The organism is Mycobacterium sp. NGS58 (assembly GCF_059812385.1).
Genome location: NZ_JCALCO010000011.1, coordinates 1 through 165607, shown reverse-complemented (window position 1 = coordinate 165607; position 165607 = coordinate 1). Strand labels below are relative to the sequence as shown.

Below are 165607 nucleotides of genomic sequence, written 5' to 3'. Positions count from 1 at the left end.
GGTACTACTTGTGCGGCGTCCGTCGAGCTCTCGCAATGCGTCTGCGCGGGCGGTCGCCGCCTCGGTCATCATCCCGATGTCCGTACCTGCCGAAATGAAACGCAGACCCAGATCTGTGAAGCGTTTCAGCAGGTCAACGGACTTAATGCCGGCTATTCCCAGCGCCACGCCGTGTGCACGACAAGCCGCCGCGACCGATTCTACTGCATGGCGGAAATGGTCATTCTCATAGTCGCCCTGGATGCCCATTTCGGCCGTCAGATCGCTGGGGCCGAGAAGGATCACGTCGATGCCCTCGACAGCCGCGATGGCGTCTGCGGCGTCGACCGCTTGGGGCGTCTCGATCATCACCGCGACCACCGTGCGATGCTCGAGGACAGCGGTGAGTTCGGCCGGTGACCTTGGCTGGTAACCGCTGACCGCATTGGGCCCGGAAATGGAGCGGTGTCCGATCGGAGGAAACCGCGCGGCATCGATGACAGCCGCTGCCTCTTCTTTCGAATTCACATGCGGCACAATGACTCCAGTTGCGCCGTTGTCGATGACACGGGCGATGACACTCGGATCATGAGACGGCACGCGGACCAACGCCGAGATGCCTGCGCCCAATGCGCTCGCACAAAGCATCGCCGCCGTCTCCAGTGATGTGGAAGTGTGCTCGAGGTCGACGTATACCGCGTCGTATCCGCATGCTGCTGCGATCGCGGGGACATCGGGAGTGCGAGCGCTCATCAGCGCCAGACACAGCACCAGCTCGTCGCCGCGCAATGCCTCGCGCAGTGGTTTACGCACACACTCACGGTAGCCCACTGAGAACGTTCATTCCACCAAGTCGTTAACGGCATTATCGATGTGGTAACCATTACGTATGCCAGCGAACCGGGTCGCTATCGTGGGCGCCGGCCTGTCGGATTGTGGACGGGTGCCGGACAAGACCGCGCTGGCGCTGATGGCCCAGTCCGCCCGCCGCGCCATTGCCGACGCCGGCCTGACGAAGGATGACGTCGACGGTTTCGGCGCTCACGGGACCCTGCTGCCACCCGTCGAGGTGAGCGAATACCTCGGCCTGCGACCGTCCTGGGTCGACGCGACCAACGTCGGCGGATCGTCCTGGGAGGTAATGGCGGGACACGCCGCCGACGCCATCGCCGCCGGCGCGATCGACGTGGCACTGCTGACGTACGGATCAACGGCACGCTCCGACGTCAAGCGCCGCGTACGCGCATCAGCGGCGGCGATGGGCACCGGCGGCGCCATGCAATACGAGGCGCCATACGGCGCCACCCTGATCGCAAAGTATGCGATGGCCGCCAGGCGCCACATGATCGAATACGGCACCACCGCAGAACAATTGGCCGAAGTCTCGGTCGCGGCCCACGAGTGGGCGGCGATGAACGACAACGCATTCGAGCGAGACCGGATAACCGCCGCCGAGGTCGCCGCGGCACCGATGCTCGCCGATCCTTTCACCTCCAAGCACGTGTGTCTGCGCACCGACGGCGGCGGCGCGGTAGTCCTGGCCAGCGAGCGAGTAGCGAAGAATTGCGCCAAGGAGCCCATCTGGATTCTCGGCGCCGCCGACTCGACATCGCATGTCAGCATGAGCGAGTGGGCCGACTTCACCACGTCGCCCGCCGCCCTGTCCGGCCCCCGCGCGTTCGCGCAAGCCGGCGTCGGGCCCGCCGACATCGATGTGTGTCAGCTCTATGACTCATTCACCTCCACCGTGCTGCTCACGGTGGAGGATCTGGGTTTCTGCGCGAAGGGCGAGGGCGGCCCGTTCATCGCAACAGGTGCGCTGCGTCCGGACGGGGCGTTACCGACCAACACCGACGGCGGCGGTCTGGCCTCTTGCCATCCCGGCATGCGGGGAATGTTCCTGATGGTCGAAGCGACCAGGCAGCTGCGCGGCGAATGCGGGCCCAGACAGGTTGACGACGCGCGTCTGGCGTGCGTGCATGCGATGGGAGGCTTTTTCACCCACAGCGCCACGATGATCCTCGGGAGGCAGTGATGGATGTGCCGGTGGCCGCGAACCGGCCAACCATCGACTCCGACAGCGAATCGTGGTGGCAGGCCATCCAGGATCGCCGACTGATGATCAACACGTGCGCCGGGTGCGGCCAGAACTCGCTCTACGCGCGTCCGATGTGCCCGCACTGCTGGAGCGAGGACGTCGCGCTGGCGCCGGCGTCCGGGCGGGCACGGCTCTACACGTGGACCGTGGTGCACCAGAATGCGGCACCCTTCGATACGTGCACACCGTATGTGGTGGCAATGGTGGATCTCGACGAGGGTCCCCGACTGATGACGGTTCTGGAAGACTGCCCGGCCGAAAGCCTCTGTGCAGACATGGAACTCACCATCGCCTTTCGCGATGACGATGACGGCTTTGTTGTCCCGGTTTTCCGGCCGGTCGCAGCAGATGTTGGGAAGGAATAGGAATGAACAAAGAAGACATGATCCTGGTCAGCGTCGATGACCACATCGTCGAGCCACCCGACATGTTCAACAACCATCTGCCTCAGAAGTATCTAGCCGAGGCGCCGCGGTTGGTGCACAATCCCGATGGCTCAGACACCTGGCAATTCCGCGACGTGGTGATCCCCAACGTGGCGCTCAACGCCGTGGCGGGCAGGCCCAAAGAGGAATACGGAATCGAACCGCAGGGTCTCGATGAGATTCGGCCCGGCTGCTGGCAAGTCGACGAGCGCATCAAAGATATGAACGCCGGCGGCATCCTCGGCTCGATCTGCTTCCCGTCGTTCCCCGGATTCGCCGGCCGGCTGTTCGTCACCGAGGATCCCGAATTCAGCCTGGCCCTCCTTCAGGCATATAACGACTGGCACGTCGAGGAGTGGTGCGCGGCCTACCCGGCTCGCTTCATTCCGATGACGCTGCCCGTGATTTGGGACGCCGAACAGTGCGCCAAAGAGATCCGCCGCAACGCCGAACGCGGCGTGCACGCACTGACATTCACCGAAAACCCGGCGGCGATGGGGTATCCGAGCTTCCACGACGACTACTGGACACCGATGTGGGAAGCGCTGGTCGACACCGACACCGTGATGAACGTCCACATCGGGTCATCCGGGAAGTTGGCGATCACCGCCCCGGATGCGCCGATGGATGTGATGATCACGTTGCAGCCGATGAACATCGTGCAGGCCGCGGCGGATCTGTTGTGGTCCAAGCCGATCAAGAAGTACAAGGACCTCAAGATCGCGTTGTCGGAGGGCGGGACGGGCTGGATTCCCTACTTCCTCGAGCGTGCCGACCGCACCTACGAGATGCACTCCACATGGACCGGTCAAGACTTCGGCAAGCAGAAGCCATCCGAGGTCTTCCGCGACCACTTCCTGACCTGTTTCATCTCCGACCACACCGGAGTGGCGCTGCGCAACGAGATAGGCATTGACAACATCTGCTGGGAAGCCGATTACCCGCATAGCGACAGCATGTGGCCCGGTGCCCCCGAGCAGCTGCACGAGGTGCTCCAGGAGTACAAAGTGCCCGATGAAGAGGTCAACAAGATTACCTACCAGAACGCGATGCGCTGGTATCACTGGGATCCGTTCACCTCTCACATCTCCAAGGAGCAGGCCACCGTCGGCGCCCTGCGTAAGGCCGCCGAAGGGCACGACGTCTCCATCCAGGCGCTGTCCAAGCACGACCACGGCAAGGGCTCCGGTTGGCAGGATCAGCTGGGCAAGCTGACCATGAATACGACTGGCAAATCAGAGGACTGACGCTCAACCCGTTGCAACGAGACGGTCGGCAAGCGCCCGCGGCCGCCCCGCCGAGCGCGCAGCGAGCTTGTTGCGCTCGACCTTGCCGTTGTCATTGACCGGCAGCGGCTCGTTCCAGAAGACCAGTTCCTCGGGCAACTTGTATTTGGGCACTCCCGCCGAGATGAGCGCGTCGGTGACCTTCGCGAGTGACATGTCGACACCCGTGTCGAGCACCATGGCAACGGCCAGTCGTTCGCCTGTCGTGGCGTCGGCCACCGAGTAGGCCGCGCACTCGCGCACCCCGTCGATCCTGGCGACGGCCTCCTCCACCTCGACAGCCGCGATCTTCAGTCCGTTGCGAATGATGATGTCTTTCAGGCGCCCGACGATGCGCACCCGGCCTTGCGAGATTTCGGCCACGTCGCCGGTGCGAAACCAGTCCCCGTCGAACGCCTGCGCGTCATCAGCGGCGTCGGTGTATCCGAGGAACGTATGCGGCCCCCGTATGCAGCACTCGGTCGGATCCGCTGCGGATCCGGCTTTCACCTCGACATCCTCCAACGCGACACCGTCGTCGGCGTGACGCACGCCCGCGGACTCCGACCGCAGGCCCGATGTGCTCACCGGCGCTTCGGACGAACCGTAGGCGCGCATCACAATGATCCCGAAATCGTCTTCGATGCGCGTGAGGATGTTGCGGTCCAGCATGGTCCCGCCCAAGTAGACCGCTTGCAGCGGCACGTCCAGCCCACGCGCCACCGCCTCGTCGAGCAGCCTGTCCAGCAAGCGATCGGGTCCGCCGTACCAAGTCGCGCCCGACGAGACCAGCAGCTCACAGGTTTCGGCGGCATCCCAGTTGTCCTCGAGGATGACGGGCGCGTAGAGCATCGGCGCGATGACCAACGCCTGCAGCACTCCGGTCACCGACGCGAGCGGACTGATGAGAAAAATCCGGTCTGCCGGTCCGAGTCCGGCCGCCGCGATGTAATTGGACGACGCCTTCATCAGCGTGCTCTGCGAGTGAATGACTCCCTTGGGCGCCGAGGTGGTTCCCGACGTGTAGAGCACGAGGCAGGGTTCGTCGGCCGCACGCTGGGATCGGTACGCAGTCTGCGGTGCGGAATCGGCGTCCAAAGCAATCCACACCAATTGCGCGGACACCCCTTTCAGCGGGGCCGCAGGCCAATTCGGTGCGACCCCGAACTCAGCTCCCGTGCGCGCGATGATGTCGGCCACCTGCGCCTCGCCGGCGCTGCGAGGGACCAGCAGGACCACGGCATTGAGGCGCATCGTCGCATGGACGGCAACCACTGAATCCACGTCGTTACCCACGACCACAACGGTCGGTGTCGACGCGCCGACGCCCGAAGCCGCCAAGGCGTCACAAGCCGCATCGATGCGCGCGTCGAGTTCGGCATAGCTGAGCTCCGCCCCCCGGGCGCACAGAGCCACCTTCTCCGGATGTAGCGCCGCGGCGGCACGAACGACGTCGGCGGGCTGGCCCGACCAGAACCCCGCCTCGCGGTATCGGTCCCGCAATGTCGCGGCGCGCCGCTGCGCACACTGCAACAGCGCCGGCGCGCCGCTCATGGATGCCCTCCGATGCAAATGATGGTTCTCATTAGGAGTAAATGTAACCTCTCACCATGCCGTCAATGAATTTCGCTAATCAGGTCGCCATCGTCACCGGTGCGGGTGGTGGCCTCGGCCGCTGTCACGCCCTCGAACTCGCCCGCCGGGGCGCGCGCGTGGTGGTCAACGACCTGGGCAGCGCGGTGGACGGCACCGGTGCATCAATATCGGCCGCGCAGGCAGTAGTTGACGAGATCACGTCGGCGGGCGGCACGGCGATCGCCAACGGCGACTCGGTCGCTACCGAGGAGGGCGGCGCGGCCATCGTGGCGGCGGCCATGGACGCATTCGGACAGGTCGACATCCTCATCAACAACGCGGGAATCCTGCGTGACGCGGCATTCAAGAACATGACCGCCGAGCAGGTGGATGCGGTCATTTCCGTGCACCTGTCCGGGGCGTTCCACGTCACCCGCGCCGTATGGCCGGTCATGCGCGAGCGAAACTATGGCCGGATAGTCCAAACGACCTCGGGTACCGGCTTGTTCGGAAACTTCGGGCAGGCCAATTACGGCGCGGCCAAGATGGGGCTCGTCGGCATGATGCACGTGCTCGCCATCGAAGGAGCACGAAACGGCATCGCCATCAACGCGGTCGCCCCCATCGCAAGGACGCGCATGACCGAGACCATCATGGGCGAAGCCGGTAAGGCGATGGACCCTGAGTTGGTGACTCCGGTCGTGGTTTACCTGTCGCATCGCGACTGCGACCGCACTGCCCACATTTATTCGGTGGGAGCGGGCAAGGTGTCACGGGTATTCATCGGCGTGACCAAAGGGATCGAGAACACCTCGCTCACAGTGGAATCCGTCGCTGATGCGATCGACGAGATCGATGACGCCGCGACGTTCACGATCCGCGGTGGGCCGGCGAAGGAGTGAGGGTCAGCGGCCCAAGAATCGCGGTTCGCGGCGCTCCGCGAACGACCGCAGGCCCTCCTGAAGATCGGTGGTGCGCGACACCGCCTCCTGTGCCCACGCCTCCTGCTGGAAAGCTCGATCACGACCGGACTCCGAGGACACCGAGAGCAGGCGCTTGGTGTGCCCGAGCATCACCGTCGGGCCGGCGGCAAGCCGGCTGACCAGCTTCTCTGCCTCCGCGCCCGTAACGTCCGGTGCGGCCACGCGGTTGACCAGTCCCAGCCGCTCACAGGTGGCGGCGTCGACGGGTTCGCCGAGCATCAGCAGCTCGGTGGCCTTACGCAGCCCCACGATCCTCGTCAGCAGGTGAATGGCGCCGGAATCAGGCAGCACCCCGCGATGCACGAACGCCGCGACAAGCTTTGCCTGCGTGGACATGACGACGAGATCGCAGGCGAGCACCAGGCTGATTCCTGCACCGGCCGCGGTACCCGTCACCGCAGCGACCACCGGCTTATCGCAGTCGAGGATCGATGCGACCAACCTCTGCCAGCCGTTCTGCAGCATGCGAGCAACATCCCCTGACCGCTTCTCGGCAACCGGGGCCTGGGGCGCTGATCCAGCGGGCAACCCGGCCCCCGCGCAGAAGTGCCGCTGCCCAGTCGCGCCCAGCAACACCGCGCGCACCGCTGGGTCGTCGCCAGCGCGTTGAAAAGCCTCCGTCAGCGCGTCACGAGCCAACGGTGACAACGAATTTCCCACATCGGGGCGGTCGATGGTGATGCGGCAAATACCGTCTGCACCAACGGCCTCCAGGATCCCTGGCTGCTCCTCGCTCAACTCACTCACCCCTGCCGTTAACGGCGTTTCCGCTTTTCGGGTATCTTAATTTCCACAGTTGTCCGGGCCACGATATTCGCCAGAATCCAGGAGGCGCGCCATGACCCGCTCCTCTCAACTGGGCCACATCACCGATGAGGGGCTGGCCAGGTTGCGTGGCACCATCGGCATCGCCGTTCCGCACACTCAGCCACCGCACTACGTCCGCCCCAACGAGGACACTTTCCGCCACGTCGCCGAAGCCTACGGTGACGCCAATCCCATGTGGACCGATCCGGACTACGCCGCAAAGTCGGTGTGGGGTGAATCGATCGCGCCGCCGGCACTGGTCGGTGGTGACACGTTGATAGGCGAAGACGAAGTCACCGAGCTCTCGGAGAAGGATCGGGCCCTGACCAAGGGCGACCCGCTGCGCGGGGTGCATGCGTTTTACGCGTCGTCCGCACGAGAGTGGTGGGCTCCGCTGCGGGCCAACCACCGGGTATTCAGGCGCAACGCGCTCGTCGCCGCGCTCGACAAAAGCAGTGAGTTCGCCGGTCGGGCGATTCACGAGTGGTCGGCGCAAGTCTTCCGGGACGACGAGGGCACCATTCTCGGCGGCCAGTACCGCAACATGATCCGCACCGAGCGCAGCAAGGCTCGCGGCCGCAAGAAATACGAGTCGATCGAACTCAAGACCTGGACACCCGAGGAGATCGCCGAGATCGACGAACGCTACGCGCGGGAATCCCCGCGTGGTGCTGAACCGCGGTGGTGGGAAGACGTCAACGAGGGCGATGCGATCGGCACGTTGACCAAGGGACCGCTCACCGTCACCGACATGGTCTGCTGGCATGTCGGCATGGGCACCGGTATGTACGGGGTGCGTCCCCTGCGGTTGGCGTGGCGCAACCGGCAACGCATTCCCCGCTTCTACACCCCGAACGACCACGGCGTCCCCGATGCGCAGCAGCGCGTGCACTGGGAACCGGACGCGGCCCGAAATGCCGGCAACCCCACCACTTTCGATTACGGCCGAATGCGTGAGACGTGGTTGATCCATTTGTGTACGGACTGGATGGGGGACGACGCCTGGCTGTGGAAGCTGGACTGTGAGTTCCGGTTGTTCAACTACGTGGGTGATCTGCACACAATCACCGGCACCGTGACGCGAAGGTACCTTGCCGAAGGCGAGCGCCCCGCGGTCGATGTCGAACTCGCGGCGACCAACCATCGCAACGAGATCACCACACCGGGACACGCGACCATCCTGTTACCCAGCCGGGACCGCGGCCCGGTCCGGCTGCCGGATCCGCCCGGCGGAGCGACGAACCTGACGGATCTGCTCGCCGCCGTATCGGCTGAATTCGCAGAACGGTGACAGCTGCCGTGACATATGCGAGCGTTCCCGGGCTTCGGGCCGAGCAGCAAGGCCCGGTTCTGTGCCTCACCCTGGACCGTGCCGAGCGCCGCAACGCCGTCAATGACACGATGCTCGACGCATTGATCGAGCACCTCGCCGCCGCAGGCGTCGACGAGGCGGTGCGTGTCATCCGCATCGACGCCGACGGACCGGACTTCTGCGCAGGTTCGGATCTCATTGCCAACAACGCGAAGTCGCAGCGCAAGCCGCGAGTGGGCAGTACTCAACGTCGGCTACCGAATAAGGCCAACCGGCTCATCCCGTTGATGCTGGAGACACAGGTGCCGATCGTCGCGGTGGTCCGCGGCTGGGCGGCCGGCTTGGGGTTCCACATCGCCTTGGCGTCCGACTTCTGCCTGACCGCCGACGACGCCCGGTTATGGGAACCGTTCATGGCCCGCGGCTTCACACCGGACAGCGGCGCCGCATGGTTGCTGCCTCGCGTAATCGGGATGGTGCGGACCAGACAGCTACTGATGCTCGGCGAGGAGATCTCCGGGGCCACCGCGGCCGACTGGGGCATCATCCACCGCGCTTACGCACCCGAGCAATTGGCCTCTGCCGCAGAGGAGCTTGTCGCCAAACTCGGTGAGGCGCCCACGGTTGCCCTCGGGCTCACCAAGTGGCTGCTGCACAGCGGCAACGGACTCGATCTCGACCGCCACCTCCAGAACGAGGCCCTGGCGCTGGAATTATCCAGTCGCAGCGACGATTTCAAGGAGGGCCTGGCGGCCTTCCGTGACAAACGCGACGCGAAGTTCCAGGGCCGATGAAGGCCGCTGCGGGATCATGACCCGGTTGCCGATCACCCCCGACACCTCCGCAGCCGACGCCGTCGAGACGGTGCGGCAGTGGATCGCCGCCGAGGTGCCCGCGGCGTGGCGCTCGGCCGCCGCCGAGGGGCCCGCGGCCCTGCGGGCCGTCCGCGCCGCGGCCGACTACCGGGATTGGTATCCGGCATTCGCCGACTCGGGACTGGTCGCACCGACCTGGCTTCCGGAGCACGGTGGCCTCGGCGTCGGCAACGACATTGCACGTGCGATTGAGGCGGTTCTCGCCCCGCTCCGGCTCACCCGCCTGAATCCCTTGGGGCTCAACAACGCCGCGGCGGCATTGTTCAGTCACGGCACCGAGGAGCAGCGGCGGCGCTTCCTGCCGCCCATCGTCCGCAACCAAGAGAAGTGGTGTCAGCTCTTCAGCGAACCCGGCGCAGGTTCCGATCTCGCGTCGTTGGCAACCCGCGCGGTACGCGACGGCGATCACTGGGTGATCTCCGGACAGAAGGTGTGGACCACCTGGGCCGACGAGGCGGACTTCGCGATCCTGCTGGCGCGCACCGATCCGGACCGGCCCAAGCACCAGGGCATCACGTACTTCCTGCTCGACATGCACCAACCGGGCGTCGAAGTGCGACCGCTGCGCCAGATCACCGGCGAAGCGGAGTTCAACGAAGTCTTCCTCGTTGGCGCGCGGGTGCCCGACGAGCATCGGGTCGGGGAGATCAACGACGGCTGGCGAGTCAGCGCGTCGACCCTGTCCAGTGAGCGGCAGATGGTTTCCGGATCGGGATCCGGCGGCATGGGCCGCCTCGGTGGTTCCGGCGCTGAGCGCTTGATCTCCCTGGCCCGGGAAACCGGGCGTTGGGACGACCCCGTGGTGCGAGGCAAGATCATGCGACTGTGGGCGCAGGAGCAGATCCGCGGCTGGACCAATGCGCGTGTGCGTGCCGCACTTTCCGCCGGCCAGTCGCCCGGTGCGGCGTCCTCGATCGGCAAGGTGCATCAAGCCACGCTCAATCAGCAGATCCAGGACCTGATGGTCGATTTGCTGGGCACTGCTGCGGTGGCCTGGCCGGCCACCGGCGATCCTGACGCGTTGCCCCGGGAGGTGCAGGGCATGCTGCGCAGCCTGGCCAACGCAACCGAGGGCGGCACGACCGACATCAACAAAAACATCCTCGGCGAGCGCGTGCTCGGTCTGCCCAGGGAGCCGGATCCGTGGAAGGGTAAGCCCTGGAAGGAAATTCCACGCTCGTGACCGGCTACGAGCGGTTGATCGTCGAGAAGTCCGACGGCGTCGGCTGGCTGATCCTGAACCGGCCCGATGCCGGCAACGCGTTCGATGCGTTGATGCTCGACGAACTCGAGGCCGCGTGGGCCGAGTTGGATGCAGACCGCGACGTGTATGTGATCGTCAATGCCGCCAACGGCAAGGCGTTCTGCACCGGTATGGACGTCGTGCAGGTGGCTCGCGACAAGGAGGCCATGCGCCGGCACTCCCGCCGGACAAGGGACGCCGAGCTGAAGATCTCGTCGTGGCACTGCGAGGTGTGGAAGCCGGTGATCGCGGCGGTCAACGGGGTGTGTGCGGGCGGGGGTCTGCACTTGGTCGCCGACGCCGACATCGTCGTCGCCGCCGCCGAGGCGACGTTCGTCGACCCGCATGTCTCGGTGGGGCAGGCCGTCGCATACGAGGCAATCACACTGCTGCGTAAGTCTCCGATAGAGGCGATCACCCGAATGACGTTGAGCGGTAGGGGCGAGCGCATCTCGGCGCAACGGGCATACGAATTGGGCATCGTCTCGGATGTCGTGCCCGCCGATCAGCTTCGGGCGACCGCCGGCCGGCTGGCCGCCGCTGTCGCAACCAACTCCCCCACCGCGATGCGCGCCACCAAGAAGGCATTGTGGCATTCCCTCGAAGTCGGCCTGTCCGCAGCCAAACGCGCCGCCAGCGAGGAGATTTGGCGGTTGCGCAATCACCCCGACCATGCCGAGGGCGTACGCGCCTGGCGCGACAAGCGATCCGCGCGCTGGCAGCCGCTCGACCCCGCGGAGGTTTCGTGACCTATCAAAGGTTGATCGTCGAGCGGCGCGGCCCGGTCGGCTGGATCATCAACAATCGGCCCGAACGACTCAACGCGTACGACGCGACGATGCGCGCGGAGTTCCCAACGGCGTGGGCGGAATTGGATGCGGATCCCGGTGTGCGGGTCATCGTGCACACCGGCAACGGCAGGGCCTTTCAGGTGGGCGCCGACGTCGAGGACCTGGACGGTGAGGCGGTGCAGCAATTCCAGGAGTCGATGCGCACGCTCGACCTGAAGTTGACGGGCTGGCATTGCAACGTGGGAAAGCCCGTCATCACCGCCGTCAACGGGGTGTGCGCGGGCGGCGGACTGCATTGGGTCGCCGACGCCGACATCGTCATCGCTTCGTCCGACGCGACCTTCGTTGACCCGCACGTCTCCATCGGCCAGGTCAGCGCTTTGGAGACAATCGCCCTGATGCGAAAGATGCCCGCCGAGGCGGTGTTGAGGATGGCGCTCGTCGGCAGCCACGAACGTCTGACTGCCCAGCGCGCGTACGAGCTCGGCATGATCAGCCAGATCGTCGACCCGCCCGACAAGCTGCGCGACGTCGCACAGGAGCTGGCCGAGCGGATCGCGTTGAACTCGCCCGCCGCGATGCGGGCGACCAAGCGCGCGCTGTGGGGCGCGCTCGAATACGGCTTGACGGATGCATGCCGAGCTGGCGCCCAGCACCTGACGTCGATGTGGGGCCATCCCGACCAGAGCGAGGGACCGCAGGCGTTCGCCGACAAGCGCACGCCCGTTTGGCAACCGCTGGAGGCGGACTCGTGAGTCTGGCCGAACTGCTGGCCGACCTGCCCGACACGGCCGTGCACACGCTGACCGTCGACGTCTCGCGCGACGACCTGATGGCGAGCGCGGACGACCTGGCCGCGTTACTGGCCGCAGCCGGCTTGGTGACCGGACAAGTGGTCGCGGCGATGCTGCCCAATGACGCCGGCACGGTGGCCGCGCTGTTCGGAACATGGTGTGCCGGTGGGGTTTACACGCCGCTCAACCCCCGGGCCGCCGATGCGGAGTTGGCGTCGCAGCTCGCAATGTTGCGGCCAGTCGCAATAATCACCACTCCTGAGCTGGCCCACCGGTTCTCGGAATACACGTTGCCCGTGGTGGCCGGATCGCACTTGGTGTGGTCGCTCTCGCGATCGTCCGCACAGCCGCACGAACCTCGGCAATACGACGCGGATGTGGCGCTGCTGCAGTTCACGTCGGGAACCACCGGGCCACCAAAGCCGGTGCCGCTGCGTCATGCGACCGTGCTCGACCTGATCGACCGGCTGTTGGTCAAGCTCCGCGGCACAAAACCGGCGGCGGCCCAAGCGAACCGGACACCGATGCCGAACCTCGTTCCGCTCTCGCTGTCCTTATGGGCCGGCATCTACCAGGTGCTGTTCGCCTTTCGGGCGGGCTCGGGGGTCGTGCTGATGGACAAGTTCTCACCCGCCGAGTTTGCCGCGCTGGTCAAGCGGCACCGGTTGCGCTCCACTGTTTTGCCCCCCGCGGCCTTGACGATGGTCCTGCACGACGAGTCGGTCACCGACCTGGCGCCGCTGAAGATCGTGCGATCGATCACCGCTCCCCTTTCCCCCGTGCAAGCAGGCCGGTTCCGGGACAAGTTCGGCGTGATCGTGCTCAACTCCTACGGCCAAACCGAACTCGGTGGCGAAGTCGTCGGATGGTCGGCCGCCGACGCACGGGAATGGGGCGAGACCAAGCTGGGCTCGGTCGGACGCCCGCTGCCCGGCATTGATGTCACGATCGCCGACGACGAGGTGATGGTCCGCACGCCGACGACGGCGGCTCGCAAGATCGACCCGGCCTTCCTCGACAGGCTCACCGATGACGGCTGGTTTCACACCGGCGACCTCGGCTGGTTCGACGACGAGGGGTTCCTGTGGCTGGACGGCCGAGTGTCGGACATGATCAACCGCGGTGGACTGAAAGTCTTCCCGGGCACCGTGGAGGACGTACTCCTGGCCGCCGAGGGTGTACGCGAAGCGGCCGTGGTGGGGATTCCCGATGAGCGCCTCGGCGAGGTGCCCTGGGCGTTCGTCGCCTGTCACGCCCGCGAACTGTCCGAAGACGACCTACTCGCCTGGTGCCGCGAGCGCCTGACGCCCTACCGCGTACCCGTGCGCGTCGTGTTCGTTGAGGAGCTGCCGCGCAACGATGTCGGCAAAGTCGTGAAACGCGAGCTGGCCGCCATGGCCAGAGCCTGAGCTTTCCGTCGGCCCGGCCCCTGGGCATCGATGTTGGAAACGTCTACTCTCATTTCAGAGAGTGATGTTATCCTGCAGCGTAAACTCACATTTTTGCGCTTAAGCCATGGAGGTCGGATCGTGTGGCAAGAACTAGTCCGGCTGGCCGTGACGTGGGTGGTGATGTGCGGGCTGGTGGCCTTCTTCTACTGGATGCTTGGCAACATCGGCACGTTCTGAGGGACCACAAGGCTTTTCAGCAAATTCAGCGAGGAGATCGCATGCACGACCAAGACCGCCGGCGTAAGCGGGGGCTCATCGCATTTCAGGTCTTTGTTTACGGAATGTTGATCGCGATGTTTGCGATTCAGCTGCAGATGTATCTCACCAGGCACTGGTAGCGACATGAGCTTTCCGACCACGGCAGCCGCCGGCGGCCCGCTCAGCATGGGCGAACACGAACAGCAAAGCCGAGCGATACAGCGGCGCGCCGACCGATGGCTCATCGCCGGAACGGGCCTGATGGGCACGCTCGTGCTCGGCATCGTCGGGCTCCCCATCTTCTGTCGCGGCCTTTACCTGCTGCGGAAGGCCCAACGCGGGGGTCTGTCCGTACGTCCGACGATGGTCACCCTGATCGGCTTCGTGATCATCCTGGATGCTGCGCTCAACAGCATCGGTTGGGCGTTGGACTTGTTCGCCAACCATGCCCTGATCACCCGCACCGTGTTCACCGCGTGGGGCAACCTGATCGACGCCGGTTACTTCTGGCATTACAACGAGTTATGGATCGGCGGTGCCGGCGCACCGGGCGAGAAGGCGTGGGTCATGGTCTGCGTTCTCATCGCATTCCCCATGCGCATTGCCGCCGCGATCGCCTTCCTCCAGATGAAGCGATGGGGTCATCAATGGCTGATCGTGACCTGCTGGTTCGGGATCATCGTGTGGATGGGCTACATCTTCAACATGACGATGTACGCCGATGTCCGCTATACCGCAGTAGGTTTCCCGGTGATCGGGTGGTGGGCGTTCAACATCTTCTACATCACGCCGTTCCTCGCCATTCCGTACCTGCACACCGTCAATCGGGAAATCTTCTCCGACTAGCCGAGCCGAGAAAGGGCTATCGTGTCTGATTCCACTACCCAGACTGAGGATTCGGCCGATTCGCTGCCGATCGGCACCACTTCGACGTGGGCACGAATGCATAAATGGCTCAAGCGGGCGCTGTATATCTGCCTCTTCGGGTTGGTCATCGAGGGGTCGCTGACAGTCCCGGTGATGGCTGTCTGGTACGGCTGGCCTACGCTGTCACTCACCGAAATTTGCAGCGAACTGATGAAGGTGCGCTTTTCCAACGATGCGCTGGAGTGCCAGCAACCCTACCCGCTCGGCGGGCCGCCATTCGGCGGTGCACCGGAGGCAGCCGGTCAGCGAACGGCGAAGGACGACTGGGGTATTCAGCCCAAGCCGCGCTATGAGCGTATCGGCTTCAGAGAGTTGGTCAGGATTCATCAAGAACGTATTGCACGCCAATCGGCGGCCAGCGCGCCGCCGAATCATTGACATCGATGAGTACCGCAGTCCTGGGCTCTGACGACGTTGTCTCGAGCGCCGTCGCCAGCAGCCTCGGTTCTGCTGTTCAGCCGCTTGACGCCTCCCTGCCCGACGGCCTGGACGGTGTCGTCATCGTCGCAGGTAGCGGTGCACGACCGACACCTCTGACGTCCCTTGACGAATTCGAGTGGTGTCGACTCGCAGAACAGCCGATGCGACATATCCTGACGGCTCTCCAACGCTCGCACGCGTCGATGTGCGGCCGCGGCGGCCGGATCGTCCTTATCGTGCCGACCATCGGACTGAGCGGAGCGGTAGATCTCGTGCCGTACACCACGGCGATCGAGGGCATGCGAGCGATGGCCAAGTCCGCAGCCCGCCAGTGGGCCCCGCTGATCGTCGTCAACATGATCGCGGTTCCCGCGCACTTATTCGCGCCGACGCTGAGCGGTACCACGTCTCATCTGACAGCCCCCGCGGTCAGTGACGAGCACGCGCTTATCGAGACAGTCGTCGAGACAACGAGATTCCTGCTGAGCGATGCGGTCACCCATCTCGTCGGCGCGACGATCGTCGCCGACGGCGGCTCGGTGATGTCGCCGTGAGCCTCGACGGGTTGACGGTGCTTGTCACGGGAGCGGGCAGCGGAGTCGGTAGGGGCATCGCGCTCGCGTCCGCGGGCGACGGAGCCCACGTACTTGTTGCCACACGGTCCGAGACCGGACAGGCAGTGGCAGAAGAGATCACCGCTCGAAGGCAGTTGGCGACCTGGGTTCGCTGCGACGTCACCCTGTCAGATTCCGTCGCTGATGCCGTCACGCAGGCGATTCACACCACCGGACGGCTTGATGCGGTTGTGCACAACGCGACGAGTAACTCATCGAGCCAGCCGCGCCAGCTTGTTCAGGTCGACGATGGCCTCTGGGACGACCACTATTCGGTGTCGGTCGGCGGGGCCTTCCATTGCGCGTCGGCAGCGTTCGAATCTCTCCGCGCCCGAGGAGGATCACTGGTGGTCATGACCTCGCCGGCGGGTATGGAGGGCAGCGCGACGCTGCCGCTCTACGCCACGATGAAAGGCGCGCTGCGCGGCTTCGCCAAGAGCCTGGCGCGCGAGTGGGCCCCGCACGCCATCACGGTGAACGCAGTCTCACCGCTTGCGTATTCGCCGGCAATGACCGCCGCGATCGAGGCCGAACCCGCGATGGAGGAGAGGTTGTCCCGCAGAATCCCGCTGGGACGCATCGGCGATCCGGAGCACGATATCGGGTCGGCCGTGGCGTTCCTGATCGGCCCCGACGCCCGCTACATCACCGGCCAGACGCTGGGCGTCGACGGCGGGCATTTCATGAACCTTTAGGCCCGGTAGCGGCCGTATACAGCCGTTTGCTATCTTGAGAATCAACATTCTCAGGCATGTTGGAGGCGCTGGTGACCGACGGAAAAGCATTCGAGGTCTGGGATGCCGATAACCACATGTACGAGACCATCGATGCCTACACGCGCTACCTGCCCGAAAAATATTCCGAGGCGCTGAAGTTCGTCGACGTGAACGGCCGCAAGAAGCTGCAGATTCTCGGCGTTGTCACCGAGTGCATCCCGAACCCGACGTACGAGGTGATCCCGACGCCGGGTGCGTGGGCCGACTATTACCGCGGCATCAATCCCGAGGGCAAGTCGCTGCGTGAGCTGGCCGAGCCCATCCGCTGCCCCGACGCTTTCCGGCGTCCGGACCTGCGGCTGGAGCTGATGGACTCCCAAGGCGTCGACGGCGCGGTGATGTTCCCGACCACGGCGGGCATGCTCGAGGAACGGACCAAGTCCGACACCGAACTGACCCACGCGGTGACGCATGCCTTCAACCGCTGGCTGCTCGACGACTGGACTTTCAATTACCAAAATCGCATCTTCCCCGTGCCCGCGATCTCGCTCAACGACCCGGCCGAAGGGGTCAAGGAGCTCGAGTGGTGCCTGGAGAAGGGAGCCAGGACCGTGCTGATCCGGCCCGCCCCGGTACCACGCGAAGACGGCACGTCCCGCTCGCCCGCGCTGCCCGAGTTCGACGACTTCTGGCGGCTCGTCGAGTCATCGGGAATCTCGGTGCAGATGCACAACTCGGACTCCGGCTACGACCGTTACGTCGACGACTGGGAAGGCGGCGACGAGTTCCAGGGATTTCAGCTCACCAAGCTTCGCGGGTTCATCTACGAAGAGAGCCGGCACATTTTCGACACGCTCGCGGCGTTCATCGCTCATGGGGTGTTCGAGCGCTTCCCCGGCCTGCGCATCGGTGTGGTCGAGAACGGCGGATCGTGGGCTCAGCGATTGATGGAGGTGTTCGATCGGGTTTACCGCAAGAAGCCCAAGGACTTCAGCGAACACCCCTGCGACGTCTTCCGTAGGCACGTTTGGGTCAACCCGTTCCATGAAGAGGACATGTCACACCTCATCGACGTGCTCGGCGCTGACCGGGTGATGTTCGGTTCGGACTTTCCGCATCCGGAGGGACTCGCCCACCCCGCGGATTTCGTCACGGAACTCGCGAACCTTCCCGCCGACACCACAGCACGGGTGATGGGCGGAAATTTGAAGCAGCTCATCGGTCTCTAAGACGTCACCCACCGAACCGCGCACGAAGTTCGTTCTTCAACACCTTGCCTGTGAGGTTTCGCGGCAGCGCTTCCACCACTTCGAGTCGCTCGGGGTATTTGTGTCGACTCAAACCTTTTGCCTGGCAGTGTCGCGCCAACGCGTCGAGTGTGAGATCACTTGCGGGTTGAGCGACGACGACAGCGCAAACCCGCTCTCCCGTACGAGGATCCGGGACGCCGATGACGGCGACGTCGGCGACTGTGGGATGCGTGGCCAGCACATCCTCGATTTCCAGCGCCGAGATGTTCTCGGCATTGCGGATGATCGCATCCTTGATGCGTCCGGTGATGGTGACGTTGCCCTCGTCGTCGATGCGCCCCCGGTCCCCGGTGCGGAACCAGCCGTCGTCGTCGAATGCGTCGGCGTCCAGCGAGCCGTCGACATATCCCAGAAAACACTGGGGTCCCTTGAGCCGAAGTTCACCTTCTTCGCCGACGCCGACCTCGCGCTCGTTGTCGTCGACGGCCCGCACCGACACTCCGGCGACCGGGCGCCCCACGGTCCGATCGAGGAGATCCGGGGCGGCCTCCGGCCGCTGCGACGTCGCGACCGGGAACTCGGTCAGGCCCCAGGAGTTGGCGACACCGTTGACCGAAAACGTCTCCCGCACTTGGCGTCCCAGCTCGGCGGTGATCGGTGCGCCACCGCCCACGCAGCCACGGAGGTCGGGATATAGCGGTTGTGTACCGTGCGCACGCTGCGCGGCCATGAACGCCACTAGGAACGGCGTCGCGGTGCCCAACAGCGTTGGTCGGTGTGCGGCGATTGCTTGCGGTGAGGTCGCCGGATCGAACGAGTCGAACAGCACCAAGCGCATGCCGGTGCGCAGGCTCGCCGCAAGCATGGCGGCACCACCGATGTGCGAGACCGGAAAAGCGATCGGGTTGACGTCACTGCTCGATGCCCCCACGATGCCGACCACCCCGGCAGAACCCGCGATGACCGAACGGTCGCAATGCCGAGCGCCTTTCGGCGCCGCCGTGGTACCCGAGGAGTAGTAGACCCAGCGGGGGTCCTCCGCGGATGCCGGCGGCGCGGGCAGCGCGGCCGGGTCGCCGGCAGGCAGGCGGAGCGCCTCGGTGATCGGCGCGTCGTGATCGATCACGAGGACGGACATGGGCCGTTGCTCCGCCAGTTCGCGGGCGAGCGCAGTGTGGTCGAAACCGCGCCAGTGACCGGGTACGGCCAGGACCTCGGTCGCGAGTTGGTCGGTCGCGAAGCGAACTTCGCGTTCGCGCCAAATGGGCAGGATGGGATTTTGCACGGCGCCCAATCGGGTGAGCGCCACCATCACCACCATCGTTTCCAACGTCGTCGGCAATTGCCATGACACCACGGTGCCCTCGCCTACTCCGGAACCCGACAGCGCCGCCGCCGTCCGCAACGCCTCGTCGCGAAGGGCTGCGCACGTGAGGCTGCGACCGAAGTCATCGGCGAGAACCACTCGGTCCGGATGTTCTTGCGCAACCGCGTCGACGAGACCCCAGTAAGTTTCGGACATCACCGGCTCGGCAATAAAAGCCGACGTTTGGCGAGGATGTTGCGCATCATCTCATTGCTTCCGCCGGAAATCGTATAAGCACGTGACCACAGCCAGCATTCTCGCAGACGCTGTTTCGCCAGCTCGACGCCCGGATCGGCGGCCACGGTGCACACCATGGCGGCGAGTTCGGTGCCGTAGGCCGAAACCCGGTGATACGTCTCGGAGAAGCTGAGCTTGGCGATCGAACCGTCGCCCGGTTGATCCGCACCGATGATGAGCCGTTCGACGTGATCGTCGATGAAGGACTTCGCCACCTCGACTTCGACGGCCAGCTCGGCGACCGCCTGCCGGATGTCATCGTGTTCGAGGGCCGGGGTGCCTTCAATGATCGCGTTGCGCGCCACCATCACCAGATCATCGATCAGCAGCTCGAGCAGGATGACGTTGCCGCCGATCCCGAAGCGTTCGAAGTCCAAGCCCGCCATGATGATTGACCAGCCCTGGCCGACCTCGCCGATCAGGCTTCTCGCGGGCACCGTCGCGCCGTCGAGAAAAACTTCGTTCACTTCGATCGCCTCGTTGATGGTCCGGATCGGACGAACCTCGACGCCGGGTGCCGACATTGGCACGGCGAACACCGAAAGGCCGTGGTGGCGCGATGAAGTCTGGTCGGTGCGGATAAGCGCTAGCCCCATGTCGGCCCAGTGCCCGTCAGTGATCCAGGTCTTCCGGCCGTCGATCACCCACGTGCCATCAGGTTGCTCGACGGCTTTGCTGCGGACGGCGGCGATATCGCTACCGGCATCGGGCTCGCTGAGCAACTGACACCATATGTGCTCGCTGCGGCGCATCGGCGGAAGCAGTTCGGCCTTCTGCTCGTCCGACCCGAAGTGCAGCAGCACATGGGCCGCAAGGTTGACCTGATCGATGGGCCGCGGAGCACGGGCACGCAGGAGCTCCTCGCTGAGGATGCGGTCGTGCAGCGGGTGGTGATCGGCGCGTCCGCCGTGCTCGACGGGCCAGTCTGCGCCGACGAAACCCGCGTCGAACAACGTGGCGAACCAGCCGCGCAATTGCGCTTCCTGCTCAGGGTTTTCCGGCGCACGGTGGCCTTCCCGCGCGTCGAATGGGGGTGCGTGTTCGGCGATATGCGCCCTGACACGATGTCTGAACTCGGTCAGCTGCGCTTCGCTGGGCCGGGTGGGTGCGGCGCTCACCAACCCGACCTCTCCGCGAGAAGCGCACGACTGGAGCGAGCTGTGCCGAGCAGATAGCCGTTCGTGAACACCCGGCGCAGCTCGTGGTGCAAGGGGTACTCCCAGGTGAATCCGATACCGCCCGAGAGCTGCATGCACTCGTCGACGGCAGCGGTTGCCTTCGCAGCGACGAATGCGTGCGCCGCGGCGGACAACGCGTTTGCGCCGTCCGAGATTTCGTCGGCCTTCATGGCACGGGCGGCCTTCATGATGACCGCGCGTGCCTTCGCCTCGAAGACCAACAGATCCACCAGCCGGTGTTGCACCGCTTGGAAACTCGCGATCGGCACACCGAAAGCGATGCGCTCCTTCAGATAGGCGACCAGCCGCTCGAATGTGGTCGCGAAGGCTCCCAGCGAATCCGCGCTGAGCAGAACCCTCGCGACCGCGAGCAACCGATCCGCTTGTTCGGGCCCACCGATCAGAACGCTCGCCGCCCCGGAGAGGTGGACGCGCCATGCCGCGCGGCTGACATCCAACACCTCGTCATCTCGGCTTCTCGGCATTGCGTCGGACATCTCAAACAGATGGATTCCGTTGCGCCCCACTGTGACCAAGATGTCAATGACATCGCCCCTCGCAACCCGGACCGTGTCACTTGCCAGCGCGCAGCCTGCCGTCGCGGTCCCGTCGAGCATCGCGGGCAACCATCGATCGCGCAGCTCGCCCGGTGCCGAGGCCAACGCCGCTGCAGACAGAACACAACCGAACCACGTCGAAGAGTTCAGTGCGCGGCCGAGCTCCTCGGCGATGACGGTCGTCTCCACAGGACGCCATCCGCTTCCGCCAAGGTTCTCCTCGACGAGCAGCCCGGTCCAATCCATGGCCGCGAGCTCTTTGACGGAATCCTGCGCGACCCGTCCGCTCAGGAAATCGCGCGCCGCTTCGCGCAACAGATCGAGGTCGACGTCGTCGTCTGCCATAGGGCGTCTAGCTCCGGCTGAGCAGCTGGACAGCGTTGTCGCGCATGATCCGCTTCTTGGCGGCGTCGTCGAGCGGGTCGAGCAACTTGACGAAGTCAGCGGGCTCGACCAGCCCTTCTGCATGCGGGTAGTCCGAACCCATCACGAGGCAGTCGTCGTAACCCAAACTGCTGACGATCGCGGGAGTGTCGTCCTCGGGATACGGCACCACCCGAACGTGCTGCCGAAAGATGGCGGACGGCTTTTCCGTCAGTTTCCCGCCGATCCACGGACCATTTCGGCCCATGCCGCGGCTCTTGTCCATGTGTTTGGTGAAGAACGGCACCCACTCCGCACCGTGCTCGGCGACAAGCACGTTCAACCCGGGAAATCGGCCGAACAGGTTGTCGAAGATCAGCGCCGAGAGGGTCTCCTCGATCGGGCGTTGGCCGTAGACGTTCATCCACTGCCAGGCCGACATATGCCACGACGCGGGATCTGCGCTGTGCCCCCACGCGGGCGAGATCGCGTCGAAGTACCAGAAGGGCATGATGTGGAACACCAGGACACAGCCGGCTTCCTGAAGTCGGGCGTAAATCGGATCAAAGTAGGGGTCGCCCGGAGATCTACCGTATGCCGGACCCGTCGGCAGCAGGACGAACTTCGCACCTTGCGCGATCAATGCGTCGGTTTCGGCGACGGCGGAGTCGAGGTCGCGAAGTGAAAGCAGCCCGGTCGCGTAGATGCGGTCCTGGTAGTTGAAGCCCCATTCCTCGTCGAACCACCGGTTGAACGACCGGAGATTCGCGTAGAGCGCCGGGGTGTCATCAACGTAGTGCTCGGCGGACAGCGCCATGCCGCTCGGATAGATGACCATCCGCTCGACGTTTTGCTTCTCCATCACCGCGAGCCGTGCTGAACGCTCGATGTACTCGGGCTGCATGGGCTGCGGCTCGTAGGACTCCTCCGGGTTGCCGGATCCCATCTGCCTCAGCATCTCTTTCAGCGATCCAGGGCGGTATGCGACGTCCAGACCCAGGCCCCCCTCGCTGTTGAAGGTTGCGACGCGATGGCCGGCGAGGATTACCTCGACCCCGTCGGCTCCGCGCACGGTGGTGATCGCCCGATCCTGGAACTCCTTGGGCAGGTAACGGGTAAACGCGTCGCGCGTCTCGTAGCAGTGCGTGTCGCAGTCGAAGATCCCGTAGTCGAGTTTCGTCGTCACCGCGCGGCTCCTTCATGCGAGAATGAGGATTCTCCTATTTCAGAAAAGATACTATCCTTTCCCGGCAATGCCTATGCCGGGTCGGGCCGGGCAGACCCACACCAAAGGAATCCGCGATGAGTGAAGCCGACGAACTGCGGCGGGCGGTGCGGGAGTTCCTGGCGGTCACCTCCCCGTCCGGCCGGGTACGCGACCTGATGTCAACCACCGAGGGATACGACGAATCGGTGTGGCATCAGATGGCCCGCGAACTGGGACTGCACGGCATCGCCGTCCCCGAAGAGTTCGGCGGGGCAGGTGCGACCTTGTCTGAACTCGCAGTCGTGTTCGAGGAGATGGGCGCCGCGCTGTTGTGTGCGCCGTTCTTCTCCACCGTCGCTCTCGCCACGCAAGCGATCCTCTGCAGCGGCGACACCGCCGCGATGGGTGACTACCTACCGGGCTTTGTCGACGGATCCACCACTGCGACGGTGATCCTCAACGGTCGCCTCGATGCGTGGGATCCGCAAGCCGTCACGTTGACGGCACGTGCCGACGGCACCGGTCATCGGATTCGGGGCGACGCGGAGCTCGTTCTCGACGGCCATACCGCCGATGTTGTTCTGGCCGCGGTGAATACGGGCGAGGGCACATCGCTGTTCGCGGTATCGGCGAATGCCGACGGACTCACTCGTGAACCGCTCGCCACGCTCGACCGCACGCGAAAGGTCGCTCACCTACAGTTCCACGACGTCCCCGCCCGGTTGATCGGAACCGATGGGGCCGCGGCCGTCGGCCTGGCCCGCACGTGCGACCTGGCGATCACGGCGCTGGCCGCCGAGCAGGTGGGCGCCGCCCAGCACTGCCTCGACATGGCCGTGGGCTACGCCAAGGAGCGAATCCAGTTCGGACGGCCTATCGGCAGCTTTCAGGCCATCAAGCACCGTTGTGCCGACATGCTGGTGCTCGTCGAGGGCGCCCGCTCGGCCGCCGTTCACGCTGCGGAATCCGCCGACTGCAGCGACCTGCCGATCGCTGCGTCAGTAGCGAAAATGACCTGTTCGGAAGCCTTTCTGCAAGTCGCCTTGGACAACATGCGAATCCACGGCGGCATCGGGTTTACCTGGGAACACGACGCCCACCTCTACGTTCGGCGCGCCAAGGCCACCGAGCTGATCTTCGGCAGCCCCGACCACCACGCCCAGCGCCTGGCAGCCCTGGCAATGAAAGGACGAACGTGACCATCTCGTACTCGCTCGAACTGCCCACCCACCGGGTGGACGCCGTATCCGAATTCGTCACCGCCGAAGCGATCTCCGAAATCGCGCGCGTCGGCGAGGCGACCGGATTCGCCGCCGTGCACGTCACCGACCACCCTGCCCCCGACGCGAAATGGCTCGACCATGGCGGGCACCACGCCCTGGACCCGTTCGTCGCCCTGTCGTTCGCGGCGGCCGCCACCACGGTCGTCAGGTTGCTCACCAACGTCTACATCGCCGCCTACCGCAACCCATTCCTGGGCGCGAAGTCGATCCAGAGCCTGGACGTCCTCTCCGGCGGCCGGCTGATACTCGGCACCGCCGCGGGTTACCTCAAACCCGAATTCAAGGCGCTGGGAATAGATTTCGAAAATCGCGGAGCGTTGCTGGACGAGGCGCTGGACGTGCTCAACAAGGTGCTTACCGGCGAGGACGTCGCTTACGAGGGCACCTCGTTTGCCGCGCGAGGCGTGCGACTGTATCCGGTGCCGGCGACGCCGCCACCGATCTGGGTTGGCGGCAACAGCAAGCCCGCGGTACGCCGTGCGGTTGCCCGCGCGCAGGGGTGGGCGCCGTTCAACACATTCGGCTACGCGACCGCGTCACGGACCGCTGAGATCTCGACGCTTGAGGAATTGGCGTCGGCCATCGCCTGGGCCAAGAAATACGCGGCCGAGATCGGCCGTACCGAACCGCTGGACATCTGTTTCTCGGCAGGCAACCTGCTCGATGACAGCAGGTCGACCGACGAACGGCACGCCACGATCGCACAGCTGGAAGCGATGGGCGTGACCTGGCTGACCATCGCACCCCGGGGCGCCACCCGGGCCGAATACATCGACCACGCGCACGGCTTCGCAAGGGAATTCATCGCATGAGGCTATCGGCTGCAAACCCGTCCACGTTGATGCGCCGATGCGCGAACAACCACCGGCCGTTCAGCGGCACGAGAACGTCGCGATAGCGTCCCCAATGGTCGAGGCCGACGTCGGTGTGGACGGCGAAATAGCTACTGACCTCAACCCGGTCTGTGGCAACGGGACCGAACCGAATGCTCGAAACGTGATGGCGCACATGAGTGGGCGGCTGCCTCGTCGGGTCGGGGTCGTTGGACATGGCAGCGCCGAGTCCCGCCTCGATCTCCGCAGGACCGGTGAGCGGGTGCGCTCCGCCGGTGAATTCGAGGACGCCGTCGGGTCCGAAGCAGGCGCCAAGGCCGCGCAGATCGAACCGGTCGGTGGCGGCCGTGTAGTCGGCGATCGTCTGGCGCACCGACTCGCGAACTTCGAGCTCCCATGCATCCATGTGGACTCCCTTGGGGACGTGACTGGAAATTGCGTTCTCGCACACGATAACGTCTATTCTCATGCCGCCACCTAGCCTGCTTGATCTGTTGACCCCCGCCACGACCGCCCTGGTCACCCAGGAATGTCAGGGCGGTGTAATCGGCACGCAGGCCGGTCTGCCCATGCTGGCCGAGGAAGCCAGCCGGGAGGCGATCCCGAACATCGCCCGGCTTCTCAACGCGGCCCGGGCGGCCGGTGTTTCGGTTGTGCACTGCCTTATGCAGAAGCGCCCAGACAACCGCGGGTCCAATAGCAATGCCAGGCTGTTCATGGCCGGGAAGTCGTTCGCCGCCGAGTTGACCCCGGGCAGCCCCGGCGGCTCGCTGCTGCCTGAGTTCGGTCCGGATCCAAGCGATCTGGTCCTCACCCGCACGCACGGCGTCGGACCGATGACGGGTACCGACCTTGACTCGGTGCTGCGCAACCTCGGAATCCAGACCATTGTGGGCGTGGGTGTCTCGGTCAACATCGCGATTCAGAACTTTGTGATGGACGCGGTCAATCGCAGCTATCAGTTCGTGCTTCCGCGCGACGCGGTATGTGGTTACCCACGCGAATACGCGGAATCGATCATCGACAACACGTTGGCGCTGCTGGCCACGGTGACCACTACCGAAGCAGTCGTGAAAGCGTGGCAAGAACTCGCCTGACCCCGCCCCGGATAGATGTTGATGAGTGTTGGTGATAACGTCATTTTCAAATAACGTAAACGGCCATATTCGCTGCTCTGGAGGGATCAGTCACATGTCTACCCGGTCCTTGCCCTATCCGGTCTTCGACATCGACAACCACATGTACGAGACGAGGGACGCGCTCACCAAGTACTTGCCCAAAGAGCACCGCGGCAAGGTCGGATACGTCGAGGTCAACGGACGGCCCAAGCTTGTCGTCAAGGACCACATCAGCCACATGATTCCCAACCCGACATTCGAGCGGGTGGCCCGGCCGGGCAGCGCCGAGGACTACTTCTTGGGCAACAATCCAGAGGGCCTCAATTTCCGCGAATTCATCGGTGAAGCAATGGATGTCATCCCCGCCTACCAGGACCCGGCTCCCAGGTTGGAGCTGATGGATGAACTCGGCATAGATCAGTGCGTCATGTACCCCACCCTCGCCAGCCTCATCGAGGAGCGCACCACCGACGACGTCGTCCTGACCCACGCAATCATCCATGCACTCAACGAGTGGATGCACGAACACTGGACGTTCAACTACCACGACCGCATCTTCGCGACGCCCGTCGTTTGCCTGCCACTCGTAGACGAGGCCATCCAGGAGCTGCACTGGTGCCTCGAACGGGGAATGAAGACGTTTTTGGTTCGCCCCGCTCCGGTGCCAAGTCGCTTCGGCGGCTCGCGATCGATGGGTCTGCCCGAGTTCGACCCGTTCTGGGAAGAAGTCGTCAAGGCTGGCATTCCGGTGACCATGCACGCCTCGGACAGCGGGTACCAGAAGCACCTCATGGAATGGGAGGGCGGCGACGAGTACCTCTCGTTCAAGCCGAGCGCACTGCGCGAGGTGGTCATGGGGCACCGCGCCATCGAGGACACCTTGGCCGCGATGATCTGCCACGGCGCGCTATCACGCTTCCCCGACCTGAAGATCTTTTGCGTCGAGAATGGCAGCGGTTGGGTGCGCAATCTTCTCGAACAGCTCAACACCGCGTACAAGATCATGCCCAAGGAGTTCGACGAGCATCCTGTCGAGGTGTTCAAACGCAACATCTACATCCACCCGTTCCTCGAGGACGATGTCAAGGGGATCGTCGACATCATGGGTGAGGATCACGTGATGTTCGGCTCCGACTTTCCCCACCCCGAGGGCATCGGCGATCCGTTGAGCTTTGTCGACCGGCTCGACGGCATCTCCGATGCCGCGAAGGCGAAGATCATGGGCGGCAACGCCATTGAGCAGTTGGGACTCAAGGTCCCGGCATGACGCAGGCCTCCCCCACCGTCTACGACGGCATCTCGGGTTTCGAATCCCACGTCGGCGAACACCTCGGCTACAGCGGGTGGCACGAGGTCACACAGCAGGAAATCGATCTGTTCGCCGAGGCGACCGGTGACCGCCAGTGGATTCATGTCGACGCGGAGCGGGCGGCCAAAGGTCCGTACGGTAAGACGATCGCGCACGGATATCTCACATTGTCGCTGGTTCCCATTCTCGTGCAACAGATTTACCGGGTGACGGGACTGGCGATGCAAGTCAACTACGGTTCCGACAAGCTTCGCTTCCCTGCGCCGGTGCCGGTCGACTCGCGCATCCGCGCCGGCGCCGAACTGGTCAAGGTGGAACGCAACGACACCGGCGGCCGGGCCACCGTGCGGGTCACCGTGGAGGTTGAGGGATCCGACCGACCCGCATGCGTGGTCGATACCATCGCGGCCATGGTCGATGACTGAACCTACGCGTTCAGCAGCCGTTCGCCGATAACCTGATCATCACGCAGCTTCGTCAGCTCGTCATCTGACAGACCGAGAGCCGCCAGCACCTCGTCATTGTGTTGACCGAGCGTCGGCGATGGTGCGCGGTGATGCCGCAACGGTCCCGGCGTGATCCGAAACGGCCAGCCCGGGAACCTCTGTCGCCCAGCGAGCCGATGCTCAAGCTCCTCGTAGAAACCGCGCGCCTCGAGCTGGTCGACGTCGTACATGCGGTCCGAAGTGAGGATCCGCTCCGCGGGCACACCACGGCGAAGGAGCGCCTCGGCGATCTCGTCGGGCGGTCGGGCCGCCGTCCATCCGGAAAGAATGTCGTCGAACGCATCGTGGTTGTGCAGCCGTGCCTGTGGTGAGGCGAACCGCGGGTCGTTAAGCAGTTCGGGCCGGCCAATCACATCGACGACGGCGGCCCAATCGGAGTCGTCACGCACCGAGATGGCCACCCACTCATCGTCACTGGCCGCGTAGACGCCTTGTGCGTAGTTTCGGTGGCGGTTGCCTTCTCGCTCGTACGCCCGGCCCGTGAGCGAGTATTCGATGACCGGCTCGGCGGTCACCGCGGCACCGACCTCGATCTGTGCGACCTCGATCAGTTGGCCTTCACCGGTTCTGCGCTTGTGCTCGAGCGCGGCCAGCAGTGCGACAGTGGCATGTACGCCGACGATCGGATCGGCAGGCCCCTGCAGGTTGCACGGCGGACCGTCGGGGTACCCGGTGGCGGCCGACATCCCCGATATCTGCTCGAAGTTCAGTGCCCACCCGACGTAGTCGCGCCATGGGCCTTCGAGTCCGAGGCCCGGCATGCGGACCATGATGACGTCCGGATTCACCTTCACCAGCGAGGCGTAGTCCAAGCCGAACTGCTCCACCACGCGCGGCGAGAAGTTCTCCACCACGACGTCTGCCTCGGCGGCCAGCTTGAGGGCCAATTCGCGGCCGGCTTCGGTGCTCAGATTCAAGGTGATATCGCGCTTGTTGAGGTTGGTGCCCTGCCACATCGGTCCTATCTCGTACCAGTCATCGCTGCTGCGCAGCAGCGAGCCCGAATATCGGTGACCGTCCGGACGTTGGATCGACTCGACCTTGACTACATCGGCGCCGAAGGCACCCAGATAGCACGTGAGATACGCGCCCGACCAGAATGTGCTCAGGTCGAAAACCTTGAGATCCGCGAACGGCATCGTCGCATCGTCAACTGCGGATGCGGCCGGCTTCGTCCGTCGGACGTGCGAGGAAGCCGCCGCTCGATCGCCGAGCCGCGGCGCTGGTTTCGGTGGCTCAACCGGCGTGCGGGCCAACCTGAACGGTGCGCCTGGCCGGACGAAACGTTGGCCTCCCGCTTCGCTTTCGATGAAGAATCCCCGCTCGCGGTACTGGGGACAGTCGAGGATGGAGGCTCCGTCGTTGACCGGCGCCGCGGGGATTCGCATCGCCTGGCTCAACTCGACCAGATCGGCCACCGTCATCGAATCGAGCCAGGGCTGCGCCTTCGCGAAGAACTCCTCGCGTTCGGGCCCGCCCAGCATGATGGCTATCTGGTGCTCTCCGAATTCCGGCAGCCCTACCATCGCGCAGACGTCCAGCCAGTGCTGCCCGGTCAAGCAGTTGATCCCGATCCAGCCGTCGGCGGCGCGCACGATGCCGAGCATCGGGCCCGCCTTTGAATTCGGCGGAAGACCAAGGCTTTTCAAGCGGTCGGCCATCAGCATCGGGTACGCCAAGGTTGACAGGAGTGACTCGAACGCCGAGACATCGACCTCGATCACCCGATCAAGACCGGCGTCCGCGACCCGCAGGGCCGTCAGGGCCCCGAGCGCGGCGTAGCTGCCGGCGATGTACTCGGGGATACGGACGCCGGCCTGTACCGGCGCACGGCCGAGTTCGCGAGTGTTCACCCACCCCGACGCGGCCTGCAGGGTCAGCGACGTCGACGGGCGATTCCCGCGAGGGCCCTGCTGGCCGTAGTCGGAGATCCGGACGACAACAAGATTCGGGTTGACCCGTTGGAGCGCTTCGCGATCGAGCCCCCAGTTCAACCTGTCGGTCGATCCGGCCGGCAGATCCTCGACGACCACATCCGCTTGAGAAATAAGCTCAGACAGCGCATCGGGATGTGATTCGAGATCGATTGCCAGCCCGTGCTTTCCGGCGTTCAAATACTCGAAGAGTCCACTCGACGAACCCCAGCTTCGCAGCGGATCCCCCGCCGGCGACTCGACCTTGTACACGTCGGCGCCGAGATCGAGCAGCAGTTTGGTGCAATACGGAGCCGCAATGTCTGTACCGACTTCGACGACGCGCAATCCGGCGAGCGCTCCCGTCACGCGGGCACTCCGATCGCCTTCGGTTCCATGTATGCCCGCAGCCCTATCACGCCGCCCTCGCGGCCGATCCCGCTCTGCTTGAAACCTCCGAACGGCGCGTCGCCGGGTATCGTGCCGTTGATCGAGATCTGACCGGTCCTGATCCGTCGCGCAAGCCCGACCGCACGTTCGACGTCGGTGCCCCAGATCGCGCCCCCGAGTCCGTAGGCCGAATCGTTTGCGATGCCGACCGCTTCGACGTCGTTGCGGTAACGCAGCACCGTCAACACCGGGCCGAACACCTCCTCCTGCGCAATAAACGACTCGGCGGTGGCATCGGTCAAAACCGTTGGCTCGAAATAGAAACCGCGATCGAGCCCCTCCGGCCGCCCACCGCCGGCGACAATCTTCGCGCCGTCACCTTCGGCGCGGCGGACGAAACCTTCGACCCGCTCCAGATGTTGACGACTGATCAGCGGCCCCATCCCGGTCGCCTCGTCGGTGGGGTCTCCGACGGTGACGTTGCGGGCCAGCTCGGCGAGCCGATCGACGACCTCATCGTGCAGCGTGTCCGGGACCACCAGGCGACTGTTCAGGATGCACGCCTGCCCCGCGTGCATCGTGCACCCCTCGAAGAGGAGCCGCTCGAACAACTCGTCGGTCAGGTCGACATCGTCGAGCAGAATGCTCGCCGATTTGCCGCCGCACTCGAGCAGGATCCGTTTCATCGAGGTTGCGGCGCCGGCCATCACATCGCGGCCGACCGCCGAACTTCCGGTGAAGGTCACCATGTCGACCCGGGGATCGATGGTCAAGATCCTGCTGGCCTCCAGATTCCTCGGGGTGACGACGTTGACCACGCCCGGTGGAATGTCGGTCTCCTCGTCGATGAGGCGCGCCAGCGCGAGACCGGCCAGCGGTGTGAGCGGGGAGGGCTTGAGGACAAGCGTATTGCCCGCGGCCAGCGCGGCACCCAGCTTCATCACGTTCAGCGTGTGCGGGAAATTCCACGGCGTCATCGCCGCGACCACACCGAGTGGCTCGTAGCGCAACAGGGTGGTCCCCGCCGCTCCCCACGCGTCCATGGGCGCCTCAGCCGGTTCGAGCGCCAGTTCCGCGGCATGGCCGACCATGAACGCGGGCCCCTCCACATGGATCAGCCGCTCGTTTGCTGTACATCCCCACTCGGCCTGTGCCAGCGCGTAGATTTCCTCGCCGCGGGCGAGCAGTGCGTCGCTGAGCTGTTGGAGACAACGCGACCTCTCGGCCGGGTCGGCCATGGGCCACGGCCCGGAATCGAAGGCTGCACGCGCCGCACCGATGGCGTGCTCGACCTGCGCGACGCCGGCGTCCGGCGCCGAGGCAATGACCTGCTCTGTCGCCGGGTTGGTGACGTCATATCGGCCGGTGTCCGGTTCGACCCAGTTGCCATCGATATAGACGCCATAGCTGTCGACCAGGCTCGACTCGGCCATCACATCACTGGACCTTCCCCGTTGGTCGCCGAACCGTACGGTGTTCGCCCGATGCCGATGCGAACGTGTCCGACAATTCCCCAATTATGTACACCTGAGGATGCGCTGGCGTCAACGCTGTCGCCATTCAACTGGGCGAACGGTGATTGACATTTCCGGTGCTTGTCTGTAGACACAGACATTACCGGACATTCGTGAATTAACTGTCCGATTCCCGTGTGTCGAGGAAGGCCCGCAGTGCCCGCTGACTCCACCTCCAGACCAACGTCCACGCATCTCCTGCACTCACCGGACTTCTACGCCGGCGATCCATACGCGGTCTATCGGGAATTGCGCAGCAGCACGCCGGTGGTGTGGAACGACGTCACGAACTTTTGGGCCCTGACCAAGTACGAGGACATCCGCCACGTCTCCGGTCACCCGATGACGTTCACCTCGACGCGGGGCATCTCGATACCCGATCCCGCCATGCCAAGCCCGGTGCAGGAGGGGAACCTGATCTTCACCGATCCGCCACGGCACCGGCAGCTGCGCAAGCTGATTAACTCGGGGTTCACCCGACGGCAGGTCACGTTGCTGGAACCCAAAGTGCGCGAGATCGTCAAGGGCATTCTCGACGACGTCGACCCATCGCGGGAGTACGAGTTCGCCGAAGAGATTGCCGCGCCGCTTCCGACCCGGATGATTGCGGAGATGCTCGGCGCGCCGGCCGAGGACTGGGAGCAGTTCCGCACGTGGTCGGACGCGGCGGTAGGCACCGCGGATCCCGACATCGAGCTGGACAACATGGTGGCACTCGGCGAACTCTACGAGTACTTCACCAAACTGATCGACGCGCGGCGTTCCGGCGAAGTCACCGGGCAAGACGACCTGCTGTCCATCCTGGCGGCCGCCGAGGTCGACGGCGAGCGCCTGACCGATGCGGACCTGCTCAATTTCTCCTTCCTGCTGCTGGTCGCCGGCAACGAGACGACACGCAACCTGATCGCGCTGGGCACGCTGGCGCTGCTGGACAACCCCGATCAATTCGCCTTACTCCGCTCGAAGCCCGAGCTTTTGCCGCTGGCCGTCGAAGAGATGCTGCGGTTCACCAGCCCGGTGACCCACATGGCGCGCGAAGCCACCGAGGACGTCGAGATCCGCGGCCAGCAGATCAAGGCCGGTGAAACGGTGGTCATGCTCTACGGTGCGGCCAACCGCGACGAGGAGATATTTGGCCCCACCAGCGAGGAGTTCGACATCACCCGAAACCCGAACCCACACATAGCCTTCGGCGCCGGCGAACACGCGTGTCTGGGCGCGCAACTGGCACGGCTGGAGGCCAGGGTGATGTTCGAGGTGCTGCTGGGCACCTATCCGAGCATCGAACTGACCGGCGATGTGACGCGGCTGCGCGCCACGATGGTGCCGGGCGTCAAGCGCATGCCGGTACGGATGCGAGCCGGTGTCTGATGGATTTCGACTACACCCCCGAACAGGAACAGCTGCGCAAGGACTACCGCGAACGCCTCGAAGCCGTGATGACCCCCGAACGCCGCAAGGCGGTCGCAGGCTTGATGGAGGGCGGGGCCGCGGTGACCGAATGTCGGCGCGCGCTCGGCGAGGCTGGATTGCTTGGCGTCGCATGGCCGGTCGAATACGGCGGCAGCGGGTTGACCGCGCTCGAGCAGTACATCTTCGGCGAGGAAGCACGACGCGTGCACGCGCCACTGCCGATGATCACGCTGAACACGGTCGGCCCCACGCTTATTCAGTACGGGACCGAGGAGCAGAAGCAGAAGTTCCTACCCGCGATTCTCAATGGCTCCGTTGACTTCGCGATCGGTTACTCCGAGCCCGGCGCGGGAAGCGATCTGGCCTCATTGCGGACCAGCGCGGTGCGCGACGGCGACGAATTCGTGATCAACGGCTCAAAAATGTTCACCAGCGGCGCGGAATTCGCCGACTACATCTGGCTGGCGGCCCGAACCGATCCGGAAGCCAAGAAGCACAAGGGCATCACGGTATTCATCGTGCCCACCGACTCGCCCGGCTTCTCCTGGAAACCACTGCATACGATGCCCGGTGTCTCGACCTACTACACCTTCTACGACGATGTGCGCGTCCCGGAGAACGCGATCGTCCTCGGCGAGAACCAGGGCTGGAAGCTGGTCACCAACCAGCTGAACCTCGAGCGCGCCGCACTCGGCAATCTCGGTGCGCTGGAGCCGCTCTTCAGCAAGACGCTGGAATGGGCCAAGACCACGGAACTCGACGACGGGTTCGTGATCGACCAGCCCTGGGTCCAACAGGCATTGGCACGGGTGGAGGCACAGGTCGCGGCCTACCGATTGCTCAACCTGCGGGTGAACACGAACATGAGCTCGGGTGGTCTGGGCATGGGCGAGGCTTCCGCCGCAAAGGTTTTCGGCACCGAGCTCACCCAGCAGGTGGCCCGCGAACTGCTCGACGTGGTGGGCCAAGCCGGCCTGCGCAAGGAAACGTCGGCTCCGCTCCAGGGCGAGCTGGAGAGTGCCTACCGATTCGCCGTCATCAACACCTTCGGCGGCGGTGCCAACGAACTGCAACGCGACATCATCGCGATGGCCGGTCTCGGAATGCCACGCGCACCCCGCGACATGCGAGCCTCCTGAAAGGAGTGTCGACAGCTATGACCGAAATGACCAAAGACGAACTGCGCCAGCGCCTCGACGCGTTGATCGGCACGCCCACCGACGGGGTCGGCAGACCCGCCCGCGCGCCGGATCCGGTGAATGCCGCGATGATCCGGCACTGGGCGCATGCGTTGGACGACATGAACCCGGCGTATCTCGACGAGGAGTTCGCCAGCAACTCTCGCCACGGCGGCTTGGTCTCGCCGCCGGTGATGCTGCAGAGCTGGACGATGCCCCCACCGAAGCTGGCGGGCATTCGCGAGCGCGGCGGTGTGCCGATCGAGATCAAGAGCAACCCGCTGCAGTTCCTGTCCGACGCCGGCTACACCGGCATCATCGCGACGAACTCCGAGTTCGAGATCGAACGTTATCCCCGGGTCGGTGACCAGATCACCGCCGAGACTGTGTTCGACTCGATCTCCGACGAGAAGAAGACGGCGATGGGCAACGGCTTCTTCGTCACCTGGGTGACCACCTACCGCGATCAAAATGACGAAGTCATCGGCCGCCAGTGGTTCCGCACGCTGCGATTCAAGACGGGTGGGGCCCCCGCCGGAACGGCTGGGGACTGATGGCCAGGAGACTCGCCCCCTCCATTAGTCCCGACACCGAGTTCTTCTGGTCGGGCCTGAAAGACAACGAACTTCGCATCCAGCGCTGCGCGGACTGCCAGACGTTACGTGTCCCGCCACGACCGATGTGTGGCAAGTGCCAGTCGCTGAAGTGGGACTACGTCGTGGCGTCCGGTCGTGGCACGGTGTACAGCTTCGTGATGCCGCAGTATCCGCCCCTGCCGTTCCTGCAGTACCCCTACGTCGTCGCCCTCATCGAGCTCGACGAGGGCGTCCGCATCGTGTCGAACCTCTGCGACATCGATCCCGTCGCGATCGAGGTCGGCATGCCCGTCGAGGTCTTCTTCGAGACGTTCGAAGCCCTGCCGAGCGGCGACGAGTTAGTGCTGCACCAATTCCGGCCCGCCGGCTGAGGAGAAGGTAAAGCGGAAACAATGGATTTCACGTTCACCGAAGAACAAGAGACAGTCGGAAAAGTTGCGCGCCAGCTGTTCGAGCACCGTGCAGCGCCCGAGCATCTGGCCGAACTGGAGTCCGGCGACGTGCGCTACGACGCCGGACTGTGGAACGATCTCGCATCCGCCGATCTACTCGGCATCGCACTACCAGAATCCGTGGGCGGCAGCGGCGGCGGGTTCGTCGAATTGGGTGTACTGCTCAGCGAGGTCGGATTCAGTGTCGCGCCGGTACCCGTGTATGCCACGCTCCTGCTCGGCGCGGATACGATTGCCCGGCACGGCGATTCGGTGTTGCGGCAACGGTATCTGCCGGGCGTGGTCGACGGCAGCACGATCCTCACCGCGGCGCTCGTCGAACCTGGCAACTCCGACCCGACAACACCGCGCACCAACGCGCGATCCGACGGCGACACGTGGCGACTGGAAGGCAACAAAGAGCTGGTGCCCGCCGCGCAACTCGCAGCGGCCGTCGTGGTGTCGGCGCAGACCGAGGACGGTCCCGGATTATTCATCGTCGACACCGGAACCGACGGCGTGGGCATCACACCCGTGCTCACCACAAATGGTGAACCCCACGCCGATGTGGAATTGACCGGCGCGATCGGCCGCCGGCTCACCGAGCACGACACCGGGAACATAGTCGGCTCGCTCTACACCCGCGCCCTCGTCGGCTTGTGTGCAATCCAAATCGGTGTTGTGGAACGGGCTTTGAAACTGGCCGCCAAGTACACGAGCGAGCGCGAACAGTTCGGCCGCCCCATCGGATCCTTCCAGGCCGTCCAGCAGCGCCTCGCCGACGCGTTTATTGACGTCGAAGCCATCCGGTGGACCACGTGGCACGCGGCATGGTTGATCGCCCAAGGGCGACCGGCCGATCGAGAGGCCGGTATCGCCAAGTTCTGGGCCGCCGAGGCGGGCGCCCGCGTCGCCTCCTCGGCCCAGCAGGTGCACGGCGGCATGGGAATCGACGTCACCTACCCGCTGTCCCGTTATTTCCTGTGGGCCAAGCAGAACGAACTCGCACTCGGGTCGGCATCACAGCAGTTGGCCCGGCTCGGCAACGCATACCTGGAAGGAAGCCACAAATGACCTCCACCATCAAGCGCAACACGACCCTAGCGTGGAACACCGTCAATGTGGGTGACGAGGTCACACCGATGGACGTGCCAGTGACCACCACGCTGATCGTCGCGGGCGCCATCGCCTCCCGTGACTACATGCCGGTACACCACGACCGTGACTTCGCCAATTCCCAAGGCTCCAAAGACATCTTCCTCAACATCCTGACCACCAACGGGCTGTGTGTGAAGTTTCTGCACGACTGGGCCGGACCCGAGGCGATGGTCAAGAAGCTTTCCGTTCGCCTGGGTGTTCCCGCCTACCCGAACGATCCGCTGCGCTTCGAAGGCAGCGTCAGCGACAAGTCGTCGGCCGACGGCGAGGGCTTGGTCGAGGTCACCTTCAAGGGCACCAACAGCCTCGGAGCGCATGTCTCCGGCACCGCGGTGCTCAGCCTGCTCGACGGGGTCGATGCGTGAGCACCGGCATCGGCGGTGTAACCGCTCTGGCCGGTATCGGCCAGACGGAATTCTCCAAGGAGTCTGGCCGCACCGAAATGCAGCTGGCCTGCGAGGCGGTCAAGGCAGCCATCGACGACGCGGGTTTGCGGCCCCGCGATATCGACGGCATGGTGACGTTCACTGTCGACGAGAACGAGGAGATCGAGGTCGCCCGCAACGTCGGTATCGAGAACCTATCGTTCTTCACCAGGGTGCCGCACGGGGGCGGAGCGGCGGCGGGCACCGTGATGCAGGCCGCGATGGCCGTCGCGACCGGTGCCGCCGAGGCCGTGGTGTGCTACCGGGCATTCAACGAGCGCTCCGGCTTTCGTTTCGGCGGCGCTGGACGCCAGCCCGGTGTGACGCCGTTGTGGATGGCCCCGTACGCGCCGTTCGGGTTCATGACACCGGCCGCGTGGGTCGCCCTGCACGCTCAGCGGTACATGTCGACCTACGGGGTCACCAACGCCGACTTCGGCAAGATCTCGGTCATCGACCGCAAACATGCCGCCAACAATCCGGACGCCTGGTTTTACGGCAAGCCGATATCCCTTGAGCAGCACCAGGAATCACGCTGGATCATCGAACCGGTGCTGCGCCTACTCGATTGCTGCCAGGAAAGCGACGGCGGCGTCGCGATGGTGGTGACCAGCGTCGAGCGGGCGCGCGATCTTCCCAAGCCGCCCGCCGTCATCACGGCGGCCGCCCAGGGCGCGGCCTACGACGGCGAGGTGATGACGAGTTACTACCGCGAAGAGATCACCGGGCTACCCGAAATGGGCGTGGTCGCCAACAAGCTGTGGCGCGACTCCGGACTGAAACCGGATGACATCTCGACGGCGTTCCTCTACGACCACTTCACACCGTTCGTGTTCACCCAACTCGAAGAACTCGGGTTCTGCGGACGGGGCGAGGCGAAGGATTTCGTGTCGATCGACGAACTGTCGTTGGGCGGACGGATGCCGATCAACACCAACGGCGGCCTGCTCGGCGAGGCCTACATCCACGGGATGAACGGGATCACCGAGGGAGTGCGACAGGTGCGCGGCACGTCCCACAACCAAGTCGACCGCGTCGAACACGTGCTGGTCACGTCGGGCACCGGCGTCCCGACCAGCGGGCTGATCCTCTCACCCGACCGCTGAGTCGCAAGGACAGCTACTCTCATCGGAAGCTAGAAAGGGGTCCTCCATGACGCAGGCAACCGCGACCGATACCCGCGCTGCCATCATCGCGGCGGCCTTCGCCTGCTTTCGGACTCAGAGCCTGGCCAAGACGACCATCGTCGACATTGCGCGGGCGGCCGACGTGTCCCGCAGCACGTTCTACGAATACTTCCGGGACAAGGAGACAATCGTCGAAGCCTGCGCCGAGGCGGCATCGCAGCGGTTCTACCGCAACATGGCCAAGGCGATCGACCGTCGCGGCGGTAGCACCCTGGAGGGCCGGCTCGTGGAAGCCGCAGTCTTCGTGAGCCAGGCACGGCGCGTCGTCGAGCCGGAAGCGTACTTCGACGAGGCGGAAGTCAGCCTGATGATGACCAAGAACGCCGCAATGCTCCTCAAGGAATGCACCGAGTTCCTGGCGCCTTACGTGTCGGCTGCCAGGTTGACCGGCGAGGTCCGAAGTGATCTCGACATCCCCACTGCGACCGAGTGGTTTGCTCGAATCCTGTTCTCGCTGTTCACGACTCCGTCGCCGACGATCGATATGCGCGACGACGACGCGGTGGCCGACTTCGTGCGGGCCTATGTCGTGAAAGGATTCGTCGACGGCGGCCCGCGCCGGCGCTGAACGGCAGGCCTTAGCCAACCCTGCGCACGGGAACATTTGACCAGCCGCAGACATTCGCCATCGCCACCCGCTGTAGCCCGTCACGATCGACTTCGTACTCGGGAAGCAGGTCCAACAACGCTTCGAGCGCGATGCGACTCTCCATGCGAGCCAGCGCCGCACCGAGGCAACTGTGTATGCCGTAGCCGAACGCGAGGTTGAAACCCATCTTGCGGTCTCGATCGATGTCCAACCGGTCGGGGTCGTCGAACATTCGCTCGTCCCGGGTAGCCGAACCTGTGACGAGTAGTACCGCGCCGCCCGCCGGAATCGTTGTCCCGTAGTACGTCACGTCGCGTGTGGCGGTCCGGACCTGATACTGCGAGGGCGCCTCGTAGCGCAGCAACTCCTCCACCGCGGCCGGGATTTTGCTTCGGTCGTCGCGAAGCTTGCGCCACTGGTCGGGAAAATCGGCGAAGGCGACCATCGCGTTGCCCACCAACTTGGTGACCGTTTCGGCGCCCGCCCCGCCGAGCATTGTTGCGAAACCCGTGATGTCGACGTCGGTGAGCTTTTCCACCACGCCATCACGTTCGATCTCGGTCTCGATCAAACGGCTGATCATGTCGTCTTCGGGGTGGGCCCGCCGCTGCTGCACCAGGTCGTAGTAATAGAGGCCGGTGTTCACCGAGGCCTGGTATCCCCGCTTGGTGGTGGCGATCGCGCCGGGGTGGCGTTCGAGGAGCAGATCCAGCCAGAGGCGGATCTGGTCGCGGTCCTGTTTCGGCACGCCGAGCATCGTGGTGATGACCTCGTTGGGGAACAGGGCCGAGAAGTCGGCAACGACGTCGAAGGACGCCGGATTCAGCGCCTCGATGCGCTCATAGACCTTGTCGCGCACCATGTCTTCCAACGCGGCGATCGCCCGCGGGGTGAACACGTTGCTGACGAGCCTGCGCATCTTCTGATGCTCGGGCGGGTCCATGGAGATGATCACCTTGGGCACCGGGATGGCGTCGTCGTGCGCCTTGACCATGTCCAGCGTCGCGCCTTTGGCCGACGAGAAGGTTTCGTGGTCTTTGGTCGCGGGAGCTACATCCTCGTACCGGGTGAGCGCCCAGAAGTCCCACTTCGCGTTGTAATAGATGGGTGCCTCGTCACGCAGCCGTCGGTAGGTGTCGTAGGCTCCGTTGAAGAATTCGGTTGAGAACGGGTCGAATTCGATGGAGATCGCTGAGCTCACAGGATCGCCCCGGATTCCTTATACTTCGTGATCGTGTCCCAGTCGATGCCGGCGTCCATCAGGACTTCCTCAGTGTGCTGGCCGTGCTCGGGCGCTCCGGGCGGGATAACCGACCGCCCGTCGAATTGAACGGGATTGGTGGGCAACGAAAATGGCACTCCGCTGACGGTTTGGGTGCGCGCGACGTAGCCGTTCGCGACGACGGCGGGGTCCTGACAAAGCTCGGCCGGTGTCTGCACGATTCCCCATGCCCCTGAGAGTGCCGCCAGAGTCTCGCGCCATTCGGCCAATGTGCGCTTGGCGAACGCCTCGTCCAGCAGCGCGACCAGACTTACTCGGTTCTCGAACCGCGACGCGGGATCGGCGAATCGCGGATCGTCGACCAACTCGGGCAGACCGATCACCCGCATCGCCTCGGCGTAGAACTTGTCGAGTTGCAGCATCATCAGCTGCACATAGCGGTCGTCTTTCGTGCGGTAGGTGGCAACCAGCGGGTTGGGTGAATCGGCGTGCCCATACTTGGGAATGGCGCTGCCACCGTGTATCTGGCTTACCGCGACGTCGGGGCTCAGGTTCCACGCGGCCAATCCGAGGAGAGAAACGTCGACCACCGAGCCCTTCCCGGTCGTTGCCTTCTTGTAGAGTGCGGCGGCGATCCCTCCCGCGATCGTCATCCCGCCGAGCAGGTCGCCGAACGCGGGCCGCGAACGCACCAGCTCGTCGGCCTCCTCGGTGAGAACGTTGGCGATTCCCCCACGCGCCCAGTAGGACACACCGTCATAGCCGGGCTTGTCCGCATCGGGCCCTTTCGGCCCGTGCCCCGACCCACGCACATAAACGATGCTCGGGTTGGCCGCTCTGATGTCCTCGACGTCGATGCCGAGCTTCTTGCGGCGCTCCGGCAGGTAACTGGTCAAGAACACGTCGCAGGTCTTGGCCAGCTCGCGCACCACTTCCCGACCGCCGGGAGTGCTCAGGTCCACCCCGATGGATTTCTTACCCCGGTTGGGGATTTCGATCATGTAGTTGACCGACCCGCCGCCCCCATCAACGATTCCCATGGTGACCAGCCCGCGCTGGGGATCACCGCCGTCGCGCGGCTCGACCTTGATGACTTCTGCGCCCCACTCCGCGAGTACCGCTCCGGACGAGGGCACGAACGTCCACGCGGCGACCTCCAGCACACGAACTCCGCTGAGCACCTTGTCGTCGGAAATGACGCCCTCCCAAGCTTGCGATAACTAGCATTTACGTAAATGAGAATTTCACTTTCGCTCCGTATTGTAAACGGACTACGGCCGCCGGGAGAGCCGCCCCGGTTGCTCGGGATCTCCATTCTCCCAAAACGCTCGCCAGCTCGGCATCCGCTGCGGCATGGCCGCGCGAACCGGTACGTCCGTCGGCCACCGGATGAACTCCGGCCCGGGCCGTTCGGTCACGTCTACGGAGTACCACGGATGCTCACGCCGCTTGACGAAGTACCACCGGCCATCGCGTCGTTCGTACAAATCGTCGTAGCGCATCGTGATGACGTACCACCCGTCACCGTCCTCGTGCTCCGCGCGGCAGTACACCGATCCCGTTGCATGATCGGCGTCGATGAAGTCGAACTCGTGCCCGCAGATCAGGTGGATGCTGCGGTAGAACCGCCGCAGAACCCGGTCATACCAGCGCTGCAACGCCTCCCGGCTGCGGCCCTGCGGGCCGGCGTCGACATCGTCGACGAAAAGCGCCACTAACGCGTCCACGTCGCGGGCATCCAGCGCCATGGCATAGCGACTCGGCAGCTGACTGATCGCCAAACTGGACTCGATCCGATCCAGACGGTCCGGCGCCATGGTTTGCAGTGTAGTTCGACACCGCAGTACCGAGAACCGGTGTTCTCGTTTGACGGAAAGGCAACTATCCTGTTGAGGCCCAATGAACAGGGAGATGACGACCACATGCCCTTCCCGACGATCATGCCCACGGTCCCCACCTTGGTGAGATCGTCTGCAGAGCGTTTCGGTGACAATCCATTCCTCGTCGCCGACGGACACGTGCTGACCTACGCCGACCTCAACCTGCGTTCGTCGCATTTGGCGATGGCACTGCTCGCCGAGGGCATCGGAAAGGGAGACCACGTCGGGATTCTGATGCCCAACAGCGTGGAATGGGCGCTCGCCTGGTTCGCGGCAACCCGCATCGGCGCCGTCGCTGTTCCGCTCAATACGTTCTACAAGGCGTCCGAACTCGCCTGGACCGCCCGTCACGCAGATCTGAAAGCGATTCTGGCGTGGTCGGCCTTCCGCAACAACGATTTCGTCGAACGACTTGAGGAGGCGTTACCCGAGCTCGCCGAACAGCATGAACCGGGCCGCATAGCCCTGCACAAGATGCCGTTTCTGCGCACGATCGGGGTGTGGGGATCGTGTGACCGGGCCTGGGCGACGGCACTCGAGGACAAAGAACTACCGGCAGGCATCGACGCCGATTTCCTCCTCGAAGTCGAGTCCTGCGTGACCCCGGCGGACGAGGCGATGATCATTTACACCTCGGGCAGTACCGGTGACCCGAAGGCGCCGGTACACACACAGGGCACCCTGGTTCGCCACAGCTATAACCTCAGCTTCCAGTACGGCATCACCGCCGATAGCGTCTTGTTCACCGCCATGCCGTTCTTCTGGGTGGGCGGGTTGATCACCGGACTGCAGGCCGTGATTCACCACGGCGCAACGCTTGTCACTCAGCCGGCGTTTGATGCGGCAGAGGCCTTGGAGTTGATGGAGCGATACCGCGCGACGATCGCGCTCGGTTGGCCGCAGCAGGGCAAGTCTTTGTCGGAGCATCCGGATTTCGCCGGGCGCGACCTGAGTTCGGTGCAGCGCACCAGCATGCCCGCGATGGTGCGCCCGGACCGGCGACCCAAGGGGCCGAGCGCCCTTGGCATGACAGAACTGTGCGGCAACCACATCGGCGTGGACCCTTATCCGCCGCAGCCGCCGGATCGAGCTGAGACCGGAGGGTTTTCGGTCGAGGGTCTCAGCCACATCCTCGTCGATCCCGAGACCGGTGTACCGGTCCCGGTCGGGACGAGCGGTGAGATCTGGGTTCGCGGTTACTCATTGATGCAGCGCCTCTACAAGCGTGAGCGCGAGGATGTGTTCACCGCGAACGGGTACTACCGGACCGGTGATTGCGGCGTCGAGTACGACGACGGCTGGATCAAATTCACCGGCCGGTTGGGCGATCTGATCAAGACGGGCGGCGGAACCAACGTCACACCGAGCGAAGTAGAACTGGCACTTGCCGATTGCGACGGCGTGCTCGAAGCGTATGTGGTCGGTGCCGAGAGCCCCGAGAACGGAACGGTGGTCGCGGCGGCGGTGGTGCCGCGCGGCGATTCGACGCTCGACGGCGAGTCATTGCGGGTGCAACTGCGGGGCCGACTTTCGGCATACAAAGTGCCGAAGTTCATCTGGGTTACCTCAAAGCAGGATCTTCCGTTCACCGCGACGGGAAAGGTCAAGAAGGTTGAGCTGGCGCGGCAGCTCAGCGGACTGCTGGTGCGCTGAGGGTCAGCTGACCGCCGCCACCCCGCAGAGAATTCGCATTCTCATATGCGAGAATTGCCTCGACCACGGCAAAGGGAGCGATTCATGAGCGACCGGCACTCCAGCATCGCAGGGACACGGATGCTGATCATCGGGGCATCCTCGGGCATCGGACAGGCATTGGCCGTTGCCGCCCATTCCCGGGGCGCCAACGTGGCGCTCGCCGCGCGGCGGCTAGACCTACTCGCGAAGCTGGCCGATCAACTGCACGGATCGTCGCACGAGCTCGACGTGTCCGACCCCCGCGGCGTCGAATCCGTCGTCGGTGACGTCGTGGCCAAATTCGGCAAGCTCGATGCGGTCGTGTTCACCAGCGCCGTGGTTCCGTTCGCGCTGATCGAAGATACCGAAGTGGAGACTTGGCTGCATGCGTACGCCGTCAATGCCGTCGGCGCCTCCCATGTACTGCGCGCGGCACTGCCGCATTTGGCCGACGACGCCGTGGTCATCGTCGCGTCGAGCCACGACGTCGGTCGGCCTCGCGCGGGTGTGGCCGCCTACCACGCGAGCAAGGCGGCGCTGGACGAGATCCTGCGGTCCTGGCGGGCCGAGCATCCCGATATCGCCGTGATCCGGGTCAGTGTCGGCCCCACCTGTGACACCGAGATCCTCCGCGGAGCCGATCGCGACCTGCTGGCGAGTTTATACCGGGCCTGGGCGCACGAAGGTCAGATCCCGGACGAGATGTCCACGGTCGAAGACGTGGCCAATGCCATGCTTTCCCTCATCGCCATTTCACGCGCCAACCCCACGGTGATCAGCGAGATCGTGCACCTCGCGCCCCGAATCATCAAGCGCCGGCCGGCTCCGACCGGCAGCTGATCGGGAAAGGACGACGAATGGACCTAGGTTTCAACGGCGCAACGGCTGTGGTCACGGGGGGCAGCAAGGGAATGGGCCTGGCGATCGCCGAGACTCTCGGGGCAGAGGGCGCTTCGGTGGCGATCATGGCACGCGGCCAAGCTGGATTGCACTCGGCTGCGGAGAAGATTCGCCGTGCCGGCGCTCCCGAAGTGCTGACGATCAGTGTCGACATGTCCGATGCCGAGTCGATCACATCGGCGTTCAACGCTATCGGTTATGCGTGGGACTGCCTGAATGTCTTGGTACACACCGTCGGTCCGAATGCGGGCGCGTTCGAAGACCTCGATGACGACGACTGGCACGCCGCATTCGATCTAGGTACGCTCTCTGCGGTGCGCTCGGTGCGGGCCGCGATGCCGATGTTGCGCCCGGCCGATTGGGCCCGCATCGTCACCGTCTCGGCGCACTCGATTCAGCGCCAGAGCACTCGCCTGGTTGCCTACACCGCCACTAAATCGGCACTGTCGAGCTTCACCAAAAACCTCTCCAAAAGCCTTGGCGCCGACGGCATCCTGGTCAACTGCGTCTGCCCCGGTACCATCGTGACCGCCAGTTTCACGGAGGTACTACGCGATGCGCTCGCTGCGGAGGGGCTGGACTCGTCAGATGCAAAGGATGTCATGACGTGGGTCGAGAATACCTACGGCCATCCCTGTGACATCGGGCGCGCCGGCTTGCCCGAAGAGGTCGCGTCCCTTACCGCGTATCTGGCATCACGGCGGAATGGCTACGTGACGGGGGCCACGGTCAATGTCGACGGCGGATCAGACTTCATTTGACCCTCAGTCAGCGCTTAGACGCGCGACTGCCGACTCACGATCGAAGGTCCCGACAGCGGTTGAGCGATCACGCCGGGCGCAGCGTCGACTACGTCGGGAATCGCGTTGACAGCGGCCATCGCCGTGACCGCCACACCCGGGTTCACCCGGTCGGACGCCGACTGCTCAAGATGCAACTCCAGGCTCATACGCGGACTGCCCTCGACCCGGAAGACCATGCCGCCTTCGCCCTCGCGGGCCGGCTTCGGCCAGCGGTCCGGCCAGGGTGTGCTGCTGACAGTCGCGAAGTATTGAACGGCGACAACCGGTCTCGTGCCGACCACTCCGGCGAGTTGCCAGCGATGGGCACAGATGGTTCCCTCGGAGATGACTCCCAATGCGGTCTTGAGATCCGTCGGCGCAAGCAGCGTCTCCCAATCCAGTTCTATCCCGTCGAGCTCGATTCCGAGGATGTCCGCGATGTAGCGCACCACGGTGTCCCAGTCCTTATTCACCTTTCCCGAGGCGATGCGAACCGGCACATGGCCGTCGGGCTTCCCGAAGCCCATCGACTCGTGCAGGACGTCCCAGATCGGATACGCCTTGTCCAGATCGAGCGCGTACTCGTCCATTCGATACGAGTCGACCCGACCTGCCCCCGCCAGAAGAGCGGTAGGGACGTTCAGGCTGATAAAGCCCGGCTCACTGCCGGTCGCGTAGAACGTTGAGTTACCTTTTGCTGCAGCAGTTTCGAGGGCGTCGCGCCATTCGCTGGGCGCCGCAGCCGGATAGACCAACGGAATCGTCGAGAACGTCACCACGTTGATGCCCGCCTCGAGGTAGCGGGCGATGTCGGCGATGGCTTCCTCCTCGCGTCGGACCGCCGTCGCGCAGTAGGCGACACAGTCGGGAGCCAGCGCCAAGACGGCTGACATGTCGCCGGTTGCGCTTACACCGACATCCGCAGTCCCGCAGAGTTGACCCGCATCCACTCCGACTTTCTCCGGTGTCGACACCTTGATACCCACGAGTTCCAGCACAGGATCGTCGATGATCGCCCGCAACGCCTCGCGGCCAGTCAGTCCAGTACCGACATGGACGACGCGGTAGCGCGCCTTACCTTCAATCGCCAATGTTTCACTACTCCTTAGCATTTCGATAGAACGGCCCGGGCTTGCCCGCGTTCTGCAGATGGCCGTAGGGGTCGTAGACCTTGACGCTCGGATAGGGGTTCTGGTCGTAGGCGGGCTTGGACAATCCCGCCGCCCGCAGGCCCGCGAGCACCGCAAGCGGCACTGCGAACGACACCAGGCCCACCGTCACCGAGATCAACAACTGTCGGGTAAGCGTCAGTTTCGGACGTCCTCGCCGCGCAGGCAGCGACCGCGCGATGCGGCTGATCAGCGCCAGTTCGCCGTCCTCGTCGCGAACGCACATCACCGCGACCATCGCGAAGATGAACGAGTCGTACACCGCCATGATCAGTGGGAAATAGACATGCCCCACGTGCAGCACGGGGCCGACGGCTTCCGTGTAGAAGAAGATGCCGCACCTCATCCAGGTGAATTGAACCAGCCCGTTGATGGGAATTGCGATGACGGCCGCGCCGAGGAACACCGAGACAAGCCGATGGCGCGCAAGCCAACTCGTCCGCGGGATCAGCGGATCGACGATTCGGTCATGCAGTTGGAGGATGGCGAGGCCGGTGAGCAAATAGTAGGCGGCATAGCCGCCCAGGAATGCCAGCGCCGGTTCGAGATTCGGCGATATGTTGACATACGGCCAGGTCAGCGGGAAATGCAGCATGCGCGGATCGAAGATCGCGAACGTTGCCCAGTTGGCCAGAGGATCGAGCGCGCCGGTGATCAACCCGGCGAAGGCGATCACCACCGCCCAGTGCACCTTGCGTTGCCTACAGGACAGCCATACCAGCGTGGCGATCAGGCCGATCGCCATCGGAACCGAGCTGATAGAGACGGCTAGCGGCCAGTCGTCGAAGCCGAGGAACGGCTGATAGGGCGCAGGATTCGGATTCGGATTGGTCCTGGTCGGGTCACCGTGCAGACCGGATTGAATCGTCGCGATGGTGATGACCGCAAAGGCCAGGTAGGCGACGATGAACAGCCCCCAGCCCGCTCGTGCCGGCCATCGCGAGAACCGAGGCCTGGTCACATCGGCGGCGCGAGAATCAGGCTTGCTGTCAACGGTATTCGTCATGTCAGACATGCACCGGCAGGCTCGCCCAGCCGCGGACGCTGGTGGTGTGAGCGCGCTTGGCGTTGTGGTAGTCGACTTCCCAGTCGGGCCATCTGGTGAGCACTTCCTCAAGCGCGATGCGTGCCTGAACCCGCGCCAGCGCAGCACCCAGGCAGAAGTGGATGCCGTGCCCGAAGGACAGATGTGCCGCGCTCCGGTGGATGTCGAATCGATCGGCGTGGGCGAACTGGCGTTCATCGCGGTTCGCGGATCCGTTGAGCAGCAACATCACCGACCCTTCGGGTACCGCCTGCCCATAATGTTCGACGTCACGGGCCACGTGACGCGCCTGCACGGGTGACGGGGCCTCGTAGCGCAGCACTTCCTCGACCGCCCCGGGAATGAGGCTGAAATCGGCTGCGAGCTCTCGGCGCTGGTCGGGATGATCGGACAACAGCTGCCCGGCGAAGCCGATCAACCGCGTCGTGGTCTCGTTGCCGGCGCCCACGACGGTGCCCGTGTAGGTCAGCACCTCTGCGCGGGTCAATCGCCTGCGGCTACCGTCCGGTTCCTCGACCTCGGCGTTGACCAGTTCGGTCATCAGATCATCGGAGGGGTGGTCGTAGCGCCAGTCGATGAACTCCTCCAGCATCGATCCCTGACGCGTCAGCACGTCATCGGCCACCTGGACGAGCCCGCCGTCTTTCAATTCGAGGAGCCGGTCGGTGTTCCGCCGGATCGCGACCTGCCTGTCCTCAGGTATGCCCAGCAGGTACCCGATCGTGCGCATCGGCATCCACGCGCCGAGGTCGGCGATGAAGTCGAATGTGTCGGCGTCCGCAAGGGGCTCCAGCGCGCGTCGGCAGAACTCCCTGGCCAGCGGTTCGATAGCCGCCATCCGCCGCGGCGTGAACACCCCTGACAGCAATCGCCGGTGCGCATCGTGAATCGGCGGATCCTCGAACAGGATGATCCCGGGAGGCACCTCGACCCCGTTGAGGATGATGTCGATGGTGGTGCCTTTACCGGACCGGTAGTCATTCCAATTCACCAGCTCGCGCGCGACATCTGCGTGCCTGCTCAACGCGTAAAAGCCGTACTTGTCGTTGTGGTAGAGCGGCGCGACATCACGCAGCTGTTTCCAGACGGGATACGGGTCGTCGTCGATCTCGAAGTCGAAAGGGTCGTAGTACGGATCAACCTTCACCCTGTATGTCACAGGACGAGAATAGGCGTTATCGGCTGCCGTAGCGAATTTTTGGCCTACTAGGATCATCACTGCCGATACATCGAAGGGAGCGATGCTTGACCGCCAGCACCCGTCCGCTACGAATCATTCAGTGGGCCACCGGCGCCGTGGGCACCGAGATGGTCAGGGCCATCCTCGATCACCGGCCAGACCTCCAATTGGTGGGCGCGCGGGTGTATTCCGACGCCAAGAACGGCGTGGACATCGGAACGCTGGTCGGCAGAGCGCCGATCGGCGTGACCGCAACCACCGACGTCGCGCGGATCCTCGCGCTCGACGCCGACCTGGTGTTGTACGCGCCGTCGTTTACCAATGTTGACGACGTGTGCGCTCTGTTGGCGAGCGGAAAGAACGTGGCAACGCCGGCGTTCCTGTTCCACCCGCGACGGATCCCGGAGGCCGACCGCGTGCGCCTGCAGGCCGCGTGCGACAGGGGAGGCAGCACCATCCACGGCAGCGGCCTGAACCCCGGCAACCTGTCCGGTGTGCTGCCGCTCGCGCTGTCCGGGATGAGCCGCACCATCGATCGGATCACGCTGCAGGAGCGCGCCGACTGGACGCTGTGGGAGAGCACCGAGATCACCTTCGACGGGATGTGGTTCGGTCGGCCAATCGAGGAGGTCACGCCAACAGCCAACGAGTATCTCAGCTTCTTGACGAGACTGTTCGTCGAGCAGACCTGGTTCATCTCGGACGTCTTGAATGGCGACATCGACGATGTCTCAGTCACGCTTGAAGCCGTCCCCGCGACAAAGGACTTGCAGATCTTCGACCACGTTGTCAACGCCGGTGCTACCGCTGGACAGCGGTGGAACTTCGTCGGCCATCGCAACGGGGAAACGCTGGTCGAGTTCGAGACGCTGTGGACGCTCGGCGGTGAATACCCGGAGCACTGGCCCAAACCTCTCGACGGCTGGACGCTGACCATCGAGGGCGATCCATCCATGCGTACGCACTTCTTTCCCCTGGCCAGCTTTTCGCGCGAGGCCTCGATCGAGGAGCACGTCAGAGCTGGAATGATCACCGTCGCCATGCAGGTCGTCAACGCCATCCCAGCCGTGTGCGCCGCGCCGGCAGGGTTCGCGACGATGGCCGATCTCCCGCTGATCCGCAGCTACACCGGTTTCGGCAATCGAAGTCTGGGTGCGCTCTAGCCGTTTGTCCAGTGCGCGACAAACGGGGCGATCGTGGAAATGTCGTAGAGGCCCGGATCGGCCGCCACGACCATCGGTATCGCGTTGATCGCATGCATTGCGGTGGCCAAGCACCCTTGTTTGGAGTGGTCTTCGTCGTGCGAGCCGATCACGAGGTGGCAACTCAGGTTCGGCTCGCCGTCGAAACTCACGTCGTAGCCGATATCGGTCGGCCACTCCGGCGCGAGGTCATCTGCCATGCGGGTGAGGTGTTCGACCGCTAACGTGGTTGCGCCGCAATCGACCTCGACACCAAATCGCATGGCGGCCACGGTGCCCGCGGGGATCTCGCCGGCGGCCACCGTCAACACTCGCGGGGTGGTCCGGACGTCGCGGAAACCCTGAATGGACCTGATCTGCAGCCCCAACGACTGCGCGAGCACAGTGGCACTGCCGATCCAGGCGCTCGCCGCGTACTCCGTGTTGGTCAGCAGCGGGGTCGTGTCGTCGGGCGTATGCCCGAAACCCATGGCGTTGAAGATCAGATCATGGCTGGCGTAGGTCGAGTAGTCGAGCACTTCACGGACGCTGATCCGCCCGACGCTCGCGGTGAGTCGCGACAGGATGGGCGCGAGTGATTCGCCGAAGAATCCGGGATATAGACCGACTCCGAGAAACGAGGATTGCCCTGCGCGACAAGCGTTCTCGATGCCGTCTGCCAACGATGCATGCAGCGACCGGGGATGGATGAACCGGCTCCCGGTGGCCACGACGTTCTTGCCCGACGCGAGGAGCTCGCAGACGTCGGCAAAACAGCCGGGCGTATCGGTCTCGACCTTGCCCATGTAGAGGACCACGTCCGCGTCGGTGCTGATTATCTCGTTGCGATCGGCGGTGGTGCGAAGTCCGACTTCGCCCGCACCGCAGAGCGTGCCGGCGTCCACACCCGCCTTCGCGGGGCCATACACGCGCACCCCGACCAGTTCCAGATCCGCGAGTTCGATGACGTGACGAAGCGACATCATCCCCGTGACGCCGGTCGCCCACTGGATCACCCGTGTCATGGCTTACCTCTTTCAGTCCCACACCACGTCAAGGCGGGGCGGGGACCGGAACATCGTGCCGGTGATGTACGGCGGCGCCGCGTCCGGGTCGAGCCGCAGATTGGGGAGTTCATCGAATATCGCATTGAATATTTTGGTCGTCTCGAGCCGGGCCAGGTGCATTCCGAGGCACACATGCGCCCCGTGAGCGAAGCCGATGTGCGGCTTGCGTTCCCGGAAGATGTCGAACCTCTCGGGTTCGTCCCATCGCGTTTCGTCGTGATTCGCGCTGCCCAGGCTGAGCATCATGGTCGCGCCCTTGGGGATGTGGACGCCACCCATCTCGGTATCGGAGGTGACCTCCCGCATGAAGTTGAGCAGCGGGGTTTCCCAGCGGATCCCTTCCTCGATGGCCTGAGCTAGCAACGTGCGATCGTCACGGACGGCGTCGAGTTGGTCGGGATGCGTCAAGAGGGCCAGGGCAAGACTGGCCGTCGACCTCGAGGTCGTCTCCGCGCCGGCCGGCAGCAGGTTGCGCATGAAACCGTAGATCTGTTCGTCGGACATCTTCACGCCGTTGACCTCGGCACCGGCCAGGATCGAAACCATGTCGTCCTTGGGGTCTTTGCGTCGGTCGGCAAGTATCCCGACGAAGTACTCCTTCATCTCGGCCGACGCGCGCAACGCGCACTCCATGTTCCCCCGGAAACCCAGCAGGTCGATGGCGAGTCGGTGAAACTGCAGCACATCGGCATCCGGAAGGCCCAGCAGCGCCGCGATCACCCGCACCGGGATCGGCATGAAAACCGCGTCGACGAGGTCGGCACGCTTGGCGTCCTTGAATTTCGCGATGGTTTTGTCCACCAAGGGGCCGACGAGTTCGGCGTCCCAGCGCTTCATCGAAGAGCGGGCGAAGGCGAACTCATGCAGTTTGCGATAGACCGCGTGTTCGGGTTCCTGCATCTCCAGGATCGTCGGACCCTGGAGTGGCCGGACGACATCTTCATAGCAGCGCGTGCTGAAGGTGATGTTGTCGGTGAAGATCGCCTTGACGGTGTCGAACGTGTAGGCGGTGAAGGTTGGCGGGCCGTCACCCGAATTGCCGACCATCCCCATCTCCGGCCAGCCGGCGTGCACCGGACTCTGCGCACGGAGTTTCCTGAGCATCGGATATGGCGATGCGTCGCCGTCGGCACCCATGCCTTGGTTGAATCTGTCCTGTGCGTCTCGAATGCTCTGTTCAAGCTCCTCAACAGTCGCCGGCTCGGCCATGTGACGACTCCTCACTCGTGCATAGGCTCGCACAACATACACCTTGCTGGTTGAAAACCTACATGATGTAGGTTGAGGGCACCAATAACTGTGGATCGCCGAAAGAGCAATCAGGAGCGTTCGATTGGCAACTCGAGTCGTGCAATGGGCTACCGGCGCGGTGGGCCGTGCCGCGCTGCAGGAACTGATTGAGAATCCCGATTACCAGTTGGTCGGTGTGCTGGTGTACGACCCGGCCAAGGCCGGGCAGGACGCCGGAACCTTGTGCGGGTTGCCGCCCACCACCGGAGTGGTAGCCACCTCGGACAAGGAGGAGATCTTCGCGCTGGGCGCTGACGTCGTCATCCACGCCGCCAGTAAGGCGCATGCCGCCGAAACCAACGCCGAAGATATCTGCCGACTGCTCGCGTCGGGAACAAGTGTCATCACGACCACCTCGTACAACCATCTGCCCACCTGTGGGGCGGAGACCGAGCGCGCCTTTGTCGCAGCCTGTCGCGCAGGCGGGTCCCGCTTCCATGCGGCGGGTGAGAATCCGGGCTTCATGTTCGAACGCCTGGTCGCCACGGTAACGGCGCTGTGCAAGAGCATCGACCGGATCGATCTCTACGAGTCCACCGACGTGTCGGCGGTCGACAGCAAACCGATGCTCGTTGACCTGATGGGCATGGGCAGACCGCCCGAAGACGTCAGCGTCGATTCTCCGATCATCAAGAAGCTCGATTTGGCCTATCGCCAGGCGCTCAACGCCACCGCCGACGTCCTTGGGATCACGCTGTCACATGTCGACGTGTCGGTAGACGCCACGACACTTCCCCACGACCTTCAGGTCCGCGCCGGCACCATCGAAGCGGGAACTGTCGTCGGACAACGGTTCTCGTGGGTTGGCCACTGGTCTGACCGGCCGCTGCTCGCCATCCACGAGGAGTGGGTCCTTACCCGCGACTTGCCGCAGTGGGGCCTGAAGCCACTCGCCCCCGGCGAGAAGGCACCGTTGATCCGGGCCGTCATCAAGGGCAAACCCAGTTTCGAGTTGCAGCTGGACGTCGGATGGGACGACAAGCCTTCCGGAACGCACGCCGAGCCGGGGCATCTCATGATCGCGATGGGGGCGGTCCGCGCGATTCCCGACGTGCTGGCTGCGCCACCCGGCGTCGTCACCGCCCCGGTGTTCGGTGCGATCCGGCTAGCGGGTGCCGACACCAACCGCGCGTGAGATGTGGTCGCTGGGCGCCGCGTGGAACACGTGCGCCGAACCGTCCGGCAGCACCCGGCGCGCGATCAAATAGTCCGTTCCCATCCAGCCCTGCCGGATGTAGCGGCCGAATCGCAGGAATGTCCCCGGCGCCCCACTGGCCGACGGGACGAGTTTGACCTGCTCGATGCCGTCCTTAACGCCATCCCCGGTCAACGGCCGGGCCGCCGCGAGGCCGCGCGCTATCACCGTCGCCACGTCGTGCGTCAGGCCGGGCATCGAATGTGCCGGCCTGCGACCAAATCGGGCCTCGAAACGATCCAGGAACGCCTGCCCCACGAGGTTGCGTTCGTCGTAGCTGTCCAGCCCGACCCAGCCCGACAGCTGTCGCATCCACTCGGCGTTGATGTGCGCCATCTCGAATGCCGTGGTGGTGTACCGCGGCGGGTTCCATCCTGCCGCCAGCAGCGCGTCGGTGAAGCCCCACAGCCCGTGGCCGAACCCGATGTGCACGAGCGCGTCCGGCTCGGCATTCTGCAGCTCGTTGACGACCTTGGACTTGTCGGCTTCCACCTGCGGTATCGCGACCGTGCTCACGACCTTCAATCCGGCAGCGGAATAAGCCTTTTCGGCGAACGCGAGGTACTCCTTACCGATCAGAGAGGCTTCGTAGGCGATGGCTATCCGCGACCGGCCGTCCCCGAGCATCACGGCGGCCAGCATCACCGGCTCTTCGGGCATCGATCCGTTGTTGAGCGCAAACGTCCACTCGCCGAGCGCCCCCTCGGAGCCCGACAGGATGATATTGGGAACCTTGGCCACCCGATCGGCGTGCGCGGCCAATGGCACCGCGTTGTCGGAGACATACGGACCGTAGATCGCGAGGCACCCCTCGGCCACCAGCTCGTCGTAGGCAGTCTCCACGGCGTGGTACGTGCCGTTGGGCAGGCCGATCACATGGCGTTCCACCAGTTCTATCGGCCGGTCGACCAGACCCGCGGCGACCGCCTCGTCGAAGACCAACCGCAGTGTGTCGAGAGTGTCGTTCTCGGTGCCGGCTTGGGTCGGATAATCGTTGAGCAAGCCCACTTTCAACGGCGCAACCGATCCGTACGCGCGAACCTCTTCGTCTGCCATTAGGGCAACATACAATACGAAGGTTGTCTGCCAGCCTACGGAAATGGGCGTTTACGAAACCGCATATACGAATTACCGGCTATTGGTAGCGTCGCCGCCATGTCCGTCGAATCGACCACCGGCAAGAAGTACCGCGTCATCCAGTGGGGCATGGGCAATGTCGGGACGCTCGCGCTGCGCCACATGGCGCACAACCCCGTCTTCGAAGTTGTCGGGGTGCTGTGCAATCGCCCGGAGAAGGTGGGCAAAGACGCCGGCGAGCTCGTCGGGGTTCCAGCCATCGGCGTTGTGGCCACCACCGACAAGGACGCGCTCGAGGCGTTAGACGCGGACTGCGTGTTCTATGCGCCGCTGTGGTCAGACGTCGACGAGATCTGCCGACTGCTCCGCGGCGGCAAGAACGTCGTCGCCTCGGGTGGCGCGTGGTGGCATCGAACCGAGGCCAACGCGGTTGACATCGAGAAGATAGAGGCCGCATGCGCCGAGGGTGCGACGTCGTTCCACGGCGGCGGAATCCATCCCGGCTGCGCCGCGGACCTGCTAGTGCTCACCTTGGCCCGGATCGTCGGCAGGACCGACCACATCCACATCTACGAGGCGGTCAACTTCAACAAAGACACCCTGAAATATCTAGATGAGATGGGCTTCGGGAAGACGCCGGACGAGTTCGCCAAGGGCAATCTCTTCGCCGACGCCTGGTCGCTGTTCGCACAGTCGCTGACCATGGTCGTGGAAGGACTGGGCAAAACCGTGGAGAAGTTTATGACGGAGGTCAAGCTCGGCATCGCAACCCGCGACATCCCGTACGAGGGCACCGCAGATATGGACATGCCCGGTCTACAGGGCGTGATCAAAAAGGGAACCGTCGCCGCCCAGCATCATCTCTGGACGGCATGGGTGGACGGCAGGCCGTTCATCACGCTGCACGAGCTGTACTCGTTCATCGAACACGACGCCATAGAGCCCAAACCTGACTGGGAACCCTACTACCACTACAGGATCGTGATCGAGGGCGAGCCGGGCACCGAACTGATTCTGCGCGGTGACCAGAACGCTCGCGACACCGCCAAACCCGGCTACGTCGGCTATGCGTGGACGGCGATGGAGCCGGTGAACACCATTCCCGCCATCTGTGACGCACCCGCGGGGTTCAAGTCCCACAACGACCTCGGGCTGATGCGGGTGATCGGCATCGTGCGTTGAGCACTCAACATACAGGTTGAATGTTGCTACGATGCTGGAATGGCCAAGCGTGGTGGCGCCGACGTCGAGCGCCGGGCGAGGGGAGACCGGACTCGGCGCGATTTAGTCGACGCCGCTCGCGCGCTGTTCGTCGAGAAAGGATATTTCGAAACCAGTATTTCGGACCTGGTGACGAGGTCCGGTGTAGGCACTCGCGGTGCTTTTTATCACCACTTCAAGGACAAGGCCGAACTCTTTCGTGCGGTCTTCGAAGAAGTTGAACGCGACCTGACGCTGCGCTCGCTCGCCTCACCCCCGCCGGGCGCGGATGCGTGGGAAAAGTTGTCCGTCGGGATGCGCGGATTCCTCGAGTCTGCTCTCGAGCCCGAAGTGCAGCGCGTCATGCTCATCGACGGGCCTGTGGTGCTCGGTTGGCGAACGCTGCGGTCCATCCAGGAGAGCAACAGCATCGCCCTGATCAACGAGATGGTGGACGAAGCGATCGCCGAGGGCATTATCGACGACCACCCGGTCGGCGAGCTGACCCATCTACTGGTGGCGGCAGTCGAGGAGGCAGCGCTGCTCGTAGCGCACGCCGACCGCCCAGCCAAGGCGCGGGCCAGGGCGGCCAACGTTCTCGACCGGCTCCTGCTGAGCTTCGCCCTCGAACCGCGAAAAGTCCTGCGGCGATAGTCTTCTGCCCGGAAGGCGGAACTCTGTCGCACCTATATGGAAATGATTGTTTTCGACGCCTGAATATCATGCTTCTACCGAAATGATAATGTTCCTCTCAAATGCTTCGAGGAGAGCCGATGCCTGAGAAACCACCGCTGAGAGTTGCCGTGGTCGGAGCGTCTGCGGGTCTGGGCCGATGCATCGGAATGGGTTTGGCCGACAGGGGTGCCAGGGTCGCCTTCCTCGCCCGGCGTCGTGACCGCCTGGAGAGCGCGGCCAAAGAGGCGCGCAACGGCGCGGTCGCGGTCGCCTGCGATGTCACCGATGATGCGGTGTGTAGGCAGGCGATGGACGAAGTCGTCGATACTTTCGGCGGCCTGGACGCGCTGGTGTACACCACAGGCGTCGGCGTGCTCGCACCGCTCACCGATGTCAGCGCCGAGCAGTGGGCGAAGCTGTTCGCTACCAACGTGGCCGGTGCGTCGCTCGTCACCGCTGCCGCGGCGCCGCACCTGGCCGCCTCGACCGGATCCGCGGTCTACCTATCATCTTTGAGCGCCTCCTATTCCGCGCCGTGGCCGTTGCTTGGCGCGTATGCGGTGTCCAAAGCCGCCCTCGACAAGCTCGTCGAGGCATGGCGCATCGAACATCCCAACATCGGCTTCACCCGACTTGCGGTCGGAGACTGCTTCGGCGGTGAGGGCGACTCACAGACCGAGTTCAATAAGGCCTGGGATCCCAAGGCGCTGGAGAGTGCCATCCACTACTGGATGGACCACGGCTACATGCAGGGCGGTCTTGTCGAGGCCGACCATCTGGTCGACGTCGTCTACTCCGTACTTCGTTGCGGCAGCAGTAGTTTCATCCCCTATCTAACCCTTGCGCCTCGGCCGTCCGGCGCCGTGGCGGAACTTCGACAATGGTGAAGGACATCTGAAGGAAACCGCGATGAAATCAAAAGCGGCCGTGTTGCACGGTGTAGGTGTGGACTGGGAAGTCACCGAGGTCGAACTCGATCCGCCACATGCCGGCGAGGCCCTGGTGAAGATGGCGTACGCCGGCATCTGTCACTCCGACGAGCACTTCTACACCGGCGACAGTGTGCCCAGTAAGGAAATGGAAGAGATGATGCGGGCATCGGGGCTCCCGGTGCCCGAGTGGTTTCCCATGCTCGGCGGCCACGAGGGTTCCGGTGTTGTGGAAGCGGTCGGCCCCGGGGTGAAGACGTTGCAGCCCGGTGACCACGTAGCCATCTCGTTTCTCCCCGCCTGCGGCAGCTGCCGATGGTGCGCGACCGGCTACTCCTACCTGTGTGACGTGGGCGCCGATATCTACGACAAGGCGATGACCACCGATGGCACCCGACGTCGCCATCTGGGGGGCGCGGACCTCATGGCGATGATGCAGGTCGGCACCTTCTCGGAGTACGTAGTGGCATCCGAGCGCTCACTGGTCAAAGTCCATGATTGGATCCCCCTGGAGGCGGCGTCGCTGGTCTCCTGCGGTGTGACAACGGGATTCGGGTCCGGTTCGGTCGCTGCGGGCACCCAACCGGGTGACACGGTCGTCGTAGTCGGTGTTGGTGGTATCGGCATGAACGCCGTGCAAGGCGCGAGGGTCGCGGGCGCGAAGCACATAATCGCCGTCGACCCCAACGAGTTCAAACGTGAGATCGCGCCGACGTTCGGCGCCACCCACACAGCTATCGACACCGGTGTCGCACTGGAGTTGGTCAAGGAGATCACCTGGGGGGTGATGGCCGACCGGGTCGTTCTCACGCCCGGAGTCGTGCCCGTAGACATGGTGATGATGGGAATGATGTTGTTGCGCAAGGGTGGAACGTGCGTGCTGACCGCAATGCCCAAGATCACCGACCTGATGGTGCCGATGGTCCTTACTGACATGATCAGCTCGTGTAAGACGTTCAAGGGTGTGCTTTACGGCGAGATGAACCCGCGGGAAGCCATGCCGAAACTACTGTCGATGTACGAGGCGGGCCTGATCAAGCTCGATGAGCTGGTCACGCAGAAATACAAGCTCGACGACATCAACGAGGCCATGAAAGACCTCCGGGCCGGCAAGAATATCCGCGGTGTCATCGCTTTCGAGTGACGTCGTGTGCCGTTTGAGGCGATGAAACAAAATCGGCGCGAAAGGGAACGACGCGATGAGCACGCGGACCGTGCGGTGTCTCAAGGCTCTCCGCGCAGATCGGCGTGGCCATCGGATCAGTGACTTCAGAGGCGCGGCTGGCGCAGTCTGTGCTCGCCCGGAAAGGACTGTCAGGCTGGCGTCAGACGGATCGGTAGGTGGGTCGGCCCGCGTAAGGAACTGTGGGTCGACCAAATGGTCGAGCCGGTGGGGTTTAGGCGACTGACGTGGGTGACGAGTTGCCGAAGCACGGCTTGGGCTTCCATTCGAGCGAGTGGTGCGCCGATGCACATGTGTGGGCCGTAGCCGAAGGCGACGTGGGTTCGCGGGTTGCGGTCAGCGCGGTACTCGTCGGGTTCGTCGAACACTGCGGGGTCGCGATTCGCCGCTCCGAAGGAGAGCAGCACGCGTGACCCGGCGGGAATGGTGACGCCCCCGATTTGATAGTCGGCGCGGGTGTAGCGGTAGAGGTTCTGTATTGGCGTTGTGATGCGGAGTTGCTCCTCGACGGCGATCGGGATGAGGTCGGGATTGGCGCGGATCAAGTCGTACTGATCGGGGTGATGGGCGAGAGTGTCGAACATTCCACCGAGAAGGTTCGTGGTTGTTTCGTTCCCGGCGATCAACAGGTGAATTGCGATGAGCCAAAGCTGACGATCGGTGAGGCTGCCATCGGTGTTGTGTTCGAGGAGCCGCCCCAGCACAGTGCCCGATCCTTTGAGTGCGCCCTGTGCGAATTGCCTCACGAAGTAGCGCTGCAACGCCACCATTGCGGATATGGATCGGACTGCCTCGGTGAGACCCGCGCGTGTCGGGCTCAATTCCATGACTTTCACGGCGTTTTCGGACCACCGACGGAAGTCATCGACGTCGTCTTCGGGTACCCCGAGGATCTGAGCGATCAGGCGGATCGGCATTGGTATCGCCAAGTGCTGCACGACATCGCAGCCGGGGTTGTTCAACAGGTCGGCAACGAGTTCCGCGGCCAGCTTCTCGACGATTTCCTGCCAAGCGCGCATGGCTCCCTTGCTGAATCCCGGTTGGATCTGCTTACGGAGTCGGGCGTGTTCTTCGCCGTCGGTCAGCACCGCGAGCGGTGCCGACATTCTCAATCGGGTGACCCCTTGAGTACTGGTGACCTCATCGGTGTCGCGCAGTGCAGCTCGCACGTCGTCGAGTCGGCTGACGATCCAGGTGGCACGCCTGGGGTTGTAGTGCACCCGGCCACTTCTGTGTAGGGCGCGGTAGGCGTCGAATGGTTGGGCAGCGGTGATCGGATTCTGTGGGTCATAGTCCGTGTTCACCGCGCCGGTCCAACCGTCGTAGCCGCGTCGGCGGGTGCGTATCGCGGCAGCCAGGTTCATCCGGACGGCATTACTGAAAGGCCTAATGGCTTCGGCAACCCCTTGGGCGGTCTGACTGATCGACACCTTTCGCTCCCCTTACCCGAGCCATCGGCTCCCCTGACTGCATCCGCGCCGAATCCGAACCTGATTGCGGACGATGTTGGTCGTCAAATGAATTGCGTAACAAGCACATACGATGGTCAACTGCCGTTTCGTTCGAGGGCTCGCCATCATTACCCCGATCGTCGTTTCGATGGCACCGTTGATGTAGGTAAACATGCGCGCGTGTTCGGCAAAGCCGAGGCGGTTGATGGGGTCGAAGAACCGTGGAACGACGAAGTGTGCGACACCGATCACGGTGACGATGACCCCGACGCACTGCTCGCGGGCCCTATCCGAACGACGAGCAGTTGTGTCGGTCATTGAAGTTAACAGTATTCCGAGCGATAGCGATCATGTCTCTATTTACGAGATATTTTTTCTCGTAAATAATGACACATCGTGGTGCCGATGTACATGGCTCCCTCGCCCAGACGTATGGGAGTCAACGCGTCCAAGATTTGCTTAGGGTCGTGACGTGAGCCAACCCCGCCGAGGGCGACCGCGTAGCGCGGCCGTGCATGAGGCCATACTCGACGCCACGCGCACCCTTCTGATCGAAGTCGGGTACAGCGGAGTGTCAATGGACAAGGTCGCTGCCAATGCCGGAGTGGGAACGCAAACGGTATATAGACGGTGGCCGTCGAAAGCTCCTCTGGTGGCCGAAGCGGTAATGCAGGCCTACGCGCAAGCCGACTTCACTCTTCCAGATACGGGAGACACGCTCGAAGATCTCAGGACCTGGATGCACGAATCCGCCGCGCTAAGTGCCGCCCCCGAGAACATCGCACTCGTCCGCGCTCTTGCCGCTGCCGCCGCTGAGAACCTTCGAGACCGCGACACCTTGTACCAACAACTCACTAGCCGCTTCCACGGCGCGGTGATGCAGCGGTTGCACGCCGGCATCTCGTTGGGTCAAATCCGCGCCGACGCCGACATCGAAGCTGCCGCTGACGCATTTATTGGAGCCACGCTATATCGCATGCTCAGCGTCACATCGTCGGTAAGCGAGGCGATCAGACGTTACGACGGGCTAATAGACGCATTGATGAATGGCCTCTCGACGCGCTGACCCGATCACCTGAAAGTGACTCCGAACGAGACAGACATGCAGGCTAGGTCAGTCCCGCGCCGGCCCGCCCGGCCACCGTGTTGCTTCGCGACGAGTGAAGTCGAGGCGCCACCGCTCGCTATTCTCATCTGCGACAAACGTATTGAGCGCGTCAGCGCGTTCAGGGAGAATCCGCGATAGTCGAGTGTGGAACTCCGAGTCCTTCCGCCAGATTCTGCAAAGCGATTTCGGCCAGCGGAAGATCGACCCCCATTTCCCTGCCAAGACGTAGCGCCAGGCTGAGATCCTTCTCTCCCAGAGCGCAGGTGTGCGTGAACGGCTGGTAGAGAAAATGATCCGGGTCGAGTGGGCGGCTCATGTCGTCGCGAAACATCATGGCGCCGGCGCCACCGCTTTGTGCGTCTGTATGACGCACAATACGGCCCAACGCTTGAACATCAAGGCCCGCACGTTCGGCCAGCTGCATCGCCTCACAAGCGGCCGCGAAGGAAGTGAAGGTCAGCATGTTGCGCGCCAGTTTCATTCGCGTGCCGGCGCCCGGCTCGCCGGCATGGACGACCATCGACGCCCACTGTTTGAACGCCGGCTTGACCCTTTCGTAGGTCTCCCGGCCTGCGCCCACCATGACAGCGAGTTCACCGGTCTTGACCGCCTCCACACCACCGCTGACCGGCGCGTCGATGAGCTGAATACCCTTGGCTTGGAGCTCCTTTGCCAGCTCGGACGCAGTGTTGTGGTCGATCGTGGAATGTATTGCGATGACGGTGCCGGGTTGGGCGTGAGCGGTGAGGTCGGCCACCACGCCGCGGACTTGTTCGTCGTTGAGCACCATGACACTGATGATGTCGGCGGCCGCCACGTCGCTCGCGGTCCCGGCCACCTCCGCCCCGGCTTCGGCGAACGGCGTTGTCGTGCTGGTTCTTACGTCGAAAACAATCAGGCCGCCGGGCCACTCGACGAGTCGCTTGGCCATCGGCGCACCCAAATTGCCCAGGCCGATGAACCCCAACTTGGGTGCTTGAGTCTCAGCCATCGACATTCCTCCTCGGACTTGGTGACCGCCTGGTTATCCGCATTCTCACACCTGCCGCAACAACATCGCCGTGGTGCCGCTGTTGGCTGCTCCTACGCCTACCGCAGCCAGCTTGGCACCGTGGACCTGTCGCTCTCCAGCCTGGCCTCGAATCTGCAAACACGCTTCGTGCAGATGTCCGAAGCCGTGCAGGCGTCCTCCCGATAGCTGCCCTCCGGCAGTGTTGAGGGGCAACTCTCCGCCGAGCGAAATGCGGTGAGGGTCCGAAACCCATGCGCCGGATTCTCCGACCGGGCAGAAAGCGAAGTCTTCGAGCCAGCAGAGCACGAAGACACTGAACCCGTCATACAGCGAGGCGACGTCGACATCGGCGGCGGTGAAGTCGGTCCGATCCCAGATCGTGGACCATCGAGAGCTGATACGGGTGATGTCTTGACCGCCCTCCCACATGAAGCGGTCGTGGTGAGCACAGTCGACCGCATCGACGGTCACCGCCGGGTGGTCGAGCCCCGCGGCATGCTCGGCGCGGGAAACGACGAATGCGGTGGCGCCGTCGCAGGCGATGTCGCAGTCGAACATGCACAGCGGGTCGGAGACCATGCGCGCGTTGAGATATGTCTCGAGGTCGAGCGGATCGCGGTAGATCGCCGAGGGGTTACGAGCGGCGTGACTCCGTTGCGCGATGGCGATCGACGCGAGCTGCTCGCGAGTAAGCCCATATCGCAACATCCGCGCGCGAATCTGAAGAGCCGCCAAGTTAGCCGCCGTGGCACCAAAAGGAAGCTGCCAGGACAGCATTCCACCCGGACGGCCGCCCCCGGACCCGTATCCTTTGCGTCGGCCGGCACCTTGCGCGGTGCCCTCCCAGATGCTGCGCCAGCAGAGCACATGGTTGGCCAACCCGCCCGTCACAGCGAGCATGGCGTCGACCACCGCGCCGAGCTGACCCGGGGACTCCACTCCCCCTGCGACCCAATTCGGCTCGATTCCCAAGGCGTCGTGGATGTCACGCAGTGACGCCCCGGAGAATCCGAGGCCCGGTTGGGAGCTGCCGGGATACGTTGTGAGGCCGTCGATGTCGGCCACCGTCAGACCGGCGTCGGCAACTGCGGCCAGACATGCTTCGGCGGTGAGCTCTAGCGGATCCCGCCCCAGTCGACGACCGATTGCCGACTGACCGATGCCGCTGATGATGATCCGATCGGTCAACCCCTTAGTCATCAGCGCTCCGGTTCGAACAACGGAATGAACACCTCGTCGTCACCATCTACACATCGATCGAAGATGACGCGCACCGGCATGTTGTGGGTGACGTCGTCAGGTTCGACATTCACCAGGTTGGTCAGCAGGCGCACCCGTTTGTCCTCGACCGGATTTACGAAGGCGATGAGGTATGGCGACAGGAACCCAGGGAACCATTGATGACGATTCACCGTCCAGGATTCGACCAACCCCCGGCCGCTGAGTTCGACGTATTCGGTCGCCGCATGGTCATGAGGGCACAACAGCGAGGGTGGATGACAGAGCCGCCCGCAGGAAGTGCAGCGTTGCATGCGCAGCACTCCGTCCGCGCCCGAGGTCCAGAAGGGCCGATTCAGCGCGGTGAGCGCAGGGGCGGGCCGGTGAGCTTCTGGCATTTGCGTCATGCGTCGTCGGATGAATTGGCCTGTTAACCAAAGACTCCCGGCGATTGCGAGTAGTCCACCGTCGATAGCTCGGTCATGCCACCATCGACCTGCAGTATGGTGCCCGTCACGAACGCTGCATCGTCTCCCGCCAGAAAAGCCACGGCCGGCGCAATCTCAACGGGGTCAGCGCCGCGTTTCATCGGCGAGGCGGCTGCGGTCCGCGTGTAGTTGTCCCATTCGGTGCCGATCATCTTTTGCTGGGTTTCGGTCAGGGCAAACGGGCACACCGCATTGACTCGGATGCGGTGGCGAGCCCACTCGTTGGCGGCGACCTTGGTCAGCGCGGCCACCGCGCCTTTGGCCGCCGAGTAGGGGGCGGTGTAGGCGATGCCTGCCAGAGCAGACCCTGACACGAAGTTGATCACTGACGCCCGTCCGGACTCACGGAGGAACGGAAAGCAGAGCTGCATGAACCGGAAGGTCGCCTTGGGCCCAGTGGCCTCTGAGAGTTCCCAATCCTTTTCGGTAACAAGTTCCAGCGCCTTGGGCATGGCGAAGAACTGGGCCGCGTTAACCAAGACATCGATCCGGCCGTCCCCGGTATCAGCCACCTGATGCACGGCGGCTTCAATCGCTTCCCGGTGGGCCACATTGGCCTTGATGAAGGAGGCCCGCCCGTGGTTGGCGCGAATCCGCTCTACGCGCTCCTGGCCCTTCTCTTCGTTCAAATCGACGATTGTGACATGGGCGCCCAGACCGGCCAACTCCTCAGCGATCGCTCCTCCCAACCCCTGGGCTCCGCCCGTGACCAGCGCGTATCTGTCCTCCAAACGAGACAACACCACTCCTTGCCGCTATGTAACAATGGAACATCAGACGTTCTATTATTCAATAATTGCAGATCCTCGTCGCCGTGCCTAGTGGGGCTGGTCCAAGCGGCTGTCGTAGTTGGCCCAGGTTCCCGTAGGAGAGGTTCCACCTGCTCGCGAAACCGCTGTTCGTGAAGCGGCCGCCATGTGCCCCCAGATGGCGTTGTCGCTACACACTGACTAGCGGCCAGTTCGCTTGTAACGGCGCGGATTACAGTTCGGAGCCGCCGAGGACGCCAGGCGGGCCACGGGTTTCGGAAAATACAACATTGCAGAGTCTGTACTTCCTTTTGCTTTGTGATCGCTATCTCCGTTCTGGTGTTGAGCGTGATCCCGTTCGGCGATGAGGACGAGGCCATTCGGCTGGCGAACGACACCACCTACGGACTGGCAGCCGCGGTCTACACCCGCGACGTCAGCCGAGCATTGCGAGTTAGCTGTGCCCTGCGGGCAGGCAACGTCGGTGTCAACACCTGGACGCTGCAACCGCACGCCCCGTTTGGGGGGATGAGGCAGTCGGGTTTGGGCCGCGAAAACGGGCGCGCAGGAATTATGGAGTACCTCGACACCAAGACCACCTTTCTTGGGCGAGTCCTGCACTGCGTGTCGTTAGCGCGATTGGCGCGCTTCAGGAGACCGACACCGGGTGTCACGTAGCATAAAGAGCTGGGAATATAGGCACCGCACGCGGAGGAAAGACATGTCGACTGACCGAGCAATTGCCGAAACAGAGGTCGCCGACGAGTTCGATCGACGCGAACAGATTCTCGACGCCGCCAATGAGTGTTTTACACAACTGGGCATCCAGCGCACCAGCGTGCAGGACGTAGCGCGGATGGCCAGGGTCTCCCGGGGCACCATCTATCGGTACTTCGTCGATCGCGACGTACTCATCGAGGCGGCGATCGAGCACGGAGCCCAACGCTTTTACCGTGAGGTCGCCGCGGCGATGGAAAAGAAGACCACGCTCGCTGAAAAACTCGGCGCTATGGCGGAAACGCACGCAAAGATCCTCCTGGAACATCGCACCCGCAATCGACTCATGGCCGATGACGCCGAGCTCATGCGACACATGGTCTCCGATGGCGACAGTGCAGTCCGGCGCACGACTAAGTTTCTCGAACCCTATGTGCGCGACGCGCAAAAACGCGGTGAGGTCGGAGCAGGAATCAACGTCACAGCGGCCAGCGAGTGGCTCGCGCGCATGATTTATTCCTTTTCGACGGTCAATAAGGGACTGAGCTTCGATATGACGAAGCCAAAAACCGTCCGCGACTATGTAGAGAAATTTGCCATCAACGGCCTGCGCTGAGGCAAGGCATTACCCGGCCGATCACATAGCCGTTCGGCTGTCGTGCCCCATTGCGGCGGGATCGGCCGCGAATTCACGGACCATCGCCTGGATCGTGTACGACGCGGCCAGCCGACCGTCTTGGCTGAACACCCGCCCGTCGCCCTGCACCAGCCCGCGCCCCGACCAAAAAGCGTGATTGGTGTACAGCAACCAGTCGGCAATATCCACCTCGTCGTGAAACGCGATGGTGGCCTTGATGATTCCCGTCGAAAGGCTGACGTGCGCGCGAGCTTCACCTAGTCCCCGGTGGGGAAGCATACCGGCCGCAATGGTCCAATGCGTCGTCGACTGAGCGAGCAGCGCGGCCTGTAAATAGCGTTCACCCGGCGCCTCACGAAATCGGACCCACGCATCGATCACTGGCGGTCCGACCCGGTCGGGGTCTGGATCGTAGGCCCCGTCGACCACGCGGATTTCGCGCCCGGTCATCCCAAAGCCCGGAAAGGGCACCGCCGCATCGGGTCTCGGCACGTCCGGCATCCGGTCAGTATTCCGCATTACCTCGCTCGCACCAGAGTCCGCGAGAATGATTCCCGCGCTGCGTAGCACGCCGTGCTGATTCACGCGGACTTCGGCCGACGAGAACGTTCTGCCACGGCGGAGAACATCGACGGTCAGGTCCACCGGTGCATCGAACGACGCCGCCTTGGTGAAAATCATCGATGCCGACGTAACTCTCTGCTCTGGAAGCACTTTCGATGCGGCGACGATGGCCTCGGCGAGGAGTTGTCCACCCTCGACAACATTGCGACGGGTGCGTCCATGAGCCGGCCCAACGAAACAGCCGTTCTGCATGGGCTGAACATCGATCAGCCTCTGCAGCTCAATTGCGTCTCCCCAAAGTGGGAACGTGACAGGAACCTTCGAGCCATCAGGCCAGTGTTCGACGACGACGACACGCAATCCATCGTCATAGAACGAGACGTGCCCCGCGATCGCGGCCACTTCAGGCAACGGGGTGCGGTATGTCCACACCACGTTTTCGATTGCGGGGTCAGCACCATTCAACGTCCAGTAACTTGCCCGGCCCTTGAAGGGGCACACGGTGGTGTGGTCCGACGGCGCGAAAAGTTCCCACCGCACATCAGCTTCGGGGAAGTACAGCCGGTCGTCGTGGTCGGTCTCGGTGACCACGAGGCAGCGGTCACTTTCGGCGACAAGTACATCGCCGAACCACACCTGACCGGCATGAGGGCACGGGATTGCTTCGATTCGGTATTCGGGGTGATCGGGCCACGCTGATTGGACTTGCGCTGTCATGCCGTCACGGCCCTACGCATCGACGACGGCGGACGGACGACGAGCTGCTCGAGACCGACGGCGGGAGAGTTCAGTGCACTCGCAAAAACGCCTGCCAGCACGTCGGCAACGTCTTCGGGCGTCATCAGCTCCTCTTGAAGCAGACCCCGCGCGATCCAATCCTGAACGACAATCCCCAGCAGATCGGGATCAAAGGCCGCGGTGAACTCCGTGGGCACGGTTCCTCCCACCGTAACGCAGCAGAACCGAAAACTCGGATGCTCGGTGCGCCAAGCGTTAAGGCTCTCCGACAGGGCGGCCTTACTGGATGAATAGGCACCGAGGGCGGTCCTCGGCTGACCCACGGTTTCGGAGGACAGGGCGCTGACGATCGCGGCGGGCGCAAGCACCGGCACACAAGACTTGATCACTTGATGAACGCTGATCACGTTGGTACGCATTACGTCCAGCCAGTCGTCGGCGGAGGTATCGGCGAACATGCGCAACGGGGCGTAACCCACCGATATGAAAAGCAAGTCGATGCCGCCCAGGGCGTCTCGTGCGACATCGGCGAGGCGCGCGCAATCCTCCATGCTGCGCACATCTGCGATCACCGCGCTACCGCAGCCGGCCTCGGTGGCAACCTCTTCCAGCCGATCCCGGCGGCGTGCAGCGATGAGAAGCTCCGCGCCCTCCTTACCCGCACGCACCGCGAAAGCCCGCCCGATCCCGGCCGATGCGCCCACGACCACGACGCGCTTGCCGGCCAAAGTCCGCTCACTCATGGCGCCCTCTTCTCACGTTCGCGGCTCAGCCCGCATCCGCCTTTGGTGAACACTAGTACATATGTTGTTCAGTTGCGCCCAAGCCCGTCTTGCGCAGGACGGAGATCAACGGAGACCGTTGATCGCGAAAGTTTCGACGTAGCGCCGCACTGTCGCCGGCTTGGACATGTCGAACGTCTGTGCCTCGTTGACGGTGGAGAACGAATAGATGATGCGCGCCAGCCATTCGCTGGCGGCCGTCACATCGACACCGGCGCCGATCTCGCCGCGTTCCCGGGCGTCGCGAACGTAAGGCATCAGAAATGCCGTCGTGCGGCGCACTGCGGTGTCTCCATCGGAGATCATGTGTCGCATCAACTCTGCGTCATCGGCCATCAATCGGTTTCGAGTGCGGTGGTCGATCAGTATCTTCGCGTGGGTTTCGGCCATCGCACCAACCTGTTCGGCCAGCGTCGCCTTCGCGGCCATCGCCACCGCGACTTCGCGATAGAACCGCTGTGCCCCGAACTCGATGGCGGCCTCGATGAGCACATTGCGGTCCTCGAAGTAGCGGTACACCGTGCCGCGCGACACGTTGGCTGTCCGCGCGACATCCTGCACGCTGGTGCGCGCGATCCCGAGCTGGGTGAAGCATTCGTTCGCCGCCCCCAGAATTTGGTCCCGGCGATCGAACTCCTCGGCCGAGTCCAGCTCGGCAGTGGCCCGTTCCGTCGACATTTCGCTCCTCTGCCGTGATAGCCGCCCCACCCGAAACAGCCATCTTACGCGACAAATATGCTCTTTATGTTCAATCTATGCCCAAGATCGCCCTTGCAACAGGCAGATTAGTGGTCATTTCTACATTTCCCGTTCTTTTGTTTAATATGGGCCTTTGCCGGGCGCGTTGCGTCAGGGTTCGCACGGAAGGGGCTTGGGCGTGGACCTGGGTGTGGCGGGGCGCAACTTCGTTCTCGTCGGCGGGACCACCGGGATGGGTTTCGCCGCCGCCCAGCAACTCGCCGAAAACGGCGCGAACGTTGCGCTTTTGGCTCGCGATGGTAACCGCGCCCGCGATCGCGCCGAGCAACTGAGCGCCGACCATGGCGTCCGTGCGGTCGGAATCGCCGTTGACGCCGCCGCCCTCGGCGACGGCGTGGACCGGGCTATCGATCACGCGGCGACGAGCCTCGGCCCGCTGCGAGGTCTCGCCGTGACCGCTGGCCCGATGAACCAGCAGGGACCGTTCCTCGAACACGGCGACGACTCGTGGGACTGGTACTACCAGCTGATCCTGATGGCTACCGTCCGCTCTTGCCGCGCCGCCATCCCCCACCTGCAGCGCAACGGCGGCGGGACGATAGTGACCACCGCCGCGTACTCGGTACGGGCGCCGAAGATTCTGATACCGCCCTACAACGCGCTGAAAGCGGCGGTGCTGACCCTGTCGAAGATCCTGGCCAAAACGCACGGTCCCGACGGCATCAGAGTGAACGCTGTGTGTCCAGGGTTGTTCGACACCGAGGTGAACGACTTCATTCGCGCGCAGCGCGCGGCGGAATACGACGTGCCACTCGAGGACGCGATCTACACGCACTTGGCGAGCAATCCGGACTGGAACATGCGGGTCGCCCTTCGCCGCGGAGGCCGCCCCGCCGAGGCGGGCGAGCTGATCGCCTTCCTGCTCGGCGAGCGCGCAGCCTTCATGACTGGCGCGGCCATCAACATCGATGGGGGCACGGACTTCTGACGCGCCCGCGCGTGCCGGTCTTAGATCCCGATCTCGTCGGCGAGCAGTCCGCGGTGGAACGTGGGGTCGCCCAGCAGGTGGCCGGAGGATTTTTCCCGCTTGTAGTACAGATGTGCGGGGTGCTCCCAGGTGAAACCGATACCACCGTGGATCTGGATGTTGGCCGCGGCGGCGCGCGCATACGCATCTGAGCTGCATGCCTTGGCCAGAGATGCGACCGCCGGCAGCTCGTCGGAGAGTTGGGCTGCTGCACGCACCGCGTAATGTGCTACGCCGCGGGCACATTCGACGTCCAGTAAGACGTCGGCGCACTTGTGGCGGATGGCTTGAAAAGACCCGATCGGCTTGCCGAATTGTCTGCGCACCTTGGCGTAGTCGACTGCCAGCTCGAGGCAGCGCTGTGCGCCGCCGACCTGTTCGGCCGCCAGCGCGGCACAGCCGAGCGCCAGGGTCCGCATCAGCACCGGCCACGCCTCACCCTCGCGACCAACCAGCGACGCCGGCGTTGCACTGAATTCGATGCGTGCCTGCTTGCGAGTCTGGTCCAAGGTCGACAACGACCGGCGAATAAGGCTGTCGACGCGGTCAACGGCGAAGAGCGACATGCCCGCATCGGTGCGGGCCGCCACGAAGATCACATCGGCGCTGCAACCGTCGAGAACAAACGCTTTGGTTCCGTCCAACACCCACCCGTCGCTTGTGCTGCGCGCCCGCGTCCGGATGGCGCCGACTTCCCAGCGGCCCGACTCTTCGGTGACGGCCAACGTCGCGACGGTGCCGCCGGATGCGATGTTTGGCAGATATCGCTTTTTGGCGGCGTCGTCGCTGGAATGCAGGATCAGGTTGCCCGCCAGCACGACCGACGCGAAGTAGGGCGACGGCAGCAGAGCCCGGCCCATTTCTTCGATGACAATTCCGAGTTCGACGAAGCTGAAGCCCTGCCCGCCGAATTCTTCCGGGATGGCCAGCCCGACGAGGCCCATCTGGTCAGACATCTGAGCCCACACACTCGAGTCGTAGCCCCTCGGCGATTCCATCTGCCGACGCACCTCAGCCTCGTTGGCCTTGCTCTCCAGGAATGAGCGCACGGTATTGCGCAGTTCGTTCTGCTCATCGGTGAACATGAAACTCATCGCATTGCTCGGCATTTCAGGTCTCCGGGCCGGTACGGCCGGTGGGGTCGACGCGAGGCACGTCGGCACCCCGGCGCAGGGTGCGCAACCACGCGCCGACGGCGGCGGGGGCCGGGACGGGCGCGTCGAAGCGTCCCGGGTCGGCGGTCCAGAAGGCCTCCCAGGACGGGAAGGCGTCGTGGAATGCGCCGTCGTGGTGCGGGGTATCGAGCCAGCGCATCTTGCGTGGCCCGACCGGTGGGTCGGTGATGTCGCTCTGGTACCAGAACAGCGGTGTGCGGCGGGCGAAATACCAATGGCCGTCGCGCCGTTCATAGCTGTCAAGGTAGGCCAGCAGTTCGATGACCCATTTCGACTGCGTCTCTAGGTCGTTGCGCGAGTAGACGAGTCCGCTGGCGTTGTCGGCGTCGTGCACGTCGATGACGTGGCCGAGGACACCGTGCGCGCTCCCCAACAGCGAGCGCCGGATCTGGGCGTCGTACCACTCCCGCATCGCCGCGCGACCGCGACCCTTGCCCGGCACTCCGATGTCATCCACGAAAAGGTTTGCCAAGGAATCGAAGTCACGCATGTCCAACGCCACCGCGTACTTGGCGGCCAGTTGCCGGATCTCGTCGATGGCTTCCAACCGGGCGATGCGCGCTTCCAGGTCCGTCACGCCAATTCCCCGGACTCCAGTAGCTGCACCAGCCGGTTCTTGTCGATCTTGTTGGTGGTGGTGTATGGCAGCCGGTCGGCGTCGGGCAGGATCGCCCACCTCTTCGGAATCTTGTAGGCGGCGAGTTGTTTTCGGCATGCGGTGACGAGCTCGTCTCGCGACGTGTGCCGTCCTTCGTTAAGCACGACTACCGCACAGACCACCGCGCCCCTGTCCGCGTCGGGAAGGCCGACAACATAAGCGATCCGGACGCCGTCGATGCCGGTGATCACCGCTTCGACCTCGACGGGCGCGACGTTGGCCCCCGCGGTCTTGATCATGTCGTCGGTGCGGCCAGTGAAGTACAGGAACCCGTCATCATCCAGGTACCCGGCGTCCTTGGTGTGATACCAACCGTCGGCGTCGAACACCTCGGCGCGCTGCCGTCCGATGATGCCGCGCATCATGGCCACACCTCGGACGCAAATCTCGCCGACCGTGCCATTGGGCACCTCCGCGCCGGAGTCGACAATCTTGTGCTCGTAGCCGGGTGCGGATACGCCGAGCGAACCGCGCTTGGTCTCGGGTACGGGCTCGTGCGGCGGCCACCACGTGTGCGAACTGCAGGTTTCGGTCATCCCTAGCTGCGTTACCCGCAACGAAGGATCGCTGGCGCGCAGTTCCGGCGCCAGCAGGACCTGGTGGTATCCCTCCCGAAGGCTTGAGAGGTCGGTGCGTGCGAAATCCGGATGATTCGCCAGGGCCGGACCGACATGTGGGAAACCCGTTGCGTAGGTGGCCCGCTCGGATTCGAGCAGGCGCAGCACATCACCGGCCTCGAATCGATGCTCGGTGAGAATCGTGATGCCCGTCTGCATCGGCCCCAGCAGGCCGAAGACCAATCCACCTACCCAGAAGAACGCCATCGGGATGTAGACGCGGTCGTGGGGCTTCCACTCGTGCTGGGTGGCGATGAAGCGGGAGTGCGTGATCACCGTGGCGTGCGTGTGAATGACGCCCTTGGGATCCGACGTGCTTCCCGACGTGTAGATGACCACCAGGTCGTCGGATGGGCGCACGGTAGATTCGCACGCCCGCAGGAATGCCTCGGACACCGGCTCCGGCCAGGCTGTCGGCCAGCGCCGATCGGTGTCGCCGAGCGCAAAGACGTTGCGCAAGTGGGGTAGTCGCTCTATAGCTAGCTGCCCGGCCGTCGTGGGAAAGCCACCGGCGGCCTCGGCGACCCGCGCTAGCATGTCCTTGCCGAGCAGCGAGTCGACCGACAGCAGCGTGTGGATGTCGGCATCGCGAAGCAGCCACCTCAACTCCTGCGGCTGGAAGAAAGTGTTGATCGGCACCGCGACAGCACCGATCCTGGTGGCTGCCAGGAACGCGACGACGAAGTCGGGCCCGTTCGGTGCGATCACTCCGACGCGGACACCTTTGGTCACTCCGGCCGCCACGAGTCGCCGGGCCATCTCGGCAGACCGGAAATCGGCCTGCGCATAGGTGATCCGCTCGACGGTGCCGTCACCGACCGAGGAAACGATGAAGTCGCTGTCGCCGTAATCACCAACCAGACTGGCCAGCATCGCCGGCAGCACCGGTGCGTACGGCAACGGGTCATAGCTGAACGTCCGTGCGGACTGACTCATGGCGCGACAGTCATTCCACTACCCAGCGTGGTTCACGCTTTTCGGCGAACGCGAGCATCCCTTCCCGGTAATCAGGATGGGTCAGCTGGTGTTGCAGCACGTAGCGATAGGCGACGTCATTGGCCGCGTGCAGCCCAACGTCGAGGCTGGCCCACATCGCCTTGATGGACGCCTGTACAGTTGCCGGCGAGAGTTTCGCTATTTCCAAAGCGATTTCCCTGGCGCGCTGCTGCAGTCGGTCAGCGGGCACCACCTCATTTATCAAGCCGATCTCGTAGCCTCGTTGTGCGCTGATACGCCCTTGCTTGGTCATCAGCCCCAACTGCATCACCATCGACAGCGGCATTCGGCGCAATAGCACCGCGGGTTCGAGCGCGAACACATTGCCCACTGTCAAGTGTGTGTCGATCAGTTCGGCATGTTCGGCTGCGATGATCAGGTCGGAGTCGGCGACCTGATGCAGAGCGCCTCCGACCGCCATCCCGTTGAGGGCGCAGATGACCGGCTTCCATACGTTGTGGTGAAGCCGGGAGCCGGGAATCTTGTTGCGGATGCCGCCCTCTGCCGTTGCCCGAATGTCCTGGCCCGCGGAAAACGCGCGGTCCCCCGCTCCGGTGATGATGGCCACTCGAATGTTGGGGTCGTCGCGGACGTGCGCCCACGCATTGCCGAGCTCGGTGCGGGTCAGATCGTCGGTAGCGTTGAGCCGCTCCGGGCGGTTGATGGTGATCGTGGCGACATGCTCGCTGACCTCGAACAGGATTCTCTTCAGTTCCACGGCGTCCCCTGGCATCGATCTCTAGCAGCTAAACAATATAGCAGAATTTGTCTTATCGTCTCATCCGGCACTTTCATGGCATCCACTGGCCCCCGGACACCGAAATCAGCTGGCCTGTCAGGTGTTTGGCTGCCGGCGAGCATAGGAATGCGACCACACCGGCAACGTCCGCCGGTTCGCCCAACTGCCCGCTCACGGTGGTCCGGCGCATCTGTGCCAGCTCGTCCTCGGTCTTGCGCCCGACCAGCCAGGGCGTCGCCGTGGTGCCGACGACAACCGTGTTGACCCGCACCCCGTGCTCGCCCAACTGGACGGCCATCAGCCGGCTCAGTCCTTCCACGCCCGCCTTCGCGGCTGCGTAGGCCGCCGGACCGGTACGCACGCCGTGGGCGGACACCGAGCTGATGTTGACGATCACCCCGCTGCCTTCGGCCACCATTTGCCGGGCCGCAACCTGCGCCATGATGAACGTGCCCTTGAGGTTGACTTTCACGATGCGATCCCAGTCCTCGTCGCTCTGCTCGAGAAACGTTCCGGGCAGCGTCATCCCGGCGTTGTTCACCAGTGCGCGAATGGGTCCGTACTTCTCGGCGAGGTCGCCCAGCGCATCCTCCACGGCGCCACGATCCGTAATCGAAAGGTTCATGGGGATAAGATCGCCCGAGCGCGCAGCGTCGCAAACCTGTGCTCGTGCAATGGCTTTCGCGTTGATGTCAACCGCGGCCACGCGATGACCGGCGGAAATCAACTCGGCGACGATGGCCTCACCGATGCCACGCGCTCCCCCGGTGACGACCGCCAGCGGACGTGATTCAACCGACACGCTGACCCCCTGTCGCCCCTGCCGCACGCTCGATCGCGGCGATGGAAGGCCGCACCAATTCAACGGATTCGGCCATCAGCTCTGGCAGGTTTCCCTGACCACCGCCGGCCACCCACACATCGATGGCCGCGCGGTTGGCGCTATTGGTCAGCGTGGCGGCGAGCCGGGGCCGCAGGTCCGACTCCCCATTGCTGTTCAGCCAACGCGCCACCTCGGCGGTGAGCTGATCGATCCAGTCCTCGTTGATCCGCAACATCGTTGCGCGCAGCGAGGCCACGTTGTGGTACATGTTGGCGCGGACCACGAAGAGCTCGGGCTGTTCGATGATGGCCTCCGCCACCGCGGTCGACGCTTCGGCAAGGGCGTCCCATAAGGAGTTCGACCGCGCGGCACGAAACCGGCGGGTGGCCTCCTGGAGCCGCTCGGCGTAGCCGTCGAACAGTATGTCGTCCTTGGTGGCGAAGTGGTGAAAGAAGGTGCGCGGCGCCACACCCGCCGCGGCCGAGATCTGCTCGACTGTGGTCGTTTCGTAGCCCTGGGTGGTGAACAGCTCGATCGCCGCGTGAATGAGTGCCTGTCGGTTGCGCAATCCGCGTGCCCGCCGTTGGTCCATGGTCAACCTCCCGCCAGGGTGGCAGTTCCTGAGTTCAACGCGACGACGTCTCCTTGCAGCGTCCGGAAACGCACGGAATTTCCGGTTCGCCACATCTCGGTGCGCAGCGAAGCGTCGAGCTCGACCGGCTTGGCAAACCGGCAACTCAAGGATGTCAACGCCTGTGGATTGCCGTGGCCGATTGCGTTGATCAGCGCCCGCGCGGCGAATCCCAGGGTGCACAGCCCGTGCAGGAACACGTTGTCGAAGCCGAATTTGCGGGCGGCGGCCGGATCGATGTGGAGCTGGTTGCGGTCGCCGGACAACCGATAGATCGCGGCCTGTTCCGGCCGGATCACGTCGTCGAAGACTTCGTCCGGTGGCCCGTCCGGATCTGGCTCGGCCGACGGGCCCCGCTCGCCGCCGAATCCCCCGGCGCCGAGGACCATGGTCTGCGACCGGGCCACAAAGACGGTCCCGTCCGCGTCGACCCCACGACTGGTCAACTCGACGGCGGCGTGTTTCCCCTTGTCCCATACCGACGACACCTCGGCCTGCACCGACAGTTCGCCGCTGGCGCCGATGTGTCGATGCAGCTCCAGCGACTGGGCCGAGTGGACGATCGGAAACGTACCCAGGTCGAGAACACTGCGGAGATCCTTGACTGCCCACCAGTTGGCGATGAGGGCAAAGGTCGGCAACACCGCAGGACCGCAAGCCTCATTGAGCAGTGCCAACTCGGCGGGTGGGCGGGCGCCAACCCCCAACGCGTAGAGGATCACGTCGGTCTGATCCCACGTGAATGACGCCGGCCTCAGAGCGGTTCCGACCACCGAGTCGGAGAGGGTCACGGCGCCTCCTTGGATTGAACGGATTGACGATATATGTTCAATCGTGCAATATAGTGGCAGTAACTGCAACTATATTAATAGGGTCAGAAGGAAGGACCGACATGAAGTTCGGCGTGTTCATCCTCGGCGACAAGCCCAACCACCTCAGCGAGCGAGAGGTGCTGGCCAACGTGCTGGAGGAAGCGCGCTGGGCAGAGGAGCTCGGCTACGACGAGGTCTGGCTGGCCGAGCACCACTTCTCTCCATACGGGATGCTCCCCGACCTTCCGCAGGTAGCCACGGCGATCGCGGCGCAGACCGAACGCATCCGCATCGGGACCGCGTGCATGGTCGCGCCCTTCCACGAGCCGATCCAACTGGCAGAACGCATCGCGATGGTCGATGTCTTGTCCGGCGGACGCTTCGACGCCGGCTTCGGCCGCGGCTACCAAGCGCACGAGTTCCAGGGTTTTGGCATCTCGATGGACGAGGCCACCAGCCGCTACCAGGAGTGCGTGGAGATCGTCAACCGGCTGCTGACCGAGGAAAACGTCAGCTATCGCGGCAAGTACTTCCAGCTCCAGGACGTGACCATCTACCCGCGACCGGCGCAGCAGACGATTCCGGTGTGGGGCACGGTGATGAAGACGCCTTCAAGCTTCGAGTGGCTCGCCGAGAAGGGCTTCGGTGCGATCATCGGCAACCCCTACCAGGTCGACCCGGACCTGCAGGGGGCGCTGGACATCTACCTGAAGGTGCAGTCCGAGAAAGGACTCGAAGCAGCCACCGGCAACGTATGGGCGTTGCTCAACGCGTTCTGCCACGAAGATGACGCGTTCGCCCGCAGCTACCCGCGTGAGAGTGTCGAGCTGTCCATCCAGACCCATCGCAAGTATTCGAGCCCCTTCGAGCGGGGCGGCGAGATTCCGGCCGACTATAAGGCCTACTCGGACTGGTTCGACAAGCACGACAAGCAGAGCTACGAGCAAGTGCTGAATTCACACCTGACACTGATGGGTAATCCGGACCGCATCGTGGAGAAGATGCGTACCGTAATCGACATGGGTTGGCGCAACATCATATTGCGCATGTCGCGAGGCGGGGCGATGGATCGCGCAAAGGTCTACGAGTCGATGAAGCTGTTCGCCCAAGAGGTGATCCCGGCGGCCACCGAGCTCGCGGCAGCGGCGGCTTGAGCCAGCAGCTGGCCGACCGCATCCGCGCGGTTCTGGCGATCGACCCCGGGGCGCCTGCCATCGAGTACCAGGGTTCTTGGACGACTTGGCAGGCGTTGGCAGACATCGCTTCGGGAGTTGAAAGTCAGCTGGCGGCAGTAGGTTTGGACGAGGGGTCTCCTGTCGGTCTGGTGCTGCGTAACCATCCCGCGATGGTCGGGGCGATGCTCGGAGTGCTATTGGCCAACGGTTGCATCGTCACGATCAACCCGTCACACGGTGACGCCGGACTCGCATCGGACATCCGTGGGCTGAGGTTGCCCGCGGTGGTCGCGTTGCCGACCGACTGGCAGCGCCGCGGAGTCGCCGACGCCGCCGACGGCGCGATGGGGCTGCGGGCAACGATCGACCCGGCCTGCTGCCAACCCGTGTCCGGGCTCGAACGTCCCGGGCCGGGCCCGTTTCGCGAACCGGCCGACGGCATCGCAGTAGAAATGTTGACCAGTGGCACGACCGGTCCGCCGAAGCGAATACCGCTGTCCTACAGTTCTTTCGAGCACACCCTCGCCGCGGCGAGCGCACATTACGGCCCGGGACGCAGGGCGGAACTCAGACTGCGTTCCGGCGTCGCGATCGTAGCCTCGCCGATGGTGCACATGTCCGGCCTGTTTCGCACGCTGCTCAACGTCTGCGAAGGCCGAAAGATCGCACTGCTGGAGCGATTCCGGGTGCCCGATTTCGTGGAATTGGTGGTCCGGCATCGGCCACGCGCCGTGAGCCTGGTGCCGTCGGCGCTGTCAATGGTACTCGACGACGGGGTGGCCCCTGAGGTGTTCTCCAGCGTCGAGGTGGTGACCTCGGGGACCGCACATCTGCCCGTCGACATACAAGAGGAGTTCGAGCAGCGCTACGGGGTTGCGGTGTTGCCATCCTACGGCGCAACGGAATTCGCGGGCGGCGTCGCAGGGTGGAACCTTGCTCTACATCGCGAGTGGGCCACAGCCAAACGCGGGAGCGTAGGGCGGCCCCAGCGGGGCCGGGAAATACGCGTGATGTCCCTAAAAGGCGACCGCGAGCTGCCGGCCGGCGAGCAGGGTCGCATCGAGGTCCGTACCCAGGGGGGCGAGTGGGTGCGGACCACCGACCTCGGCCGTGTCGACGACGACGGCTTCGTGTTCATCGATGGGCGCATCGACGACGTCATCATCCGCGGCGGCTTCAAGGTCACCCCCGCCGAAATCGTCGAGGTCCTGCGCAGCCATCCGGCTGTGCGCGACGCCGGTGTGGCCGGTCTGCCCGATGAGCGGCTCGGCCACGTGCCGGTCGCAGCAGTCGAGTTGGTCCACGGTGGTCAGGTCACATCGGAGGATCTACTGACCTATGTGCGCGACCGAGTCAGTCGCTATCAGGTTCCGGCCCGTCTGGTCATCGTCGACGAGTTGCCACGGACGCCGTCGCTGAAGGTCAGCCAGCCCGGCGTGCGCGAATTATTCGCAGAGGTGCGGAGTTGACAACCGTCATCCGAGGAGCGGCGGCCATCGTCGGCGTGGCCGACGAGGTCTCGCCGACCGGTGTGATCGACGTCCCCCTGCGGGAGCTCGAGGCGCGAGTCATCACCGCGGCGTTGGCCGATGCGGGCTTGTCCCTGCGGGACGTCGACGGCCTGTGCACCTGCACCGGCGGAACACTTATGCATTCGGTGGAACTGGCCGAATACCTAGGAATAACACCACGCTTCACCGATGCCACTCAAACCGGGGGCGCCAGCTACGGGCTGTACGTCGAGCATGCCGCCGCTGCGATCGCCGCCGGCGAAGCCGAGACCGTGGTGATCGTCTACGCCTCCACGCCGCGCGCCGCGCGCAAGCGTGGCGAAAAAGGCCTCGGCGTCTTCGCCACCCCCGAGCGGCTGGAATGGGAGACGCCGTTCGGGGTAATGCTCCCTATCAGCGCCTATGCCCTGGCGGCCAACCGCCACATGGCGACGTACGGGACGACGCCCGAACAGCTGGCCCAGATCGCCGTCGACACCCGGCGCTGGGCGGTAATGAATCCGCGCGCTCACCTGCGCGAGACGATCACCGTGAATGACGTCTTGGACTCCGGCTTCATTGCCGAACCGCTACACAAGCTCGAGTGCTGCTTAGTCACCGACGGCGCCGCGGCGCTGGTGGTCACGAGCGCCGAGCGCGCCCGCGACCTGGCCGAGCCGCCGGCCTTCGTCCTGGGTGCGGCGTCGGCGGCCTCGCACGCGATGATCTCCCAGATGCCCGATCTCACCGTCACGCCCGGGGCGGTGTCCGGGCCCGCCGCGTTCAGGGCCGCTGGCCTCACCCCGGCCGACATCGACGTGGTCGAGCTCTACGACTCGTTCACCATTACGGTGTTGCTGGCGCTCGAAGACTTGGGCTTTTGCCCGAAGGGCGAAGGCGGTCCGTTTGTCGCGGACGGCGCATTGGGACCCGGAGGTACGCTGCCCGGTCAGACGTCCGGCGGCGGCCTCGCCTACACACACCCCGGAGCGTTCGGGGCCTTCCTGCTCGTCGAGGCCACGCGCCAGCTGCGCGGTGAATGCGGCGAACGCCAGGTCCCAGAAACGAAAACGGCTGTCGCACATGGCACCGGCGGGGTGCTCTCGGCCACGTCGACGGTGATTCTGGGAACGGGGGCCACGCTATGAGCGGAACCGTCCCGGTTCCCGCGCCCAGCCCGGCGTCCGCCCCCTTCTGGGACGCGACCCGGCGTCGCGAGCTGACGGTTCAACGATGCGAATCGTGCGCGCGGCTCGTCTGGTACCCGCGGTTCGTCTGTCCGCACTGCGGCGGGTCATCGCTGGTGTGGGAGAAGTTGAGCGGCGACGGGGTGGTTTACGCGGTCAGCGTGCACCATCGCGCCGCGCTCCCCGCCCTTGCCGACAGGGTGCCGTATTCGGTTGTGCTCGTCGATCTGGACGAAGGTGTCCGGATGATGTCGAACGTATTCGGTCCCGCTCCCGCGGTCGGTGACCGTGTCACCGTGGCGTGGGTGCCGCTCGAGGACGGCCGCAATCTTGCTGTCTTCGAACCGAAGTGAGTCCTGACAGCGCCCTGCGGCGCGCCCGCGAAGAGCTCGTGCTCCGGCACGTCGCGGCCGAGAATGCGCGCGACCTGGAGGCGGCGATGGCTACGTTCACCCATCCCCGCTACGAGATCATCCCTACCGGAACCGTTTTCGACGGCGACGAGGCGGTCCGCGCAATGTTGTTGCAGCAGTGGGTGGATCTCTCCATGCTGCGATATGCCGCGGAGGCGATCTACCATGGGGACAATGGTCTGGTCGTGGAGACCCGCACGACCGCACCCGGCACACCGTTCGACATGTTGAGCGTCAACCTCTTCGGGTTCCGTGGGCCCGATCTCGTCCTGGAACGTTGTTATTTCGACCGGATGCTGCTCGCTGCGCAACTCGAGTCGATCCGCACGCCCTAGCCATCGACAGCGTCACGGACCGCCTGGACGAGTGCGGGGATGTCGCGTTCCCGATTCGCGCCAGGCAAGGGCCAGTGGGTCATCCGCAAGTCGGTGACGCCGGCGTTCGCCAGCGCGGTCGCTCCCGCGGCGATCGCGGAGAGGTCGAGCCGGCCATCGGCACTCGTCTGCACACGCAACGTCCCGGCAACACCAAACCCGTCCGGGTCGCCGCCGGCGCGCTCGACCGCGGCGCGCATTCGACCTATTCCCGCGGCGACATCCCGCGCATCCGGACCCCACGGGATCCAGCCCTGTCCAAAGCGAGCGAGCCGGCGAGCGACCGCTCGGTTCACCGTCCCGCTCACCCAGAGCGGTACTCCGCCGGGCTGCACGGGTTTGGGCATCTGGTGTATCCGCTCGAAACTCAAATCGGCTGAGTGGTAGCTCACCTCGTTTTCCCGCCATAACCGCTGGCATACCTCGAGCGTCTGGTCCAGGATCGCCCCACGTCGGTCGAAGTTCACCGCGGCCGCGTCGTATTCCTCACGCTGCCAGCCGACGCCTACCCCGACATCGATGCGGCCACCGGACAGAACGTCCATGGTCGCAAGGGTTTTCGCAAGGACCGCGGCCGGACGCAGCGCGGCGAGCAAAATGTTTGTGCCCAGCCGGATTCGCTCGGTCCTTGCCGCCAGGTAGGTCAGCGTCGTGAGCGGTTCCAGCCAGTGTCCGTCGGGCCCGGTCGGTTGCCGACCGCCTACCGTTCCGCCCGTCCGTGGATCCGCGTACGCGTCCATGTTCGTGCCGAACGCAACGTGTTCCGACACCAACAGGCGGTCGAATCCAGCGCCCTCCAATAGCTGCGCCCAATCCGTGAGGTGGTCCCAATCCGGCGGTGCCGCGGCCGAGAACGACGGAATGCCCATCGAGAGCTGTAGCGGGTCCATCAACTGAGTCCTCCGATCGACGCGGTCCGGTCCTCGGTGGCATCAACGACGACCTTGCGGTGCGCGATCCGCCACCGCCCCTCGCCGTCGAGCGAATACTTGTCCAGATAGCGGATGTGCATGACGTGGTTCTGCCCGTCCGGCTCGCCATCACGAAAGTGATTGGCAGTGCAGTAGATTTCGCCGACGGCCGACTCCCCCTCGACGACATACAGGCCCTGTGCAATGAGGTGAGCCGTGCGCGGCCAGCGCGCGACGATGTCGATGACTCGTTGGATCTCGTCGTGACCGGTCAACGTTCCCGGTTCGCGCCCGCCCCTTTCGACGAGCATGGACGCGTCGGGTGTGAACACCGCCAGAAGCGCGTCGCGATCTCGGCGATCGACCGCCGCCGCGTACCTGCGAGACAGCGCTTCGAGTTCCGCATGGGGAACTGCCCGCGAGATATCCATCTAATTCCCGTGCCGACCGGATAAAGACCCGTAGACGATACCGCCCGGGGTTGTCGGGTCAGCGGCCGGCGGTTTCGGTGCGCGCCTCGTCGGCGGGCCGCGCCCCGAACTGGGGCACCGCCACGAACCCGCGGGCGTGCGCTGCGGTGACGGCACGCTGCAGCGGTATCAGCAGCGGCACGAAGAGGAGTTGGTCGGCAACCATCGGTGTCAGCAGCCGGTTGTGTACGAAGCCGAATGAGCTCTTGCTGATCGGGTCGGCCCAGCCGATCGTCCCGCCCAGACCGGCATGCCCAAAGCCCCGCAGTAGGCCGGGCACCGGTGATCCGTGGTAGCCCAGGTGAAATGACATCGGGAAGAAGACGTTGAGGTCCGGCCGCAAGCTGCGCGTGCCCGTGAGCGACACGACCAATTCCTCGGAGAGGAACCGCTGCCCGTCGATATTTCCACCGTTGGTGAGCGCCCCGTACATCTTGGCCAGCCCCCGCGCGGTCACCACCGCGTTCACGGCGGGAATCTCGCTGTCGAGCAGCGCCATGTCGCCCTGCACCAGGGAGGTGATACCGGGTACGTAGGTCGCGCCGAGCGGGCCCGGAACCGGCAGTCTGGCCATCAGCGAGACCAGGTGGCCGAGCAGCGGGCCACCCGAGAAGCGTTGCGGGAACATGGTCTGCGCTGCCTTCGTCGGCCCGTCGGCCGGCGGCCGCCCCAGGTGGATACCGTCGGTGTCCAGTGGTCGCGCGATCTCCGTGCGGAACAGCTCCCGCATGCCCTTGCCGGTGATCGCGCGGGCCAATCCGGATGCCAACCATCCATAGGTGAACGCGTGATACGCCGCCCGGCCGGCGAGGCGGTCAACCGGCGCCGCGGCCAGCCGCTCCTCCATGAACCGGTGATCGAGCAACTGCTCGGTGGTGATGGTCCCGAGCCGGGAGAGGCCGGTCGTGTGACGCATCATGTCACGCACGGTGATGTCGGATTTACCGTTGGCGCCGAACTCGGGCCAGTACTGCGCGATGGGGTCGTCGTAGGACAGCGACCCACGGTCGGCGAGCCGGTGCAGCACCGTCGACGCCACGCCCTTACCCGCGGAGAAGACCATCGCGCCGGTGTCCGCAGACCAGGGCACCCGCCCCTCGCGATCGGACCAGCCGGTCCACACGTCGACGACGGGTTCCCCATCGACATACACAGACAGCGCCCCACCGCCATACCGTGGGCCGGGAAACAGCGTGGCGAAGGTTTTCACTGCGCAGGCAAATCGAGGGTCGGCGGCGCCGTGCACATGGGTGGGCAGACCGTCACCGGCTTGCAGGGCTAGTCGCTTGGGCATCGGGGTCCAAGTTCTCCTCAACTGCGTTTGAGCCGCCCATCGGACGACTGAACAGATATCGTCATATTGTATTGTATGCTCGTCGACGGAGTGTGCATGGCGAAGGAGTGGTGATGGCCACGCAGGTAGACACCGGAACTCGGGCCCTGAGTAGCGACCGTGCCGTCGAGTTGTACCGACTCATGAGCAAGGTGCACCACAGCGACCAGCGCGTCCGAAAGGGCCTGTCTTCCGGTGAAATCGCGATGAGCTACTGGCCGGTGGACGGGCAGGAGGCGATGTCGGCCGGGGCCGCGCTCGCCCTGTCAAGCACCGACCAGCTGGTCACCACCTATCGCGGACTCGGCGACGTGGTGGCCAAGGGCATCGACCTGCCCGGATACTTCGCCGAGATCTTGGGCCGCGGCACCGGCCTGTCGAAGGGCAAGGCCGGCGCCATGGGCATCTACGACCCTGACCACGGCATCGCCTGGACCACCGGCATCGTCGGTGCCGGCCCGCTGATCGCGAACGGGATCGCATTGGCGGAGGCCATCAAGGGCAGTGACCGCGTAATACTGGTGAGCTTCGGCGACGGGGCGACCAGCATCGGCTACGTCCACGAGGCCATGAACATGGCCGCGCTGTGGTCGCTTCCGGTGGTGTTCTTCTGCCAGAACAACGCGTGGGCCGAATGCACGCCGGTGGCCGGCTATACCCGCACGACGCGATTCTCCGACCGGGCCGCCGGCTACGCGATGCCCGGCGTCACGGTGGACGGCACGGATCCTCACGCGGTGTATCACGCCGTCGCCGAGGCCGCCGGGCGCGCGCGGTCCGGCGGCGGCCCATCGTTCGTCGAAGCGGTGGCATATCGCCTGCAGGGCCACTATTTCGGGGACCAAATGCCGTACGCGGACCCTGACGAGCTGGCGGCCAAGCGCGCCGACCCCGCCTTTGCGCGGTACCGGCAGCGGCTCATCGACGACGGTCTCGCAACCCGAGACGAGCTCGACCGCATTGACGCCGAACTGATCGCAGAAATCGACTCGGCCTTCGCCACCGCCCGCGACGCAGAGGCTCCCGCCGTAGCGGAACTCACTCGCGACGTGTTCGCCGCGCACGGCACCGAACTAGCGGCACCCGTTACGCAGCGTGCGACGGTACCCGAAGGAGATACCGAGAATCTAGGTCTCGTGCAGGCGATTCACCGCACGCTGGATCGCGCCATGGCCGCCGATGATTCGATCGTGCTGCTCGGCGAGGACATCGCCGATCCCGCGGGCGGCATGTTCAAGATCACCGCCGGGCTGTCCACTAAATATGGCGCCAACCGGGTGCGCGACACCCCGATCGCCGAGTCCTCCATCATCGGAGCCGCCGTTGGTGCGGCACTCGGCGGGCTGCGGCCGGTGGCGGAGCTCATGTTCATGGACTTCCTGGGTGTGGCCATGGATCAGATCGCCAACCACGCCGCGAAGATCCGGTACATGTCAGGTGGCCGGCAGGGCGCACCGGTCGTCATCCGCGCCATGGTGGGCACGGCCGCAGGACCGCAACACTCGCAAGCGTTCGAGGCGTGGGCGATGCATACGCCCGGAATCAAGGTCGTCTGGCCCAGCACCGCTGCGGACGCCGTGGGCCTGCTCAATGCATGCCTGGCAGAGGACGATCCGTGCCTGTTCGTGGAGTCGATGAAGCTCTTCTATGGCGGCGGCAAGGGGCCCGTGCCCACCGCCGACTATGTGATCCCGCTCGGGCAGGCCGACATCAAACGGGCTGGGACCGATGTGACGATCTGTACGTACGGCACCATGGTCCATTCCGCGCTCGATGCAGCCAACCAGCTTGACGCCGAAGGTATTTCGGTCGAGGTCGTGGATCTGCGGACGCTGGTGCCGCTGGATCTGGCGGCGGTGATCGAATCGGTCCGCAAGACCCGGCGCCTGGTGGTGGCCCACGAGTCGGTCGGATTCTGCGGACCGGGGGCCGAAATCGCCGCCGCCGTGGGCACCGAGCTGTTCGGTGTGCTGGTGAGCCCCGTTCAACGCGTGGCCGGCACGTATACGCCGGTGCCGCGCGCGGCCACCCTCGAAGCGGCGTGCCGTCCGGGCGCCGCGCAACTCGTCGAAACCGTCAGGAGAATCGTGTGATCGAGGTGCGGATGCCCAAACCTGGAGATGCGATCACCGAAGCGGAATTGATCGAGTTCTACGTGGCGGACGGTGACCACGTTTCCGAGGGCGACCCGCTTTACCAGATCGCCACGGACAAGGTCGAAATGGACATCGAGGCGCCGGCCAGCGGAGTGGTCGCCTGGAAGGTCAGTGTGGGCGAAACCTACAGTGTCGGTGAACTTCTCGCAGTGATCGGGGAACAGTGACCGCGCTCCCCGAATCGGTCGACATCGACCTCGGCACCCCAGAGCTGATCGGGCGTATCGAGGGCGACACATTGACCGTTACGATCAGCCGTCCCGAGAAGAAGAATGCCGTCACGGCAGACGGCTACCACGGCATCAAGCGGGCAGCCATGATCGTCGCCGACGAGCCGGGTTTGAGCTTCCTGGTGATCACCGGATTCGGCGAGGCGTTCTGCGCGGGTGGGGACATGAACGCGGTGGGGAACCCGGACCGGACGTGGGACGCATTCACCGAATCATACGACGGGACGCCGTTCGAAACGCTCGGCAAGATACCGAAACTCGTCGTCTGCGCGGTTAACGGAATTGCCCTTGGCGGTGGTTTGGTGATGACGCTGTTCGCGGATCTGGTCGTCGCATCCAATCGAGCCCGATTCCGCGTCCCCGACCTCACCCGCGGCGTATACGAAGCGTTCGTCGCCGCCCGGCTGCCGCAGCGATTGGGGACCCTAAGAGCCAATCACCTTATCTATGCCAACGATTGGATCGACGCGCAAGAGGCCGAGCGACTCGGCCTGGTCGGTAAAGTCGTGCCGCACGACTCCTTGCTGCCGGAAGTCGACGCCTTGCTAGAACGGGTCCGAAAGACCGGCCCCGTCGCACGCGCCGCAATCAAACGCGAGATGGCGCGTGCGCTGCCACCCGTGGACGTCACGGGTTACTGGTCGTCCATCGGCACCACCGAACAGATCGAAGCTTTTACGGCATTCCTGCAGAAAAGGGCTCCCGAGTGGCCGGTGAACCACGACCGCGAGGCCTTCGTGCAGACTCGCCGACCGAGCTGGCTACCACCAAGAGATGGCGACTGATCCACGATGACCGACCTACCTACGGGCACACCAGAGCTGACCGGATGCGACGAGATCCTCGTGGCCGCAGACGGTCCCGTACGGATCGTGACGTTGAACAACCCCGACAACGCGAATGCGGTCAACAACAGGATGCACACCGCCTTCACCCGGCTGTGGGCCACCCTGGCCGAAGAGCCCGACGCTCGGGCGGTGCTGATCACCGGCACAGGAGATTACTTCTCCGCTGGCGGAAACTTGGTGGAATGGCTGGAAACCCATGTCAACAACCCGGTCACACGCCGCGCCGGAATGCGAGACGCCCGACGCATCGTGCGCGACATGATCGACTTTCCGCTGCCGGTGGTCGCGGCTGTCAACGGCCCCGCAGTCGGCTTCGGGTGCAGCATCGCAGTGTTATGCGACATCGTCTTGATGTCTGACCGAGCGTTCTTCGCCGACACTCACGTCGCGAGCGGACTGGTGGCCGGTGACGGCGGGTCGGTCCTGTGGCCTCTGCTGATGAGCCTGCTGAAAGCCAAGGAGTACCTCATGCTCGGTGAACGCATAAAAGCTGACAAGGCGGTCGAGCTGGGCTTGGCCAACCGCGTGGTACCGCACGAACAGATCAAACAGGAGGGCCTGGCAGTGGCCCACCGCCTGGCCGCGCTGCCGCCGCGCGCGGTGCAGGACACGAAAAGAACGTTGAACCTGCATGCCCAACGCGCGATCACCGGCATCCTCGAGTACGGGATATCCGCCGAGACAGAGTGTTTCACCACACCCGAGCACCGGGCTGCTATCGACAAGTTCCTGAACCGGTAGGGGTGGCCCGATGGTCGACGACGCTGACGCGGACGCTCTACTAGTCCGTTACGAAGAGCGAGACGGCATCGCTGTGGTCTTATTGGACCGCCCGCGCCAGCGTAATGCCTTGTGCTACGAATCGTGGACCGAGCTATCGATCGCACTCGGTGGCATCGTCGCGTACGGCGCCCGCGGCGTGGTTTTGGCCGGGGCGGGCGGATTCTTCAGCTCCGGCGGTGATTTGAAGACCGGACCCGCCCGTGGCAGCGGGCCGTTGGGGCCCGCGGGCCGCATCGAGCACGCGCAACGGGTGATGGAACAACTCAAAGCCGTGCCGGTGCCGACCATCGCGGCGGTTGAAGGCGCGGCGATTGGCCTCGGCTGGAGTCTGGCACTGTCGTGCGACCTAGTTGTAAGCGCCTCAGACGCCTTCTTCGCTGCTCCATTCGTGGCGCGCGCGGTGATACCCGACGGCGGGCTGGCCTGGCGCCTCGCTCAACAGCTGGGCCGGCACCGCGCGGCGTCCCTATTACTGCGCGGCATGCGGCTATCGGCCGCCGAGGCCGAACGGCTAGGACTGGTAACAAACGTCGTCGAACCCGGATCGGCGATCGATCGCGCCGTCGCGATAGCCAACGAACTAGCACAGGCCGATGCGGGGGCGGTGGAAATGACCAAACGGTTGATCAATTCTGCTGAAAGTGCTCAGCTCGCCGCGTTTCATCCGCTCGAGCTCGCAATGGCGACCGTGGCACAACAACGTTCGGCGGCCGCCGAGGGACGAGCGGCCTACTCCTGATTTCAGCGGGGCATGCCCAGCCCGACCGTCGAGATCAGGTCTCGCTGAATCTCGCTCGTGCCCCCACCTATCGAGTGTAGGAGAGACAGCAGCAACCCCTCCGAGAAATGGCCATCGAGCACCGAGTCCGGATCGTCCGGCATGAGTTCGCCTGCGTGCCCGAGGATCTGTGCACCAAGTCCCCGTAATTCGGCGGTCAATTCGGAGTGATACAGCTTCGATAACGACGGCAGCGCGGGATCCAGGGCACCTTCCGCCTGCAGGTGTGCTACCCGATACGACAGGGCGCGGCCCACCTCGACGCGTTCGACGGCGCGAGCGAGCGCAATGCGATTGGCCGGATCGGACAGCGGGTCGTGCGTCGATCCCTTTTGCGCGCGGCACCAGTCGATCAGCTCATCGAGATAGCGCTGAGCCTGTGCGGCCCTGGTGATATTCGACCGTTCAACGTCGAGCAGTGCCTTCCCGACGGTCCACCCCTGCCCCTCGGCTCCGACCAGATTGGCCGCGGGAACCCGGACACCATCGAAGAACTCCTCGGCAAATGTGGGATAGCCAGTCATCGACCTGATGGGTCGACGGGTAATCCCTGGTGTCTCCAGGTCGACGAGAAAGAATGAGATTCCGGCTTGGCGCTTGTCTGCAACCGGCGACGTGCGGGCCAGGACGAAGATCCAGTCGGCGAGCACCCCGTTGCTCGTCCACGTCTTCTGCCCGTCCAGGACGTAATAGTCGCCGTCGCGTCGAGCGGTCATCCGCAAAGCCGCCAAGTCCGAGCCCGCCTCCGGTTCCGAATAGCCCTGCGCCCACATACGTTCCGAGCGCGCGATGGCCGGCAGATGCTCCGACTTCTGTTCCGTGGTACCGAATTTGAACAATACCGGCGCCAGCATGTTGACCCCGTTGGTGTTCACCAGTGGTGCGCCCGCATACGCAAGCTCTTCGCGGATGACCACCTGCTCCACGACACCGCGACCGCCACCCTCGTACCGGGCCGGCCAGTGCGGCACAAACCAGCCCTGCTCGTGTAAGGCCTTGCAGAACACGACCGCGCGCTCGTGGGCATCGCGCGGCAGATAGTCGGGATTGGCCGCAGTCCGGCGGAACTCGTCAGGCAGGTTGTGCGCCAGCCAATCACGCACGGACGCCCGAAGAGACTCGGTGTTCTCGTCCCCGCCAAACCGGATGATCGGTTGAAGCGGCATGGTCAGATGCGCTCGCTGGGTTTGGCACTCTTTTTCATGAGCTCCGCGACGAACTGCTGGAACTCCTTGCTTCCGGTCACCACCGCCTGAAGGTCGTTGCTTGCCTGTTGATGCGTGCGGAAACCCATGGTCTCCCACGCCCGGATGACGCCTGATTTGACGGCCTGCAACGTGATCAGCGGCGCCGTAGCGATCTTGGCGGCCAGTTCCTCGACCGTCGCTTCGAGTTGATCAGCGGGCACCACTCGATTCACCAGGCCAAACTCGAGTGCTTGCGCGGCGGTCAACCGCTGAGCCGTGTACAAATATTCGGCCGCCCGCTTGTAGTTCATGAACACCCACGGCTCGAACATCGTTTCGGCGCCGGGCAGCCCGAATCCGGGTACCAGAGGCATCTGGAACCACGCATCCTCGGAACAGACGGTGATTTCGGGGATCAACGCCCAGGTCGTGCCCCCACCGATCGCGTAGCCGTGTACCTGGGCGATCACCGGCTTGGGAAACTCCCACAACTTGAGGACGGGCCACAGGAACAATTGCGCCGCAGAACGCCACACTTTCCCCGATGCTTCCAGCTCGGCTTTGAACTCCGGGTACGCGCCGGTGGGGATGTGACCAGAGCAGAAGCCCTTGCCATTGGCCTTAATAATGACCACCTTGACGTCGTAGTCGTACTGCGCGTCGTCGAGGGCCGCGTCGAAGCTATGGACCATTTCGGAGCTCTGCGCGTTGGCGGCGTCAGGATTGTTCAGGATGATCCGCGCGATCGGGCCGTCCTTCTCGTAGATCACGTGCTCGAGTTCTCGCGTTTCCACTTCGGTTCTTCCTCCTCAACACCGTGCGGTCCACCACCGCAATGGTGCAACTATACAGATAATGTATTACTGTTCTTCAGGAAAGGACGGTGCCGATGACGACAACAGACTTACGTTGGGATCCGTTCGATCGCGCCCTGCACCAGGACCCCTACAGCGTCTGGAAACGGCTGCGCGACGAAGCGCCGACCTACTACAACGAACAGTACGACTTCTACGCGCTCAGCCGTTTCTCCGACGTGCTGGAGGCGTCGCTGGACACCGAGACGTTCTCGTCGGAGCACGGGGTCACCCTGGATGCGATCAACGAGCAACCGTGGCCGCCGCCCAGGGCGATGATCATGATGGACCCGCCGGATCACACCGCATTGCGGAAGATGGTTAACCGCACCTTTTTCCGAACCGAGGTTGCCCGACTCGAGGAGCGCGTCCGGACGCTGTGCAGCCATTATCTGGATGCCTTCGTCGGCACCGACGGCTTCGACTACGTGCGCGACTTCTCGATGAAATTACCGGTGATGGTGATCAGCTCGCTACTGGGTTTTCCCGAAGAAGATCACGACAACCTGCGCGAGTGGTCGGATGCCCAGCTCCACCGCGATGAGGGCACAACCCAGCTCAGCGAGGACGGCCAGCAGGCCAACATTAAGCTGCTCGGCTACTACGCCGACCAGATTCAGCGCCGCAGGGCGAGACCGAGCGACGATATCGTCGGCAACCTGATGACCTCCGACCTCGTCCAGGCGGGCCGCCAGACCCGTCGCCTCGACGATCGTGAAGTGTTGATGTTCATCGCGATGATCAACGTCGCCGGCAATGAGACGGTTGCGCGCCTGCTGGGATGGGCCGCGCTGACACTGGCGAACTATCCCGATCAACGAGCCAAGCTGGTGGACCATCCAGAACTGATCGGTAACGCCGTCGAGGAATTGCTGCGTTACGACGCCCCATCACCCGTACAGGGCCGCTACACGAAACGCGACGTCACCTACAACGGCACCCTCATTCCAGCGGGCTCGCGGGTAGCACTGCTGACCGGATCTGCGGGCCGCGACGAACGCCAATACGAGAACCCGGACGTCCTCGACGTCGAGCGCGCGGGAATCCGTCACATCAGCTTCGGTCACGGTTCGCACTTCTGTCTGGGCGCGGCGCTCGCCCGCCTCGAGGCCCGGGTCGCGCTCGAAGAGACGCTGAAGCGTTTTCCCGCTTGGGATGTCGACACAGACGCCGTGACCTACGTGCACACCAATTCGGTGCGCGGACCCGCCAGCGTGCCGATCCGGCCGTGACCCCCGACCTCGCGGCTCACACGCAGGACGCGGTGCGCTGGCTGGTTCTGGACCGACCGGACGCCGGCAATTCGGTGACTCGTGCCATGCAGCGAAACCTGATCGAGAATCTTCAGTCCGCATCCAGTGATCCCGACATCAGAGCGGTGGTGCTCACCGGTCGGGGCGACCGGCATTTCTGCACCGGGCCGAATCTCCATGATCCCGGCATGCAACCCAAAAAAGACAGGGTGGCCGGCGACGCCGCCCGCATTCTGCGTACCGGGTCTCAGGCGGTGGTCTCAGCGTTGCTCGACTGCGAAAAGCCAGTGCTGTGTGCGCTTAACGGCATCGCCGCCGGGGTGGGCGCGAGCATGGTGCTCGCCTGCGACCTCATCGTGGCCGCCGAAAGCGCGCGACTCATAGAGCTTTTCGCGCGACGAGGGCTCGCGCCCGACGGTGGTGCCGCATATCTGCTGGCCCGTAAGGTGCCCTTCAATATCGCCAAGCAGCTGCTGTTTTTCGGCGAGGAACTGTCCGCGCCCGAGGCCTACCGGATCGGACTGGTCAATGAGGTGGTCGCGGACGGCGGCCTTGAGGACGAGGCGACCGCCTGGGCGCGCCGGCTCGCTAACGGACCGACACGCGCGCTGGCGGCGGCCAAGGCGATGCTCAACCAAGCACTCGACGTGGATCGTGACGCCGCCCTTCGAACCGAGGCATTGTTGGTGGAACAGGTAGCCGCGACCGACGACGTCGCCGAAGGAATAGCCGCGTTTCTCGAGCGACGCGATCCCGATTTCCGGGGACGGTGAAGACCAGCTGGCGAATACCGCTGCTAGAGGCCCAGTTTCAAGCCCGCGCCGGCATCGACGAATATTTGCTGTCCGGTGACGTAACGGGATTCGTCCGACGCCAGGTACACCACCAGGTGGGAGACGTCATGCGGCTCGATCCACGGGACGGGCATCGCCTGCAGGATCGGAAAGACGATTTCGGCGTCCTCGCGGCTCGGTTCGGCCAGGTCCGGACGAAACGTCCGGTACATCGGGAGGTTGTGCAACATTCCGGTGTTGACGTTGGTCGGGTGCACGGTGTTGATCCGGATCTGCTCGGGTGCCAGCGTCAACGCCAGCCCCTTCGTGTACTCGCACAGCATCTTCTTCGCCAGTCCGTAGCCGGCGCCCCCGGGACCTTGCGGCCCACCACCGGTGGCCAGATCCTTCTGCGGAACCAGTCCGGCGATCGAGCCGGTGACAATTATCGACGCACCCGAGCGCAGGTGTTCCATGCTGATATGGATGGTGTTGATGACACCAACGAAGTCGACGTCGAAGGCATCGGTGAAACCGCGTGACGGAACATCGTTGCCCAGCGGGCAGATGCCTGCGTTCGCCACGACGACATGGAGGCCGCCCAACTCCGCGACGGCCTCGTCGATCGCCTTCTTCAGCGCGGCGCGGTCGCGGACGTCGGCGACCGCCGAAACCGCGCGGCGACCCGACTTTTCGACCAGCTTGACCGTCTCGTCCAGATCCTCCCTGGTAGCAAGCGGGTACTCGTTGGTTTCGATGTCGGCGCACATGTCCAGAGCGATGATGTCGGCACCCTCGTCGGCAAGATGGACCGCGTGGCTGCGGCCCTGTCCGCGGGCGGCACCGGTTATCACGGCCACCTTGCCGTTCAAACGCTGCATCTGCTCCTCCATCGTCATTCGACGAACCAACTGCTCGGCCGCACACCCGGCACGAGCCGCAGGACCGTTCCTGCGGGCGGCGCGACCCCCACGATATTATTGGATAATAGAACACTCAGTGTTAATCTGTCACGCGTGTGGATACGGCGGCTAGTCCGATTCGCGTGAGGGAAAGCGAGTGACGCTGCACCGCAACGCCGCGTCACTGGACGGCCGGGTGGCCGTGGTGACGGGAGGCGGGGCCGGCATCGGCCGGGCCGTTGCCGCAGCGTTCGCTGAATTCGGCGCAAAGGTCTCAATTTGGGAGAGGGACGCGCAGACGGCCACATCTGCGGCCCAGGAAATCGACGGCCTCGCGTGCGTCACCGACGTCCGCGACGCTGAGCAGGTTGATGCCGCACTCGCCGCCACCGTCGAGAAGCTGGGGACGCCAACCCTCTTGGTGAATAATGCCGGCGGAGTCTTTTGGTCTGGTCTGCTCGAAACCTCCCCCAACGGATGGGACGCGCTGATCCGCATCAACCTGACCCAGGTCTTGCTGTGCACGCAACGGGTCGCCCGCGCCATGGTCGAAGCCGGCACGGGCGGCAGCATCATCAACGTCAGCACGATCGAGGCGGTGCGGGCAGCGCCGGGGTTTGCCGCCTACGCCGCGGCGAAGGCCGGGGTCGTGAACTTTACGAAAACCGCTGCGCTCGAACTCGCGCCGCACGGTATCCGTGTCAACGGACTGGCTCCCGACTTCACACTGACCGAGAGCCTCGCGAAGATGGCCCCTGCGGGGTCCGAGAACGCCAGATTCATGGTGCCGATGGGCAGAGCCGGCGATGTCGACGAGATGGCCGGGGCGGCAGTCTTCTTGGCCAGCGATCTCAGCGCATACGTGACTGGACAGACATTGCATGTCGACGGCGGTACGGCAGCGGCCGGGGGCTGGTACCACCATCCCCAGACCGGGCACTACGTCCTCGGCCAGCCAACGTCCACCACGTGATACGACCCTATAGAAGTCAAACGCAGTGCGTCCGTTCATGACCCATCCAATGCACACGTTGAAGAACATCGACCTATAACTGTGGCGGAGGAGGATTCGGTGGTCACGATCGATGCAGCCGTACAAGCCATGCTGGCGCGCGAGGAGATTCGCCAATTGCCGTTCCGCTACGCCACCGCGATCGAAACCCGCGACGCTGACGCGATGGCTGATCTGTTCGTTCCGCACGCGCGGTTCGGTGCTTACGGAGAGGGTCGCGACGGCGCGCGCCGTCTCATGTCCGACAGCCTCGACGCCAGCGTGTTCGCGGTCATCCTGGTCGCCAACCACCTCATCGAGCTCGACACCGAGGACCGGGCACACGGGCAGGTCTGGGCGCAGTGCTTCGCCCAGACGCACGCCGAGGGATTCATCGAACAGCTCATCAAGTACGAGGACCGCTACGAGAAACACGAAGAGCGGTGGTGTTTCTTGCACCGCCGGCATCGGCTGTTCTACGGCGTCAACAGGCCCACGTCACCGCTGACGCAGAGCGCCGCCGACTGGCCGCGAAATCAGACCGGCGTTGGGGACCTGCCGCTGGCGGATCCGGCCTTCGTCGCTTGGTGGAACAATGCAACTAAACACGTTGTACCGCAACATTATAGGAAAGAGCCGCGATGAGCCGCTGCCTTGCCGACGGCTTAGCCTTCCCGGAGAGTCCGATCGCCTTGGACGACGGCACCGTTGTCGTGTCGGAGATGGCGGCCGGCCGGATCACCCGAGTCCACCCCGATGGGGCTACCGAGACAGTCGCCCACACGGGTGGCGGACCCAACGGCGTGGTCAAACTCCCCGACGGTCGGTTGATCGTGTGCCAGAACGGCGGGTCCAAGTTCGGGGTCGGGCCGTGGCCGTACGACTTCAACGGCTGCGTGAACCTCTTCCGGCCGATAGGTCCGCCCGACCAACCCGTCACCCCCGCGCTGCAGATCATCGAATCCGACGGTAGCGTCAGCACGCTCGCTACCGAGTTCAGCACGCGATCCGGTAAGAAGCTGCCCCTGGTGCGGCCCAGCGACATCTGCGCTGACAGCCACGGCGGCTTCTATCTGACCGACGCAGGTACGGTGCAGAGCCGCACCCGCAGCGTGACCGGACTCCTCTATGGCACGGTCGACGGTGACCTGCGCGAAATTATCTACCCGCTCGAGATGCCGAATGGGGTCGCGTTGTCACCCGACGGCTCGTCGCTGTACGTGGCAGAGACGCGTACGCGCCGGATTTGGGAATTCACGCTCGACGGACCGGGCGTGGTCGGCCGGGCGCGGGGTCTGGCGACGGTGCCGAGCGGCGGCCCGCTGAACGTTGGAGGGGCCGACGGGCTGTGCGTGGACCCCGCCGGCCGAATCCTCGTCGCGACCCTGGGGACGGGCGGGGTCACCGTCTTTTCCGCGACCGGCGAATTTCTCGGTGCGATTCCCGCCGACGACCCGATGACCACCAATGTCGCACTGAGCGCCGATGCCCGCACCCTGTTCATGACGCTCGCGTCGTCGGGACGACTGATGAGCATTGCGAACTGGTTGGACAAGTCGAGCATCGCGCGGGCGTCACCGTGAAAACCTCGCTTGCCGAACGTCGCCTGCCGTTCGCTCGCACCGGCAGATCGCTGGTGATTTCAGGGGCGATCGTTCCGACTGTCACGGGCTCGGCGCTGATCGCAGCACTGACCGCCTGGGCTTTGCCCACCGGTGCGGCGCTGAGCAAACACCATGTGATGTTGGTCAATATCGTTGCAGCACTGTGCTACTCCGGCACCGTCTTGCCCTTGGCCGGGTTATGGGCGTACGTCTGGATGAGCCTGCCCGCGGGGGCAAACGATGTCACCGTGCGCCGCGCCGTCCTGGCCATCCCAATGAGGATGGCGGTGGTCCAGGGGACCGTATGGTCGGCGGCGGCTGCGGTATTTGTGCTCATCAACCTCGACACACCGTGGCTGGCCGCGACGCTGGGAGTGTCGATTCTGCTCGGTGCCATCGTGACAACCGCACTGGCCTATTGGATGTGCAGGATCTCACTGCGGCCGACGGCGGCCAGATTGCTCACCGACAACCCGCCGACACGGCCGCGGGGGCCAGGGCTCCGGTTGCGCGCCGTGAGCGCCTGGGTGATAGGAACGGGAGTTCCGACGCTGATGGTCATGCTGGTCGCCGAGAGCGCGTTGTTCGTCGAATACTCCGCGCATCGACTTGCGCTTCTCGTTCTCGTACTCGGGGGGTGCGCCATGGCCTGCGGCCTGGTGATCGCCGCCTTCAACGCGTCGACCATCGCCGACCCCATCGATGAGGTAAGGCGGGGTATGCAATACGTCGAGCGGGGTGACTTCGACGTCTCCGTTCCGGTCTTCGACGCATCAGAGCTCGGGCTGCTGCAGGCCGGCTTCAACACCATGGCCAGCGGACTTCGCGAACGTGAACGTCTCCGCGATCTGTTCGGTCGGCACGTCGGCCGCGACGTAGCGCGCCTGGCGGAGCAAGTCGCTCGCAACGGCGTCGAGACCGAAATGGGCGGGGAGAAATGCGAAGTCGCGGTGTTGTTCGTCGATCTGGTTGGTTCGACACGACTGGCCACGGCACTAGAACCCGACGAACTGGTGATCATGCTGAACGAATTCTTCGCCGTGGTGATCGACGTCGTCGAACGCCACAACGGTTTGATCAACAAGTTCGAGGGCGATGCCGCCCTTGCGGTTTTCGGCGCCCCGAACGCCAACGCCCGGGCGGCCGCGGACGCACTCGCGACGGCGCGTGAGCTCAACATCCGACTCAACCGGTCGGACGAGGACATCAGGGTCGGCATTGGGGTGTCGGCCGGAACGGCGGTGGCCGGCAACATCGGCGATCCCAACCGGTACGAGTACACGGTGATCGGAGACCCGGTCAACGAGGCGGCGCGGCTGACCGAGGTCGCCAAGCTGTCCGGTGGTGTCGCAGCGTCGGGTGCGGCGCTGAGCCGGGCGGACGAGTCGGAGAGGCGGCGATGGCGCGTCATCGACTCCAAAGTTTTGCGCGGACGCGACAATTCGACCGAGATCGCCGTTCCGGTCGATTAACGGCTCAAACCTTCTGAGCCTTCTGCTCCTCCATCTTGTTCATGAAGGCCTCCATGCCGACCCCGCCATGACTTGCCATGACCTCGTCGTAGTCATAGTCGGCCGGGTTGCCGTCATTCGGGCGCCACCCGGAGTCCGCCGTGCAGGACTTGAAGCCCTCCTCCGGGAACGCATACCAGCGCCGAGTGTTGAGCTCGACGATCTTGGCAGCTTCCTCGTCGGGTACATCGGCCAGCATTTCCTCGGCGCGCGCTCGGCTCTTGGGCCAGAACGAGTCGGAGTGCGGATAGTCGCACTCCCAGGTGATGTTCTCTATTCCGATCTGGTGCCGCATAGCCATCCCGACTTCGTCTTCGATAAAGCATCCGGAGATGTTGCGCCGGAACAGCTCCGACGGCGCCACGGTCGGGTGAATGTTCTGGTAGTACTTGTGTTTGCGCCAGACGTAATCCGCGCGCTCGACCAGGTAAGGCATCCAGCCGACGCCACCTTCGGAGAACGCCACTTTGAGGTTTGGATGCTTGTGGAACACCGGCGAGAAGATGAGCTCGGTGGCCGCGGCCATCGATGTGGTGCCCATCAACGTGATCATCACCGCGAACGGCCCCTCCGGCGCGGTCTGAGGCGGGAATCCGCCACTGCCGAAGTGCATCACCGCCGTCAGATTCGTCTCTTCCAACGCCGACCACACCGGCTCCCAGTACGCGGTGTGATAACTGGGCAGCTTGAGGTTTGTCGGGTTATCCGGGAGGCCGATCGCCCGGGCTCCCTTGGCCGCCACCCGCTCGATCTCGGCGACGATGAGCGCTGGGTCCCACAGCGGAGTGATCGCCATAGGGATGAAACGGGCGGGATCCGTAGCGCACCACTCATCGAGCGAGAAGTCGTTCCACGCCTTGACGCCCAGCAGCGCCAGTTCCTTATCCTCCCCCTCGAGGAAGACCGTGCCGCAGAATCGGGGAAACGACGGAAAGCACAACATCCCATGGACACCATCGATGTCCATATCGGCCAATCGGGCCTTCGGGTCATAACATCCAGGGATCATGTCGGCGTAGCGGATCGGATCGACGCCGAACTCTTCCGGGGGCCTGCCCGCGACCGCATTCAGCCCGATGTTGGGATACGGTCGGCCCTCATAGACCCACTGCTGCATAGGCGGAGCACCCTCGCGCGGGAAGTCGACGATGCGAGGACCCTGATCGATGTACTTCTTCGGCAGCCTGTCGATCCAGACATGGGGTGGCTCGATGAGGTGATCGTCGACCGACAGAAGCTTCATCGATGGTTGCAGCGGCATCGTCCAGTCCTCAACTCTTCCGATTCATGCGTTACAGTACAACTAAACACTTTATGTCTAACTGACTATAACGCCGATCTCCACCTAGGCTCAAACCAATGGTGCACTGAGGAGAGACGATGGACTCGCATGAGCGCATCCCCTATGACGACTGGGCCGACCAAGATTTGCTCACCAAGGGTGAAGCGGCCGAACGGGTCGCCGCGGAGATAGCGGAGGTCAGCGCGAAACTCAGCGGGGCCCACGCGGGCGACGAGATCCTCGAAAGGCGGCTCAACGGTCTCAAAGAGGCGTACAGACACCTGACGGAGGCCGGGCCGGGGTAACGGGCACCTGCTCAGGCGCGCGGCAGCCCGAGTACCCGCTGCGCGACGATGTTGCGCTGGATTTGCGCAGTGCCCCCGTAGATGCCGGCGGCGCGCGACCACAGGTAGATGTCCCATTCCAGGCCCTCGGTGAGCAGAGGGCCGCTGGCGCACAGATCCATCATGGTGTGGCCCAAGTACTGGTCCGCACGGGCCATGAGCAGCTTGTCGACCGACCCCTCCGGCCCCGGAAGTTTTCCGCGTTGGCGCTCCGTGAGTGAGCGTTGAACCTTGATCTGGAGAGCGCGTAACTCCACGTACGCCTGCCCAAGCCGGGCCCGCGCCACGGGTGAGTCGAGGAGCCAGCCGGTCCGGATGTCGTTCTCGAGCCGCCGCAATTGTGTCGAGAGCCGGCTGACCCAGTTGATGTCGCCGGGACCGCGCTCGTAGGCCAGCAGTTGGCTGGCGATGGACCAGCCCTGGCCGCGCTCACCGAGCAGATTGGCCACGGGTACGTCCACGTCGTCGAACGTGACCTCGGTGAATTCGCGGTTGCGTGCGGCATTGACAATCGGGCGGACCTGGATCCCTGGCGTCGACATCGGTACCAACAGCGCCGAGATGCCTGCGTGCTTGGGGGCCTCGGACTCGGTGCGGCACAGCAGGAAACACCAGTCGGCGACCGCCCCGAAGCTCGTCCAGATCTTGCGGCCATTGACGCGGAAGCTCTGCTGCCCCTCGATCTCGATCAACTCGGCGCGGGTCTTCAGGCCGGCGAGGTCGGATCCAGCCTCGGGTTCGGAGAATCCCTGACACCACCGCACCTGGCCGGACAACAGTCCGGGCAGCAGGGTGTCCCGTTGCTCGTCCGTACCGAACAACCGCAAGGCGTTGCTGAGGTGGCCGACCCCCTCTATCGGCGGGGCGCCGGCGCGGCCGAGTTCGTCGTTCAGGATCGCCTCGTAGATGGGGGCCTTGCCGTGCCCTCCATACTCGACGGGAAATGAGAGCCCGATGTACCCGGCTTTGTAAAGCGCTTGATGCCAAGCGTTTTGCGCATCGGCGCGGGCGGCGGGATCCTCGGGGATCGAAGCGTCCGCGGCGTGTTCGGAAAGCCACTGCCTCAGCTCGGCGCGGAACTGCGCTTCGGGCGCGTTGTCGTTGAAGTCCATCGCTACGCCAACTCCCGGTTGGCCAACCGCATCGCTGCGATGGCGTCATAGTGAACCACCTCGTCACCGAATAAGCGCCGGTCCAGCAGCGTACGACGCAGCCGCAGATGCGAGATGTGCTCCCACGTGATCGCGATGCCGCCGAATACCTGAACGGTCGTCTCCACCACCTCGCGGCCCGCCGCGGCAGCGTATGCCTTCGCCGTCATCGCCGCCAACCGCGCCTCCTCGACCGGCAGTTGGTCGATCGCCCACGCGGCGTGCCACAGACAGCTGCGGGCGCCTTCCACTTGGACCAGGGCATCCGCGAGCAGATGCCCCACCGCCTGGAATGAGCCGATCTTGACTCCGAACTGCGCGCGTTCGCCGGCGTAGCGCACCGCATCATCGAGCGCACCTTGCATGACGCCCACAAGGTCGGCGGCGAACGCGGTCATGGCCAGCGACTCCACCCGCTGCCAGCGCTCATCACTGATGGGCTCCCCGGTCGCCACTGCCGAAGCCGCCAAATCGGCTGGCGTACGGCGCAATACGCGGGTCAGGTCGAGGGCAGCCGCCGTGTGACCATCCAGCGGCGCGCAGACGAGCTTGCGATGACCATCCGTTCGGACCGCTAGCAGTGCGTGGGTAGCACCTGCCGCGTCGAATGCCACTCCTGGCTGATTGGCCGCTGCGAATCCCGCCAAGTCCATCGTCAGCACCGGCGCCACCCGCAGGCTTCCGTCCGCGACGAGCTGCAGTTCCTCCTCGGCACTGGCAGCCTCCAAAAGCTCGGTGGTTAGCACGGCTTGGCCTATCACCGGTACGGCGCTGAGGGCTCGCGCCAGTTGCTCGATGACGATGGCGGTTTCCACGCCGCTGGCCGCGAGTCCGCACAAGGCAGGCGAACGCAGCGTCGGCACACCCAACTCCACGACCTGGCGCCACTGTGCGTCGAGCGCCGCATCGGTAGGTAGTTGTTCGGGGCCGGTGACGGCGAGGCTCTCCCCCAGCCGAGTGGCGGTGTCCTGCAGCAGTTGCTGCTCGTCGGTGAAGGCGATGTCCATGGTCAGCGCAGGGTCATCTCCACGCGGCTATAGCCGCGCACGGTCGCGGTGAGCACCCGCTCGTGCGCCCCGATACCATAGTTCGGGAACTTCTTGGCGATGTACTCGAACACCAGTTGCGCCTCCCGGCGCGCCAGCCACTGCCCAAGACAGATGTGGATTCCCCAGCCGAAATAGACGTCGGTGCCGCGAGGCCGCCCGATGATGAAACGGTCGGGGTCTTTGTATCGACGTTCATCCCGGTTCGCGCTGCCCAGGAGCAGCAGCACCCAGTCTCCGGCGTTCATGGTGACACCGTGTCGCTCAATGGGCCGCGTCAGCGTGCGGGCCACCCAATGACTCGGGGTGTCATAACGAAGTGCCTCGTTGACGGCTACGGGAATAAGGTTGCGGTCTTTGACAATTCGCTGCCACTGGTCGGGATGCTCCGCGAGGGCGACCAAGCCGTTGGAGATCAATTTCTGAGTGGTTTCCGACCCCGCGGCCGAAAGCAGGTTGCAGAACATGAGAACCTCGTGCGCGGTCAACGAGCGCTCACCGCCGGCCTCGGGGTCGTCGAAGGTGGCCTGCAGCACGATGCTGATCAGATCGTTCCCGGGCTCGGTGCGGCGCCGTTCGATGAGGTCGCCGATGTACTGGCTGATCATCCGATTCGCTTCGATGGCCTTGGCCGGCATGACGACTTCGCCTTCCTCGCGCGTCAGGAAGGCTTCCCACCAGACGCGCAGCTGCGCACGATCGCCGTGCGGCACGCCGAGCAGGTCGCCGATCACGTCCGTAGGAACCGAGAACGCGAAGGCCTCCATGGCGTCGACGGTGGTTCCCGGGCGCAGCCGGTCAAGATGAGTGTCGACCACCGCTTGCAGGGCGGACTCCATCGCGGCGACCGCTTTTGGCGTGAAGAAACCCTTGAGGACCCCGCGAATACGGTCATGGCGAGGGGGGTCCATCGAGATTACGGAGTATTTGCGGCCGTCGTTGTCCGGATTCTCCGGTGCCGGACCCAGCTTGGACGAGAACGTCTCCCAGTCCCGAAGTGCCCGCGAGACGTCGTCGAATCTGGACAGCACCCACCAGCGGTCCTCGGGATCCCGGTAGACCGGTGCCTCGTCGCGCAGTCGCCGGTAGACGGGGTACGGATTGTCGAAGATCGCCTTGGAGAACGGCGAATACATCAGCTCACTGGTGGCCGGCACAGCCACGACTCTATCATTTGGCTGAACAATCGAACGTTTTGTGATCAGTTGATCACTGTCTAGGGAGGCGCTCAATCAACTCCAGCCAGTTGCCGTCGGGGTCGGTGGCCATCAGGCCGCGGTTGCCACCTTCGAATGTCACCGTCCGTTCGGGTCGTGCCCGCCCCCCGGAGCGCTCGATCCGCGCGATGAGTTCGTCGGGGTCGTCGACGCGAAACGACAGATGACTGAATCCCACCGCGTTCATCTGCCGCGGCTCGACATTCCCGTGAACCCCCGGCGCCGCGTAGCTCAGCAACTCGAGGCGGAATCCGTCCCTCTGCAGGTAGACAAGCTCAAGCACCAGTCCGGGCACGTCCAGCAGTTGTGCCGTCTCAGGCCCTTCGACGTGCATTCGACTGACCTCATCAAATCCGAGAGCCTCGCAATAGAATCCGATTGACCGGCCAATGTCACTGACACACAGTCCGATGTGAGTGAGTCGGTGGCCGCCGCTCATGTGGCGTCGTCGACAATTTCGTCGAGCAGTGCGTTGTGTTCGCCAACAAGAGGCGGGCGAGTCAGGGTGGTCGTCGGTGCGGCACCGAACACATACGGTGTGCCCGGATAATTGAACGTTTCCTCGAACTCCGGGTGGCGCACCGGCACCTTGAACCCACGGGCGGCGACGTGTTCGTCCTCGAAAGCCTCGTCAGGTGACAGCAGCGCTCCGGCCGGGAATCCGCGGCGCTGGCTCTCCAGGAAGTACGCCTTGGCTGGCAATCGCGAAGCGATCAGGGTGAGCGCCTCGCGGGCCGCAGTCAAAATCGCGGTGGTTTCGTCGTCGGCGCCGATCTGCGCGATGTCCACCGGCGCGTCGCGTGAGGCGGCCAGCTCCAGGAACACGGACTCGGGCAACTCGTCGATCAGATCGAGCTCGGTGAGCCACGCCAGCAGGTTGGCGAACTCGTGTGGTTTCCGGGGCAACACGCCGGTGGTGGCGTACGCGCCGTCTGCGCACAGAACTTGGGTCCGCTGACTCGGCGTGAAGTATGCATGCCGACCGGTCTGCCGAACGCATGTCTCGTTGTTGACCAGCCAGTGGTAGGTCACCTGCTCGGAACTGACATTGCAGGCAGCGTTGACGCTGACGTCGACCAGCTGCCCTTCTCCGGTCTGGTCGCGATGGGCAAGCGCAACCAATGCTCCAATCGCGCAGTACATTCCGGCTATGTTTGCGGATTGCTCACCGGCCCCGCGAATCGGTGGCAGTGAATGGTCGTCGTAGCCGCAGTTCCACACCGGCCCCCCTCCGGCGAGCATGGTGAGGTCGGTGACCGGTTGGTCGGCTCGGACGCTGTTCAGGCCGAACGGGCTGACTGCTACCCAGATCAACGACGGGTTATCGGCCGCGGTCTTGACGTAGCCGAGCGGGCCATCGCCGACCGGGCCGGCCCCCGAAATTGCAATGTCGGCGCGCGTGATCAGGCGCTGCAGCGCAATTATCCCCTGCGGGGTGTCGAGATCGATGGTCACGGAGCGCTTTCCGGCGTTTCCGCCCCACCACCGGAGGCTGGCCTCGGGCCCGGGAACCTCGAGCGCAAACGGTGGCCGCGACCGGTGTGGAGATCCGGTCGGAGGTTCAACGACAATCACGTCGGCGCCGAGTTCGGCGAGCACCCGTCCACCAATGGGCGTGAACTGGTCGCTGATCTCGACAACGCGAATTCCGGCTAGTGCGTTCAGATCACACCCTGCTTCGTCAGTTCGTCCAGTTCCTGACCGCTGTGACCGAGCAATCCGCCCAGTACCTCGCGGTTGTGTTCGCCGAGGCAGGGCGCCGCCCGCGTAACATTCCACGGCGAGGCCGACATTCGCAGCGGCAGCCCCTCGACCCGCACCGTCCCGATCTCGGGGTGCTCCACGGCCGGGAACAGGCCCCATTCCGCTAGGTCGGGATCTTCGTCGATGCGTTCCCGGGGCGACTTGACGACGCTGGCGGGAACTCCCGCAGCGGTGAGTTCGCTTGCCAGGAGAGAGGCCTCGCGCGCCCGGGTGCATGCGCTGAGCAACTCGTCAAGTTCGTCGGCGCAACGCAGGCGCTGCTCGAGTGTCGCGAACCGGTCCGCAGTCAGTTCCGGTGTGTCAACGACTTTGGCAAGCACCGCGACATCGCGATCGTCGCGGCAAGCGATGGCGATCCACCGGTCCTCACCCAGGCACGGGTAGATCCCGTGCGGGGCCATCTCACCAAAGTCGGAGCGATTGCCGTGGGGACTTTCGGTTGAGCGTGCGCGCCGCTTGTTCACGGTCCAGTCGAGCACCTCGGTGGGCAGCATGGCGATGCCGGCCGGCACCGTCGCCAAATCGACGTGCTGGCCTTCGCCTGTGCGTTCGCGATGGTGTACCGCCGCCAGGATCGCGACGACCATGTAGTACGCCGCGATGTGGTCCATGTAGGAGAAACCCCATCCAGCGGGTTCCCTGCCGGGCAGCCCGGCTGTGAACGTGAGCCCGCTCAGGGCTTGCACGATCGGGCCCCAGGTCTTGAAATCCCGATACGGACCGGTGTGGCCGAAGCCGCAATTCGACACGTAGACGATGTCCGGTTTGATTCGTCGCAGCTCGTCGTACCCGAAGCCCATCCTGGTCAGCACGCCGGCTGCGAAATTCTCACACACGATGTCGGACACCGCGATCAGCTCGCGGAGCAGGTCCTTACCGGCGTCGACGCGCAGGTTGATTGTTACGCCGAGCTTGCCCACGTTGTGGTTGTTGAAACCGCCGCCCAGGTTGACCCCCCTGCGGTCGTCGACAAACGGGCCCACGCCGCGCAGTGCGTCCCACATCCCGCGAGTAACCGGATCCTCGACCCGAATCACCTCGGCGCCGAAGGCCGCCAGAATTTTCGTCGCGCCGGCCCCCGCCAGCTGGCCGCCCAGGTCGCACACGCGAAGATGGGATAAGGCGCTGGTCACTGTGTAACAATAAAACAGATTTTGTTCTTCTGCCAACAGGTTGGGTGCATGCGTGGCTGGGCGGCCGGTGCTCGCAGATTGACACTCAATGTTCTATTGTTCACTTTATGGTGACGATCGCAGCCGCCCGGTTCGACGAGCCGGCGTTCTACCTCGGCGACCCGAACGCGACATTCGCGCAGTTGCGCGAAGCCGACCCCGTGCACTGGTACGAGGAGGGCAAGTTTTGGGTGATTACCAAATATGAAGACATCAAGGGCATCTCGGCACGTCCGGAGAAGTTCAAGTCCGAGCGTATCGGCATCATGATGGATCTGATCGCGCACCGGGAGGGCCGCGACCCACAAGGATACGGCGGCCGCGGCATCATGTTCATGGATCCCCCCGAACACCGTGAGCATCGCAAGGCCATCGGCGTCCGTTTCACGCCGGCGGCGGTCGCCAAGATGGAAGCGCGGGTGCGCCAAGTCGTCAACGACGTCCTCGACGGCCTGCCGGATGGTGAGTTCGACTGGATCCAGCGGATCGCCGAGCCCATTCCCGTCTATGTTTTCGCCTACCTGCTCGGAGTACCTGAGGAGGATTGGCCCAGGGTCGCAGGTTGGGCGACCACGATCGCGAATGTCGGCAGCGGGGTGGCCAGTGACGATGACCTCGCGTTCATTTTCGAACACATCGGCCCGTACCTGCTCGGCCTGGTCGCCGAACGGAAGGACAACCCGCAAGACGATCTGCTCACCCTGTTGTCGGAGGTGACGGTCAACGGAGAACCTTTCAACGAGACGCAGGTGATGATTTACGCGCTGACGCTGCTGGCGGCGGGCAGCGAAACTACGCAGAGCCTGATCGCGGGAATCGCAGACTGCCTCGACGGGCATCCCGACCAAGCGGAGAAGTTTTTCGCAGACCCAAGTCTGAGCGCCAACGCGGTCGAGGAGGTCCTGCGGTACTGGACGCCGGTGATGAGCATGGCCCGCCAGGCCGCCGACGATGTGAACCTGCGCGGCGCGACCGTGAGGAAAGGCGACGGCGTGTTGCTGGCCTATGCCTCGGCCAATCGCGACCAGGACCATTGGGGACCGACCGCCGAGCAGTTCGACATCACCCGCGAGGACGCCGCAAGTCATCTCGGATTCGGTGTGGGTGAACACTTCTGCATGGGCGCCGCGCTCGCCCGACGAGAGGCGCGCCTCCTGCTGGACGAAATCGCCAAGCGCGCCAACGGCATTCATGTGGTCGGCGAGCGGGTGCCGCGGGCGTCCGCGCTAGTGCACACCCACGATCAGTTGCCGGTCGTGCTGAACTACCGCTGAGAGGCGCATCGATGAGCGGACCGATGGACGGTGTGCGCGTCCTGGAGGTCGCGCAGTGGACGTTCGTTCCTGCGGCGGGTGCTGTGCTGGCCGACTGGGGTGCCGATGTGTTGAAGGTTGAGCACCCTCGCACCGGCGACTCGCAGCGCGGCCTGCGCCAGCTGGGCAACATCACCGTCGAAGGCCGGCGCAACCCCGTGATGGAGCACGCCAACCGGGGCAAACGGTCGATCGCCGTCGATATTTCAACGCCCGACGGGCACGAGCTGCTGATGGATATCGCACGGACCAGCGACGTATTTCTCACCAATTTCCTGCCCGACGCCCGCAAGAAGCTCAAGATCGACGTCGACGACGTCCGGGCGGTCAACCCGAAGATCATCTACGCCCGTGGCAGCGCCTATGGTCCGCTCGGCGACGATGGCGCCAAGGGTGGCTACGACATGACCGGGTTCTGGAGTCGCGCCGCCGGCGCCGCCAGCACGACGCCCAGTGACCTCAATGGAGTAATCGCGCAACCAGGGCCCGCCTACGGCGATTCACTCGGCGGCATGACGATCGCGGGTGGCATCGCCGCAGCGCTATTCGAGCGCGAACGGACGGGCGTGGCGCGGACGGTGGACATCTCGCTGCTCGGTGTCGGCGTGTGGGCGATGGGCGTGGCCGTCAACGCCGCCCTGGTCAGCGGCGAGCCGTGGGTGGCCAACCCGGCCGGTGCGAACGTGGCGCCGCACAATCCACTCACCGGTTTCTACCGGACCAGCGACAATCGATTCCTGGGATTGTCTATGCTGCAGGCGTTTCGGTACTTCGCCGACTTTTGCGCGCGGGTCGGAGTTCCCGAACTTGGCGCCGACGAGCGATTCGCCAGCCATGAGCTGCTCACCAAGAACGCCCACGAGGCGGCCGACGCGCTGCGTGTCGCCATCGCGACACACCCTCTTGAACACTGGCGCAAAGTGCTCGCGGACTTCGACGGCCAGTGGGCCCCGGTCCTGGACACGGCCGAGGTGGCGGCCGACCCGCAGGTGCGCGCCAATGGCGGCATCGTCACAATCGAGAGTGATGGCGAGTCTTTCGACCTGGTGGCCAGTCCAGTGCTATTCGACGAGACGCCTTTGCATCTCGGTCCATCACCTGAGTTCGCCGAGCACACCGAGGAATTGATCCTCGAACTCGGCGACGAGTGGGACCGGATCATCGCGCTCAAGGACAGCGGCGCCATCGGCTGACGGACCACCCCGCGCGGCTTATCGGGCGTCCAACTCAAGACGGTTCAGGCGCCGGACGAGAATGCTGGGCAACCACTCCCCAACGTCGGCCGCCTCGATCCAGCTGGTGCGCTCCAGCAGCATCCGGAACACGATCTGAGCCTCCAGTCGCGCCAGTGCGGCCCCCACGCAGAAGTGCACCCCCTTGCCGAAGGTCACGTGTCCTTTGGGGTTACCGCGGTCGAGGCGGAACTGATTCGGCGCGTCGAAGTGGGCCGGATCGCGATTAGCCGCTCCCCACATCAGCAGCAGATGAGAGCCTGCGGCTACCTCGACTCCGCCAAGCGTGGTGTCGCGCATGACGTGTCGGTAGTGACCACGAAACGGCGCCTCATAGCGCAGCGCCTCTTCGATGAAGGCGCTTAGGGATTCGGGGTTGTCGCGAACCCGCTTTTGGATCTCGGGTCGGTCGGTGAGAATCCACGCCGCGCTTCCCAGAAGTGACGCCGTCGATTCACCGGCGGCGCTGAATAGGGTCAGCATTATTCGGAGAGCTGGAGCCTGCTCCAGCTCTCCGGACGAACAGCGTGCGGCCAGGTCACTGATGAGACCGTTGTCGGAATTCTCGGCTGCCTTTTCGAAGTGCTCCATCACGTAAATGGACAGTTCGGCTGCCCCCGCCCAGGCGGCCTCGAGCTGTGCCGGTGTGACAATCCCGTCGAGCAACGTCGTGGTGGCGTAGCCGAGGCGAATGAGGTCGTCGACGTCGCCGTCGGGCAGGCCCAGCAACCTGGCCACCACCATCATTGGAAGCCGGTTGGCCACAGCGCTCATCCATTCGATGTGACCGCCGCACAGATGCTCGTCCCACAACTGATCAGCGGTATTGGCGGCGAACTCCTCGATGATGCGGACCCGCTTGGCGGACAAGTGCGGTAGCAAGATTTTGCGGTGCATCGCGTGCACCGGATCATCCGCGGTGGCCAACACGTGAGATTGATCCCCCGGCGCACCCAATTCGAATGGGGTGACTGTCCCGTCGTCGTGACAGACCATGGTGGCCGTGAGGTTCGAAGAGAAATCGTCGACCCGTTCGACGGCCTCCATCACGGCATCCCAACCGCATACGGCGTAGAACGCCGAATTTCCGATGCGATGCACCGGCGCCACAGCACGCATTCGGTCATACAACGGATAGGGGTCCTGTACCGCGTCCGCGCCGAAGAACTGGATCGGATTATGAAGAACCGTCATGAATTTCACCGGCCCAGCACGGCGACGACACAGGACCCGCCACCGCCCATCGCCTGCGCCAGCCCGATCCGAGGATTGGGCACCTGCCGCGAATCCGCCTCGCCCCGAAGCTGACTCACAATCTCGGCTGCCTGTGCCAGTCCGGTTGCGCCGAAAGCGTGGCCACGGGCGAGGCAACCGCCGTCGGTGTTCGTTGGTAAGCGGCCGCCCGACGCCAGTCCACCTGATTGGGCAAGGTCAGCCACTTCCTTGACATCGGCGAGGCCCATTGCGATGAGCGCCGTGATCTCCTCGCTGGCGCACATGTCGTGCAGGGTGACAACCCCGATATCGGTTGGGCCGACCTCCGCAGCATCGAAGGCCCGCTGAGCGGTCAGCGTGATTTGTGACGGAGGGCCGACACATGGACCCCTTACGGGCCACGTCGGATCCTGCGGCCAGCTCGTCTGCTCGATCGAGTTGACCGCCACCGATCGCGGTCGGTCTGCGCCCGTCACCACGATCGCGGCTCCGCCGTCGACCGAGGCGTGACACATCATCTTCGTCAGCGGCTCGGCGACCATGCGGGCAGACATCACCTGCTCGACGGTCACCTCGTCGTCGGTCCGGCGCGCCGCCAACGGATTCAGCCTTGCTTGGTTGTACGACTTGGCTGCGACGGCACCGATTGCGTCCGGACCGCACTGGGCCTCGTGGAGCCACCGATTGGCCTCGATAGCATAGTGAATCTGCGGCGGGAAGCGGTCCCAGAATTCGACCGCAGCCGGTACCACCCCGCCGGGTTCGAGAGCCGTCGTCTTCTCGTAGCCGATCGCCAGAGCCGTGCGGCAACGGCCCGACGCGACCGCCCAGACGGCGTGCCGCAACGCGACCATGCCTCCCGCTGAGGCGCTTTCGATTGCGGTCACGGGAATTCCTGTGCGGCCCAGACGATGCGCCACTTTCAGCGCAGTCTGTGGCGGTGCCATCGAGGAAGATGCGAAGACCTCGCCGACAGCGGCATAGTCGAGTTCGGCATCGGCGAGCGCCCGCTCGGCGGCCGCGACCCCAAGGTCGGCCAACGCAGTGTCGCCGTGCTTGCCGAACGCCGTTATCCCGATCCCCGCGACATGGACGCCCGTCATGCCGGATCCGCCTCGAACAGCGCGGTTTTCGTTCCCCCCAAGGTCTTCTCGACGACCCGGCCTACGGTGCCGGGCGCGGGCCGCGGCCCGGACACCAGCACTTGCAGTCGACCATCGGGAGTGTTTACCCAGGCGACACTGTAGCCTTCCTCTCCGTACCCGGAGATGGGTGACTTCGACGGCACAAAGGTCGACGCCCACACGGTCGCCGTCGTGTCGGTGGACTTGTCAGCGGGCACTGCTCATCCTTTCCTGACTGACGTTTGCGTTGCCCAGAGCCGGTGGTGGCGCCAGCGGTATGGGTCCCTGGTCGACGAACCGCCACGGCAAGCCCACCAGCCGGGCAGTACCTATGTCGGGGTCGGGATGGGCGATTTCGGGAAAGAATCCACGTGCGGCCAGATGTGGGTCGGCCACCAATTCCTCGGCGGCCTGCACCGCCGCGGCGGACACGCCCATCGCGCGCAAGCGCTCGGCCGCCTCGTCAGCCGATGACCCGGCGATCATCGCAGGCAGCTCGTCGGTCCGCCCGCCGTCGCCCTCCACGAATTCTACTGCTACCCAACGGCCGTCGGCGGCGCGGTAAACCTCGCGATGCGCGGCGGTGTCGGCGACCGATCGGTCGTCGACCGAGGCCGCGGCGACGAATTCGGCCACCGTGGAGGCGACGACCTCGGCCATGGACAGATCGATCACAGCACCCGTGTCACGGGCTGGCCCGATGGCCCACGCGGCTATGACTGTGGCGGCCACCACCGACGACAGCGGGTCCGCGATGACCGTACCCAGTCGTGCCGGCGATCCATCCGCGCCGGCGGTCAGTCCGGCTAGACCGCCGTAGGACTGAACATTATTGGCGTACACCTTATATCCGGCAATGGGACCGCTAGATCCGAAGCCGGACACGCTCAGGACAAGCCCGCCCGAGCCGGCGATCTTCGCAGGATCCACGTCCAACCGGGCCAGTCGTGACTTACCGACATTTTCAATGAGGACATCGGCGTCAGCCAGCGCGGTCGCGACGTCCAGAACGGCGCGGCCAGGCTCGATCAGCATGCTCTGTTTCGAATGGTTGGCCACCGCAAAGTAGGCCCCACGCTCGACGCCGGGCTTTCCTTCGGCGAAAGGTCCAGTGCGCCGGTAGATATCAAGCCGATCGGGGTCTTCCAGGCGCATCACCCGCGCCCCCATCCCGCCCAGCAGCGCGCCGACGATCGGTCCGGCCAACACGTGGGTCAATTCCACGATGCGCAGATCGGTCAGACGACCCGTGCGGCCGCGATCGAAGCGCCCCCCGGTGGTGGTCAGCCACGGCGCATCCAGGACCGCAACGTCAACACCGTCGACCTGTGTTGACGACACTGCCTCACGGAACGCGAACTGCGGTGAAGCCAGGATTTCTTCCGGTGCATTGACCGGGGTCGACGGAACGCCATTGGCCTGCAACAGTGCTGAACACGCTTCCTTGTCGTGCGTCGCCGCCCACTCGGCGACATGCCGGTTGATCAGATCGGCCTGCTCAATGCGGGCAGCCCTTTCGTCGAGTCCCATCGCCCACTCCGGATGGCCCAGCGCCGCAAGCAGTCCGCGCCACTGGTGGTTTTCCACCGCGGTGATCCGGACCAAGCCGTCGCGGCAGCCGAACGTACCCGACGGCGCGAGATAGCGGCCGCTGCCGGCCTTTCCCTGGCACGAGTACAGCACGTGGGCGCACTCGGGGAGAGAAGCCGTGAACACCACCGCCTCCTGCACCGAAACATCAACGCTCACTGAAGCGTGCGTGCTGTAGCGCCGGTCCAGACCGTGCAGAGACGCCAGCGCGGTCACCGCCCCCGCCGCCTTGAGGGCGACATACCCGGGTGCAGGCAACGGAGCGCCATCGGATCCGGTGATGGTGGCCAGCATCCCACCGGCGGCTTGGGCGACGAGCTCGCCGCCCGGCTGTGTTGACCGGGGCCCGTCCAGACCGAATGGGCTGACCCTGACCACGACGCAATTCTCGGCTTCTGGTGCCACACCGGGGGCACCATCGACGATCACGATGTCGTGTTCGCCGATCATTCTCGTGAGGTCGGTGTCAGGTGGGGCAATCCGCTTGGCGTGATCGAGGGTAATGTCCACGGCGGCAACCGGTCCCGCCGCAGTTGTGATCCTCGGCCCTGTGCGCTCAGCCACTTTGCCGGTGGCAACTTTGGTGACGTCGGCGCCCAAGCTCGCCAGCAGTGCGGCCGCCGCCGAACCGGCAATCCCGTCGCCGAGCTGCAACACGGTGATTCCCGTCAGGAAGCGAATGTGTTCGACGGTGTTCACGCTTAACGATCTCCGTTGTCGACGGACGGGTGGCGGGCACTGAGCCAACGGGTGACGACGTCACGGTGATAGGCGCGCTCCCCCAACGTCGCCGCAACACTCGCCGCGCGGCGAAGGTGAACGTGGGCGTAGTGCTCCCAGGTGTAGGCGATGCCGCCGAACACTTGGGTCGCGCCCTCAGGGACGGCGCGCAGCGAATCGATACCCCAATATGCGGCTAGCGATGCCAGCGCCGCAGCGTCGGGATGCCCGTGTTGGCACGCGTCGGCGGCGCGGTTGACAAGGGCCCGCCCGACTTCGATCGCGCACCGCTGGTCGACGAGGCGGTGCTTGACCGCCTGGAATGCACCGATCGGGTGGCCAAACGCGGTGCGCTGCTTGGCGTATTCGATTGCGGCTTCGTTGGCGGCCGAGGCGATGCCGACCAGCTCGGCTACCTGAGCGACCCGTGCACGCGTTGTCGCGCCGTGATAGCGGACCTCGGCTGAGTCACCCGACTCGATGACGTCAATCGGTGCCTCCTGCAGGGAGATTCGGGCAGCAGGGTTGTGATCCAGCGGAGTGACCGCCTCACATGACACGCCTGCGCCGGTCGGGTCGACCACACCCAGAACGGCCTGGTCGTTCGTGCCGGCACAGACCAGGAGTCTGGTCGCAACCGCGCCGAAGGGCACAAGCGGCCATACTCCGGAGATGTTGCCGGCGCCGGTGAGTTCACCGCGCCCGGGCAGCACCAGGCTGATGCCGTCCGCGCGCCGATCCTCGCACCAGCCTGCGGCAGCCGCAGCACCCAGCGGGACCGGGACCGCCGCTGCGCCTGCCGCCTCTGCCAGCACGCACAACTCACGAAGACCCTCACCTCCCCCGCCGCCCGCATCGCTCACCAAGACATCGGGCCATCCCAGCTCGGCGATGGTCTGCCACAACCCCGGGTCGAAGGCCGGCCCGGGGCCGTCGAGCAGGCTCCGTAATGCTTGCGGCGACCATGCCCGCCGCAGGATATCGTCGGCCGACTCGCGCAGCCGGGCCAGTTCTGCCGCAGTGTCGGCGATCTCGGTCAACGACGACAGGGCGTCAGCAGTCACGGGGCAGCCCCAGCAACTTCTCGCCGATCACGTTGCGCTGGATTTCCGATGTGCCCGCGCCGAAGGTCGCGGCCCGCATCAACAAGTAGCTCTGCGCGACATTGCCATTCTTGACCGCCCCCACCGAGCCGCGCTCCAACGTGCCGGCGGGGCCGGCGAGTTCCAACCCGAAAGTCGCCATCGCCTGGTCAACCTCCGAGGTCAGCAACTTGGCCACCGACGCCTCTGGGCCGGGGCTGACACCACGGACGCCCGCGGCGGTCGCCTGTGCCGAAATCTGGCGAAGCGCCTCCACCTGCGCCGCGAATCCGACGATCCGATCGGCGACATAGCTATCTTTAAATCCGTTGCGGGCCAGCGCATTCTCCTCCTGAGCCATTTTGACCAGGATCGCAAGGCGCCGCTCGATGCGATGAGTGCGACTCTGGCCCACACGCTCGAAGCCCAGTGTGGACTTGGCCACCTTCCAACCGCCGTTCAACGGCCCGAGAACATTGGTGAGCGGCACACGCACCGAATCGAAGAACACCTCATTGAACTCCGACTGACCGGTGATCTGCCGTATCGGGCGCACCGCTATTCCGTGGGTTCCTAACGGCACCAAAATGTAACTGATCCCATGGTGCTTATCCGCTGTCGGATCGGTACGCGCCAGAATGTAGATCCAGTCCGCGTATTGGGCCTTCGAAGTCCAGATCTTCTGACCGGTGATCACCAATTCGTCGCCGTCGATGTCGGCCTTTGTCTTCAGCGCAGCCAAGTCGCTGCCGGCCTCGGGCTCACTGAAGCCCTGACACCATACCTCTTCCCCAGACAGAATCTTGGGCAGATATCGTGCGCGCTGCCGGTCGTTGCCCCACTGAATGATGGTGGGCCCCAACTGATTGACGGCGCTGCGATTGATGGGCTCGGGCGCGCGGGCGGCAGCCATCTCCGCGTTGAAGATCAGCTGCTGCACCGGTGTGGCGGCGCGGCCGCCGAACTGGACAGGCCAAGAGATCGCGGCCAGACCGGCGTCGTAAAGCCGTCTCTGCCACAACCGCATTCGGTCCAGGCGGTCGGTCTCGTTGCCTCCGGGACCCAGCACGTCAGACGTCAGCGCTGATGCGAGAAAAGCGCGGACCTCGTCGCGGAAGTCACGATCAGCGTCGGCGAGGATGACGCCATAGTCTGGCCCGGTCACGCTCCACCGCGAAGGATCGAGGCCATCCGCACCTTCATGTCCCCGTATGTGATCGCCGTGGCACCTGCCTTCGGCGCGCGGCCGGCGTCTACCTTCGGGGCGGACAGATCCAGGCCGGCGATCCTCCCACGCAATGCCGCAACGGTGCAGTTCGCCCTTCCGAGTCGCTCAACGCCCGTGTAGCCGAAAGCACGGGCGGCGTTACGCCACGTGATCGCTTCGACCTCCTCAGCGGTGCAGCCCTGCAGCTGGCTAGCGAGCTGCTCGGGCGCGTCGGGCCAACTACTGTCCGAGTGCGGGTAGTCCATCTCCCAACAGATGGTCTCCACCCCGATTCGCTCGCGCATCTCGATGCCCACGCGGTCACGGATGAAACATGACATGAAGTTGCGCCGGAATACGTCGGTGGGGCTCAGGCCATCACCGAGATCGTCTCCGGTCCACGCCCGCTGGCGGGAATAGATGTCCTCGAATCGCTCTAACAGGAACGGGATCCAGCCGATCCCGCCCTCAGATAGGGAAAACTTAATAGTTGGAAACTTCGTGAGGACCGGGGAGAACAGCAGATCGGCCGTGAACCGCTGGGTGTCAAGGGGGATCATCGCGTTGTACGCGAGGTAGGTGGTCAGGTCAGACGGCACGGGCATGCCGCCGCCCGTGCCGATGTGGATGTTCACCACGGAGTTCTCTTCACACAACGCCTCCCACAGCGGGTCCCAGTGCGGGTCCTGCCACGGCGGCTGGCCGTAGTTGCCGATGTGCTGTGGCGCCGTCACCGCGCGGCAGCCCAGCCCCGCCAGCCGATGCACCTCGGCTGCGGCCAGCGCCGGATCCCACAGCGGCAGAATGCCCATCGGGATGAAGCGGTCGGGATGACGGCCGCACCAGTCCTCGATGTGCCAGTCGTTGTAGGCGCGGACCATCACCTCAGAGACCGCACGATCACCCCGGTAGGTGAACAGCGCGCCGGAGATGGTGGGAAACGACGGAAAACATAGCGAAGCCAACACGCCGGACGCGTTCATGTCGTTCACCCGCGCGTCGACGTCGTAACAGCCTGCCCGCATGTCGCTGAATCGCGAGGGCTCAAATCCCCACTCATCGTTGGGCCGGCCCGCGACCGCGTTGAGTCCGATGTTGGGCAGCTGCAGACCGTCATACTCCCAAAAACACACGCCGTCGGCGTCCTCGACGATGCGCGGAGCGTCGTCGGCGAAACGGCGTGGCACCCGCCCAGCGAACATGTCGGGCGGTTCGACGGTGTGGTCGTCCACGCTGATCAGCACCAGATCGAGAGGGTCAATCACCTGATGCATTTTAGACTAATTAACAGATTATGTCTAAGTGTTCTATCCAGGCGGGCGCTCATTGGCGAAGTCCTGCACCCAGCCCGCCATCAAGCCGTAGACGCTCTCCATGGCATCGCGCGCGGCGGCATCGTCACCTATCGGCTCATAGTCGATGTCCCAGACGACGACCGATTCCCCAACGGCATCCGTGCTTTCGGAGACGGAGTTCACCGCCACAAATCGGCTGACCGGCATCGGATTATTGGCGATCTCGTAGGATAGCGCGCGCTCGTCCGGTTTGATCCAGATGAGTGTCTCGATTACCGGCTTCTCACTGCTTGCGGCGATGAACCGTCGCATGCCCGGTCCTTGGCCCTCGACCCGGACATCGCTGGGCCCGGGGATCCAATCGACGTTGCCGAAGTCAGCCAGGACTGCCCAAACTGCGTCCGGCGATGCTGCGAGCCGCTTGGTGACCGTGAACGATGGCATTCGCTGAAGGTACCACCACCATGGAACAGTTGATCGACTACTGTTTCTATGTACTGCGGAGTTCGCGAGGAGGGTGATATGAGCGCCGACGCCCCCGCCGAAGGCGAATACGAGGTCGATGATGACTGGGTCCGTTATGAAATCGTCGAACCGCACATCGCCCAGATCACCATCAACCGGCCGGACCGGCGCAACGCAATCCTGTCGCCCGACATGCACAACCTGTTCAAGGAGCGGCTGACCCGCGCCGAAGACGACGATGCGGTCAAAGTCGTCATCCTCCTGGCCGAAGGCAAGGACTTCTGCAGCGGCGACGATGTCCGCCGGCTACCAGTGGAGCAAGCAGGGCTGACCAAGGGGAAGCGGTTGCCACAGACCGCACGCCTAGGCAACGCGCGACGACTACACCGGCACCTCACGAACTGGCTTGAGTTTCCCAAGACCGTGATCGCGGCCTGCCAGGGCGCCACCCTGGGCGCCGGAATGAACCTCGCTCTCGCCGCTGACATTCTGGTTGTCTCCGACGACATGTATCTCGCCCGCCCGCAGGCGCGCATCGGGTTCGCAGGATTCTCCACAGCTATGCCGTTGGCGCTACTCAAGTTAGGACCTAATCGCGGCTACGAGGCGATGATCACCGGTCGCAAGGTGACGGCGGCCGAGCTGCGCGAATGGGGCGTGGCCGCGTCAGTCGTGCCCGCCGAGTCGTTGCGCCACGAAGCCATGCGGTACGCGCACGCTATAGCCCATCACTCGGCCGACGGGTTGATGGTGGGAAAGCACGCGCTGATCGCGTTCTGGCACGCAGTCGGAATGGCGCAGTTCGGCGACTGGGTTCCGATGGGCCACACCGTGTTCAGCAACCTGTCCTGGCGTGATGACGAGTTCAACTTCATGAAGGAACGCAGCTCTCGCGGTGGCCGGGAGGCCATGGCCGAGCTCGAGCGCCGCTACTCCGAGTGGGGATTCGAATAGTTTGGCTAATGCAACACCTATACAGATCTTGTATTGATGTTCTGTATGCTGAGGCAAACGGCACGGGGAGCTGAATGACGATGGGTGTGCTTGACGGACGTACCGCACTGGTAACCGGCGCGGGACGTGGAATTGGGGCTGCGGTCGCCGAGGGCCTGGCAGCCGAGGGCGCGACGGTCCTGGTGTCGGATGCCGGAGTCACCGTCGATGGGACCGGCCACGACGCGGGTCCGGCCGAAAGTGTGGCCGCGGCGATCGCGAGCCGCGGCGGCAAGGCGTTCGCCGATACCACCGACATCACCGACTTCGCTGCGTGCGCGGATCTCATCGACCGCGCCGCCGAAACGCTCGGAGGTTTGGATGTCGTCGTGAACGCCGCGGGAATCCTGCGCGACGGCATGGTATTCAAGATGAGCGAGCAGGACTGGGACGCAGTGGTCTCGGTGCACCTCAAAGGCACGTTCAACGTCACCCGCCACGCGGCGGCATGGTGGCGCGAAAACCGAGGCGGGCAGTACCGACTGATCACGTTCACGTCGATGTCGGGACTGCAGGGCGCCCCCAGCCAGCCCAATTACGCTGCCGCCAAGATGGGCATAGTCGGCCTGACATTCTCGTGCGCCAACGCATTACGCAACTATGGGGTGCGGTGCAATGCAATCGCGCCGATCGCCGGAACCCGCATGACCCAGGGCATCAAGGGTGGTGGGAGCATGGACTACTCGGATTCCAACGTTCGCCTGTCGCCCAAGAACTGTGTGCCGCCCGTGGTGTATCTGGCCAGCGCGCAGTCTGATTGGCTTAACCGGCGAGTCATCTTCGCCGGCAACGGCCGCATCAGCCTGATGTCCAACCCGGTCGTCGAACGCGAAATCGTGTCGACCTCGGGAACCTGGGATATCCCGACAGCATTCGCCGAGATCGAGACGTCGTTCAAGGAAGCCGTCCTGTATCCCAACATCTTCGACAAGCCACCCGCCAGCTGAGACGGAGAGGGTGATCATGACCGAGCTTGCCACCGAGCGGGTGCCCAAGAAATACGCCTGCGGTGAGACGTTCGTGCCGAAGAGTAGATATGTCGATCCGGAGTTCCTGCAACTCGAGTTGGATCGATTATTCACCCAAGTTTGGCAGCCCGCGTGTCGCGAAGAGGAAATCCCCTCCCCCGGTTGTTATTACGAGTACACGATCGGCCGGCAATCCATCGCCGTGGTGCGCCAGAAGGATGGCGGGATCAAGGCGTTTCACAACGCTTGTGCGCACCGTGGGATGAAAATCGTCCGCGGCAGCGGATGTGCGCAGGACAAGGAATTGCGCTGTGGGTTTCACGGTTGGCGTTATGGCTTAGACGGGCGGTCATCGTTCGTTCCTTGCCGTGACGAATTCGCCTCCCGCCCACGCGAGCAATGGAACCTGCGGCCCGTCGCCGCCGCCACATGGGGCGGGTGGGTGTTCGTGAGCATGGCGGAGAACCCGCCGGATCTGCTCGAATGGCTGGACCCGCTGCCGACGGCGCTGGCGCCATTCCGGTTGCAGGACATGCGCTACCGCTGGCGCAAGCGCACCTTCCTGCCTGCCAACTGGAAGACGGTTGTCGACGCATTCATCGAGGGCTACCACACTCCTGGCACCCACCCGCAAACGATGCGATCCGCAGAGGGCCCGCGGCCATCGGCGGCGCCCGCCGCCCCGCAGGAGTACGTCTACGCGCCGTACACGCCGACCATCACATACAACAACCACTCTCGCTTCGTGTACACCCAGCGTCCCGAGCACGCCAGCCGCGACAGCGCACGCCAGGAACTGGCGGCACGACCGGAGGTATTCGCAAATTCGATGCAATACCAATACCTAGAGGTCGGCTCGCTGGTCACCGAACGCGACTACCGTGCCGCGCAAAAACTGGCAACGCAGGAGCCCAGCGAAGTCCCGCCGTTCGTGCTCTATCACCAGTTGTGCGAGGAACTCGCACGCGCCGAAGGCGTCGACTTTCCGCAGATGTCGATGGAGCAGTACTTCGCGGGCAACGGCGACTGGCATGTGTTTCCCACCATGGTCATCCTCGTCGAGAAATCGTGCCTGCTCGGATACCGCATGCTGCCCGACGCCGAAGACCCGAATCGGTGCACGTTCGAAATGTTCTCGTTGGAGCATTTCGCGCCCGGAGAGGTTCCCCAGACACATTGGCAAGTGTTCGAGCGATGGCAGGATCACGACGCCTGGGGCGAGTTGCCCTCGCAGGACTTGAAAAACATCGGAGCCATTCACGCCGGCATGCATTCGGCGGGCTTCGACGGACTATGGCTCAACACCGCCCAAGAAATGTCGATCCGGAACGAGCACGCGATCGCCGACAGACACCTGTTCGGTTCGGGCAACTCAGACGAGTAGATGATTCCTGCCGCGCCGAACCGAGGGCGGCCCGGTAAGGCTCCAGGTATAACACTCGGACGTTTCGTGTGCCGAGCAAATGGGCCGCTCAAAAGCGACCCTTCTGGTGGAGCTGCCGGGAATCGAACCCGGGTCCTACGGCATTCCCTCAAGGCTTCTCCGTGCGCAGTTCGCTATGCCTCTGCTCGGATCTCCTGGTCACGCGAACAAGCCAGGATGACGATCCCAGTCGCTGTTGGTGTCCCGATGAGTCCCGCGACCGAACTCATCGGTGGATCCCTCTAGCTGACGCCAGGCTCCGGGTCGAGGGCTTTCCCGGTCTGACGGACTAGCTGTCGCTTAGGCAGCGAGAGCGTAGTCGCGCTGATGTGAATCGGCGCTTATCTGTTTGCAACGACGCTTACGGTGGTCAGTTGCCTGCACCGGCACGCTTCCCTTGATTCGATGCGCGAAGTCGAAACCGTTCAGCCCCTCGCACCCCACCGACTTTCGGCAGGAATATCAATGGTACCTGCCTACCAACCAGCGGCAACGGGATTATCTTCCCCGCCACGCTGCGATCAGATCACGAAGTTGAGATGCTCGACGATCTGGGTGGCCACGTCTTTATCGCCGCCCAGTTCGATGTCCTGGGGACGGGCCGGGCACATCGGGCGGCCACCGGTGAGCCTGGTGAATTGCAGCCCGTCCAGGCGGATGGTCGCGGTGGGTTCCTGGCCGCCGAAGTCGTCGACGACCGCGGCCCGGCCGGCGACGTTGACCCGGATGGTGCGGGCCAGTGGGCCGGTGAGGTCGAACTGGACGCGTGAACCGTCGGGCACCTTGGCCAGCTTGCCGACGACGTAACCCATCGTGGCGGCGATCTCGTCCACGGCGAGCGACGCCCCGGGGCCGGCCAGTTCGTCGTCGGACGGCGGCCGTTCCAGCGCCACCCGAATGTCTTCTTCGTGCATCCAGCAGTCGAACACCCGGATCCGCATGAACCGACCGTAGGAGTCCGGGCCGGTGGGAGTCATCGTCACCGCGTCCCACTCCTCGCCGGACAGGCTCTTCAACGCTTCGCGCCGATCGTTGGTGATCACCCTGAAGCTCTCCAAAACGTCGGCGTCGGCGTGCGCGCTCAGATGACGCACCCAGCATTCGTTCATCACCCCGACGTCGTTGCGCACATGCTCCAGCGTCGAGACGTCGATATCGGGCTGCGGGGCGGGGATGCCGGCGAGAAACGACTCGGTGCCGATCATGTGCGCCACGAGGGCTTTGACGTCCCAGCCCGGCAGCGGGCTCGCCGCCCGCCATTGCGCTCCGGACAGCCCCGCCAGCAGCGCGTCGATGTCATCCCACACCGCGAAGAGGCCGGAGAGCACGGCGGACTTGTCGAGTTTGGTGACGGGACGATCGGCCATGGTCAGGATCGTAGGCCGATCAATGAACAGCAAGCGCTCGGGGCCGTCAGGCCGAGGCGATCATCGCCACCGAGCCCATGGCCAGCACCATGCCAATCCCCTGCAAGCGAGTCACCCGCTCGCGCAGCACCACCATCGCCAACACCACCGTCGCGGCCGGATACAGCGAGATGAGGATGCTGGCCAGCGACAGCAGCCAGGTGTGCAACGCCGCCAGCATGGTGATGTTGGCGAAGATGTCCAGCACGGCGACGGCCACGGCCAGTTTGAGCGGTCGCCCCCGCGGCATCGCCAGGTTCTGGCTGGTTTTGGCCATGGCGAAGACCACCAGGCTGGCCGCCACCCGAGCGAAGACCAGCGGCCACAGTTTGCACACGTGCGGCGCCTGGTGCAAGAACACCAGGTTCAATCCCATCGCGGAGCCCGCAACCACTGTGAGCCAGGCCACTTTTGGGGTGAACCGATACGGCGTCCCCTCAACGGGGGCCTCCCGGCTGACAAGCATCACCGCAGCCAGCGCCAAAATGACACCCACCAAGGCCGCCTGACCAGGCCGCTCCCCCAGGGCCATGCCGACCGCCACGGGCACCGCGGCATTGAGCACGGCCGCCAAGGGTGAGACGACCGAAATCGGCCCGGACCCAAGCGCCGCGAAGAACGCCCACATGCCGAAAGCCATGCCGATGCCGTACAGGCACCCCCACACAACGGCGCCGACATGAATGGGGCCGCCGACGAAGACGGCCATAATGCCCAATATCAGCGTTTCAATCGGGTATGCGACCAGCATCACGCGCAGCGCGGCCACACGCCGAGCTGCTACGCCGCCCACGAAATCGCTGACGCCGTACGTAACGGCAGACAGCTGGGCGTAAGCCGCCCCGATCAGGTCATGCCCTTAGCTCGTCGCCCCATTTCACGGACCACCTCACGCTGTGCATCACGCTGCGCCATGTCCTGGCGCTTGTCATAAGCTCTTTTGCCGCGAGCAAGGGCAAGCTCGACTTTGACCTTGCCCTCCGAGAAGTACAGAGACAGCGGCATCAACGCGAGGTTACCATCTCGTATCTTGCCCACCAGCCTGTCGATTTGTTGCCTATGTAACAACAACTTTCGGTTGCGGCGTGGCTCATGATTGGTCCAGCTACCGTGCAGATACTCCGGAATGTACAAGTTACGCAACCAAACTTCGCCGTCGTCGATCGTTGCGAAAGCGTCAGCTAGCGATGCTTGGCCCAGGCGAAGGCTTTTGACCTCGGTGCCCTGCAGAGACACTCCGGCCTCGAACAACTCGATGATCGAATAGTTGTGTCGCGCTTTGCGATTGGTGGCGATAATCTGTTTGCTGCCACCCTTGCCGCCCGCCGCCTTGGCGCGGCCTGGACCCTTGGCCACAGCTACCGCCGTATATAGAGGCGTAAGGTCGCGTAACCCGTCACCGCCGCCATCGACACGCCGAGCAGGAACAGCCACGGCGAGATGTAGAGGATGTCGGCGTAGTCGACCTTGGCGATTAGATGTGCTTGATAGAACTGGCTCAGCGCGTTGTCCAGGAACAAAGCCCGAACCAACATGAGTCCGACGACGGCGATGGCCACGCCGACGGACGCCGCGAGCATCGCCTCCACCAGGAAGGGCAGCTGGGTGTACCACCGGCTGGCACCTACCAGCCGCATGATCCCGATCTCGGTGCGACGGGTGTAGGCCGCGACTTGCACCATATTGGCAATCAACAGGATTGCTCCGACGGCCTGCACCAGGGCAACGGCGAACGCCGCATCGCGCAAGCCGTCCAACACGGCGAACAGCCGGTCGATGAGGTCCTTCTCGTTCAGGATGCTGCGCACCCCGGGCTGGCCCTGCATCGCGGCATCGAACTCCGCGTGCTGTTCGGGATTGTTCAGTTTGACGATGAACGACGCGGGAAACGAGTCCTTACCCGCCACGTCCTTGAACTCCGGGAACTTCTTGATCGCGTCGTTGTAGGCGTCCTGCCGGTTGACGAAGCGCACCGATTTGACGTCTTGCCGCGCATCGATCTTGTCGCGCAGGCCTTTACACGGCGCGGACGCACACGTCGTGTCGTTGGCAGAAATGTCGTCGGTCAAAAACACCTGCGTCTCGACGCGGTCGAGGTAGATCTCGCGCGAGTTGTCGGCCAGGCGCACCACCAGCAGACCGCCGCCGAACAGGCCGATGGAGATGGCGGTCGTCAGGATCATCGCGGCCGTCATCGTGACGTTGCGACGAAAGCCGGTCAGGACCTCGTTGAGTAGGAAACCGAAGCGCACTTAGCGGTCCATCCCGTAGATGCCGCGCTGCTCGTCGCGAACCAGCCTGCCCAGCGACAACTCGACGACGCGCTGGCGCATCGAGTCGACGATGTGGTGATCGTGCGTTGCCATCAGCACCGTCGTCCCCGTGCGGTTGATCCGCTCCAACAAATCCATGATGTCCTTACTGGTATCTGGGTCGAGGTTGCCCGTCGGCTCGTCCGCCAGCAGGACGAGCGGCCGGTTGACGAACGCGCGGGCGATCGCCACCCGCTGCTGCTCGCCACCGGACAACTCGTGGGGCAACCGGTTGGCTTTGCCGGACAGTCCGACGGTTTCCAGCACCTCCGGCACCACGCGGTTGATCGCGTCGCTTCGTTTGCCGATCACTTCCAATGCGAAGGCGACGTTCTCGTAGACCGTCTTTTGCTGCAGTAGGCGGAAGTCCTGAAAGACACAGCCGATGACCTGGCGCAGCTTCGGTACGTGACGGCCGCGCAGCTTGTTGACGTGGAACTTCGAAACCCGGACGTCGCCGCTGGTCGGGTTCTCGGCGCCGAGCAGCAGCCGCATGAACGTGGACTTGCCCGATCCTGACGGGCCGATCAGGAAGACGAATTCACCCTTGTCGATCTTGACGTTGACGTCTTCCAGCGCCGGGCGGGCCGACGCTTTGTACTTCTTACTGACATGGTCCAGGGTGATCATCACGGCACGCCAGTGTAGCGGTGAATTTCGCTGAAAAGCGAAGTCAGCTGGCCGGTGGCGGCGAAGTCGGCACCGGACCGGGCCCCGGCTGCGGTTGCTGCGGCGGCGTCGGGGTGGGGCTCGAGCTGGGCGGGCAGAACGGCGCCGGCAAGACGCACGGGAGCTGCGGCAGCTGGAACGGCGGAGTGGTGGTTGTGGTCGTCGTCACCGGCGGTGGTGGCGGCGGTGGCGGCGGTGGCGGCGTGCTCGTCGGCGTCGGTGTATAGGTGGCGGTCGGCGGCGGCGCCTGCACGCGGCTGCGCGGCACCCAGGTGTAGTTCGGGTCAGGCACGAAGCCCGGCGGCACCACTTGCTGGGCGGGGGGCTTGGGGGCCGGCTCCGGGCGGTAGGTGTCGTAGACCCACCACGCCAGGATGAAAGCGATGATCAACACGAAGGTGGACGTGCGCATCCGCCCGCCGAACATGTGCTTCGGCCAGCGATGCTCCGCATCCGTGTCGTCGCCGTCGCCGCGCTTCTCGAGGATGTTCAGGGTGAACTTCAACGCTTCTGCACCGCACCTTGGACTTCATCGGTTTGCTCTTCGGCGGCCTGGGCAACCGGGACGGACGGGTCTTCGACGAGGCCTACCCGGGCGTCCGCCGCGGTCACGATCCCGACGCGGGCCAGCGCCCGGATGACCAGCACGCGAAGCTGCCGGCCGACCTCGAACTGCTTACCGGGCAGGGTTCTGGCCACCATCCGCAGGGTGACGGTGTCGACCGCGATGCTTTCCACGCCCATCACGGTGGGCGCATCCAACAGCAACTCCCCAAGCACGGGGTTGTCCATCGCGCGGTCGCATTCTTGGTGCAAGACCTCGTTGACCCGGTTGAGGTCGGCATTGGTCGACACCGGGATGTCCACCACCGCGCGCGCCCAGTCCTTGGACAGGTTGACCACCTTGACGATCTGCCCATTGGGAATGGTCAAGACTTCGCCATCCGACGAGCGCAGTCGAGTCACTCGCAATGTCACGTTCTCGACCGTGCCGCTGGCCTCCGTCGCGGAGACAACGGTGAGGGTGACCAGGTCTCCGAAGCCGTACTGGCGCTCCACCAGGATGAAGAAGCCGGAGAGCAGGTCCCTGACCAGCTGTTGTGCGCCGAAACCCAGCGCGGCGCCCACCACGGTGGCCGGCGCGACCAATCCGCCCACCGAGAACTGCAGCACTGAAGCGATCTGCAGGATGACCCAGATTCCAATGATGACGACCGACACCCAGGAGATCACCGACGCTAGGGCCTGCCGGTGCTTGGACGCCTCCGAGCGCACCAGCGCGTCGCTCTCGGCGAAGCCCAGGTTGAGCTGATGGGTCACCTGCTGCGCCACCCAGTTGACGAACCGGGCCGCCAGGACCGCGGCGATCAGGACCATGACGATCCGCAGACCCCGGGTGATGATCCATTCGCCGAGCTCGCCCCGCCAGAAGTCGTGCCAGCGGTGCGTCATCGATAAGGCGAGAAAACTTGTGTTATTCGTCATCTTTTCGGTTGCGCCAACGGATGCCCGCTTCCAGGAATCCGTCGATGTCTCCATCCAGGACGGCCGCAGGGTTGCCAACCTCGTACTCGGTTCGCAGATCCTTGACCATCTGATACGGCTGCAGAACGTAGGAGCGCATCTGATTGCCCCACGAACTGCCACCTTCGCCTTTTAATGCATCTAACTCAGCGCGTTCTTCGGAACGCTTGCGCTCCAACAACTTTGCCTGAAGCACTCGCATCGCCGAGATCTTGTTCTGCAACTGCGATTTTTCGTTCTGGCAAGTCACGACGATACCCGTCGGGATATGCGTTAAACGTACCGCAGAGTCAGTGGTGTTCACCGACTGGCCTCCCGGGCCACTCGAACGGTAAACGTCAACGCGCACATCGCCTTCCGGTATGTCGATGTGGTCGGTGGTCTCGACCACCGGGAGCACCTCGACTTCGGCGAACGATGTCTGGCGTCGGCTTTGGTTGTCAAACGGGCTGATTCGCACCAACCGGTGCGTGCCCTGCTCCACGGACAGCGTGCCGTAGGCGAACGGGGCGTGCACGGCGAACGTTGCGCTCTTGATGCCGGCTTCTTCGGCGTAGGACGTATCGAATACCTCCACCGGATACTTGTGCTGCTCAGCCCACCGGATGTACATCCGCATCAGCATCTCGGCCCAGTCGGCGGCGTCCACTCCGCCCGCGCCGGAGCGAATGGTGACCAGCGCCTCGCGTTCGTCGTAATCGCCCGACAGCAGCGTGCGCACCTCGGTAGCTTCGATGTCGGCGCGCAGGGCTTTCAGCTCGGCGTCGGCCTCGGCCAGCGCGTCGTCGGCGCCTTCGCCCTCCTCGGCCGCCAGCTCGTAGAGCACGGGCAGGTCGTCCAGGCGCCCGCGCAGCTCCTCGACCCGGCGTAGCTCGCCCTGGGCGTGGGACAACTCGCTGGTCACCCGCTGGGCACGAGCTTGGTCGTCCCACAACTGGGGATCGGATGCCTCGTGTTCCAGCTTCTCGATCCGTGTGCGCAGACCGTCCACATCGAGCACCCGCTCCACCGTGGTCAGGGTGGCGTCGAGGGCGGCGATATCGGCTTGACGGTCGGGTTCCACAGCCGACAACGTTACCCGGGGGGCCCCGAGCAGCTCAGGTCGCAGCGAGTGTCCAGGCCACGACCAGCGGTCATGCGTTTAGCATCGAGTCACGATCATGTGCGCCCCGCTTTGCGCGCGACAGCCTCCTGCGCGCATTCGGGCACGAATAGAAGGTCGAGGATGCGCCCTTATCACGTTGCAATCGTTGGCTCCGGACCGTCGGGCTTCTTCGCCGCGTCCTCCTTGCTGAAGGCCGCCGACGGATCCGAGGACATCGATGTCGCCGTCGACATGCTGGAGATGTTGCCCACCCCGTGGGGGCTGGTTCGCTCCGGCGTCGCGCCCGACCACCCGAAGATCAAGTCGATCAGCAAGCAATTCGAGAAGACGTCTCAGGATTCGCGCTTCCGCTTCTTCGGCAACATCTCGGTCGGCGAGCACGTGCAGGCCAGCGAACTCGCCGAGCGCTACGACGCCGTCGTCTATGCGGTCGGGGCGCAATCCGACCGTGCGTTGAACATCCCCGGCGAGGACCTGCCGGGCAGCATCGCCGCCGTCGACTTCGTGGGCTGGTACAACGCGCACCCGAATTTCGAGGCGGCCACGCCCGATCTCTCGGGGGCACGGGCGGTGGTCGTCGGCAACGGCAACGTCGCGCTCGACGTCGCCCGCATTCTGGTCACCGATCCCGACGTGCTGGGGCTGACCGACATAGCCGACCACGCGCTGGAGTCGCTGCGCCCGTGCGGCGTCGACGAGGTGGTGGTCATCGGTCGGCGCGGACCACTGCAAACCGCGTTCACCACCCTCGAGCTCCGCGAGTTGGGCGACCTGGAGAACGTCGACGTGATCGTCGATCCCGCCCAGCTGGAGGGCATCAGTGACGAGGATGCGGCCGCGGCCGGCAAGACGGCGAAGCAGAACATCAACGTGCTGCGCGATTACGCGAAGCGCGACCCGCGCCCCGGCCACCGCCGCATCGTGCTGCGCTTCATGACCTCCCCGATCGAGATCAAGGGCGACGAGAGGGTCGAGGCGATCGTGCTCGGCCGCAACGAGCTGGTCACCGACGACAGTGGGCGGGTGTCCGCCAATGACACGGGCGAGCGCGAGGAGTTACCGGTGCAGCTGGTGGTGCGCTCGGTCGGTTACCGCGGTGTACCCACCCCGGGTCTGCCGTTCGACGAGAATACCGCGACGATCCCCAACAGCGGCGGCCGGATCGCGGACAGCCGCAACGAATACGTGGTCGGGTGGATCAAGCGCGGGCCGACCGGGGTGATCGGCACCAATAAGAAGGACTCCCAGGACACCGTGGACACGCTGCTCGCCGATCTGTCCGGGGCCGACGGTCTCGCCGATTTCCCAGACGACCACGCCGGCCAGCTGGCCGACTGGCTGGCGTCACGCCAGCCCAAGCTGGTCACCTCGGCACACTGGGATCTCATCGATGCCCACGAGCGAGCGGCGGGCGAGCCGCACGGACGTCCCCGCGTCAAGCTGCCGAGTCTGGCCAAGTTGCTGCGGGTCAGCCACGGCTGAATTCGCGCCGAGAGTACGAAGGGCTCTACTCAACATCGCCATTCCTCCGTAGCGTTGACGACGTGGGTAGCGACCAACCGGTAACCGTGCTTTCCGAGGATGAGAATTGGGACCTGTTGGGCAGTGCCTCGCTGGGCCGGCTGGTCACCAACTTCGCCGGGGAGCCCGAGATCTTTCCCGTCAACTTCGTCGCGCAAGAGCAAACCGTGTTGTTCCGCACGGCCGAGGGCACCAAGCTGTTCTCGGCCGTTGCCAATCACGCGGTGGTCTTCGAGGTCGACGACCACAACCTCATCGAAGGATGGAGCGTAATCGTGCGCGGTCGCGCGCGATTGCTGAAGAGCGACGCGGACATTCAGCGAGCCGAACGTGCCCAGTTGCTGCCATGGACGGCGACGCTCAAACCGCACTATGTGCGCATAACGCCGACCGAAGTCACCGGTCGTCGTTTCCGATTCGGTCCCGAGCCTGATCGTCACGAGCCGGTTGCATGACGAGGAGTTCGGGTGCGTCGGCGCCGGTCAGTCGCCGATGCATGGCCCACGCGATCCGGCCGGCCTGAACCTTCGCCCGATCGGCCGCCGGTCCGCGGTACATCTCGTCAACGGTGTTGTGCCACAGGGTGAGCCAACGCCGAAAGTGCCGATCCGACAGGGGGGCGCGTCGGTGGATCTCCCGGTGCGCCTGCAACGCGCTGCCGCGATAGAGACCGGCGCGGAACAGTACCGTCTCCCAGAAGTCACACATCGTGGGAACGTGGGTGTCCAACCCGGTGGCCCGCAATTCGGCGAACGGTTCGGCCAACACCTCGTCGTCTAGCGCCCGTCCGTAAAACCGGCGCAGCAACGCCTCCACGTCTGCGCGGTCGACCAGGTCCGCACCCGCCTCGGCCGTCGTCAGCTGAGCCATAGCTAGCAAGCCCTCCCGTATATCTGCAACTCAGAGTAACACCATCTTTGCCCGTGGTCTGGCCTGGCAAGAGGGTCGTTAGTCACATAGGTCCACTCCCGACCGTGACTGGGTGCGACGATGTTCGTTGCAGAGCAGTGGTTCAGATCACGGGCTGCCTGGCTACAGGTTGCCGCAACGTATCGCAAGCACGGAATGACCCGCGTGGCACAGCGCCTCGGCTCGATGGGAGTCGGTGACCAGCAGCTGGCCCGCGTCGTGGTGGACGCGCAGGTACTGGCCCACGCCCTCGGTCGCGACCACCGGCTCGACCTGCACATCGGGATACAACCGCGTCCACCGCGCCAGCCGGCGATCCAATTGCCTTTGCGCTGAGCGCTTTCCATGGTTTCCGTCACGAGCGTCCGCGCCCCTCGATACCGACACGGCCCGCAGGACGGTCCGGCGCAGCCTCGCCTCGTCGAACGCGTGCCTCAGCACCGTGCCGTTGTCCACTTCGGCGACCACGCTGCTGACTTGGGGCGCCGTCGGACGGCTCGCCGATTGCTGGATCACGGCGACCGGACACGACGCCGAGCGGACCACACGGGCCGCCACGGCGGGCCCGCCGTGGCAGGCATGGTTGAGCCCGATTCGCCCGACGCAGACCATGCTCGCCGATCTGGACGCTTCGAGCAGTTTGGAAACCGTTCTGCCCCAGAGTATGTCAGTTTCGACCTTGACCGATTCGCCGCCGGCGTCGACGGCCCGGTGCGCGTCGGCCAAGGCGGCACGCGCGACCGCGAGCCGAGTGGCGTCGTCGCGCGCGGTCCACGCGTCATGCGGATCGATGACATACACCAATCGCAGGGGGATGTCGCGGCTGACCGCCTCATCGATTGCCCAGACGGCCGCATGTATCGCCGCCCTGGAACCGTCGACACCTACCAAAATTGCGGGAGCTGAATACACGTTGCTCATCACGCGACATCCTTCGCCGAGCTTCATTTACATCGTTCAACTACAGATTATGGCCCGTAAACTCCGCTCCCCCAGAGGCATTGGTCCCTAAATGGGTGCCATTGGACCCTATGACCCCCACGAACAACCGAATTGACTGTTGCCATCGAAACGACGGAGTTCGAGTATTGAGTGCGGACCAAACGTAGGTGTGTTTGACATCTGAGACAGCGGGCACCACCACCCATCGACGGGAGACCTCGCGCATGACCGCTCAGCAGACATCCGCTCAACCGTCATCGTCACCTCCCCTAGTCGGAAAGGGCTGGGTGCAGGGCGTCGCCCTGGTCATGATCTTCGGCTTCCTCGTGATGGGCATCCTGGCCTACCGCACGTATTCGGCGTCGATGCCGATGCCGGACAAAGTCGTCAGTGAATCGGGGCAGCTCCTGTTCACCGGCCAGGACATCACCCGGGGCCAAGAGCTCTACCAGGCCCGCGGCCTGATGGAGTACGGCTCGGTCCTCGGCCACGGCGCCTACCTGGGACCCGACTACACCGCCGAATATCTGCGGTCCGCCACACAGGATGTCGCCGGTCAACTCCGCGCGCGGGGCGCTCCCGATCCGCACGAGCAAGTGGTCGCCGAATTCCGCACCAATCGCTATAACCCCGCCACCAAGACATTGGTGTTCACCGACCGCCAAGCCGTGGCCTTCGACCACATCCGAAGCCAGTACGCCGCCTACTTCGGTGAGAACTCAACGAAATACGGGCTGCTGCCCCACATGATCACCGACAAGGCCCAGATCCGCGACCTCACGGCGTTCTTCGCCTGGACGGCCTGGGCCGCGGCGGCCGAACGTCCCGGCCACAAGTACACCTACACCAACAACTGGCCGGCCGAGCCGCGCGTCGACAACGGCCCGACCGCCGCGGTGATCGTCTGGTCGGCGCTGTCGCTGATCGCTTTGCTGGGTGGCATCGGAATCATGTTCGCGGTCTACGGCCGCTGGAGTCAGAAGGTCGGCTGGCACAGCGCCGAATCGTCCACCCTGTCCTTCCGCCAGCCCGGCGAGGTGAGCCTGACTCCGGCGCAGCGCGCCTGCATCTGGTTCTTCGCGATCGTGTCGGTGCTGTTCCTGGCGCAAACGCTGCTGGGCGCCGCGGCCGAGCACTACCGGGCCGATCTGTCCAACTTCTTCGGATTGGATCTGGCCCGCGTGTTGCCCTACAACCTGGCCCGCACCTGGCATCTGCAGCTGTCGCTGTTCTGGACCGCGGCGGCCTTCCTGGCCGGTGGCATCTTCCTGGTGCCGTTCATCGCCCGGCGCGAGCCCAGACGTCAGGCGTTGCTGGCATACGTGCTGCTGGGCGCGGTCGCCGTGGTGGTCTTCGGGTCGTTGATCTGCGAGGCGCTGTCCATCTACGGCGTGATCCCGGCGGGCGGTCTGTTCTCCCAGCAGTGGGAGTACCTTGACCTGCCACGCCTTTGGCAGATCCTGCTGATCATCGGCATGTTCGTGTGGATTGCGATCATCTGGCGCGGCATTCGCGGCAGGCTCAAGAGCGAGTCGAAGATGAACATGCCCTGGCTGTTCTTCTTCTCAGGGCTGGCGATCCCCGGCTTCTACGCCGTTGGCCTGCTGGCCGGCAGTGACGCCCACTACACCGTCGCGGACTTCTGGCGATTCTGGGTCGTGCACCTGTGGGTCGAGGACTTCCTCGAGCTCTTCACCACCGTGATGGTCGCCTACATGTTCGTATTGCTCGGCGTGGTACGCGAGCGGATCGCGCTGGGCGTGATCTTCCTCGACGTCATCCTCTACTCGGCCGGCGGCGTCATCGGGACCATGCACCACCTGTACTTCTCCGGAACCCCGGTGGAGCACATGGCGCTCGGCGCATTCTTCTCGGCCGCCGAGGTCATCCCACTCACCTTCCTGACCGTCGAGGCGTGGGCGTTCCTGCAACTCGGTGCGCGCCAGCAATCCGGCGACGCGAACCCGTTCCCGCACCGCTGGGCGGTCATGTTTCTGGTCGCGGTGGGATTCTGGAACTTCCTGGGAGCCGGCATCTTTGGTTTCCTAATCAACCTCCCAGTGGTCTCCTACTATCAGATCGGCACCGCCCTGACGGCCAACCACGCGCATGCGGCGATGATGGGCGTGTACGGCATGCTCGCCGTCGGCCTGGCCATGTTCGCCTTCCGCTACGTGATCCCGCCCGACAAGTGGCCCGAGAAGCTGGCGCGGATCTCGTTCTGGTGCATGAACATCGGACTCGCGTGGATGGTCTTTGCCACCTTGCTGCCGCTGGGTGTGCTGCAGCTCTACCACTCGGTCAACGACGGTTACTTCGAGGCACGGTCGCTGGGCTACATCACCAAGCCCGGCAACGCCGTCCTGGAGTGGCTCCGGCTTCCGGGCGACGTCATCCTGATAGTCGGCGGCGTGGTGCCGTTCGTCTGGATCGCATGGACAGCGCTGCGCAATTTCCGGTCGGGTACGACCGTCGACGAACTGCCGGAAAACCCGTTGTACACCCAGGCCGAGCCGGAGACCGGTACCGCCGTGCCGGCGAAGGATTGACCGGTGGGCGCGCCGACCGCCTCGGTGTGGATGATCGCCGGGTATTCGCTGGCCTTGCTCGCCGTCGGCTGGAGTTTCGACGCCATGGCCCGCCGGGCTTCTGCGCACGCGGCACGTTGGCGCACAGGCCGATTCACTTACCGGCCCGACCATGATGCATGGGTGTGTCCGCAGGATCATTGGCTGTGGCCGACCTCCTTCGACCCCAAGCATCGGGTCATGCGGTATCGCGCACAGCCGGTCGTCTGCAATAGCTGTCCCGTCAAGGCGGACTGCACGACCTCCGAGCACGGCCGTGAGATAAGCCGCGAGGTCGATCCGTGGCCGCATTCCGACGCCGGACGGTTTCACCGCGGAATCGCCTGCTGCGTAGCCGGACTGGGGATCGTGTTACCGCTGGCGACCTTGGTGGCCAATCACTCGGCCGCTGACGCGCTGGTCCTGACGGCTACCGTGCTGACCGTCGCGCTGCTCGGGCTGCCGCTCGTCCGCCACCTGTGGAACACTCCGTCCAACGCGCCCGAACACCTGCCGCACCGCACCGCAATCGAGGACCAGGTGGCCGCCGCCATCGACCGGTACTCCACCCGCTGGGGCGGCTGGAAAAGCAAGGAGGACAACACAGCATGACTGCTCTTGTGGTCGGCCTGATCGGCGCCGGGATAATCCTGCTTGCCGTGCTCGCGACGTGGTCGCTCGCCGTGCTACGCGAGTACGAGCGCGGAGTTGTGTTCCGGATGGGGCACGCACGCCCCCTGTACGGCCCCGGATTGCGGTTCTTGATTCCCTTGGTGGATAGAATGATTCGGGTCGACCAGCGCTTGGTAACGCTGACCATTCCGCCGCAGGAGGTGATCACCCGCGACAACGTTCCGGCGCGGGTCAACGCCGTCGTGATGTTCCAGGTGATGGAGCCGCTGAAAGCGATTCTGGCGGTGGAGAACTACGCGGTGGCGACATCGCAGATCGCTCAGACGACACTGCGTTCGTTGCTGGGCCGGGCGGACCTGGACACGCTGCTGGCACACCGGGAGGACCTCAACAGCGATCTGCGCACGATCATCGAGAAGCAGACCGAGCCGTGGGGTGTGCAGGTGCGGGTGGTGGAGATCAAGGACGTCGAGATTCCCGAGTCGATGCAGCGGGCGATGGCCCGCGAGGCCGAAGCCGAGCGCGAACGTCGCGCGAAGGTCATCAACGCCCGCGGCGAGTTGCAGGCATCCGAGGAGCTGCGCGAAGCCGCGGAGACCCTGTCGAAGAGTCCGGCGTCGTTGCAGTTGCGCTACCTACAGACGCTGTTGGAGTTGGGAGCGGATCAGAACTCGACCGTCGTCTTCCCCTTACCGGTCGACATCATCACCCCGTTCCTCCGGCATCCCGAGATGCTGCAGGGCGTAGTCGATAACTTGAATCATCGCGGATGACCAGGGGCGCAGTCTGCCAGGTTTGCCCCACGCACCGGCAGGGCGGCCAGCCGGGTCGTCGCGACCGCCAGATACCAAGCACTTCAACGACTTTCATTGTTCGAGCCCTGCGCATCAGGAAATTGACGTTGGTTAACAAATGGTGAACTATAGATGAACGGACGCTGAATTTTAACTGGCCGGCTTCTCGAAATAGGCAAAACCCCGCAGGGATCGGCCGCATTTGCGACTTTAAGAGGGCCCGAAAAAACGAAGGTCCCCGCAATGCCCCGCGCGCACGCTCCGCCAACCGCATAAGCGCCACGCTGCCCGCCTAGACGGCCGTGGTGCGATCGCGCCGGGCTGCCTTCTCAGCTGACGCGGGGTGAGCTTTGCGCGAGGGGGCAAAGCGAATCAGGGAGCGGCCCACACACATCTGGGGAACACGCCGATGCGGCTAGCGCCGGTGTCGGTGGCTTTTGCTTGAAAAACCACACTTCGAGGGGATGTATCACACACATGGAGTGGACTTTTCTTCCACCCGAGATCATTTCGGCCCTGATGTACACGGGTCCCGGAATGGCCTCGCTGCTGGCCGCGGCCGGGAGCTGGGACGCGCTGTCGGCCGAGCTGGCCTCCACGGCCGAGTCCTACGAATCGGTGTTGGCCGGCCTGGATCTGCAATGGCGCGGCCCCGCGTCCGAGTCGATGGCGAACTCGGCGACCCGGTACATGCGCTGGCTGCAAGCGACCGCCGAGCAGACGAAGCAGACAGCCATGCAGGCGCGGACGGCCGCGGCGGCCTACGAACAGGCGTATGCGATGACGGTGCCCCCGCCGGTGATCGCGGCCAACCGCACACTGCTGGCAGCGCTGGTGACGACCAACATCGTGGGCCAGAACACCGCGGCCATCGCGGACACCGAGGCGCAGTACGCCGACTTCTGGGCTCAGGACACCGGCGCCATGTCCGGGTACTCCGCGGCGTCGAGGGCGGCGACGACCCAGTTGCCGCGGTTCGCCACCGCGCACAAATCCATCAACGAGTCCGGGGTGGGCTCCCAGAACGCCGCCGTGGCCACGGCGAACGCCAACTCCGGTGCGACTAAGGTTGCTACGCAGACGTTTTCACCGCTCGATGTCCAACCGCAGGTGCAAGCGGCACCGAACCTGGGAGCGGCCGGCGGGGCCAACGGCAACGCCTTCCGGGTCCTTGACGCCATTCAGGGAACCGGCCTCGGTTTCAGCGCTCCGTACAACATGGAGCAGTTCGTGTCCGGAATCATCGGGGCGGAGAACAATCTGGGGATTCTCGCCAAGCCCGGAGCGGCCGCGGCGAATATCGCTCCGGCGGTCGCCGCACCCGCGCTCCGCGGCGCGACATCCGGACTCGGCGGTGGCCTGGGCAGCGTCACTGCGACGCTCTCGCACGCTGGCAAAATCGGGCCGATGTCGGTACCCGCGAGTTGGTCCGCGCCGACGAGCACCCACTTCTCGCCATTAGAACCCGCCGGCTTCACCACGCTGCCAGGGACCGAGGAGCCGATGGCGTCCGGATATCCGGGGTACCCCGGCATGCCGGGCGGCGGAGCCGCGCGGTCGGCCGGCTCGGGTTCCCCACCCCGTTACGGCGTGCGGCTCACCGTGATGCCACGGCCGCCGGCCGCCGGGTGACGTGCCGCCAATCCACCAACTGCCGCCGACCACAGCACTGACCGTTCGTCGCGAGCAGTTTCGCTGCACACAGCTCATCGAGTTGTAAGACAATGGAATTCGGCTTTTTCCCGCCAGAGGTGAACTCCTGCCGGATGTACACGGGTCCCGGAGCGGGCTCGCTGTTGGCGGCCGCGGCGAGCTGGGACTCGCTCTCGGCAGAGCTGAGCATCACGGCCGCGGTCTACGAATCCGTGCTATCCGGCCTGACGGGCTCGTACTGGCACGGGCCCGCAGCCCGAGCGATGTCGGCCAGCGCCGCGCCATATGTGGCGTGGCTGCATGCGACCGCCGAACGTGCACAGCAGACCGCCCTGCAGGCTCGGGCCGCCGCGGCAGCCTACGAACTCGCGCATGCGATGACCGTGCCACCACCCGCGGTCGCGGCCAACCGCATTCAACTGGCGACGCTGGTGGCATCGAACTTCTTCGGCCAGAACACCGCGGCCATCGCGGCCACCGAAGCTCAGTACGCGCAGTACTGGGCCCAAGATGCCGCCGCGATGAACATCTATGCCGCTAGTTCCGCTGCGGCAGCGCAATTTTCGCCGTTCGCAAACCCGCGCCGGACCACCACTTCGGATGGGGAAAGTGCTCAGGTAGCCGCCGTCGCTCAAGCCACCGTCAACGCCTCGAGCTCGAATTCGGGCTCGCAGGCGGCTTCTGCGCCCGGGGGCTCCTCGTCAGCACTCTTCCGAATTCTCGACACCATCCAGGTCGCCCAGACCACATTCAGGTCCATCTTCGTTACCGAGGGGACCGCCGCCGGAATCATCCAGGCCGACAAGAACTTGGGCATTCTGCCGAACCTCGCGGCGGTCCCGTCCGCCCTTCCCAAGTCGCCTGTGCTCAGCGGTGCCACGTCCGGCCCGGGCACCGTCAACGCGGTGCTGGCGCGCGCCGGACGAATCGGCTCGATGTCGGTACCCCCCGGCTGGGCCAGCGCGACCGGCAACCCCGTTGCGGTATTGCCGGGCAGCGGCCTGTCCGACCTGGCGGCGAGTGAACCGGTGGCCCCAATCGGGTCCGGGACGGCCGGCATACCAGGGGTACCGGGAGGGACGGTCAGGCGGGCCGCGCTTGTGGTCCCCCGCTACGGGAGGCGGATCCTGGTGATGACGCGTCCGCCCGCGGCAGGCTGACGGACGCTCAGGAGGCGGGGGGCGGCGGCGATTCGGGCGGCGCGGGCGGATCCGCGGGAACGAATCTCCAGTTGTCTGGATTCTTCGGCGAATAGACCACCGGAAACAGCTGGCCGATGGTCGGCCATTGATTCACATCGACGGCCAGGCGCTGATACACCGCGCGCTCGTTGACGGTGGGGCCGTTGATCACGCCGGCGATGGTGACGAACTGCTCGCCGGTGGCGTCGGGGCGGGGGCTGATGCCGGTCACCAGCAACGTGCCGTTCAGCAGCTCGCCCCGCGGGCCGCGCGGGACGAAGCGTTGGACGAGAAATACCGCCAATACGGCCATCAGCAGGAGCAGCAGTCCGAATTCCCACACGGGGCCATGGTAGGACCGTGATAAGACTGCGTCATGAGCCAGGACGATCTGGCGTTGGCACTGACGCTGGCCGACCGCGCAGACACGTTGACTACCGCGCGATTCGGCGCGCTGGACCTGCGCGTTGACACCAAACCCGACCTGACGCCGGTGACCGACGCCGATCGCGCGGTGGAGACCGAACTGCGTGAGCATCTCGGCCGCGAACGGCCGGACGACAGCATCGTCGGCGAAGAGTTCGGCGGCGAGACCACCTTCACCGGACGTCAGTGGATCATCGACCCGATCGATGGCACCAAGAACTTCGTCCGCGGGGTGCCGGTGTGGGCCACGCTGATCGCCTTGCTCCAAGACGGAGTGCCCGTCGTCGGTGCCGTGAGTGCGCCGGCATTGCAGCGCCGGTGGTGGGCCGCGCACGGCCGGGGCGCTTTCGTCGCGGTCAATGGTGCGCCCGCCCGCCGGCTCTCTGTTTCCTCAGTGGCCCAACTGAATTCGGCCAGCCTTTCATTTTCCAGCCTGTCCGGGTGGGCGCAGCTCGGTGTGCGGGACCGCTTCATCGCACTGACCGACACGGTATGGCGGGTGCGCGCCTTCGGTGACTTTCTGTCCTATTGCCTGCTCGCGGAAGGCGCGGTCGATATCGCCGCCGAACCGGAAGTATCGGTGTGGGACCTCGCGGCGCTCGACATCCTGGTGCGGGAAGCGGGCGGCACGCTGACGGCGTTGGACGGCACCGCGGGACCGCATCACGGCAGCGCCGTGGCCACCAATGGCCTGCTGCAAGGGCAGGTGCTCGGCAGCCTCGCGGCCAGCCCGCTGTGAATTAGTTAACAAGTGTTCTCTCCGATCTTACTCCGGAGTAAGATCGGCGATATCCGCATTGCCCAACGACCTGAGGCTGCTGAAATGACCGGTTCCGGTTCCAAACAGACATCGACCCGCCCCCGCGCCAAACGGCGCGACCACAAGTCCGCTGTCGGGTTGCAAACGCACAAACGCACCGGCGTTGACATCGCCATCGCGCTGATCACCCCGCTCGTCGGGCAGGAGTTCCTGGACAAGTACCAGCTGCGCGACCCGCTCAACCGCGCGCTGCGCTACGGCACCAAGACGGTCTTCTCCACTGCCGCCGCCTCTTCCCGGGAGTTCAAGCGAATCCAGAACCTGCGCGGCGGGCCGACTCGGCTCAAGTCCAGCGGCAAGGACTACTTCGACCTGACGCCCGACGACGAGCAGAAGATGATCGTCGAGACACTCGACGATTTCGCCGAGGAAGTGCTGCGCCCCGCCGCGCACGACGCCGACGAGGCGACGACCTACCCGCACGAGCTGATCGCCAAGGCCGCCGAGCTGGGCATCACCGCAATCAACATCCCCGAGGACTTCGACGGCATCGCCGCACACCGGTCCAGCGTGACCAATGTGCTGGTCGCCGAGGCGCTGGCGTACGGCGACATGGGTCTGGCCCTGCCGCTGCTGGCCCCGGGCGGCGTGGCCTCCGCGCTCACCCACTGGGGCAGCGCCGACCAGCAGGCCACCTATCTTCCCGAGTTCGCCGGTGAGAACGTGCCCCAAGCATGCGTGGCCATCTCCGAGCCGCAACCGCTCTTCGACCCCACCCGGCTGAAGACCACCGCGGTGCGCACCCCGAGCGGCTACCGCCTGGACGGGGTGAAGTCATTGGTCCCGGCGGCTGCCGATGCCGAGCTCTTCATCGTCGGCGCGCAGCTGGACGGCAAGCCGGCGCTGTTCATCGTCGAGTCCTCGGCGAAAGGCCTTACCGTGAAGGCGGATCCGAGCATGGGGATCCGCGCGGCGGCCCTGGGCCACGTCGAACTCTCCGGGGTGACGGTGCCGCCGACCGCGCGGCTCGGTGAGGACGAGGCGACCGACGAGGATTACTCCGAGGCGATCGCGCTGGCCCGGCTGGGCTGGGCCGCGCTCACCGTCGGCACCTCGCACGCGGTGCTCGACTACGTCGTGCCGTACGTGAAGGAACGCGAGGCCTTCGGTGAGCCGATCGCCCACCGCCAGGCGGTGGCCTTCATGTGCGCCAACATCGCCATCGAATTGGACGGGTTGCGGCTGATCACCTGGCGCGGCGCTGCGCGCGCCGAGCAGGGCCTGCCGTTCATCCGCGAGGCGGCACTGGCCAAGCGGCTCGGCGCCGACAAGGGCATGCAGATCGGCCTCGACGGCGTTCAGCTGCTCGGCGGCCACGGCTACACGAAAGAGCACCCGGTCGAACGCTGGTACCGCGATTTGCGGGCCATCGGCGTGGCCGAGGGCGTCGTCGTCATCTGAGTCGTTATCCAACTCGAGCTGAAAGTTCAATCATGGCAATCAATCTGGAACTCCCCCGCAAGATGCAGGCGGTGACGACGAAGACGCACCAGGGCGCCGCCGAGTTGATGCGTCCCATCGCCCGCAAGTACGACCTCAAGGAACACGCGTACCCGGTCGAGCTCGACACACTGTTCAGCCTCTTCGAAGGCGCCTCGGAGTCAATCGAATTCGCTGGAGCGAACGCGCTGGGCGGTGAGGACGAAGAACGGGACAAAAACCACAACGGCGCCAACATGGCCGCACTGCTGCAGACCCTGGAAGCCAGCTGGGGTGACCTCGCGATGATGTTGTCGGTTCCCTACCAGGGGCTGGGCAACGCGGCCATCTCCGCCGTCGCCAACGAAGAGCAGCTGCAACGCCTGGGCAAGGTGTGGGCGGCGATGGCCATCACCGAGCCCGGCTTCGGATCGGACTCGGCGGCGGTGTCGACGACGGCCAGGCTGGACGGCGACGAGTATGTGATCAACGGCGAGAAGATCTTCGTCACCGCCGGCTCCCGCGCCACCCACATCGTGGTGTGGGCGACGCTCGACAAGTCGCAGGGCCGCGCCGCGATCAAGTCGTTCGTCGTGCCGCGTGAGCATCCCGGGGTCACGGTCGAACGGCTCGAGCACAAGCTCGGCATCAAGGGTTCCGACACCGCGGTCATCCGGTTCGACAATGCCCGCATTCCGAAGGAAAACCTGCTCGGCAACCCCGAAATCGAGGTGGGCAAGGGCTTTTCGGGAGTGATGGAGACTTTCGACAACACCCGGCCCATCGTTGCGGCCATGGCCGTCGGCGTCGGCCGTGCCGCGCTGGAAGAGATTCGCAAGATCCTCACCGAGGCCGGCGTGGAGATCTCCTACGACAGGCCCTCGCACGCCCAGAGCGCCGCGGCGGCGGAGTTCATCCGCATGGAGGCCGACTGGGAGGCCAGCTATCTGCTGTCGCTGCGGGCGGCGTGGCAGGCCGACAACAAGATCCCGAACTCCAAAGAAGCGTCGATGAGCAAGGCCAAGGCCGGCCGCATGGCCACCGACGTCACACTCAAGACCGTCGAATTGGCCGGCACCGCAGGCTATTCCGAACAGTCACTGCTGGAGAAATGGGCGCGCGACTCGAAGATCCTGGACATCTTCGAGGGCACGCAGCAGATTCAGCAGCTGGTGGTTGCGCGCCGCCTGCTGGGCCTGTCCTCTTCCGAGCTCAAGTAGCGATTGCGTTCAGGCGCTCGCGGGCGTCGTCGTTCAATTCGATGGACGCGGCCTCCAGGTTCTCCTCCAGGTGGCTCAGCGACGAGGTGCCGGGGATCAGCAGCACGTTGGGCGCCACGCTGAGCGTCCACGCGAGCGCGACCTGAGCCGGTGTGCGACCCAGTCGCTGCGCGGTCTGTTGAACCACCTGGTGGCTGAGGCAATCCCCCGCGCCGCGCATTCCTGCAGCACCGGGGCGGACTCCCGCTGCACCAAGTTGAACGCATTTTGCACGCAAGCGATTTCAATGCGCCCCACGGCATGCAGCAGGTGCTCGCGATTGACATTGCTCAGCCCGATTCCGCCGATCAGTCCCTGCTCGCGCGCCTCGATCATGGCCGAGAGCTGGTCGTCGAACTCCCGGTCCGGGCCGTCGCTTTCGAACACTCGCAGGTTGACCACGGCCAACTGCTCGACGCCGAGGCTGCGCAGGTTGATCTCGATGTCGCGTCGCAAGTCGGCCGGCGCGTCCGCCGGCAACCAGGCGCCGGTGTCATCGCGGCGCCCACCGACCTTGCTGACCAATGCCAGGTTCTGCGGATAGGGATGCAGCGCGGCGCGAATCAGCTCGTTGGCGACGTCGGGGCCGTAAAACTGCGCGGTGTCGATGTGGTCGACGCCCAGTTCGACCGCGCGGCGCAGCACGGCCAGCGCTTCGTCACGGTCGCGCGGCGGACCGAACGCATTAGGTCCCGGCAGTTGCATGGCGCCGAATCCGACGCGGTTGACCGAAAACCCACCGAGTGGAAAGGGATCCATACGGTGAGGTTAGCGTCGACTCATGGACACGTTTCAGGCGCTCGTCGCGCGACAAGATGGTGACCGGATAACCACGTCGGTCGAGACGCTGAACCACTCCGACCTGCCGCCGGGCGAGGTGACGATCAGAGTCCTGTATTCGAGCGTCAACTACAAAGACGCGCTGGCGCTGACGCCGGGTGGCGGCGTGGTGCGCGACTACCCGGTGGTGCCGGGCATCGACCTCACCGGTGAGGTCGTGGAATCGACGTCTCCCGACTTCGCCGTCGGCGATCAGGTGCTGGCCCACGGGTACGCGATCGGCACCGGCCACCACGGTGGCTACGCCGAATACGCGCGCTTACCGGCCGGCCAGGTCGTGGCGCTCGGCGCGCTGAGCCCACACGAGGGGGCCGCGATCGGCACGGCGGGCTTCACCGCCGCGATGAGCGTGCAGGCGCTGATCGACTGGGGCATCGCGCCCGACGCGGGTCCCATCGTCGTCACCGGCGCCACCGGCGGCGTCGGCTCGATCAGCGTGGACCTGCTCGCGGCCGCCGGCTACCAAGTGGTCGCCTCCAGCGGCAAGCCCGAGGCCGCCGACCGACTCAAAGCCCTTGGCGCCGCAGAGGTTATCGGGCGGCTGCCCGCCGACCCCGACGCCAAGCCACGCGCGCTCGGCAAGGCGCGCTGGGCGGGTGGGGTGGACTGCGTGGGCGGCGCGACGCTGGCCGACGTGCTCAGCACGGTCGATTACGGCGGCGCGGTGGCGGCGAGCGGCCTCACCGGCGGCCCGGCCCTGCACACCACGGTGCTGCCGTTCATCCTGCGCGGGGTCGCGCTGCTGGGCATGGACTCGGTGCTGATGCCGATCGGACCGCGCCGCGAATTGTGGGCCAGGCTCGGCGATTCGTTGCGGCCACGTCACCTGGACTCGCTGGTCAGCGATGTTGATGTGAAGGACGTCGTCGGAGTCATCGATCGGGTGCGCGCCGGCAAGTTCTCCGGTCGGGCCGTGGTGCGGGTCGCGGGCGGATTTTGAGGCGGCAGTAGGCTGATCAAGCGCTGTTCGGGCGCAGTGATGGCAGCGCCGATGGCAGCGACGACGGAGGTGGCATGCGCGCGATACAGGTGACTCGGCTCGATGGGCCAGACGCGGTCGAGTTGACCGACATCGACGAACCGTCGGGCGACGGGGTCGTCGTCGACGTGCACGCCGCCGGGGTGGCCTTCCCGGACGCCCTACTCACCCGGGGCCTCTACCAATATCGCCCGGAGTTGCCCTTTGTGCTCGGCGCCGAGATCGCCGGCGTGGTCCGGTCGGCACCCGAGGACGCGCACGTGCGCGAGGGCGACCGGGTCGTCGGCCTCACGATGCTGTCCGGCGGCATGGCCGAGGTCGCGGTGTTGGCCCCGGACCGGGTGTTCAAGCTGCCCGACAATGTGAGCTTTGAGGCCGGCGCCGGCCTGCTGTTCAACGACCTGACGGTGTACTTCGCGCTGACCGTCCGGGGCCGGCTGCAGCGCGGCGAGACGGTCCTGGTGCATGGCGCGGCCGGAGGCATCGGCACCTCGGCGCTGCGCCTGGCGCCGGCGCTGGGCGCGTCCCGCACCATCGCCGTGGTCAGCACGCAGAACAAGGCGGACATCGCCACGGCGGCCGGGGCGACGGACGTGGTGCTCGCCGACGGTTTCAAGGATGCGGTGAAGGAGTTGACCCACGGCCGTGGCGTCGACATCGTCGTCGACCCGGTCGGCGGCGACCGGTTCACCGACTCCCTGCGCTCCCTTACTCCCGGCGGGCGGCTGCTGGTCATCGGTTTCACCGGCGGTGAGATTCCTACCGTGAAGGTGAATCGATTGCTGCTCAACAACGTTGACGTGGTCGGCGTGGGTTGGGGCGCCTGGGCGGGGACGCATCCGGGCGCGCTGCACGAGCAGTGGGCCGGACTCGAGCGATTGCTCACCTCCGGGGAGCTGGCCCCGCCCGAACCGGTGGCCTACCCGCTGGAGCAAGCCGCGACCGCGGTCGCGTCGCTCGAGAACCGGAGCGCCAAAGGGAAAGTCGTGCTGCGCGTCCGGGGGTAGGCCCCGCAGTTGCTCCCATCCGCCACAGTGGTTTCGCCGCGGGGCGGTAGACGCCTTGGGCGCTTGCGGCGTACAAGCGACGTTTTCAAGGGCGCGTTCGCGACGCCTCTTGCGTGTCCGAAAAACAAAAAGTAATGTCACTTTCAGTTTTCTCACCCTCGATCGCGATCCAGCTGGTCCCCCTCGGAGGAGCCGTCCATGGAATCCTTTGTGCACCTGCGAAAAGGCCGAACCCCACGCCGCCTGCACGCCGACCTCGACGGCCTCAAGGACGACGAGCTGGGCCGGGGCGGATTCACCGGCCGCACCGCCAACCTGTACCGGCGGCACGACCCCACCGCCTATCGGTCGGTCGGCCCCCTGCGTCCCATCGACGTGCTGTCCAGCGAGCTCAAGCCCGGCGATGCCACCGAAGCCGACGGTGGGCCGCTGCTGATGTTCAGCAACGACGACTGCCGAATTCGGTTGAGCCGTCGTCACGAGCCGATGCCGTTCTTCGTCCGTCATGTCGACGGCGACCTGCTGTGCTTCGTCCACCAGGGCAGTGGCCTGGCCGAGACCGAATTCGGGCCGTTGCGCTATCGGGAGGGCGACTGGTTGTACATCCCGAAGGCATGCACCTGGCGCCAGTTGCCCGACAGCGCGACGACGATGCTGATGATCGAGGCCACCGACGAGTTCCGGGTGCCGCCACCGGGCGCCCTGGGCCGCCATTTCCCCTTCGACCCGTCGCAGGTCGTCATCCCCGAGCCGGCGCCCGTCGATGAGACCGACGGCGAATTCGAGGTACGGCTCATTCACGAGGGCGGCCCGACAACGCTGTTCTATCAACACAATCCGCTCGACGTCGAAGGCTGGCGCGGCGACAACTTCGCGTTCACCTTCAACATCGCGGACTACAACGTGGTCACGTCCGACAGTGTCCACCTGCCGCCGACGGTGCACCTGTTCATGCAGGCCACCGGTGTCTATGTGATGAACTTCCTGCCCAAGCCCGCCGAGGGAATTCCCGGCACCGAACGCACACCGTGGTATCACCGCAACGTCGACTACGACGAGATCGCCTTCTTCCACGGCGGCTCGCTGTACGGCATTCCGATGCCACCGGGTTTGATTTCGCATGCGCCGCAAGGGGTTCACCACGGCGCACCCGAGAAGGCGCGGGAGCGGGCGCGCCGCAAATTCGACGACTACTCCCGCGTCGACTGGCAGGTGATCGCCATCGACACGCGCCGGCGGCTGACCCCGTCGGCCGAGGTACTGGCCCACGACCTAGGACAACATTGATGACACAAGCGGTGCAGCCCAAGAAGTTCGATTACGACCGAATCCCGTATCTCGTGGCCTTTCAAAATATTTCGGGAGTACGGGACGTCTACGGCGGCCTGGCCGAGATCACCGTGCTGGAAAGCTACCTGCTCAGACCCAAGGACAAACCGTCGGACACCGTGCTGGTGTTCATGCATCCCATCGGCGGCGGGGCCTACCTGCCGATGATCAACGCGCTGGCGCGGGCCGGCCATCACGTCATCTACTGCAACAGCCGCTTCCGTGGCACCGATTCGGCGCTGCTGATGGAAAAGGTCGTCGAGGACCTCGGCGAGTGCATCAAGGACGCCAAAAAGCGGCTGGGCTATTCCAAGGTGGTGCTGGCCGGATGGAGCGGCGGCGGTTCGCTGTCGGTGTTCTACCAGCAGCAGGCGCAGAATCCGACCGTCACGTCCAGCCCGACCGGCGACGGCCCCGACCTGACCAAGCTCGACCTGCCGGCCGCCGACGGGATCATGCTGCTTGCCGCGCACATCAGCCGGCACGGCACGCTGACCGAATGGCTGGACGCGTCGATCCTCGACGAATCCGACCCCACCAAGCGCGACCCCGAGCTGGATCTGTACAACCCGGACAACCCCAATCAACCGCCCTACAGCCAAGAATTCCTGGACCGCTACCGGCGGGCGCAGATCGACCGCAACCGCCGCATCACCGCGTGGGTCAGGGACAAGCTGGCCGAGTTGGCCGCCGCCGGCCGCCCCGACGACGAGTTCGGCTTCATCGTGCATGGCACCATGGCCGACCCGCGCTGGCTGGACCCGGCCGTGGATCCCAACGAACGTAAGCCCGGAACCTGCTATCTGGGCGATCCCCAGGTGGTGAACATGAGCCCCGTCGGGCTGGCCCGGTTCTGCACCCTGCGCGGCTGGCTGTCGCAGTGGAGCTACGACGACGCCCGTGGCGACGCGGTGGCCTGCGGACCCGACATCGCGATCCCCGCGCTGGTGATCGGTAACCTGGCGGACGACGCCTGTACGCCCAGCCACACCCGGCGGCTGTTCCAGGCGATTGGACACGAGGACAAGGAGATGCACGAAATCCCCGGCGCCACACACTATTACGCGGGACCCGACCAGCGCGACGCGCTACGGGCCGCCGTCACCATTGTCACCGACTGGCTGGTGCGACACGATTTTGCGAGCGCAGGATGAGCGTATGACACCGGCCGGCCCACTGGACGGCGTTCGGGTGCTCGAGCTGGGCACCCTGATCGCCGGGCCCTTCGCCGGGCGGCTGCTCGGCGACATGGGCGCCGAGGTCATCAAGGTGGAACTGCCCAAGGCGCCGGACCCCTTGCGCACCTGGGGTCAGGCCGAAATCGATGGGCAGCACGTCTTCTGGACGGTGCACGCGCGCAACAAGAAGGCGATCACGCTGGACCTGCGCCACCCCCGGGGCCGCGAACTGTTCTGCGACCTCGTCGAGAAATCCGACATCGTGGTGGAGAACTTCCGTCCGGGCACCCTGGAAAAGTGGCACCTGGGCTACGACGTGCTCAGCGAACGCAATCCGGGCATCATCCTGGTCCGGGTGTCCGGCTACGGGCAGACCGGACCGGACGCCACCAAGGCCGGTTACGCCTCGGTCGCCGAAGCGGCCAGCGGGCTGCGGCACCTCAACGGGTTTCCCGGCGGCCCGCCGCCCCGGCTGGCGCTCTCGCTCGGTGACAGCCTGGCCGGCATGTTCGGCGCGCAGGGCGCGCTGGCCGCGCTGTACCGGCGCAGCGTCACCGGCCGCGGTCAGGTGGTCGACGTCGCGCTGACCGAATCATGTTTGGCCGTACAGGAATCCACCATTCCCGACTACGATGCCGGCGGGGTGGTCCGCGGACCGTCGGGCACCCGGCTCGACGGCATCGCCCCGTCCAACATCTACCGCAGCGCCGACGGCTCGTGGGTGGTGATCGCCGCGAACCAGGACACCGTCTTCGCCCGGCTGTGCAAGGCGATGGGTCGCCCGGAGCTGGCCACCGACGACCGGTTCGCCACACATGTCGCCCGCGGCCGCAATCAAGACGAACTCGACAACATCATCGGGGCGTGGGCCGCACAACGCCCGCCCGCACAGATCATCGAAATCCTCTCCGCCGCAGGGGTCATCGCGGGGCCCATCAACACCGTCGCCGAGGTGGTCAACGACCCCCAGCTACGGGCCCGCGGCATGCTGGTGGAGCACTACGACGAGCGCGTGCAGCGCAACGTGTTGGGCCCGGGCATCGTGCCGGTGTTATCGGAATCGCCGGGGCAGGTCCGCCACGCCGGCCCCGCGCGGCCGGGCCAGCACAACGACGACGTCTACATCGGGCTCCTGGGGAAGACGGCCGAGGAACTCGAGGAGCTGCGCGCCGAGGAGGTGCTGTGACCCACGTTGAGATTCGAGAAGTAGCGCTGCGCGACGGTCTGCAGATCGAGACGCCAATCCCGCTGTCCGCCAAGCTCGAACTGCTGGCCGCGGTGGCGGCCACCGGGGTTCGCGAGGTGGAGGTGACCGCGTTCGTCTCGCCGACGAAGGTGCCGTCGATGGCCGATGCCGCCGAGCTGGCCGCCCATCTGCACGACTACCCCGACATCGAGTTCTCGGCCCTGGTGGCCAGTCCCAACGGCGCCAAGCGGGCTGTCGCCGCGGGGTTGCGCTCCATCGAGTACGTGGTCGCCGCCGACGACGCCTTCAGCAAGGCCAACGTCGGGCGCACCAGCGCGGAGGCCACCAATCAGATCGACGAGATCGTCGCGATCGCGCACGATGGCGACGTCACCGTCGAGGTCGTCATCGCCACCGCCTGGGACTCACCGTTCGAAGGCCCCACCCCGGCGCAGCGGGTGCTCGACATCGCGGCGGCGGCCCGCGACCGCGGCGCCGACCGCCTGTCGATCGCCGACACCATCGGCACCACCACCCCGGGACGGGTGAGTTCGCTTATCGCACAACTGCGTCCGGTGCTGGGCGACCTGCCGTTGGGCGGGCACTTTCACAACACCCGAGGCTCCGGACTGGCCAGCGCCTACGCGGCGGTCAGCGCCGGGGTGACCCGGCTGGACGCCTCGGTCGGCGGCCTCGGCGGCTGCCCCTTCGCCCCGGGAGCCACCGGCAACATCGCCACCGAGGACCTCGTATACCTGCTGGGTGACAGCGGTTTCGACGTGGACGTCGACCTGCGGGCCGCCATCGCCGCGGCCGGCGTGGCGAAGTCGCTGGTGGGACACGACCTACCGAGCGCCCTGCTGCGCGCCGGCGACCGGATGCGGAACTGATGTCCGCCCCGGAGGCGAACCGCGAGCTGACCGCCAAAGGCCGCCAGACCAGGCAGGCCATCGAGCAGGCGGCCCGGAAACTGTTCGCCGAACGGGGATTTCACGGCACCACGCTGGCCGACATCACGTCGGCCGCGGGAAAATCACCGGCGGTCTTCTACCGATACTTCACTGACAAGGAGGACCTGCTGGCCGCCCTCGCGGAGGCGTTTCTGCACGAGGTCGTCACGCCGTCGGGACTGAGCGTCCACCTGCCGGACTCTCCCCCGCAAGCGGGTGGAACCCCCGCCGGAGACGACAACTTTTTTACTTCGGTGGTCACCGGATACTGGAACATGTTCAAGCAGAACATCGGCATCATGATCGCGGTGGCCCAGCTGGCCGCCACCCAGCAGCGCTTCGCGGCCGTGCAGAACGAATTCCGACGGTTCGGAATGGATCTCGTGGCGGCCTCGGTGCGCCGGGCCCAGGAGCAGGGTTACGGCGCCGAGCTACACCCGCAGCACACCGCGGCGGCCATCGCGTTGCTGTTCGAGAATTTCACCACCGTGTTTGCCAGCACTCTAGGTCCCGCGGCCCAATCGGGCCTCGGTCTGAACATCAGCGACGAAGATGCCATCGCGACCTTGTCGACGGTCTGGAAGAAAACCCTGTACGGCAACCTCACGACATCGTAGGAGAACACGTGGATTTCACGCTGCCAGAGCACCTTCCCGGCGTGCTCGCCGAGATGGATGAGTTCATCGAGGCCGAGATCAAGCCGCTGGAACGCGAGAACATGCAGTATTTCGATCAGCGTCGCGAACACGCGCGCACCGATTGGGACAACGATGGGATTCCGGCGCGCGAGTGGGAGGATCTGCTTTCCGAAATGCGCAGGCGAGCAGACAAGGCCGGCTGGTTGCGCTACGGGCTGCCGGCCTCGCTGGGCGGCCGCGACGGCACCAATGTCGACATGGCGGTCATCCGGGAGCATCTGGCGCACAAGGGTCTCGGCCTGCACAACGACCTGCAGAACGAATCGTCGATCGTGGGCAACTTCCCGCAGGTGATCATGATGGAGCGGTTCGGCACCGAGGAGCAACGCAAGCAGTGGTCGGAAGCGTTGATCACCGGGGAACGATCCATGGCGTTCGGCCTGACCGAGCCGCAGCACGGATCGGATGCGACCTGGCTGGAGACGCGCGCCGAACGCGACGGGGACAGCTGGGTGATCAACGGCTCCAAGCGGTTCAACACCGGTGTGCACCGCGCGACCCACGACCTGGTCTTCGCACGCACCTCGGGCGAACCGGGAGCCGCGCGCGGCATCACCGCGTTCCTGGTGCCGACCGATTCGCCCGGATTCAACGTTCCCTACTACTGGTGGACCTTCAACATGCCCACCGACCACGGCGAAGTTGAGCTGACCGATGTCCGGATCCCCGCCGATGCGGTGCTCGGCGAGGTGGACAGCGGTCTCGAGGTCGCTCAAACATTCCTGCACGAGAACCGGATTCGGCAGGCCGCGAGCAGCCTGGGCGCGGCGCAGTACTGCATCGACCGTGCCGCCGAATATGCCGCGGGCCGAAAGGTGTTCGGCAAGCCGCTGTCGGTCAATCAGGCCGTGCAGTGGCCGCTGGCAGAGCTGCAGACCGAAGCGCAGATGGTGCGGCTGCTGGTGCAATACGCCGCCTGGCATCTGGACCGCGACCACCACATGGAGGTCTCCGACAAGGTCTCGATGGCGAACTACCGCGCCAACCGGCTGGTCTGCGACGCCGCCGACCGCGCGATGCAGGTTCACGGCGGCCTCGGCTACAGCAGGCACGAGCAGTTCGAACACATCTACCGCCATCATCGTCGCTACCGGATCACCGAGGGAGCAGAGGAGATTCAGATTCGCCGGGTGGCGCAACGCCTGTTCAAATTCGGCCAGAAGTGATGGACAGCGTCGAATCAGCCGAACTGGCCACCAAACTGGCCGGGGTGCTCACCAAGGTCCTGGGCGCCGACACCGCTGTCGAGAACCTGCGCGCGTTGACCGGTGGCGCCAGCCGAACCACCTGGGCGTTCGAGGCCGTCGCCGACTCGCAGCGTCGCGCGCTGATCCTGCGCACCGGCCCTCCCGATGATGTGCATGCCGGCATGGAGCTCGAAGCCAAGACCCAGGCCGCCGCGGCGGCCGCGGGCGCGCCGGTCCCACACGTGTTGGTCGCCGACAATTCGCCTGCCGCACTGGGCAATCCGTTTTTGATCTGTGACGAGATCAAGGGTGAAACCATCGTGCGACGCATTCAGCGGCAACTCGACGGCGCCGACGGGCACGCGTCCCGCACACGGTTGCTGCAGCAGTGCGCGCAGGCGGTGGCCGCGATTCACCGTGCCGACACGGGCGCCGCGGACCTGACCCATGAAGACCAACTGTCCGAATGGCGTCAACGCCTCGACGACATGGGCGATACCACCGCAACCTTCGAATGGGGGTTCCGCTGGCTGGCCGCCCACCGTCCCCAACCATCGCCGGCGGTGTTGGTGCACGGCGACTTTCGGATGGGCAACCTTATCGTCGACGGGTCGAACCTCGCGGCGGTGCTGGACTGGGAGCTGGTGCACGTCGGGCAGGCGTACGAAGACCTGGCGTGGTTCTGCATCCGGGCCTGGCGATTCGGTGCACCGGCCAGCCTCGGCGCAGGCGGCCTGGGCAGCATCGAAAGCTTCCTGCGAGCCTACGAACGGGCCAGCGGGACGACGGTCGACCGGGTGTCGTTTCACTGGTGGCTGGTGCTGGCCACCTTGCGCTGGGGCATCATCTGCCGTTTCCAGGCGGAACGGCACCTGAGCGGGCATAGCCGTTCGGTCGAGCTGGCCACCATCGGCCGCCGCGTCTGCGAGACCGAGTGGGACCTCCTCAACCTGCTCGAGGCGCGGTGATGATCGGCGCATACGGTCGCCCGCTGGCCGCCGAACTGGTTGCCGCGGTCGCCGAATTCCTGGAAACCGATGTGCGCGGCGCGACCGAAGGCCAGGTCAACTTCCACGCCCGGGTCGCGGCCAACGCACTGCGCATCGTCGAGCGCGAGCTGCTCGACGAGAACGAGGCGGAGTCTCGCGCGGCGTTGGCCGGCCTGGGATTCGCCGACGAGGAACAGCTGGCCGCCGCGATCCGGGCCGGCGACATGGACGGGCAAGCGCACCAGGTCACCGCCTGCCTGCGCATCCTGGTGCGACGACGATTGGCCGTCGCCCACCCCGGCTACGACAGCGAATAGCTCGGCGATCAGAAAAGGAGCCAGACATGCCCGCTTCCAGCGCCGAAACGGTTCTCGATGCGGCCAACCGCCTGTTCAGCGCGATCGAGCGAAGCGACGTCGCCGCCGTTGACGCGATGTGGAGCAACGACATCGCGGTGTGGCGTGTCGGCTCGCGGCGCGACGACGACAAGGGCCGCGCGATGCGGGTCATCGCTTGGTTCATCGGCGCGACCACGCACCGTCGCTACGAAATCCTGGACCGGCATTTCTTCGATGACGGATCCGTACGGGGTTTCGTCCAACAGCACGTCCTGCACGCCACCGGGCATGCCGGGCAGACGATCTCGCTGCGGGTCTGCATCGTGATCCGGGTGGGCGCGGACGGCCTGATCGAGCGGATCGACGAGTACTTCGATCCCGCCGGGATCGCGCCGCTGATGAACTAGCGCTACATTCGCCACGACACATTGGGGGTGACGATGACGACATTGGAGACACTGCTTCACGATCCCGAGATGGCCGGCGTGTGGAATTTGGCCCCGGACCGCTCGGCCATCACTTTCAAGATCCGCAACATGTGGGGCCTGGTGAACGTCAAGGGCCGCTTCACCGACTTCACCGGCGACGGCCAACTGACCGGCAAGGGAGCGGTTTTCGGCCGCGTGGACATTCGGGCGGCCTCGCTGAACACGGGCATCGGCCGCCGCGACAAGCACCTGCGCTCGGCCGACTTCTTCGACGTCGAGCGCTTCGGCGAGATCAGCGTCGTCGTCACCGCGGTGCAACCGACGAAAGGCAAGTCCGCCGAGCTTCGGACCAGCTTCACCATCAAAGGCGTCACCGCCGAGGTGCCGCTGCCCGTCACGATCTGCGAGCTCGACGACGGCTCGGTCCGAGTCACCGGCGAAACCAAGCTCGATCGGGACCGGTTCGACCTGGGGTGGAACCGGGCCGGCATGATCAGCTCGACGGTGACCGTCGCGGCGGACGCCATCTTCGTGCGGGCATCGCAATAAACATTTGTGCGGGCACCCCGCTGTGCCCGGTACGACACCAGTAGCATCTGCACCGTGTCCGACTCCACCCCCCAAGCCAGCGTCGCGCTGCGGATCCTCGTCTACAGCAGCAACGTCCAAACCCGCGAACGGGTGATGCGGGCGCTGGGCAAGCAGCTGCATCCCGATCTGCCCGAGCTGAGCTACGTCGAGGTGGCGACCGGACCCATGGTGATCGCGACGATGGACAAGGGCGGCATCGACTTGGCCATTCTGGACGGCGAGGCCACCCCCACCGGGGGCATGGGAATCGCAAAGCAGCTCAAAGACGAACTCGAGACCTGCCCGCCTGTGGTCGTGCTGACCGGCCGGCCCGACGATGCGTGGTTGGCCTCCTGGTCGCGCGCCGAGGGCGCGGTGCCACATCCCATAGACCCCATCCTGCTTGGCCGCACGGTGCTGAGCCTGCTACGGGCGCCCGTTCGCTGATCCGATCCGCTCCGCGTCTTTGCCGCGAGCGTTCCTTCCCAGCCGCCGAATGCGGCAGTCCTGACAAGTTCGCCCCTTATCGGCACGGCGACCGCCGCTCGTCGCGACGTTGCTGACGACGGGCCATCCGCCCTGGCGATGCCGCTGATCTTGACCGCCGCAGCGATCGGCGCCGCCTCGCCTTTGCTGGGGTTCCCCGAGTGGCCGGTGCGGCGGATCGGATGGGGCGGCGGGGATTGGTTTCACCGGCTATCGAGTTTGCGCAGCACCGCCCGAGACGGCGCCCCGATACCGCCAAACGCACACCCCGGGCAAGCGCGTCGCTCGCCGCGACGCTATGTTGTAAATCACTGTGGCGGGCCCGCGGACCGGTTTGTCACAGCAGCCCGGTTACCGCCTGGCCGCTGCAGGCGGCTCGTACGACGGATCATGGAGCGAATTGAACGTCTACATACCCATCTTGGTGCTAGGCGCCATCGCCACCGCCTTTGCCGTGGGCTCGGTGGCGATCGCGAGCCTGGCCGGCCCGTCACGTTTCAACAAATCGAAGATGTCGGCGTACGAGTGTGGAATCGAACCCACCGAGACATCGGTGAGCGGCCCTCATGCGACGGCCGGGCAGCGCTTTCCGGTGAAGTACTACCTCACCGCAATGCTCTTCATCGTCTTCGACATCGAAATCGTGTTCCTGTATCCGTGGGCCGTCAGCTATGACGCGCTGGGCACCTTCGCTCTGGTCGAAATGGTGATCTTCATGCTGACGGTTTTCGTGGCCTACGCGTACGTGTGGCGCCGCGGCGGCCTGACGTGGGATTGAGGTAAGACGTGGGTCTTGAGGAACAGCTGCCCGGCGGGATTCTGCTGTCCACAGTCGAGAAGGTCGCGGGCTACGTCCGCAAGAACTCACTGTGGCCGGCGACGTTCGGGTTGGCCTGCTGCGCCATCGAGATGATGGCAACGGCCGGGCCAAGATTCGACATCGCCCGGTTCGGCATGGAGCGATTCTCGGCAACCCCCCGGCAGGCCGACCTGATGATCGTCGCCGGGCGGGTCAGCCAGAAGATGGCTCCGGTGTTGCGGCAGATCTACGACCAGATGGCCGAGCCGAAATGGGTGCTGGCCATGGGCGTGTGCGCATCATCCGGAGGGATGTTCAACAACTACTCGGTGGTGCAGGGCGTCGACCACGTGGTCCCGGTGGACATCTACCTGCCCGGCTGCCCACCACGACCCGAGATGCTGCTGTACGCAATCCTGAAGCTGCACGAGAAGATTCAGGAGATGCCGCTGGGCGTCAACCGGGAAACCGCCATCGCCGAAGCCGAGCAGGCGGCGCTGTCGGCCCGGCCCACGATCGAGATGCGCGGACTGCTGCGATGAGCTCACCGGACCAGGACCCGAAAGAAGCAATCAGCCGCGCCGACGAAGAAGTCATCGACGTGCGCCGCGGCATGTTCGGCGCCAAGGGCTCCGGTGACACATCCGGTTACGGGCGGCTCGTGCGCGAAGTCCTGCTCCCGGGCAGCAGCCCGCGGCCCTACGGCGGCTATTTCGACGAGGTGGTCGACGGACTGGCCGCGGCTTTGAGCAAGGACAACGTCGAATTCACCGACGCCATCGAAAAAGTCGTGGTGTACCGCGACGAACTGACCTTGCACGTCCGCCGCGACGCGCTGGAGCAGGTGGCGCACCGGCTGCGGGACGACCCGCAACTGCGCTTCGAGATGTGCCTCGGCGTCAGCGGCGTGCATTACCCGCACGAGACCGGACGCGAACTGCACGCGGTCTATCCGTTGCAGTCGATCACGCACAATCGCCGTGTCCGCCTGGAAGTGTCTGCGCCCGACGGTGATCCGCACATCCCCTCGCTGTTCCGGATTTATCCGACCACCGACTGGCATGAGCGGGAGACCTACGACTTCTTCGGCATCATCTTCGACGGGCACCCGTCGCTGACCCGTATCGAGATGCCGGACGACTGGCACGGGCACCCCCAGCGCAAGGACTACCCCCTCGGCGGAATTCCCGTCGAGTACAAAGGCGCACAGATACCCCCGCCCGACGAGCGGAGAGCGTACAACTGATGAGCACTACCACTGAATCGACGCACGACGGCGCCGGCGAGACCTTCGTGGTCGCCGGTGGCCAAGACTGGGACAAAGTCGTCGAAGCCGCCCGCGGTGTCGATCCCGGCGAACGCATCGTCGTCAACATGGGCCCTCAGCATCCGTCCACGCACGGGGTTTTACGGCTGATCCTGGAGATCGAAGGCGAGACGGTCACCGACGTCCGGTGCGGCATCGGGTACTTGCACACCGGCATCGAAAAGAACCTCGAGTATCGGTACTGGACCCAGGGTGTCACCTTCGTGACCCGGATGGATTACCTCGCACCATTTTTCAACGAGACGGCCTACTGCCTGGGTGTGGAGAAGCTGCTCGGCATCACCGATCAGATTCCGGAGCGGGTCAACGTCATCCGGGTGATGATGATGGAGCTCAACCGGATCTCGTCGCATCTGGTGGCATTGGCCACCGGCGGCATGGAACTGGGCGCCATGACCCCGATGTTCGTCGGATTCCGGGGACGCGAGATCGTGCTGACCCTGTTCGAATCGATCACCGGTCTGCGAATGAACAGCGCCTATGTCCGGCCCGGGGGCGTGGCGCAGGACTTGCCACCCAACGCGGAAACCGAGATCGTCGAAGGCCTCAAGGAACTAAGGCAGGTGCTGCGCGACATGGGCGGCCTGCTCAACGAGAATGCCATCTGGAAGGCCCGGACCCAGGACGTCGGATATCTGGATCTGACCGGTTGCATGGCGCTGGGTATCACCGGCCCCATCCTGCGTGCCACCGGGCTGCCCCACGATCTGCGCAAGAGCGAACCGTACTGCGGATACGAAAACTACGAATTCGACGTAATCACCGAAGACACATGTGATGCTTACGGGCGCTACATGATTCGCGTCAACGAGATGTGGGAGTCGATCAAGATCGTCGAGCAGTGTCTGGACAAGCTGAAGCCCGGCCCGACCATGGTGGAGGACCGCAAGATCGCCTGGCCGGCCGACCTGAAGGTGGGGCCCGACGGCTTGGGCAACTCGCCGGAACACATCGCCAAGATCATGGGCGGCTCCATGGAGGCGTTGATTCACCACTTCAAACTGGTAACCGAGGGCATCAGGGTGCCGGCGGGCCAGGTCTACACCGCGGTCGAATCGCCGCGCGGTGAGCTGGGCGTGCACATGGTCAGCGACGGCGGCACCCGGCCCTACCGGGTGCATTACCGAGACCCTTCGTTCACGAATCTGCAGTCGGTCGCGGCGATGTGCGAGGGCGGCATGGTCGCCGACCTGATCACCGCCGTCGCCAGCATCGATCCGGTGATGGGCGGGGTGGACCGATGACCGGGCCGCAGGGACAACCGGTCTTCATCCGGCTCGGCCCACCGCCCGACGAGCCCAACGCATTCGTCGTCGAGGGTGCGCCCAAGACATATCCACCCGAGGTGCGGGCCCGGCTGGAGGTCGACGCCAAGGAGATCATGGGCCGCTACCCCGACAAGCGTTCGGCGCTGTTGCCGTTGCTGCACCTGGTGCAAGCCCAGGATTCCTACCTGACACCCGCGGGCCTGGATTTCTGCGGTGAGCAGTTGGGGCTCACCGGGGCCGAGGTGTCCGCGGTGGCGAGTTTCTACACCATGTATCGGCGCGGCCCCACCGGCGATTATCTGGTGGGGGTCTGCACAAACACGTTGTGCGCCATCATGGGTGGCGATGCCGTCTTCGACGCGCTCAAGGAACATCTGGGCGTAGGCAACGACGAGACCACCGCCGACGGGTCGGTCACACTGCAGCACATCGAGTGCAACGCCGCGTGCGACTACGCACCCGTTGTGATGGTGAACTGGGAGTTCTTCGACAACCAAACACCGGAGTCGGCGCGCGATCTCGTCGACTCGCTGCGTTCCGGTGAGCCCCAGCCGCCCACTCGCGGTGCCCCGCTGTGCGTCTTCCGCGAGACGTCGCGCATCCTGGCCGGCCTGCCCGACGAACGTCCCGACCAAGGTCAGGGCGGCGCCGGCGCGGCCACCCTGGCCGGACTGAAGGTAGCCAAAGATCTCGGCATGGAGGCGCCCAGCGCGCCGGAAGGCCAGTAATGACAACAACTTCTGACACTTCGACCCCGCTGACCCCGGTCATCAGCCGGTTCTGGGACGATCCCGAATCCTGGACCCTCGAGACCTACCACCGCCACGGCGGCTACGAGGCGATGAAGAAGGCGCTGGCGATGGAGCCCGACGCGGTGATCGGGATGGTGAAGGACTCCGGGCTGCGCGGGCGCGGCGGCGCCGGATTCTCGACCGGGACCAAATGGTCGTTCATCCCGCAGGGCGACACCGGCGCGGCCGCCAAACCGCATTACCTGGTGGTCAACGCCGACGAGTCGGAACCCGGTACGTGCAAGGACATTCCGCTGATGCTGGCGACGCCGCACGTCCTGGTCGAAGGCGTCATCATCGCCTCGTACGCGATCCGGGCCAGCCACGCGTTCATCTATGTGCGCGGGGAGGTGCTGCCGGTGCTGCGCCGCTTGCAGAACGCGGTGGCCGAGGCCTACGCCGCGGGATACCTCGGCCGCGACATCAACGGCTCGGGCTTCGACTTGGAGCTGGTGGTGCACGCCGGCGCCGGCGCCTACATCTGCGGCGAGGAAACCGCGCTGCTGGACTCGCTGGAAGGCCGCCGCGGCCAGCCGCGACTGCGCCCGCCGTTCCCGGCCGTGGCCGGACTCTACGGCTGCCCCACGGTGATCAACAATGTCGAGACCATCGCGAGCGTGCCGTCGATCATCGGCAACGGCGTGGACTGGTTCCGCTCGATGGGCAGCGAGAAATCCCCGGGCTTCACGCTGTATTCGCTGTCCGGCCATGTCGCCCGGCCCGGTCAGTACGAGGCCCCGCTGGGAATCACCTTGCGGGAGTTGCTCGCCTACGCCGGTGGCGTGCGGGCCGGGCATCGGCTCAAGTTCTGGACACCCGGCGGGTCGTCGACCCCGCTGCTCACCGACGAACACCTCGACGTGCCGCTGGACTACGAAGGTGTCGGCGGCGTCGGCTCGATGCTGGGCACGAAGGCGCTGGAGATCTTCGACGAAACCACTTGCGTGGTGCGTGCCGTGCGACGCTGGACCTACTTCTACAAGCACGAGTCGTGCGGTAAATGCACACCGTGCCGCGAGGGCACCTTCTGGCTGGACCAGATCTACGAGCGGCTGGAAACCGGCAAGGGCACCGACGAGGACATCCAGAAGCTGCTGGACATCTCCGACACCATCCTGGGGAAGTCGTTCTGCGCCTTGGGCGATGGTGCCGCCAGCCCGGTCATGTCGTCGATCAAGTTCTTCCGCGACGAATACGTCGCGCACGTCGAAGGCGGCGGATGTCCCTTCGATCCACGAGACTCCATGCTGACGGCGGAGCGCGACGGCGCGAAAGGTTAGGACTCGATGACGAGCGCGGCCAAGACCGAAACCGGTGACGAGGTGCGTCCGCCGGAGATGGTGACGCTGACCATCGACGGCAACGAGATCAGCGTTCCCAAGGGAACCCTGGTGATCCGGGCCGCCGAATTGATGGGCATCCAGATCCCGCGGTTCTGCGACCACCCGCTACTGGAACCGGTCGGCGCGTGCCGGCAGTGTCTGGTCGAGGTCGAAGGCCAGCGCAAGCCGATGGCCTCGTGCACCACGGTCGCCACCGACGACATGGTGGTGCGCACCCAGCTCACCTCGGAGGCCGCCGACAAGGCTCAGCACGGTGTGATGGAGCTGCTGCTCATCAACCACCCGCTGGACTGTCCGATGTGCGACAAGGGCGGCGAATGTCCGCTGCAGAACCAGGCGATGTCCAACGGCCGCAGCGATTCTCGCTTCACCGACGTCAAGCGCACCTTCGCCAAGCCGATCAACATCTCGTCACAGGTCCTGCTGGACCGGGAGCGCTGCATCCTGTGCGCGCGCTGCACCCGGTTCTCCGAACAGATCGCCGGCGACATCTTCATCGACATGCAGGAACGGGGCGCCCTGCAGCAGGTCGGCATCTACGCGAACGAACCGTTCGACTCCTACTTCTCCGGCAACACCGTGCAGATCTGCCCGGTGGGCGCGCTGACCGGGTCCTCGTACCGATTCCGGGCCCGCCCGTTCGACTTGGTCTCCAGCCCCAGCGTCTGCGAGCACTGCGCTTCCGGGTGCGCGCAGCGTACCGACCACCGACGCGGCAAGGTGCTGCGCCGGCTGGCCGGCGACGATCCCGAAGTCAACGAGGAGTGGAACTGCGACAAGGGCCGCTGGGCGTTCACCTACGCGACCCAGGCCGATGTGCTCACCACTCCCCTGGTCCGCGACGCCGACGGCTCGCTGCAGCCGGCATCGTGGTCGCATGCGATCGCGGTCGCGACACAGGGCCTCGAAGCGGCGCGCGGCCGCACTGGTGTGCTGGTCGGCGGCCGGGCGACGTGCGAGGACGCGTACGCCTACGCCAAGTTCGCGCGAATCGTGTTGGACAGCAACGACATCGACTTTCGCGCCCGCCCGAGCTCAGCCGAAGAGGCCGACTTCCTCGCCGCCCGGATCGCCGGCCAGCCGATCACCGTCAGCTACGCCGACCTGGAGTCGGCGCCGGTCGTGGTGCTGGCCGGATTCGAGCCTGAGGACGAGTCGCCCATCGTCTTCCTGCGGTTGCGCAAGGCGGCCCGCAAACACGGGTTGCCTGTCTACGCCGTCGCACCTTTCGCCACCCGCGCGCTGACCAAGATGTCCGGCCGGCTGATCAAAGCCGTTCCCGGCGGTGAAGCTTCGGCCCTGGACGGGTTGGCCGGCGGCGAGGTGGGTGAGCTGCTGTCCACCCCGGGCGCGGTCATCATGGTCGGCGAACGCTTGGCCTCGGCGCCCGGTGGGTTATCGGCCGCGGCCCGGCTCGCCGACAGCACCGGCGCCCAACTGGCCTGGGTGCCGCGTCGTGCCGGTGAGCGGGGCGCACTGGAAGCCGGTGCGCTGCCGGGGCTGCTGCCGGGTGGCCGACCGGTCGACGACGAGACGGCCCGGGAGCAGGTCGCTCAGGCATGGAACGTCTCCGAATTGCCTTCCGGCGGTGGACGTGACGCCGACGGAATCGTCGCCGCCGCAGCTGACGGGACGCTGGGTGCGTTGCTCGTAGGCGGTGTCGAGCCCAACGACTTCACCGACCCGGCGGCGGTGCTGGCGGCGCTGGACCGCGTCGGCTTCATGGTCAGCCTTGAGTTGCGGCACAGCGCCGTCACCGAACGCGCCGACGTCGTCTTCCCGGTCGCGCCGACGACGCAGAAGTCCGGCGCATTCGTCAACTGGGAGGGCCGCTTCCGGCCGTTCGAAGCGGCGCTCCGCAACACTCAGGACGCCGGCCAATCCGACCACCAGGTGCTCGACACGCTCGCCGACGAAATGGGCGTTTATCTCGGCATGTCCAGCGTCGCCGCGGCCCGCGAAGAGCTGGCCGCGCTGCGGCACTGGGACGGCAAGCGTGCCGCGAACCCGGACGTCGCAGCCCCGGAGCCCGCCCAGCCCGCCGCGGGCGAGGCGGTATTGGCCGGCTGGCGGATGCTGTTGGACAACGGCCGATTACAAGACGGCGAGCCACATCTGGCGGGAACCGCCCGCAAACCCTTCGCCCGGCTATCCGCCGACACGGCCGCCGAAATCGGCGCCGCCGACGGCGACGCCGTCACCGTCAGCACGCCGCACGGATCCATCAGCCTGCCGCTGATGATCACCGACATGCCCGACCGGGTGGTGTGGCTTCCGGTGAACTCACCCGGCTCGGCGGTGCACCGCCAACTCGGCGTATCGGTTGGCAGCACAGTCAAGATCGGAGTTGGCAAATGAGTGGCCTGACCGCCTTCGGGCACGACACGTGGTGGTTGGTGCTCGGCAAGGCGCTGGCGATCTTCGCGTTCCTCATGCTGAACGTGCTGGTGGCGATTCTGCTCGAACGCAAGATTCTCGGCTGGATGCAGCTGCGGCCCGGACCCAACCGTGTCGGGCCGTGGGGTGCACTACAGAGCCTGGCCGACGGAATCAAGTTGGCGCTCAAGGAAACCATCACCCCGGGCGGCGTCGACAAGTTCGTCTATTTCGCGGCGCCGGTCATCTCCACGATCCCGGCCTTCACCGCCTTCGCGTTCATCCCGTTCGGTCCGGTGGTGTCGGTGTTCGGACATCGCACGCCCCTGCAGCTGACCGACCTACCGGTCGCGGTGCTGTTCATTCTGGGTCTGTCGGCGATCGGTGTGTACGGAATCGTGCTGGGCGGTTGGGCTTCCGGGTCCACCTACCCGCTGCTGGGCGGGGTGCGCTCCACCGCTCAGGTCATCTCCTATGAGGTGGCGATGGGGCTTTCGTTCGCGGCGGTCTTCCTCTACGCCGGCTCGATGTCGACGTCGCAGATCGTCGCGGCGCAGGACCGGGTCTGGTACGTGTTCTTGCTGTTGCCCTCGTTCCTGATCTACCTGATCTCGATGGTCGGCGAAACCAACCGGGCACCTTTCGATTTGCCCGAGGCCGAGGGTGAGCTGGTTGCGGGATTCCACACCGAGTACTCGTCGCTGAAGTTCGCGATGTTCATGCTGGCGGAGTACGTCAACATGATGACGGTTTCGTCGCTGGCCACCGTCTTGTTCTTCGGTGGCTGGCATGCGCCTTGGCCGCTGAACATGTGGGCGGGCGCCAACACCGGCTGGTGGCCGGTGCTGTGGTTCACCGCGAAGATGTGGACCTTCCTGTTCATCTACTTCTGGCTGCGGGCCTCGCTGCCCCGGCTGCGCTACGACCAGTTCATGGGGCTGGGCTGGAAGCTGTTGATCCCGGCCTCGCTGGTCTGGGTGCTGATCGCCGCCGTCATTCGAACGCTGCAAAACCAGGGCTTCCAGCACTGGACCCCGATCCTGGTGGCGAGCAGCATCGTGTTCGCCACGGCGCTCGTGCTGCTGCTGCGAAAGCCGTTCAGCGCGCCGGGTATTCGCGCGCTGGAGAAACAGTTGCGCCGCGAGGCGAAGAAGCTGCCGGCCGCGCAACGCCCCAAACCGTTATTCCCGACACCGCCGTTGCCGATGAAGTCCCTGGCGGCTGCGAGCAAGGAGGAAGCACGTGGCTAAGTTCCTGGATGCCATTGCCGGCTTCGGCGTGACGTTCGGATCGATGTTCAAAAAGAACGTCACCGAGGAGTACCCGGAGAAGCCGGGCCCCGTCATGCCGCGATACCACGGCCGCCACCAGCTGAACCGCTACCCGGACGGTCTGGAGAAGTGCATCGGGTGCGAACTGTGTGCCTGGGCCTGCCCGGCCGACGCCATCTACGTCGAGGGCGCGGACAACACCGAGGAACTCAGGTATTCGCCCGGCGAACGTTACGGGCGGGTGTACCAGATCAACTACCTGCGGTGCATCGGTTGTGGACTGTGCATCGAGGCCTGCCCCACCCGGGCGCTGACCATGACCAATGACTACGAGATGGCCGACGACAACCGCGCGGACCTGATCTACGAGAAGGACCGACTCCTGGCGCCGCTGCTGCAAGACATGCTCGCGCCGCCGCACCCCAGGACCGAGGGCGCCACCGATAAGGATTACTACCAAGGCAATGTGACCGCACACGGGTTGCGGGAGACCCAGCAGGCCGGAGACTCCCGGTGACCGGATTGACCGGCCACGCCGCCGCCGTGGCGTCGAGTTTTGCGCAAGACACCATCGTCCGCACGTCCACCGGTGAAGCGGCCGCCTTCTGGGTGCTGGGCGTCCTGGCCGTCCTGGGCGCGGTCGGGGTGGTCACCGCCGTCAATGCCGTGTACTCGGCGATGTTCCTGGCGATGACCATGATCATCCTGGCGATCTTCTACATGATTCAGGACGCGCTGTTCTTGGGCGTGGTGCAAGTCGTGGTCTACACCGGCGCGGTGATGATGCTGTTCTTGTTCGTGCTGATGCTGATCGGCGTGGACTCGGCCGAATCGCTCAAGGAGACGCTGCGCGGTCAGCGGATCGCCGCTGTGGCGGCGGGTATGGGGTTCGGCATTCTGCTCATCGCGGCCATCGGCAACCTGACCACCGGTGGTTTCGCCGGGCTCACCACCGCCAACGCCAACGGCAACGTCGAAGGGCTGGCGGCGCTGATCTTTTCGCGGTACCTGTGGGCGTTCGAGCTGACCAGCGCGCTGCTGATCACCGCGGCCGTCGGTGCGATGGTGCTGGCGCACCGCGAGCGCTTCGAGCGTCGCAAGACACAGCGCGAGCTATCCCAGGAGCGATTCCAGGCGGGCGGGCACCCCACCCCGATGCCCAGCCCCGGCGTGTACGCACGCCATAACGCCGTCGACGTGGCCGCGTTGCTGCCGGACGGCTCCTACTCGAAGCTTTCGGTGTCGCCGCTGCTGCGAAGTCGCGGCGCCGACGGCAAGAGGACCCCGTCCACCGAGCCGAGCCCGACTCTCTCACAAGGCGGTACGTCGTGAATCCGGCTAATTACCTCTACCTTTCGGCACTGTTGTTCACCATCGGGGCCTCCGGTGTGTTGTTGCGCCGCAACGCCATCGTCATGTTCATGTGCGTCGAGCTGATGCTCAACGCGGTCAACCTCGCGTTCGTCACGTTCGCGCGGATGCACGGCCATCTGGACGGGCAGATGATCGCGTTCTTCACGATGGTGGTCGCCGCGTGCGAGGTGGTCATCGGCTTGGCCATCATCATGACCATCTTCCGTACCCGCAAATCGGCATCCGTCGACGACGCGAATCTACTCAAAGGCTGAAGACGCCAACATGACTCAATACACTCCGCTGCTGGTGGCCCTGCCATTGGCGGGCGCCGCGATCCTGCTGTTCGGCGGGCGACGCACCGACCGGTGGGGGCATTGGCTGGGCTGCGCTACCGCCCTCGCGGCTTTCGGGGTGGGTCTGAGCCTGCTCAGCGAGCTGCTCGGCCGCGCCGCCGACGACCGCGTCATCCACCAGAAGGTGTTCAGCTGGATCCCCGTCGGTCAGCTCCAGGTAGACCTTGGGCTGCAAATCGACCAGCTGTCGGTGTGTTTCGTGCTGCTGATCACCGGGGTCGGGTCGCTGATCCACATCTATTCGGTCGCCTACATGGCCGAAGACTTCGACCGCCGAAGGTTTTTCGGTTACCTCAACCTGTTCCTGGCCTCGATGCTGCTGCTGGTCGTCGCCGACAACTATGTGGTGCTCTACGTCGGCTGGGAAGGCGTCGGCCTGGCCTCCTACCTGCTGATCGGATTCTGGTACCACAAGCCGACGGCGGCCACCGCGGCCAAGAAAGCGTTCGTCATGAACCGGGTCGGCGATGCCGGGCTGGCCCTGGGAATGTTCTTGATGTTCAGCACTTTCGGCACGCTGTCCTATGCCGGGGTGTTCGCCGGCGCGCCGGCGGCCGGTCATGGCGCGCTGACCGCGATGGGATTGCTGTTGCTGCTGGGCGCGTGCGCCAAGTCCGCCCAAGTCCCGCTGCAGGCCTGGCTGGGTGACGCCATGGAAGGCCCGACCCCGGTGTCCGCGCTGATCCACGCCGCCACCATGGTGACCGCCGGTGTGTATCTGATCGTGCGGTCCAACCCGCTGTACAACCTGTCCCCCGACGCACGGCTGGCCGTGGTCATCGTGGGTGCGGTCACGCTGCTGCTCGGGGCTTTCATCGGCTGCGCCAAGGACGACATCAAGCGGGCGCTGGCCGCATCGACCATGAGCCAGATCGGTTACATGGTGCTCGCGGCCGGCCTCGGCCCGGCCGGCTATGCCTTCGCGATCATGCACCTGCTCACCCACGGTTTCTTCAAGGCCGGTTTGTTCCTCGGCTCCGGCGCGGTGATTCACGCGATGCACGAGGAACAGGACATGCGCCGCTACGGCGGTTTGCGTGCGGCACTGCCCATCACGTTCGCCACCTTCGGGCTCGGCTATCTCGCGATCATCGGCGTGCCGCCCTTCGCGGGCTACTTCTCCAAGGACGCCATCATCGAGGCGGCGCTGGCTTCGGGTGGCGTCCAGGGTTACGTGCTGGGGGGCGCCGCCCTACTGGGTGCGGGCGTCACCGCGTTCTACATGACACGCGTGATGCTGATGACCTTCTTCGGCAAGAAGCGCTGGGGCCCCGGCGCCCACCCCCATGAGGCGCCGGCACTGATGACATGGCCGATGATCCTGCTCGCCGTCGGCTCGGTGTTCGCCGGTGGCTTGCTGGCGGTGGGCGGCACCCTGCAGAGGTGGCTCGAACCGGTCGTCGGAAAGCACGAAGAAGTCACCCACGCATTCCCGGCCTGGGTCAGCTCCGCGCTGGCGCTGGGTGTCGTGGTCATCGGCATCGCGGTGGCCTACCGGTTGTACGCGAAGATACCGATCCCCCGGGTGGCTCCGCTGTCCGTGTCGGCGTTGACGACTGCGGTACGCAGCGACTTCTACGGCGACGCCGTCAACGAGGAGGTCTTCATGCGCCCCGGTGCGCAACTGACTCACGCTCTTGTCGACATCGACAACGCGGGTGTCGACGGCTCGGTCAACGCGTTGGCCGCGTTGGTGAGTTCGACGTCAAATCGCTTGCGGGGGTTGCAAACCGGCTTCGCGCGCAACTACGCATTGTCGATGCTGACGGGGGCGGTGCTGGTGGTCGCGCTGATCCTGGCGGTGCGGCTGTGGTGACCGCGCCGGCGA

166 protein-coding genes, 1 other RNA gene and 2 pseudogenes are annotated in these 165607 nt (G+C 64.8%); 100 read left to right on the top strand and 69 right to left on the bottom strand.

Annotated elements, in window-relative coordinates:
- Positions 1 to 792 (bottom strand): HpcH/HpaI aldolase family protein (locus AC5Y4H_RS13360; protein WP_499982355.1); only part of this gene is annotated, 792 nt, incomplete at its 3' end.
- A gap of 76 nt (positions 793 to 868) precedes the next feature.
- Between AC5Y4H_RS13360 and AC5Y4H_RS13355 the strand changes: the two genes are divergently transcribed.
- From AC5Y4H_RS13355 to AC5Y4H_RS13345, 3 genes are read left to right on the top strand one after another with little or no spacing between them, the layout of a single operon-like run.
- Positions 869 to 2014 carry an acetyl-CoA acetyltransferase gene (locus tag AC5Y4H_RS13355; protein ID WP_499982353.1) on the top strand — a complete coding sequence of 382 codons (1146 nt, stop codon included), beginning with the start codon at positions 869 to 871 and terminating at the stop codon, positions 2012 to 2014.
- The gene (locus AC5Y4H_RS13350; RefSeq protein WP_499982352.1) at positions 2014 to 2442 is read left to right on the top strand and encodes a Zn-ribbon domain-containing OB-fold protein; all 429 of its coding nucleotides are present in this window, start codon (positions 2014 to 2016) and stop codon (positions 2440 to 2442) included. Before AC5Y4H_RS13355 ends, AC5Y4H_RS13350 begins: the two co-directional genes overlap by 1 nt.
- 2 nt (positions 2443 to 2444) lie before the next feature.
- A complete protein-coding gene (locus tag AC5Y4H_RS13345) occupies positions 2445 to 3749 on the top strand; it encodes an amidohydrolase family protein (RefSeq protein ID WP_499982350.1) in 1305 nt (434 codons plus the stop codon).
- Between the two features lie 3 nt (positions 3750 to 3752).
- Here the strand turns inward: AC5Y4H_RS13345 and AC5Y4H_RS13340 are convergent, their stop codons facing one another.
- A complete protein-coding gene (locus tag AC5Y4H_RS13340; protein ID WP_499982349.1) occupies positions 3753 to 5321 on the bottom strand; it encodes a class I adenylate-forming enzyme family protein in 1569 nt (522 codons plus the stop codon).
- Positions 5322 to 5377: 56 nt separating this feature from the next.
- On the opposite strand from AC5Y4H_RS13340, the gene AC5Y4H_RS13335 reads away from it, so the two are divergent.
- Entirely contained in the window at positions 5378 to 6244 is an 867-nt protein-coding gene (locus AC5Y4H_RS13335) for an SDR family NAD(P)-dependent oxidoreductase (protein ID WP_499982346.1), read from the top strand.
- Positions 6245 to 6247: 3 nt separating this feature from the next.
- On the opposite strand, the gene AC5Y4H_RS13330 is transcribed toward AC5Y4H_RS13335, so the two are convergent.
- Positions 6248 to 7072 (bottom strand): enoyl-CoA hydratase/isomerase family protein, encoded by an 825-nt coding sequence (locus AC5Y4H_RS13330; protein ID WP_499982344.1) that lies wholly within the window; start codon positions 7070 to 7072, stop codon positions 6248 to 6250.
- A 91-nt stretch (positions 7073 to 7163) separates the two neighbouring features.
- Between AC5Y4H_RS13330 and AC5Y4H_RS13325 the strand changes: the two genes are divergently transcribed.
- The 11 genes from AC5Y4H_RS13325 (at position 7164) to AC5Y4H_RS13275 (ending at position 17702) form a co-directional block, all read left to right on the top strand.
- Entirely contained in the window at positions 7164 to 8423 is a 1260-nt protein-coding gene (locus tag AC5Y4H_RS13325; RefSeq protein WP_499982343.1) for a hotdog family protein, read from the top strand.
- Between the two features lie 8 nt (positions 8424 to 8431).
- Entirely contained in the window at positions 8432 to 9238 is an 807-nt protein-coding gene (locus AC5Y4H_RS13320; RefSeq protein WP_499982342.1) for an enoyl-CoA hydratase/isomerase family protein, read from the top strand.
- 16 nt (positions 9239 to 9254) lie between these two features.
- Positions 9255 to 10502 carry an acyl-CoA dehydrogenase family protein gene (locus AC5Y4H_RS13315; RefSeq protein ID WP_499982340.1) on the top strand — a complete coding sequence of 416 codons (1248 nt, stop codon included), beginning with the start codon at positions 9255 to 9257 and terminating at the stop codon, positions 10500 to 10502.
- A complete protein-coding gene (locus AC5Y4H_RS13310) occupies positions 10499 to 11311 on the top strand; it encodes an enoyl-CoA hydratase/isomerase family protein (protein WP_499982338.1) in 813 nt (270 codons plus the stop codon). The genes AC5Y4H_RS13315 and AC5Y4H_RS13310 overlap by 4 nt, the downstream gene beginning before the upstream one ends.
- Positions 11308 to 12108: an enoyl-CoA hydratase/isomerase family protein gene (locus tag AC5Y4H_RS13305; RefSeq protein WP_499982336.1), complete on the top strand. Its 801-nt coding sequence runs from the start codon at positions 11308 to 11310 to the stop codon at positions 12106 to 12108. The genes AC5Y4H_RS13310 and AC5Y4H_RS13305 overlap by 4 nt, the downstream gene beginning before the upstream one ends.
- Positions 12105 to 13556 (top strand): class I adenylate-forming enzyme family protein, encoded by a 1452-nt coding sequence (locus AC5Y4H_RS13300; RefSeq protein WP_499982335.1) that lies wholly within the window; start codon positions 12105 to 12107, stop codon positions 13554 to 13556. Before AC5Y4H_RS13305 ends, AC5Y4H_RS13300 begins: the two co-directional genes overlap by 4 nt.
- Positions 13557 to 13982: 426 nt before the next feature.
- Positions 13983 to 14642 carry a hypothetical protein gene (locus tag AC5Y4H_RS13295; RefSeq protein WP_499982375.1) on the top strand — a complete coding sequence of 220 codons (660 nt, stop codon included), beginning with the start codon at positions 13983 to 13985 and terminating at the stop codon, positions 14640 to 14642.
- A 96-nt stretch (positions 14643 to 14738) separates the two neighbouring features.
- Positions 14739 to 15101 (top strand): hypothetical protein, encoded by a 363-nt coding sequence (locus AC5Y4H_RS13290; RefSeq protein ID WP_499982374.1) that lies wholly within the window; start codon positions 14739 to 14741, stop codon positions 15099 to 15101.
- 5 nt (positions 15102 to 15106) lie between these two features.
- The gene (locus tag AC5Y4H_RS13285; protein ID WP_499982333.1) at positions 15107 to 15697 is read left to right on the top strand and encodes an SDR family oxidoreductase; all 591 of its coding nucleotides are present in this window, start codon (positions 15107 to 15109) and stop codon (positions 15695 to 15697) included.
- Positions 15694 to 16452, top strand: coding sequence for an SDR family NAD(P)-dependent oxidoreductase (locus AC5Y4H_RS13280; protein ID WP_499982331.1), 759 nt, complete (start codon positions 15694 to 15696; stop codon positions 16450 to 16452). The genes AC5Y4H_RS13285 and AC5Y4H_RS13280 overlap by 4 nt, the downstream gene beginning before the upstream one ends.
- Before the next feature lie 56 nt (positions 16453 to 16508).
- Complete coding sequence (locus AC5Y4H_RS13275; protein ID WP_499982330.1) at positions 16509 to 17702, top strand: amidohydrolase family protein; 1194 nt, start codon at positions 16509 to 16511, stop codon at positions 17700 to 17702.
- A gap of 4 nt (positions 17703 to 17706) precedes the next feature.
- On the opposite strand, the gene AC5Y4H_RS13270 is transcribed toward AC5Y4H_RS13275, so the two are convergent.
- The 4 genes from AC5Y4H_RS13270 to AC5Y4H_RS13255 are packed head-to-tail and all read right to left on the bottom strand — an operon-like array spanning position 17707 to position 22610.
- The gene (locus tag AC5Y4H_RS13270) at positions 17707 to 19245 is read right to left on the bottom strand and encodes a class I adenylate-forming enzyme family protein (protein ID WP_499982329.1); all 1539 of its coding nucleotides are present in this window, start codon (positions 19243 to 19245) and stop codon (positions 17707 to 17709) included.
- On the bottom strand, positions 19245 to 20444 hold the full coding sequence (locus AC5Y4H_RS13265; RefSeq protein WP_499982327.1) for an acyl-CoA dehydrogenase family protein: 1200 nt from the start codon (positions 20442 to 20444) through the stop codon (positions 19245 to 19247). The genes AC5Y4H_RS13270 and AC5Y4H_RS13265 overlap by 1 nt, the downstream gene beginning before the upstream one ends.
- A complete protein-coding gene (locus tag AC5Y4H_RS13260) occupies positions 20441 to 21406 on the bottom strand; it encodes an acyl-CoA dehydrogenase family protein (protein WP_499982326.1) in 966 nt (321 codons plus the stop codon). The genes AC5Y4H_RS13265 and AC5Y4H_RS13260 overlap by 4 nt, the downstream gene beginning before the upstream one ends.
- A gap of 7 nt (positions 21407 to 21413) precedes the next feature.
- Positions 21414 to 22610, bottom strand: a complete 1197-nt coding sequence (locus AC5Y4H_RS13255; protein ID WP_499982325.1) for an amidohydrolase family protein — start codon at positions 22608 to 22610, stop codon at positions 21414 to 21416.
- Positions 22611 to 22726: 116 nt separating this feature from the next.
- Between AC5Y4H_RS13255 and AC5Y4H_RS13250 the strand changes: the two genes are divergently transcribed.
- Positions 22727 to 23830 carry an acyl-CoA dehydrogenase family protein gene (locus tag AC5Y4H_RS13250; protein ID WP_499982324.1) on the top strand — a complete coding sequence of 368 codons (1104 nt, stop codon included), beginning with the start codon at positions 22727 to 22729 and terminating at the stop codon, positions 23828 to 23830.
- A complete protein-coding gene (locus tag AC5Y4H_RS13245; protein ID WP_499982322.1) occupies positions 23827 to 24726 on the top strand; it encodes a TIGR03619 family F420-dependent LLM class oxidoreductase in 900 nt (299 codons plus the stop codon). Before AC5Y4H_RS13250 ends, AC5Y4H_RS13245 begins: the two co-directional genes overlap by 4 nt.
- On the opposite strand, the gene AC5Y4H_RS13240 is transcribed toward AC5Y4H_RS13245, so the two are convergent.
- The gene (locus AC5Y4H_RS13240; protein ID WP_499982373.1) at positions 24716 to 25153 is read right to left on the bottom strand and encodes a nuclear transport factor 2 family protein; all 438 of its coding nucleotides are present in this window, start codon (positions 25151 to 25153) and stop codon (positions 24716 to 24718) included. The two genes, AC5Y4H_RS13245 and AC5Y4H_RS13240, sit on opposite strands and share 11 nt — an antisense overlap.
- Before the next feature lie 61 nt (positions 25154 to 25214).
- On the opposite strand from AC5Y4H_RS13240, the gene AC5Y4H_RS13235 reads away from it, so the two are divergent.
- From AC5Y4H_RS13235 to AC5Y4H_RS13225, 3 genes are all read left to right on the top strand, one after another.
- A complete protein-coding gene (locus AC5Y4H_RS13235; RefSeq protein WP_499982321.1) occupies positions 25215 to 25844 on the top strand; it encodes a cysteine hydrolase family protein in 630 nt (209 codons plus the stop codon).
- Between the two features lie 94 nt (positions 25845 to 25938).
- The gene (locus AC5Y4H_RS13230) at positions 25939 to 27132 is read left to right on the top strand and encodes an amidohydrolase family protein (RefSeq protein ID WP_499982320.1); all 1194 of its coding nucleotides are present in this window, start codon (positions 25939 to 25941) and stop codon (positions 27130 to 27132) included.
- Positions 27129 to 27599, top strand: coding sequence for a MaoC family dehydratase (locus AC5Y4H_RS13225; protein ID WP_499982319.1), 471 nt, complete (start codon positions 27129 to 27131; stop codon positions 27597 to 27599). Before AC5Y4H_RS13230 ends, AC5Y4H_RS13225 begins: the two co-directional genes overlap by 4 nt.
- 2 nt (positions 27600 to 27601) lie before the next feature.
- Here AC5Y4H_RS13225 and AC5Y4H_RS13220 read toward each other — a convergent pair whose 3' ends face one another.
- A complete protein-coding gene (locus AC5Y4H_RS13220; protein ID WP_499982317.1) occupies positions 27602 to 29962 on the bottom strand; it encodes a CaiB/BaiF CoA transferase family protein in 2361 nt (786 codons plus the stop codon).
- The gene (locus AC5Y4H_RS13215) at positions 29959 to 31416 is read right to left on the bottom strand and encodes an aldehyde dehydrogenase family protein (RefSeq protein ID WP_499982314.1); all 1458 of its coding nucleotides are present in this window, start codon (positions 31414 to 31416) and stop codon (positions 29959 to 29961) included. The genes AC5Y4H_RS13220 and AC5Y4H_RS13215 overlap by 4 nt, the downstream gene beginning before the upstream one ends.
- Positions 31417 to 31695: 279 nt before the next feature.
- On the opposite strand from AC5Y4H_RS13215, the gene AC5Y4H_RS13210 reads away from it, so the two are divergent.
- From AC5Y4H_RS13210 to AC5Y4H_RS13175, 8 genes are read left to right on the top strand one after another with little or no spacing between them, the layout of a single operon-like run.
- Positions 31696 to 32868 carry a cytochrome P450 gene (locus AC5Y4H_RS13210; RefSeq protein WP_499982371.1) on the top strand — a complete coding sequence of 391 codons (1173 nt, stop codon included), beginning with the start codon at positions 31696 to 31698 and terminating at the stop codon, positions 32866 to 32868.
- Complete coding sequence (locus AC5Y4H_RS13205) at positions 32868 to 34049, top strand: acyl-CoA dehydrogenase family protein (RefSeq protein WP_499982312.1); 1182 nt, start codon at positions 32868 to 32870, stop codon at positions 34047 to 34049. The genes AC5Y4H_RS13210 and AC5Y4H_RS13205 overlap by 1 nt, the downstream gene beginning before the upstream one ends.
- 17 nt (positions 34050 to 34066) lie before the next feature.
- The gene (locus AC5Y4H_RS13200) at positions 34067 to 34642 is read left to right on the top strand and encodes an FAS1-like dehydratase domain-containing protein (protein ID WP_499982310.1); all 576 of its coding nucleotides are present in this window, start codon (positions 34067 to 34069) and stop codon (positions 34640 to 34642) included.
- Positions 34642 to 35055 (top strand): Zn-ribbon domain-containing OB-fold protein, encoded by a 414-nt coding sequence (locus AC5Y4H_RS13195; protein ID WP_499982309.1) that lies wholly within the window; start codon positions 34642 to 34644, stop codon positions 35053 to 35055. Before AC5Y4H_RS13200 ends, AC5Y4H_RS13195 begins: the two co-directional genes overlap by 1 nt.
- Positions 35056 to 35076: 21 nt before the next feature.
- Positions 35077 to 36189, top strand: a complete 1113-nt coding sequence (locus tag AC5Y4H_RS13190; RefSeq protein WP_499982305.1) for an acyl-CoA dehydrogenase family protein — start codon at positions 35077 to 35079, stop codon at positions 36187 to 36189.
- A complete protein-coding gene (locus tag AC5Y4H_RS13185) occupies positions 36186 to 36638 on the top strand; it encodes a MaoC family dehydratase (protein WP_499982303.1) in 453 nt (150 codons plus the stop codon). Before AC5Y4H_RS13190 ends, AC5Y4H_RS13185 begins: the two co-directional genes overlap by 4 nt.
- Positions 36635 to 37804, top strand: a complete 1170-nt coding sequence (locus AC5Y4H_RS13180; protein ID WP_499982302.1) for a lipid-transfer protein — start codon at positions 36635 to 36637, stop codon at positions 37802 to 37804. Before AC5Y4H_RS13185 ends, AC5Y4H_RS13180 begins: the two co-directional genes overlap by 4 nt.
- A gap of 46 nt (positions 37805 to 37850) precedes the next feature.
- Positions 37851 to 38453 (top strand): TetR/AcrR family transcriptional regulator, encoded by a 603-nt coding sequence (locus tag AC5Y4H_RS13175; RefSeq protein ID WP_499982300.1) that lies wholly within the window; start codon positions 37851 to 37853, stop codon positions 38451 to 38453.
- A 10-nt stretch (positions 38454 to 38463) separates the two neighbouring features.
- Here AC5Y4H_RS13175 and AC5Y4H_RS13170 read toward each other — a convergent pair whose 3' ends face one another.
- The 3 genes from AC5Y4H_RS13170 to AC5Y4H_RS13160 form a co-directional block, all read right to left on the bottom strand.
- Positions 38464 to 39675, bottom strand: a complete 1212-nt coding sequence (locus AC5Y4H_RS13170; RefSeq protein ID WP_499982298.1) for a cytochrome P450 — start codon at positions 39673 to 39675, stop codon at positions 38464 to 38466.
- Positions 39672 to 40892, bottom strand: a complete 1221-nt coding sequence (locus tag AC5Y4H_RS13165) for a CaiB/BaiF CoA transferase family protein (RefSeq protein WP_499982370.1) — start codon at positions 40890 to 40892, stop codon at positions 39672 to 39674. The genes AC5Y4H_RS13170 and AC5Y4H_RS13165 overlap by 4 nt, the downstream gene beginning before the upstream one ends.
- Positions 40893 to 40967: 75 nt before the next feature.
- Entirely contained in the window at positions 40968 to 41498 is a 531-nt protein-coding gene (locus AC5Y4H_RS13160; protein ID WP_499982369.1) for a nuclear transport factor 2 family protein, read from the bottom strand.
- A gap of 120 nt (positions 41499 to 41618) precedes the next feature.
- On the opposite strand from AC5Y4H_RS13160, the gene AC5Y4H_RS13155 reads away from it, so the two are divergent.
- From AC5Y4H_RS13155 to AC5Y4H_RS13145, 3 genes are all read left to right on the top strand, one after another.
- Positions 41619 to 43229 carry a class I adenylate-forming enzyme family protein gene (locus tag AC5Y4H_RS13155; protein WP_499982296.1) on the top strand — a complete coding sequence of 537 codons (1611 nt, stop codon included), beginning with the start codon at positions 41619 to 41621 and terminating at the stop codon, positions 43227 to 43229.
- An 84-nt stretch (positions 43230 to 43313) separates the two neighbouring features.
- The gene (locus AC5Y4H_RS13150) at positions 43314 to 44090 is read left to right on the top strand and encodes an SDR family oxidoreductase (protein WP_499982295.1); all 777 of its coding nucleotides are present in this window, start codon (positions 43314 to 43316) and stop codon (positions 44088 to 44090) included.
- Positions 44091 to 44107: 17 nt separating this feature from the next.
- A complete protein-coding gene (locus AC5Y4H_RS13145; protein WP_499982292.1) occupies positions 44108 to 44911 on the top strand; it encodes an SDR family NAD(P)-dependent oxidoreductase in 804 nt (267 codons plus the stop codon).
- Positions 44912 to 44925: 14 nt separating this feature from the next.
- Here the strand turns inward: AC5Y4H_RS13145 and AC5Y4H_RS13140 are convergent, their stop codons facing one another.
- The 3 genes from AC5Y4H_RS13140 to AC5Y4H_RS13130 are packed head-to-tail and all read right to left on the bottom strand — an operon-like array spanning position 44926 to position 48305.
- Positions 44926 to 46023 (bottom strand): dihydrodipicolinate reductase, encoded by a 1098-nt coding sequence (locus AC5Y4H_RS13140; protein WP_499982291.1) that lies wholly within the window; start codon positions 46021 to 46023, stop codon positions 44926 to 44928.
- Between the two features lie 7 nt (positions 46024 to 46030).
- On the bottom strand, positions 46031 to 47107 hold the full coding sequence (locus AC5Y4H_RS13135; protein ID WP_499982290.1) for a hypothetical protein: 1077 nt from the start codon (positions 47105 to 47107) through the stop codon (positions 46031 to 46033).
- A 1-nt stretch (position 47108) separates the two neighbouring features.
- Complete coding sequence (locus AC5Y4H_RS13130) at positions 47109 to 48305, bottom strand: cytochrome P450 (RefSeq protein WP_499982287.1); 1197 nt, start codon at positions 48303 to 48305, stop codon at positions 47109 to 47111.
- Between the two features lie 149 nt (positions 48306 to 48454).
- Between AC5Y4H_RS13130 and AC5Y4H_RS13125 the strand changes: the two genes are divergently transcribed.
- Positions 48455 to 49489 carry an NAD(P)H-dependent amine dehydrogenase family protein gene (locus tag AC5Y4H_RS13125; protein WP_499982367.1) on the top strand — a complete coding sequence of 345 codons (1035 nt, stop codon included), beginning with the start codon at positions 48455 to 48457 and terminating at the stop codon, positions 49487 to 49489.
- Here AC5Y4H_RS13125 and AC5Y4H_RS13120 read toward each other — a convergent pair.
- Positions 49486 to 50532 (bottom strand): NAD(P)H-dependent amine dehydrogenase family protein, encoded by a 1047-nt coding sequence (locus tag AC5Y4H_RS13120; RefSeq protein ID WP_499982286.1) that lies wholly within the window; start codon positions 50530 to 50532, stop codon positions 49486 to 49488. The two genes, AC5Y4H_RS13125 and AC5Y4H_RS13120, sit on opposite strands and share 4 nt — an antisense overlap.
- A gap of 12 nt (positions 50533 to 50544) precedes the next feature.
- A complete protein-coding gene (locus AC5Y4H_RS13115; RefSeq protein WP_499982284.1) occupies positions 50545 to 51783 on the bottom strand; it encodes a cytochrome P450 in 1239 nt (412 codons plus the stop codon).
- 139 nt (positions 51784 to 51922) lie between these two features.
- Here AC5Y4H_RS13115 and AC5Y4H_RS13110 point away from each other — a divergent pair, with 139 nt between their 5' ends.
- Positions 51923 to 52999: an NAD(P)H-dependent amine dehydrogenase family protein gene (locus AC5Y4H_RS13110; protein WP_499982365.1), complete on the top strand. Its 1077-nt coding sequence runs from the start codon at positions 51923 to 51925 to the stop codon at positions 52997 to 52999.
- Here AC5Y4H_RS13110 and AC5Y4H_RS13105 read toward each other — a convergent pair.
- Positions 52970 to 54115: an ABC transporter substrate-binding protein gene (locus AC5Y4H_RS13105; protein WP_499982281.1), complete on the bottom strand. Its 1146-nt coding sequence runs from the start codon at positions 54113 to 54115 to the stop codon at positions 52970 to 52972. The genes AC5Y4H_RS13110 and AC5Y4H_RS13105 overlap by 30 nt on opposite strands.
- Before the next feature lie 99 nt (positions 54116 to 54214).
- On the opposite strand from AC5Y4H_RS13105, the gene AC5Y4H_RS13100 reads away from it, so the two are divergent.
- From AC5Y4H_RS13100 to AC5Y4H_RS13085, 4 genes are all read left to right on the top strand, one after another.
- Positions 54215 to 55318, top strand: a complete 1104-nt coding sequence (locus AC5Y4H_RS13100; protein WP_499982279.1) for an NAD(P)H-dependent amine dehydrogenase family protein — start codon at positions 54215 to 54217, stop codon at positions 55316 to 55318.
- A 39-nt stretch (positions 55319 to 55357) separates the two neighbouring features.
- Positions 55358 to 55990, top strand: coding sequence for a TetR/AcrR family transcriptional regulator (locus tag AC5Y4H_RS13095; RefSeq protein WP_499982278.1), 633 nt, complete (start codon positions 55358 to 55360; stop codon positions 55988 to 55990).
- Positions 55991 to 56091: 101 nt separating this feature from the next.
- Positions 56092 to 56898 carry an SDR family oxidoreductase gene (locus AC5Y4H_RS13090; protein ID WP_499982275.1) on the top strand — a complete coding sequence of 269 codons (807 nt, stop codon included), beginning with the start codon at positions 56092 to 56094 and terminating at the stop codon, positions 56896 to 56898.
- 22 nt (positions 56899 to 56920) lie between these two features.
- The gene (locus tag AC5Y4H_RS13085; RefSeq protein WP_499982274.1) at positions 56921 to 58084 is read left to right on the top strand and encodes an NDMA-dependent alcohol dehydrogenase; all 1164 of its coding nucleotides are present in this window, start codon (positions 56921 to 56923) and stop codon (positions 58082 to 58084) included.
- Positions 58085 to 58254: 170 nt separating this feature from the next.
- On the opposite strand, the gene AC5Y4H_RS13080 is transcribed toward AC5Y4H_RS13085, so the two are convergent.
- Positions 58255 to 59487, bottom strand: coding sequence for a cytochrome P450 (locus AC5Y4H_RS13080; protein ID WP_499982268.1), 1233 nt, complete (start codon positions 59485 to 59487; stop codon positions 58255 to 58257).
- Between the two features lie 78 nt (positions 59488 to 59565).
- Positions 59566 to 59892: a DoxX-related protein gene (locus tag AC5Y4H_RS13075; RefSeq protein WP_499982265.1), complete on the bottom strand. Its 327-nt coding sequence runs from the start codon at positions 59890 to 59892 to the stop codon at positions 59566 to 59568.
- Between the two features lie 154 nt (positions 59893 to 60046).
- Here AC5Y4H_RS13075 and AC5Y4H_RS13070 point away from each other — a divergent pair.
- A pseudogene (locus AC5Y4H_RS13070) lies at positions 60047 to 60226 on the top strand (TetR/AcrR family transcriptional regulator); the annotation flags it as partial.
- On the top strand, positions 60227 to 60640 hold the full coding sequence (locus AC5Y4H_RS13065) for a TetR/AcrR family transcriptional regulator C-terminal ligand-binding domain-containing protein (protein ID WP_499982364.1): 414 nt from the start codon (positions 60227 to 60229) through the stop codon (positions 60638 to 60640). It abuts the pseudogene before it with no gap.
- Positions 60641 to 60800: 160 nt separating this feature from the next.
- Here the strand turns inward: AC5Y4H_RS13065 and AC5Y4H_RS13060 are convergent, their stop codons facing one another.
- From AC5Y4H_RS13060 to AC5Y4H_RS13045, 4 genes are read right to left on the bottom strand one after another with little or no spacing between them, the layout of a single operon-like run.
- Positions 60801 to 61679, bottom strand: a complete 879-nt coding sequence (locus tag AC5Y4H_RS13060) for an NAD(P)-dependent oxidoreductase (protein WP_499982262.1) — start codon at positions 61677 to 61679, stop codon at positions 60801 to 60803.
- 39 nt (positions 61680 to 61718) lie between these two features.
- Positions 61719 to 62894 (bottom strand): thiolase family protein, encoded by a 1176-nt coding sequence (locus tag AC5Y4H_RS13055; RefSeq protein WP_499982260.1) that lies wholly within the window; start codon positions 62892 to 62894, stop codon positions 61719 to 61721.
- The gene (locus AC5Y4H_RS13050; protein ID WP_499982259.1) at positions 62894 to 63310 is read right to left on the bottom strand and encodes a Zn-ribbon domain-containing OB-fold protein; all 417 of its coding nucleotides are present in this window, start codon (positions 63308 to 63310) and stop codon (positions 62894 to 62896) included. Before AC5Y4H_RS13050 ends, AC5Y4H_RS13055 begins: the two co-directional genes overlap by 1 nt.
- Positions 63311 to 63342: 32 nt before the next feature.
- Entirely contained in the window at positions 63343 to 64140 is a 798-nt protein-coding gene (locus tag AC5Y4H_RS13045; RefSeq protein WP_499982257.1) for an SDR family NAD(P)-dependent oxidoreductase, read from the bottom strand.
- Positions 64141 to 64249: 109 nt separating this feature from the next.
- Here AC5Y4H_RS13045 and AC5Y4H_RS13040 point away from each other — a divergent pair, with 109 nt between their 5' ends.
- From AC5Y4H_RS13040 to AC5Y4H_RS13030, 3 genes are all read left to right on the top strand, one after another.
- Positions 64250 to 64354, top strand: a complete 105-nt coding sequence (locus AC5Y4H_RS13040; protein WP_499982256.1) for a ferredoxin — start codon at positions 64250 to 64252, stop codon at positions 64352 to 64354.
- Between the two features lie 113 nt (positions 64355 to 64467).
- The gene (locus tag AC5Y4H_RS13035) at positions 64468 to 64827 is read left to right on the top strand and encodes an aldehyde dehydrogenase family protein (RefSeq protein ID WP_499982254.1); all 360 of its coding nucleotides are present in this window, start codon (positions 64468 to 64470) and stop codon (positions 64825 to 64827) included.
- Between the two features lie 43 nt (positions 64828 to 64870).
- A complete protein-coding gene (locus AC5Y4H_RS13030; RefSeq protein ID WP_499982253.1) occupies positions 64871 to 65482 on the top strand; it encodes a TetR/AcrR family transcriptional regulator in 612 nt (203 codons plus the stop codon).
- A gap of 21 nt (positions 65483 to 65503) precedes the next feature.
- Here the strand turns inward: AC5Y4H_RS13030 and AC5Y4H_RS13025 are convergent, their stop codons facing one another.
- The 3 genes from AC5Y4H_RS13025 to AC5Y4H_RS13015 form a co-directional block, all read right to left on the bottom strand.
- On the bottom strand, positions 65504 to 66784 hold the full coding sequence (locus AC5Y4H_RS13025) for a DUF427 domain-containing protein (RefSeq protein ID WP_499982251.1): 1281 nt from the start codon (positions 66782 to 66784) through the stop codon (positions 65504 to 65506).
- Positions 66781 to 67548 (bottom strand): SDR family oxidoreductase, encoded by a 768-nt coding sequence (locus AC5Y4H_RS13020; RefSeq protein WP_499982249.1) that lies wholly within the window; start codon positions 67546 to 67548, stop codon positions 66781 to 66783. The genes AC5Y4H_RS13025 and AC5Y4H_RS13020 overlap by 4 nt, the downstream gene beginning before the upstream one ends.
- Positions 67549 to 67653: 105 nt before the next feature.
- Complete coding sequence (locus tag AC5Y4H_RS13015; protein WP_068268263.1) at positions 67654 to 68265, bottom strand: TetR/AcrR family transcriptional regulator; 612 nt, start codon at positions 68263 to 68265, stop codon at positions 67654 to 67656.
- Positions 68266 to 68464: 199 nt separating this feature from the next.
- Here AC5Y4H_RS13015 and AC5Y4H_RS13010 point away from each other — a divergent pair, with 199 nt between their 5' ends.
- Positions 68465 to 69274 (top strand): SDR family NAD(P)-dependent oxidoreductase, encoded by an 810-nt coding sequence (locus tag AC5Y4H_RS13010; RefSeq protein ID WP_499982245.1) that lies wholly within the window; start codon positions 68465 to 68467, stop codon positions 69272 to 69274.
- 20 nt (positions 69275 to 69294) lie between these two features.
- On the opposite strand, the gene AC5Y4H_RS13005 is transcribed toward AC5Y4H_RS13010, so the two are convergent.
- The 7 genes from AC5Y4H_RS13005 to AC5Y4H_RS12975 all read right to left on the bottom strand — a co-directional run bounded on the left by AC5Y4H_RS13005 (position 69295) and on the right by AC5Y4H_RS12975 (position 75743).
- Positions 69295 to 70422, bottom strand: coding sequence for an acyl-CoA dehydrogenase family protein (locus tag AC5Y4H_RS13005; RefSeq protein WP_499982243.1), 1128 nt, complete (start codon positions 70420 to 70422; stop codon positions 69295 to 69297).
- Between the two features lies 1 nt (position 70423).
- Positions 70424 to 71065 carry a nuclear transport factor 2 family protein gene (locus AC5Y4H_RS13000; protein ID WP_499982242.1) on the bottom strand — a complete coding sequence of 214 codons (642 nt, stop codon included), beginning with the start codon at positions 71063 to 71065 and terminating at the stop codon, positions 70424 to 70426.
- Entirely contained in the window at positions 71062 to 72699 is a 1638-nt protein-coding gene (locus AC5Y4H_RS12995) for a class I adenylate-forming enzyme family protein (RefSeq protein WP_499982241.1), read from the bottom strand. The genes AC5Y4H_RS13000 and AC5Y4H_RS12995 overlap by 4 nt, the downstream gene beginning before the upstream one ends.
- Positions 72700 to 72709: 10 nt before the next feature.
- Positions 72710 to 73477 carry an enoyl-CoA hydratase-related protein gene (locus tag AC5Y4H_RS12990; protein WP_499982239.1) on the bottom strand — a complete coding sequence of 256 codons (768 nt, stop codon included), beginning with the start codon at positions 73475 to 73477 and terminating at the stop codon, positions 72710 to 72712.
- 73 nt (positions 73478 to 73550) lie between these two features.
- Positions 73551 to 74300 (bottom strand): SDR family NAD(P)-dependent oxidoreductase, encoded by a 750-nt coding sequence (locus AC5Y4H_RS12985; protein ID WP_499982237.1) that lies wholly within the window; start codon positions 74298 to 74300, stop codon positions 73551 to 73553.
- Complete coding sequence (locus tag AC5Y4H_RS12980; protein WP_499982235.1) at positions 74290 to 74913, bottom strand: TetR/AcrR family transcriptional regulator; 624 nt, start codon at positions 74911 to 74913, stop codon at positions 74290 to 74292. The genes AC5Y4H_RS12985 and AC5Y4H_RS12980 overlap by 11 nt, the downstream gene beginning before the upstream one ends.
- Positions 74914 to 74915: 2 nt before the next feature.
- Positions 74916 to 75743 (bottom strand): MaoC/PaaZ C-terminal domain-containing protein, encoded by an 828-nt coding sequence (locus AC5Y4H_RS12975; RefSeq protein ID WP_499982232.1) that lies wholly within the window; start codon positions 75741 to 75743, stop codon positions 74916 to 74918.
- Positions 75744 to 75844: 101 nt separating this feature from the next.
- Between AC5Y4H_RS12975 and AC5Y4H_RS12970 the strand changes: the two genes are divergently transcribed.
- From AC5Y4H_RS12970 to AC5Y4H_RS12950, 5 genes are read left to right on the top strand one after another with little or no spacing between them, the layout of a single operon-like run.
- Positions 75845 to 76918, top strand: a complete 1074-nt coding sequence (locus tag AC5Y4H_RS12970; protein ID WP_499982229.1) for an LLM class flavin-dependent oxidoreductase — start codon at positions 75845 to 75847, stop codon at positions 76916 to 76918.
- A complete protein-coding gene (locus AC5Y4H_RS12965) occupies positions 76915 to 78408 on the top strand; it encodes a class I adenylate-forming enzyme family protein (protein WP_499982227.1) in 1494 nt (497 codons plus the stop codon). Before AC5Y4H_RS12970 ends, AC5Y4H_RS12965 begins: the two co-directional genes overlap by 4 nt.
- A complete protein-coding gene (locus AC5Y4H_RS12960) occupies positions 78405 to 79577 on the top strand; it encodes an acetyl-CoA acetyltransferase (protein ID WP_499982226.1) in 1173 nt (390 codons plus the stop codon). Before AC5Y4H_RS12965 ends, AC5Y4H_RS12960 begins: the two co-directional genes overlap by 4 nt.
- On the top strand, positions 79574 to 79969 hold the full coding sequence (locus AC5Y4H_RS12955; protein WP_499982224.1) for a Zn-ribbon domain-containing OB-fold protein: 396 nt from the start codon (positions 79574 to 79576) through the stop codon (positions 79967 to 79969). The genes AC5Y4H_RS12960 and AC5Y4H_RS12955 overlap by 4 nt, the downstream gene beginning before the upstream one ends.
- Positions 79966 to 80364, top strand: a complete 399-nt coding sequence (locus AC5Y4H_RS12950) for a nuclear transport factor 2 family protein (protein ID WP_499982222.1) — start codon at positions 79966 to 79968, stop codon at positions 80362 to 80364. Before AC5Y4H_RS12955 ends, AC5Y4H_RS12950 begins: the two co-directional genes overlap by 4 nt.
- Here the strand turns inward: AC5Y4H_RS12950 and AC5Y4H_RS12945 are convergent.
- The 3 genes from AC5Y4H_RS12945 to lipL are packed head-to-tail and all read right to left on the bottom strand — an operon-like array spanning position 80361 to position 83078.
- Entirely contained in the window at positions 80361 to 81293 is a 933-nt protein-coding gene (locus tag AC5Y4H_RS12945; protein ID WP_499982219.1) for a TIGR03619 family F420-dependent LLM class oxidoreductase, read from the bottom strand. The genes AC5Y4H_RS12950 and AC5Y4H_RS12945 overlap by 4 nt on opposite strands.
- Entirely contained in the window at positions 81293 to 81745 is a 453-nt protein-coding gene (locus tag AC5Y4H_RS12940; protein ID WP_499982218.1) for a nuclear transport factor 2 family protein, read from the bottom strand. The genes AC5Y4H_RS12945 and AC5Y4H_RS12940 overlap by 1 nt, the downstream gene beginning before the upstream one ends.
- A gap of 58 nt (positions 81746 to 81803) precedes the next feature.
- Complete coding sequence (gene lipL / locus AC5Y4H_RS12935) at positions 81804 to 83078, bottom strand: esterase/beta-lactamase LipL (RefSeq protein WP_499982217.1); 1275 nt, start codon at positions 83076 to 83078, stop codon at positions 81804 to 81806.
- A gap of 113 nt (positions 83079 to 83191) precedes the next feature.
- On the opposite strand from lipL, the gene AC5Y4H_RS12930 reads away from it, so the two are divergent.
- The 5 genes from AC5Y4H_RS12930 to AC5Y4H_RS12910 are packed head-to-tail and all read left to right on the top strand — an operon-like array spanning position 83192 to position 87873.
- A complete protein-coding gene (locus AC5Y4H_RS12930; protein WP_499982216.1) occupies positions 83192 to 85210 on the top strand; it encodes an alpha-ketoacid dehydrogenase subunit alpha/beta in 2019 nt (672 codons plus the stop codon).
- Positions 85207 to 85440, top strand: coding sequence for a biotin/lipoyl-containing protein (locus AC5Y4H_RS12925; RefSeq protein WP_499982214.1), 234 nt, complete (start codon positions 85207 to 85209; stop codon positions 85438 to 85440). The genes AC5Y4H_RS12930 and AC5Y4H_RS12925 overlap by 4 nt, the downstream gene beginning before the upstream one ends.
- Positions 85437 to 86288: an enoyl-CoA hydratase/isomerase family protein gene (locus AC5Y4H_RS12920; protein ID WP_499982211.1), complete on the top strand. Its 852-nt coding sequence runs from the start codon at positions 85437 to 85439 to the stop codon at positions 86286 to 86288. Before AC5Y4H_RS12925 ends, AC5Y4H_RS12920 begins: the two co-directional genes overlap by 4 nt.
- A 6-nt stretch (positions 86289 to 86294) precedes the next feature.
- Positions 86295 to 87092: an enoyl-CoA hydratase/isomerase family protein gene (locus tag AC5Y4H_RS12915; RefSeq protein ID WP_499982208.1), complete on the top strand. Its 798-nt coding sequence runs from the start codon at positions 86295 to 86297 to the stop codon at positions 87090 to 87092.
- 10 nt (positions 87093 to 87102) lie between these two features.
- Positions 87103 to 87873, top strand: coding sequence for an enoyl-CoA hydratase/isomerase family protein (locus AC5Y4H_RS12910; RefSeq protein ID WP_499982205.1), 771 nt, complete (start codon positions 87103 to 87105; stop codon positions 87871 to 87873).
- 2 nt (positions 87874 to 87875) lie between these two features.
- On the opposite strand, the gene AC5Y4H_RS12905 is transcribed toward AC5Y4H_RS12910, so the two are convergent.
- Both AC5Y4H_RS12905 and AC5Y4H_RS12900 read right to left on the bottom strand, forming a co-directional pair.
- Positions 87876 to 89078 (bottom strand): acyl-CoA dehydrogenase family protein, encoded by a 1203-nt coding sequence (locus AC5Y4H_RS12905; protein WP_499982204.1) that lies wholly within the window; start codon positions 89076 to 89078, stop codon positions 87876 to 87878.
- 2 nt (positions 89079 to 89080) lie between these two features.
- Positions 89081 to 89893 carry an enoyl-CoA hydratase-related protein gene (locus AC5Y4H_RS12900; protein WP_499982202.1) on the bottom strand — a complete coding sequence of 271 codons (813 nt, stop codon included), beginning with the start codon at positions 89891 to 89893 and terminating at the stop codon, positions 89081 to 89083.
- 95 nt (positions 89894 to 89988) lie between these two features.
- On the opposite strand from AC5Y4H_RS12900, the gene AC5Y4H_RS12895 reads away from it, so the two are divergent.
- Positions 89989 to 91185, top strand: coding sequence for a cytochrome P450 (locus tag AC5Y4H_RS12895; RefSeq protein ID WP_499982199.1), 1197 nt, complete (start codon positions 89989 to 89991; stop codon positions 91183 to 91185).
- Entirely contained in the window at positions 91182 to 91979 is a 798-nt protein-coding gene (locus AC5Y4H_RS12890) for an enoyl-CoA hydratase/isomerase family protein (RefSeq protein WP_499982198.1), read from the top strand. The genes AC5Y4H_RS12895 and AC5Y4H_RS12890 overlap by 4 nt, the downstream gene beginning before the upstream one ends.
- Positions 91980 to 92002: 23 nt before the next feature.
- Here AC5Y4H_RS12890 and AC5Y4H_RS12885 read toward each other — a convergent pair whose 3' ends face one another.
- A complete protein-coding gene (locus AC5Y4H_RS12885) occupies positions 92003 to 92860 on the bottom strand; it encodes a mycofactocin-coupled SDR family oxidoreductase (protein WP_499982195.1) in 858 nt (285 codons plus the stop codon).
- Positions 92861 to 93038: 178 nt separating this feature from the next.
- Between AC5Y4H_RS12885 and AC5Y4H_RS12880 the strand changes: the two genes are divergently transcribed.
- The 4 genes from AC5Y4H_RS12880 to AC5Y4H_RS12865 all read left to right on the top strand — a co-directional run bounded on the left by AC5Y4H_RS12880 (position 93039) and on the right by AC5Y4H_RS12865 (position 96948).
- Positions 93039 to 93854 carry an SDR family NAD(P)-dependent oxidoreductase gene (locus tag AC5Y4H_RS12880; protein WP_499982191.1) on the top strand — a complete coding sequence of 272 codons (816 nt, stop codon included), beginning with the start codon at positions 93039 to 93041 and terminating at the stop codon, positions 93852 to 93854.
- A gap of 99 nt (positions 93855 to 93953) precedes the next feature.
- Positions 93954 to 94517: a nuclear transport factor 2 family protein gene (locus AC5Y4H_RS12875; protein WP_499982189.1), complete on the top strand. Its 564-nt coding sequence runs from the start codon at positions 93954 to 93956 to the stop codon at positions 94515 to 94517.
- The gene (locus tag AC5Y4H_RS12870) at positions 94514 to 95455 is read left to right on the top strand and encodes an SMP-30/gluconolactonase/LRE family protein (RefSeq protein WP_499982187.1); all 942 of its coding nucleotides are present in this window, start codon (positions 94514 to 94516) and stop codon (positions 95453 to 95455) included. The genes AC5Y4H_RS12875 and AC5Y4H_RS12870 overlap by 4 nt, the downstream gene beginning before the upstream one ends.
- A complete protein-coding gene (locus AC5Y4H_RS12865; RefSeq protein WP_499982185.1) occupies positions 95452 to 96948 on the top strand; it encodes an adenylate/guanylate cyclase domain-containing protein in 1497 nt (498 codons plus the stop codon). Before AC5Y4H_RS12870 ends, AC5Y4H_RS12865 begins: the two co-directional genes overlap by 4 nt.
- 4 nt (positions 96949 to 96952) lie before the next feature.
- On the opposite strand, the gene AC5Y4H_RS12860 is transcribed toward AC5Y4H_RS12865, so the two are convergent.
- Positions 96953 to 98248, bottom strand: coding sequence for an amidohydrolase family protein (locus AC5Y4H_RS12860; protein WP_499982183.1), 1296 nt, complete (start codon positions 98246 to 98248; stop codon positions 96953 to 96955).
- 119 nt (positions 98249 to 98367) lie between these two features.
- Between AC5Y4H_RS12860 and AC5Y4H_RS12855 the strand changes: the two genes are divergently transcribed.
- Entirely contained in the window at positions 98368 to 98574 is a 207-nt protein-coding gene (locus AC5Y4H_RS12855; protein WP_499982180.1) for a hypothetical protein, read from the top strand.
- Positions 98575 to 98585: 11 nt separating this feature from the next.
- Here AC5Y4H_RS12855 and AC5Y4H_RS12850 read toward each other — a convergent pair whose 3' ends face one another.
- Genes AC5Y4H_RS12850 through AC5Y4H_RS12825 form a run of 6 tightly spaced genes read right to left on the bottom strand, consistent with a single transcriptional unit; the run spans position 98586 to position 104924 of the window.
- On the bottom strand, positions 98586 to 99725 hold the full coding sequence (locus tag AC5Y4H_RS12850; RefSeq protein WP_499982175.1) for an acyl-CoA dehydrogenase family protein: 1140 nt from the start codon (positions 99723 to 99725) through the stop codon (positions 98586 to 98588).
- Positions 99726 to 99727: 2 nt separating this feature from the next.
- Positions 99728 to 100771, bottom strand: coding sequence for an acyl-CoA dehydrogenase family protein (locus tag AC5Y4H_RS12845; protein ID WP_499982173.1), 1044 nt, complete (start codon positions 100769 to 100771; stop codon positions 99728 to 99730).
- Between the two features lie 2 nt (positions 100772 to 100773).
- Positions 100774 to 101973: a cytochrome P450 gene (locus tag AC5Y4H_RS12840; RefSeq protein WP_499982171.1), complete on the bottom strand. Its 1200-nt coding sequence runs from the start codon at positions 101971 to 101973 to the stop codon at positions 100774 to 100776.
- A 46-nt stretch (positions 101974 to 102019) separates the two neighbouring features.
- The gene (locus AC5Y4H_RS12835; protein WP_499982169.1) at positions 102020 to 102466 is read right to left on the bottom strand and encodes a VOC family protein; all 447 of its coding nucleotides are present in this window, start codon (positions 102464 to 102466) and stop codon (positions 102020 to 102022) included.
- Positions 102463 to 103674 carry a CoA transferase gene (locus AC5Y4H_RS12830; RefSeq protein ID WP_499982362.1) on the bottom strand — a complete coding sequence of 404 codons (1212 nt, stop codon included), beginning with the start codon at positions 103672 to 103674 and terminating at the stop codon, positions 102463 to 102465. The genes AC5Y4H_RS12835 and AC5Y4H_RS12830 overlap by 4 nt, the downstream gene beginning before the upstream one ends.
- Positions 103675 to 103688: 14 nt before the next feature.
- On the bottom strand, positions 103689 to 104924 hold the full coding sequence (locus AC5Y4H_RS12825) for a CaiB/BaiF CoA transferase family protein (RefSeq protein WP_499982168.1): 1236 nt from the start codon (positions 104922 to 104924) through the stop codon (positions 103689 to 103691).
- 107 nt (positions 104925 to 105031) lie between these two features.
- On the opposite strand from AC5Y4H_RS12825, the gene AC5Y4H_RS12820 reads away from it, so the two are divergent.
- Positions 105032 to 106237, top strand: coding sequence for a cytochrome P450 (locus AC5Y4H_RS12820; protein ID WP_499982164.1), 1206 nt, complete (start codon positions 105032 to 105034; stop codon positions 106235 to 106237).
- Positions 106238 to 106248: 11 nt separating this feature from the next.
- A complete protein-coding gene (locus AC5Y4H_RS12815) occupies positions 106249 to 107469 on the top strand; it encodes a CaiB/BaiF CoA transferase family protein (RefSeq protein ID WP_499982162.1) in 1221 nt (406 codons plus the stop codon).
- Between the two features lie 18 nt (positions 107470 to 107487).
- On the opposite strand, the gene AC5Y4H_RS12810 is transcribed toward AC5Y4H_RS12815, so the two are convergent.
- The 8 genes from AC5Y4H_RS12810 to AC5Y4H_RS12775 are packed head-to-tail and all read right to left on the bottom strand — an operon-like array spanning position 107488 to position 116185.
- Positions 107488 to 108702 carry a cytochrome P450 gene (locus AC5Y4H_RS12810; RefSeq protein ID WP_499982160.1) on the bottom strand — a complete coding sequence of 405 codons (1215 nt, stop codon included), beginning with the start codon at positions 108700 to 108702 and terminating at the stop codon, positions 107488 to 107490.
- Between the two features lie 5 nt (positions 108703 to 108707).
- Complete coding sequence (locus tag AC5Y4H_RS12805) at positions 108708 to 109826, bottom strand: thiolase family protein (protein ID WP_499982159.1); 1119 nt, start codon at positions 109824 to 109826, stop codon at positions 108708 to 108710.
- Entirely contained in the window at positions 109823 to 110065 is a 243-nt protein-coding gene (locus tag AC5Y4H_RS12800; protein WP_499982157.1) for a hypothetical protein, read from the bottom strand. The genes AC5Y4H_RS12805 and AC5Y4H_RS12800 overlap by 4 nt, the downstream gene beginning before the upstream one ends.
- Positions 110055 to 112136 (bottom strand): CoA transferase, encoded by a 2082-nt coding sequence (locus tag AC5Y4H_RS12795; RefSeq protein ID WP_499982156.1) that lies wholly within the window; start codon positions 112134 to 112136, stop codon positions 110055 to 110057. The genes AC5Y4H_RS12800 and AC5Y4H_RS12795 overlap by 11 nt, the downstream gene beginning before the upstream one ends.
- A gap of 2 nt (positions 112137 to 112138) precedes the next feature.
- Complete coding sequence (locus AC5Y4H_RS12790) at positions 112139 to 113221, bottom strand: acyl-CoA dehydrogenase family protein (protein ID WP_499982155.1); 1083 nt, start codon at positions 113219 to 113221, stop codon at positions 112139 to 112141.
- The gene (locus tag AC5Y4H_RS12785) at positions 113211 to 114404 is read right to left on the bottom strand and encodes an acyl-CoA dehydrogenase family protein (RefSeq protein WP_499982154.1); all 1194 of its coding nucleotides are present in this window, start codon (positions 114402 to 114404) and stop codon (positions 113211 to 113213) included. The genes AC5Y4H_RS12790 and AC5Y4H_RS12785 overlap by 11 nt, the downstream gene beginning before the upstream one ends.
- Entirely contained in the window at positions 114401 to 115720 is a 1320-nt protein-coding gene (locus AC5Y4H_RS12780; protein ID WP_499982153.1) for an amidohydrolase family protein, read from the bottom strand. Before AC5Y4H_RS12780 ends, AC5Y4H_RS12785 begins: the two co-directional genes overlap by 4 nt.
- A 33-nt stretch (positions 115721 to 115753) precedes the next feature.
- Entirely contained in the window at positions 115754 to 116185 is a 432-nt protein-coding gene (locus tag AC5Y4H_RS12775) for an SRPBCC family protein (protein WP_499982152.1), read from the bottom strand.
- A gap of 78 nt (positions 116186 to 116263) precedes the next feature.
- Between AC5Y4H_RS12775 and AC5Y4H_RS12770 the strand changes: the two genes are divergently transcribed.
- From AC5Y4H_RS12770 to AC5Y4H_RS12760, 3 genes are all read left to right on the top strand, one after another.
- Complete coding sequence (locus AC5Y4H_RS12770; protein WP_499982150.1) at positions 116264 to 117160, top strand: enoyl-CoA hydratase/isomerase family protein; 897 nt, start codon at positions 116264 to 116266, stop codon at positions 117158 to 117160.
- Positions 117161 to 117240: 80 nt separating this feature from the next.
- Positions 117241 to 118146 (top strand): SDR family NAD(P)-dependent oxidoreductase, encoded by a 906-nt coding sequence (locus AC5Y4H_RS12765; RefSeq protein ID WP_440341265.1) that lies wholly within the window; start codon positions 117241 to 117243, stop codon positions 118144 to 118146.
- 16 nt (positions 118147 to 118162) lie between these two features.
- Positions 118163 to 119551 (top strand): aromatic ring-hydroxylating oxygenase subunit alpha, encoded by a 1389-nt coding sequence (locus tag AC5Y4H_RS12760; RefSeq protein ID WP_499982146.1) that lies wholly within the window; start codon positions 118163 to 118165, stop codon positions 119549 to 119551.
- A gap of 104 nt (positions 119552 to 119655) precedes the next feature.
- On the opposite strand, the gene ssrA is transcribed toward AC5Y4H_RS12760, so the two are convergent.
- The 9 genes from ssrA to prfB all read right to left on the bottom strand — a co-directional run bounded on the left by ssrA (position 119656) and on the right by prfB (position 126564).
- Positions 119656 to 120023, bottom strand: a transfer-messenger RNA (tmRNA) gene (gene ssrA / locus AC5Y4H_RS12755).
- A gap of 88 nt (positions 120024 to 120111) precedes the next feature.
- Positions 120112 to 120957, bottom strand: a complete 846-nt coding sequence (locus AC5Y4H_RS12750; protein ID WP_499982145.1) for a maleylpyruvate isomerase family mycothiol-dependent enzyme — start codon at positions 120955 to 120957, stop codon at positions 120112 to 120114.
- Positions 120958 to 121003: 46 nt separating this feature from the next.
- Positions 121004 to 121846 carry an EamA family transporter gene (locus tag AC5Y4H_RS12745; protein ID WP_499982361.1) on the bottom strand — a complete coding sequence of 281 codons (843 nt, stop codon included), beginning with the start codon at positions 121844 to 121846 and terminating at the stop codon, positions 121004 to 121006.
- Positions 121843 to 122352: an SsrA-binding protein SmpB gene (smpB, locus tag AC5Y4H_RS12740; protein WP_499982144.1), complete on the bottom strand. Its 510-nt coding sequence runs from the start codon at positions 122350 to 122352 to the stop codon at positions 121843 to 121845. The genes AC5Y4H_RS12745 and smpB overlap by 4 nt, the downstream gene beginning before the upstream one ends.
- Before the next feature lie 2 nt (positions 122353 to 122354).
- A complete protein-coding gene (gene ftsX / locus AC5Y4H_RS12735; RefSeq protein WP_499948705.1) occupies positions 122355 to 123248 on the bottom strand; it encodes a permease-like cell division protein FtsX in 894 nt (297 codons plus the stop codon).
- The gene (ftsE, locus tag AC5Y4H_RS12730) at positions 123249 to 123938 is read right to left on the bottom strand and encodes a cell division ATP-binding protein FtsE (protein ID WP_067122665.1); all 690 of its coding nucleotides are present in this window, start codon (positions 123936 to 123938) and stop codon (positions 123249 to 123251) included.
- 43 nt (positions 123939 to 123981) lie between these two features.
- On the bottom strand, positions 123982 to 124482 hold the full coding sequence (locus AC5Y4H_RS12725; protein ID WP_499982143.1) for an Rv3103c family proline-rich protein: 501 nt from the start codon (positions 124480 to 124482) through the stop codon (positions 123982 to 123984).
- Positions 124479 to 125462 carry a mechanosensitive ion channel family protein gene (locus AC5Y4H_RS12720; protein ID WP_499982142.1) on the bottom strand — a complete coding sequence of 328 codons (984 nt, stop codon included), beginning with the start codon at positions 125460 to 125462 and terminating at the stop codon, positions 124479 to 124481. Before AC5Y4H_RS12720 ends, AC5Y4H_RS12725 begins: the two co-directional genes overlap by 4 nt.
- Positions 125452 to 126564, bottom strand: coding sequence for a peptide chain release factor 2 (prfB, locus tag AC5Y4H_RS12715; protein ID WP_499982141.1), 1113 nt, complete (start codon positions 126562 to 126564; stop codon positions 125452 to 125454). The genes AC5Y4H_RS12720 and prfB overlap by 11 nt, the downstream gene beginning before the upstream one ends.
- 162 nt (positions 126565 to 126726) lie before the next feature.
- Between prfB and AC5Y4H_RS12710 the strand changes: the two genes are divergently transcribed.
- Together AC5Y4H_RS12710 and AC5Y4H_RS12705 are read left to right on the top strand one after the other, a co-directional pair.
- A complete protein-coding gene (locus tag AC5Y4H_RS12710) occupies positions 126727 to 128088 on the top strand; it encodes an FAD-dependent oxidoreductase (protein ID WP_499982138.1) in 1362 nt (453 codons plus the stop codon).
- Positions 128089 to 128150: 62 nt separating this feature from the next.
- The gene (locus AC5Y4H_RS12705) at positions 128151 to 128582 is read left to right on the top strand and encodes a pyridoxamine 5'-phosphate oxidase family protein (RefSeq protein WP_499982135.1); all 432 of its coding nucleotides are present in this window, start codon (positions 128151 to 128153) and stop codon (positions 128580 to 128582) included.
- On the opposite strand, the gene AC5Y4H_RS12700 is transcribed toward AC5Y4H_RS12705, so the two are convergent.
- Both AC5Y4H_RS12700 and AC5Y4H_RS12695 read right to left on the bottom strand, forming a co-directional pair.
- Complete coding sequence (locus AC5Y4H_RS12700) at positions 128524 to 128997, bottom strand: group III truncated hemoglobin (protein ID WP_499982134.1); 474 nt, start codon at positions 128995 to 128997, stop codon at positions 128524 to 128526. The two genes, AC5Y4H_RS12705 and AC5Y4H_RS12700, sit on opposite strands and share 59 nt — an antisense overlap.
- 162 nt (positions 128998 to 129159) lie before the next feature.
- Positions 129160 to 129957, bottom strand: coding sequence for a universal stress protein (locus AC5Y4H_RS12695; protein ID WP_499982133.1), 798 nt, complete (start codon positions 129955 to 129957; stop codon positions 129160 to 129162).
- Between the two features lie 245 nt (positions 129958 to 130202).
- Between AC5Y4H_RS12695 and AC5Y4H_RS12690 the strand changes: the two genes are divergently transcribed.
- The 5 genes from AC5Y4H_RS12690 (at position 130203) to AC5Y4H_RS12670 (ending at position 136785) form a co-directional block, all read left to right on the top strand.
- Complete coding sequence (locus tag AC5Y4H_RS12690; RefSeq protein ID WP_499982359.1) at positions 130203 to 132527, top strand: nitric-oxide reductase large subunit; 2325 nt, start codon at positions 130203 to 130205, stop codon at positions 132525 to 132527.
- Positions 132528 to 132530: 3 nt separating this feature from the next.
- The gene (locus tag AC5Y4H_RS12685; RefSeq protein ID WP_499982132.1) at positions 132531 to 133157 is read left to right on the top strand and encodes a hypothetical protein; all 627 of its coding nucleotides are present in this window, start codon (positions 132531 to 132533) and stop codon (positions 133155 to 133157) included.
- The gene (locus AC5Y4H_RS12680; RefSeq protein WP_499982130.1) at positions 133154 to 133951 is read left to right on the top strand and encodes a slipin family protein; all 798 of its coding nucleotides are present in this window, start codon (positions 133154 to 133156) and stop codon (positions 133949 to 133951) included. The genes AC5Y4H_RS12685 and AC5Y4H_RS12680 overlap by 4 nt, the downstream gene beginning before the upstream one ends.
- 498 nt (positions 133952 to 134449) lie before the next feature.
- Positions 134450 to 135604 (top strand): PPE family protein, encoded by a 1155-nt coding sequence (locus AC5Y4H_RS12675; protein WP_499982129.1) that lies wholly within the window; start codon positions 134450 to 134452, stop codon positions 135602 to 135604.
- Between the two features lie 92 nt (positions 135605 to 135696).
- Positions 135697 to 136785, top strand: a complete 1089-nt coding sequence (locus AC5Y4H_RS12670) for a PPE family protein (protein ID WP_499982127.1) — start codon at positions 135697 to 135699, stop codon at positions 136783 to 136785.
- A 7-nt stretch (positions 136786 to 136792) separates the two neighbouring features.
- Here AC5Y4H_RS12670 and AC5Y4H_RS12665 read toward each other — a convergent pair whose 3' ends face one another.
- Positions 136793 to 137119 (bottom strand): hypothetical protein, encoded by a 327-nt coding sequence (locus tag AC5Y4H_RS12665; protein ID WP_499982358.1) that lies wholly within the window; start codon positions 137117 to 137119, stop codon positions 136793 to 136795.
- A 63-nt stretch (positions 137120 to 137182) separates the two neighbouring features.
- Here AC5Y4H_RS12665 and hisN point away from each other — a divergent pair, with 63 nt between their 5' ends.
- The 3 genes from hisN to AC5Y4H_RS12650 all read left to right on the top strand — a co-directional run bounded on the left by hisN (position 137183) and on the right by AC5Y4H_RS12650 (position 140691).
- On the top strand, positions 137183 to 137971 hold the full coding sequence (hisN, locus tag AC5Y4H_RS12660; protein ID WP_499982125.1) for a histidinol-phosphatase: 789 nt from the start codon (positions 137183 to 137185) through the stop codon (positions 137969 to 137971).
- An 84-nt stretch (positions 137972 to 138055) separates the two neighbouring features.
- The gene (locus AC5Y4H_RS12655) at positions 138056 to 139453 is read left to right on the top strand and encodes an acyl-CoA dehydrogenase family protein (RefSeq protein WP_499982123.1); all 1398 of its coding nucleotides are present in this window, start codon (positions 138056 to 138058) and stop codon (positions 139451 to 139453) included.
- A 32-nt stretch (positions 139454 to 139485) separates the two neighbouring features.
- A complete protein-coding gene (locus AC5Y4H_RS12650; protein ID WP_499982118.1) occupies positions 139486 to 140691 on the top strand; it encodes an acyl-CoA dehydrogenase family protein in 1206 nt (401 codons plus the stop codon).
- Here the strand turns inward: AC5Y4H_RS12650 and AC5Y4H_RS12645 are convergent.
- Positions 140684 to 141489 (bottom strand): annotated as a pseudogene (locus AC5Y4H_RS12645) (oxidoreductase). The gene AC5Y4H_RS12650 and the pseudogene AC5Y4H_RS12645 sit on opposite strands and share 8 nt — an antisense overlap.
- Positions 141490 to 141511: 22 nt before the next feature.
- Here AC5Y4H_RS12645 and AC5Y4H_RS12640 point away from each other — a divergent pair.
- From AC5Y4H_RS12640 to nuoL, 25 genes are all read left to right on the top strand, one after another.
- On the top strand, positions 141512 to 142510 hold the full coding sequence (locus AC5Y4H_RS12640) for an acrylyl-CoA reductase family protein (RefSeq protein WP_499982115.1): 999 nt from the start codon (positions 141512 to 141514) through the stop codon (positions 142508 to 142510).
- 74 nt (positions 142511 to 142584) lie between these two features.
- Positions 142585 to 143556, top strand: a complete 972-nt coding sequence (locus AC5Y4H_RS12635) for an NADPH:quinone oxidoreductase family protein (protein WP_499982113.1) — start codon at positions 142585 to 142587, stop codon at positions 143554 to 143556.
- A gap of 198 nt (positions 143557 to 143754) precedes the next feature.
- Complete coding sequence (locus AC5Y4H_RS12630; RefSeq protein ID WP_499982111.1) at positions 143755 to 144843, top strand: homogentisate 1,2-dioxygenase; 1089 nt, start codon at positions 143755 to 143757, stop codon at positions 144841 to 144843.
- Entirely contained in the window at positions 144843 to 146039 is a 1197-nt protein-coding gene (locus AC5Y4H_RS12625; RefSeq protein WP_499982109.1) for an alpha/beta hydrolase family protein, read from the top strand. Before AC5Y4H_RS12630 ends, AC5Y4H_RS12625 begins: the two co-directional genes overlap by 1 nt.
- A gap of 4 nt (positions 146040 to 146043) precedes the next feature.
- Positions 146044 to 147249 (top strand): CaiB/BaiF CoA transferase family protein, encoded by a 1206-nt coding sequence (locus AC5Y4H_RS12620; protein WP_499982106.1) that lies wholly within the window; start codon positions 146044 to 146046, stop codon positions 147247 to 147249.
- The gene (locus AC5Y4H_RS12615) at positions 147246 to 148139 is read left to right on the top strand and encodes a hydroxymethylglutaryl-CoA lyase (RefSeq protein ID WP_499982103.1); all 894 of its coding nucleotides are present in this window, start codon (positions 147246 to 147248) and stop codon (positions 148137 to 148139) included. Before AC5Y4H_RS12620 ends, AC5Y4H_RS12615 begins: the two co-directional genes overlap by 4 nt.
- Positions 148139 to 148816, top strand: coding sequence for a TetR/AcrR family transcriptional regulator (locus AC5Y4H_RS12610; protein WP_499982099.1), 678 nt, complete (start codon positions 148139 to 148141; stop codon positions 148814 to 148816). The genes AC5Y4H_RS12615 and AC5Y4H_RS12610 overlap by 1 nt, the downstream gene beginning before the upstream one ends.
- Positions 148817 to 148824: 8 nt before the next feature.
- Positions 148825 to 150063 (top strand): acyl-CoA dehydrogenase family protein, encoded by a 1239-nt coding sequence (locus tag AC5Y4H_RS12605; protein WP_499982098.1) that lies wholly within the window; start codon positions 148825 to 148827, stop codon positions 150061 to 150063.
- Entirely contained in the window at positions 150063 to 151052 is a 990-nt protein-coding gene (locus tag AC5Y4H_RS12600; protein WP_499982094.1) for a phosphotransferase family protein, read from the top strand. The genes AC5Y4H_RS12605 and AC5Y4H_RS12600 overlap by 1 nt, the downstream gene beginning before the upstream one ends.
- The gene (locus AC5Y4H_RS12595) at positions 151052 to 151390 is read left to right on the top strand and encodes a DUF6285 domain-containing protein (protein ID WP_499982090.1); all 339 of its coding nucleotides are present in this window, start codon (positions 151052 to 151054) and stop codon (positions 151388 to 151390) included. The genes AC5Y4H_RS12600 and AC5Y4H_RS12595 overlap by 1 nt, the downstream gene beginning before the upstream one ends.
- Positions 151391 to 151416: 26 nt before the next feature.
- Positions 151417 to 151818, top strand: coding sequence for a nuclear transport factor 2 family protein (locus tag AC5Y4H_RS12590; protein ID WP_499982088.1), 402 nt, complete (start codon positions 151417 to 151419; stop codon positions 151816 to 151818).
- Between the two features lie 33 nt (positions 151819 to 151851).
- On the top strand, positions 151852 to 152388 hold the full coding sequence (locus AC5Y4H_RS12585) for a YceI family protein (protein ID WP_499982086.1): 537 nt from the start codon (positions 151852 to 151854) through the stop codon (positions 152386 to 152388).
- A 54-nt stretch (positions 152389 to 152442) separates the two neighbouring features.
- A complete protein-coding gene (locus AC5Y4H_RS12580; protein WP_499982084.1) occupies positions 152443 to 152856 on the top strand; it encodes an Rv3143 family two-component system response regulator in 414 nt (137 codons plus the stop codon).
- A gap of 439 nt (positions 152857 to 153295) precedes the next feature.
- Positions 153296 to 153673, top strand: a complete 378-nt coding sequence (locus tag AC5Y4H_RS12575) for an NADH-quinone oxidoreductase subunit A (protein ID WP_007772880.1) — start codon at positions 153296 to 153298, stop codon at positions 153671 to 153673.
- Between the two features lie 8 nt (positions 153674 to 153681).
- Entirely contained in the window at positions 153682 to 154236 is a 555-nt protein-coding gene (locus AC5Y4H_RS12570; protein WP_499982082.1) for a NuoB/complex I 20 kDa subunit family protein, read from the top strand.
- Positions 154233 to 154940, top strand: coding sequence for an NADH-quinone oxidoreductase subunit C (locus AC5Y4H_RS12565; RefSeq protein WP_499982080.1), 708 nt, complete (start codon positions 154233 to 154235; stop codon positions 154938 to 154940). The genes AC5Y4H_RS12570 and AC5Y4H_RS12565 overlap by 4 nt, the downstream gene beginning before the upstream one ends.
- Positions 154940 to 156265, top strand: coding sequence for an NADH dehydrogenase (quinone) subunit D (gene nuoD, locus AC5Y4H_RS12560; RefSeq protein WP_499982077.1), 1326 nt, complete (start codon positions 154940 to 154942; stop codon positions 156263 to 156265). Before AC5Y4H_RS12565 ends, nuoD begins: the two co-directional genes overlap by 1 nt.
- Positions 156262 to 157017, top strand: a complete 756-nt coding sequence (gene nuoE / locus AC5Y4H_RS12555) for an NADH-quinone oxidoreductase subunit NuoE (protein WP_499982074.1) — start codon at positions 156262 to 156264, stop codon at positions 157015 to 157017. The genes nuoD and nuoE overlap by 4 nt, the downstream gene beginning before the upstream one ends.
- Positions 157017 to 158360 (top strand): NADH-quinone oxidoreductase subunit NuoF, encoded by a 1344-nt coding sequence (gene nuoF / locus AC5Y4H_RS12550; protein WP_499982071.1) that lies wholly within the window; start codon positions 157017 to 157019, stop codon positions 158358 to 158360. Before nuoE ends, nuoF begins: the two co-directional genes overlap by 1 nt.
- A gap of 6 nt (positions 158361 to 158366) precedes the next feature.
- The gene (locus tag AC5Y4H_RS12545) at positions 158367 to 160781 is read left to right on the top strand and encodes an NADH-quinone oxidoreductase subunit G (RefSeq protein ID WP_499982067.1); all 2415 of its coding nucleotides are present in this window, start codon (positions 158367 to 158369) and stop codon (positions 160779 to 160781) included.
- Positions 160782 to 160786: 5 nt separating this feature from the next.
- Positions 160787 to 162049, top strand: a complete 1263-nt coding sequence (gene nuoH / locus AC5Y4H_RS12540) for an NADH-quinone oxidoreductase subunit NuoH (RefSeq protein ID WP_499982357.1) — start codon at positions 160787 to 160789, stop codon at positions 162047 to 162049.
- Entirely contained in the window at positions 162042 to 162587 is a 546-nt protein-coding gene (gene nuoI / locus AC5Y4H_RS12535; protein ID WP_499982065.1) for an NADH-quinone oxidoreductase subunit NuoI, read from the top strand. The genes nuoH and nuoI overlap by 8 nt, the downstream gene beginning before the upstream one ends.
- A 26-nt stretch (positions 162588 to 162613) precedes the next feature.
- The gene (locus tag AC5Y4H_RS12530; RefSeq protein WP_499982356.1) at positions 162614 to 163402 is read left to right on the top strand and encodes an NADH-quinone oxidoreductase subunit J; all 789 of its coding nucleotides are present in this window, start codon (positions 162614 to 162616) and stop codon (positions 163400 to 163402) included.
- On the top strand, positions 163399 to 163698 hold the full coding sequence (gene nuoK, locus AC5Y4H_RS12525) for an NADH-quinone oxidoreductase subunit NuoK (protein ID WP_007772892.1): 300 nt from the start codon (positions 163399 to 163401) through the stop codon (positions 163696 to 163698). Before AC5Y4H_RS12530 ends, nuoK begins: the two co-directional genes overlap by 4 nt.
- Positions 163699 to 163708: 10 nt before the next feature.
- The gene (nuoL, locus tag AC5Y4H_RS12520) at positions 163709 to 165595 is read left to right on the top strand and encodes an NADH-quinone oxidoreductase subunit L (protein WP_499982062.1); all 1887 of its coding nucleotides are present in this window, start codon (positions 163709 to 163711) and stop codon (positions 165593 to 165595) included.
- Positions 165596 to 165607 lie beyond the last annotated feature (12 nt).

What these genes read in the sequence shown, in the direction of transcription:
- AC5Y4H_RS12770 (WP_499982150.1), top strand. Translation starts at nt 116,264, where the DNA reads ATGAGCGCCGACGCCCCCGCCGAAGGCGAATACGAGGTCGATGATGAC.
- AC5Y4H_RS13120 (WP_499982286.1), bottom strand. Translation starts at nt 50,532, where the DNA reads ATGACACGGGTGATCCAGTGGGCGACCGGCGTCACGGGGATGATGTCG.
- AC5Y4H_RS13225 (WP_499982319.1), top strand. Translation starts at nt 27,129, where the DNA reads ATGACGCAGGCCTCCCCCACCGTCTACGACGGCATCTCGGGTTTCGAA.
- AC5Y4H_RS13105 (WP_499982281.1), bottom strand. Translation starts at nt 54,115, where the DNA reads ATGGCAGACGAAGAGGTTCGCGCGTACGGATCGGTTGCGCCGTTGAAA.
- AC5Y4H_RS12665 (WP_499982358.1), bottom strand. Translation starts at nt 137,119, where the DNA reads ATGGCCGTATTGGCGGTATTTCTCGTCCAACGCTTCGTCCCGCGCGGC.
- AC5Y4H_RS13020 (WP_499982249.1), bottom strand. Translation starts at nt 67,548, where the DNA reads ATGAGTGAGCGGACTTTGGCCGGCAAGCGCGTCGTGGTCGTGGGCGCA.
- AC5Y4H_RS12680 (WP_499982130.1), top strand. Translation starts at nt 133,154, where the DNA reads ATGACTGCTCTTGTGGTCGGCCTGATCGGCGCCGGGATAATCCTGCTT.
- AC5Y4H_RS13355 (WP_499982353.1), top strand. Translation starts at nt 869, where the DNA reads ATGCCAGCGAACCGGGTCGCTATCGTGGGCGCCGGCCTGTCGGATTGT.
- lipL (WP_499982217.1), bottom strand. Translation starts at nt 83,078, where the DNA reads ATGCCCAAGCGACTAGCCCTGCAAGCCGGTGACGGTCTGCCCACCCAT.
- AC5Y4H_RS12595 (WP_499982090.1), top strand. Translation starts at nt 151,052, where the DNA reads ATGATCGGCGCATACGGTCGCCCGCTGGCCGCCGAACTGGTTGCCGCG.
- AC5Y4H_RS12640 (WP_499982115.1), top strand. Translation starts at nt 141,512, where the DNA reads ATGGACACGTTTCAGGCGCTCGTCGCGCGACAAGATGGTGACCGGATA.
- AC5Y4H_RS12815 (WP_499982162.1), top strand. Translation starts at nt 106,249, where the DNA reads ATGAGCGGACCGATGGACGGTGTGCGCGTCCTGGAGGTCGCGCAGTGG.
- AC5Y4H_RS13205 (WP_499982312.1), top strand. Translation starts at nt 32,868, where the DNA reads ATGGATTTCGACTACACCCCCGAACAGGAACAGCTGCGCAAGGACTAC.
- AC5Y4H_RS13115 (WP_499982284.1), bottom strand. Translation starts at nt 51,783, where the DNA reads ATGGCCGAGCCGGCGACTGTTGAGGAGCTTGAACAGAGCATTCGAGAC.
- nuoF (WP_499982071.1), top strand. Translation starts at nt 157,017, where the DNA reads ATGACAACAACTTCTGACACTTCGACCCCGCTGACCCCGGTCATCAGC.
- AC5Y4H_RS13030 (WP_499982253.1), top strand. Translation starts at nt 64,871, where the DNA reads ATGTCGACTGACCGAGCAATTGCCGAAACAGAGGTCGCCGACGAGTTC.
- AC5Y4H_RS12700 (WP_499982134.1), bottom strand. Translation starts at nt 128,997, where the DNA reads ATGGCTCAGCTGACGACGGCCGAGGCGGGTGCGGACCTGGTCGACCGC.
- AC5Y4H_RS12855 (WP_499982180.1), top strand. Translation starts at nt 98,368, where the DNA reads ATGGACTCGCATGAGCGCATCCCCTATGACGACTGGGCCGACCAAGAT.
- AC5Y4H_RS13340 (WP_499982349.1), bottom strand. Translation starts at nt 5,321, where the DNA reads ATGAGCGGCGCGCCGGCGCTGTTGCAGTGTGCGCAGCGGCGCGCCGCG.
- AC5Y4H_RS13015 (WP_068268263.1), bottom strand. Translation starts at nt 68,265, where the DNA reads ATGTCGACGGAACGGGCCACTGCCGAGCTGGACTCGGCCGAGGAGTTC.
- AC5Y4H_RS12765 (WP_440341265.1), top strand. Translation starts at nt 117,241, where the DNA reads ATGGGTGTGCTTGACGGACGTACCGCACTGGTAACCGGCGCGGGACGT.
- AC5Y4H_RS12675 (WP_499982129.1), top strand. Translation starts at nt 134,450, where the DNA reads ATGGAGTGGACTTTTCTTCCACCCGAGATCATTTCGGCCCTGATGTAC.
- hisN (WP_499982125.1), top strand. Translation starts at nt 137,183, where the DNA reads ATGAGCCAGGACGATCTGGCGTTGGCACTGACGCTGGCCGACCGCGCA.
- AC5Y4H_RS13275 (WP_499982330.1), top strand. Translation starts at nt 16,509, where the DNA reads ATGTTGGAGGCGCTGGTGACCGACGGAAAAGCATTCGAGGTCTGGGAT.
- AC5Y4H_RS12565 (WP_499982080.1), top strand. Translation starts at nt 154,233, where the DNA reads ATGAGCTCACCGGACCAGGACCCGAAAGAAGCAATCAGCCGCGCCGAC.
- AC5Y4H_RS12930 (WP_499982216.1), top strand. Translation starts at nt 83,192, where the DNA reads ATGGCCACGCAGGTAGACACCGGAACTCGGGCCCTGAGTAGCGACCGT.
- AC5Y4H_RS12905 (WP_499982204.1), bottom strand. Translation starts at nt 89,078, where the DNA reads ATGCCGCTTCAACCGATCATCCGGTTTGGCGGGGACGAGAACACCGAG.
- AC5Y4H_RS13350 (WP_499982352.1), top strand. Translation starts at nt 2,014, where the DNA reads ATGGATGTGCCGGTGGCCGCGAACCGGCCAACCATCGACTCCGACAGC.
- AC5Y4H_RS13235 (WP_499982321.1), top strand. Translation starts at nt 25,215, where the DNA reads ATGCCGCCACCTAGCCTGCTTGATCTGTTGACCCCCGCCACGACCGCC.
- AC5Y4H_RS12590 (WP_499982088.1), top strand. Translation starts at nt 151,417, where the DNA reads ATGCCCGCTTCCAGCGCCGAAACGGTTCTCGATGCGGCCAACCGCCTG.
- AC5Y4H_RS12895 (WP_499982199.1), top strand. Translation starts at nt 89,989, where the DNA reads ATGACGACAACAGACTTACGTTGGGATCCGTTCGATCGCGCCCTGCAC.
- AC5Y4H_RS12850 (WP_499982175.1), bottom strand. Translation starts at nt 99,725, where the DNA reads ATGGACTTCAACGACAACGCGCCCGAAGCGCAGTTCCGCGCCGAGCTG.
- AC5Y4H_RS13125 (WP_499982367.1), top strand. Translation starts at nt 48,455, where the DNA reads ATGGTCAGGGCCATCCTCGATCACCGGCCAGACCTCCAATTGGTGGGC.
- AC5Y4H_RS12760 (WP_499982146.1), top strand. Translation starts at nt 118,163, where the DNA reads ATGACCGAGCTTGCCACCGAGCGGGTGCCCAAGAAATACGCCTGCGGT.
- AC5Y4H_RS12970 (WP_499982229.1), top strand. Translation starts at nt 75,845, where the DNA reads ATGAAGTTCGGCGTGTTCATCCTCGGCGACAAGCCCAACCACCTCAGC.
- AC5Y4H_RS12750 (WP_499982145.1), bottom strand. Translation starts at nt 120,957, where the DNA reads ATGGCCGATCGTCCCGTCACCAAACTCGACAAGTCCGCCGTGCTCTCC.
- AC5Y4H_RS13200 (WP_499982310.1), top strand. Translation starts at nt 34,067, where the DNA reads ATGACCGAAATGACCAAAGACGAACTGCGCCAGCGCCTCGACGCGTTG.
- AC5Y4H_RS13055 (WP_499982260.1), bottom strand. Translation starts at nt 62,894, where the DNA reads ATGACTAAGGGGTTGACCGATCGGATCATCATCAGCGGCATCGGTCAG.
- AC5Y4H_RS12655 (WP_499982123.1), top strand. Translation starts at nt 138,056, where the DNA reads ATGACCGGTTCCGGTTCCAAACAGACATCGACCCGCCCCCGCGCCAAA.
- AC5Y4H_RS12995 (WP_499982241.1), bottom strand. Translation starts at nt 72,699, where the DNA reads ATGAGTCAGTCCGCACGGACGTTCAGCTATGACCCGTTGCCGTACGCA.
- AC5Y4H_RS13325 (WP_499982343.1), top strand. Translation starts at nt 7,164, where the DNA reads ATGACCCGCTCCTCTCAACTGGGCCACATCACCGATGAGGGGCTGGCC.
- AC5Y4H_RS13285 (WP_499982333.1), top strand. Translation starts at nt 15,107, where the DNA reads ATGAGTACCGCAGTCCTGGGCTCTGACGACGTTGTCTCGAGCGCCGTC.
- AC5Y4H_RS13290 (WP_499982374.1), top strand. Translation starts at nt 14,739, where the DNA reads ATGCATAAATGGCTCAAGCGGGCGCTGTATATCTGCCTCTTCGGGTTG.
- AC5Y4H_RS13080 (WP_499982268.1), bottom strand. Translation starts at nt 59,487, where the DNA reads ATGAACCTGGCTGCCGCGATACGCACCCGCCGACGCGGCTACGACGGT.
- AC5Y4H_RS12915 (WP_499982208.1), top strand. Translation starts at nt 86,295, where the DNA reads ATGACCGACCTACCTACGGGCACACCAGAGCTGACCGGATGCGACGAG.
- AC5Y4H_RS13025 (WP_499982251.1), bottom strand. Translation starts at nt 66,784, where the DNA reads ATGACAGCGCAAGTCCAATCAGCGTGGCCCGATCACCCCGAATACCGA.
- AC5Y4H_RS13260 (WP_499982326.1), bottom strand. Translation starts at nt 21,406, where the DNA reads ATGGCAGACGACGACGTCGACCTCGATCTGTTGCGCGAAGCGGCGCGC.
- AC5Y4H_RS12635 (WP_499982113.1), top strand. Translation starts at nt 142,585, where the DNA reads ATGCGCGCGATACAGGTGACTCGGCTCGATGGGCCAGACGCGGTCGAG.
- AC5Y4H_RS13095 (WP_499982278.1), top strand. Translation starts at nt 55,358, where the DNA reads ATGGCCAAGCGTGGTGGCGCCGACGTCGAGCGCCGGGCGAGGGGAGAC.
- AC5Y4H_RS12600 (WP_499982094.1), top strand. Translation starts at nt 150,063, where the DNA reads ATGGACAGCGTCGAATCAGCCGAACTGGCCACCAAACTGGCCGGGGTG.
- AC5Y4H_RS12980 (WP_499982235.1), bottom strand. Translation starts at nt 74,913, where the DNA reads ATGGACCAACGGCGGGCACGCGGATTGCGCAACCGACAGGCACTCATT.
- AC5Y4H_RS12845 (WP_499982173.1), bottom strand. Translation starts at nt 100,771, where the DNA reads ATGGACATCGCCTTCACCGACGAGCAGCAACTGCTGCAGGACACCGCC.
- nuoE (WP_499982074.1), top strand. Translation starts at nt 156,262, where the DNA reads ATGACCGGGCCGCAGGGACAACCGGTCTTCATCCGGCTCGGCCCACCG.
- AC5Y4H_RS13315 (WP_499982340.1), top strand. Translation starts at nt 9,255, where the DNA reads ATGACCCGGTTGCCGATCACCCCCGACACCTCCGCAGCCGACGCCGTC.
- AC5Y4H_RS12720 (WP_499982142.1), bottom strand. Translation starts at nt 125,462, where the DNA reads ATGACGAATAACACAAGTTTTCTCGCCTTATCGATGACGCACCGCTGG.
- AC5Y4H_RS12610 (WP_499982099.1), top strand. Translation starts at nt 148,139, where the DNA reads ATGTCCGCCCCGGAGGCGAACCGCGAGCTGACCGCCAAAGGCCGCCAG.
- AC5Y4H_RS13175 (WP_499982300.1), top strand. Translation starts at nt 37,851, where the DNA reads ATGACGCAGGCAACCGCGACCGATACCCGCGCTGCCATCATCGCGGCG.
- AC5Y4H_RS12955 (WP_499982224.1), top strand. Translation starts at nt 79,574, where the DNA reads ATGAGCGGAACCGTCCCGGTTCCCGCGCCCAGCCCGGCGTCCGCCCCC.
- AC5Y4H_RS12695 (WP_499982133.1), bottom strand. Translation starts at nt 129,957, where the DNA reads ATGAGCAACGTGTATTCAGCTCCCGCAATTTTGGTAGGTGTCGACGGT.
- nuoL (WP_499982062.1), top strand. Translation starts at nt 163,709, where the DNA reads ATGACTCAATACACTCCGCTGCTGGTGGCCCTGCCATTGGCGGGCGCC.
- AC5Y4H_RS12545 (WP_499982067.1), top strand. Translation starts at nt 158,367, where the DNA reads ATGACGAGCGCGGCCAAGACCGAAACCGGTGACGAGGTGCGTCCGCCG.
- AC5Y4H_RS12780 (WP_499982153.1), bottom strand. Translation starts at nt 115,720, where the DNA reads ATGCATCAGGTGATTGACCCTCTCGATCTGGTGCTGATCAGCGTGGAC.
- AC5Y4H_RS12940 (WP_499982218.1), bottom strand. Translation starts at nt 81,745, where the DNA reads ATGGATATCTCGCGGGCAGTTCCCCATGCGGAACTCGAAGCGCTGTCT.
- AC5Y4H_RS12885 (WP_499982195.1), bottom strand. Translation starts at nt 92,860, where the DNA reads ATGCAGCGTTTGAACGGCAAGGTGGCCGTGATAACCGGTGCCGCCCGC.
- AC5Y4H_RS12810 (WP_499982160.1), bottom strand. Translation starts at nt 108,702, where the DNA reads ATGACGGTTCTTCATAATCCGATCCAGTTCTTCGGCGCGGACGCGGTA.
- AC5Y4H_RS13050 (WP_499982259.1), bottom strand. Translation starts at nt 63,310, where the DNA reads ATGCCAGAAGCTCACCGGCCCGCCCCTGCGCTCACCGCGCTGAATCGG.
- AC5Y4H_RS13215 (WP_499982314.1), bottom strand. Translation starts at nt 31,416, where the DNA reads ATGGCCGAGTCGAGCCTGGTCGACAGCTATGGCGTCTATATCGATGGC.
- AC5Y4H_RS13150 (WP_499982295.1), top strand. Translation starts at nt 43,314, where the DNA reads ATGAGCGACCGGCACTCCAGCATCGCAGGGACACGGATGCTGATCATC.
- nuoD (WP_499982077.1), top strand. Translation starts at nt 154,940, where the DNA reads ATGAGCACTACCACTGAATCGACGCACGACGGCGCCGGCGAGACCTTC.
- AC5Y4H_RS13100 (WP_499982279.1), top strand. Translation starts at nt 54,215, where the DNA reads ATGTCCGTCGAATCGACCACCGGCAAGAAGTACCGCGTCATCCAGTGG.
- AC5Y4H_RS13190 (WP_499982305.1), top strand. Translation starts at nt 35,077, where the DNA reads ATGGATTTCACGTTCACCGAAGAACAAGAGACAGTCGGAAAAGTTGCG.
- AC5Y4H_RS13060 (WP_499982262.1), bottom strand. Translation starts at nt 61,679, where the DNA reads ATGTCGATGGCTGAGACTCAAGCACCCAAGTTGGGGTTCATCGGCCTG.
- AC5Y4H_RS13345 (WP_499982350.1), top strand. Translation starts at nt 2,445, where the DNA reads ATGAACAAAGAAGACATGATCCTGGTCAGCGTCGATGACCACATCGTC.
- AC5Y4H_RS12870 (WP_499982187.1), top strand. Translation starts at nt 94,514, where the DNA reads ATGAGCCGCTGCCTTGCCGACGGCTTAGCCTTCCCGGAGAGTCCGATC.
- AC5Y4H_RS12585 (WP_499982086.1), top strand. Translation starts at nt 151,852, where the DNA reads ATGACGACATTGGAGACACTGCTTCACGATCCCGAGATGGCCGGCGTG.
- AC5Y4H_RS12820 (WP_499982164.1), top strand. Translation starts at nt 105,032, where the DNA reads ATGGTGACGATCGCAGCCGCCCGGTTCGACGAGCCGGCGTTCTACCTC.
- AC5Y4H_RS12835 (WP_499982169.1), bottom strand. Translation starts at nt 102,466, where the DNA reads ATGAGCGGCGGCCACCGACTCACTCACATCGGACTGTGTGTCAGTGAC.
- AC5Y4H_RS13145 (WP_499982292.1), top strand. Translation starts at nt 44,108, where the DNA reads ATGGACCTAGGTTTCAACGGCGCAACGGCTGTGGTCACGGGGGGCAGC.
- AC5Y4H_RS12625 (WP_499982109.1), top strand. Translation starts at nt 144,843, where the DNA reads ATGACACAAGCGGTGCAGCCCAAGAAGTTCGATTACGACCGAATCCCG.
- AC5Y4H_RS12775 (WP_499982152.1), bottom strand. Translation starts at nt 116,185, where the DNA reads ATGCCATCGTTCACGGTCACCAAGCGGCTCGCAGCATCGCCGGACGCA.
- AC5Y4H_RS13230 (WP_499982320.1), top strand. Translation starts at nt 25,939, where the DNA reads ATGTCTACCCGGTCCTTGCCCTATCCGGTCTTCGACATCGACAACCAC.
- AC5Y4H_RS13155 (WP_499982296.1), top strand. Translation starts at nt 41,619, where the DNA reads ATGCCCTTCCCGACGATCATGCCCACGGTCCCCACCTTGGTGAGATCG.
- AC5Y4H_RS12670 (WP_499982127.1), top strand. Translation starts at nt 135,697, where the DNA reads ATGGAATTCGGCTTTTTCCCGCCAGAGGTGAACTCCTGCCGGATGTAC.
- AC5Y4H_RS12710 (WP_499982138.1), top strand. Translation starts at nt 126,727, where the DNA reads ATGCGCCCTTATCACGTTGCAATCGTTGGCTCCGGACCGTCGGGCTTC.
- AC5Y4H_RS12630 (WP_499982111.1), top strand. Translation starts at nt 143,755, where the DNA reads ATGGAATCCTTTGTGCACCTGCGAAAAGGCCGAACCCCACGCCGCCTG.
- AC5Y4H_RS13005 (WP_499982243.1), bottom strand. Translation starts at nt 70,422, where the DNA reads ATGCCGAGCAATGCGATGAGTTTCATGTTCACCGATGAGCAGAACGAA.
- AC5Y4H_RS13250 (WP_499982324.1), top strand. Translation starts at nt 22,727, where the DNA reads ATGAGTGAAGCCGACGAACTGCGGCGGGCGGTGCGGGAGTTCCTGGCG.
- AC5Y4H_RS12805 (WP_499982159.1), bottom strand. Translation starts at nt 109,826, where the DNA reads ATGACGGGCGTCCATGTCGCGGGGATCGGGATAACGGCGTTCGGCAAG.
- AC5Y4H_RS13085 (WP_499982274.1), top strand. Translation starts at nt 56,921, where the DNA reads ATGAAATCAAAAGCGGCCGTGTTGCACGGTGTAGGTGTGGACTGGGAA.
- AC5Y4H_RS13270 (WP_499982329.1), bottom strand. Translation starts at nt 19,245, where the DNA reads ATGTCCGAAACTTACTGGGGTCTCGTCGACGCGGTTGCGCAAGAACAT.
- AC5Y4H_RS12690 (WP_499982359.1), top strand. Translation starts at nt 130,203, where the DNA reads ATGACCGCTCAGCAGACATCCGCTCAACCGTCATCGTCACCTCCCCTA.
- AC5Y4H_RS12650 (WP_499982118.1), top strand. Translation starts at nt 139,486, where the DNA reads ATGGCAATCAATCTGGAACTCCCCCGCAAGATGCAGGCGGTGACGACG.
- AC5Y4H_RS13240 (WP_499982373.1), bottom strand. Translation starts at nt 25,153, where the DNA reads ATGGATGCATGGGAGCTCGAAGTTCGCGAGTCGGTGCGCCAGACGATC.
- AC5Y4H_RS13195 (WP_499982309.1), top strand. Translation starts at nt 34,642, where the DNA reads ATGGCCAGGAGACTCGCCCCCTCCATTAGTCCCGACACCGAGTTCTTC.
- AC5Y4H_RS12620 (WP_499982106.1), top strand. Translation starts at nt 146,044, where the DNA reads ATGACACCGGCCGGCCCACTGGACGGCGTTCGGGTGCTCGAGCTGGGC.
- AC5Y4H_RS13090 (WP_499982275.1), top strand. Translation starts at nt 56,092, where the DNA reads ATGCTTCGAGGAGAGCCGATGCCTGAGAAACCACCGCTGAGAGTTGCC.
- AC5Y4H_RS12860 (WP_499982183.1), bottom strand. Translation starts at nt 98,248, where the DNA reads ATGCCGCTGCAACCATCGATGAAGCTTCTGTCGGTCGACGATCACCTC.
- AC5Y4H_RS13335 (WP_499982346.1), top strand. Translation starts at nt 5,378, where the DNA reads ATGCCGTCAATGAATTTCGCTAATCAGGTCGCCATCGTCACCGGTGCG.
- ftsE (WP_067122665.1), bottom strand. Translation starts at nt 123,938, where the DNA reads ATGATCACCCTGGACCATGTCAGTAAGAAGTACAAAGCGTCGGCCCGC.
- AC5Y4H_RS13295 (WP_499982375.1), top strand. Translation starts at nt 13,983, where the DNA reads ATGGGCGAACACGAACAGCAAAGCCGAGCGATACAGCGGCGCGCCGAC.
- AC5Y4H_RS13075 (WP_499982265.1), bottom strand. Translation starts at nt 59,892, where the DNA reads ATGACCGACACAACTGCTCGTCGTTCGGATAGGGCCCGCGAGCAGTGC.
- AC5Y4H_RS12945 (WP_499982219.1), bottom strand. Translation starts at nt 81,293, where the DNA reads ATGGACCCGCTACAGCTCTCGATGGGCATTCCGTCGTTCTCGGCCGCG.
- AC5Y4H_RS13135 (WP_499982290.1), bottom strand. Translation starts at nt 47,107, where the DNA reads ATGACGAATACCGTTGACAGCAAGCCTGATTCTCGCGCCGCCGATGTG.
- AC5Y4H_RS12910 (WP_499982205.1), top strand. Translation starts at nt 87,103, where the DNA reads ATGGTCGACGACGCTGACGCGGACGCTCTACTAGTCCGTTACGAAGAG.
- AC5Y4H_RS13185 (WP_499982303.1), top strand. Translation starts at nt 36,186, where the DNA reads ATGACCTCCACCATCAAGCGCAACACGACCCTAGCGTGGAACACCGTC.